Annotated in this window: 194 protein-coding genes and 4 tRNA genes (1 of these 198 only partly in view); 90 read left to right on the plus strand and 108 right to left on the minus strand. The window is 67.4% G+C overall.

From position 1 onward, the window contains the following. The 15 genes from ACI2JO_RS12220 to ACI2JO_RS12290 form a co-directional block, all read right to left on the minus strand. Positions 1 to 115, minus strand: partial view of a RidA family protein gene (locus ACI2JO_RS12220; RefSeq protein WP_404720969.1) — the 5' portion only. The gene continues 278 nt to the left of window position 1, outside the view; the window shows 115 of its 393 coding nt (coding positions 1-115); the start codon lies at positions 113 to 115; the stop codon falls past the left edge of the window. A 2-nt stretch (positions 116 to 117) separates the two neighbouring features. Further along, positions 118 to 1,278 (minus strand): alanine racemase, encoded by a 1,161-nt coding sequence (locus tag ACI2JO_RS12225; RefSeq protein ID WP_404720970.1) that lies wholly within the window; start codon positions 1,276 to 1,278, stop codon positions 118 to 120. Next, a complete protein-coding gene (locus ACI2JO_RS12230) occupies positions 1,260 to 2,459 on the minus strand; it encodes a DUF1624 domain-containing protein (RefSeq protein ID WP_404720971.1) in 1,200 nt (399 codons plus the stop codon). Before ACI2JO_RS12230 ends, ACI2JO_RS12225 begins: the two co-directional genes overlap by 19 nt. Before the next feature lie 154 nt (positions 2,460 to 2,613). Continuing rightward, a complete protein-coding gene (locus ACI2JO_RS12235) occupies positions 2,614 to 5,820 on the minus strand; it encodes an efflux RND transporter permease subunit (RefSeq protein WP_404720972.1) in 3,207 nt (1,068 codons plus the stop codon). Next, entirely contained in the window at positions 5,817 to 6,974 is a 1,158-nt protein-coding gene (locus tag ACI2JO_RS12240; RefSeq protein WP_404720973.1) for an efflux RND transporter periplasmic adaptor subunit, read from the minus strand. The genes ACI2JO_RS12235 and ACI2JO_RS12240 overlap by 4 nt, the downstream gene beginning before the upstream one ends. Further along, entirely contained in the window at positions 6,971 to 8,227 is a 1,257-nt protein-coding gene (locus tag ACI2JO_RS12245) for a TolC family protein (RefSeq protein WP_404720974.1), read from the minus strand. The genes ACI2JO_RS12240 and ACI2JO_RS12245 overlap by 4 nt, the downstream gene beginning before the upstream one ends. A 53-nt stretch (positions 8,228 to 8,280) precedes the next feature. Next, entirely contained in the window at positions 8,281 to 8,592 is a 312-nt protein-coding gene (locus tag ACI2JO_RS12250) for a hypothetical protein (protein ID WP_404720975.1), read from the minus strand. Between the two features lie 80 nt (positions 8,593 to 8,672). Then, positions 8,673 to 9,536, minus strand: a complete 864-nt coding sequence (locus ACI2JO_RS12255) for a 2-hydroxyacid dehydrogenase (RefSeq protein WP_404720976.1) — start codon at positions 9,534 to 9,536, stop codon at positions 8,673 to 8,675. Between the two features lie 80 nt (positions 9,537 to 9,616). Next, on the minus strand, positions 9,617 to 11,812 hold the full coding sequence (locus ACI2JO_RS12260) for a TonB-dependent siderophore receptor (RefSeq protein WP_404720977.1): 2,196 nt from the start codon (positions 11,810 to 11,812) through the stop codon (positions 9,617 to 9,619). A gap of 229 nt (positions 11,813 to 12,041) precedes the next feature. Next, on the minus strand, positions 12,042 to 13,208 hold the full coding sequence (locus ACI2JO_RS12265; RefSeq protein WP_404720978.1) for a M20 aminoacylase family protein: 1,167 nt from the start codon (positions 13,206 to 13,208) through the stop codon (positions 12,042 to 12,044). Positions 13,209 to 13,226: 18 nt separating this feature from the next. After that, the gene (locus tag ACI2JO_RS12270; RefSeq protein WP_404720979.1) at positions 13,227 to 13,724 is read right to left on the minus strand and encodes an Lrp/AsnC family transcriptional regulator; all 498 of its coding nucleotides are present in this window, start codon (positions 13,722 to 13,724) and stop codon (positions 13,227 to 13,229) included. Between the two features lie 36 nt (positions 13,725 to 13,760). Next, positions 13,761 to 15,140 (minus strand): aminotransferase class III-fold pyridoxal phosphate-dependent enzyme, encoded by a 1,380-nt coding sequence (locus ACI2JO_RS12275; protein ID WP_404720980.1) that lies wholly within the window; start codon positions 15,138 to 15,140, stop codon positions 13,761 to 13,763. A 196-nt stretch (positions 15,141 to 15,336) separates the two neighbouring features. Then, on the minus strand, positions 15,337 to 16,407 hold the full coding sequence (locus ACI2JO_RS12280; protein WP_404720981.1) for a tartrate dehydrogenase: 1,071 nt from the start codon (positions 16,405 to 16,407) through the stop codon (positions 15,337 to 15,339). Further along, a complete protein-coding gene (locus ACI2JO_RS12285) occupies positions 16,404 to 17,867 on the minus strand; it encodes an NAD-dependent succinate-semialdehyde dehydrogenase (protein WP_404720982.1) in 1,464 nt (487 codons plus the stop codon). The genes ACI2JO_RS12280 and ACI2JO_RS12285 overlap by 4 nt, the downstream gene beginning before the upstream one ends. After that, the gene (locus tag ACI2JO_RS12290) at positions 17,867 to 18,739 is read right to left on the minus strand and encodes a GNAT family N-acetyltransferase (RefSeq protein ID WP_404720983.1); all 873 of its coding nucleotides are present in this window, start codon (positions 18,737 to 18,739) and stop codon (positions 17,867 to 17,869) included. The genes ACI2JO_RS12285 and ACI2JO_RS12290 overlap by 1 nt, the downstream gene beginning before the upstream one ends. A gap of 273 nt (positions 18,740 to 19,012) precedes the next feature. On the opposite strand from ACI2JO_RS12290, the gene ACI2JO_RS12295 reads away from it, so the two are divergent. From ACI2JO_RS12295 to ACI2JO_RS12310, 4 genes are read left to right on the plus strand one after another with little or no spacing between them, the layout of a single operon-like run. Beyond that, complete coding sequence (locus ACI2JO_RS12295; RefSeq protein ID WP_404720984.1) at positions 19,013 to 20,593, plus strand: ABC transporter substrate-binding protein; 1,581 nt, start codon at positions 19,013 to 19,015, stop codon at positions 20,591 to 20,593. Then, positions 20,590 to 21,549, plus strand: coding sequence for an ABC transporter permease (locus ACI2JO_RS12300; protein ID WP_404720985.1), 960 nt, complete (start codon positions 20,590 to 20,592; stop codon positions 21,547 to 21,549). The genes ACI2JO_RS12295 and ACI2JO_RS12300 overlap by 4 nt, the downstream gene beginning before the upstream one ends. Next, complete coding sequence (locus tag ACI2JO_RS12305) at positions 21,546 to 22,370, plus strand: ABC transporter permease (protein WP_404720986.1); 825 nt, start codon at positions 21,546 to 21,548, stop codon at positions 22,368 to 22,370. The genes ACI2JO_RS12300 and ACI2JO_RS12305 overlap by 4 nt, the downstream gene beginning before the upstream one ends. Beyond that, positions 22,367 to 24,028 carry an ABC transporter ATP-binding protein gene (locus ACI2JO_RS12310; RefSeq protein WP_404720987.1) on the plus strand — a complete coding sequence of 554 codons (1,662 nt, stop codon included), beginning with the start codon at positions 22,367 to 22,369 and terminating at the stop codon, positions 24,026 to 24,028. Before ACI2JO_RS12305 ends, ACI2JO_RS12310 begins: the two co-directional genes overlap by 4 nt. Here the strand turns inward: ACI2JO_RS12310 and ACI2JO_RS12315 are convergent, their stop codons facing one another. The 11 genes from ACI2JO_RS12315 to ACI2JO_RS12365 all read right to left on the minus strand — a co-directional run bounded on the left by ACI2JO_RS12315 (position 24,029) and on the right by ACI2JO_RS12365 (position 32,245). Then, entirely contained in the window at positions 24,029 to 24,703 is a 675-nt protein-coding gene (locus tag ACI2JO_RS12315; RefSeq protein WP_404720988.1) for a cupin domain-containing protein, read from the minus strand. Next, positions 24,700 to 25,365, minus strand: coding sequence for a haloacid dehalogenase type II (locus ACI2JO_RS12320; RefSeq protein ID WP_404720989.1), 666 nt, complete (start codon positions 25,363 to 25,365; stop codon positions 24,700 to 24,702). Before ACI2JO_RS12320 ends, ACI2JO_RS12315 begins: the two co-directional genes overlap by 4 nt. Positions 25,366 to 25,380: 15 nt before the next feature. Next, positions 25,381 to 25,995, minus strand: a complete 615-nt coding sequence (locus ACI2JO_RS12325; protein WP_404720990.1) for a hypothetical protein — start codon at positions 25,993 to 25,995, stop codon at positions 25,381 to 25,383. After that, on the minus strand, positions 25,992 to 26,696 hold the full coding sequence (locus ACI2JO_RS12330) for a HupE/UreJ family protein (protein WP_404720991.1): 705 nt from the start codon (positions 26,694 to 26,696) through the stop codon (positions 25,992 to 25,994). Before ACI2JO_RS12330 ends, ACI2JO_RS12325 begins: the two co-directional genes overlap by 4 nt. Further along, positions 26,693 to 27,067, minus strand: a complete 375-nt coding sequence (locus tag ACI2JO_RS12335; protein ID WP_404720992.1) for a hypothetical protein — start codon at positions 27,065 to 27,067, stop codon at positions 26,693 to 26,695. The genes ACI2JO_RS12330 and ACI2JO_RS12335 overlap by 4 nt, the downstream gene beginning before the upstream one ends. 16 nt (positions 27,068 to 27,083) lie before the next feature. Next, positions 27,084 to 27,818, minus strand: coding sequence for a DUF4198 domain-containing protein (locus ACI2JO_RS12340; protein ID WP_404720993.1), 735 nt, complete (start codon positions 27,816 to 27,818; stop codon positions 27,084 to 27,086). Between the two features lie 145 nt (positions 27,819 to 27,963). Further along, complete coding sequence (locus tag ACI2JO_RS12345; RefSeq protein ID WP_404720994.1) at positions 27,964 to 29,142, minus strand: copper resistance protein B; 1,179 nt, start codon at positions 29,140 to 29,142, stop codon at positions 27,964 to 27,966. Beyond that, on the minus strand, positions 29,139 to 30,944 hold the full coding sequence (locus ACI2JO_RS12350; RefSeq protein WP_404720995.1) for a copper resistance system multicopper oxidase: 1,806 nt from the start codon (positions 30,942 to 30,944) through the stop codon (positions 29,139 to 29,141). The genes ACI2JO_RS12345 and ACI2JO_RS12350 overlap by 4 nt, the downstream gene beginning before the upstream one ends. A 31-nt stretch (positions 30,945 to 30,975) precedes the next feature. Beyond that, positions 30,976 to 31,542: an RNA polymerase sigma factor gene (locus ACI2JO_RS12355; protein ID WP_404720996.1), complete on the minus strand. Its 567-nt coding sequence runs from the start codon at positions 31,540 to 31,542 to the stop codon at positions 30,976 to 30,978. Then, positions 31,539 to 31,979 carry a periplasmic heavy metal sensor gene (locus tag ACI2JO_RS12360; protein ID WP_404720997.1) on the minus strand — a complete coding sequence of 147 codons (441 nt, stop codon included), beginning with the start codon at positions 31,977 to 31,979 and terminating at the stop codon, positions 31,539 to 31,541. The genes ACI2JO_RS12355 and ACI2JO_RS12360 overlap by 4 nt, the downstream gene beginning before the upstream one ends. Continuing rightward, positions 31,976 to 32,245, minus strand: a complete 270-nt coding sequence (locus ACI2JO_RS12365; RefSeq protein ID WP_404720998.1) for a hypothetical protein — start codon at positions 32,243 to 32,245, stop codon at positions 31,976 to 31,978. Before ACI2JO_RS12365 ends, ACI2JO_RS12360 begins: the two co-directional genes overlap by 4 nt. 129 nt (positions 32,246 to 32,374) lie before the next feature. Here ACI2JO_RS12365 and copC point away from each other — a divergent pair, with 129 nt between their 5' ends. Together copC and copD are read left to right on the plus strand one after the other, a co-directional pair. Next, positions 32,375 to 32,734: a copper homeostasis periplasmic binding protein CopC gene (gene copC / locus ACI2JO_RS12370; protein ID WP_404720999.1), complete on the plus strand. Its 360-nt coding sequence runs from the start codon at positions 32,375 to 32,377 to the stop codon at positions 32,732 to 32,734. A 12-nt stretch (positions 32,735 to 32,746) separates the two neighbouring features. Beyond that, positions 32,747 to 33,622 (plus strand): copper homeostasis membrane protein CopD, encoded by an 876-nt coding sequence (copD, locus tag ACI2JO_RS12375; RefSeq protein WP_404721000.1) that lies wholly within the window; start codon positions 32,747 to 32,749, stop codon positions 33,620 to 33,622. A 117-nt stretch (positions 33,623 to 33,739) separates the two neighbouring features. Here the strand turns inward: copD and ACI2JO_RS12380 are convergent, their stop codons facing one another. After that, positions 33,740 to 35,299 (minus strand): alpha-glucosidase, encoded by a 1,560-nt coding sequence (locus tag ACI2JO_RS12380; protein WP_404721001.1) that lies wholly within the window; start codon positions 35,297 to 35,299, stop codon positions 33,740 to 33,742. A gap of 285 nt (positions 35,300 to 35,584) precedes the next feature. Here ACI2JO_RS12380 and ACI2JO_RS12385 point away from each other — a divergent pair, with 285 nt between their 5' ends. The 7 genes from ACI2JO_RS12385 to ACI2JO_RS12415 all read left to right on the plus strand — a co-directional run bounded on the left by ACI2JO_RS12385 (position 35,585) and on the right by ACI2JO_RS12415 (position 48,738). Beyond that, entirely contained in the window at positions 35,585 to 38,446 is a 2,862-nt protein-coding gene (locus ACI2JO_RS12385; protein ID WP_404721002.1) for a TonB-dependent receptor, read from the plus strand. A 184-nt stretch (positions 38,447 to 38,630) separates the two neighbouring features. Beyond that, positions 38,631 to 40,127, plus strand: coding sequence for a tryptophan halogenase family protein (locus ACI2JO_RS12390; RefSeq protein WP_404721003.1), 1,497 nt, complete (start codon positions 38,631 to 38,633; stop codon positions 40,125 to 40,127). Then, positions 40,124 to 41,611: a tryptophan halogenase family protein gene (locus ACI2JO_RS12395; RefSeq protein WP_404721004.1), complete on the plus strand. Its 1,488-nt coding sequence runs from the start codon at positions 40,124 to 40,126 to the stop codon at positions 41,609 to 41,611. Before ACI2JO_RS12390 ends, ACI2JO_RS12395 begins: the two co-directional genes overlap by 4 nt. Positions 41,612 to 42,199: 588 nt before the next feature. Then, complete coding sequence (locus ACI2JO_RS12400) at positions 42,200 to 44,809, plus strand: TonB-dependent receptor domain-containing protein (protein ID WP_404721005.1); 2,610 nt, start codon at positions 42,200 to 42,202, stop codon at positions 44,807 to 44,809. Further along, complete coding sequence (locus ACI2JO_RS12405) at positions 44,755 to 45,741, plus strand: 2-hydroxy-3-oxopropionate reductase (protein WP_404721151.1); 987 nt, start codon at positions 44,755 to 44,757, stop codon at positions 45,739 to 45,741. Before ACI2JO_RS12400 ends, ACI2JO_RS12405 begins: the two co-directional genes overlap by 55 nt. After that, on the plus strand, positions 45,738 to 47,879 hold the full coding sequence (locus ACI2JO_RS12410) for a beta-galactosidase trimerization domain-containing protein (protein ID WP_404721006.1): 2,142 nt from the start codon (positions 45,738 to 45,740) through the stop codon (positions 47,877 to 47,879). The genes ACI2JO_RS12405 and ACI2JO_RS12410 overlap by 4 nt, the downstream gene beginning before the upstream one ends. 64 nt (positions 47,880 to 47,943) lie before the next feature. Beyond that, on the plus strand, positions 47,944 to 48,738 hold the full coding sequence (locus ACI2JO_RS12415; protein ID WP_404721007.1) for an FCD domain-containing protein: 795 nt from the start codon (positions 47,944 to 47,946) through the stop codon (positions 48,736 to 48,738). Positions 48,739 to 48,818: 80 nt separating this feature from the next. On the opposite strand, the gene ACI2JO_RS12420 is transcribed toward ACI2JO_RS12415, so the two are convergent. Both ACI2JO_RS12420 and ACI2JO_RS12425 read right to left on the minus strand, forming a co-directional pair. Next, complete coding sequence (locus ACI2JO_RS12420) at positions 48,819 to 49,589, minus strand: hypothetical protein (protein ID WP_404721008.1); 771 nt, start codon at positions 49,587 to 49,589, stop codon at positions 48,819 to 48,821. Continuing rightward, positions 49,586 to 51,190: an L-lactate permease gene (locus ACI2JO_RS12425; RefSeq protein WP_404721009.1), complete on the minus strand. Its 1,605-nt coding sequence runs from the start codon at positions 51,188 to 51,190 to the stop codon at positions 49,586 to 49,588. Before ACI2JO_RS12425 ends, ACI2JO_RS12420 begins: the two co-directional genes overlap by 4 nt. A gap of 234 nt (positions 51,191 to 51,424) precedes the next feature. Between ACI2JO_RS12425 and ACI2JO_RS12430 the strand changes: the two genes are divergently transcribed. The 4 genes from ACI2JO_RS12430 to ACI2JO_RS12445 all read left to right on the plus strand — a co-directional run bounded on the left by ACI2JO_RS12430 (position 51,425) and on the right by ACI2JO_RS12445 (position 56,941). After that, positions 51,425 to 53,647: a ThuA domain-containing protein gene (locus ACI2JO_RS12430; RefSeq protein WP_404721010.1), complete on the plus strand. Its 2,223-nt coding sequence runs from the start codon at positions 51,425 to 51,427 to the stop codon at positions 53,645 to 53,647. Further along, a complete protein-coding gene (locus tag ACI2JO_RS12435; RefSeq protein WP_404721011.1) occupies positions 53,644 to 54,936 on the plus strand; it encodes a glycerate kinase in 1,293 nt (430 codons plus the stop codon). The genes ACI2JO_RS12430 and ACI2JO_RS12435 overlap by 4 nt, the downstream gene beginning before the upstream one ends. Next, positions 54,933 to 55,757, plus strand: coding sequence for a 2-oxo-tetronate isomerase (otnI, locus tag ACI2JO_RS12440; protein WP_404721012.1), 825 nt, complete (start codon positions 54,933 to 54,935; stop codon positions 55,755 to 55,757). Before ACI2JO_RS12435 ends, otnI begins: the two co-directional genes overlap by 4 nt. Before the next feature lie 437 nt (positions 55,758 to 56,194). Next, positions 56,195 to 56,941: an SDR family NAD(P)-dependent oxidoreductase gene (locus ACI2JO_RS12445; protein ID WP_404721013.1), complete on the plus strand. Its 747-nt coding sequence runs from the start codon at positions 56,195 to 56,197 to the stop codon at positions 56,939 to 56,941. A 171-nt stretch (positions 56,942 to 57,112) separates the two neighbouring features. Here the strand turns inward: ACI2JO_RS12445 and ACI2JO_RS12450 are convergent, their stop codons facing one another. Beyond that, positions 57,113 to 58,171, minus strand: coding sequence for a spore coat protein U domain-containing protein (locus tag ACI2JO_RS12450; protein ID WP_404721014.1), 1,059 nt, complete (start codon positions 58,169 to 58,171; stop codon positions 57,113 to 57,115). A gap of 47 nt (positions 58,172 to 58,218) precedes the next feature. Next, the gene (locus ACI2JO_RS12455) at positions 58,219 to 58,845 is read right to left on the minus strand and encodes a hypothetical protein (RefSeq protein ID WP_404721015.1); all 627 of its coding nucleotides are present in this window, start codon (positions 58,843 to 58,845) and stop codon (positions 58,219 to 58,221) included. A gap of 142 nt (positions 58,846 to 58,987) precedes the next feature. On the opposite strand from ACI2JO_RS12455, the gene ACI2JO_RS12460 reads away from it, so the two are divergent. Genes ACI2JO_RS12460 through ACI2JO_RS12475 form a run of 4 tightly spaced genes read left to right on the plus strand, consistent with a single transcriptional unit; the run spans position 58,988 to position 62,039 of the window. Further along, on the plus strand, positions 58,988 to 59,605 hold the full coding sequence (locus ACI2JO_RS12460; protein ID WP_404721016.1) for a response regulator: 618 nt from the start codon (positions 58,988 to 58,990) through the stop codon (positions 59,603 to 59,605). Further along, the gene (locus ACI2JO_RS12465; RefSeq protein WP_404721017.1) at positions 59,602 to 60,708 is read left to right on the plus strand and encodes a CHASE3 domain-containing protein; all 1,107 of its coding nucleotides are present in this window, start codon (positions 59,602 to 59,604) and stop codon (positions 60,706 to 60,708) included. The genes ACI2JO_RS12460 and ACI2JO_RS12465 overlap by 4 nt, the downstream gene beginning before the upstream one ends. A gap of 54 nt (positions 60,709 to 60,762) precedes the next feature. Further along, complete coding sequence (locus tag ACI2JO_RS12470; RefSeq protein WP_404721018.1) at positions 60,763 to 61,671, plus strand: ATP-binding protein; 909 nt, start codon at positions 60,763 to 60,765, stop codon at positions 61,669 to 61,671. Continuing rightward, the gene (locus tag ACI2JO_RS12475; protein WP_404721019.1) at positions 61,668 to 62,039 is read left to right on the plus strand and encodes a response regulator; all 372 of its coding nucleotides are present in this window, start codon (positions 61,668 to 61,670) and stop codon (positions 62,037 to 62,039) included. The genes ACI2JO_RS12470 and ACI2JO_RS12475 overlap by 4 nt, the downstream gene beginning before the upstream one ends. Positions 62,040 to 62,045: 6 nt before the next feature. Here the strand turns inward: ACI2JO_RS12475 and ACI2JO_RS12480 are convergent, their stop codons facing one another. The 7 genes from ACI2JO_RS12480 to ACI2JO_RS12510 all read right to left on the minus strand — a co-directional run bounded on the left by ACI2JO_RS12480 (position 62,046) and on the right by ACI2JO_RS12510 (position 74,176). After that, positions 62,046 to 66,980 carry a hypothetical protein gene (locus tag ACI2JO_RS12480; RefSeq protein WP_404721020.1) on the minus strand — a complete coding sequence of 1,645 codons (4,935 nt, stop codon included), beginning with the start codon at positions 66,978 to 66,980 and terminating at the stop codon, positions 62,046 to 62,048. A gap of 184 nt (positions 66,981 to 67,164) precedes the next feature. Beyond that, entirely contained in the window at positions 67,165 to 68,304 is a 1,140-nt protein-coding gene (locus tag ACI2JO_RS12485; RefSeq protein ID WP_404721021.1) for a hypothetical protein, read from the minus strand. Between the two features lie 37 nt (positions 68,305 to 68,341). After that, positions 68,342 to 68,785 carry a hypothetical protein gene (locus ACI2JO_RS12490; RefSeq protein ID WP_404721022.1) on the minus strand — a complete coding sequence of 148 codons (444 nt, stop codon included), beginning with the start codon at positions 68,783 to 68,785 and terminating at the stop codon, positions 68,342 to 68,344. Between the two features lie 11 nt (positions 68,786 to 68,796). Further along, positions 68,797 to 69,660, minus strand: coding sequence for a hypothetical protein (locus tag ACI2JO_RS12495; RefSeq protein WP_404721023.1), 864 nt, complete (start codon positions 69,658 to 69,660; stop codon positions 68,797 to 68,799). 132 nt (positions 69,661 to 69,792) lie between these two features. After that, positions 69,793 to 71,067, minus strand: a complete 1,275-nt coding sequence (locus ACI2JO_RS12500; RefSeq protein WP_404721024.1) for a PQQ-dependent sugar dehydrogenase — start codon at positions 71,065 to 71,067, stop codon at positions 69,793 to 69,795. A 451-nt stretch (positions 71,068 to 71,518) separates the two neighbouring features. Continuing rightward, positions 71,519 to 73,585 carry a beta-galactosidase gene (locus tag ACI2JO_RS12505; protein WP_404721025.1) on the minus strand — a complete coding sequence of 689 codons (2,067 nt, stop codon included), beginning with the start codon at positions 73,583 to 73,585 and terminating at the stop codon, positions 71,519 to 71,521. A gap of 39 nt (positions 73,586 to 73,624) precedes the next feature. Continuing rightward, complete coding sequence (locus tag ACI2JO_RS12510; protein ID WP_404721026.1) at positions 73,625 to 74,176, minus strand: alpha-L-fucosidase; 552 nt, start codon at positions 74,174 to 74,176, stop codon at positions 73,625 to 73,627. Positions 74,177 to 74,436: 260 nt separating this feature from the next. On the opposite strand from ACI2JO_RS12510, the gene ACI2JO_RS12515 reads away from it, so the two are divergent. Continuing rightward, positions 74,437 to 74,883: an IclR family transcriptional regulator C-terminal domain-containing protein gene (locus tag ACI2JO_RS12515; protein ID WP_404721027.1), complete on the plus strand. Its 447-nt coding sequence runs from the start codon at positions 74,437 to 74,439 to the stop codon at positions 74,881 to 74,883. 81 nt (positions 74,884 to 74,964) lie between these two features. Here ACI2JO_RS12515 and ACI2JO_RS12520 read toward each other — a convergent pair. From ACI2JO_RS12520 to ACI2JO_RS12550, 7 genes are all read right to left on the minus strand, one after another. Next, positions 74,965 to 75,040, minus strand: a tRNA-Phe gene (locus tag ACI2JO_RS12520). A 30-nt stretch (positions 75,041 to 75,070) separates the two neighbouring features. Then, positions 75,071 to 75,244 (minus strand): DNA gyrase inhibitor YacG, encoded by a 174-nt coding sequence (locus tag ACI2JO_RS12525; protein ID WP_404721028.1) that lies wholly within the window; start codon positions 75,242 to 75,244, stop codon positions 75,071 to 75,073. Further along, complete coding sequence (locus tag ACI2JO_RS12530; protein ID WP_404721029.1) at positions 75,244 to 76,167, minus strand: ribonuclease; 924 nt, start codon at positions 76,165 to 76,167, stop codon at positions 75,244 to 75,246. The genes ACI2JO_RS12525 and ACI2JO_RS12530 overlap by 1 nt, the downstream gene beginning before the upstream one ends. Then, a complete protein-coding gene (locus ACI2JO_RS12535; RefSeq protein WP_404721030.1) occupies positions 76,160 to 76,732 on the minus strand; it encodes a Maf family protein in 573 nt (190 codons plus the stop codon). Before ACI2JO_RS12535 ends, ACI2JO_RS12530 begins: the two co-directional genes overlap by 8 nt. A gap of 49 nt (positions 76,733 to 76,781) precedes the next feature. Next, complete coding sequence (gene infA, locus ACI2JO_RS12540; RefSeq protein WP_022685627.1) at positions 76,782 to 77,027, minus strand: translation initiation factor IF-1; 246 nt, start codon at positions 77,025 to 77,027, stop codon at positions 76,782 to 76,784. 157 nt (positions 77,028 to 77,184) lie between these two features. Continuing rightward, positions 77,185 to 77,559 carry a response regulator gene (locus ACI2JO_RS12545; protein WP_404721031.1) on the minus strand — a complete coding sequence of 125 codons (375 nt, stop codon included), beginning with the start codon at positions 77,557 to 77,559 and terminating at the stop codon, positions 77,185 to 77,187. Positions 77,560 to 77,637: 78 nt separating this feature from the next. Continuing rightward, positions 77,638 to 78,645 (minus strand): SDR family oxidoreductase, encoded by a 1,008-nt coding sequence (locus ACI2JO_RS12550; protein ID WP_404721032.1) that lies wholly within the window; start codon positions 78,643 to 78,645, stop codon positions 77,638 to 77,640. 171 nt (positions 78,646 to 78,816) lie between these two features. Between ACI2JO_RS12550 and ACI2JO_RS12555 the strand changes: the two genes are divergently transcribed. Continuing rightward, entirely contained in the window at positions 78,817 to 80,679 is a 1,863-nt protein-coding gene (locus ACI2JO_RS12555; RefSeq protein WP_404721033.1) for a M61 family metallopeptidase, read from the plus strand. A 75-nt stretch (positions 80,680 to 80,754) separates the two neighbouring features. Next, positions 80,755 to 83,847, plus strand: coding sequence for a PAS domain-containing protein (locus ACI2JO_RS12560; protein WP_404721034.1), 3,093 nt, complete (start codon positions 80,755 to 80,757; stop codon positions 83,845 to 83,847). Positions 83,848 to 83,984: 137 nt separating this feature from the next. On the opposite strand, the gene ACI2JO_RS12565 is transcribed toward ACI2JO_RS12560, so the two are convergent. From ACI2JO_RS12565 to ACI2JO_RS12585, 5 genes are all read right to left on the minus strand, one after another. Then, the gene (locus ACI2JO_RS12565) at positions 83,985 to 85,136 is read right to left on the minus strand and encodes a saccharopine dehydrogenase family protein (protein ID WP_404721035.1); all 1,152 of its coding nucleotides are present in this window, start codon (positions 85,134 to 85,136) and stop codon (positions 83,985 to 83,987) included. A gap of 3 nt (positions 85,137 to 85,139) precedes the next feature. Beyond that, positions 85,140 to 85,454, minus strand: a complete 315-nt coding sequence (locus ACI2JO_RS12570; protein ID WP_404721036.1) for a hypothetical protein — start codon at positions 85,452 to 85,454, stop codon at positions 85,140 to 85,142. Positions 85,455 to 85,676: 222 nt separating this feature from the next. Further along, on the minus strand, positions 85,677 to 85,871 hold the full coding sequence (locus ACI2JO_RS12575; protein WP_404721037.1) for a hypothetical protein: 195 nt from the start codon (positions 85,869 to 85,871) through the stop codon (positions 85,677 to 85,679). An 85-nt stretch (positions 85,872 to 85,956) separates the two neighbouring features. Beyond that, positions 85,957 to 86,688, minus strand: coding sequence for an NTP transferase domain-containing protein (locus ACI2JO_RS12580; protein WP_404721038.1), 732 nt, complete (start codon positions 86,686 to 86,688; stop codon positions 85,957 to 85,959). Between the two features lie 12 nt (positions 86,689 to 86,700). Continuing rightward, positions 86,701 to 87,807, minus strand: coding sequence for an inositol-3-phosphate synthase (locus tag ACI2JO_RS12585; protein ID WP_404721039.1), 1,107 nt, complete (start codon positions 87,805 to 87,807; stop codon positions 86,701 to 86,703). A gap of 132 nt (positions 87,808 to 87,939) precedes the next feature. Between ACI2JO_RS12585 and ACI2JO_RS12590 the strand changes: the two genes are divergently transcribed. Continuing rightward, positions 87,940 to 88,809, plus strand: a complete 870-nt coding sequence (locus tag ACI2JO_RS12590) for a CDP-alcohol phosphatidyltransferase family protein (protein ID WP_404721040.1) — start codon at positions 87,940 to 87,942, stop codon at positions 88,807 to 88,809. Positions 88,810 to 88,871: 62 nt separating this feature from the next. Beyond that, positions 88,872 to 89,414: a superoxide dismutase family protein gene (locus ACI2JO_RS12595; RefSeq protein WP_404721041.1), complete on the plus strand. Its 543-nt coding sequence runs from the start codon at positions 88,872 to 88,874 to the stop codon at positions 89,412 to 89,414. Between the two features lies 1 nt (position 89,415). Here the strand turns inward: ACI2JO_RS12595 and ACI2JO_RS12600 are convergent, their stop codons facing one another. Next, complete coding sequence (locus ACI2JO_RS12600) at positions 89,416 to 90,966, minus strand: spinster family MFS transporter (RefSeq protein ID WP_404721042.1); 1,551 nt, start codon at positions 90,964 to 90,966, stop codon at positions 89,416 to 89,418. Positions 90,967 to 91,073: 107 nt separating this feature from the next. Beyond that, positions 91,074 to 91,616, minus strand: coding sequence for an RNA 2',3'-cyclic phosphodiesterase (gene thpR, locus ACI2JO_RS12605; RefSeq protein WP_404721043.1), 543 nt, complete (start codon positions 91,614 to 91,616; stop codon positions 91,074 to 91,076). 121 nt (positions 91,617 to 91,737) lie between these two features. Between thpR and ACI2JO_RS12610 the strand changes: the two genes are divergently transcribed. The 4 genes from ACI2JO_RS12610 (at position 91,738) to ACI2JO_RS12625 (ending at position 94,501) form a co-directional block, all read left to right on the plus strand. Continuing rightward, the gene (locus ACI2JO_RS12610; RefSeq protein ID WP_028965041.1) at positions 91,738 to 92,478 is read left to right on the plus strand and encodes a Bax inhibitor-1/YccA family protein; all 741 of its coding nucleotides are present in this window, start codon (positions 91,738 to 91,740) and stop codon (positions 92,476 to 92,478) included. A gap of 79 nt (positions 92,479 to 92,557) precedes the next feature. Beyond that, complete coding sequence (locus ACI2JO_RS12615; RefSeq protein ID WP_404721044.1) at positions 92,558 to 93,331, plus strand: transglutaminase family protein; 774 nt, start codon at positions 92,558 to 92,560, stop codon at positions 93,329 to 93,331. 61 nt (positions 93,332 to 93,392) lie between these two features. Further along, positions 93,393 to 93,686, plus strand: a complete 294-nt coding sequence (locus tag ACI2JO_RS12620; protein ID WP_404721045.1) for a hypothetical protein — start codon at positions 93,393 to 93,395, stop codon at positions 93,684 to 93,686. Positions 93,687 to 93,961: 275 nt separating this feature from the next. After that, entirely contained in the window at positions 93,962 to 94,501 is a 540-nt protein-coding gene (locus ACI2JO_RS12625) for a hypothetical protein (protein WP_404721046.1), read from the plus strand. 3 nt (positions 94,502 to 94,504) lie between these two features. Here ACI2JO_RS12625 and ACI2JO_RS12630 read toward each other — a convergent pair whose 3' ends face one another. From ACI2JO_RS12630 to ACI2JO_RS12645, 4 genes are all read right to left on the minus strand, one after another. Beyond that, positions 94,505 to 94,789, minus strand: coding sequence for a barstar family protein (locus ACI2JO_RS12630; protein ID WP_404721047.1), 285 nt, complete (start codon positions 94,787 to 94,789; stop codon positions 94,505 to 94,507). After that, positions 94,780 to 95,475: an extensin family protein gene (locus ACI2JO_RS12635; RefSeq protein WP_404721048.1), complete on the minus strand. Its 696-nt coding sequence runs from the start codon at positions 95,473 to 95,475 to the stop codon at positions 94,780 to 94,782. Before ACI2JO_RS12635 ends, ACI2JO_RS12630 begins: the two co-directional genes overlap by 10 nt. 32 nt (positions 95,476 to 95,507) lie before the next feature. Continuing rightward, entirely contained in the window at positions 95,508 to 96,281 is a 774-nt protein-coding gene (locus tag ACI2JO_RS12640) for an NUDIX hydrolase (protein ID WP_404721049.1), read from the minus strand. Positions 96,282 to 96,291: 10 nt separating this feature from the next. Beyond that, a tRNA-Ala gene (locus ACI2JO_RS12645) sits at positions 96,292 to 96,367 on the minus strand. Between the two features lie 18 nt (positions 96,368 to 96,385). On the opposite strand from ACI2JO_RS12645, the gene ACI2JO_RS12650 reads away from it, so the two are divergent. The 6 genes from ACI2JO_RS12650 (at position 96,386) to ACI2JO_RS12675 (ending at position 101,876) form a co-directional block, all read left to right on the plus strand. Beyond that, positions 96,386 to 96,514, plus strand: a complete 129-nt coding sequence (locus ACI2JO_RS12650) for a hypothetical protein (RefSeq protein ID WP_404721050.1) — start codon at positions 96,386 to 96,388, stop codon at positions 96,512 to 96,514. A 95-nt stretch (positions 96,515 to 96,609) separates the two neighbouring features. Continuing rightward, on the plus strand, positions 96,610 to 97,929 hold the full coding sequence (locus tag ACI2JO_RS12655) for a DUF2171 domain-containing protein (RefSeq protein WP_404721051.1): 1,320 nt from the start codon (positions 96,610 to 96,612) through the stop codon (positions 97,927 to 97,929). A gap of 131 nt (positions 97,930 to 98,060) precedes the next feature. Next, entirely contained in the window at positions 98,061 to 98,831 is a 771-nt protein-coding gene (locus tag ACI2JO_RS12660; RefSeq protein ID WP_404721052.1) for an exonuclease domain-containing protein, read from the plus strand. Between the two features lie 59 nt (positions 98,832 to 98,890). Further along, positions 98,891 to 100,399 (plus strand): ATP-binding protein, encoded by a 1,509-nt coding sequence (locus ACI2JO_RS12665; protein ID WP_404721053.1) that lies wholly within the window; start codon positions 98,891 to 98,893, stop codon positions 100,397 to 100,399. Then, the gene (locus tag ACI2JO_RS12670) at positions 100,396 to 100,848 is read left to right on the plus strand and encodes a response regulator (RefSeq protein ID WP_404721054.1); all 453 of its coding nucleotides are present in this window, start codon (positions 100,396 to 100,398) and stop codon (positions 100,846 to 100,848) included. Before ACI2JO_RS12665 ends, ACI2JO_RS12670 begins: the two co-directional genes overlap by 4 nt. Further along, positions 100,845 to 101,876 (plus strand): sensor histidine kinase, encoded by a 1,032-nt coding sequence (locus ACI2JO_RS12675; RefSeq protein WP_404721055.1) that lies wholly within the window; start codon positions 100,845 to 100,847, stop codon positions 101,874 to 101,876. Before ACI2JO_RS12670 ends, ACI2JO_RS12675 begins: the two co-directional genes overlap by 4 nt. Positions 101,877 to 102,052: 176 nt before the next feature. On the opposite strand, the gene metH is transcribed toward ACI2JO_RS12675, so the two are convergent. The 5 genes from metH to ACI2JO_RS12700 are packed head-to-tail and all read right to left on the minus strand — an operon-like array spanning position 102,053 to position 108,031. Further along, positions 102,053 to 104,725, minus strand: a complete 2,673-nt coding sequence (gene metH, locus ACI2JO_RS12680) for a methionine synthase (protein ID WP_404721056.1) — start codon at positions 104,723 to 104,725, stop codon at positions 102,053 to 102,055. Positions 104,726 to 104,732: 7 nt separating this feature from the next. Then, entirely contained in the window at positions 104,733 to 105,095 is a 363-nt protein-coding gene (locus ACI2JO_RS12685; protein WP_184503833.1) for a hypothetical protein, read from the minus strand. Between the two features lie 16 nt (positions 105,096 to 105,111). Beyond that, the gene (locus ACI2JO_RS12690; RefSeq protein ID WP_404721057.1) at positions 105,112 to 106,158 is read right to left on the minus strand and encodes a homocysteine S-methyltransferase family protein; all 1,047 of its coding nucleotides are present in this window, start codon (positions 106,156 to 106,158) and stop codon (positions 105,112 to 105,114) included. After that, on the minus strand, positions 106,155 to 107,096 hold the full coding sequence (gene metF, locus ACI2JO_RS12695; protein ID WP_404721058.1) for a methylenetetrahydrofolate reductase [NAD(P)H]: 942 nt from the start codon (positions 107,094 to 107,096) through the stop codon (positions 106,155 to 106,157). Before metF ends, ACI2JO_RS12690 begins: the two co-directional genes overlap by 4 nt. After that, the gene (locus ACI2JO_RS12700; RefSeq protein WP_404721059.1) at positions 107,093 to 108,031 is read right to left on the minus strand and encodes an ArsR/SmtB family transcription factor; all 939 of its coding nucleotides are present in this window, start codon (positions 108,029 to 108,031) and stop codon (positions 107,093 to 107,095) included. Before ACI2JO_RS12700 ends, metF begins: the two co-directional genes overlap by 4 nt. 127 nt (positions 108,032 to 108,158) lie before the next feature. Here ACI2JO_RS12700 and ACI2JO_RS12705 point away from each other — a divergent pair, with 127 nt between their 5' ends. Genes ACI2JO_RS12705 through ACI2JO_RS12715 form a run of 3 tightly spaced genes read left to right on the plus strand, consistent with a single transcriptional unit; the run spans position 108,159 to position 110,083 of the window. Next, positions 108,159 to 108,455 (plus strand): hypothetical protein, encoded by a 297-nt coding sequence (locus tag ACI2JO_RS12705; RefSeq protein WP_404721060.1) that lies wholly within the window; start codon positions 108,159 to 108,161, stop codon positions 108,453 to 108,455. Positions 108,456 to 108,513: 58 nt separating this feature from the next. Continuing rightward, positions 108,514 to 109,464, plus strand: a complete 951-nt coding sequence (locus tag ACI2JO_RS12710; protein ID WP_404721061.1) for an aldo/keto reductase — start codon at positions 108,514 to 108,516, stop codon at positions 109,462 to 109,464. Next, on the plus strand, positions 109,457 to 110,083 hold the full coding sequence (locus tag ACI2JO_RS12715) for a hypothetical protein (protein ID WP_404721062.1): 627 nt from the start codon (positions 109,457 to 109,459) through the stop codon (positions 110,081 to 110,083). Before ACI2JO_RS12710 ends, ACI2JO_RS12715 begins: the two co-directional genes overlap by 8 nt. A gap of 6 nt (positions 110,084 to 110,089) precedes the next feature. On the opposite strand, the gene ACI2JO_RS12720 is transcribed toward ACI2JO_RS12715, so the two are convergent. Next, positions 110,090 to 110,728, minus strand: a complete 639-nt coding sequence (locus ACI2JO_RS12720) for a DUF4893 domain-containing protein (RefSeq protein WP_404721063.1) — start codon at positions 110,726 to 110,728, stop codon at positions 110,090 to 110,092. Continuing rightward, on the minus strand, positions 110,725 to 111,510 hold the full coding sequence (locus tag ACI2JO_RS12725) for a 3-hydroxybutyrate dehydrogenase (RefSeq protein WP_404721064.1): 786 nt from the start codon (positions 111,508 to 111,510) through the stop codon (positions 110,725 to 110,727). Before ACI2JO_RS12725 ends, ACI2JO_RS12720 begins: the two co-directional genes overlap by 4 nt. A gap of 124 nt (positions 111,511 to 111,634) precedes the next feature. On the opposite strand from ACI2JO_RS12725, the gene ACI2JO_RS12730 reads away from it, so the two are divergent. Continuing rightward, the gene (locus ACI2JO_RS12730; RefSeq protein WP_404721065.1) at positions 111,635 to 112,540 is read left to right on the plus strand and encodes a neutral zinc metallopeptidase; all 906 of its coding nucleotides are present in this window, start codon (positions 111,635 to 111,637) and stop codon (positions 112,538 to 112,540) included. Between the two features lie 236 nt (positions 112,541 to 112,776). Here the strand turns inward: ACI2JO_RS12730 and ACI2JO_RS12735 are convergent, their stop codons facing one another. The 4 genes from ACI2JO_RS12735 to ACI2JO_RS12750 form a co-directional block, all read right to left on the minus strand. Further along, positions 112,777 to 113,454: a DUF1013 domain-containing protein gene (locus tag ACI2JO_RS12735; RefSeq protein WP_028965061.1), complete on the minus strand. Its 678-nt coding sequence runs from the start codon at positions 113,452 to 113,454 to the stop codon at positions 112,777 to 112,779. A 99-nt stretch (positions 113,455 to 113,553) separates the two neighbouring features. Continuing rightward, positions 113,554 to 114,576 carry a glycosyltransferase family 4 protein gene (locus ACI2JO_RS12740; protein ID WP_404721152.1) on the minus strand — a complete coding sequence of 341 codons (1,023 nt, stop codon included), beginning with the start codon at positions 114,574 to 114,576 and terminating at the stop codon, positions 113,554 to 113,556. A 4-nt stretch (positions 114,577 to 114,580) separates the two neighbouring features. Further along, entirely contained in the window at positions 114,581 to 115,471 is an 891-nt protein-coding gene (locus ACI2JO_RS12745; protein ID WP_404721066.1) for a UDP-2,3-diacylglucosamine diphosphatase, read from the minus strand. Between the two features lie 95 nt (positions 115,472 to 115,566). After that, positions 115,567 to 115,701, minus strand: coding sequence for a hypothetical protein (locus ACI2JO_RS12750; RefSeq protein WP_404721067.1), 135 nt, complete (start codon positions 115,699 to 115,701; stop codon positions 115,567 to 115,569). A 159-nt stretch (positions 115,702 to 115,860) separates the two neighbouring features. Between ACI2JO_RS12750 and ACI2JO_RS12755 the strand changes: the two genes are divergently transcribed. The 6 genes from ACI2JO_RS12755 (at position 115,861) to ACI2JO_RS12780 (ending at position 122,889) form a co-directional block, all read left to right on the plus strand. Continuing rightward, positions 115,861 to 116,922, plus strand: a complete 1,062-nt coding sequence (locus ACI2JO_RS12755) for an NAD(P)H-dependent flavin oxidoreductase (RefSeq protein WP_404721068.1) — start codon at positions 115,861 to 115,863, stop codon at positions 116,920 to 116,922. Between the two features lie 237 nt (positions 116,923 to 117,159). Continuing rightward, a complete protein-coding gene (locus ACI2JO_RS12760) occupies positions 117,160 to 117,684 on the plus strand; it encodes a hypothetical protein (RefSeq protein ID WP_404721069.1) in 525 nt (174 codons plus the stop codon). 47 nt (positions 117,685 to 117,731) lie between these two features. Beyond that, positions 117,732 to 118,475 (plus strand): trehalose-phosphatase, encoded by a 744-nt coding sequence (otsB, locus tag ACI2JO_RS12765; RefSeq protein WP_404721070.1) that lies wholly within the window; start codon positions 117,732 to 117,734, stop codon positions 118,473 to 118,475. Next, positions 118,472 to 120,253, plus strand: a complete 1,782-nt coding sequence (locus ACI2JO_RS12770) for a glycoside hydrolase family 15 protein (RefSeq protein ID WP_404721071.1) — start codon at positions 118,472 to 118,474, stop codon at positions 120,251 to 120,253. The genes otsB and ACI2JO_RS12770 overlap by 4 nt, the downstream gene beginning before the upstream one ends. Then, positions 120,250 to 121,644: an alpha,alpha-trehalose-phosphate synthase (UDP-forming) gene (gene otsA / locus ACI2JO_RS12775; RefSeq protein WP_404721072.1), complete on the plus strand. Its 1,395-nt coding sequence runs from the start codon at positions 120,250 to 120,252 to the stop codon at positions 121,642 to 121,644. The genes ACI2JO_RS12770 and otsA overlap by 4 nt, the downstream gene beginning before the upstream one ends. A 90-nt stretch (positions 121,645 to 121,734) precedes the next feature. Next, positions 121,735 to 122,889, plus strand: coding sequence for a diguanylate cyclase (locus ACI2JO_RS12780; protein WP_404721073.1), 1,155 nt, complete (start codon positions 121,735 to 121,737; stop codon positions 122,887 to 122,889). Here the strand turns inward: ACI2JO_RS12780 and ACI2JO_RS12785 are convergent. The 3 genes from ACI2JO_RS12785 to ACI2JO_RS12795 all read right to left on the minus strand — a co-directional run bounded on the left by ACI2JO_RS12785 (position 122,862) and on the right by ACI2JO_RS12795 (position 127,546). Continuing rightward, positions 122,862 to 123,947: a mechanosensitive ion channel family protein gene (locus tag ACI2JO_RS12785; RefSeq protein WP_404721074.1), complete on the minus strand. Its 1,086-nt coding sequence runs from the start codon at positions 123,945 to 123,947 to the stop codon at positions 122,862 to 122,864. The two genes, ACI2JO_RS12780 and ACI2JO_RS12785, sit on opposite strands and share 28 nt — an antisense overlap. Positions 123,948 to 124,009: 62 nt before the next feature. After that, positions 124,010 to 125,638: a long-chain-fatty-acid--CoA ligase gene (locus ACI2JO_RS12790; RefSeq protein ID WP_404721075.1), complete on the minus strand. Its 1,629-nt coding sequence runs from the start codon at positions 125,636 to 125,638 to the stop codon at positions 124,010 to 124,012. A gap of 108 nt (positions 125,639 to 125,746) precedes the next feature. Continuing rightward, positions 125,747 to 127,546, minus strand: a complete 1,800-nt coding sequence (locus ACI2JO_RS12795; protein ID WP_404721076.1) for a peptide MFS transporter — start codon at positions 127,544 to 127,546, stop codon at positions 125,747 to 125,749. Between the two features lie 130 nt (positions 127,547 to 127,676). Here ACI2JO_RS12795 and ACI2JO_RS12800 point away from each other — a divergent pair, with 130 nt between their 5' ends. Genes ACI2JO_RS12800 through ACI2JO_RS12810 form a run of 3 tightly spaced genes read left to right on the plus strand, consistent with a single transcriptional unit; the run spans position 127,677 to position 129,158 of the window. Then, positions 127,677 to 128,255 carry a nitroreductase gene (locus ACI2JO_RS12800; protein ID WP_404721077.1) on the plus strand — a complete coding sequence of 193 codons (579 nt, stop codon included), beginning with the start codon at positions 127,677 to 127,679 and terminating at the stop codon, positions 128,253 to 128,255. A 42-nt stretch (positions 128,256 to 128,297) separates the two neighbouring features. Further along, entirely contained in the window at positions 128,298 to 128,654 is a 357-nt protein-coding gene (locus tag ACI2JO_RS12805) for a GntR family transcriptional regulator (protein ID WP_404721078.1), read from the plus strand. A 15-nt stretch (positions 128,655 to 128,669) separates the two neighbouring features. Further along, positions 128,670 to 129,158 (plus strand): hypothetical protein, encoded by a 489-nt coding sequence (locus tag ACI2JO_RS12810; protein ID WP_404721079.1) that lies wholly within the window; start codon positions 128,670 to 128,672, stop codon positions 129,156 to 129,158. 42 nt (positions 129,159 to 129,200) lie between these two features. Here the strand turns inward: ACI2JO_RS12810 and ACI2JO_RS12815 are convergent, their stop codons facing one another. Further along, complete coding sequence (locus ACI2JO_RS12815; RefSeq protein WP_404721080.1) at positions 129,201 to 130,871, minus strand: acyl-CoA dehydrogenase; 1,671 nt, start codon at positions 130,869 to 130,871, stop codon at positions 129,201 to 129,203. Between the two features lie 73 nt (positions 130,872 to 130,944). On the opposite strand from ACI2JO_RS12815, the gene ACI2JO_RS12820 reads away from it, so the two are divergent. Then, complete coding sequence (locus tag ACI2JO_RS12820; protein ID WP_404721081.1) at positions 130,945 to 131,835, plus strand: L-threonylcarbamoyladenylate synthase; 891 nt, start codon at positions 130,945 to 130,947, stop codon at positions 131,833 to 131,835. Positions 131,836 to 132,127: 292 nt separating this feature from the next. Here the strand turns inward: ACI2JO_RS12820 and ACI2JO_RS12825 are convergent, their stop codons facing one another. Continuing rightward, a complete protein-coding gene (locus ACI2JO_RS12825) occupies positions 132,128 to 132,541 on the minus strand; it encodes a GNAT family N-acetyltransferase (protein ID WP_404721082.1) in 414 nt (137 codons plus the stop codon). Positions 132,542 to 132,762: 221 nt separating this feature from the next. Beyond that, the gene (locus ACI2JO_RS12830) at positions 132,763 to 133,248 is read right to left on the minus strand and encodes an SspB family protein (RefSeq protein ID WP_028966722.1); all 486 of its coding nucleotides are present in this window, start codon (positions 133,246 to 133,248) and stop codon (positions 132,763 to 132,765) included. A 101-nt stretch (positions 133,249 to 133,349) separates the two neighbouring features. Here ACI2JO_RS12830 and hisB point away from each other — a divergent pair, with 101 nt between their 5' ends. From hisB to hisF, 7 genes are read left to right on the plus strand one after another with little or no spacing between them, the layout of a single operon-like run. Next, complete coding sequence (hisB, locus tag ACI2JO_RS12835; protein WP_404721083.1) at positions 133,350 to 133,937, plus strand: imidazoleglycerol-phosphate dehydratase HisB; 588 nt, start codon at positions 133,350 to 133,352, stop codon at positions 133,935 to 133,937. After that, entirely contained in the window at positions 133,934 to 134,245 is a 312-nt protein-coding gene (locus ACI2JO_RS12840) for a YciI family protein (RefSeq protein WP_404721084.1), read from the plus strand. Before hisB ends, ACI2JO_RS12840 begins: the two co-directional genes overlap by 4 nt. After that, on the plus strand, positions 134,242 to 134,847 hold the full coding sequence (gene hisH, locus ACI2JO_RS12845) for an imidazole glycerol phosphate synthase subunit HisH (protein ID WP_404721085.1): 606 nt from the start codon (positions 134,242 to 134,244) through the stop codon (positions 134,845 to 134,847). The genes ACI2JO_RS12840 and hisH overlap by 4 nt, the downstream gene beginning before the upstream one ends. After that, complete coding sequence (gene hisA / locus ACI2JO_RS12850) at positions 134,835 to 135,569, plus strand: 1-(5-phosphoribosyl)-5-[(5-phosphoribosylamino)methylideneamino]imidazole-4-carboxamide isomerase (RefSeq protein ID WP_404721086.1); 735 nt, start codon at positions 134,835 to 134,837, stop codon at positions 135,567 to 135,569. Before hisH ends, hisA begins: the two co-directional genes overlap by 13 nt. Positions 135,570 to 135,574: 5 nt before the next feature. After that, positions 135,575 to 136,561 carry a bile acid:sodium symporter family protein gene (locus tag ACI2JO_RS12855; protein WP_404721087.1) on the plus strand — a complete coding sequence of 329 codons (987 nt, stop codon included), beginning with the start codon at positions 135,575 to 135,577 and terminating at the stop codon, positions 136,559 to 136,561. 43 nt (positions 136,562 to 136,604) lie between these two features. Beyond that, the gene (locus ACI2JO_RS12860; protein ID WP_404721088.1) at positions 136,605 to 137,258 is read left to right on the plus strand and encodes a hypothetical protein; all 654 of its coding nucleotides are present in this window, start codon (positions 136,605 to 136,607) and stop codon (positions 137,256 to 137,258) included. 40 nt (positions 137,259 to 137,298) lie between these two features. Next, positions 137,299 to 138,066, plus strand: coding sequence for an imidazole glycerol phosphate synthase subunit HisF (hisF, locus tag ACI2JO_RS12865; protein WP_404721089.1), 768 nt, complete (start codon positions 137,299 to 137,301; stop codon positions 138,064 to 138,066). 65 nt (positions 138,067 to 138,131) lie between these two features. On the opposite strand, the gene ACI2JO_RS12870 is transcribed toward hisF, so the two are convergent. Then, positions 138,132 to 138,593 carry a hypothetical protein gene (locus ACI2JO_RS12870; RefSeq protein ID WP_404721090.1) on the minus strand — a complete coding sequence of 154 codons (462 nt, stop codon included), beginning with the start codon at positions 138,591 to 138,593 and terminating at the stop codon, positions 138,132 to 138,134. A 127-nt stretch (positions 138,594 to 138,720) separates the two neighbouring features. Then, complete coding sequence (locus ACI2JO_RS12875; protein ID WP_404721091.1) at positions 138,721 to 139,860, minus strand: CaiB/BaiF CoA transferase family protein; 1,140 nt, start codon at positions 139,858 to 139,860, stop codon at positions 138,721 to 138,723. A gap of 202 nt (positions 139,861 to 140,062) precedes the next feature. On the opposite strand from ACI2JO_RS12875, the gene ACI2JO_RS12880 reads away from it, so the two are divergent. From ACI2JO_RS12880 to gmk, 4 genes are all read left to right on the plus strand, one after another. Next, positions 140,063 to 141,169: an S-(hydroxymethyl)glutathione dehydrogenase/class III alcohol dehydrogenase gene (locus ACI2JO_RS12880; RefSeq protein WP_404721092.1), complete on the plus strand. Its 1,107-nt coding sequence runs from the start codon at positions 140,063 to 140,065 to the stop codon at positions 141,167 to 141,169. Between the two features lie 14 nt (positions 141,170 to 141,183). Then, the gene (locus ACI2JO_RS12885; RefSeq protein ID WP_404721153.1) at positions 141,184 to 141,567 is read left to right on the plus strand and encodes a VOC family protein; all 384 of its coding nucleotides are present in this window, start codon (positions 141,184 to 141,186) and stop codon (positions 141,565 to 141,567) included. 123 nt (positions 141,568 to 141,690) lie between these two features. Beyond that, on the plus strand, positions 141,691 to 142,524 hold the full coding sequence (gene fghA, locus ACI2JO_RS12890) for an S-formylglutathione hydrolase (RefSeq protein WP_404721093.1): 834 nt from the start codon (positions 141,691 to 141,693) through the stop codon (positions 142,522 to 142,524). Positions 142,525 to 142,555: 31 nt separating this feature from the next. Then, entirely contained in the window at positions 142,556 to 143,215 is a 660-nt protein-coding gene (gmk, locus tag ACI2JO_RS12895) for a guanylate kinase (RefSeq protein WP_404721094.1), read from the plus strand. A 391-nt stretch (positions 143,216 to 143,606) separates the two neighbouring features. Here gmk and ACI2JO_RS12900 read toward each other — a convergent pair whose 3' ends face one another. From ACI2JO_RS12900 to ACI2JO_RS12910, 3 genes are read right to left on the minus strand one after another with little or no spacing between them, the layout of a single operon-like run. After that, complete coding sequence (locus tag ACI2JO_RS12900) at positions 143,607 to 144,296, minus strand: ATP12 family chaperone protein (protein ID WP_404721095.1); 690 nt, start codon at positions 144,294 to 144,296, stop codon at positions 143,607 to 143,609. Continuing rightward, complete coding sequence (locus ACI2JO_RS12905; protein ID WP_404721096.1) at positions 144,293 to 144,499, minus strand: hypothetical protein; 207 nt, start codon at positions 144,497 to 144,499, stop codon at positions 144,293 to 144,295. Before ACI2JO_RS12905 ends, ACI2JO_RS12900 begins: the two co-directional genes overlap by 4 nt. After that, positions 144,496 to 145,155, minus strand: coding sequence for an HAD-IA family hydrolase (locus tag ACI2JO_RS12910; protein ID WP_404721097.1), 660 nt, complete (start codon positions 145,153 to 145,155; stop codon positions 144,496 to 144,498). The genes ACI2JO_RS12905 and ACI2JO_RS12910 overlap by 4 nt, the downstream gene beginning before the upstream one ends. A 141-nt stretch (positions 145,156 to 145,296) precedes the next feature. On the opposite strand from ACI2JO_RS12910, the gene ACI2JO_RS12915 reads away from it, so the two are divergent. Beyond that, a complete protein-coding gene (locus tag ACI2JO_RS12915) occupies positions 145,297 to 145,503 on the plus strand; it encodes a hypothetical protein (protein WP_404721098.1) in 207 nt (68 codons plus the stop codon). 52 nt (positions 145,504 to 145,555) lie between these two features. Here the strand turns inward: ACI2JO_RS12915 and ACI2JO_RS12920 are convergent, their stop codons facing one another. Continuing rightward, positions 145,556 to 146,446 (minus strand): prephenate dehydratase, encoded by an 891-nt coding sequence (locus ACI2JO_RS12920; protein ID WP_404721099.1) that lies wholly within the window; start codon positions 146,444 to 146,446, stop codon positions 145,556 to 145,558. A gap of 100 nt (positions 146,447 to 146,546) precedes the next feature. On the opposite strand from ACI2JO_RS12920, the gene ACI2JO_RS12925 reads away from it, so the two are divergent. Next, positions 146,547 to 147,245, plus strand: coding sequence for a c-type cytochrome (locus ACI2JO_RS12925; protein WP_404721154.1), 699 nt, complete (start codon positions 146,547 to 146,549; stop codon positions 147,243 to 147,245). 204 nt (positions 147,246 to 147,449) lie between these two features. Here ACI2JO_RS12925 and ACI2JO_RS12930 read toward each other — a convergent pair whose 3' ends face one another. Further along, positions 147,450 to 148,394 (minus strand): Mrp/NBP35 family ATP-binding protein, encoded by a 945-nt coding sequence (locus tag ACI2JO_RS12930; protein ID WP_404721100.1) that lies wholly within the window; start codon positions 148,392 to 148,394, stop codon positions 147,450 to 147,452. A 71-nt stretch (positions 148,395 to 148,465) separates the two neighbouring features. On the opposite strand from ACI2JO_RS12930, the gene hflK reads away from it, so the two are divergent. The 5 genes from hflK (at position 148,466) to ACI2JO_RS12955 (ending at position 154,605) form a co-directional block, all read left to right on the plus strand. Then, positions 148,466 to 149,566, plus strand: coding sequence for a protease modulator HflK (hflK, locus tag ACI2JO_RS12935; RefSeq protein ID WP_404721101.1), 1,101 nt, complete (start codon positions 148,466 to 148,468; stop codon positions 149,564 to 149,566). After that, positions 149,566 to 150,441, plus strand: coding sequence for a protease modulator HflC (hflC, locus tag ACI2JO_RS12940; RefSeq protein ID WP_404721102.1), 876 nt, complete (start codon positions 149,566 to 149,568; stop codon positions 150,439 to 150,441). The genes hflK and hflC overlap by 1 nt, the downstream gene beginning before the upstream one ends. A 109-nt stretch (positions 150,442 to 150,550) precedes the next feature. Beyond that, on the plus strand, positions 150,551 to 152,083 hold the full coding sequence (locus ACI2JO_RS12945) for a Do family serine endopeptidase (protein WP_404721155.1): 1,533 nt from the start codon (positions 150,551 to 150,553) through the stop codon (positions 152,081 to 152,083). A gap of 85 nt (positions 152,084 to 152,168) precedes the next feature. After that, on the plus strand, positions 152,169 to 153,800 hold the full coding sequence (locus ACI2JO_RS12950; RefSeq protein WP_404721103.1) for a helicase HerA-like domain-containing protein: 1,632 nt from the start codon (positions 152,169 to 152,171) through the stop codon (positions 153,798 to 153,800). Between the two features lie 139 nt (positions 153,801 to 153,939). After that, a complete protein-coding gene (locus ACI2JO_RS12955) occupies positions 153,940 to 154,605 on the plus strand; it encodes an epoxyqueuosine reductase QueH (protein WP_404721104.1) in 666 nt (221 codons plus the stop codon). A 114-nt stretch (positions 154,606 to 154,719) separates the two neighbouring features. Here ACI2JO_RS12955 and ACI2JO_RS12960 read toward each other — a convergent pair whose 3' ends face one another. Both ACI2JO_RS12960 and ACI2JO_RS12965 read right to left on the minus strand, forming a co-directional pair. Beyond that, positions 154,720 to 156,039, minus strand: coding sequence for a sensor histidine kinase (locus tag ACI2JO_RS12960; protein WP_404721105.1), 1,320 nt, complete (start codon positions 156,037 to 156,039; stop codon positions 154,720 to 154,722). 1 nt (position 156,040) lies between these two features. Continuing rightward, entirely contained in the window at positions 156,041 to 156,718 is a 678-nt protein-coding gene (locus ACI2JO_RS12965; RefSeq protein WP_404721106.1) for a response regulator transcription factor, read from the minus strand. A gap of 137 nt (positions 156,719 to 156,855) precedes the next feature. Here ACI2JO_RS12965 and ACI2JO_RS12970 point away from each other — a divergent pair, with 137 nt between their 5' ends. Continuing rightward, positions 156,856 to 159,471, plus strand: coding sequence for a PAS domain-containing protein (locus ACI2JO_RS12970; protein WP_404721107.1), 2,616 nt, complete (start codon positions 156,856 to 156,858; stop codon positions 159,469 to 159,471). Here ACI2JO_RS12970 and ACI2JO_RS12975 read toward each other — a convergent pair. Continuing rightward, a complete protein-coding gene (locus tag ACI2JO_RS12975; protein WP_404721108.1) occupies positions 159,409 to 160,353 on the minus strand; it encodes a LysR family transcriptional regulator in 945 nt (314 codons plus the stop codon). The two genes, ACI2JO_RS12970 and ACI2JO_RS12975, sit on opposite strands and share 63 nt — an antisense overlap. A gap of 92 nt (positions 160,354 to 160,445) precedes the next feature. Between ACI2JO_RS12975 and ACI2JO_RS12980 the strand changes: the two genes are divergently transcribed. After that, positions 160,446 to 162,542 carry a malate synthase G gene (locus tag ACI2JO_RS12980; protein ID WP_404721109.1) on the plus strand — a complete coding sequence of 699 codons (2,097 nt, stop codon included), beginning with the start codon at positions 160,446 to 160,448 and terminating at the stop codon, positions 162,540 to 162,542. 465 nt (positions 162,543 to 163,007) lie between these two features. Then, positions 163,008 to 165,824: a TonB-dependent receptor gene (locus ACI2JO_RS12985; RefSeq protein ID WP_404721110.1), complete on the plus strand. Its 2,817-nt coding sequence runs from the start codon at positions 163,008 to 163,010 to the stop codon at positions 165,822 to 165,824. 44 nt (positions 165,825 to 165,868) lie between these two features. Here the strand turns inward: ACI2JO_RS12985 and ACI2JO_RS12990 are convergent, their stop codons facing one another. The 3 genes from ACI2JO_RS12990 to acs all read right to left on the minus strand — a co-directional run bounded on the left by ACI2JO_RS12990 (position 165,869) and on the right by acs (position 169,682). Continuing rightward, the gene (locus tag ACI2JO_RS12990) at positions 165,869 to 166,813 is read right to left on the minus strand and encodes an alpha/beta hydrolase (RefSeq protein WP_404721111.1); all 945 of its coding nucleotides are present in this window, start codon (positions 166,811 to 166,813) and stop codon (positions 165,869 to 165,871) included. 83 nt (positions 166,814 to 166,896) lie between these two features. Next, the gene (purU, locus tag ACI2JO_RS12995) at positions 166,897 to 167,748 is read right to left on the minus strand and encodes a formyltetrahydrofolate deformylase (RefSeq protein WP_404721112.1); all 852 of its coding nucleotides are present in this window, start codon (positions 167,746 to 167,748) and stop codon (positions 166,897 to 166,899) included. Continuing rightward, positions 167,745 to 169,682, minus strand: a complete 1,938-nt coding sequence (gene acs, locus ACI2JO_RS13000) for an acetate--CoA ligase (protein WP_404721113.1) — start codon at positions 169,680 to 169,682, stop codon at positions 167,745 to 167,747. The genes purU and acs overlap by 4 nt, the downstream gene beginning before the upstream one ends. Positions 169,683 to 169,791: 109 nt before the next feature. Between acs and ACI2JO_RS13005 the strand changes: the two genes are divergently transcribed. Then, positions 169,792 to 169,875: transfer RNA gene (locus ACI2JO_RS13005), tRNA-Leu, on the plus strand. A gap of 385 nt (positions 169,876 to 170,260) precedes the next feature. Here ACI2JO_RS13005 and ACI2JO_RS13010 read toward each other — a convergent pair. Genes ACI2JO_RS13010 through ACI2JO_RS13020 form a run of 3 tightly spaced genes read right to left on the minus strand, consistent with a single transcriptional unit; the run spans position 170,261 to position 171,888 of the window. Then, positions 170,261 to 170,707 (minus strand): cytidine deaminase, encoded by a 447-nt coding sequence (locus ACI2JO_RS13010; protein ID WP_404721114.1) that lies wholly within the window; start codon positions 170,705 to 170,707, stop codon positions 170,261 to 170,263. After that, on the minus strand, positions 170,700 to 171,374 hold the full coding sequence (locus ACI2JO_RS13015; protein WP_404721115.1) for a glycoside hydrolase family 25 protein: 675 nt from the start codon (positions 171,372 to 171,374) through the stop codon (positions 170,700 to 170,702). The genes ACI2JO_RS13010 and ACI2JO_RS13015 overlap by 8 nt, the downstream gene beginning before the upstream one ends. A 31-nt stretch (positions 171,375 to 171,405) precedes the next feature. Further along, positions 171,406 to 171,888 carry a UPF0262 family protein gene (locus ACI2JO_RS13020; RefSeq protein ID WP_404721116.1) on the minus strand — a complete coding sequence of 161 codons (483 nt, stop codon included), beginning with the start codon at positions 171,886 to 171,888 and terminating at the stop codon, positions 171,406 to 171,408. Between the two features lie 83 nt (positions 171,889 to 171,971). On the opposite strand from ACI2JO_RS13020, the gene ACI2JO_RS13025 reads away from it, so the two are divergent. Both ACI2JO_RS13025 and ACI2JO_RS13030 read left to right on the plus strand, forming a co-directional pair. Further along, a complete protein-coding gene (locus tag ACI2JO_RS13025; RefSeq protein WP_404721156.1) occupies positions 171,972 to 173,459 on the plus strand; it encodes a replicative DNA helicase in 1,488 nt (495 codons plus the stop codon). A gap of 155 nt (positions 173,460 to 173,614) precedes the next feature. Further along, positions 173,615 to 174,289 (plus strand): hypothetical protein, encoded by a 675-nt coding sequence (locus tag ACI2JO_RS13030; protein ID WP_404721117.1) that lies wholly within the window; start codon positions 173,615 to 173,617, stop codon positions 174,287 to 174,289. A gap of 102 nt (positions 174,290 to 174,391) precedes the next feature. Here the strand turns inward: ACI2JO_RS13030 and ACI2JO_RS13035 are convergent, their stop codons facing one another. The 9 genes from ACI2JO_RS13035 to ACI2JO_RS13075 all read right to left on the minus strand — a co-directional run bounded on the left by ACI2JO_RS13035 (position 174,392) and on the right by ACI2JO_RS13075 (position 186,860). Continuing rightward, complete coding sequence (locus ACI2JO_RS13035) at positions 174,392 to 175,852, minus strand: DUF4403 family protein (RefSeq protein WP_404721118.1); 1,461 nt, start codon at positions 175,850 to 175,852, stop codon at positions 174,392 to 174,394. Positions 175,853 to 175,977: 125 nt separating this feature from the next. After that, positions 175,978 to 176,991 (minus strand): anion permease, encoded by a 1,014-nt coding sequence (locus tag ACI2JO_RS13040; protein ID WP_404721119.1) that lies wholly within the window; start codon positions 176,989 to 176,991, stop codon positions 175,978 to 175,980. Between the two features lie 18 nt (positions 176,992 to 177,009). Beyond that, a complete protein-coding gene (locus ACI2JO_RS13045; RefSeq protein WP_404721120.1) occupies positions 177,010 to 177,654 on the minus strand; it encodes a DUF47 domain-containing protein in 645 nt (214 codons plus the stop codon). Between the two features lie 185 nt (positions 177,655 to 177,839). Beyond that, complete coding sequence (gene treY, locus ACI2JO_RS13050; RefSeq protein WP_404721121.1) at positions 177,840 to 180,143, minus strand: malto-oligosyltrehalose synthase; 2,304 nt, start codon at positions 180,141 to 180,143, stop codon at positions 177,840 to 177,842. Continuing rightward, positions 180,140 to 182,002 carry a 4-alpha-glucanotransferase gene (malQ, locus tag ACI2JO_RS13055; RefSeq protein WP_404721122.1) on the minus strand — a complete coding sequence of 621 codons (1,863 nt, stop codon included), beginning with the start codon at positions 182,000 to 182,002 and terminating at the stop codon, positions 180,140 to 180,142. Before malQ ends, treY begins: the two co-directional genes overlap by 4 nt. Before the next feature lie 151 nt (positions 182,003 to 182,153). Beyond that, the gene (treZ, locus tag ACI2JO_RS13060) at positions 182,154 to 183,842 is read right to left on the minus strand and encodes a malto-oligosyltrehalose trehalohydrolase (protein ID WP_404721123.1); all 1,689 of its coding nucleotides are present in this window, start codon (positions 183,840 to 183,842) and stop codon (positions 182,154 to 182,156) included. After that, complete coding sequence (glgX, locus tag ACI2JO_RS13065; protein WP_404721124.1) at positions 183,839 to 185,935, minus strand: glycogen debranching protein GlgX; 2,097 nt, start codon at positions 185,933 to 185,935, stop codon at positions 183,839 to 183,841. Before glgX ends, treZ begins: the two co-directional genes overlap by 4 nt. A gap of 69 nt (positions 185,936 to 186,004) precedes the next feature. Then, complete coding sequence (locus tag ACI2JO_RS13070) at positions 186,005 to 186,364, minus strand: DUF2934 domain-containing protein (RefSeq protein ID WP_404721125.1); 360 nt, start codon at positions 186,362 to 186,364, stop codon at positions 186,005 to 186,007. 88 nt (positions 186,365 to 186,452) lie between these two features. Continuing rightward, a complete protein-coding gene (locus ACI2JO_RS13075; protein WP_404721126.1) occupies positions 186,453 to 186,860 on the minus strand; it encodes a DUF4126 domain-containing protein in 408 nt (135 codons plus the stop codon). A gap of 166 nt (positions 186,861 to 187,026) precedes the next feature. Here ACI2JO_RS13075 and ACI2JO_RS13080 point away from each other — a divergent pair, with 166 nt between their 5' ends. Continuing rightward, positions 187,027 to 188,472, plus strand: coding sequence for a methyl-accepting chemotaxis protein (locus ACI2JO_RS13080; RefSeq protein ID WP_404721127.1), 1,446 nt, complete (start codon positions 187,027 to 187,029; stop codon positions 188,470 to 188,472). A 293-nt stretch (positions 188,473 to 188,765) separates the two neighbouring features. On the opposite strand, the gene ACI2JO_RS13085 is transcribed toward ACI2JO_RS13080, so the two are convergent. After that, a tRNA-Lys gene (locus ACI2JO_RS13085) sits at positions 188,766 to 188,841 on the minus strand. After that, a complete protein-coding gene (folK, locus tag ACI2JO_RS13090) occupies positions 188,842 to 189,330 on the minus strand; it encodes a 2-amino-4-hydroxy-6-hydroxymethyldihydropteridine diphosphokinase (protein WP_404721128.1) in 489 nt (162 codons plus the stop codon). A gap of 23 nt (positions 189,331 to 189,353) precedes the next feature. On the opposite strand from folK, the gene ACI2JO_RS13095 reads away from it, so the two are divergent. Beyond that, the gene (locus ACI2JO_RS13095) at positions 189,354 to 190,010 is read left to right on the plus strand and encodes a uracil-DNA glycosylase (protein ID WP_404721157.1); all 657 of its coding nucleotides are present in this window, start codon (positions 189,354 to 189,356) and stop codon (positions 190,008 to 190,010) included. Positions 190,011 to 190,168: 158 nt separating this feature from the next. Here ACI2JO_RS13095 and aguB read toward each other — a convergent pair whose 3' ends face one another. After that, on the minus strand, positions 190,169 to 191,017 hold the full coding sequence (gene aguB, locus ACI2JO_RS13100; protein ID WP_404721129.1) for an N-carbamoylputrescine amidase: 849 nt from the start codon (positions 191,015 to 191,017) through the stop codon (positions 190,169 to 190,171). Between the two features lie 157 nt (positions 191,018 to 191,174). On the opposite strand from aguB, the gene ACI2JO_RS13105 reads away from it, so the two are divergent. Further along, positions 191,175 to 191,975, plus strand: coding sequence for a PEPxxWA-CTERM sorting domain-containing protein (locus tag ACI2JO_RS13105; protein WP_404721130.1), 801 nt, complete (start codon positions 191,175 to 191,177; stop codon positions 191,973 to 191,975). Between the two features lie 271 nt (positions 191,976 to 192,246). Here the strand turns inward: ACI2JO_RS13105 and ACI2JO_RS13110 are convergent, their stop codons facing one another. Further along, positions 192,247 to 193,581, minus strand: a complete 1,335-nt coding sequence (locus tag ACI2JO_RS13110) for a NupC/NupG family nucleoside CNT transporter (protein ID WP_404721131.1) — start codon at positions 193,579 to 193,581, stop codon at positions 192,247 to 192,249. A gap of 212 nt (positions 193,582 to 193,793) precedes the next feature. Here ACI2JO_RS13110 and ACI2JO_RS13115 point away from each other — a divergent pair, with 212 nt between their 5' ends. From ACI2JO_RS13115 to ACI2JO_RS13140, 6 genes are all read left to right on the plus strand, one after another. Continuing rightward, complete coding sequence (locus ACI2JO_RS13115) at positions 193,794 to 194,480, plus strand: queuosine precursor transporter (RefSeq protein ID WP_404721158.1); 687 nt, start codon at positions 193,794 to 193,796, stop codon at positions 194,478 to 194,480. A gap of 38 nt (positions 194,481 to 194,518) precedes the next feature. Beyond that, complete coding sequence (gene argB / locus ACI2JO_RS13120) at positions 194,519 to 195,412, plus strand: acetylglutamate kinase (protein WP_404721132.1); 894 nt, start codon at positions 194,519 to 194,521, stop codon at positions 195,410 to 195,412. A 67-nt stretch (positions 195,413 to 195,479) separates the two neighbouring features. Continuing rightward, positions 195,480 to 195,791, plus strand: coding sequence for a YggT family protein (locus ACI2JO_RS13125; RefSeq protein ID WP_184508482.1), 312 nt, complete (start codon positions 195,480 to 195,482; stop codon positions 195,789 to 195,791). A 26-nt stretch (positions 195,792 to 195,817) separates the two neighbouring features. Then, the gene (locus ACI2JO_RS13130; protein WP_311770387.1) at positions 195,818 to 196,090 is read left to right on the plus strand and encodes a DUF167 family protein; all 273 of its coding nucleotides are present in this window, start codon (positions 195,818 to 195,820) and stop codon (positions 196,088 to 196,090) included. Next, a complete protein-coding gene (gene folD / locus ACI2JO_RS13135; protein ID WP_404721133.1) occupies positions 196,087 to 196,956 on the plus strand; it encodes a bifunctional methylenetetrahydrofolate dehydrogenase/methenyltetrahydrofolate cyclohydrolase FolD in 870 nt (289 codons plus the stop codon). Before ACI2JO_RS13130 ends, folD begins: the two co-directional genes overlap by 4 nt. Beyond that, complete coding sequence (locus tag ACI2JO_RS13140) at positions 196,956 to 197,573, plus strand: MarC family protein (RefSeq protein WP_404721134.1); 618 nt, start codon at positions 196,956 to 196,958, stop codon at positions 197,571 to 197,573. Before folD ends, ACI2JO_RS13140 begins: the two co-directional genes overlap by 1 nt. Positions 197,574 to 197,591: 18 nt before the next feature. Here ACI2JO_RS13140 and ACI2JO_RS13145 read toward each other — a convergent pair whose 3' ends face one another. Beyond that, positions 197,592 to 199,388: an AcrB/AcrD/AcrF family protein gene (locus ACI2JO_RS13145; RefSeq protein WP_404721135.1), complete on the minus strand. Its 1,797-nt coding sequence runs from the start codon at positions 199,386 to 199,388 to the stop codon at positions 197,592 to 197,594. A gap of 159 nt (positions 199,389 to 199,547) precedes the next feature. Here ACI2JO_RS13145 and ACI2JO_RS13150 point away from each other — a divergent pair, with 159 nt between their 5' ends. Both ACI2JO_RS13150 and ACI2JO_RS13155 read left to right on the plus strand, forming a co-directional pair. Further along, entirely contained in the window at positions 199,548 to 199,997 is a 450-nt protein-coding gene (locus tag ACI2JO_RS13150; RefSeq protein WP_404721136.1) for a GtrA family protein, read from the plus strand. 16 nt (positions 199,998 to 200,013) lie between these two features. Beyond that, positions 200,014 to 200,742 carry a class I SAM-dependent methyltransferase gene (locus tag ACI2JO_RS13155; RefSeq protein ID WP_404721137.1) on the plus strand — a complete coding sequence of 243 codons (729 nt, stop codon included), beginning with the start codon at positions 200,014 to 200,016 and terminating at the stop codon, positions 200,740 to 200,742. Positions 200,743 to 201,063: 321 nt separating this feature from the next. On the opposite strand, the gene ACI2JO_RS13160 is transcribed toward ACI2JO_RS13155, so the two are convergent. The 5 genes from ACI2JO_RS13160 to ACI2JO_RS13180 all read right to left on the minus strand — a co-directional run bounded on the left by ACI2JO_RS13160 (position 201,064) and on the right by ACI2JO_RS13180 (position 205,793). Continuing rightward, positions 201,064 to 201,480, minus strand: a complete 417-nt coding sequence (locus tag ACI2JO_RS13160; RefSeq protein WP_404721138.1) for a secondary thiamine-phosphate synthase enzyme YjbQ — start codon at positions 201,478 to 201,480, stop codon at positions 201,064 to 201,066. Next, entirely contained in the window at positions 201,480 to 201,851 is a 372-nt protein-coding gene (locus tag ACI2JO_RS13165) for a tRNA-binding protein (RefSeq protein WP_404721139.1), read from the minus strand. The genes ACI2JO_RS13160 and ACI2JO_RS13165 overlap by 1 nt, the downstream gene beginning before the upstream one ends. After that, positions 201,851 to 202,522 carry a glutathione S-transferase family protein gene (locus ACI2JO_RS13170; protein ID WP_335307451.1) on the minus strand — a complete coding sequence of 224 codons (672 nt, stop codon included), beginning with the start codon at positions 202,520 to 202,522 and terminating at the stop codon, positions 201,851 to 201,853. The genes ACI2JO_RS13165 and ACI2JO_RS13170 overlap by 1 nt, the downstream gene beginning before the upstream one ends. 65 nt (positions 202,523 to 202,587) lie before the next feature. Continuing rightward, positions 202,588 to 203,655, minus strand: a complete 1,068-nt coding sequence (locus ACI2JO_RS13175; RefSeq protein ID WP_404721140.1) for a LacI family DNA-binding transcriptional regulator — start codon at positions 203,653 to 203,655, stop codon at positions 202,588 to 202,590. 59 nt (positions 203,656 to 203,714) lie between these two features. Continuing rightward, entirely contained in the window at positions 203,715 to 205,793 is a 2,079-nt protein-coding gene (locus ACI2JO_RS13180; RefSeq protein WP_404721141.1) for an alpha-glucuronidase family glycosyl hydrolase, read from the minus strand. Between the two features lie 118 nt (positions 205,794 to 205,911). Between ACI2JO_RS13180 and ACI2JO_RS13185 the strand changes: the two genes are divergently transcribed. The 5 genes from ACI2JO_RS13185 to ACI2JO_RS13205 form a co-directional block, all read left to right on the plus strand. Beyond that, the gene (locus ACI2JO_RS13185) at positions 205,912 to 208,299 is read left to right on the plus strand and encodes a glycoside hydrolase family 3 N-terminal domain-containing protein (RefSeq protein ID WP_404721142.1); all 2,388 of its coding nucleotides are present in this window, start codon (positions 205,912 to 205,914) and stop codon (positions 208,297 to 208,299) included. A gap of 8 nt (positions 208,300 to 208,307) precedes the next feature. Continuing rightward, positions 208,308 to 209,519: a D-mannonate dehydratase ManD gene (gene manD, locus ACI2JO_RS13190; RefSeq protein WP_404721143.1), complete on the plus strand. Its 1,212-nt coding sequence runs from the start codon at positions 208,308 to 208,310 to the stop codon at positions 209,517 to 209,519. Positions 209,520 to 209,781: 262 nt separating this feature from the next. Continuing rightward, positions 209,782 to 211,104: an MFS transporter gene (locus ACI2JO_RS13195; protein WP_404721144.1), complete on the plus strand. Its 1,323-nt coding sequence runs from the start codon at positions 209,782 to 209,784 to the stop codon at positions 211,102 to 211,104. Between the two features lie 275 nt (positions 211,105 to 211,379). Continuing rightward, on the plus strand, positions 211,380 to 212,591 hold the full coding sequence (locus tag ACI2JO_RS13200) for an SGNH/GDSL hydrolase family protein (RefSeq protein WP_404721145.1): 1,212 nt from the start codon (positions 211,380 to 211,382) through the stop codon (positions 212,589 to 212,591). A 52-nt stretch (positions 212,592 to 212,643) separates the two neighbouring features. Continuing rightward, the coding region (locus ACI2JO_RS13205; protein ID WP_404721146.1) for a dihydroxy-acid dehydratase at positions 212,644 to 213,602 on the plus strand (959 nt) is incomplete at its 3' end.

Consider the following 213,602-nt stretch of genomic DNA (forward strand, 5'->3'; position numbering starts at 1 on the left):
GTACCCCCAACTGACCCGAGGTGATGACCAGTGCGCCGTGGCGCACGGCGTGGCTGTAATGGCCGCCCGGTGGGGCCAGCCCGGCAGGTGCGAGCCGTTCGATGTCGTCCGTCATCGTCACCATCCCCGCATCCGCGGCCATGTCGCGATCACCTCGCGCGCGCCGGACCCTACCACTCGATAGGCCTCGTGCTGCCCGCCGGTCGCGCAGGCATGGTTGGGCAGGATCCGGACCCGCGCCCCGACCGGCAGGTCGGGCAGCGCCGCGCCGCTGCCGGGGCGCACGGCGACGATGCCATGTTCCTGACTGGCGTCCGCGACGATCAGATCCGGGTAGGGCACGCCGTCGACGTCGCACACCAGCCCGTATCCCTGATCGACCGGATGGCGTTGGGTGCCACGATCGCGCGACATCGCCATCCATCCCGCGTCGACCAGAATCCAGCCCTTGTCCAGGCGATGCCCGATCACGGTCGCCAGCACTGACAGCGCGATATCATCGACCGCACACACGCCGATCCCGTGCATGACGAGATCGAAGAACATGAACACGCCGGCGCGAACCTCGCTGACGCCGTCGAGCGCGCGCGCGAAATGCGCGGTCGGCGTGGAGCCCACGCTGACCACCGGCACCGGGAAACCATGGTCGCGCAGGCGCTGCGCTGCTGTCACCGCGACCGCGCGTTCCTGCTCGGCCGCTTCGGGCAGGCCGACGCCGCCACGACAGGCGTACGACTCGCCAGCATGAACCAGAACGCCACGCAGCGCGATTCCGGCGGCACGCAGCCGGTCGGCAATGGCGATCAGCGCCGGATCGTCCGGAAGCAACCCGCCGCGGTGTCCGTCACAGTCGATCTCGATCAGCACGCCAGGCAGCGCAACACCATCGCGTGCAGCGTGGCCCAGCGCGTCCGCCTGCGCGACGCTGTCGATCAGCACCGTCATGTCCACGCCGCCGGCGATCAGCGCGCCGACGCGCGCGATCTTGTCGGGGGACAGACCAACCGCATAGGTGATGTCGGTCGCACCCGCGGCGGCGAAATATTCCGCCTCGGCCAGCGTCGACACCGTAATCGGGCCCCAGCCTTCCGGGAACAGGCGCCGCGCGACATCGACCGATTTGGCGGTCTTGAGATGCGGCCGCAATGCGACGCCCAGCCCCGCCAGATGCGCGCGCAGCCGGGCGACGTTGCGGTCGACGCGCGCGAGGTCGAGGACGAGAGCGGGGGTCGCGATCGTGTCAAGCGTGTCGCGCGGCATCAGAAGTACTTCAGCCATGCGATATCGCGCCGCCGCTTCTTCAGGCGCGAGAACCAGACGGTCGGCACATACAGCGGCACGATCAACGCGACATACCACAGCAACACCCAACCATAGCTGCCGACGCCGAACACCGTGCCCTGGTTGGGTCCGAACATCGCCAGTGCGACATGATACAGGATCCGCAGCATGGTGAGGTGGAAGAGGTAGAAGAACATCGGCGCCGCGCCGAACACGGCCAGCGCGGGCACGACGGGCAGGTCGCGGAACCGTTCGCACCACACCAGCAGCAACACGCCGGCCGCGAGCGTCGGCAGCAGGAACAGCAGCGACGGCGGGTATTTGGTCATCGACAGGAAGCTCATGACGGTTCGCACCGGGCTGTCCGCGACGACGAACCACGGCTTGTCCCCGTAGACGTTGATCCCGCGCAGCACCACGAACGCCAGCAGCATGGCGATACCCAGCCGCAGCAAGCGGCGTTGCCGCGTGCGGATGTCGACACTTGGCCCGAACCACGGGCCGATCCCGTAGCCGAGCAGGATCACCCCGATCCAGGCGAGCACCGGATAGGTGGTCTTCAAGGTCAGCCCGATCGGCAGCACGATCGCGTCGCGCTGGTGCAGCAATGCCCAGGGGATGAACAGCGGATCGCCGGGCTGGAAGCGGATCGGATCGAGCAGATTGTGCCCGCACACGATGACCAGTCCGATCGCGATCAGCATCCGGTGCGGCAAGCGGATCAGTGCGGCGAGCACGATCATGCACACGCCAATGCACCAGATCACCTGCAACCACAGTGTCGGCGTCGTGATCCCCCAGTAAAGCTCCGAGAGGTAGAGGACATCGAACGCCATCAGGATCAGGCCGCGGGTCAGCAGATAATGCGTCGTCTCGGCAAGCGTGTGGTTGGCGCGGTACAGATAGACGCCCAGGCCGGTCAGCGCGACGAACACCGGCGCGCAGATGCTGACCAGCAGCCGCGCGATCAGCAACGCCACCGGCGCGGTATGCGCATCGATCGGATCGGCGACCGGCACATGCACGAACCACGTTTCCCGGACGTGATCCAGCAGCATGACGACCATCACCAACCCGCGCAGCGCATCGATGCTCTGCAAGCGCGGTCGTGTTGCGGTGGCCGGCGTGGCGGAAGCGTTACCGATCGACATCGGCGTGGCAGCGATAGTTGCGCCCATCCTTGTTCCCCCTGCTCGACGATCCATGCCGACCTTGTTCTTATGATGCTGAACCCGTGGCAACATCGGCCGTATCGCGCCCCCGCCGCACGAAGTCATGCGGCGGAAGCGACCGGCGGCGATACAAGCTGCCGCACGGTCGCCCGCTTGCTCGCTATGCGGGCAGCTTCCGCCGCGCCATCCGGCTCATCGCCGCGGTGATCGCGGGCAGCACCAGCAGGGTCAGCGCGGTGGAGGTGATCAGGCCGCCGATTACCACGGTGGCCAGCGGGCGCTGGACCTCCGCGCCGGTGCCAGTGGCCAAGGCCATCGGCACGAAGCCGAGGCTTGCCACCAGCGCAGTCATCAGGACCGGGCGCACGCGCTCCATCGCGCCGCCGACGATCGCGGCGTCTTCCGCTTCGCCCTCATCGCGGCGCTTGCGGATCGCGCTCATCATCACCAGGCCGTTCAGCACTGCGACGCCGGACAGCGCGATGGAGCCGACGGCTGCGGTGATCGAGAACGGGATGCCGCGGATCAGGAGCGCGAACACGCCGCCCGCCAGTGCCATCGGAACCGCGCTGAACACGATCGCCGCCGGTATCAGGCCGCCGAGCGCGAGGTACAACAGGCCGAAGATCGCCACGAAGCAGATCGGCACCACGATGAGCAGCCTGAGACGCGCCGACTGCAGGCTTTTGAACGTACCGCCCCAGTCGACGTACATGCCCGGCGGCAGCCGCAGCCGCGCGACCTTGTCCTGCGCCTCCGCGACGAAGCCGCCCAGATCGCGGCCGCGCACGTTCGCCTGCACCACCACCATCCGCTTGCCATTTTCACGGCTGATCTGGTTCAGTCCTTCCGTGTAGCGGAATCGCGCCACCTCGCGCAGCGGGATCGAACGCGCGGTCTGCCCCGGTTCAGCGGGGAGCATGACCGGGATCGCGCCCAGCGCCTCGATGTCGTCGCGTTGCGCATCGGGCAGTCGCACTACCACCTCGAACCGTCGGTCGCCCTCGAACAAGACGCCGGCCTCGCGCCCGCCCAGCGCCGCCGCGACAGTGCTGGCGACCTCTTCCACCGCCAGCCCGTATCTTCCGGCCGCCTGACGATCGACCTGGATGTCGAAGGTCGGCGCTCCGTCGGTCTGCTCGGCCTGAACGTCGGCCGCGCCAGGGATCCCGCGCAGCGTATCGGCGATCCGCGCCGCCTCCTGTGTCATCGCCTCCAGATCATCACCGTACAATTTGACTGCGACGTCGGAACGGACGCCGGCGATCAATTCGTTGAAGCGCATCTGAATCGGCATCTGGATTTCGGTGCGGTTGCCGATCAGCGGTTTCATCTTCGCCTCGATCCGCGCCAGCACGTCGGCCTTGCTGTTCACCCCCGCCGGCCAGTCGCTTTGCGGCTTTGGAATGACATAGGTGTCCGATGCGTTGGGCGGCATCGGATCGGTGCCGAGATCGGCGTTGCCGTTCTTCGAGAAGACCAACGCCACCTCCGGCAGCGATTTCAGCGCGTCCTCGATCCGCAACTGCATCTGGGTCGACTGGTCGATCGACGTCGACGGGATGCGGAAGTTGGTGACGGTGATGTCCTTTTCGTCGAGCTGCGGGATGAACTCCTCGCCCAGCGCGCCGAACAGCAGCACGGCCGCCAGAAACACGCCCGCGCCGGCGGCGATGAACGGCGTCGGCTGCGCCACGGCGCGGGTCAGCAGCGGAGCATAGCGCGCCTTGAACCAGCGGATCGGCCTGACCTCGATCTCGCTGACCTTGCCGGTGATGAGCAGCGCGATCATCGCCGGTACGAACGTCAGCGAGAGGACGAATGCGGAGGCCAGCGCCACCATCAGCGTGATTGCCATCGGCGCGAAGGTCTTGCCCTCCACTCCCTGAAACGTCAGCAGTGGTACGAAGACGAGGAAGATGATTGCCTGTCCATAGACGGTCGGCTTAACCATCTCCTGCGCGGCGAGCGTCGTTTCCTCCATCCGCTCGGGCCGGGTGAGCAGTCGACCCTCATGTTCCTGCCGCTCGGCGAGCCGGCGCAGCGCATTTTCGACGATGATGACCGCGCCGTCGACGATCAGCCCGAAATCGAGCGCGCCCAGGCTCATTAGATTGCCCGACACGCCCAGCGCGTTCATCCCCGATGCGGTCATCAGCATCGTGATCGGGATCACGGCCGCGGTGATCAGCGCCGCGCGCACGTTCCCCAGCAGCAGGAACAGCACCACGATGACCAGCAGGGCGCCTTCGATCAGGTTCTTCTCGACTGTCGCGATCGTGGCGTTGACCAGCTTGGAGCGATTATAGACCGGCGTCGCCGTCACGTCCGGCGGCAGGGTTCGATTGATCTCCGACAGTTTGTCTGCGACTCGCGTGGCGACGACGCGGCTGTTCTCGCCGGTGAGCATCAGGATGGTCGAGATCACCGCCTCCGATCCCATCAGACTGCCCGATCCGGTGCGCACCGCGCCGCCGATCACCGCCTGCCCGACGTCGCGGACGCGCACCGGGTTGCCGCCGCGCGTCGCGACGACCGCGTCCTCGATGTCCGTCACCGATTTCAGCCGCGCGTCGGCGCGCACCAGAAAACTTTCGCCCGCGCGGCGGATGTAATTCGACCCGGCGGACAGATTGGCACGCTCCAGGGCATCGGCCAGTTCGGTGACGGACAGGCCATAGGTCGCCAGCGCATTCAGATTGGGCTCGACGACATATTGCTTCACATAGCCGCCGTTGGAGTCGACCCCGGCGACGCCGTCGACCGCGCGCATCTGCGGGCGGATGATCCAGTCCTGCACCGTGCGCAGATAGGCGGCCTTCTCCAGCTCGGTGCGCAGCCGTTCGCCCTCGGGAGTCAGATAGCTGCCGTCGGGCTGCCATCCGGCCTTGCCGGGGCGATGCTCGTCGCCCTTGCCGTCGGGGTGGCGGAACGCGACCGAATACATGAAGATCTCGCCCAGCCCGGTGGCGAGCGGGCTCAGCCGCGGCTGGATGTTGGCGGGCAAGGCGTCGCGCGCCTGCGCCAGCCGCTCGGTCACCTGCGCGCGCGCGAAATAGATATCGGTCGCGTCGGTGAAGACCGCTGTCACCTGGCTGAAGCCGTTGCGCGACAGCGAGCGCGTCATCTCCAGCCCCGGTATCCCGGCCAGCGCGGTCTCGACCGGGAAAGTGACCTGTTTCTCGATATCGACCGGGCCCAGCGCCGGGGCGAAGGTGCTGATCTGCACCTGCCGGTTGGTCACGTCGGGCACCGCGTCGATCGGCAATCTGGTGATCTGCCAGGCGCCGAACGCGATGACGCACAGCGTGAGAAGGGCGACGATCCAGCGGCCACGAACCGAACGGCCGATGATGCGGGCGATCATTCCTCGCCCCCTTCGTTCTTGCCGAGTTCGGCCTTCAGCAGGAAGGCATTGTCGGTCGCGATCGTCGTGCCGGCGCGCAGGCCGCTGGTGATCGCCACCATCCCGCCGCTGCGTCCGCCGGCCTGCACCGGCTGCGCGCGGAAGCCGGCGGCGGTGCGGACGAAGACGACACTCTGGTCGTCGATCGTCTGCACCGCCTCCTGCGGCACCATCACGCCGTTGTGGCGCGCGCCGCCACTGGCGAAGATCCGCGCCTGCACCGACTGGCCCGGCGCCAGCGTGCTGCCGCCACCAGTTGGCACGATCACCACCGTCGCCGCGCGGGTTTCGGGGTCGACCACGCCGGTCGCCGCGCGGACGCGTCCGGCCACCACTCGGCCGTCGTTGGTCGTCAGTTCCACCCGGTCGCCATCGCGCACCCGGCCGGCGTCGGCGGGCGGGAGGCTGGCGGTGATCTGCAGCCGGCGCGGATCGGCAACGCGGAACAGCTCGGTTTCGGCGGCGACATATTGCCCGAGGTGGGCAGGGGCAGCAGTGATCCGCCCGCCGATCGGGGCGACCACCGCCACGGATCGCCCGTCATGCGTGACACGCGCGGCACCGGCTGCCGCGCTGGCGCGTCCTGCCTCGGCCTGCGCCACCGCCAGATTGGCCTGCGCAGCCTCGACGTCGGCGCGCGGGCTGACCCCTTGTGCGAGCAACCCGCGTTCCCGCGCCAATTGCCGCGCGGCGAGCGTCACGCGCGCGGCGGCAGCGCTGCGATCCGCCGCGATCGCCGACGCGTCGCGGCTCTCGACCAACGCAATCGTCTCGCCGGCAGCGACGCTGTCCCCGATCCGCTTCAGGATGCGCGTGACGGTACCCGCGGCGCGGGCGGTCAGCACCGCTTCGGCATCGGGGGTGGCGGCGACGGTCGCGGCGGCGGGTACGGCGGCGTCCAGTTCCCCGGACGCGGCCGGCGCTACCGCGATCCCGGAGGCGGCAATGCCCTGCGGCGTAATCACGACGGCGTTGTCGGGCGCCTTGGGCTTGTCAGCCGTGCGCTCCGGCACGGGCAGGGCGGGGGTGGTCAGGCGCGCGGCGCCGAACCCGATCGCGGCGGCGGCGACCATAGCGATCGCGGCACCGGCATACAGGCGGTTCTTGTCGTTCATTGGACCGGTTCTCCGGTAATCGTGGTGCCCGACAGCCGGGCGAAAGTGGCGCGTGCCTCGAGCCGGGCGGCGGCGGCATCGAGCACGACCGCGCGCGCCGCGCCCAGCCCGTGGCGGGCATTCAGCAATTCGATCAGCGGTGACTTGCCGGCCTCGTAAGCGACGCGTGCCAGCCGGTACGTCTCCTCCGCGGTCGCCATCGTCCGCTTCGCTGCGGCAGCGCGCCGATCGGTAGCGTCGACCAACCCCTGTGCGGCACGCGCCTGCGCCTGCGCCTCCAGCCGCGCGGCGGCGGCGCGTGCCTCGGCGGCGCGCAACTCGGCTTGCGCGGCGGCGATGTTACCGCGGTTGCTGTCGAAGACGTGCAGCGGCAACGACACGCCCGCGACCAGCGCGGTGGCATTGTCGGCCTCCAGCCGCCGCACCCCGATCTGCGCGTTCAGATCGGGCACCGCGCGGGTCCGCTCCACCGTCACGCGTTGCGCGGCGGCCTCGCGGCGCGCCTCCGCGGCGCGATAGCCGGCCTCCTGCATCGGATCGACCGGCCCGGAGCGCGGACGCGCGTCGAGCCGGTCGAGCAACGATTCCGACAGCGCGGTCCAGCTCGTCTCCGATCCCGCGAGCGCCGCGAGATGCGCCAGCGCGGCGACGCTTTCCGCCTTCGCCTGTTCCAGCATCGCCTGCATCGCGTCGACCTCGGTTTCGGCCTGCAATTGCCGCAGCCGCGCCTCCTTGCCGGCGCTGACCAAAGCGCGCGCGACCGACAGGATCGCGGTGGCTTCCTCCACCTCGTCCTGCGCCAACGCGATGCGGCCGATCGCCACCTCTGCCGCGCCGTAAGCGCGCGCGAGATCATAGGCATAGGCAAGCCGCCCCGCATGTCCGGACGCCTGCGCCGCCGCGACGCTGGCGCGGCCGGCGGCGATCCGTGCCGCGCGTTTGCCGCCCAGCTCGATCGGCTGGTTGAGTTGCAGCGTCGTCTCGGTGCGCCCGAATCCGCCATAGGGGGACGAGCCACTGAAATTCTCACCATAGACGCTGATCGTTGGATTGGGGCGTACGCCACCTTGCGCGGCCAGCCCCTCGGCCTGCGCGACGTCCGCCTCCAGCGCCGTCACCCGCGGTGTCTCTGCCGCGCGGCGCAGCAGTTGCGCAAAGGACGGGGCGGGGTCCGCCGCTGCCGTGCCGGCCAGCGCGAGCGCCGCCAGCGTGCTGGCCAGCGCACACCCGCGCCGGCCCATAAAACCGTTCATGTCGATTGTCCTGCCCGAGTGAACCGGCGCGCCGTCAAGCGGCGCGCGACGGCTCAGCCGCGGGGCGGGCGCAACAGCGACGCGTCGTTCAGCCCCGGTCCGATGATCGCGACGCCCGGCGTCCAGGCCACTTGCGTTTCCAGCGGGGGTGTCGGGGTCGCGGCATCGTTCGGGATCGCGATGCCGTGGCCGGTCGCATGGGCGGCGAGATGCACCGCGCCGTCGGGATCGCGGCGCAGGTCGTCGATCCGGTCGTGGCGCACCGATGCGGTATGAAGCGAATCGCCGGCGTGGAACGTCGCGCCATCCCAGCCCGACAGCGCGGCGATCCCCAGCATGGCAAGCAGTGCCAGCAGTGCGGCCATGGAGGCGGATCGGGATCGACGCGCGGTCACAGGCGACAGACTAAAGGATGTGCGGCAGTGCAGCAAGGCAGATGGCGTCATCAATAGCCCGCCTGTCGATCGACGACGCCGGTCAGCGCATCGCCCCGCCGGTGGCGCAGGATCTGCTCCGCAATCGCCGCCGCGCCGCCGCCGACGTCGGTCGTGCCGGCGATGTGCGGCGTCAGCAGGACGCGGGGATGCTGCCAAAACGGATGTCCGGCGGGCAGCGGCTCCTGCGCTGTCACGTCAAGGATCGCGCCGCCGACTTGCCCGCTGTCGAGCGCTGCCAGCAGCGCGGCGTCATCGACATGTCCGCCGCGCCCGATGTTCACGAGCCCCGCGCCGCGCGGCAGCCGCGCGAGCGTTGCGGTGCCGATGATGCCGCGTGTCGTATCGGTCAGCGGCAGCACGTTCACCAAAATGTCGGTGCGCGCGAGGAACGCCGCAAGGTTCGCGTCACCCGCGAAGGTGTCAACGCCGTCGATGCTGCGTGGCGTGCGGCTATATCCCGCGACGGTAAAGTCGAACGATACCAGCCGCGCGGCGACCGCGCTGCCGATCACGCCCAGCCCCAGCACGCCGATGCGACGCGCCGGGGTTGCCGTGACCGGGTCGGCGTCGCCCCACGTCCCCTGTCGCTGTCGCGCGATATGCCCCAGCATTCCGCGATGGAGCGCCAATACCGCGAAGACGGCATATTCCACCATCCCGCGCACCAGCCCCGGCTCGATCATCCGCACCACCGGTACATGGGCGGGCACCGCTGCCAAATCGAGATGGTCCACGCCCGCACCGACTGAGAAGACAAGATCCAGATTTGGCAGCGATGCCAGCAGCCCGGCTGGTGGCGCCCAGGCCGCAAGGTAGCGGATCGCCGCCGTGTCGCCGGCGTCGGGCCAGTGCCGGACGGTCAGGCCCGGCACCAGCGCGGGCAGCGATTCCTGCCACCGCGCGCCGCGCGCCGGGCTGCCGACGTGCAGCAGAACCGCTGGGGCCTGGTCGTTCAGAACGTATAGCCCGCGCGAAGCATGAACTGACGCGGCGCACCCGGCGCGATCCACAGCCGCGAGTAGGAGCTGGCGAAATATTCCTTGTCAAAGACGTTGGTCACCTCGCCGGACAGCTTGATGTGCTCGGTTGGCGAGATTGACGCCATGACGCGCGTCAGCGTGTAGGACGGCAGGTAGAAGAAGGATCCGTCCGCGAACTTAAATCCGGTTTCGCCCAGCCGCTTGCCGACGTAATTGACGCCCGCGCCCAGCGTCACCGCCGCGCCGCCTAGATCGAAATCCTTGAACAGCAACGCGCTGCCGCTGTGCGGTGCGATGTTGATGAGCGGATCGCCCTTGCGCAGCGAGAAACCGAAATTGGGGTCTAGCGCATCCATCGCCACTTCGGCGTCGATGTAGGAATAATTGAGCTGCACGCGGAAATCGGCAGGCAGCTTGCCCGACATTTCGAATTCGATGCCCTTGCTGCGCGCCTTGCCTACTGCCAGCGAGAAGCCGGAATTGACCGGGTCGGCGCTCAGCACGTTGGTCTTGTCGGTCTTGAACCCGGCCAGCGTGCCGGTCAGATGCCCGTCGAGCAGCGCCAGCTTGATGCCGACCTCATAGGATTTGGTCTGTTCGGGCGTGAATGGGTCGTTGGTGAACGACGTGCCGGTGTTCGGGCGGAAACCCTCGCCATAATTGGCGTAGAACGACACCGCGTCGGACGCGACGAAGGCGATCCCGACTTGCGGATTGACCGCGGTCTTTTGCTGCCCGGTGCGGGTGGCGTTGATGCGATTGTCGATGATCTGCTCGAAATTGTCGTAGCGGACCCCGGCGCGCAGCTTCAGCTGATCGGTGACGTCGATCTGGTCCTGCACGTACAGCCCGTAGGAATATTGCCGTTCCGTGTAGTTCTGGAAAGTGACCGTATTCGGCAACTTGCCATAGGCGGGCGCGAAGATGTTGATGCTGTTGCCGATTGTCGCGGTGGTCTGCGCGGCGATCGCCGGGGGACGATAGCGTCCCTGGATCACCGTCATTTCGAAATCGTCCCAGTCGGCGCCCACGATCATGTGGTGTGTCATCCCAAACGTCTCGAATTTTCCGCTCAGCTCGCCGCGGACGGTCAGGTCGGTGGTGCTGTAATCGCGGCGCCGCCGGATGCGCGACAGCGTCTGTCCGTCGCTGTAGATCTTCTGACGGCCGGCGGCCAGTTCGGCCTCGCTGGAAAAGCCCTTGAATTCGGTGTCGCGGTAGCCGACGCCCAGGATTAGCGACCAGGCGTCACTGAAATCGTGCTGCAACTGCGCCTGATGCCCCAGCGCGCGGATGCGGATCGGGCCGTCGCCGGGCTCGCCAAGGAAACGCGTGCGCGGGATCGTCTTCAGATTGCCGTTCACCGCGACGATGCCACGATCGAACGGTATGTCCTGATGGATGTACTCCAACTCGTAGGACAAGGACGTGTCCGATCCCAAGCGCGCCAGCACCGACGGCGTGATCGTGTATTTCTTGGTGCTGATCGTGTCCCGGAAACTGTCGCCGGCCTCCGCGGCGCCGGTCACGCGCACCGCAAGATGCTGCGACAGCGGCACGTTGACGTCGCCCTCGCTGCGGAAGGTGTTGAAGCTGCCGCCCGACAGCGTCGCGCTGCCGCCGGCCTCGAAATACGGCTTCTTTGATACAATGTTGATCGTGCAGCCCGGCTCGCCGCGTCCGAATAGCGCCGATTGCGGCCCCTTCAGGATCTCGACCCGGTCGATGTTCGACGTGTCGCGCGCACCCCCGTAGCCGCGCGCGGCGTTGAAGCCGTTGACCAGATAGTTGCTGGCGGTGTTCTCGTCACCCGCAAAGCCGCGACACGCAAAGCTGTCGAACAGCCCGCCAAAGTTGTTCTGGCGGGAGATGCCGCTGGCGAAATCCAGTGCATTGTCGAGCCGGGTGATACCGGCGGCGCGCAGCGTCTCGCCCGACAGCACCTGAATGCTCTGCGGCACCTCGATCGTCGGCACCTGACTGACATATTGCTGGCGCTGCGCGGTGACCGTCACGTCTGCCTGCGTGGCCTCCGCGCCCGTTGTGTCTGCGGTGGTGGTGACGTCGCGCTGCGACGGGGCGGCGGGCAGCTCCTGCGCCGCAGCGGGCATCGCGATCCCGGTAGCAGCCAGAGCGGCGCCGAGCAGGAGCAGGTTGCGGTAGGTCATCGAATATTCCCCCGGGGAAGTGGTGGCCGTGCCGTCCTCCTGCGCCCGCTTCGCCGCGAAACTCTGTTCGGAACTTTCCCGATGGGAAAGCGTCTGAAGGTCCGCTGTGCGAAGGAGCGTTTTCGGCCTCACCACTATGCGCGCCGTCAAAAGCATTTTGTTGCGAATGGCGTTGGTGCGGGACTGTCGCGGAAATGAAATGAGGCGCGTCGACGCATGAAATGCCGCGTCAGTCGCGGGGCAGCAATTGCTCCGCCAGCGCGGTGAACCACGCGATCCCCAGCGGCAGCACCCGCTCGTTGAAGTCGTAGGACGGGTGGTGCAACGGCGCGCGATGCTCGGCGTCGGCTTGCCCCAGCCACAGATAAGCGCCCGGCCGCTCGCGCAGCATGAAGGCGAAATCCTCTGACGTAAACGCCGGCACCGGCGACACCGCGACGTCGTCGCACACCGCGCGCGCCGCCGCGAGCGCGCATTCGGCGGCCGCGGGATCGTTGATCGTCGCCGGGTAATAGCGAATGTAGTCGACCGTGACCGCGGTTCCGCTCGACAGCGCGACCCCCGCCGCCATCGCGCGGATGGACGCTTCGATCCGGTCCTGCACCGCCGGCTCGAACGTACGCACCGTTCCCATGATCGAAACCGACGCCGGCAACACGTTGTGCGCATGGCCGCCCGCGATCTTCGTTACCGACAGCACCGCGGACTGTGTCGCCTCGACGCGGCGCGCGACGATCGTGTTGAGCTGCTGGACCAGCTCGCTCGCCGCCAGGATCGCGTCGGGCGTCTGGTGCGGCATCGCGGCATGGCCGCCGCGACCGGTGAGCGTGATCTCGAACTTGTCCGCCGAGGCCATGATTGGCCCGGCCCGTGTGCGCGCCGCGCCCAGCGGCAGGTCAGGCCAATTATGTAGCGCGAACACCCGGTCGCACGGGAAGCGTTCGAACAGGCCGTCGCGCACCATCGCGCCGGCGCCGCCGAGGCCCTCCTCGGCCGGCTGGAAGATGAAGTGCACCGTGCCCGAGAAAGCGCGCGTCGCAGCCAGGTGCCGCGCCGCGCCCAGCAATGTCGCGGTATGCCCGTCGTGGCCACAGCCGTGGAAGACGCCCGCGCGCGTGCTGGCGTAAGGAAGGCCGGTCTGTTCGGCGAACGGCAAGGCGTCCATATCGGCACGGAACCCCAGCGCGCCGTTCCCGCCGCCGTTGCGCAAGGTGCCGACCACGCCGGTGCCGCCGACGCCGGTCGTCACCTCAAGCCCGATCGCGCGCAACGCATCAGCGACGATCGCGGCGGTGCGATGCTCCTCGAACCCCAGTTCGGGATGCGCGTGCAGGTCGCGACGCAGCGCGATCAGGTCGGGCAGGAGGGTGTCGATCGGGGTCGTGTCGATCCGCATCGTTCGGCTCCGCGCTGGTCAGGAAAAACGGTCGACGAACAGGCTATCGATCGGATCGTAGCGTTTGATGATCGGCGATTTGATAACGATGTAGCTGAAATACTTTTCGATTCCGAAGTCCGCCTCCAGGATCGCCTCGATCGTTTCCTGATAATGGCCGACGTCGCGCGCGATGAAGCGGACCAGGTAATCGTAGCCGCCGCTGACCAGATGGCATTCGACGATCTCGGGCACGTTACGCGCGCGCTGTTCGAAGCGTGAAAAGTCGCCGCTGCGATGATCCTTCAGCGTTACTTCGGTGAACACCGTCAGCGTAGAGCCCAACTTGGCGAGGGCGATATGCGCCCCATAGCCGGTGATATAGCCGCTGTTCTCCAGTCGCTTGACCCGCGACAGGCACGGGCTGGGCGACAATCCCACCGCATCGGCCAGCTCGACGTTCGTCACCCGTCCGTTGCGCTGCAAGTGCGCGAGGATCTTGAAATCCAGTCGGTCGAGTTTCGGTGCCAGGCTCATCGTCGCATATGTCTCCAGCAGGCGGAAGGGTTGCTTCTACACGATTGCAGCGCGTACCTCATCCTGCGCCAGCACATCGTCAAGTGTCTTGCCCAGCCGCGTCAGCAGTTGGTCCAAATCGTCGGCATTGCACGAGATCGCCGGCGCCAACCCGATCGTACCATCGGCAAAGGCGCGGAAGATCAGGCCATTGCCATATGCGGCGCGCGACAGCCGATCTGAGATGTTGAGCGACACCTCGAAACGGGTGCGGCGCGCCTTGTCGGCGACCAGCTCGATCCCCGCCAGCATCCCGGCGCTGCGCACGTCGCCGACCAGCGGATGATCCGCCAGGGCGGCCAGCCCGGCGGCCAGTTGCGGCCCGCGTTCCAGTCCGTTCGCCATGATCCCGCCCTCGGTATACAGCCGCAGCACCTCGAGCCCGACCGCAGCGCTCACCGGATGCCCTGAATAGGTGAAGCCGTGGCCGATCGGCAGGTGATTGTCCGGGCCGTCCGCGATCCCGGCATAGACCTGCTCGGTCATCAGCACCGCGCCCATCGGCGCGTAGCCGGCGGTAAGTCCCTTGGCGACGGTCATCAGGTCTGGGGTGACGCCCTCGCTCTCGCACGCGAACAGCGGGCCGGTGCGGCAGAAACCGGTGATGACCTCGTCGGCGACCAGCAGGATGTCCAGCTCGGTACAAACCGCCCGCATCGCCTTCAGCCAGCCCTTCGGCGGCACGATCACGCCCGCCGAGCCCTGAACCGGCTCGGCGAAGAAGGCGGCGACGTTCTCCGCGCCTAGTTCCGCGACCTTGGCGCGCAATTGCGCCACTGATAGGTCGATTACCGCCTGCGGATCGTCACCGGCGGTGCTGCGATAGGGATAGGCGGCAGGGATATGGTGCTGCCACGCGTGCGGCACGTCGAACTGGCGATGGAACGCTGGCAAACCGGTGAGACCCGCGCCGTTCGACGATGAACCGTGATAGCCCTTGTCGAGCGCGATCATCTGCTTCTTGTTCGGCCGCCCGATCGCGTTGAAATAATGGGTGACGAACCGCACCACCGAGTCGATCGCGTCCGACCCTCCAAGCGTGAAATAGACGCGCTCCAGTCCCGGCGGCGACAGCTCGGCCAGCCGCTGGGCGAGCAGGATCGCCGGCTCGCTGGCGAAAGAGAAATAGCCGGTGGCATAGGGCAGGCGCCGCATCTGCTCCGCAGCGGCCGCGACGACGCTGTCCTGGCCATAGCCGATGTTGACGCACCACAGGCCGGCGAAGGCGTCGAGCAGGCGGTTGCCCTCGCTGTCGGTCAGGTACATGCCGCTGCCCCCGGTCAGCACCGTCGCGCCCCGCGCCTCGTGCGCGCGATAGGCGCTGACCGGATGGATCAGGTGGCGTCGATCGCTGTCGATCAGAGAGTTCAGCTGCATGGATCGTCCCGTAGGTTATGGCGACGATCGTAGCGGCCGGAGACGTGCGCCCGTCCCGAACCGTGGCCGACATTCGCCCAAGGCTACCGTTGTCGCGCGAAGGGCAGCAGATTATGCCGCGCGTCCGATCCCGGTTGCTCGTTGCCCGCCTGCTCTCTCCACCGTCGGAGACGACGGAGGTGGCAGGCAATCCGCTCTAGATCGCCGCCGCGATCGCGCGGCCGCACTCCGCGGTCGAGGCGGTACCGCCCAGATCGCGCGTGCGCCCCGCCGGAGTCGCCAACACCGTCTCGATCGCGCGAACGATCGCCGCGCCGGCGTCCCGTTCGCCGAGATGGTCGAGCATCATCGCCGCCGACCAGATTTGCCCGACCGGGTTGGCGATGCCCTGTCCGGCGATGTCCGGGGCCGATCCGTGCACCGGCTCGAACAATGACGGTACCGAGCGGTCGGGATTGATGTTCCCGCACGGCGCGATCCCGATCGTGCCGGTGCACGCCGGGCCGAGATCGGACAGGATGTCGCCGAACAGATTGGATGCGACCACCGTGTCGAACCGGTCGGGGTTCATCACGAACTGCGCGCACAGAATATCGATGTGATATTTGTCGGTGCGGATGTCGGGATAGTGTTTCGCCATCTCCTCCACGCGCGCATCCCACCACGGCATCGTGATCGCGATCCCGTTCGATTTTGTGGCGGAGGTCAGATGCTTCTTCGGCCGCGTCTGCGCCAGCTCGAAGGCGTAGCGCAGGATGCGGTCGGTGCCGAAGCGGGTCATGACCGTTTCCTGCAGCACCACCTCGCGATTGGTGCCGGGGAACGCGGTGCCGCCGATCGCCGAATATTCCCCCTCGGTGTTCTCGCGCACGATCATCATGTCGATGTCGCCCGGCCCGCGCCCCGCAAGCGGGCAGGGGACGCCGGGCATCAGCCGCGCCGGGCGCAGGTTGACGTACTGATCGTATTCGCGCCGGAACTGGATCAGCGAACCCCATAGCGAGATATGGTCCGGAACGGTGTCCGGCCAGCCGACCGCACCGAAGAAGATCGCTTCGACCGCGCCGATCCGTTCCTTCCAGTCGTCGGGCATCATCTGGCCGTGCCGCGCATAATAGTCGCAGCAGGCGAAATCGTGCCACTGTTGCTCCACGGCAAAGCCGAACCGCGCCGCGGCGGCTTCCAGTGCGCGGACGCCTTCGGGCATCACCTCGGTGCCGATGCCGTCGCCGGCGATCACCGCGACCTTGTACGACCGCGCGCTCATGCGCCGAACCCCTTGAGTCCGGCCCAGTGGAAGGCTTTCGTTTCCAGATACTCCTCGATCCCCTCGCGTCCGCCCTCCCGGCCGAGCCCGGACGCCTTGATCCCGCCGAACGGCGCCATCTCCATCGCGATCGAACCGGTGTTGAGCCCGACCATCCCGAACTCCAGCGCCTCTCCGACGCGCCAGGCGCGGTGCAGGTCGTCGGTATAGAAGTAGCTTGCCAGCCCAAACGGCGTGGCGTTGGCGAGTGCGATCGCCTCGTCCTCGTGCCGGAAGCGGAAGATCGGCGCGACCGGGCCAAACGTCTCCTCGCTGGCGAGACGCATGTCGGGCGTCGCGCCGGTCAGCAGCACCGGGCGCGCGAAGCGGTCGTCGCCGGTCACGCCGTCCGGCGCGGCGGCGATCGTCGCCCCATGCGCCAGCGCGTCGTCGACATGCGCGGTGACCTTGGCGGTCGCCGCGGCGTTGATGAGCGGCCCGATCGTCACGCCCTCGGCGCGGCCATCGCCCACCTTCAGCGCCCGCACCGCCGCGCCCAGCGCGGCGACGAAGCGATCGTGGATGCCGTCCTGCACCAGCAACCGGTTGGCGCAGACGCACGTCTGCCCGGCATTGCGGAACTTGCTGGCCATCGCGCCCGCCACCGCCAGGTCGACGTCGGCATCGTCGAACACGATGAAGGGCGCGTTGCCGCCCAGCTCCAGGCTCAATCGCTTCAGCGTGTCCGCCGATTGCCGCATCAGCAGCGATCCGACCCGCGTCGAGCCGGTGAATGACAGTTTGCGCACCACCGGACTTGCGGTCAGCGCACCCCCAATGCCTTCAGGCAGGCCGGTGACGATGTTGAGCACGCCCGCCGGGAAGCCGGCCTGCTGCGCCAGCTTGCCAAGCGCGAGCGCGGTGAACGGGGTCAGCTCGGATGGTTTGACCACCACCGTGCACCCGGCGGCCAGCGCCGGTGCGACCTTTCGGGTGATCATCGCCGCCGGGAAATTCCACGGCGTGATCGCCGCGCAGACACCGACGGGCTCGCGGAGCGCCAGGATGCGCCGGTCGGCGGTCGGGGCGGCGATGGTGTGGCCGGCGACGCGGCGTCCCTCGGCGGCGAACCATTTGACGAACGACGCGGCGTAAGCGATCTCGCCGGTCGCTTCGGCCAGCGGCTTGCCCTGCTCGGCGGTCATGATTTGCGCCAGTCCGGCGGTGTTGGCGACGATCAGCGCGTGCCACGCCTCCAGCACGTTCGCGCGATCGTCGGCGGTGCGCCGCCGCCACGCAGGTAGCGCCTGCGCCGCCGCAGCGATCGCCGCCTCCGCATCCGCCGCGCCGCCCGCCGGGATCGTTCCGACCGACGCGCCCGTCGCCGGATCGGTCACCTCCAGCATGTCGCCACTGCTCGCCGCCGTCCACGCGCCGTCGATCAGCATCGCCTCGACCAGCAGGTCGCCCCCGCGCGCCATCACAGCAGCGCCTGGCTGACGATCGCAAACGACCGGGCGCGATCGCTGCGGACCGGTTCGGTGCCGCGAACCATCGTCACCACCCGTCCGACGCGGATGATGCCCAGATCCTCCAGCCAGTCGCCCAGCTTGCTGTCGCCGGTAATGTCCAGCCGCGTGAATTCGCCGCTGCGCGAGCCCAGCCATTGCGCGATCAGTGCCTGCGCGCGCGTCCGGTCCGGCGCGATCACCGGCCCGATCACATAGCCGCGCCCAAATCGGCGGAACAATGCCACCCCGTCCAGCTCGCCATCGCGGTCGAGCACGACGCCGTGCGCCCGGTCCAGCAGCACGCCCATCATCGCCGGGCGCTCGAGCCCGGTCGCCGCCGCCACCAGCGCGGTGACCAGCGGCGCGTCACGCTCACCCAGCGGCCGGATCCGCTCGCCCTCGCCCAGCGGGATCAGCGGCGCGGAGAAGGCCGCTCCCTGATGTTGCAATATCTCGGAGACGCCGACGAAGCCCAGTTTGCGATAAAGCGGCAGCCCCTCTTCGGTGGCGTTCAGCAGCACCGTCGCGTCTGCGCCGAACTGTTCGGCGATGCTGTCCAGCGCGGCTTCCATGATGATCCGGCCCAGCCCGGCGCCGCGATGCGTGCGCGCGACGATCACCATGCCCAGCGTCGCGCACGTCGGCCCGGCGGGCCACCACATCGTGCTGGCGACGATCGCGCCGCCCATCTCCGCCACGACGCCGTGGCCGACCGCCAGCATGTCGAGCAGATCCTCGGCACGGTGCGGCCATTGCTCGGCTTTCGAAAGCGCGTGCACAGCCGCCACGTCGCTGTCCTGCATCGGCCGCAGCGCCAGCCGATTGTCCGGCATCGTCGCCATGCCCTGAGTCCTTTCTATCATCGCGGGACCGCGTGGTCGGTCCGGGCCACCTTCTGCCTTCTCTAGCCGCCACGGGAAAGCAGCGGGTGCCGCGCAGCCGCATCGTTCAGTGCGATTGCGCCGGAAAAGCGCTGCGATGCGATACTTGCTGCCGCTATCGCCGCGCTACGATGCGGGAACGGAGCGATGAACGGCAGAAAGCGCTTCGTTGGGCCATCGCAAACGCGGACAATGCCGAAGCGATCGGCAAGGATGCGGGCAGGATGATCGGGGGTGGGCAAACGGAATGAACGGGTTCGGATCGCCTCGACCGGGTTGGCGGCATTGATCGATCGCCGGCATATCCTGCGGGTGCTGGCGGGCGGCGCCGTGAGCGCGGGGCTGGGGGCGTGCAGCTTCCCCGCCCCGCGCCCGCCGGTCAACGGTGGACGGCTGCGCGTCGCCACCGCCGCCAGCTCGACCGCCGATACGCTCGATCCTGCCAAACAGTCGGTGGTCACCGATTATTGCCGCGGCAACATGTTCTACAACGGTCTGACCCGCCTTGACGCCGCCTCGAGCCCGCAACTCGAACTGGCCGAGGCGATCGAGACGCGGGACGCGCGCGAATGGACGATCAAGTTGCGCAGCGGCGTCCGCTTCCACGACGGGCAGCCGCTCACCGCCGCCGACGTCGTGTGGTCGCTGCGCCGCCACACCGATCCCGCGACGGCTTCCAAGGTGAAGGTGTTCGCGGATCGCTTCGCCGACATTCGTGCGGTCGGCACCGATACCGTCCGACTGGCGCTGACCGGTGCCAACGCCGATCTGCCCGTGATCCTGGGCATTCCGCAATTCCAGATCCTGCGCGCCCATACCCGGGATTTTACCACTGCCAACGGCACCGGCCCGTTCCGCTGCACCGAATTCCAGCCTGGAATCCGTTCGATCGCGGCCCGCAACGAGGATTATTGGCAGGGCCCGGTGCGGCTCGGCGAGGTCGAACTATTCGCGATCGCGGATGATAGCGCGCGGATCAACGCGCTGCTTTCGGGCGACGTCGACCTGATCAACGCGATCAACCCGCGCATCGTCCGCCAGCTGACCCGCGCGGGCTTCACGGTCATGGAATCGAAGACCGGCGGCTACACCGATCTGGTGATGCGGCTGGATCGGGCACCCGGACGCAACCGCGATTTCGTCGCGGGCATGAAGGCGCTGCTCGATCGCAATACGATGCGCAACGCGATCTTCCGCGGCTATGCGACGATCGCCAACGACCAGCCGATCCCGCCGACCAACCCCTATTTCGCCGCCGACCTGCCGCAACGCGCCTTCGATCCTGAGCGTGCGCGCCACCATTTCGCCAGGGCCGGGCTGCTCGGGGCGACGATCCCGCTGGTCACCTCGACCGCGGCGGAGAAATCCGACGATATGGGCGTGCTGTTGCAGGATGCCGCGCGCCGTGCCGGGTTGCTGCTCGATATCCGTCGCGTGCCCCCGGACGGTTATTGGACGAACAGCTGGATGAAGGTGCCGCTCGGCTTCGGCAACGTGAACGCACGCCCGACCGCCGACATCATCTTCACGCAATTCTTCTCCTCCGACGCACCGTGGAACGAAAGCGGCTGGCACGACCCGCGTTTCGACCGGCTGCTGCTGGAGGCGCGCGGCTCCACCGACGAGGGGTTGCGCAAGCAGATCTACGGCGAGATGCAGCACCGCATCCACGACCGTGCCGGAATTGGCATTCCGCTGTTCCTCAGCCTGCTCGATGCCTACAGCCCGCGGGTCAAGGGGCTCCGGCCGATGCCAACCGGCGGGCTGATGGGGTTCGACTTCGCTGCGCACGTCTGGCTGGACGACGCGGCATGACGGCGTCGCCGCTTGTCCGCCTGATCGCGCGACGCGTCCTCGTCGCGCTTGGTACGTTGTTGCTGGTATCGCTGGCGGTATTCGCAACCTCGCTGTTGATCGAGGGCGACGTGGCGGAGGCGATCCTCGGGCAGAGTGCGACGCCGCAGGCGCTGGCGGGGTTGCGCGCCGCGATGCACCTCGATCAGCCCGCCTGGGCGCGCTATCTGGCATGGCTTGGCGGGATGATGCGCGGCGATCCGGGGCATTCGCTGATAACCGGTACGCCGGTCGCGGCATTGATCGGCGCGCGGCTCGGCAACTCGCTGGCGCTTGCGGGAATCACCGCGCTGATTTCAGTGCCGGTCGCGCTGACGCTCGGTATCGTCGCTGCGGTGACGCGCGGCACGATGTTCGATCGGGCGATCGGCCTGATCACGATTGCGGTGGTGTCGGTGCCGGAATTCCTGATCGCGACGCTGGCAGTCATGTTGTTCGCGGTGACGCTTCACTGGGCGCCAGCCCTGTCGTCGATGCGTGACGTCGAGTCGCCGCTGGCGCTCGCGCGCATGTACGCGCTGCCCGTGTTCAGCCTGGCGTGCGTCGTGGTCGCGCAGATGCTGCGCATGACCCGCGCCGCGGTGATCGACGTGCTCGACAGCAGCTATGCCGAGGCGGCGCGGCTGAAGGGCGTGTCGCCTGCCCGACTTGTGCTGCGCCACGCGCTGCCGAACGCGATCGGCCCCATTGCCAATGCGGTCGCGCTCAGCCTGTCGACGCTGCTGGGCGGCGTGATCGTGGTCGAGATCATCTTCAACTATCCCGGTGTCGCCCGGCTGATGGTCGATGCGGTCGCGACGCGCGACATTCCGTTGGTGCTGGGCGTCGCGATGATCTTTTCCGCCTCCTATTTGCTACTGGTGACCACCGCAGACGTGGTGGCGATCGTCTCCAACCCGCGGTTGCGCCACCGATGAGCATATCCCTAGCACCCCGCCGGCCGCGGCGCTTCGCGATCAGCGGCATCGTCGGGGCGGTGCTGGTCCTCTCCTGGATCGGCGTGGCGGCGGTTGGTCCGCTGTTCGCGCCGCACGACGTCGGCGCAGTCGTCGACCTCGATGTCTTCTCACCCGCCAGCCGCGCCTTTCCGCTCGGCACCGATTATCTCGGGCGCGACATGCTCAGCCGCGTGCTGTCTGCCGCGCGCTACACCGTCGCGATCGCGTTCGTCGCGACGACGCTCGCTGCGGGGGCGGGGGTGCTGCTCGGCCTCGCCGCGGCGGCGGGCGGCTGGCTCGACCTGCTGCTAAGCCGCATTTTCGATACGATCATCGCGATCCCCAGCCTGATGCTCGGGCTGGTGGTGATCGCATCGCTGGGAGCGTCGATCCCGGTGCTGATTGGCACGCTGGCGCTGATCTACACGCCCGGCGCGTTTCGGACCGCGCGGGCGCTGGCGCTCAACGTCAACGCGCTCGACTTCGTCACCGTGGCGCGCGCGCGGGGCGAGCGGCTGCCGTATATCGTGGTGCGCGAGATCCTGCCCAACGTCCGCGGGCCGTTGCTGGCCGATTTCGGGTTGCGCTTCGTGTTCGTTGTGCTGCTGCTCAGCGGGCTCAGCTTCCTGGGGCTCGGCGTGCAGCCGCCTAACGCCGACCTCGGCGCGCTGGTGCGCGAGAATATCGCCGGGCTGGGCTTCGGCGCCTGGGCGGTCTTCTTCCCCGCGCTGGCGATCGCCTCGCTGACGATCGGAGTGAATCTGGTGATCGACGCACTGCCCAAGCGGGGCCGCGCATGACCGCGCTGGTCAGGATCGACGGGCTCCGCATCGTCGCGCGCGGCGAGGACGGCGCGGAGTTTCCGATCGTTCACGACGTGTCGCTGTCCGTTGACAAGGGCGAGGTGCTGGCGCTGATCGGCGAGTCGGGATCGGGCAAGACCACGATCGCGCTGGCGATGCTTGGTTATGCCCGCGCCGGCTGCCGGATCGCCGCCGGTGCAATCACCGTCGCCGGGCAGCGGCTCGACGGGCTCGGCGAGCCCGCCCTTCGCGCGCTGCGCGGACGCACCGTCGCCTATGTCGCGCAGAGTGCGGCCGCGGCCTTCAACCCCGCCTTGCCGATCATGGCGCAGGTGATCGAACCGGCGTTGATCCACGGCATCATGACCCGTCCCGCCGCCGAGGCGAAGGCGCGCGCGCTGTTCGCCAAACTGGCGCTCCCCGATCCCGAACACGTCGGCGACCGCTACCCGCATCAGGTGTCGGGCGGGCAGCTGCAACGCCTTATGGCGGCGATGGCGCTGATGACCGATCCCGCTCTGGTGATCTTCGACGAGCCGACCACCGCGCTCGACGTCACGACGCAGATCGAGGTGCTTATGGCCTTCAAGGCGGCGGTGCGCGATCTGGGCACCACCGCGGTCTATGTCAGCCACGATTTGCCTGTCGTCGCGCAGATCGCCGACCGGATCGTCGTGCTGCGCAACGGCGCGGTGCAGGAGGAGGGGACGACGGCTGCGATCCTCCACGCGCCGACGCATGATTATAGCCAAGCGCTCGTCGCGGCTGCGGCACCGCGCGCCCCCGCGCCGCCCGTCGACCTGCCGCCGCTCGATGTCGGCGAGCCGCCGCTGCTCGAATTGCGGCAGGTGGTGGCCGGCTATGGTCGCGTCGACGGTGATGGTCTGCCGGCGACGCGGATTGTTGACGGGATCGATCTGAAGATCCTGCGCGGGCAGGTCGTCGGGGTGATTGGCGAATCCGGGTGTGGCAAGAGCACGCTGGCGCGGGTCGTCGCCGGGCTTCATCCGCCCGCCTCGGGCTACGTCAATCTGTGCGGCGTGCCGCTGTCGGGCGCGGTCGCGACGCGGACGCGCGATCAACTCCGGCGGATCCAGCTGGTGTTCCAAAGTGCTGACACCGCACTCAATCCCGCCAACTCGGTGGGACAGGCGCTCGGGCGTCCGCTCACCTTTTTCCACGGGTTACGGGGGCGTGCGGTGAGGGCAGAGGTGGCGCGGCTGCTCGATTTGGTGCGACTGCCGGCGGCGCTCGCCGAGCGGCTGCCGGGCGAATTGTCGGGCGGTCAGAAACAGCGGGTCAATCTGGCGCGTGCGCTTGCGGCGCGGCCGGAACTGCTGTTGTGCGACGAGGTGACGTCGGCGCTCGATCCGGTCGTCGCCGAGCAGGTGCTGGACCTGTTGATCGAGCTGCGGCGTGAACTGGGGCTCGCCTATATGTTCATCACGCACGACCTGAACATCGTGCGGGCGATCGCCGACGAGGTTATCGTGTTGAAAGGCGGGCAGATCGTCGAGCAGGCACCCGGCGCCGCACTGTCGGCACCACCGCATCATCCCTATACCGAGTTGCTGATGGCGTCGGTGCCGGCGTTGCGGTGTGGCTGGTTGGAGGATGCGGCGGCGGTGATCGGGACACGCGCCGCACGCGGGTGATCAGGTGGGGCGGTAGATCGCGTAGACTTTCTTGACGAACGTCTTGCTTTCCCACGAACATTCGGCGCCCTGTTCGACGAGGAAGATGTCGCCGGCGGTGAAGGTCGCGGTGCGGCCGGCTTCGTCGACGAAGGTCACCGCGCCGTCCAGCAGGTGCATCAATTCATAGTGCCGGTAGCGCATGGGTAGTCGAAAATACGGGGTCGAATCCCACGTTCCGCACAGGAATTCACCGGTTGCGGAGCGGTAATCGGTGTGATTTCGGCACGCCGGTGTCGCACCGACCAGCAATTCGGCGAGCGGTGCGCCCGATGGCTCCAGCGGTGCGTCATGGTCGATCGGCACCGGCCGATCCGCACCCGGCGGCCCGCTGGTGCAGCGCATCGCGATGATCAGGGTGCCAGGCTCGGCCTGCCAGTCGAGCGCGATGCCGGCGGGCAGGACGATGGAGCGGGTCGGCTCCAGCACTTCGCCATTGATCGTGAGCGTGCCTGCCAGCACGATCACGAACTGATCGGCGGGCATGGCGGCGACGTGCCCGCCACCGGAGAGGCGCGCGGCGGCGATCGACACCGGCCCGTCGGGCAGCGGAAGCGCAGTGCCGCCAAGCAGGTCGCCGCCCTCCGCGGCCTGCGCGGCGAACGCGCGCAGGTCGACGAACGAGCGGACGCTCACAGCCCCAGCAATCCCGGCAGGCCGCCGATGTTGGGAATTTCATGACAGCCGTAATAGGGATTGGCCGGCTCGTGCCCGCGATTGACGAACGCCTTGTCGACGATGCCCAGATCGTGCGCGGTCATCAGATCGTAGCGGAAGCTGGAGGAGACGTGCAGCACATCCTCAGGCCCGCAACCCAGCCGGTCGAACATATATTCGAACGCCTGCATCCGCGGCTTGTACGCCTGCGCTTCCTCGGCGGTGTAGACCGCGTGGAACGGCGCTTCCAGCTTGGCGACGTTGTGCGGGATCACGTCGACCATCGCATTCGACAGGATCACGAGCGGGAATTCGGCCGCGACGCGCTTCAGCGGCTCGACAACGTCAGGGTGCGGCCCCCAGGTCGGCACCGCCGCGTAGACCGTCTCGGTATCGCTGTCGCGATAGGGGACCTTCCACTTCGCGCAGGTGCGACGCAACGAGCCCTCGACCACGTCGCGGTAGGGCTTCCACGCGCCCAGCACTTCGTCGAGGCGATAGGCGGAGAAGTCGGCGCAAAAGGCATCCATATCCGCTTCCGCAACGCGATCGGCATAGAGCTGGCGCGCGACGGGAGCCATTTCGAAATAGATCAGCGTGCCGTAGCAGTCGAAGGTGATGTATTTGGGTTTCAGCGCCATGATCGTGCGATCCTCTTACTCGGGTTTGGGCCGGAAAAGCCGGGCGTAAAAGCCGGCGGTGTTCACTGTCAGCGTGACGGGCGCCTCGCCCTGATTACGCCAGTACCAGCCGTGGATGCCCGCGAACGGCGCGGTGAAGCTGCCCTGCGCGGCGGACAGCCCCTTCTGCTTCCAATAGGTCGAAAAGCTGGTCGCGGTCATCGACGTCTCGCCGTGCATGTCCATCTTGACCGGGCCGCTGGCGGTCCAGCGGAAGATGAACGCGTCGCCGGCCTTCATCTCGGCCTTCAACTCGACGCCGTCATGCGCGGGGATCGTCACCGTCTGCGTATCGGTACGCCACGGCGTCGTCTTGACGATCGTCGCCTGCGTCTGGTCCGGCACGGCGGCGGCGGTAGTCGCCGCTGCGGGGGCGGGGGTGTCGGCAGCGTCCTCCACCTCGCCGTTCAGCGCGGTCAGGCCCAGCGCACCCCCGATGCCGGTCGGGTCGATGCCATATTCGGCGGGCAGCACGAACAGCATCAGTACCGCGCCGGCGCCCGCCAGCGCGGCGAGCGACGCACGCGCGAGCGTGGCGTTGCCGGTGCGAAAGGGGACGGGGGTGGTGGTAATGGTGGTGGGGGCGGTCATGCCGAACGCTCCATCGCAAAGCCGGTCATCTGATAGCCGACGAGGACGAAACCGGCCCCCATCAGCAGCGCATTGGCGATCACCACGCTGCGCGCGAAGTTGCGGGTGCGCCGCCACAGCGTCATCGCCATCAAAATCGCGCACAGGGCCATGAACTGGCCGATCTCGACCCCGACGTTGAAGCTGACGAGATTGGCGAACAGCCCATCACGCGACACCACCAGCTCCTGTAACTTGGTCGCCAGGCCGAAGCCGTGGAAGAAGCCGAAGATCAGCACCGCCGCCTTCGGGTTGGGCTCGAACCCCAGGACCGTCCGGAACGCGCCGAGATTGTCGAGCGCCTTGTAGACGACCGACAGGCCGATGATTGCGTCGATCACGAACGGATCGGCGTGGACATTGGCCATCACGCCCAGGATCAGCGTGGTGCTGTGTCCGATCGCGAACAGCGTCACGTAGCGCCCGACATCCTTCAACCGGTACAGAAAGAAGATCACGCCGAACAGGAACAGCAGGTGATCGTAACCGGTCACCATATGCTTGGCGCCGAGATAGACATACGGGCCGACATGCACGCCCGGATTGGCCTGAATATAGGCCTTGTCGCTTTCCGCGACGCCGTGGGCGAGCGCCGGGTGCGCGACGACCAGCAGCGCCGCCGCCACACCGGCCCGCCACAGCGCGGTGCCGACGCGCGTCACTTGACGACGAACGTCGTGCCGAGCCGCGCCTGCGTCGCCTTCTCGACCACCTGCACCGCGACCTTCGCACCCGCCGGCAGCTTCAGCCCGGCAGCGTCGAAGCGGTTGCCCGGCCCCGGCGTCAGCGCGACGTTGCGCGTCTGGCCACCGGCGGTGACCGCCAGCTTGCCGGTCGCTGCGGCGGAGGCGAGCGGCTCGTCATCGTCGGTGACGTAGATCGCCACGCCGCGCGGCGCGCGGACCAGCTCGAACAAGGTCTCGCCGCTCATCTGCACGACGCCGCCATGCTGCGGCGCCATGTTGCCATGCGCGAACGAGGGCGCGGCGGTGCCGAGCGCGACCCCGGCGAGTAGCATCACGAAGGTCTTCATGGACGTTCCTCCAAGATCATTCGGGGGCGTGCGCCAGCGTGAACGCCAGCGTCGCGGTGTGTTCGATGCGATCGTACTTCGTCGGATTGTCGGTCGGCCCGTTGTAGACGGCGCGGATGACGTTCAGACCCTGATTGCGGACCGGCATCGTCACGCGGCCGTCGGCGCCGGTCGCGATCTCCTTCGCATCGGGATCGTTGACCATGTCCGCGATCACGCGCGCGCCCTGCACCGGCTTGCCGTTGAACAACACGACATAGGTCATCGGCGTGCCGAGCGTCGCGGGCAGCGCGCCCGCGGGTACGACCTGAAGGATCTGCGTCGGCAGCGCCGGGATCGGCCTGTCGAGCGGCCCCTGGATCGAGACGGCGTATTTGACGGTCTTCTCGGAGAGCGTCGCGTCGGGCATCTCGTCGCGGCCCTTCTTCTCGAACTCCCCCGCGCCCTTGCGCGACCAGGTGCCGTTCTGGAGCACCGCGACCAGCAGCGTCGGCTGTTCCTCGGCATCGACCATCACCACCGGCCCGGCGGTGCGCAGCGTCGCGACAACCGGCTTGTAGCTGGCATCGAACGCGCCGACGCTTTCGACCAGCGGCAGGCGCTTGACCATGTCGAGATCGTCGGCGCCGATCCCGTAGATCATCGCCACCTGCCGCGCGCGCTGCGCGAACCAGATGCCGTGCGCCGCCGCGGGCGGGGCGGCAATCGCGACGAGCAGCGCTGCGGTGGCAAGTCGTCTCAGGTGTCGCATGGCGATCCTCCGGCAGTTGGCAGAGCGCCAGCTTAGGAGGATCGGTCAGTGCGATTGTCTCTTTTGCCGGTATCGGCGCGCACGATCGTGGGGCGGCCGCGCGATCCGCGGCACAATCGACCGCGGCACGATGGCGCGCCGCGCGTCAGAACCAGCCGCGTACCCCCAGCGCCAGTGCGATGCCGCCGGTGCGTTCGCCATCGCTTCGCGCATAGCGCGCGGTCGCGCCATAGCGGCGTTCCCAAGAGACGCCGACATAGGGCGCGAATTCGCGACGCAGCTCATAGCGCAGGCGAATGCCGAACTCCGCCGACGACAGGCCCGCGCCGATGCGGCTGTCGGGCATGTCCTGCGCGGCGAGGTTCAGCTCGACGCGGGGTTGCAGGATCGCGCGCTGCGTAATCCGTTGATCGTACCACGCCTCGGCGCGCGCCAGCATGTCGCCCTTGTCGGAGAGGAACAGCGCGCCTTCGACATCGAACCAGTAAGGCGCAAGGCCCTCGACCCCGATCACCGCATAGGTGCGCCGCGCGCCGGCGCCCAGATCCTGCCGCACGCCGGCCTGCAGGTTCCAGTACGGATCAAGCGCGCGGGCGTAGAGCGCCTGCACCTCGGCAGTGTCGACGCGGTCGCCGAAGCCGCCTTCGCCCTCGCTCTTGACCACCAGCCGGTGGATGTCGCCGCCGAACCAGCCCTCGCCATCCCAGCGATAACCGTCGCGACCCGACTGCACCTGCGCCTCGGCGAGATTGAAGATCACCTGGCTGAACCGCATGCCGCCGTGCATGTCGCGCATCGAGCGGTCGGCCTGCGCCATTGCGGCGGGGTCGTAGAAGCGCGCCGCTGCGCGGGTCGTGGGGGCGGCGGGCGGCGGGGCGTCGCCGGGCGGCTGATCGGTGCCGGCGAGGATGGCGGCGTCGGGATCCGCCTTCGTCGCGGGCTTGCAATGGCCCATCGCGGCGTGTTCGGGCGGGCAGGGGTCGGCCGCTTCGGGTGCGGGCGTCGGCGTCGCGGGCTTGCAATGGCCCATCGCGGCGTGTTCGGGCGGGCAGGGGTCGGCCGCTTCGGGTCCGGGCGTCGGCGTCGCGGGCTTGCAATGGCCCATCGCGGCGTGTTCGGGGGAGCAGGCGGCGGCCGGTGCGGTCATGTCCATGCCCGGCATCGACTGCGCGTGCGATGGCGAAGCCGCGCGCCGGGGGGAGCGCTTGTGCGCGGCAGCGGCGGGCTTGGGCCTTGCCGGCATCTGCATCCCCGGCATGTTCGCCATGTCGTGCATCTGCCCGCTCGCGAGCAGCGCCGACAGCGTTATCGCCAGCGCGCTCATGCCGCCGCCTCCGTCGTCTCGTCGGCGCGGACGGTGACGACCTGCATCATCCCGGCGTGCATGTGATAGAGCAAATGGCAATGAAACGCCCAGTCGCCGACCGCATCGGCGGTGAGGTCGAAGGTCGCGGTGCCGCCGGGGGCGACGTTGATCGTGTGCTTGCGCGGGCTGTGGTCACCATGGCCGGTCACCAGCTCGAAGAAATGGCCGTGCAGGTGGATCGGGTGCGCCATCATCGTGTCGTTGACCAATGTCACGCGCACGCGCTCCCCGGCGCGGAACGGGATCGGTGCCTTTACCTCGTTCAGCTTCACGCCGTCGAACGCCCACATATAGCGTTCCATGTTGCCGGTCAGGTGGATGCGCAGCTGACGCGAGGGCGCGCGCAGATCCGGGTTCTTCTCCAGCGCGACCAGGTCGCGATAGACCAGCACGCGGTGCCCGGCGTCGGCCAGCCCCTGCGGCGGCTCGCCGGTGCGGTCCATCGGCATCGGCGCGACCGTCTGCACCGTCGGGGTGCGCGGCAGGCCGGGCGCGTTGGCGAAGTCGCGCATCTTGTGGTCCATCGCCATCGGCGCGGCGGCGCCCGGCTTGCAATGGCCCATCGCGGCATGTTCGGGCGCGCAGGGGGCGGGGGCGGCGGCGTGCTCCATGCCGGCCATGTCGTGCATGCCCGCCATGTCACCCATCCCCATGTCCTTCATCGTCGCCAGCGGGCGACGGCGCAGCGGCGGCACGGCGGCGACCATCCCGACCTGCGGCGCGAGCGTTGCGCGCGCCATGCCCGACCGGTCCCAGCTTTCGGCGACCAGCGTATAGGCGTGCGGCCCGACCGGCTCGACGATCACGTCATAGGTTTCGGCGACCGCGATCTGGAACTCGTCGACCGCGACCGGGCGGACGTTCTGCCCGTCGGCCTGCACGATCGTCATCTTCAGCCCCGGGATGCGCACGTTGAAGATCGTCATCGCCGCGGCGTTGACGAAGCGCAGCCGCACGCGCTCGCCCGGCGCGAACAGCGCGGTCCAGTTGTCGGCGGGCCCGTGGCCGTTGACGAGATAGGTGTAGGTCGAGCCGGTCACGTCGGAGATGTCGGTGGGGTCCATCCGCATCCCGCCCCATGCGGCGCGCTCCTTCGCCGGCTGGTCGCGCCCGGCGAGCAGGCCGGCCAGCGTCTGCTTCTGGTAGTTGAAATAGCCGCCCTGCTGCTTGAGCTTGCGGAAAATCGTGTGCGGATGCAGCGGGCTGTGGTCGGACAGGACGATCACATGCTCGCGATCGGAGGCGACCGGGTCGGCGCTCTCGGGATCGACGACGATCGGGCCGTAATGCCCCATCTGCTCCTGAAGGCCGGAATGGCTGTGATACCAATAGGTCCCGGCCTGCACGACCGGGAACTCGTAGGTAAAGGTGGATCGCGCCGCGATGCCGGGGAAGCTGATCCCCGGCACGCCGTCCATCTGGAACGGCACCAGCAGCCCGTGCCAGTGGATCGACGTTTCCTCGTCGAGCGTGTTGTTCACCGTCAGTCGCGCGGTCTGGCCCTGCCGCAGCCTGATCAGCGGGCCGGGAACGGTGCCGTTGACGCCGATCGTGTGGAGCGGCTTTCCGTCGATCATCGTCATTTGATGCGCGACCGTCAGTGCGATGTCGGTGCCCGACACCGTCGGCAGCGGGGTCGCGATGCCGGCGGACACCGGCTGCGCCCAGGCGGGAAACCACGGCAGCGCCGCTACGCCCCCGGCAAGGCCGGCGTCGCGGAGTAATGTGCGTCGGGTAAGGCGGTGCGGGGCGTCGGTCATGCCTTACATACGCATGCTTCGCGTGCTCCCCTCACGATGTGGCGCTTTGTCCCGACAAAGCGGCGCGGGCGCGGCGGATGCGCGTTTCGACCGCCTTGGCGGTGATCCCCAGTGCCTCGCCCGCCTCGACATGGCTCAGCTCGTCGACGGTGCACAGCAGCAACGGCTCGCGCAGGGCGGCGGGCAGTCGACCGATCGCCTCCAGTGCCTGCGCCAGTTCGTCGCGATCGATTGCCTGCGCCTCGGCATCCGCCCCCGGATCCGCGACGCGCTCACCCGCCTCGATCGGCAGCACGCGCGCCAGAAAATGCCGCACGCGTCGCCGTCGCTGCCAGTCGCGACATTTGTTGATCGCGATCCGCGCCAGCCACGCGCGCAGCGAGCGGTCGGGGTCAAAGCGCGCCAGCGCGCCATGCGCCGCCACAAACGTTTCCTGCAACAGATCGAGCGCGTCGTCGGCATCGCGGGTCTGCGCGACGATCAGGCGGTACAGCGGTTGCTTGTGGCGCGCCATCAAGGTGGCGAACGCCGAGCGCCGCCCGGCGCGGTGCAGCGCCACCAGCCCGGCATCGTCCAGCGCGTCGAGTCCGGCGTTCACGAAGCGGGAGTCAGCGCCCGCACCACGATCCGGTCAAACGCCGCGGTCTGATCGGGCCGCAGCAGTCGCCGCATCGCGAAGACATGCTCCAGCGTGGCCTTCTGCAGCGCCCCCATCGTGCGATGCGACTGGTCTACTGCCGCGGCGACCGCGGGCCCGTCGGCGTGCTCGCGCTCGATCGCCGCAGCCAGCCGCGCATTATCGGCGCGCATCTGCGCCTCCAGTGCACGGCGCCGCACCGCGAAGCGCGCTTCCAGCACGTCGAGCGCGGCTTCCTGCTGCCGATCGAGTGACACCTCGTCGTGCAGCAGCGCATGGACCTCGGTGCCGTGAGGCATGCGCGTCGCCATGAGCCGGCAGCCGATCCATACCCCGGCCAGGGCCGCGAGGAAGGCCAGCACCATCGTCAGTGCGAGGCGCCGCACGCCTGCGCTCATCGGCCGAGCAGCAGGGTGGAGGGAGCCAGCGCGGCGTCGACGCCGAGTGGACCGGCGGCAAGCGAGGGCTGTGCCAGCATCGTACCGCCCGCCAGCCCGATCGCCAGCGCCACCGCGACCGAGCACATGCCTGCCGCGCGACCTGCGCCGCGTTGACGCGCCTGTTCATCCAGCGCGGCGAACACCTCGCCCTCGATCGCGTCGAGGGCCGGCGGTCCGCGCAGCGCGGTCAGGTGCGCCAGTCCCTGTTCAACGGGGTCGTGCATCGCTTTCTCCATCCTCATATTTCCATACGCAGGCGGGCGAGCAACCCCGCAGTTTTTTTGCAGGGCAGATGAGGGGCAGGGCGCGCTGCCGCGTAACGACAGCATCATTCCCCTCCGGAGGTCTTCTTCATGTTCCGCATCGTCTGTGCCGCTGCCGCCCTGCTGCTTGCGCCCTCCGCATGGGCGCATCCGAAACTCGTCGCCGCCACGCCCGCCGCCGATGCGGCGGTCGCCACGCCGTCGCGCATCGCATTGCGCTTCAGCGAGAAGCTGATGCCGAAGCTGTCGGACGTGACGCTGTTGATGACCGGGATGGCCGGCATGAAGCACGCGCCCATGCCCGTCGGCAGCACCACGGCGGCGGTGGGCGACACGCTTACCGTCATTCCCGCCAAGCCTCTGACTGCCGGCAGCTATCGCGTGGAGTGGCACGTCGTTTCCGCCGACACGCATCGCATTGCGGGCAGCTACGCCTTCTCCGTCCGCTGACCCGTGAGCGGCTTGGCCGTCGTCGCGGCACGCGTCGCCGTCTACGTGACCTTGGCAGCCGCGTTCGGGATACCGCTGCAGGCATTGATGGACGGGTGGAGAATTCGACGCTGGTGGTTGATGGCGAGCGTCGGCGCCGCGTTGATCTCCTCGGTCGCCGCGCTTCTGGTGCTGACCGCGTCGATGGCCGGAACGGCGATCCTGCCCGTCGATGGTGAGATGCTGCGGATGGTACTTGCCGAAACCCCGGTCGGTGTGGCCTTCTCGGTGCGCTTCGCTGCGCTGTTCGTGGCAATGTTCGGTAGTTGGCGGGGTGGTCGTGGAGGGACGATCATCGTGTGCGCGAGCAGCGCCGTCGCCCTGGCGACCGTCGCCTGGACCGGCCACGGCGCGATGCAGGACGGACCCGCCGGTCGCGTCCATCTCACCGCCGACATCGTGCATGCGCTGGCGGGCACGGCATGGATCGGCGCGATCGTCACCCTCTCGCTGCGGCTGTTCGTGGCGCATCGAGATGTAACCGCCCTGCGCGACGCCGTCGCAGCCCTTCATCGTTTCGCCCTGGCGGGTTCGGTGCTGGCGGCGACGGTGGTCGTCACAGGGGTCATCAACGGCTGGATGATCGTCGGCACGGACGCTTTGGCGGTACTTCGATCAACGCTGTACGGCCAGCTATTGACCGCGAAACTGGCCCTGTTCGCCATGATGCTCACCTTGGCGGCACGGCATCGCTGGATATTGATCCCCCGGCTGCGTGACGCCGTGAATCTAGGCGAACGTGGCGATGGATCCCGCTCTTTGCTTTACAGCCTAGAACTTGAACTCCTCTGTGGCCTTTCGATCCTCGTCATCGTCGCCTGGCTCGGAACTTTGTCTCCGACCGGGTAGGTTGAGGCACAGCGTCTCCGCGACGATATCACCCTGTCGGGTCGGATCGTCCCGATCACGGATGCGCAGCATCAGCGTCGCCTGGTCCAAGCATTTCCGAGCCAGGCCAAAGCGCCCTCAGCGCATATAGCGGACGATGCAGGTGTCATAGGCCGCGATCATCATTCCGCTTCCTGACGCGCCCGAGGCGCAGCTTTGCGCGCCGAAGACGGGCTTCGGACCCGTCCACCCCGCTGGCGCCGCGTTGCGGGACGTCGCCCCGGTATTGGCGATCACCAGCGCTCCCCGGCCGCTCCCGTCCTCACGCGCGAAGGCGAACAGCTCGGGATCGCTGCTGGTCAACGGAATATAGCTGCCCCCGCGAAAGACCGCGTCGTTCCTGCGAAGGTCAATAAGCGTGCGATACCAGTTGAGCAGCGATGCCGGGTCCCTGCGCTGCGCTTCGGTATTCACCCTGGTATAGCGCGCCTCAACCGGCAGCCACGGCGTGCCGGTCGTGAAGCCGGCGTTCGGCGCGGCGCTCCACTGCATCGGCGTCCGCGCGCGATCACGTTCGTCGGCACGCGGGCGGTTCGGGCCGAGCGGCACCTTCGAGAGCCTCGCCTTGTCCATATCGCTCATCCCGATCTCTTCGCCGAAATAGAGCAGCGCCGTGCCGGGATTGAGCAGGGTGAGCGCCGCGGTCATCTTGCCGATCAGCGCGTCGTGCTGGCCATCGCCGAATTCGCTATACTGGCGCGACTGGTCGTGGTTGCTGAAAAACTCGACCGGGGTAAGCCCGTCGAGCTGCGTTGCGGCCTCGTCATAACGGCGTTTGAAGGTGGCGGCGTCGAGCTTGTCGATGTTGCCGACCAGGAAGTTCATCGGCAGGTGAATTTCGTCCTTGTTCTTCCCGTAGACCGCGCGCAGCTGCTGGATGTTTCGGGTCGAGGACTCACCGAGCAGGACCGGGTTGCCCGGGTAGTCGTCGACGATCTTGCGCATCTCGCGCAGCACCTGGTTCGTGCCGGGAAGCTGCGAATTATATGGTTTCAGCCAGACGGGATCACCGCCCTTCGGATCGGGATCCTGCGGCCATGTCGGGTCCTCGAACAGATAGGGGGTCGCATCCAGCCGGAAGCCCGCCGCGCCGTGATCCAGCCAGAAGCGCACGACGTCGAACATCGCCTTCCTGAGCGCGGAGTTCGACCAGTTAAGGTCTGGCTGCTGCGGCAGGAATATATGATAATACCACTGCTTGCGGGTCTTATCCCAGGTCCACGCAGGGCCGCCGAAGATCGATTGCCAGTTGGTGGGCGGCGTGTCGGGCGTGCCGTCGCGCCATATGTACCAGTCCGCCTTGGGGTTCGCGCGCGAACGACGCGACTCCTTGAACCATGGATGTTCGGCAGAGCTGTGGTTGACGACCAGATCGACCATCACGCGGATGCCCCGCTTATTGGCCGCCGCAACAAGTTGGTCCCAGTCGGCCATCGTGCCATAGCGCGGATCGACGGCGGTATAGTCAGCGACGTCGTAGCCGAAATCGGCGTTCGGCGAGGGGAAGAACGGCGTCACCCAAATCGCGTCGACGCCCAGCGCTTGCAGATAGTCTAGGCGCGACGTGATCCCACGCAGATCCCCGACACCATCGCCGTCCGTATCCTGAAAGCTGCGTGGATAAATTTCATAGATCACGGCATGTTTCCACCATGGAACCGCGTCGGCTTTCGCAGCAGCCAGCGGCTGGGCAGTGGCACCTAAAGGCAACAGTGAAACGCCTGATAGCGCTACCGCAAATAAAGTTCCGGCCAAGCTCTTCCGCATCGCCCGCATCCTCTCTACGCCGTTCCCAGCCGTGCTTCCAAGGTACACAGTAACGGCGAAATTTTTGATTGCAATCGATTGCACTGGCCTTTAGGTAAAGTGCATTGCTTGACGCTACGGCAATAACGCCGGGCGATTACAGGGAGGGGTTCTGCGATGACCACCATACGTCACTTGCTCGCTTGCTCGACCGCAGCTGTCGCGCTGCTCGGCAGCGGTGCCGCGTTCGCGCAGACGACCGTCGTGCCCGATCCCGCCCCCGCCAGCGATCCCACCGTCCCGCCATCGGGTGAAGACGCTTCCACGCCGCAGGACATCGTCGTGACCGGCCTGCGCGCCAGCCTGGAGCGCGCGCAGGCGATCAAGCGGAACAGCACCTCCGTCGTCGAGGCAGTTTCCGCGGAAGACATCGGCAAGCTGCCGCAATCGAGTGTTGCCGATTCGCTGGGCCGTCTCGCCGGTCTGGCGGGCGAGCGTCGTTCCGGGCGCATCAGCGGCATCTCGGTGCGCGGCTTCCGCGAAGATTTCGTGGGCACGACGCTGAACGGGCGCGAATTGATCGGCATCGGTGACAATCGCGGCGTCGAATACGACCTCTATCCGGCGGAAATCGTCGGCAGTGCGGTCGTGTACAAGACGCCCGATGCCGGGCTGACCGCGATGGGTGTCGGCGGCACGGTCGACATCCGCACTGTCCGTCCGCTCGAGCGCAAGCGCGCGCTGATCGTCAACGGCAGCATCGAGCAGAACGGCCAATCGTCGAGCAATCCGGATTTCAGCAATCGCGGCTATCGCGCCGCGATCTCGTTCAGCGACAAGTTCGCCAACGATACGATCGGCATCGCCCTGACGGCGGCGACCACGTCGTCGCCGGTACAGGACCGGTTCTCCAGCGTCTGGGGCTATGACGACGGGGCGGTCACCTCCGGCCCGAACGCGGGCAAGCAGGTCGTGTCGGGGCACGAGACGGCGGCGCGTTCGCGCGTGCTGAAGCGCGATACGCTGGCCGGCGTGTTGCAGTGGCGCCCCAGTGACAAGTTCACCGCGACCGTCGACGGGCTTTACATCGACTTCTCTGACAAGGGCATCTCGCGCGGGTTCATTGAGCAATTGCCGGTCGCCGCGGACGGCAGCGGTATTCTCGGGTCGGACGGCGATCTCGTCACCTCGGCGCGTACCTCGGGCTACAAGTCGGTGCTGCGCAGCGATCCGCTCGACAAGCAGGGCAAGCTGTTCGTCGTCGGTGGCAATTTCGACTATGCCGCGACCTCGAACCTCGACCTGACGCTCGACCTGTCGCATTCGGAAAGCAGCAAGAACGACACGCGCGGCGAAAGTTATTCGGGCCTCGGTCGCGCCGGTCTGGCGTCGCAGGGTCCGGACACGATCCGGGAGTGGAACTATACCGATCGCGGGCTGATGTTCTCGAACAACAGCCAATCGTTCGACAATTATGCGGCCGTGAAGCTGGCCGGTCCGCAGGCGTGGGGCGGCAGCCTGGCGCCGATCACTGAGCTGAACACCGCGGCGGCGCGGGCCGCCGGTATCGGCTTCGCGCAGGCGCAGGACGGCTTCGTCAACTCGGCATTGTTTGACGAATTCCTCAACGCGGCGCGATTGCAGGCGAATTATCGCTTCGACGACAGCGTGCTGAAGTCGATCACCATTGCGCTGCGCTATTCGGATCACAAGAAGGCGAAGACGAATCAGGGCTTCTTCCTGACCGCAGAGACCTATCCATCGGACGGTCCGATTCCTGAAAGCGCTCGCCGCGGCGTGGCGGATCTCGGCTGGGCGGGGCTCGGCAATGTCGTCGCCTATGACGCGCTGGGTCTGATCAACAGCGACTTCTATCGCCGCTGGGATGCGGGCGCGCTGGAGCCGGATCGTCTGGGTGACACCTATACGATCCGCGAGAAGGTGTGGCAGCCGTCGATCAAGGCCGATTTCGAGGTGACGACCGACGCCGTGCGCATGTTCGGTAACGTCGGCGTGCAGGCGCTGATCACCGATCAGCGCGGCACGGGTTTCACCTCGCTGGTCGGGTCGAACCTGCGGGTGCAGGCCACGCCGATCAGCGACGGCGCGAAATATACGCGCTTTCTGCCAAGCATGAACCTGAACTTCGATCTCGGGAATGGCCATACGGTCCGCTTCGCCGCATCGAAGGTGGTCAGCCGCCCGCGCATCGACTTCCTGAACCCGGGATCGTCGGTGAAATTCCGCAACAACGTGGCGGAGGTGACCAGCACCGATCCCGCCCGCGGTCCGTGGTTGTCGACCGGCGGCAACGCGCGCCTGCGCCCCTATGAGGCCAACCAGCTCGACCTTTCCTACGAATTCTACTTCGCGCCGGACGGTTTCGTCTCGGCGTCGGGCTTCTACAAGAAGCTGCTGAACTGGAACATCCAGAGCACCACGATCCGCGACTATAGCCAGTTCTACATTCCCGGTTATCACCAGGCCGTCGACACCAACAACAATGTCATCGCGCCCGCCACCTTCCTGGGCGTCGATACCACCTATCGCGGCGGCCTGCGCGGCGAGGTGAAGGGCATCGAATTGCAGGGGTCGTTCCCACTGCGGCTGTTGACCGGCGCGCTGGACGGGTTCGGCGTCACCGGCGCGGCAGCGCTGACCGATGGCGGATTGGACGGCGGACTCGACATTCCGGGCCTGTCGGCGCGGGTGTTCCAGGGAACCGCCTATTTCGAAAAATACGGCTTCTCGGCGCGCGTGTCGGCAAACAACCGGTCGAAGTGGGTGTCGGAGGATCGCGGTGGCAGCAACACGCTCGCGCCGCTCAATCGTAGCGCGCAGACGTTGGTCGACGCGCAGATCGGCTATGATTTCGCGGGCACCGACATCAAGTATCTGAAGGGACTTCGCATATCGTTGCAGGCCATGAACCTGACCAACGAGCGTGATACCTATTCGGATTCGGAGACGGGACTGTTCCTGCGCAACGAAACGTTCGGGCGCAACTTCATGCTCAATCTGACCTACGCGATCTTCTGATCGCGCAGGTGTACCTTCCGTGACGTTGCCGGACCGGCGGAAGCCGGGTCGGGGGCGTAGAGCTGTCATCGTTACGCGTTGCGCGTCGCGGCATCAATTTCCTTGCCTGGCCCTCCGCGTTCGCCGGGGTGGTCGTGGTAAAGGGAAGGTGACTAGGATGACGAACCAACCGGGGAGGTGCCACATGCCAGCAGCGATCGAACGCATCGTCATCGTTGGCGGCGGAACCGCAGGATGGATGGCGGCGGCGTTGATCGCGCGGGTGCTGGGCGATCAGGTGCGGACCACGCTGGTCGAATCCGAGGAAATCGGCATCATCGGCGTCGGCGAGGCGACGATCCCGCCGATCCAGCACGTCAACGCGACGCTGGGCATCGACGAGGCCGCGTTTCTGCGCGAGACGAAAGCGACGATCAAGCTGGCGATCCGGTTCGACGACTGGGGCGCGCCCGGCGAATCCTATTTTCACACATTCGGTGCGGCGGGGCGGGGGATCGCCTTCTGCCCCTTCCACCATTTCTGGCACCGCGCGCGGGCCGAAGGGATCGACGCCCATTACTGGGACTTCGACCTGAATTACCTCTGTGCACGCGCGGGCAGGTTTGCGCCGATTCAAAGCGGCGATCCGGCATGGAGCCTGCCCTATGCCTATCATTTCGACAGCTCGCTCTACGGGCAGTTTCTGCGTCGCTACAGCGAGGCGCGCGGCGTGACGCGTGTCGAGGGTATGGTGAGCGCGGTCGAACGCGATGGCGAGCGCGGCGACGTCACGTCCCTGGTGTTGCGCGACGGACGGCGGGTCGAGGGCGACCTGTTCGTCGATTGCTCGGGCGCGCGCGGGCTGTTGATCCAGCAGCAGTTGAACGTCGGCTATGAGGATTGGGGGCATTGGCTGCCGTGCGACCGCGCGATCGCGGTGCCGTCCGAACGGTTCGCGGAGACGGCGCCCTATACGCAGTCGATCGCCCGAACCGCGGGGTGGCAATGGCGCATTCCGCTTCAGCATCGCAATGGCAACGGCCTCGTCTATAGCAGCCGCCATCTGAGCGACGATCAGGCCGCCGCGCTGCTGCTCGACAATATCGGCAGCCCGGCGCTGGCCGATCCGCGTGTCATCCGGTTCCGCACCGGGCGGGCGCGGCGGCAGTGGCACCACAATGTCGTCGCGGTCGGGCTGTCGAGCGGCTTTCTCGAACCGCTGGAATCAACCAGCATCTATCTGATCCAGTCGGCGATCGTGCGGTTGCTACATTTCTTTCCGACGGCGGGCGGCCTCGATCCGCTGATGGTCGCCGAATACAATCGTCATTCACAGGTCGAATATGAGACCGTGCGCGACTTCATCATTCTGCATTATCACGCGACGCGCCGTGACGATTCCGCCTTTTGGCGCGACCTGCGTGACATGGTGGTGCCCGAGCGGCTGGCGGCGAAGATCGCGCTGTTCCGCGCCGGGGGCGTGTTGACGCAAGATCCGCTCGATATTTTCCTGGAGCCGTCGTGGGTGCAGGTGCTGCTGGGGCAGGGTATCGTTCCCGCCGCGCGGCATCCGCTTGCCGATGGCGTCGATGCACGCCAACTGGCGGAGCAGTTGCGCGAATTGGCGGCGGCGAAGCGCGAACCGCTGGCGAAGATGCCACGCCATGACGATTTCCTGCGCGCGTGCGGCGGGATCGCGTGAGCCGCGTCGCGATCCTGGGCGGCGGAACGGCGGGATGGCTCGCCGCGCATCTGCTCCGGCAGGCGTGGCCCGACGCGGCGGTAACGCTGATTGAATCGCCCGACATCGGTACGATCGGGGTGGGGGAGGGCTCGACCCCGACACTCAAGCGCTTCTTCGAACTGATCGGGATCGCGGAGGACGACTGGATGCCGCGCTGTCAGGCGACCTACAAGGTCGGTATCCGCTTCGACCGATGGAGCCCTGCCGCGCCTTGGCAAAGCTACCGCCATCCGTTCACGACGCAGGTCGACGTGCATACGCAGGAGGCGTTCGTGCTCAATTGCCGAAACCGGCGGCTGGGGCACGACGTGCCGGTGCATCCCGATGCCTTTCTGCTGGGGGCGCGACTGTCGGCGGAGGGGAAGGCACCGCTGACGCCGCCGTCGTTCCCGTTCCGGATGGAATATGGCTATCATTTCGACGCCGGGCTGCTGGGCGCGTATCTGCGCGACTTGGCTGTCACGCGCGGTGTCGCGCACCGCCAGGCGCGCGTGGTGGGAGCGTCGCGCGCAGAGAACGGCGATATGGCCGCGCTGGTCACCGACACGGGCGAGGACATCGCTGCCGATCTGTTCATCGACGCGAGCGGCCTTGCGGGTTTGCTGGTCGAGCAGACGCTGGGCGTGCCGTACCGCAGCTTCGCGGATCAACTGTTCAACGACGCGGCGGTGGTGCTGCCGATTTCGACCACCGACGCGCCCGGCGTCGAAACGGTGGCGACCGCGCACTCGAATGGCTGGCGCTGGGCGATCCCGCTGAGGCATCGTACCGGGCACGGCTATGTCTATGCCAGCGCGTTCCAGTCCGCCGATGCCGCCGAGGCAGAGTTGCGCGACGGGCTAGACGCGCGCAACGACGCCGTTGCGCGCCACTTGCGCTTTCGGGTCGGGCGGCTGGAGCGGTCATGGGCGCACAATGTGGTGGCGATCGGGCTGGCACAGGGTTTCCTCGAGCCCCTGGAGGCCACCGCGCTGCATCTGGTGCTGGGAACTGTCGAGCAGTTCATCGCGCATATTGATCGTGACGGCGTCACCGATCGCGCGCGTGCCGCCTTCAACGACACGATCAACGCACGGATCGACGGCGTGCGGGACTATATCGTCGCGCATTACAAACTTACCACCCGGGCAGACACCGATTACTGGCGCGCGAATGCCGCGAACCCGGCGGTGCCCGACGGTTTGCTGGAGGTGCTGGACGTCTGGTTCCGGCGTGGTGATCTCGGAGCGGTCTTGCGAGATAACAGCTCGCATTTCGGAGAAATATCCTGGCACTGCCTGCTCGCAGGCTATTGTGCCTTTCCGCAGGTCAGTGCGCCCCGGCGGGACGACGTGGACTTCCATGGCGAACGCGGGATCGCGGCATTTCTGGCCGGGTGTGCGTTGAATTTCCCGACACAGGCGGATGTGTTTGCCGGGCGCCGACAGACCATTTGTACCTGATGGTAAACGGTTGACGGTGGGGTAGGGCAGCGCATGCTTCGTCCGCGCTAGCCACCCTCGCCGCTCCGCTTCTTCCACCCGTCACCGGCGGCGACCCGGAGGATCGCTCGAAGTGCGCTTGGTATGGCGCCGGATTACGAGCTTGCCGGACGCTTATGGCCGGATCATCCGCCCGTAAGGCCGCGTAGCGGTCATCTGCTCGCCAGTCTGCCGCCACCCTGTCGCTAGCCTTCTGCACCGCTCGCGCGTGGCCACGACGCGGACGATCACGCGATGCCTCGAGTCATCAACGGCGTTCGCCTCTCGCTTTCAGGATCAAAATGTTTTCCATTGATCCTAGTGGTAATATGTCCTATCCAAAGCGCGATACAAAGATGGATACACCATCTGACGGAGGGGACGATGAAGCGCCTGTCTCATTTGAATTTGCTGGCTGTCGGCGTTTGTGCCGTCGCCCTTTGCCAATCCCTGCCCGCCCAGGCCCAGCAATCAACCGACGGGCCAGCGGCCGCGGATGATCCCTCGATCGCGCTGCCCGCAGACCCGACTGCGGCTGCGTCGCAGGATGAAGGTCCGGGCGAGGTCGTGGTGACGGGAAGTCGCATCGCACGATCCACCTTCCAGCAGCCGACACCGATCACCACGATCACCGAGCAGCAGCTGGAGCAGAAGGCGGCCACCAACGTCGTCGACCTGCTGCGCGACGTTCCGGCGCTGCGTCCCAACCGCAACAACGGCAGCGGGCGCAATCTGGGTCTGGCGACCTTCAACATGCGCGCGCTCGGCTCCACGCGCACGTTGCTGCTGGTTGACGGGCAGCGCATGATGGACAGCAGCCCGATCGCCAACGGCTTCGACATCAACATCCTGCCCGCGCCCCTGATCGCGCGGCTCGACATCGTGACGGCGGGTGCGTCCTCCGTCTACGGCTCCGACGCGATCACCGGCGTGGTCAATCTCATCTTGGCCGACAATGTACAGGGCGGGAAACTCGACGCTCAGTACAACGTCTCCACTCATGGCGATCTTGGCCAGGTATCCGCCAGCGCCCTGTACGGCGGCAAGTTCGGTGGCGGCCGCGGGCGCTTCCTGATCGCCGGTTCCTATTTCAATCAGCCGGACATCGTCTACCAGGGCGCACGCGACTGGGGGCAGAATGGCGTCACCTTCATCCCCAACGCGGCCTATACGCCGACCAACGGCCAGTTCCGGCAATTGATCGTGCCGAACGCGCGCTATTCGCAGATGACTGCCGGCGGCGTCATCACCTCGGCGGGGCCGCTGCGTAACATCCAGTTCGGCGCCAACGGCGCACAGTCGATCTTCCAGCAGGGCGCCAATGTCGGTACCGTCTGGATGGAAGGCGGCGAGGGATTGATGCCGCAGCCGAACTTCGCGCCCCTGCAGGTCGCCTCCCGGCAGATCAGCGGCTTTGGCCGGCTCAGTTACGACTTCAGCGATGACGTCACGGGTCGCCTCGATGTACTGGCCGCCAATACGCTGGCGCGCAGCACCGGCAATTACAACACCAACAACGGCGACATTACCGTACGCCGCGACAATGCTTTCCTGCCTGCCAACATTCGCGCGGCGATGGTCGCCAACAACCTGACCACCATCCGCGTCGGACGCTACAATCCCGAGCAGGGACGTAACGAAAACTCGACCGAGAACAGCTATTATCGCGTCAGCGGCGCGCTTACCGGTTCGCTCTCCGAAACGTGGAAGTGGGCGCTGGGCGGCAGCTACACCTACGCCCGCTCGCTGATCGAGGGCCGCAACAATCGCAACCAGGCGAACTGGGCACTGGCGCTTGATCCGGTGATCGGTCCAAATGGTCAGCCGGTGTGCCGTTCGACGTTGACCAACCCTGGCAACGGCTGCGTCCCGGCCAACATCTTCGGCATCGGCGCGGTGACGCCTGAAGTAAACGCCTATGTGCTCGGCACTTCACGGCAGGACTCACGGTCGCAGAGCGGCATCGTCAACCTGAACGTGTCGGGTACCGTGTTCAACACCTGGGCCGGCCCGGTCAAAGTGGCGGTGGGCAGCGAATATCGGCGAGACTCGGTCGACAACCGATCGGACCCTGTCTCGGACGTCAATGGCTGGCGACAGGGCACGTTCGGTTCCTACTATGGCAAGCTGGAGGTCAAGGAAGCCTATGGCGAGATGTCGATTCCGCTGGCGCGCGAGACCTCGTTCGCGCGCAGCCTCGACGTCGATCTGGCCGGACGCTTCGTCGATTACAGCACCGTGGGGTCGACCGCAGTATGGAAGGTCGGGCTGAACTACGCGATCAACGACGATATCCGCCTGCGCAGCACCTATTCGCGCGATTTCCGCGCGCCGCGCATCAATGACCTGTTCGCGCAGGCCAACATCCGCATTGGCACCGTCACCGATTACCTGACCAATCGCACCGCCAACGTGAACTTCCTGATCGGCGGCAATCCGAACCTCGGCCCGGAAACCGCCTATACCTTCACCGGCGGCGTCGTGTTGCAACCGTCGTTCATTCCGCGATTGCAGCTGTCGGCCGACTTCTACAACATCGATCTGCGCGACGCGATCATCACGCCGGGGCAGCAGGAGGTGGTCGATCGGTGCGGCCGTGGCGACCAAGTCTTCTGCGCCGGCGTGTTGCGTGACGACACCGGCGCGATCACGCAGGTCAACGCCAACTCGTTCAACGCCCAGACGCTCAAGACCCGCGGCGTCGACTTCGAGGCGAGCTATGCCTTTCCGCTGTTCGCGGGCACCTTCACCACCCGCGCGCTGGCGACCTATGTCGACCGGCTGATCTCGTCCACGGCAAACGGACAGGTCAACACCGCCGGGCAATTGCAGGGCGGGTTCGCGACCCCGAAGTGGCGTGGCTCGACGACGTTCCTGTACGATCAGGGGCCGCTCAACCTGCGGCTGCTGTTCAACTATATCGGCCCGGGCACCTTCGACAATGCGTTCGGGCCGCTCGACCTGAACCGCAACCATTATCCGGCGTATCTCTATACCGACATGTCGGTGACCTATGACGTCACCGATCGCTTCCAGATCTACGCCAAGGTCGAGAACCTGACCGACACCGACCCGCCGCTGCTGGCGGAATCGAGCATCACCGTCGCGCTCGCCACGCTGTCGCAATATCACGACCTGCGCGGTCGCGTGGTCGGCATCGGCGGGCGGATCCGCTTCTAGGCGGCAAGCATCACCCTTCCACGTTCGAGGTACAGCGCATGAAGATCGGTTTTGTCGGCACCGGGATCATGGGGCGGCCGATGGCCGGGCACTTGCAGGCGGCGGGGCATGAACTGCTGCTGGTGCAACACCGCTCGCCGGTGCCGGAGGAACTGCTGGCCGGCGGGGCGACCGTCTGCGCGTCGGCGCACGATCTCGCCGCCGAAGCCGAGGTCGTGATCCTGATGCTCCCCGACACCCCCGACGTCGAGCGCGCGCTGTTCGGCGAGCAGGGCGTCGTCGCCGGGCTGCGTTCCGGCACGTGCGTTGTCGACATGAGCTCAATCGACCCGATCGCGACCCGCGACTTCGCCGCGCGCGTCGCGGCGGCGGGCGGTGACTATGTCGATGCGCCGGTGTCGGGCGGCGAGGTCGGCGCGAAGGCGGCGACGCTGACGATCATGTGCGGCGGCAGCGAGGCGGCGTTCGCTCGGGTCGCGCCGCTGTTCGCGGCGATGGGCAAGAACGTCACGCATGTGGGAGAGGTCGGCGCCGGACAGGTCGCGAAGGTCGCGAACCAGATCATCGTCGCGCTCAACATCGAGGCGGTCGGCGAGGCGCTGCTGTTCGCGTCCAAGGCCGGCGTCGATCCCGACAAGGTCCGCGCCGCGCTGATGGGCGGCTTCGCCGCGTCGCGCGTGCTGGAGGTGCACGGGCAGCGGATGATCGACCGCACCTTCGCGCCCGGCTTCCGCATTGCCTTGCACCAGAAGGACCTCAACCTGGCGCTGTCGAGCGCCCGCGTGCTGGGCCTCGCGCTGCCGAACACCGCCTCGGCGCAGCAATTGTTCAGCGCCTGCGTTGCGCGCGGCGGGGCGGACCGGGATCATTCGGCGATGGTGCAGGCGCTGGAGGCGCTCGCCGACCATCAGATCGCGAAGGTCGAGGCGTGACCATCACGCGGCGCCTTGCGCTCCAGACGCTGTCGCTCGCCGGGTTCAGCGTGGCGGGCGGCGCGCTGGCGCAGGCGCCGCGGACCGGTGGCACGTTCGATCCCAAGCGTTGGTGGTTGCAGGATTACCGCATCGTGCAGACCAATTTGCGCGAGATCGACATCCGCGAGAGCCCGCGCACGATCGCGCGCGCGATCCGCGACTTCGGCGGCAACGTCATCGTCTCGAACATCGGCGGGATCGTCGCTTTCTATCCCACAGAACTGCCCTATCAGCGACGCAACCCGTATATGGGCCGCGGCGACTTCGTGCGCGAGATGATCGAGGCCGCGCACGACGAGGGTCTGGCTTATATCGGCCGCTTCGATCTCTCCAAGGCGATGCAGCCGGTCTATGACGCGCATCCCGACTGGTTCATGCAGAACCGCGACGGCACCCCGCGCGCGTTCGCCGGCACCTATCAGGCGTGTCCGAACGGCGGCTGGGCGCAGGATTACGGGCTGCGGCTGCTCAGCGAGGGGCTGACCCGCTACAAGCCCGACGGCATCTTCTTCAACATGACCGGCTATCCGCGCACCGACTACGCCAATGTCGACCACGGCATCTGCGTGTGCGGCAATTGCCGGCGCGTGTTCCGCGAAATGTACTGCCGCGAACTGCCCGCGAAAGAGGGCTATGGTGACCCGGCCTGGCGCGATTACCTCACCTTTCAGGCGCGCACGTCCGAGGCGCTGCGCAAACGCATCTCCGATCACATTGCGACGCTGGCACCCGGCGTGCCGATCGCGCAGCACGACAGCGTCGAGCAGGTCGGGCGCGGCGAGGTGCAGCGCCGCGTCGACCGCACCGGCCCGGAATGGGCCTATCAATCGGGCGAGCAATGTCGCGCCGCGCTCGCCCGCAGTCCCGGCACGCCATGGTCGTCGACCTCCACCGCGCACATCGACTATCCGTGGCGACAGGTGACCGAGACCGCCGCCTGTCACGAGAACCGTATGGCGCAGGCGATGGGCGTCGGCGCGAAGCTGGACCTGTACCTGATGGGCACGCTCGCCGACCAGGACGACCCGACCTACCTGCCGCCGGTGTCGCGGTTGTTCAAATGGCGCGCCGCGAACGAACGTGCCTATGCGGGGATGGCGGAGTCGGCGCGCGTCGGCCTCTATCAATCGGGCGCGTCGGCGCGGCTGGCGGGCATGACCCCCTATGCGGCGTGGCAGACCGCGGAAGCGCGCGGAGTGTACAGCGCACTGGTCGACGCGCGTATCCCGTTCCGCTTTGTCAGCGATGCGCGCGTCGCCGATGGCACCACCGACCTGAGCGCGGGCTTCGACATGATCGTCCTGCCCAATGCGATGATGCTGTCGGACGCGGAAGCGGCGGCGCTGGACCGCTTCGTCGAGCGCGGCGGGCTGCTGATCGCGACCGCCATGCCCGGCGCTTTCGACGAGCGTGGGCAACCGCGCGCCACCGTGCCGCTCGCCTGCTTCCCGCTCGCGCGTTATACGCCACCACAGCCGATCCACGGCTGGACGCTCGATCCGGACGTCAGCACGCTCAAGGTGACCGGCCGCGTACCGCTCGACGGCGTCTATGCCGGCGGCACCGCGCGCGCTGGTGCCGAGACGCTGATGCGCTTCGCCCCCGACCAGCGTTATGGTCCGCCCGAATTCAGCTATGCGATCCCCGGCGTTGCGGCGCGCCGTGATCCCGGGGTCTCGATGCGCGCGCATGGCAAGGGACATGCCGCGCACCTTCCGTGGTTCGTCGGCTGGCAGTATCTCCGCGATGGCCTGCCGGTACATCGCAAGCTGATCGAGCGACTCATCGCGCGTTACGCGCCCGCACCGCAAGTCGTGCTGACGGGCGATGGCCCGGTCGAGCTGATGATGATGAGTCGCAGCGATGGCGCATCGCTGCTGACGTTGGTGAACTACGCGGGGCAGCGGAACACGCATTATGCGGCGCCGCCTGCGCTGCACGGCCTGCGGCTCGGCATCCGCGGCGGAGTGTCCGGCGCGCGTGCGCTGGTCGGCGGACAGGCGTTGGCGACATCGACGGCACCCGACGCCGCCGGACTCACATGGCTCGATCTGCCGGCGGTCGGCGCGTTCGAGGCGGTACTGTTGAACGGCTGACGTCGCCGCTTCCAGCGGCGCGTGCCCATCGCTATATCTGGATCATGTTTTCAGGCGCACCCCGATGAACGCACCCTCCATTCGGCCCGCCAAACTGGCTGATGCGATCGCAGAACATGTCCAGCAGATGATCCTAGAGGGCTCGCTGCGCCCCGGCGAGCGGCTGTTGTCCGAGCGCGAGCTGTCGGCGAAGCTCGACGTGTCGCGGCCGTCGCTGCGCGAGGCGCTCGACAAGCTGATCGCCGCCGGCTTCCTGACCACCAACGCGCAGGGTGTCGCGCACGTCAGCGACCAGATCGGCAAGAGCCTTCGCGATCCGCTGCTGCAACTGATGGACACGCCCGAGGCACGGATCGACTGTCTGGAATTGCGCGCCGAGATGGAAGCCGCCGCCGCCGCCTTCGCGGCCGAACGCGCCTCGTCGGTCGATCGCGAGGCGATCACGCGCTGCTTCGAGGCGATGACGGTCGCGCATGAGGCGCAGGACGTCGACGAGATCGCGCGCACCGACGCCGAATTCCACTTCGCCATCTACGAGGCGAGCCACAACCTCATGATGATGCACTTCATGCGCAGCATCGAGAGCATCCTGCGCTCGAACGTCTATCTCAACCGCAAGAACCTGTACGAGCATCGTCGCGAGAAGGACTCGCAGCTGCGCGAGCATCAGGCGATCTATGATGCGATCATGGCCGGTGACGTCGAAGGCGCGCGCGATGCGGCGCGGCTGCACATGACCACGGCAATGCGGACGCAGCGCGAGATCTACGAGGCCGAGCGTCGGCTGGAGGCGAGCATCCGCCGACTGGCGCGCGGTGATATCGTCGCAACGAAGAAGGCGCGTGCCGCCGAGGCGTGACCTCGGACGCTTGCCTCACTTGTCGCCCCGGACTTGATCCGGCCCCGCTACTGGACTGTCTGTGGCAAGAAGCGGAGATGCTATGCCGCGCACGCCGTAACGGCGAACGTCACCCGTCCCAGCGGTCCGTAATCCGCAACATAACGCCCGGGCAGCAGCCAGCCACGATCGCCGATCTTGCCCGTGACGATCAGGTCGACAGGGCGGGGCGCATAACCGGCGCGCACTGCCAGATCGCGCACGGTGGCGAGACTCGCGTTTTGCCCGCCCAACGACTCCCCTGATATCCCGGAGGCGATCGCCCGGCCATCACGGCTCAGCGTCACGCGTAGCGCATCGAGGTCGCGCCCGTCCGCCGGTTGCGCCATGCCCCGAACATAGCGTGCGGCGGAAATGTTCGCCGCCACCATGTCGACCGCGCCATAATGATCGGGGTCGCGATACGCGATGTCGGGCAGGTCGATCACCGGCAGCACCTGCCCGTCGCGGTGCCCCAGCTTCAGCTCGAATGCGGCGCGGCGATAGCCGCAGAGCGAAATCGTCGCACCATCGTCGGCGCTTCCCGCGGCGAAGAGCACGCCGACCAGCGGCTCGGCCACGCCACGCCCGGCCAGCGACGCTTCCGACATCAGCCCGCCCTTGTACCCGGCGATCCGGTCACCCGCACGCAGCCGCGTGCGAACGTAGCGGTGTTGCAGGCGGTATGCTTCCAACATCGTCGCCCCGGGACGGGTGGCGGTAATCGGCGCGAACGGGATCGACTGGCGCTCGGCGGCAGTGAAGCCCGCGAGATAGTCACCGCTGCCCGCACACCCGGCCAGCAACAGCGCGGCGAGTGCGACGCGTCTCACGACGGGATCATCCACGGTAGCAGGTGCTGCTGGACCATCACGATCACGCCCAGCACCAGCGTCAGGAAGACGCTGTGCTTGAAGGTCCGGGCAAGGATCGCGCCTTCCTGCCCGCGACAATCGGTGGTGCTGGTGCCGGTGGCGATATTCTGCGGCGAGATCATCTTGCCCAGCACCCCGCCCGAGGCGTTGGTCGCTGCCATCAGCACCGGGTTGAGATCGAGCTGCCGCGCCGCCACCACCTGCAGGTTGCCGAACAGCGCATTCCCCGACGTGTCGCTGCCCGACAGGAACACCGCCAGCCAGCCCAGGAACGCCGACAGCAGCGGGAACAGCGGCCCGACCGACGCGACGCCGACGCCCAGCGTATAGGCCATCCCCGAATAGTTCATCAGGTAGGCGAGCCCGACGATCGTCATCGTCGTGGCGAGCGGCAGCCGGATCTGGCGCAACGTGCGCTTGGCGGCAGCGGCGAGTTGCGCGGCCGAGAGCCGCACGAGCAACGCGGTGATGATCGTCGCCACCAGGATCGCGGTGCCGGTCGCGAGTGGCTGGAAGCTCCAGATCGCGGCATAGCTTTTGCCATAGGTGGTGATGAAGATCGCGTTGTGCAGGCCGGGCCATTCCAGCTTCTGTTCGCCGATCGCATTCACCTTCAGATGGACCCACAGGATCACCGTCACCGACAGCACGATCCACGGGAGCCAGCCCTTAAGACCGTTGGTCGCGGCGGCCGGCGCCGGCGGCGAGGGCTCGACGGCACGCAAGGCGAACGCAGGGTCGGGTGCGAAGCGCCACAGCTTGACGAACAACAGGGTGCAGATCAGCGACGCCAGCGACGACAGCACGTCGGTGAGCGCGTAGCCGAGGAAATTGGACGACAGGAACTGCATCGACGCGAACGATCCACCCGCGACCAGCAGCACTGGCCACACGCCGCGGATCGCGCGCACGCCGCCATAGACCGCGATGACATAGAAAGGCAGCAGCAGCGCGATGATCGGCAATTGCCGCCCGACCATCGCGCCCAATGCCACATCGTGCAACTGCGTGACCGCGCCCAAGGTGATGATCGGCGAGCCGAGCGCGCCAAAGGCGACCGGGGCGGTGTTGAACATCAGCGTAAAGACGATCGCCTCGACCGCGGGAAAGCCGAGCGTGATGAGCAGCGCGCTGGTGATCGCAATCGGTGTGCCGAACCCGGCGACGCCTTCCAGAAGGCAGCCGAACGAAAAGCCGATGACGATCAACGCCACGCGGCGGTCGTTGGGGAGATGCTGCACCATCCAGTCGCTGAACGCCGCGAAGCTGCCCGACGCGACCGCGACATTGTACAATAGCAGCGCGTTGAGGACGATCCACATCACCGGCCACGCGGCGAAGGTCGCGCCAGCGGCGATGCTGTTGAGCGCCATGCCCGCGGGCAATTGCCAGATGGTCACGGCCAGCAGCAACGCGACGGCCACGCCTGCAAGTGAGGCCTGCCACGCCGGCCGACGCAGCACGCCGAGCAGCAGCAGCACCGTCACGATCGGCAGCGTTGCCAGCAGGAACGATAAAGGTAGATTGTCGGCGACAGGCGTAACCAGTTGACGAAACATACCATTCCTCTCGCGCTGCGCCCTGCGGGCGTCTGCGGCATGGCTAACTGAACGTCGGCCATTTTGGCAAGCAAAACTATCCAATTATGTAGGTGAGTGTTATTTGGCTCTACAGCCGGGCGCGTTTTTCCGACGAAGGCCGTCGCGTCGGCATCTCTGCAATGTGCTGTTGCGTTATGTGGTAAGAAAGTTTAGCCAGCTACGAGGCGGATGGTCGCCGGGGAGTAGGGTGGCATGATCGGCAATGACGCGGGGATCGACCGTCGCAGCGTGATCGCCGGTGCGGGGATGCTGGGAACGGCGGCGGCATTGCCGGGTGGCGCGGCGCTGGCCCAGACGCCGGGCAGCGGCTGGGAATGGGGTCCGATGCGCTGGGTGCAGATCTGCGCTACCGAGGATGACCCCGGCCGCTACGACAAGCAATTCTGGCTCGATTTCCTGCAACGGACCCGCACGCAAGGCGTGTGTCTCAGTGCCGGTGGCGTCACCGCTTTTTATCCGACGCAGGTGCCGTTCCACTATCGCAGCCCGTTCCTCGGCAACGGCGACATGTTCGGCGAGCTGGTCCACGCCTGCAAGAACATGGACATTCGCGTCTTGGCGCGGGTCGATCCGCACGCGATGCGCGCCGACGCGCTGGCGGCGCATCCCGAATGGGCCGCTCGCGACGCCGCCGGGCAACCCAAACGCCACCCGGCCGACCCCGAATTGTATCTGACCTGCCCCAACGGCCCCGTAACCTTCGACTGGATGCCGCAAGTGCTTCGGGAGATCGTCTCGCGCTATCCGGTCGACGGCGTGTTCGGCAACCGCTGGGCGGGGAGTGCGGGGATTTGCCATTGCGACGTCTGCCGCACCAAGTTCAGGACGGCGAGCGGTCGGGCGATTCCTGCGACGCTGAAGGATGTCGGTGATCCCGCGGTGCGCGCCTATCTCGTCTGGGATGACGAAATGCGCTACGAACAGCTCGATTTATGGGCGCGTACCGTCACCGGCGTGAACCCACAGGCCTTTTTCACGCCCGGAACATGGGGCAGGCTCGACCCGCGCCGCCTCCGCCGCACCGCGCGCGCGCTTTTCGCGGATCGCCAGGCGCGCAGCGGCAACGCACCCGCATGGCTCAACGGCCGTAGCGCCAAGGAGACCGCCTGCCTGATGCCGGATCGTCCGGTCAGCGGCATCTTTGCGGTGGGTGAAACCGCAACCCCTTATCGTTTTATGGATTCCGTGCAGGCACCCACCGAGATCCGCGCCTATCTGCACGACGGGCTGGCGCACGGGTTCCGCCCGTGGATGACCAAATTCAAGGCCGAGGTCTTCGACAAGCGTTGGGTGCCAGCGGTGGCTGACTCCTATGCGTGGCATGCCCGGCATGAAAAATACTTCCGCAACACCGACAATCTGTCGCGCGTGGCGATGCTTCATTCGCCGCAGACGAACACTTACTATGTACCGGAAGTCCCACGCGATAATGGCGCCGGCGGCCCACAGGACGCGCAGTCGCTGCGCGGCGGGTCCGACGACGCCACCAACGGCTTCTATCAGGCGCTGGTCGAGGCGCGCGTGCCGTTCGCGTTCGTCGACGAACGGTTGCTCGAGCCCGCCGCAATCGATCGTTATCGTGTGATCGTCCTCCCGAACATCGCCGCGCTCTCCGATGCGCAATGCGCGGCGCTGCGCGGCTACGTCAGACGTGGTGGCGCGATCGTCGCGACGCATGAAACCAGCTTGTGCGACGAGTGGGGCAATCGACGCGCCAATTTCGGGCTCGCTGACCTGTTCGGCTGCGACTATGCCGGGCGCGTCGATCAGCGGGTGGCGAACAGCTATCTGTCGGTACGTGGTCCGCATCCGCTGACCGCCGGGCTGGACGACACGCCGCGGATCATGGCGGGCACGAAGCTGGTGCACGTACGCTCCCACGACGCGCGGATGCGTGCGGCGTTCACCTCGGTGCCGAGCTATCCCGATCTGCCGATGGAAAAAGTCTATACCGCGACCCGCAGCACCGATGTGCCGATGGTGTTCGCGCGCACGGTCGGAAAGGGGCGGGTGATCTATTTCCCCTTCGATCTCGACCGGACCTTCTGGGAGAACTCGACCGGGGACCATCTGACGGTGCTGCGCAACGCGGTGGCTTGGGCGGCGAACGCGCAGGAGCCGATGACGGTCAGCGGCCCCGGGCTGCTCGACATCGCATATTGGCGTCAACGCGACTCGGTTGCGGCGCATCTGGTGAATCTGACCAATCCGATGGCGATGCGTGGCTATATGCGCGAGGTGATCCCGGCTGGCCCCTATCAGGTGAGCGTGCAGCTGCCGGCTGGCACCAGACCCGCCACGGTACGTTTGCTGGAGGCCGAACGCGACGCCGTCTACCGTCGAGAAGGCGATCGGCTGATCGTCGAGGTTCCGCAAGTCAAGCTCCACGAAGTCGTCGCGGTTGATCTGGCATGAGCGCCGCCCCGCAGATCGTAGCGTCGACATGGACCGACCGTGAGGCGCGCGCCGCATTACGGCATCTGTTCGACGTGGCGGTGGCCAGCGCTGACCCGGCGCACATGCTGGCGCAGCATCTTCCCGAGCGACCGACCGGCCGTTGTGTCGTGGTTGGCGCAGGGAAGGCCGCGGCGGCGATGGCCGCGGCGGTGGATGTCGCATGGCCGGACGTCGCCCTGAGCGGACTGGTGGTCGTGCCGTATGGCTATGGCGCACCGGCCGGGCGCATAAGGGTGAGCGAGGCGGCACATCCGGTGCCCGACGCCGCGAGCGAGACAGCAGCGCGCGACATCCTGACGATGGTCAGTACCTTGTCCCGCGAAGATCTGGTGCTGGTGCTGATCTCCGGCGGCGGATCGTCGGTGATGGCCTTGCCGGCGGACGGCATCACGCTGGCGGACAAGCAGCAGGTGAGCCGCCTGCTTCTCGCCTCCGGGCTGGATATCCGGACGATGAACATGGTCCGGCGGCGCCTGTCGGCGATAAAGGGCGGCAAGCTGCTCGCCGCCGCCCGGCCGGCGCGCGTGGTGACGCTGGGGATCAGCGATATCCCGGGTGACGATGTCGCGTCGATTGCATCAGGGCCGTCGGTGCCGGACCCGACCGCCGATGCCGATTTAAGCCATGTCGTCGGACTATTCGGGAATCAGCTGCCGGCGGCGGTGGCGGAGCGGCTGCTCGCGCCGGTTGTATCGACGTTGGCAGTCGATGATTACGACTTCCGGCTGATCGGCACCCCCGCCGCTGCGCTCGCTGCAGCCGCGACTGCCGCGCGGTCGCTGGGGTTCTCCCCGGTTATGCTGGGCGACGATCTGGAGGGCGAGAGTCACGTTTTGGGTGCCGAGATGGCGCGGCTCGCGTCAGCAGGGGTCGCGGTGCCTACGGTTTTTCTGTCCGGTGGCGAGACGACGGTCACCCTCGCGGGAAGCGCCTGTGGGCGCGGCGGCCGCAACACCGAGTTCGCGCTCGCGCTCGCCTGCGCGCTAGACGGTCATGCCGGAACTTGGGCGCTCGCTGCCGACACCGATGGCGAAGATGGTGCGAGCCAAGCTGCTGGCGCGGTGATCGCGCCGGACACGATCGCCCGTGCCGAAGCGATGGCATCGGACGCGCACGCTTTTCTCGCCGCGCACGACAGTGCCACGCTGTTCGACGCGCTCGGCGATCTGCTGCTCACCGGCCCGACCCGGACCAACGTCAACGATTTCAGGGCAGTGCTGGTGCTGCCGCAGGAGATGTACGCATGACGCGATTGGCGGCCAACCTGACGATGATGTTCACCGAACTATCGTTTCTCGACCGCTTTGCCGCTGCGGCGGAGGCGGGCTTTGAAGCGGTGGAGTTCGTTTCGCCTTATGCCGAGTCGCCAGAGGCGGTGGCCGATGCAGCGCGGCGACACGACCTTACCGTGGCCTTGTTCAATCTGCCGCCGGGCGATTGGGCGGCAGGCGAGCGCGGCTTCGCGGCCGATCCCGACCGCATCGAAGAATTTCAGCAAAGCCTCGACCTATCGCTCACTTACGCGCGTGCCACCGGTTGTCGAACTTTGCACCTGATGGCGGGCAAGATCCCTGATGATGCCGATCGGGGACAATGGACTGACACGCTGGTCTCCAACACTCGGCTGGCGGCTGATCGGGTGGCGGCGGATGGCGTGACGCTGGTGCTTGAGCCGATCAATACGCGCATCGATATGCCCGGATATTTCTATGACCGTACCGACGCAGTTTTGGACGTGATCGACAGCGTGGGGCGCGAGAATGTCCGATTGCTATATGACGTTTATCATATGCAAATCATGGAAGGCGACGTTGCGCGCACCATCGAGCGACTGCTTCCGCGCATCGGTCATATCCAGATCGCAGACAACCCGGGGCGCCACGAGCCCGGCACGGGGGAGCTAAACTTCCCCTGGCTCTTCGGCAGAATCGCGTCGATGAACTACAACGGCTGGATCGGCTGTGAGTATGTGCCGACAGCGGACACCCGCGAGGGGCTGCACTGGGCAGCGCCTTATCTCAACGACCGTCTGGGCGGTAGCCTTCCGACAGAAAGCACCGGCTTCTAATCGGGGGATGGCAGGATGGTCAGGTTGGTCTTGGCGGCCGCACATGCCTGCCAGCCCCGCCGTTTCGCTACTTCTATTCGTCGCCCGAGGTGATCGGGTTGCTCTTCAGTCCATGGCAACCTCCACAATCTTTTCAGCGTGGGACGCCACATCATCAATCCACAATGCTACCACCACCGGCGCTCCCGCCACACCGGCGGAGTAGCATAAGCGCGTCTTCTACAATCAGCCGGTCCTTCCCGTACCGCTGTTCGCCGGACGGTGTTCGCTTCTGCGCGCATACGGCCCGGCCCGGACGGACGGACGGACGGACGGCATCGTCGGCGATCCGGCTGCGTTGGGGAGCGGGGCTGGAATTGAATCCGTGATCGGCGCAGATCCCAGCCAATGGCCAAGCGTCGCCGGGTAAAGCGGCGGCGTCCACGGGAGACTGACGTATGAAGACGGCGATTGTTACGGGTGCCACATCGGGGATCGGTCAGGCGACGACGCGGGCGCTGGCCGGCGCGGGCTGGCAAGTGATCGCGACCGGACGCCGCGCCGACCGGCTTGCCGGGCTGGCGGAGGAATGTGGCGAGCGGGTGCATATCGCCGCCTTCGACGTCCGCGACGAAGCGGCGCGGGATGCTGCGCTCGACGCGTTGCCGGCGCGGTTTCGCGAGATCGACCTGCTCGTCAACAATGCCGGCCTCGCGCTCGGCACCGCCCCTGCGCAGAAGGCCGATCTCGACCAATGGCGGACGATGATCGATACCAACGTCACCGCGCTGGTCTCGATCACCCACCGGTTGCTGGCCGGGCTGATCGCGCGCAAGGGCGGGATTGTGAACATCGCGTCGGTCGCCGGGACATATCCGTATCCGGGCGGGAACGTGTATGGCGGCACCAAGGCGTTCGTGCAGCAATTCACGCTCAACCTTCGCTCGGATCTGCACGGGACCGGCGTGCGCGTGAGCGCGATCGATCCGGGCATGGTCGAGACTGAATTTACGCTGGTGCGCACTGGTGGCGATCAGGGCGCGTCTGACACGCTCTACGCCGGTGCGACGCCGATGACCGCCGAGGATATCGCCGCCACCGTGCTGTGGATCGCGACCCTGCCACCGCATCTGAACGTCAATCGGCTGGAACTAATGCCGGTAAGTCAGTCGTTTGCGGGATTTCAGGTGGCCCGCGACGAATGACGCGGCAAGCTGGGCCAGATGGGATTTGGCGGTTGTGGAAGAGTCTTGCTGCCGGAACAGCGGCTCTGGCGCTGAGCAACGCTGGTGATCGAGGGCACGGGCGTTCACCGATGGGACCCAAAGAGGGGCGATAATACCGGCGTTCTGCGCGCCGGGGCACAAGGTCGTGCGCTATTTCACCGCCACGGGGACGGAAACGTCCAGTGTCGCGCCCGCCGGCAGCCGACCGCGCGGACGGAAGCGGATCGCGTTGGTCTGCCCGGCGGAGGCACCGGGCACATAGGTCCAGGTGAGCCCCTGATCGGCGGAGAAGTCGACGTCGTCGCTGGTGCTCGCCGGTCCGTCATAGCTAAGGGCGATCGCACCGTTCGCCGGGCTCAGCGTGAAGGAGACGACCGCCGCGGACGTACCATCGCCGTCCAGTGCGAGCGTCTGACGCGCCGCGATCGGCATCACCATGGTGACGTTGCCGTCCGTCGCCACGATGTCGGGATTGTTGACTTGCACGCTGATACGGCGCTTGCCACCCGGCAGCGCCTTGGGAAAGCTGGTGCCGTTGACCGGGTCCCAGGTGGTGCGCCCGGAGGCGGTGAGCACCAGCCTGCGCGCGGCGACCGTCAGGGTGATATCGACCACGGTGGTGGCGGTGTCTTTCTCCAGCCCGAGGACGCATGCGCCAAGCGCGCCCACGCCCTGACAGATGTACCAGTCCCATTTGATCGTCAGACGATCGGTATAGACGCCCTCCGGCAAGCCGGCGGTGGCGAGCGGGCGGACGAAGAACGGCAATTCGGCCGAGGTGCCGCCGAGCAACCCGAGCAGATTGAGCAGATCGTTCTGCATGTAATCGACCGTGCCGTTCTGCGCGATCGGGACGCTGTTGTTGGGATCGGCGGACAGCGCGTAGCCGAGCGTCGGCGCGCCGGCGGTGCTGGGAGCGAGCTTCAGCGCATTACGGCTCTGGAACGTCGCCTTGATGTAGTTGCCGCTCAGAACCTTGAGCAGTCCCGGCGTGCACACCAGCCCGGCGCGGCTGCGCAACGCGGGCACCGCGCCCGTGGTGGCGATGGCGGCGGGCGAGAAGCTGCCGAGATCAGTCGAGGTTAAAGCGGTAGCGGTGCAGGCGGCGGCGGTGGCGGGGGTGGCGCCGAGCGCCCCGACGAGGCCTGCGATCACGAGCAACAGCGCATGCAGCAGGATCGACGATCGGGCAGGATGGGCGCGGGACATGGTGCTTTCAGGTCGCTCGACAGGTGTCGGTCCTAAGCCGAAGGTGGCTAAAATACTGTGAAGATTGGACAGTTCTTCGCGCGATCCAGCGTCGCGAGCGCATGAACGGTTGCGCGACGAGCGCCGGCGTCGATCGTGCTGCCGCGTTGGGAGATGCGCAGCCAATGCCGGCCGAGCGCCGCAAAACCGAGCGACCCGGCAACTCCCGCGATGCGATGCGCTTCTTCTACCAGGGACATGTTCATTGGCGCATGCAACGCGGCTTCGAGCGCGTGGCGCAGTCCTTGCAGCAGCCCGGCAATCGGTGCGGCGCCGAACGTCGCGGCCAGCCGCTCGATCGTCGCGAGCCGCGTGTCATGGCGCCACTCTGCGATCACGCCGGGCAGATCGGCGGAGAGCCGGTGCCACTCAACGGCGGCGACATAACCCTGCGCGCTCCAGTCGGTGGCTGCGAGCCACGCGGGTGACGCCAGCGCCACAATTGGTGCCGGTGTCGCGAGCAGTGCGCCACGAACATTCGGCACAGTGTCAGCATCGGCGGCGTGAAGCAGGATCTCGTCCTCGGACGCCAAGACGGTTGCGGCGGCAGAAAGGCGATATGGCCAGCCGTATCGGACCGCGAGCGCGGCTGCGGCAACGGTACCATCCAAATCGGAGTCAATAAGTACAATCATGCCGCGTTATCTTACTCAAGTTACACGATTTTAGTTTTGTCTCATCTGGACAGTCCACTCAGGGGGGACGATCTTCGATACCGATAACAACTGCAACCATGGCGGCATGGCAGAAGACGGACGCAGGTTGGGAGGGCGCGCCTTGATCGCGGACGACCATCCGCTGACCCGCGAGGGGTTGGCGATGGCCGTGCGGGCGGCGTTGCCTGGCGTTTCCGTGGTCGCATCCGGTTCGATCAGAGAAGCACGTGCGCTTGCGCGGCGCGCGCCGTTGCGGATGATCCTGCTCGACTTCCACCTTCCCGATGCGCGCGGCTTTTCCGGACTGATGACGTTGCAGATGGAGGCGCCGACGACGCCGATCGTCGTCGTCACCGCCAGTGAGGAACCGCGTCTGGTGGAGGCGGCACGCGCGGTCGGGGCGGCGGGGTATCTCTTCAAGAGCCTGCCGCTAGACGCGCTGGCCGACGACTTGCGGCGCGTCGATGGCGGTCAGCGCGTCTTCCCGGCCGGGGCGGCGGCGGGCGCGACGGAGTTGGACGACCTGCTCACGCGGCTGGCGTCCTTGTCCAATGCGCAGCGTGCAGTGATGCTGGCGCTGGCGGACGGGCGGGCGAACAAGCATATCGCGCGCGAACTGGGCGTCACCGAGGCGACCATCAAGGCGCATCTGACCGTGATCTTCCGCAAGCTGGGGGTCAGTAACCGGGCGCAGGCGCTGCTCGCGGCGCGGTCGCTGATCGGCCGCGCGGCGCCGTGACCGCACTTGCGCCACCGGCGGCGCCGTCGCGGTGGCGCTTCGTCCTGATCGCGACGCTGACGCCGCTGCTGCTGGCGGGGTTGATCGGCTGGACGGGCATCGAGCATGCGCGGTCGCTGGAGGCGCAGGCAGAGGCGGCTCGATCCTTCGAGCGCGAGCGCGCGCTGTTGCTGCTGCTGTCGGCAGTCAAGGATGCCGAAACCGCGCAGCGTGGGCTGTTGCTGACCGGCGATCGCGCCTTTCTGACACCTTACGCGCCGGCGCGTGCGGAGGTGGCGCGCTTGCTGATCGAAGCGGGGACGGCGGGACGTGCGTTGCGCCCGGCGATCGCGGCCAAGTTCGCGGAACTGGATCAGACGATCGCGCTGTTCGATCGCGGGGAAACCGAGGCGATGCGGCGCGAGGTCGCATCCGGGCGCGGCAAGCGGATCATGGACGGATTGCGCGCGGCAGTGGCGGACGCGGCCGACGCGGAGCGCGGGCGCACCGCCGAGCGCTCGGCCGCGTTCCGGCAGCATCGCGACGACAGTTACCGGTTGCTCGAAGTGGTCGGCGCGCTGGTCAGCCTGATTCTGCTGGGCATCGTCATGATGTTGTGGCGTTCGCAGTCGCATCGCCACGCGGCGGCCCATGCCGCGCACGACGCGGCGACGCGTCATGCGGCGATCCTGGCGAGCACGACCGACACGCTGCTGATCGTCACCACTGACGGGCGGATCGAGACGATCAACGCCGCGGGGTACGAACTGCTGGGATACACCGCGGCGGAGTTGGCTGATCGCGATCTGGCGACGGTGCTTCCTTCCCATGCGGCTTTGGGTGATCTGCGCGCGCGAACCGGCACCGGCACGGCGGGCGGCATCTTCTCCGATCAGATCGCACGCCGGCGCGACGGCAGCGACGTGCCCGTCGATGTCGCGATCGGGGTGATGCACAGGCCGGACGGTGACCGGCTGGTGCTGTCGCTGCGCGATGCGTCCGACCGGCTGCGGATCGCGCGCGCCAAGGACGAGCTGATCTCGACGGTCGGCCACGAATTGCGGACCCCGCTGACCTCCGTGGTCGGGTCGCTGGCGCTGCTGCGCGCCGGCAAGGCGGGGTAATGGCCGGCGCAGGCGGAGCGCCTGATCGCGATCGCCGACAATAATGCGCGGCGATTGATCCGCCTGATCAACGATATGCTGGAGATCGACCGCCTGGAGAGCGGGCAACTGGCCATTGCATCCGCGCCACTCGATCTGCGCTCAATCACCGCGCAGGCCGCGCTCGACGGTGAGGGGGTCGCCCGGCGGCATGAGGTGACGCTGGTCGACGTCACCGCGGCTGCCCCGATCATGGTGGCAGGCGATGCGGGGCGGTTGCTGCAGGTCGTGGCCAATCTTGTGTCGAACGCGATCCAGGCCTCCGCGCGCGGCGAGACGGTGACGCTGCGCGCCGAGGTGGCCGCCGCGCGCGCGCGCGTGAGCGTCGACGACCTTGGAGCGGGGGTGCCCGCGGATCTGCGCGCACGATTGTTCGATCGGTTCCAGTCGCAGCGGGCCGCGGGCGGGACCGGGCTGGGACTTGCGATCGCGCGTGAGATCGTACGGCGCATGGACGGCACGATCTGGTTCGAGGACCTTCCGGGCGGCGGAACGCGGTTCGCATTCGATCTGCCGCTCTTACCGACACCGCCGCACGGGACGGCGGGGCGGGAGGGGCGGCCGCTGCTCCTGCACATCGATGACGATCACCAATTGTGCGAGGCGATGATCGCCGCGCTTGAGGATGTCGCGACCTGCGTCTGCGTTGCCGGCGTCGAAGAGGCGCGCGTGGTCTTGCGGGGAGGCGGACCGTCGCTGGCGGTGCTCGATATCACCGTGGACGGCGGGAACGGCGCGGTGCTGCTCCCCGAGCTGGTCGATCGGGAAGGGCGGCCGGTTCCACTGGTCCTGCTGTCCGGCGCGGAGGTGTCGCCGGAGATCGCGCGGCGGGCGACCGCGATCCTGGTCAAGGGGCGGCATGATCTGGCGGCGGTGATCGACACGGTACGGCGGCTGCTGCGCGAGATGGAGGCGCGACGGTGACGGAGCCGCTACGGCTGCTGTTCGTCGATGACGACGCCGACATCCGCGCGATCGTCACGCTGTCGCTGGGGCTTGATCGGGCGATCGTGCCGGTCGCGGTCGGGACGGCGGAGGAGGCGCTGGCGGCGGTCCGCACGGGATCCGGGTTCGATGCGGCGCTGCTCGACGTGACGATGCCGGTGATGGACGGGCCGGCGCTGTTCCGGATGCTGCGGGCGATCGTGCCGGGCCTGCCGGTGATCTTCATGACCGCGCACAGCCGCGACCACGAAGTGGCGGCGTTGCGCGCCGCAGGGGCGGTCGGGGTGATCGTCAAGCCTTTCGAGCCGCTTACGCTGGCAGCGCAGGTGCGAGCATTGCTGGCGTGACGCCGCTCAGCGCGGCGGGGCGTTGCGGTCGAGCTTGAGGCGCACCGTCAGGAACGGCCCGCGCCGGGTGTAGCGATCCTGCGCAAGATCGCGGTCGCGATAGCCGGTGACGTTGTAGCCTGCGCTGATCCACAAGTCGCGCACGGGCGAGACGCCGATGTTCGGCCCGGCGCTGAACGCCAGCGTGCGGCTGGTGATGCCGTGCTGGAGCGAGCCCTGCACCCCGAGGTCGACATGCGCGCCGAGGTCGCGGCGGACCTCCGCGCCGACGATCTGCGTAAGGCCGGTGTAATCGTCGCGTCCGAAGCTGCCGCGCACCCACTTGAGGCCATGATAGAGCGTCATTTCCACACCGTGGCCGTCGCCTTCCGCGCCGCTGCGGTAATTGACCGCGATGTTGTTGATCGCGCGCCGCGTCGCCTGGAACAGGTCGCCGCCCGCCGTGATGCCGAGCAAGTTGCCGACGATGGTGCCCGCGCCGGCCCGGTCGTCACGCCATTGCAATCGCTCGAGGATCGACCAGCGGCTGTCGATCGGTCGCCACGCCAGCGCCGCATCGGCGGTGAGCGACGAGGCATTGCCGATGCCGTACCAACGGACTCCGAAGGCGAGCGAGCGGCCTTCGCCCAGCGGTCGCAAGAGGTTGGTCGTCAGACCGAAGCGATTGCCCTGCGCACTGGCGCGATATTCGCCACGGCCGTTCCACGACCAGCGCGGGGCGCGATAGCTGGCGCCCATTGTAATTGCGGCATAATCACCGCCGCCATTGTCCTGTACGGTCACACCCGGAGCAAGCGAGCCGAAGGCGGAGATCGTCCCGGGAGCAGCGTGGCCGCGCAGCGTCGAGCTGGCGTCGAGCGAGGCGTCGACGATCCAGCGCGTGCCGAGCGGGAGCGACTGGCTGAGGCCATATTGCGCGAACAGCCGCTGCGCATCCTCGCGGCCCGACGCCTGTTGATTGAGCGTCGTCAATAGCTTGCCGCCGGTCCACGGCGCGACGTCGAACCCGACGCGCCCGGTCCGGGCGACACCTGGAGCGACTTCATAGCCGCCGATCAGTCGCACGCCCGGCGTGAGGCGGTAGCCGGCAAGCAATTGATGACGCGCGGGAAAGTCGCGGCTCTCTGCCGCGCCGCCGGGTGCGAATTGCGTCTGGCCGGTGACGGTCAGCTTGCCGTCGAGGACCGACTGCGTGCCGCCCAGTGTGAGCAAATGCGAGCTGCGGTCGCGCCCGGTGACGCCACGATCGCTGGCGAGTTGGGTGCCGGCGAAGACGGTGCCGCGGTCGCGCCGATATTCGAGCCGTGCATCGAGCGCGGTGCGCGTTTCGGGGCCGTCGAGCTGTTGCTGGTGCCAGCCGGTCGCGATCAGTGACACGCGCGGCGAAAGTTGCACGCGGCTGTCGACCCCGACACGGCGCGCGCCGGCCTCGACGACATTCTGCTGCGACACGCCGAAGTCGCGATCCTGCTGCCGCGCGTAGACCAGCACGTCGGCGCGCGGGCCGTGATGCTCGGCCTCGGCGAGCCACGCGCGGCCGGCGTCGAGCCCGCCGCGTCCGCCGCTCGCCGCCTCGGCGCGCAGCTCGGTGGTGGCGGTCAGTCGTGCGCGCAGGTCGACCGCGAGCAGGTCGGCGGTGGCGGTGGTCTCGTCGTGGAGCGCGGTCGCGCCGACCTCGACCTTGCCGCCCGCCAGCCGCACCGCGCCGCGCCCGCCAGCGACCTTCTTGCGGCCGCGGCCGTAGGTTTCGTAGTCGACGACGATCACCACCGGGTTGAGGCTCGGATCGCGGGTCAACACCGGCTCGCGGAAGCGGATCGTGCCCGCATCGGCGTCGATGTCGTAATCGATGTGGCGCGTCATCAGCGTGGTCGCGACGACGCGTTCGGGGCGGAAGCGGTCGCGGACCTCGATCCGCAACTTGTCGCTGTTGGGGACGATGTCACGCGCGGCGAGGCGGTATGGGCCGGACAGGCCGTTTCCGGGGATCTCGTCGCGCGCATAACGCTCGTCGGTGTGGGCGGCGAAGGCGCTGAACAGCAGGCGGCGACCGTCATATTCGGCCTTCACGCCGTTCAGCGTGCGGCTGTAGCGGCCGAGCCGCGTCGCGGTCAGCCCGGTCTCGTAATCGCCGAACAGCGCATAGACGTCGCGGCGCTCGAGCCGAAGGTACAATTTGCGGTCGGTCGGCGCGTCATAGCCCTGCCGCGTGCCGTCGCCGTAGACGGTGTAATAGCGGTCGGGGTCGATCGTGCCCAGCAGTCCGCGCGTGCGGTCGCGCTGGCGGTCGCTGTCATAGGCGAGCGTTGCGAGCCACGAACCCTTGATCCGTCCCTTGGCGTAGAAGGCGAGCTGCCCGTCACGCACCAGCCGGCCGCGCACCAGCGGCTCGCCATGGCGGCGCAGCGTGTCGAAGCCCAGCGTGCCCGCGCCGAAGCCGACGACGGTCAGCCCGCGCGCGGGAGCGGCGAGCCAGCCGGTAACGTCGATCGTGCGGCGGGTGTCGCGATCGGCAAGGTCGATCTGCGCGCGGACCTGCCCGCTCTGCATCGTCGGTTCGAGCGCGATGAAGGCGTAGCCGTCGTCGCCGACCACCTGCGCGCTGTGCGTCGTGCCGTCCGCGATGTGGCGGCGTTCCTGCGCGATCGCGATCTCCTCGGCGACCGCATAGGGCGCGGCGACGCGGACGGTGAGCAAGGTGCCGGCGCGCACCGGCTTTCCCTGCGCATCGGTGGCGCGCAGCGCGAGCAGCGGGCGGGTGAGGCCATCGGCGACGAGCCGGCTCTTGTCGGCGACCGCGACGACCTGCGCGGGCGCGCCGGCATAATGGACGACCTGCGACAGCGTCGCGGCGACGCGGCCATCGGCGTCGAGCACGCGCGCGACCAGCCGGTTGTCGCCCGCCACGACCGGCACACCCGACCAGCGCGCGATCGCGATCGTCCCGCCGGTATCGATGTCGGTGCCGTCAAAGGCGAGCGGGTCGGTGGCGACACCATTGATGGTCAGCGCGACGCGCTGACCGGGGCGATGCTTGATGACGACGCGGATCGCGGGCGCGCGCGGATTGTGATCGGCGGTCGGGAAGAGGAAGGCGGTGCCGGGCGTCTCGCCGACGAACCAGTCGCGCCCCGCGCCTGACGCCGCGCCGTCGCTGCGCACCGGGACCGGCAGCGCGGCGTCGGCGGTGGCGGTGCGGCCGGTCGGGCGGAGCTGAAAGTCGACGCGCTTGAGCAGGCCGCCGTCGCTCTCGACAAAGCGCGAGGTGGCGCTGCCGGCCTGCCGCGTGTCGGCGTCGCAGGCGACCGGTTCGTGGCTGGCGGGCACCGAGGCCCGGTCGAGCGCGACGACGTGCCGCCCGGCGCGAACGCCCTCGAAATGGTAGAGTCCGTCCTTGTCGGTGACGACGAACGTGCCGTCCTCGAGCAGCAGGCGGATGCCGCGCACGCCGCGCCGGCCCTGCGCCGGATCGCCACACGCGCCTTCGGTTACGCGGCCGATCACGGTGAAGCCGTCGCTGAACAGCAGCGGGCGGATGTTGATCGCCGCCGCTGCCTCGTTACCGGTGGCGCCAGCGCTGCCGCTCGCCAGCACGCGGTTGACGGTCTCGCCCGATTTCGCGCCCATCGCGATCGTCACCGCATAGCGCAGCTCAGCGGTGGCGCGCGGGGCGATGATCGGAATGACGAAGTCGAGCTTGTGCGCGTCGGTACCCCGCACGGGTTCGGCGGCGCCGCGCGTCGAGCCGGGTTGATAGCGCAAGGCGGCGGGAAGCAGGTCGGTCACCGCGATATTGCGCGCGGGCATGTCGCCGCGGTTGGTGACGGTCACGCGATACTGGACCACGTCGCCGGGAGCGGCTTCGCGCGTCGAGGCGGTCTTCGTCACCAACAGGACGGTGTCGCCGCTGCGGTCGAGCGGAATGTCGGAATAGAAGGGCTCGGGCGACTTGATCGTGAACGGCAAGCCGAACGACGCGTCGTTGATAAGAAAGGATTTCCCTCCTGGATCGCGCAATGTCGCCAGATCGGCGCGGTCGCGTGTCGAGGGCGCGGCGTACTTGCCGGGCGGAACGACGCGCAGGTGATAGGTGCCCGGCGCGACCAGAGGAAAGCGATAATTGCCGTTCGAGAAGGGATAGTGCCGGCCGCTCGCATCGTACGCGCCGCTGCCGCTGATCACGGTCGAGGGATAGGCGCTGATGCCGTCGTCGCCATAGACGGTAACAAGGTTATCATCGGCGTCGAGCAGCGACACCTCAGCGCCGTCGATCAACGCGCCGGTGGCGGAATCGAAGACGTAGCCGGCGGGGTCGACCAGCAGCAACGCCTCGCTCGCGTCGCTGAATTCGTTGCCCGCGAACGACATGCGCAGCTTCGGGGTGCGCGAGCGCGTGGGATCGCACGCCGACAGTTCCGGATAATCGCCGCCGCGCGGGACGCCGCCGGCGAAGACGCCGGTGTTCGCACCGGTTTCGAACAGCGGCAATTTGAACACGCCGCGGTCGGTGTCGACGTCGATGTAGCCGGTCTCGCGCACCGCCGGATCGTGGTTTTCGCCTGGCGCGTCGAGCACGATGATCATCGGCTGGCGCGTGTCGATCGTGCGCAGCGGCGCGGCGCGCGCGAGGTCGGCGGCGTCGATCGGCGCGGGCGAGAAGCGCAGCTCCGGCACGGTGTCGCACCGCATTCCGCTGAACTGATAGCCGATCGGCGGCAGGCGGAAGCTGAGCGCGGTCGGATGGCGCGTGCGGTCGACATCGAGCGTCACGGTGTTCGACGTGATCGTGGCGCGGGCATCGGGTGCGCCGAACGAGAGTTGCGCGGTATTCGCGATGCGCGTCGTCTGTGCCGCGACGGGCAGCGCGGCGAGCAGGCACAGCGCCACGATCACCAGCGTACGGGCATAGGCCAGCAGTGATCGGGCGGCGACAACGGGCATGAGGGATCCCTGCCCGGCGCGCGGGGGCGCGCCGGGGTGGTTGGTGGGGGTTAGTGGGTGCCTTCGCCCGGTGCCCGGCTACGCACCGTTTGTCCTGAGCTTTTCGGAGGGCGTGTGGCGGGACACGGGCTTCGACAGGCTCAGGCACGAACGGGGGAGATGATGCAGCCGATCGGCAATCGGCCTAGTCGATCGTGACCTTGAACGACGCGGCGACCGAGCCGCCGCCGCTGACAGTGGCGAGGTTGACCGTCACGTTCTTGCCGATCCCGTCGAAGGCGGCGGTGTAGCCGTCGGTTTCGGTGCCGTCGTTGTCGTCGTCATCCTCGGTCGAGCCATTGACGTTGCATGCCGCCCCCAGCGCGCCCGGGGTGCCGATCGAGATCGAGCCGGGAACGTAGGTGGTGTGGCCGGGGATCGCGTCGGTCAGCGTCACGCCGGTTGCGCCGGTGGTCAGCGTCGCGTTGCGGACAAGCAGGCAATATTCGACCGTCGCGCCGGGGATCGCCTTCGGGTTGGCGGAGCCGAGGCCGTCGGCCAGCACGCGCGCGGATTTGGTGACGCTGAGCGCGACATTGTTCACCGCGACGTGCCAGCCCGAATAGGCACGGCCCTGACCGTTGCGGGCGATGTCGCCGGTCAGACCGCCGTCGCTGTCGTCATCGGCGAAGACGATGTCGACGACATTGTCGGCGCCGGCGAGGTTGAGATCGGTGCCGATCAGGACCGCACCCTGCGTGTTCGCCTGGCCGCCAGCCGCAGCGATGACGTGGAGCGAGTTATAGGCATATTGCGCCCCGGGCTGATTGGGGACGTTGCCGACGATGAACACGGTCGCGGACGCATCGGGGGCGAGTTCGTCGATATAAGTCTGCGTATCGACACCCGCGTCATAGCGGCCGTTGCCGTTCGAATCGACATAGGCGCGCAGCGAGGTGACGTCGAAATTGTCGCTGCCGGGGAACAGCCCCAGCGATAGCGTCTGCTGATCGGGATCGAGCAGGAAATCCTGCACGTCGTTGGTCAGGTTGGTGACGCGGAAGGTGGTGACGACATTCTGGTCGCTCAGATTGACGATCGTCGGCCCGGTCTGCGCGGTGACGACGGTGAAGTTCACCTTCTTGTCGACGACGAACGATGCGGTGGTCGACTGGATCGACTGGTTGGTGCCGTTGACCGAATAGGTCACCGACGCGGTGTTGTCGATGCGCGTGCCGGCGGTGGTGAGCTGCGCGGCGGGCGTCTGCGCCTGCGCCGCACCGCTGCCGAGCGCGGCGGCCGCGACCCCGGCGAGCAGCAGCGCGATGGTCCTCTTCACGAACATGGGAACGTCTTTCCTTCAGCGATAATGGGGAGAGCGATCACTTGAGCACCGCCTGGAAGGCGAAGGTGCCCGACGCGCCGGGCGCGAGCGGGCGGGCGAGCCGCCAGCGGACGTGCGTGACAGCGTCGGGGCCGGCGTCACCAAGCTGCGCGAGCGTGCCGTAATGGCGGCCGTCGACCGACAGCTCGGGGACGGGGCTGTGCGGGGCGGGGGCGCGATAGGCGACGCCCTGCGGGACTGGATTGTCGAAGACGAGGTCGGCCAGCGGCTGCGCGCCGGTGTTGCGGTAGGCGAGCGTGAACACGACGCGGTCGCCGGGCACGACGCGCGCCGCCGGGACCAGGGTGATCCTCGTGCTGCCGTCGGCGGCGCGCTGTTTGGCCTCGACCATCACCTGCGACGTGACCTGCAGCGGCCCGGTGGCGAGCGCCGGCGCTGCGAGGGCGGTGGCGGCCAGCAGAAGGAGCGAGCGGATCGGCATAAGCATGTTCCTCACAGGATGATGGCGTTGAAGCGGATCTGGCGGACCGCGCCGGCGGGCATGTCGCCCAGCGCGACGCGCACGGTGGTGCCCTCCAGCCGGCCGGAATCCGCGAGCGGCTGGTCGTCGAGCGTGATGCTGCCCGGCACGAAGCGCATGCCGTCGGGGATGGCGTCGGTGATCTCGGCGGCGGCGCAGTCGCGTGCGAAGCGGGCGGTAAGCGTGTAGGTGACGACCGCGCCCGTGACCGCGCGCACGCCGCCGCCCGGCGCGGCGACCGACTGCGCCTTGTCGAGCCGGGCGGCGGGGGCGGTGGTCTCGACCAGCCGGACGGCGGCGCTGGCCCGCCCGCCGGTCGTGCCGACGGTCGTAGCGGCAGGAGTGTCGGCGGTGGCGGTGGCGGTGATCGCCGTGCCGGAGGTCAGCGTGCCGCTGGCGAGGACGAACAGGCGCTGCTGCGCGCCCGCCGCCAGCGTTATCGTCGTGGCGATGCGATCGCGCGCCGGATCATAGCGACCGTCGCCGTCGCTGTCGGCGGCGATCGTCGTGACCGTCACGCCATCGTGGTCGGCAGCGGCGCCCAGTCGATAGACGGTGGTAGCATTGCCGGGATTGGTGACGAGGAAGGCGAGCGGCTGCGGCGTGGTCGCGATCGCGACGGTGGGACGCTCCGCCGTAATCGCGGCCTCGACCAGCGCGCCGACCGCGATCGTGACGGTGTTGCTGTCGAGCGTGACGGGCGTCGCATCGCCCACGACCAGCGTCAGCCGCGCGGTGTTGGCGATCGTCGTTCCCGCAGGCGTCGCGGCGGCAAGCGGCGTGGCGGCCAGCGCCGCCACGATCGTCCCCCACCAGCCTGTTCCGCGTCGCGCCATCGAACTCCTCGCCCCACCAGTGCGGGCACGAGGGCCGTTGAGCGGCAGAAGTAGTTAAGCACCTGCTAGCTAAGCATCTGCACCATAAGCCAATTCGACCTAAGTCTTAGGCGGGGGCAAAGAGAGTGCGGTTCAGCCGGCACGATCCGGGGTCAGCCGCAGCAGCCGCCCGCCGTCGCCATCCTCGAGCAGCCACAGCGCGCCGTCCGGGCCGGTCATCACCGCGCGGATGCGCGCGCCCATGTCCCAGCGCTCGGCCTCGCGCGGGACGTTGCCGTCGAACGCGATGCGGATCAGCGCGGTCGAGGCGAGTCCACCGATGAACGCCGAACCACGCCACTGCGGGAACAGATTGCCTTCGTAGAAGGACAAGCCGGCCGGGGCGACGATCGGATCCCAATAGAGCGCGGGCTGCTGGAAGCGGGTGTTGCCCTTGTGCGACGGGATCGGCGTGTCGTCGTAGTTCTTGCCATAGGACACCAGCGGCCAGCCGTAATTGCGGCCGGGCTCGATCCTGTTCAACTCGTCGCCGCCCTGCGGTCCCATCTCCGTTTCCCAGAGCTGCCCCTTCGAATCGAATGCGAGGCCGTAGGGATTGCGGTGCCCGCTGCTCCATGTCTCGGCAGGGGTGAGGTTCGGAGCGGGCATCGTCGCCGTGCGGACCGCCGCCTTGGCGGCGGCGCCGGTATTTTCGGGCGGGTCGATGATACCGATCGTCGTCGACCCCGTCTTGCCCGTACCCGGATTGCCCGGCGCCGGCTTGCCGTCGAGCGTCAGCCGCAGGATCTTGCCCAGCGCCTGATCGGGGTCTTGCGCCGGGGTGAAGCGCTGCCGCTCGCCCGAGGTCAGGAACAGGTAGCGGCCGTCCGGCGAGAAGGCGATATAGCCGCCGAACTGCCCGCCCTTGCCGCGCGGAAGCTGACGCCAGACCACTTCAAGGTTCCTGAGCGCGGGCTGCGCGCCGCTGACGTCGAGCGTGGCGCGGGCGAGCGCCAGACCATCACCGCCTTCGCCGGGCTCGGAATAGGTGAGGTAAACCTGGCCGTTCTGCGCATAGGTCGGTGACACCGCGACGAACAGCAATCCGCCCTGACCCTCGAAATGGACGGCCGGAACGCCGGAGACCTGCTGCTTCTGCCCGTTGGCGGCAACCAGCCACAGACGGCCCGGCTTCTCGGTGACGAGCATCCGCCGGTCGGGCAGAAAGGCGAGCGCCCAGGGCGAGTCGAAGCTCGCGACCGGCGTCGCCTTGAACGGCTTGACCTTGGCGGGCGTGGCGCTGCCGTAATTGACCGGGGCGGCACTTGCGCCGGGGTTGGCGGTGGCCGCCTGTTTGGCATCCTGCGACGACCCACAAGCCGCAAGTATCGAGATCATCGCCACGGCGACCGGTAGTTGTCGAACCACGGAGTACCTTCCTGAAAGAGAAGCACGTTCTGGCCGACAAGCGAGCGGCGCACCAGCCTTGCTTCTCTGATGTGCCGCAACTTTTCAGAACCGGCATGGACGGCCGTGGCATGCGACGTGACAGCGGGGGGCGGCTGGTCGGATCGGAGAGCCGGGCAGGACTTGCGCCCGCGTCTCGGTGACGCGCGCAGCCTCATGATCGAGAGCGAGTTATCATATATGATCTATGATGAAGCTTGGGATCTCCAATCTTCAAGACGGGTAGATAAAGACGGCGTTTTATAATGTCGGGCGGCCGCCGGATACCACCGTCGCCGAGGCGCTGCAGCGCATTTCGGGCGTCCAGATCACGCGCAACCGCGGGGAAGACAGCTCGATCGCGGCAGCGGGCTTATCCAGGCGCCCCGCGGGGCCGGCACCTTGCCGAGCCATGGCGCCGGGCCGGCGACGTTTACTCGATCATCGCCGTGCCATAGCTCGCCAGCCGGAGGGTGCCGCCGACGGCGCTTCCCGACAGCAGGTCGCGCCCGCCTCTGGGCAGCGTCACGTTGGCGGGGGTGCTGCCGGTGTTCACGAACAGCGTGCGACCCTTAACGGTCCGCGCCACCACCCCGGCCGGCGTGACCGGCCCGCGCGCGATGCCGAGTTCGCCATAGAGCGAGCGCAATAGCGGCCCGAGCAGCGCCGCCTGCGGCGCCGCGGCCAGATAGATCGCTCGGCCCTTGCCGAAGCGATGCGATGTGATGGCCGGCGGGGCGTCAGGCAGGCCGTCGAACCTTGCCACGACGGTCGCACCGGCGGGCTCGAGCACCTCGTAATACGGGTCGGTACCGGTGATCGTCTGTCCATCGAACGTCATCTTCAGCGGTGTCGCCGCGCGATAGAAGGCGCTGGTGCGCAAGCCGAAGACGTCGCTCAAGCGGCCAGGCAGCGGCGTATCGAACCACTGGCCCGTCACGTCCGCCTTGGCCGAATAACCGGTCATCACCACCGTGCCGCCACGTTCGACGTAGCGACGCAGCGCGGCCGCCCCGGGCGCGTCCATGACATAGGCGCTGGGGAGCACCACCAGTTTGTAGCTGTCGATCGCATCATGCGCGACGTCGATCACCGCCGCGTCGACATTGTCCTCGAAGAACGGCTGAAACGCCGCCTTGGCCTGATCCTGGTAATTGCCGACGAAATATTGCTTCATCGTGTTCGGGCCCGGAGGCGGGGTGAGCAGCCAGTTGGTCTGGAACGAATAGCCGATCGCCACGGGCGGTGTGCCCTGCCGCGGGAAGCCCAGTGTCTGTACCTTGCGGAACTCGCTGGCGATCCGTTTGAACTCGTCGACCTTCCACGACGGCCGATCATCATGGTCGATCAATCCGAACAGCGATTGTTCCTCGCCGCCCAGATGCGAGTTGAACGTCCAGGCAAGGAAGGTTTGCGAGTAGGTGAGCAGCCCGAAATAGGCCCACATGCGCGAACGGCCCGGCGTGCCATAGTCGCCGCCGCCGCCCGCGGTGAACTCGTTGAACCAGACCGGGCGGGGGCTGCCCGCGCGCATCATCATCACCTGAAACGCCGCACCCAGCGCGTCACCGGGATAGAAACCAAGCGCGCCGAACGTGGCGTAGCGATCCCAGCTACGCAGGAAGTCGAAGCCCTTGTTGCCCGCCTCGGGCCAGAGGTTCGAGATTGCGGGCAGCCGCGGGGCGACGCGCGCGCGGACCGCGTCGATCTCCGTCAGCGCGGCGACCGTCTGCTCGGACCAGAAGCGATGCAGGTCGAGATTGCGCTCGTTTGGTCCGGGCCCGTCGCCATAAGGCAGGTCGACCGAGTCCCAGTCGGCGATCCGGCGTGACCAGCGTTGCGTGGCCCAGGCGGTGTTGAGCGCCTCGATCGAGCCGTAACGCTGCCGCAACCACTCCGTGAACCGCTGCTTCACGCCGGGCGAATAGGACATCGGCGAGCTGCCCACCTCATTGTCGTAGCCGACCGCGATCACAGCGGGATGCTTGCCCCAGCGCGTCAGCATCGCTTCCGCCAGCGCGGTGACGCGTCGCCGATAATCGGGATCGCTGATATCGTCCCAGTAGCGCGAGGCGGCGTGGCGGCGTGCACCGTCCTGCGACACGATGTCGGCGCCCGGATAGTTTTTGTGCAGCCAGCCGGGGGCGGGCAGGCCGGGCACGTCGAGGATTACCTTGATCCCGGCGGCGTTCATCTGGTCGAGCACGCGATCGAACCATTCGAAGCGAAATTGCCCTTCGGCGGGCTCGAACGAGTCCCACGAGAGGTCGCCCATCCGGACCATCGTGAAGCCCGCGCGCTTCATGATCGCGATGTCGGCGGCGATCTGGGCGGGAGAGCGGTCGACCGGCTGGTAACAGGCGCCAACGAACAGTCGGCCGTCGAGCGTCGGGGTCGGCACCAAGGCGGGAGCGGCGGCATCGGGGGCCGCGCGCACCGACGAGGCAGGGATCGCGATCCCGGCGACCAGGGCGAAGGCGGCAAGATGCTTGAGCGACATAAGCAGGCGGTTCCGTCAAGAAGAGGAAGAGCAGGATGATCAGGCGAAACTGACCTCGAACGCGCTGGCATGACGCGTCGGAAGTCGTTCGGGGCAGTCGATCACCAGCGCGCGATCGGTCTGCCGGAAGGTGACGGTGGTCGGATGGCCGAGCAGGCGGACTCGCCGGTCGAAGTTGTCGTGGTGCACGCCCATCGACACGAAGTAGCGGGCGCCCGCCGCGGCATGGCGCGGCATCAGTGCCTCGGGATCGAACCGCTCGGCGGTCCACAGCGGGATGATGTCCTTGTATCCGAAATCGGGCGGATGCCCGTACGTCTTCACGTGATGGGCGTAATGCGGGTGGCCCGGGCAATACATGAACCGCGCGTACCAGTCGCCCTGACGCGGCACTGCTTGCGGCCCCCGGTGCGCCCAGATCCCGGACCTGCCATCCCGAAAACAGTCGGGCGCCTGGTAGCCCAGCAGCGAGGCGACTGTCGGCGTGAAGCGGCCGGGCGCGATCGACGGTATACTGGCGGACGCCTCCCTGGCGATTGCGGCGGCGGCCAGCGATCCCGCCATGAACTCGCGCTTGCTCCAGCCCACCATCGCCGCACTTTCCCTGCCATTATCATACTTGCGGCGTGTTTTCATTTTGCAAGTTACGCGATGGTCGTATCTCCCTAGTTCAGCAGGTTGGTTGGCGGGGGGGCTCGTGTCGATCAGGCGTCAGCAGCGAACGATCGCTACACGGTCACCAACAAGCTGCTTTCGCTCGCCTATCGTTCGACACCCGCGTACAATCTGGTCGATGTCGCCCGCCGGTCAGGCGCCGGCTGGCAGTCGATTCCGGCCAGTCGTGCCACCTCGTGGTCATCAACGGGGGCAGCGGACTGATCATTGCGCGCAAGCACAATCCGGGCACCCGCGGTCTCGCCTTGCGGCTGGGGGCGCGCGTTGATCTTCTCGCAAGCTGTTCGGACAAGGTGTTGCTGGCATTCGCGGCCGACGAGGACCGCGTGACGACGATCGCGCGCGCATTGAGTGCGAGCGGCCCTGTCGACCGCGATGCGCTGAATCGGCAGCTCGCGTTGATCCGCAAGGGCGGGTTCGCGCAACGCAAGAGCCCGATCACATTGGGCATTAACGACCTCAGCTACCCGGTCTTCGGTTTCGACGGGCTGGTTGCCGCGGCGCTGACGATCCCGTTCCTTCGCCTGATCGACGGATCGCAGACAATCGACATCGATGCCGCGCGCGAGTTGCTTGCAAGTGCAGCGGCGGACGTCACGGGCAGCCTCGCGTCGACGGCGTAACTGCCGGGCCGACCGTCATGCGGGCGGCGCCACGTCCTGCGATAGCTCTGACGCGAGCGACGATACCAGGAGCGGGGGGGATGGTGCCCAAGGGCGGGATCGAACCACCGACACTGCGATTTTCAGTCGCATGCTCTACCAACTGAGCTACTTGGGCGCACCGCTTTTCAGCGGCGAGGCGCGTCCCCTAATCGGTGTCGGGGCGGCTGTCCAGCGATTCCGTGTCGATTGTTTCACCGGGCAGGCGATACCCCTCGCCAAGCCATTGCAACAGGTCGCGATCCTTGCAGCCGCGGCTGCAGAAGGGCGCATGGTCGGGCACCGTCGGGGCGGTGCAGATCGGGCAGCGGGACATGTTCATCAATCAAAATACGGGGCACGACCGGTGCGGCGTACCAGTGTTGCGATCCAATCGGGACGGGATTCGAGCCGCTCGCGCACCGCGGGGCGCAAACGCATCGCATTCGGCGCGTCGGGCGGAACACGTTCAAGCTGGCGCAGCGCCGCGCGGGCGGCGGCACCCGTCGGATCGTCGCGGACCCGCTCGGGCAGCGAGGCCCGGGGGCGCGGGCGGACGACCTGGAGGAAGCCGAAGCCGTTGACCGCGGTGCGCTCGAACGGTGGCGGCAGCGCGGCGTCGAGCGCGGCGGCGACCTCCTGCCGGAGCGCCTTGCCGGCGATGCTGGGAAAGTCGATGCCGATCGACCCGCCGATCGCGTGCCGGCGGATCGCGCGCGCGACGGCGGTGGCGGCGCGCACCGCGAGCTGATCGAGAGGGCCGTCTCCGTCGACGTCGAACAGCGTCATCGCCGGGGTCGGGGTCATGCGCAGCGCGCCGCCCGCGAAGGCGATCTCGCCGGTCCGCGCTTCCTCGATCACCTCCGACCAGCCCGCTGCCTCAAGCGCGTCGGGCTGATGTGGGCGGAGCGTGCGGACCGCGTGCGGCGAGGCGGTGATGCGCGCGAGCAGATCGGGACCCGCGGCGGGGGGGGCGTCGGTGACGCGCGCACGCGGACGCTTGGCGCGGCCGGGTTCGGGGATCGCCTCGCGCGTCACCTCGATCGTGGTCATCGCGCCGAGCGTCACGCCGGACGGGGCGCGGTCGAGCATCACCTCCTGCCCGTCGTCGAGCGTTGCGACCAGCTTTTCGGTCAGGCGCGCGCGCGCGACGGTGCCGACGCGCAGGGTCTCGGGCAGTTCGACGCGCGCGGCGAGGAGGCGGTCCCCGGCGACCAGCGCGGCGCGCGCCTCGCCGATCCCGTCCTCATAGAGCCATTCAGCCAACGGCGACGCCGCTCGCCGCGAGCAGCGCGCGGGTCTCGAACAGCGGCAGGCCGATCACGCCCGAATGGCTGCCGTGAAGGAAGCGCACGAACGCCTCGGCACGGCCCTGGATCGCATAGCCGCCGGCCTTGCCCAGCCCCTCACCGCACGCCACGTAAGCGTCGATCTCGGCAGGGGAGAGCGGCTTGAAGGCGACGATCGTGTCGGCGAGCCGGACGCGCTCGGTCCCGTTGGGCGCGATCGCGCAGACCGCCGACAGGGCATGATGGCGGCGCCCGGAGAGCAGCCCCAGCAACTCGCGCTGGATCGCCTCGTCGGCGGCGGGGGGCAGGATGCGGCGGCCGAGCGCGATCGTGGTGTCGCCGGCCAGCACCGCCTCGTCCGCCGCGCGCTGGACCGCGCGCGCCTTTTCGACCGCAAGGCGCAGCGCATAGGCGCGCGGCAGTTCGCGCGGCTGCGGCGTCTCGTCGATCTCGGGCGCGACGATCCGGTCGGGCACGACACCGATCCGCGCGAGCAGGTCGCGACGGCGCGGCGAGGAGGAGGCGAGGACGAGCCGGGTCATGATCGCACGCCCGGTCGCGGGCGCGAGGTTGAAATCAGGACGGGGCGCGTCAGGACGGGCCGGGGCCGCCGCGACCCGGCATGAAGCGGTAGGTGATCCGCCCCTTGGTCAGATCATAGGGGGTGAGTTCCACCAGGACTTCGTCGCCGACCAGCACGCGGATGCGGTTCTTGCGCATCTTGCCGGCGGTGTGGCCGAGGATTTCGTGATCGTTCTCGAGCCGGACGCGGAACATCGCATTGGGGAGCAGCTCCACCACCTGCCCGCGCATCTCGAGGAGTTCTTCTTTCGCCAAACGGGGTCTCTTTCGCGTTGAGTGCGCGCGGCCTTAGCCGAGAAGACGAAAAAAGGAAAGGCGCGCGAAGGAGGGCGCCGCAATGGCGCCCGCGTCGCCGGAGACATAGGTGAGGTGCGACGCCGGATCAAGTCCGGGGCGACAATGGCAACGGTGGTCAGCGCCCGTCGAGCAGGCTCGTCAATTCGCGCGACAGGCTTTCGAAGCGATAGGGTTTGGCGAGGAAACGACCGTCGTCGGGAATGTCGGCTCGCGACGGGCGGGTGTCACCCGAGGTGAGCAGGATGCGGATCGCCGGCCATCGTTCATGAACGATCTCGGCCAGCCTCAGTCCGTCCATCGACCCCGGCATCCTGATGTCGGTGAACAGCACCTCGACGTCGTCAGCCTCCTCCAGCACCGCCAGCGCCTCGTCGGCGCTCGCAGCCTCGATGACGGAATAGCCGGCCTCTTCGAGCGCATCTGCGCCGATCATGCGGACGAACAGTTCGTCCTCGACGATCAGCACCGTGGTGGGGGACCGTTTGGTCATTTCACGCCGACATGTCGTTGCTTAGGCAAGATAGCCACACCTTCGTTGGCGAGATGCACAGACATTCCGCCTCCGCACCTATCGGTCAACCCGGCGCTGGCCCAAAAAGGCCAATGCGGCGAGTCCCATCGCCGCCCCGGCGGCGGTGGCGGTGGCGAGCGGATGCCGGCCGGCCGTTTCATAGACGCTGAGGCGGCGGCCATGCTGATCCTGCGACCGCTCTTCGCCGTTGGCGACCGGCGCGGCGAGATTGTCGTGCGGGCTCGGCGCACGCTTCGGATCGCGCAGCCACGGCAGCAACGTGCCGCCGAGCCGATCGAGCAGCCTGGGAAAATGCTGCGCGGTCAGCACCTCCAGCCGCCCGGTGCCGCCCACCGTTACGTCACGGCGACGATGCTGCGCCGCGTCGAGGATCGCCTCGGCAACCAGTTCGGGATCATAGACCGGCGGCGGCAACAGCGCCGCGCCGTCGAGATGGTTGGCGGCATGGTCGGCGATCGGCGTGTCGATCCCCGACGGCTTGATGAGCGTCACCGAGATCGGCAGGCGATCGGCGTTGATTTCGATCCGCAGCGAATCGACATAGCCTTTCACCGCATGCTTGCTGGCGGCGTAGGCGCCCATGCCGGGGCTGGGAATATCGGAGACGATCGAGCCGATCGTGATGAGCGCGCCGCCGGCGCGTTGCAGATGCTCGACCGCCGTGAGGCAGCCGTGAACCGCGCCGAAATAATTGGTGCGCAACAACTGCTCATGCTCGTCCATCGGCGTGTCGAGCAACTTGGCGTAGATCGCGACGCCCGCGTCGTTGACCCAGGTGTCGATCCGGCCGAAGCGCTCAACGGCCTTCGTCGCCGCGCGTTGAACGTCGCGCAGGTCGCCGACATCAGCGGTCGCGAATTCGGCATGGCCGCCAGCGTCGGTGATCTCGCGCACGATCCGCACCAATGCGTCGCCGTCGCGCGACACCAGTACGACGCGTGCACCGCGCCTGGCCGCGAGACGCGCCGTGACAAGGCCGATCCCGGAACTGGCACCGGTGATGACCATGACCTGATCGGCAAGCGGCTTGAGGGTCGGGGTCATCGGCCGCCTCCCGTTTCGGACGGAGGACGCGGCGGCGCTGGGCGCGGATCGAGCATCGTAAGTCATTCCATTATTTTGCGAACCTTCCTTTCGTAACCCGCCGTGTCGCCATCGGTTCATCCCCGTTGAAGATTCGCGCGCCGACAGGGTGATTGCCGAGGCGCGCCGCGCGTGCTCAAGGGACGGCTTGCGGCGGAGGAGACGGACGTGCGGACGGCGGCAATGATGGTGGCGGGCGGGCTGTTGCTGGCGACGCCGGCGAATGCGCAACCGGCGCGCGAGGTTCGATACGACCTGTCCTTCCCCGACGCCGCACATCATCGCGCGCAGATCGTCGCGACGTTTCGCGGCGTGCCCGCCGGGCCGCTCCGCGTGCAGATGGCCCGGTCATCGCCGGGCCGCTACGCGCTCCACGAATTCGCCAAGAACGTCTTCGCAGTAACCGCGCATGACGGGGCGGGACGGCCATTGCCGCTGACGCGCAACGATCCGTACGGCTGGAGCGTCGCCGGGCACGACGGGACGGTGGTGGTCAGCTATACGCTGTTCGGCAATCGCGGCGACGGCACCTACGCGCAGATCGACACGAGCCACGCGCACATAAACCCGCCCGCCGCGCTGATGTGGGCGACCGGCTTCGATGCCGCGCCGGTGCGGGTGCGGATCGTGTCGCCCGACGCGGGCTGGACGATCGCGACGCAATTGCCGGCGGTGGCGGGGCAGCCGAACACCTTTACCGCGCCCGATCTGCAATATCTGATGGACAGCCCGATCGAGGTCGCGCGGCAGGACGTGCGCGAGTGGCCGGTCGGGGAGGGCAAACAGCGCTATACGATCCGGCTGGCGGTGCATCACGGCGGCTCCCCCGCCGATGTCGACCGGCTGGCGGCGCAGGTGAAGCAGTTGATCCCGCAGCACCGCAAGCTGTTCGGCGAATGGCCACGCTTCGACCATGGCAGCTACACCTTCCTCGCCGATTACACGCCGCAGATCTCGGGCGACGGGATGGAGCACCGCAACTCGACGGTCGTGACCACGCCGACGCCGCTGGATGGCACCAACGCCGGGCAGCTCTCGACGATCTCGCATGAGTTCTTCCACGCCTGGAACGTCGAGCGGTTGCGTCCGCGTGAGCTGGAGCCGTTCGACTTCACGCGCGCCAATGCCACGCCATCCTTATGGTTCGCGGAGGGGTTCACCAATTATTACGGGCCGTTGATGCTGCGTCGCGCGGGGCTGACCGACATCGACGGCTGGGCGCGGACGACCGCGGGCGCGCTCAACACCGTGCTGTTTTCGCCGGCACGTCGCAACGGCGGGCCACAGGAAATGAGCCTGCGCGCGCCGTTCGCCGACGCCGCCACGTCGATCGATCCCGTCGCGCCGGACGTGTTCCTGTCTTATTATCCTTATGGGCAGGTCGTGGCGCTGGCGCTTGACCTGTCGATCCGGCAGCGCTTTCCCAAGCGGTCGCTCGACGACGTGATGCGTTATCTGTGGCAGACCCATGGCCGTACGGAGCGGCCCTATACGCCCGATGACCTGCGGCGCGGGCTGGCGACCGTCACCGGCGACGCCGCCTTTGCCGACGGTTTCTTCGCGAGCACGGTCAACGCCAGCGGCCTGCCCGATTTCGCGCCGCTGCTCGCGCAGGCGGGGCTGGTGCTGCGCCCCGCCGCGCCGCGGCACGGCTGGATCGGCGCGCCGCAGGCGAGCGCGGGCCCGACGGGTGTGGTGCTCCACGCTGCGCCCGTGTTGGGCTCGCCGCTCGATACCGTCGGACTGGACGCGGGCGACCGGATCGTCGCGGTCGACGGCGCGGCGATCGTCGATGCCGCGGGTTGGGCTGCGGTGCTGGAGCGGCTCACACCGGGGCAGACGATGACAATCCGCTTTGCACGACAAGGTATCGAGCAGCAGCGCAGCGTTCGGGCACTGGCCGACCCGCGTCTGGAAATTGTTCGCGTGGAGGCGACCGGTGGCAAGTTGAGCGGCAAGCAGCGCGCCTTCCGCGCCGAATGGCTTGACGGATGATTAACCTGTTAGATTTAGATCGTGGTGCGTGTGTCACTTATTGACACAGGGTAGAGCGAGGCAGACAGTCGCATCATGGCCCATCGTCAATCGCGCAACGTGTCGCTCACGCCCGAACTCGATGCCTTCGTTACCGACCGCCTGGCAAGCGGCGATTACGGGAACGCCAGCGAAGTCGTTCGGACCGCGCTGAAGCTGCTGCGCGACGGCGCGGTGCCACGTGAGACGCCGGGCGCCTGGCCGACCGGCGGGGGTGAATGCGGCGCGTTGATCCGCGACGGCGACTGGTCGACCCATGCGCTCGGCCCGGTCGAGCGATGGTCCTCGGCGTTGCGCGTGACGGTGGGGAACGTCGTCAACTCGCCAGTGCCGAAAGTGCTGATGTGGGGCCGCGATGGCGTGTTGCTCTACAATGACGCCTATCGCGAGATCCTGGGTGCGCGCCACCCCGATGGGATGGGAAAGGCCGTCGCGGCGGTCTTCCCCGAAATCGCCGACTGGAATCGTGCGATCATCGATCGGGGCCTCGCCGGTGAGGTCGTCAGCTATCGCGATCAGCCGCTGACGTTGATGCGTGAGGGCGGGCCGACCGAATTGTTCTTCGATCTGTTCTATACGCCGGTGATCGATAACGATGGCCGGCCGGGCGGGGTGCTGTGCACCGTGATCGACAACACCACCCGGCTGTTGCTGGAGCGGCGACTGGCCGCCAGCGAGGCCGAGCTGCGGATGGTGACGGACGCGCTGCCGCTGCTCGTGTCGTTCATCGATCGCGATCTGGTCTATCGCTACGCAAACCAGCATTATTACGACTGGTTCGGGATCGGCGCGGACGATGTGATCGGGCGCCATACCCGCGACGTGATCGGCGCGGACAATTTCGAGCGCCGTCGCGCCGCGATGGAACGCGCCCTGGCGGGTGAGACGATCGTCGAGGACTCGCTGATCCAGCATGGTGACGGATCGTGGCGCCGCGCCGATATCCGCTATCTGCCGCGCTTCGACGAAAATGGTACGGTGCTGGGCTTCCAGGTGATCGTGCTCGACGTCGAGGAGCGGGTGCGGCGCGAGGAAGCACTACACGCCAGCAACGCGCGCTTCCGCGCTGCGATGGAGGCGATGCACGGCGTGCTTTGGACCAATGACGCCGAAGGGCGGATGACGGGCGAGCAGATCGGCTGGGCGATGCTGACCGGACAAACGCCCGAGCAATATCAGGGCTATGGCTGGGCCGACGCGGTCCACCCTGACGATGCGCAGCCGACGGTGAATGCGTGGCGCAAGGCGGTCAAGTCCAAGTCGACCTTCGTCTTCGAGCACCGGGTCCGCCGCCATTGCGGGACGTGGCGGACCTTCGCGGTGCGCGCGGTGCCGCGGATCGACGCGCACGGCGCGGTTGCGGAATGGGTCGGCGTGCATACCGATATCACGCATCAACGCGCCGCCGAGGCGGCGCTGCGCGACCATGCCGAGCAGCTGGAGCGGCAGGTGCGGCACCGCGAACGCGCGGAGGATCAGCTTCGCCAGCTCAACGAGACGCTGGAGACGCGCGTGATCGAGGAGATCGCGTCCCGTCACGCCGCCGAGCGCAAGCTGATGCAGGCGCAGAAGATGGAAACGGTCGGCAAGCTGACCGGCGGCGTCGCGCACGACTTCAACAATCTGTTGCAGGTCGTCTCGGGCAACCTCCAGCTGTTGCAGAAGGATATTGCGGGCAATGCGCGCGCCGAGACGCGCGTCGCGAATGCGCTGGCTGGCGTGTCGCGCGGATCGCGGCTGGCGGCGCAATTGCTGGCGTTCGGGCGGCGGCAGGCGCTGGAGCCCAAGGTCGTCAACGTCACGCGTTTCGTGCGCGGGATGGACGACATGCTGCGCCGGGCAATCGGCGAGGGGATCGAGGTCGAGACGATCTTCGGCGGCGGGCTGTGGAACACGTTCATCGATCCGGGTCAGGTCGAGAATGCGCTGCTGAACCTCGCGATCAACGCGCGTGACGCGATGGAAGGGCAGGGCAAGCTCACGATCGAGCTGGCGAACACGCATCTCGACGACGATTATTCGCGCCGGCACGACGAGGTCGAGCCGGGACAATATGTCATGCTGGCGGTGACCGACACCGGCTGCGGCATGTCCGACGAGGTGGTCGCCAAGGTGTTCGAGCCGTTCTTCTCCACCAAGGCGGAAGGCAAGGGTTCGGGGCTGGGTCTGTCGATGGTCTATGGCTTCGTCAAACAGTCCGGCGGGCATGTGAACATCTATTCGGAGCCGGGACACGGCACGACGATCCGCCTCTATCTGCCGCGCGCGATGGAGAGCGAGGACGTGGAGGTGGTGCTCGACAACGGCCCGATCGCCGGCGGGACCGAGACGGTGCTGGTGGTCGAGGATGACGACGAGGTGCGCGCGACGGTCGTCGAGATGCTCGGCGATCTGGGTTATCGCGTGCTCAAGGCGGTCGACGCGCAAAGCGCGCTGAGCGTGGTCGAGAGCGGCATCCCGATCGACCTGCTGTTCACCGACGTGGTGATGCCGGGAACGCTCAAGAGCCCGGAGATGGCGCGCAAGGCGCGCGAGCGGCTGCCCGATCTCGCGGTGCTCTTCACCAGCGGATACACGGAGAATTCCATCGTCCATGGCGGGCGGCTGGATGCGGGCGTCGAATTGCTGTCGAAGCCGTACACGCGCGAGGCGCTGGCGCGGAAGGTGCGACATGTGCTCGCGCAGCAGGCGCAGCGCCGCGAGAGCGCCGCGCCGCGTTCGCAGCCGATGCCGCGCGTCGTCGAGCCGGCAGCGGCACGGCGGACGATCCTGCTGGTCGAGGACGATGCGCTGATCCGCAGCGCGACCGCCGAGGTCTTGCAGGAGGCCGGGCATGTCGTGGTCGACGCCGCAAGCGCGGAAGAGGCGATGGCGGCGTTGCAGACCGCGCCGATCGACGTGCTGGTGACCGACGTGCACCTGCCGGGATCGTCGGGGCTGGAGCTTGCCGCGCGGGCGGCCGAGTTGCACCCGGGGGTGCGCATCGTGGTCGCAAGCGGTGATATTGCGGCGGTGCAGGTCGAAGAGCCGAACATGCACCTGCTCGCCAAGCCCTATAACGCGCGCGATCTGCTGGCGCTGCTTTGCGGGCAGGTGAAGCACGAGGTCGAGGCTGAGGGCGTTAGATAGGCTTGTCGGCGGGAGTCCGAATCGACCTATAGCGAAGCAATGGAAGGCGTCTTGGTCCGGCTCTGGATTGCTTCGCTACGCTCGCAATGACGGCGCGGCGGAAGATAAGTACGCTGCGGAAACTCGGGTGACGGCTTTCAGCCCGCCGTAAAGGCCATCCCCGCCCGGGCCCGCAGCCGTTCCCGCAGCGGGACACCCATGATCGCGCCGGGTGTCCAGACGCCGCCATTCGCTTCGACGTCGCGAAGCAGACACAGGGCGCTTTCGGCGAGCATTTTCGACGTGCAGCCATAGCCGGGGTCGCTGTCGCCGGTCACGACGGCGTCGAGTCGCGTGCCGTCGGGCATCAGACCCGCGAAGAGGATGTCGAAATACCCGGCGTCACGCTCTTCCTTCGACGGACCCTCGCCCTGTTTCGGCCCTTGGTCGCCCGCGAACGGATTCAGCTTGGCCAGCGTCTCGGCGGCCGCCTTGCCGAGATCGCCGAGCCCGGCCACCACCATCTCGTCATAGACCAGATCGCCCCAACGCTGTCCGAGCAGGAAGTTGGTCCGGTGAACGTTCTTGGTGTTGATCGGTGCCATGATGAACGGCGCGACCCATGACTGGAGCGTGGGGTCGTATTCGGGCAACAGGCCGCTTGGTTGATGCGGGCCGGCGTGGCCGGGAGTGAGCGCGAACGGATCGCTGAGCAGAGCGAGCAGCGACGGCTGGCGTGCGGCGGCGGCCAGCGTCGCCTTCAGGCTGGCGGCCGTGCCGCCGGAGAAGCCACCTTTCATGTGCCGGACGCGTGCCTTGATCCGGGGCACCGGCGTCCCGAAGCGCGTGAGCGCCGCCTCCTGCAACGTCAGGACCCCAAGGTCGAACGGTATCGAGTCGAAGCCGCACGAAAAAACGATCCGCGCGCCGCTGCGCTGTGCTTCCTCGTGATGCGCGTCGATCATCCGGCGCATCCACGCTGGTTCGCCACACAGATCGACGTAGGCGGTGCCCGTCGCGGCGCAGGCGGCGATCAGCTTGCTGCCGTGGAGCTGGTATGGGCCGACCGTGCTGATGACCACCGAGGCGCGGCGGCACATTCCTTCAAGCGCGACCGCGTCGTCGCTGTCGGCCACGACGGCGGGGACATCGATCGCCAAGTCGTCGAGAACGGTGGCGAGCTTCGCAACATCGCGACCGGCGATTGCCCAGCGCAGTCCGTCAGGATCGCGCCGCGCAAGATATTCGGCGACCAGCTTGCCCGTGAAGCCCGTCGCGCCGAACAGGATGATGTCGAACTCGGCCGCCACGTTTCAGTCCGTGCCGACGCCCGTCAGCGGAGCCCCGGACCCGCCGGCGCGATCATCGCTGGGGTCTTCGCCGTCGTGGCCGCCACCGGCGCTCGCACCGCTGCCATGCACCGCGCCGGTCGCAGGATCGAACGACGCGCGGCGCCCGGCGTCGCCCTCCGAAGGCGCGAGGCTTGACGGCCTGGGCGCGACGGAGCCGGCGGGCATGTCCTCGGCGAGCTTTCGCTCCTCATCGAGCGTATAGCCCTGACCAAACTTGCCGGTGTCCTTGTCGAAGGCGGTCCGGCGGCGATGCTGGGGGTCGACGGGGTCGGTCATGAAGTCACAACGCGCGGGGTGGGGTGACGATCCCTGGGGGTTCCCGACGTTGATCGGGATCGACGTCGACGGCTCGAGCAATTTCGCGCCGGCCGGATGATCGACCAGCGTTCGTCCTGAGCTTGTCGAAGGGCGCTCGTCGTGGCGCACGTGCTTCCAGCGGCTCAGCACGAATGGAGTGGGGCGCGGACAGAGTGGGAGAGGCCGTCCGCGCGGAAACGCTTACCGTCGCGCGTCCGGCTGCTCGGCGGCGAGCGCCATCGCCTGCGCCGTTCCGGTGGCGGGCTTGACGCGGGCTGCGGGCTCGTTGCGACCGAGCGTCAGATAAAGGACGCCTGCGATCAGGACACAGATCACGAGCAGCGCGGGCCAGCCGGCAATGCTGCGCTGGGCAATTGGGCGAGGGTCGTGCGACATAGGTTTCTCCGGCGATCAGCTTCGCCGGGACCAATAACCTGTGTTGCTGGCGTGTTCCGGGCTGGCCGGTGAGATTTTGTTGCTGTCAGGCGGCGTGCTGATGCGTGTCGCGGTCGGCCAAAGCGGCCTCCGCCTGCGCCAGTGCGCGCGCATCGTCGACGTCGAGCCACCAGGCGTCGCCGATGTCGATTACCCGGGCCTCGCCGGTCTGCGCCAGCGCTTCGACGCCGGCCGAGATCGACCCCGCACCGCCCGCCGCGATCGAGGCGCGCAGCGCGTCATGGAAGCGCGCGTCGACCGCGAAGACGCCGGTATCGAAGCAATTGTAATCGGGCAGATGCTTGCCGATCGCGACGATCCGGTTGCCATCGGCACGGACGCGGGTGACGTCATCCATGTCGACCAACGGATTGTCGAGCCGGCGGTCGACGCCGAGCGTCAGTGCTGCCTCGGGGGCGGCGGCAACGCGCGCGATCAGCGCAGGGTCGACGAGATGGTCAGCCATCATCAGCAAATGACGCCGCGCGCCGATCGCGTCGGCGCCGGTCAGCACCGAATGGCCGTTCGACAACGACCAATCGGGGGTGCGCACGCAGCGCACCGGCAGGTCGAGCGTCGCGGCGGCGAGCGCCAGATGGCGTTCGAGCCGCTCGGCTTCATGGCCGGTGACGACCGTGACGTCGGTGACGCCGCCCGCGCGGGCGGCGCGCAGCACGCGCTCGATCAGCGCGACGCCGTGAACCAGCGTCAGCGGTTTCGAGGGTGACACCTCGCGCAGCCGGCTGCCATAGCCGGCCGCGACGATCAGCGCGTGCAAGGTCGATAGACCTTATTCGGCGGCGAGGCGCGCGTCGGCGTGGATGAACTCGTTGGTCATCGCGGCCGCCACGTCGTCGGTCACCTGCTGCGGCGGGTGCTTGCAGAAGAATGCCGACGGGCCTTCCAGCGCGCCGGAAATGCCGCGCTCCAGCCCGAGCTTCACGCAACGGATCGCGTCCACGACGACCGCCGCCGAATTCGGCGAATCCTCGACCGACAGGCGCAGTTCGAGGTTCATCGGCACGCCGCCGAACAGGTCGCCCTCAAGCCGCAGGAAGCACAGCTTGTTGTCGCCCAGCCATGGAATATAGTCCGACGGACCGACGTGGATGTTCTCGTCCGCCAGCCGCTCGGCGATCACCGCCTGCACTGCCTCGGTCTTCGACTCCTTCTTGCTCTGCAACCGGTTGCGGTCGAGCATGTTCATGAAGTCGGTGTTGCCGCCGGTGTTGAGCTGATAGGTGTGATCGATCGTCACGCCGCGCTGCCCGAACAGGTTCGACAGCACGCGGTGGACGATTGTCGCGCCGACCTGCGCCTTCACGTCGTCGCCGATGATCGGCAGGCCGGCGTCGGCGAACTTCTTCTCCCACTCCGGGCGCGAGGCGATGAACACGGGCATGCAGTTCACGACGCCGAGACCGGCCTCGAGCGCGCATTCCATGTAGAATTCGGTCGCTTCCTGGCTGCCGACCGGCAGGAAGTTGACGAGGATCTCCGCGCCCGAGTTCTTCAGCTCGGCGATGATCTCCGCCTTTTCGGCATCACGGGTGTCGTTGATCTCGAACCCGCGATCGTTGGCCGCGGTCAGCATGTGCGGCGCAACGCCGTCCAGCTTGGCACCCATCTTCACGATCGTGCCGGTCTTGGGCACGTCGGCGTGGAACACCTTGGTGCAGTTCGGCTTGGCGAAGATCGCTTCACCCAGATCAAGCCCGACCTTGCGTGAGTCGACGTCAAATGCGGCGACGAACTCCAGATCGCCAACCTTGTATCCACCGATATCCTCGTGGATCAGGCCCGCGGCGGTGTTGCTGCCGGCATAGTGATATTTACCCTGAATTAGGCTGCTTGCGCAGTTGCCGACACCGATAACCGCAACCTTGATCGTCGCCATTCTACCCCACTTGCCGACGCTTAGTCGGACGAAAAGCCATTTTACGTTGCCGCTTGGTGACAGATACGTGGCATCTGTCAAGCGAGCCGATGCGCTGTATAGGCGCAGCGGGGCAATCTCGCGAGGGACCGCGTGAACGAATCTGAAACGGCTGTGGCGGGAAAGCCGCGCGAGCTGCAAGGTTTTTTGAACAGGGTGCTGTACCACCCGCTGGCGCACCGGCTGGCGAAGGCGCTGGTGCCGACGCCGGTGACGCCGAACATGGTGTCGATCGCCGGCGCGGTGATGGTGATGGTAACCGCGGTGCTGTACGCCTGGGTCGCCACCCCGTTGGCGATCGCGATCGGCTTTGCGCTGCATTGCGGCTGGCACGTCGTCGACGGCGCGGATGGCGCGCTGGCCCGAATGTCGGGGCGCGCCTCGCCGTCGGGCGAGATCGTCGACGGCCTGTGCGACTATGCCGGTCACGGCGTTCTGTACCTGTTGCTGGCGGGGACGCTGGACGACACCGTGGGCTGGATCGCATGGCCGATCGCGATCTCGGCGGGGTTGAGCCGCGCAGTGCAGTCGGTCTTCGCCGAAAGCCAGCGCCGCACCTATCAATGGTGGGCGTATAATACGCCGTGGCTGCAGAACGCGAAGTCGGACGGGCGGGGCATCGGCGTCGCGTTGTCGAACCTGTATCTGAGCGTGTGGCACGCGCTGTCGCGGCCGACGCAGCGCGTCAACGCGCTGGTGGCGAGCGCGGAGGCGGACCCGCCCGAGCGGCGGCGGATCGCGGGGATCGCGCAGACGGTCGGGTCGCGCGCGCTGCCGTTGCTGGCCGCGCTCGGGGCAAATCCGCGCACGATCCTGCTGGGGTTGAGCATGATCGCCGGGACGCCCTTGTGGTTCTTCCTGATCGAGATCGTGGTGCTCAACATCGGACTGGTGCTGGCGATCATGCAGGCTGCCTATCTGGGGCGGCGGATCGCGGCGCTGATCGCGGACGGGCATCAGTGACGGCGCCGGAACCCGCCCGCACGGCGGCGGGTTGGCGCGGAAGATCATAGGGAGGAGCGACGATGCGACAGGTTCTGACGATAGCAGGGATCGGGCTGGCGACGCTGATGCTGGCGGCGTGCAATGACGAGGGCAAGATGGATACCGGCACGCCGGTTGCCGGCGGCGCGCGCGCCGTGGCGATGCTGGCGACCGCGACGGGCGCGCCCGTAGGCCGCGCAAGCGCGACGGACGTGGCGGGCGGGGTTCGCTTCACGATCGACGCGACGGGCATGCCGGCGGGGACGCATGGCGCGCACGTCCACATGGTCGGGCGCTGCGACGCGCCGGACTTCACGACCGCCGGCGGGCACTGGAACCCGACGCAGAAGAAGCACGGGACGATGAACCCGCAGGGACCCCACCAGGGCGACCTGCCCAACCTCGTGATCGGCAGCGACGGGCGCGGGACGATCGGCGCGGTGATCCCGGGCGCGACGCTCGCCGGGCTGCTCGATGCCGATGGCGCGGCGATGGTGATCCATGCCGGACCGGACGACCTGATGACCGACCCGAGCGGCAATTCGGGCGGGCGGATCGCCTGCGGTGTGTTCCAGGCGTCGTGAGCTAAACCAGCTCCCCCGCCGCTCGCGCGCGCGCTTCGCGGGTGCGTTCGGCGGCGGGGAAGCGGCGGTAGGCGATTAGCCCCGCCGCCAGCGTAACAGGAACGCTGAGCAGCAACGACAGCATTCCCGTCGACAGGCTGCCGCTGAGCGACGAGATCCGACCGGCGAGATATGGTCCCAACGCCAGCCCGATCAGCGTCGTGCCGATGAAGAAGGTCGCGGTCGCGGTGCCGCGCATACGGGGCAGGACGAGGTCCTGCGTCGCGGCGGCGGCGGCTCCCAGCCCCCAGGCCGCGAACACCTGCGCGCAAAACACGCAGACGTAGAGCACGGCAGGCGTTGCGGTGGTGTAGCCCGCGACCATGAACGGCATCGGCAGCACCGCGCTGGCCAGCACCGGCACCAGCCGCCCGGCCGGGTTGGTGCGCCGCAGCCGGTCGGCGAGCAACCCGCCGGTGGTGACGCCGATGAACCCCGCCGCCGCGCCCGCGCCGCCGATGAAGAGCCCGGCCTGCGCAGGGGCGACGCCAAGTACGCGGATCGCATAAGGTGCTGCCCAGAAGCTCGACGCATAGGCCATGAAGGCATTCAGACCGTAGGCGACCACGGTGCACAGAAAGGCGGGGGTGCCGAGGATCAGCGCGAAGGTTGGCGGGTCGCGGTGGCGCAGCGCGCAGCCCCAGGAGAAGACCGCATAGAAGCCAACGCCGACCGCGATCCACTGCGGCAGCGGCTCGCCTAGCGCGTGGAGCACGGTGACGAGCGCGACCGTGACGGCCAGCCCCGCAAGGTTGACGAGCAGCGCGCGCCGCCCGAGCCGTGCCGCACCGATCAGCGTGAGCGGTGGCAAGATCGTCACCAGCTCGTCGCGAAAGGCGCGAAACGGCGCGGGGTGCGCTTGCGGGGTTGGCAGCCCCTCGACCGCACCGCGCACCGGCTCGCGCAGCGTCGCGACGATCAGTGCGAGCACCAGCCCGGGCACGCCTACCGCGAGGAAGGCGGCCTGCCAGCCGGCGAGCCCGAGCGGCCCGCCGCCGGGATAGGCGCGGTTCCAGTTCTGGACGATCAACCCGCCGATGAACAACGAGCAGCCGCCACCGACATACAGGCCCGCCGAATAGATCGACAGCGCGGTGGCGCGCAGCCGCTTGGGGAAATAGTCGGAGATCAGCGAATAGGCCGAAGGGGAGGCGGTCGCCTCGCCGACACCGACGCCGACCCGCGCGGCGGCGAGCTGCGCGCCGTTCGCGGAGAGCCCCGAGAGCGCGGTCATCGCCGACCAGAGCGTCAGCCCGGCGCTCATCAGCCGGACGCGGTGCCAATTGTCGGCAAGCCGGCCGAGCGGAATGCCGAACAGCGCGTAGAAGACGCCGAAGGCGGTGCCGTAAAGGAAGCCGAGATCCTCGTCGCGCAGGTTGAGGTCGCGCTTGATATCCTCGGCGAGGATCGAGATCACCTGTCGGTCGACGAAGTTGAGGACGTAGACCAGGAACAGCAGCCCCAGCACATACCATGCATAGCCGCTCGCGCGGGCGTCCTGCTCTCCGGCCATGCATCCTCCCGATTTCGGGGCAGCGTAACAGAGTATCGGGGCGAGGGAAGAGGCATGCACCCCTCCCCTGAAGGGGAGGGGCTTACCTGGATCGAAGCTCGGCGATCCTAGTCCAAAGGCCACCTTGCGACCGCCTCATACCTCGCTCCTTCGTGGCCGAGGATGCTCTCGAATAACGTCAGGTGCGGCATCGTGAAGTCGGGCGAGGCGAGTGCGGCGTGGTCGGCGATCCAGCGGTCGATCAATGCCGGGTCGCCAGCGGTGCGCGAAAAGCGCGCGAGCGTGACGTGCGGCAAGTAGCGGCGCGGATCGGGGGCGACGCCGGCGCGGGCGAGCGCCTGATCGACCTTACGATGGAGCGCGGCGAGCGGCTCTACGGGGACGACCCGCGCCCAGAGCGTGTCGATCCGCCCGCGCTTGTCGAACGTGCCCGCGCCGTCCAGCCGGACGGTCGGAACGGGGGCCGCGATGCGTGATAGCGCGGTGGCGATATCCTCGGCCTGTCGCCGGTCGACCTCGCCGATGAATCGCAGCGTTACGTGCAACTGCTCGTCGTCCTGCCAACGTGCGCCGGGCAGGCCTTCCATCGCGTCGAGCAGCAGGGTGCGGATCGCAGGGGGCGGGCGCAGCGCGACGAAAAGGCGGTGCATGGGGCTGTAACGAACCTTTGCTGGATCGGATGCGCGCATGCGCCTCGCTTGAAAAGCGGGAACCGACGCGCGATATTCCTCGTATCCGACCCATTCGTTCGGATGAAGGAGCAAAGAGACAATGGCCAATTGGTCCGATCCCCGGCCCTCCGCTGCCCCGTTTGGCGGGGCCGCTTCGGGCACCCGCACGGAGGCGCGCGACGCCGGCCTGCGGTCGTACATGCTGTCCGTCTACAATTACATGGCCTCCGGCGTGCTGTTGACCGGCATCGTCGCGCTCGGCTTTGCATTGTCGGGCTATGCGCAGGCGGTGTTCGGCACGCCGCTGCGCTGGGTCGTGGCGCTGGCGCCGCTGGCGTTCGTGTTCGCGATGAGCTTTGGACAGGGCAAGTTCTCGACTTCGACGCTCAAGGCGATGTTCTGGGGCTTCGCGGTCGCGATGGGCCTGTCGCTGTCGTCGATCTTCTTCGTCTACTCGCCGATCGCAATCGCGCAGGCGTTTGCCGCCACTGCGGCGGGCTTCGCGGCGCTGAGCCTGTACGGTTATACGACGAAGCGTGACCTCTCGGCGTTCGGCACGTTCCTGATCATCGGCCTCGTCGGCCTGATCGTTGCGAGCCTCATCAATCTGTTCGTCAACTCGGGGCCGCTCGGCCTGTTGATCTCGCTGGTCGGCGTGCTGCTGTTCGCGGGCCTGACCGCCTATGACACGCAGCGCACCAAGAGCCTGTATTTCCAGGTCGCGGGCTATGGTCCGGAGATGGTGGGCAAGGCAGTCGTGATGTCGGCGCTGAGCCTGTACCTCGACTTCATCAACATGTTCCTGTTCATCCTGCGCCTGTTCGGCGGGAACCGCGACTGATCCGCGGGATTGAATGACGGAACGTCCGGGGCTCGGCGGGTGACCGCCGGGCCCCTTCTCATATGCGGAAAGAGCGAAGATGCGCCTGTCGATCGAAGCGGTGCTGGATTACGGCTTTCCCGCCGCCGCCGACGTTCTGCTCCAGATCGAGGTTGCCGCGCTCCCCGACCAATTGCTGGAGACGCAATCGCTGGTGATCGAATCGGATCACCCGATCCGTGCGGTCGCGGGCGAGGACGGGATCGGGCAGCGCTGCTGGGCGCGTGCCGAGCACCGGCTGGTGGCGCGGTACAGCGCGATCGTCGCGATCGACCGGCCGGCGGTGCGGCTCGACCTGTTGCCTGCGACTCCGGCGGCGCGGCTCCCCGCAGCGACGATTCCCTATCTGCTGCCGAGCCGCTATTGCGAGGCCGACCGGTTCGACAATTTCGTGCGGCGCACTTTCGATGGCCTGAGCGGCGGGGCGCTGGCGGTCGCGCTCGCCGAGTGGGTGCGTGACAATCTCGATTATGCCCCGGTCGCGCCCGGTGGCGGCGCGCTGCATACCTTTGCAGAGCGGCGCGGCGTGTGCCGGGATTACGCGCATCTGCTTGTCGCACTGGCGCGCGCGGCGGAAATCCCGGCGCGCTGCGTGTCAGTCTATGCGCCCGGCGTCGATCCGCCCGACTTCCATGCGGTTGCGGAAGTGTGGCTGGACGGTGCGTGGCATCTGCTGGACGCGACCGGCATGGCGCGCGCCGACGAGATCGCACGGGTCGGGGTGGGGCGTGATGCCACCGATATCGCCTTCATGACGATCTTCGGCACCGCCAGCCTGTGGGAGCAGCGCGTCCGCGTCCTGCGTCTCGACTAGGAACGCGGGCGAGCGATCGGCGTTTAAATGTGAACCAATATGTCCGGATGAGGAGGGTATGATGACCGAAGCGAGCCCGATCGACGACCGCGCGCTCGACAGCCTGTCGGTGGCGCCCGACGCCGGCAACGCCGGTGGAACGAAGGACGCACGCCAGGATGCCGGGCAGGATCGCTCGATCGAGAAGCGACTGGCCAAGCATCCGGGCAGCGAAGATGCTCGGCTTGACGCCGGCCTGGACGAGACGATGGACGCCTCCGACCCGGTGTCGATCACCCAGCCGGGACGCAGCGAGCCGGCACCGTCGTCGGGGTTCGACGCCGCCGAAGAGGCGGAGCGCCAGCGCGACGCCTGAGTGGGCCGCTCTGGCCCCCATCAGTTCTCGTTGAACGCAAGCGCCGTCCGGGGGATAATCCCGAGACGGCGCAAGCGGTTCTGGCGACCTTCCGTCTGCCTTTATCCTCATCAACTTAACCCGCCACTCGGTTCGTCGCATCCATGTTGCGGTGCGGCAAGGACCATGCTGACTTGTGACAGCCGGAAGACGGCGCGGTTAAGCCAAGTGTTAACCACTCTGGTGCATTCTTCCGGGCATTGGATCATGCGCGGCGGGGTGTGACGATGGGTAGAATGAAGGCGGCCGAAGGGGCGATGACGCTGGCCGAGATGAAGGAGTTCGCGACCTTCCCGGCAGCAACGCAGCGGTACATTCGCCGTAGCCTCGACGTGGGTCTGGACCGCGACGATGCGCTGGCGCGCTGGTCGCGCGACGTTGTCGAAGCGGCGAGCATTCGAGCGCAGGCGCAGCATTACCGCCGGCTTCCCGCAATCCGCGCGCTGGTTCCCGACGACAGCGGGCTCGACGCGGCGGAGCAGGTGCTCGCACCGCTGATCACGCTGGCGGCGTTCGATCTGGGGCAGGGGAGGATCACCTCCTTCTCGGCGTTCCGTTTCCTGTTCGAGCGGCTGGTCGGCGCAAAGGTGCGGCCGTGGCTGCCCTCTGCTTTCTGCTCGGCGGCGGCGATGCCGCATCTTCATCCGGAGTTGCGGCGACGGCTGCTCCAGTCGATCAGCGAGGCGGCGGCGACCGCATCGGGCTGGTCATCGCGTCAGCCGGCGTTCTTTCCGCATTGGGTCGAGAAGGTCGACACCGCCGCACTGCCGCACTGAGCGTCAGACAAGGCGGAAGTCGATTGCCATACCGGTATCGCGCGCGGCGTCGGCGAACACGCCGCGAACGCGATCGAGATAGGCGGCGAGCGCCTCCGGGAGGGGCGTGCTGACCGCGATCTCGACGGTAAGCGGCGGTCGGATCAGGTTCTCGCCGGCGACCAGACCATCGTAGAGCGCGTCCAGGTTCGGCCCGTGCCAGGCGGGCGCGCCGAGCGCCGGCAACAGCGCCGCCCAAAGATCTTCCCGCCGCTGCCAATCGCGCGCGTCCAGTCGGATCATCGGCATGCGCGCCATCCCCTTTCGCCTCGCGCCGCCTGATCGAGATGGAAGTGGTCGCGGTGCGCGGCGTTGTAATCGGGTGAGAGAACGGTCGCAAACAGCCCGCATGCACCGTTACGTACCTCGCGCAGGAACGCTGCCTCGGCGCCGTCGCCGTTCCAGTCGCGCGCGACGCTGATCCGCGTACCGTTCGACAGGCGGAAGCCGGCAATGTCGATCGCGTCGGCGGTCGAATGTTCGCTCCATGCGCCGGCATCGCGGCCGTAGAGGCGCCGGCACGCATAGCTGCCGTAATGGTCGATGCGGGTGACACGGGCGTCGAAATGGCGGCGCGCGGCCGGAGCGAGCACATTCCACTCCCACATCGCCAGCGCGGCGGCGACCGGGCAGGCGACGCCAAGATTTGCGGGTGACAGCGCGACGTCGCGCGCTCCACCGCCGGTCAGCCGGACCGCATCGTCATAGCCGCAGCGGCCATCGTGACGCGCGGGAAGCGCGGTGAAGCGCACCCCCGCCTGCGTCAGCAGCCCGCGGCACGAGACGGCGTCGCCGGTCAGTGCGGTCAGCTTTCGCCCGGTGAACAGCCCGACCGGCTGACCGAGATCGAGCGGGGTCCACGGCAGATCCTGCGGACGGCCCCGCAACGTGCCCCAGGTGACGAGCGCCAGTGTGGCAAGCAGGGCGAGCCCCACCCCCCAGCTGACGACGCGGCGGAACGTGCGCGCTACCCGCGCCGCACGCGATCGCGGCGCTCGGCGGTCACGGGATAGCCGAGATCGTCTGGAATGCAGAGATATTCCTCTCCGTGACGGGTTTCGGACCATGGCACCACGACGCGTACCGGAAAGGCGCGCGCCTGCGCCACCGCGGCGGCATAGGAGGGGAACAGGGCAAGTCGTTCGAGGTTGCGACGGGTTGGAAAGATCAGCGACAGCCGTCCTGCATCGGCATCGTCGAGCACCGCCTGCGCGGTTGACCAGCACAGCCGGACGTTTTCGGTACCGTCGACTTGCGGCGTGGGGGCGTCGGGGGGCAGCGCGGCGAGATAGAAGCGGGTGTCGTAGCGCCGGACGGGGCTGTAATCGGGGCGCCAGCGCGCGAACGGGACCAGCGTGTCGAGGTCTAGCGACGCGTCAGCCGCCCGCAGTGCCTCACTGATTGCCGAACCGCTGGCAAGCGCCTCGCGCATGGCCGCGACCGCGGCGGCGTTGGGGGCGCGCATGAAGCCGACCGGGAGCGCAGCCTCCTCGATCGTTTCGCGGATCGCGGCGATCCGTGCGGCGCCCTCGTCGATATCGCGCAGCGCGAGCGCGCGGGCGAAATCATGGTCGCCGGGATCGACCCGACCGCCAGGGAAGACCATCGCGCCGGGTGCGAATGCCATCACGCCGGCGCGCTCAACCATCAGGATATCGGGGGCACCATCGGCACGATCGCGCATCACCACCAACGTGGCGGCGGGGCGTGCTTCAGGCGGATGTGGGGAAGGCTGAATCATCGGCGGCGGGTGGTGGAGCTGAGGGGAATCGAACCCCTGACCTCTGCAGTGCGATTGCAGCGCTCTCCCATCTGAGCTACAGCCCCGCCCGCCGATGCCCGGCCATGGCCGGGAGCGACGCCCTTAAACGCGATCCGCAGGTGACGCAACAGGGCTTTCCATCGCTCACCCAAAAAATCGCCGACGATCAGCCGGTGCGCCCACGCGACGAAAACAATGTTGTGCGGGTGTAACGACAGGAACGAACTGCCCGAGATCAGCTTTTTCCCGATACTGGCGCGACGCCGCAACCCGGTGCGCGACCCGTGTCTGACGCAGGAGAATCATGATGGGCTACGAACGCTATCCGCGCGGTACCGACCCCAAGGACGATTATTACGGGCGCAGCGAAACGCAGGATTATGGTCGTGACTATGGCGCCGGTCGCTCCGGGAGCTATTCGAGCGCTCGCGACTATCAGGCGGCGGGATTGTCAGATCGCGACGACGATCGCGGTGGACGGGGCAACTACGGGCAGCGCGATGATTATGCGCAGCGTAGCCAGGGCCGCGACAGCTACGGGCAAGGCAGCTATGGCCGCGACAGCTATGGCCAGGGCAGCTACGGCCGCGACAGCTACGGTCAGCGCGAGGGCTACGGTCGCCAGCAAGGCGGCTTTGGCGGCTATGATCGCGATCGTGAGGACCGCGGCTATTCGAGCGGGCAGCGCAGCGACTATCGCGACCGCTACAGCGAGCGTTCGGGCGGTGGCTATGGCCAGCAGCAGCGCTACGGCCAATCGTCGGGCTATGGCCAGACCAGCGAAAATCACGGCAGCTACGGCTCGGACGGGCGGCGTTTCAACGACGTCGGGTCGCATCGCCACGACGACGACGACAATTACCGTGGCGGCGCGCAAAGCCGTCATCGCGACCGTGGCGCGAATTATGGTCGCCAGCCGCAGGGTTACGACTACGACGATCGCGGTTTCCTGGCCCGTGCCGGCGACGAGGTGCGCAGCTGGTTCGGCGACGAGGATGCCGAGCGTCGTCGCGAGGCCGACAGCCGCTACGACGAGCGTTATTATCAGCAGCAGGGTCGCTCCGACCGCGACGGCGATTACCATAACTGGCGCTCTGGCCAGATCGCGGCGCTCGACCGCGATTATGACGAATATCGCCAGGAAAACCGGTCGCGTTTCGAGAATGAATTCTCGACGTTCCGCTCCGAGCGCCAGACACAGCGCGCGTCGCTCGACAAGGTGCAGGAGCATTTCGAGGTGGTCGGATCGGACGGCAGCCACGTCGGTACCGTCGACAAGGTGCGCGGCGACCGCATCCTGTTGACCAAGAACGACGTCGATGCCGGTGGCCAGCACCACTCGATCCCGTCGCGCTGGATCAAGTCGGTCGAGGACAAGAAGGTGACGCTGTCCAAGACAGCCGATGAAGCCAAGCAGCATTGGCGCAATGAGGAATCGAGCCAGGCGATGTTCGGCTATGGCGATCGCACCAGCGACCGTGACCGCACCCAGCGCTCGACGACGGGAAGCTCGTCGACGACCACTGGCGGCACGACCGCGACCGGTTCGACCACCGCAGGCACGACGACCGGTGCGACCGATCAGAAGGACACCAATCTGAACAGCAGCTTCTCCGGCACGTATTGAGCTGGTGCGGCACGTGCCGCCGGAGGGCGGCACGGCTGTGACGGATGGCCCCGGACCGGATGGTCCGGGGCTTTTTCGTGTGCGGCGGCAACAGTGGCAATTTCCCGCTAAAGGCCCCACATCGGCTCGGCATGATGTATCCCCGCCGCACGCAGTCCCAGATCATTCGCGTCATCGATCTCGAAACAACCGGCGCGGCACCGCCCGCGCATGCGGTGTGTGAGGTGGGCTGGCAGGATGTCGCTTTGGACGCGGACGGACGATGGGAGCTGTATGGCGAGGGGGGCAATATCCTCGTCAATCCCGGTCGGCCGATGCCTGCGATCACGCAGGCCATTCACCATATCCGCGACGAGGATGTTGCTGAGGCGCCTTGGTGGCATGATGTCGCGCGGCAGGTGCTCGATCCCTATCCGCGCCGCATCGCGCTGGCGGCACATCGCGCGGCGTTCGAGGAGCAGTTCTGCACGCCTGCGCTGACGCATGGCGCGGACTGGATCTGCACCTGGAAATGCGCGCTGCGGCTGTGGCCGGATTCGCCCAGCTATTCCAATCAGGTGCTGCGTTACTGGCGCAAGCCAGCCGGGCTGGATCACGAGCGCGGCTTGCCCGCGCATCGCGCTTTCCCCGATGCCTATGTGACCGCCCACCACCTGCGCGACCAGCTGAATGAGGCGTCGGTGGCGCAACTGATCCAGTGGTCGAGCGAGCCCGGGTTGCTGCCGCGCGTCCGTTACGGTCCCGATCGCGGCAAGGAATGGCGCGAGATCGAGGAGGAAAGTCTCGTCAAGTTCCTGACCGACCGCGATCCCGACGTTCGCTTCACCGCCGAGACCGAAATGGCGCGACGGCGTGGCGGCGGGCACGTCGGCCGGATGACCGCGCAGGAATTGTTGCTCTAGGTCAGCAAGGCTGCATCTTCGGCTGGCGCAACGCGCCGGCAAGCGATAACGCAAGCGTAATGGCCGATTTGCCTGCCGCCGCTCCGATTAATCGCACGCTCGCGCGCCGCATGACTGCGTTGATGGCGCTCGGCTTCATCGCGTTGTTGCTGGTGGGCTATGCCGCAGTGCGCGTCATGCAGCGGAACGAACTGCACACCGGGCTGGTCGAGCATACCTATCAGGTGCAGCGCGCGGTGCTGGATGTCCGCCGGCTGGTCGAGGAGAGCGAGGCGGCGCGGCGCGGGTTGATGCTGATCCCCGATCGGGCCGTCACGCGTGCCAATTTCCAGCGGGCGCGGGCCGCGTTGACGCCCGCGCTCGTGCGGATCGAGGAATTGACGCGCGACAATCCTGCGCAACGCCGATACCTGCACGGGTTGCGACTGCAGCTGAGAAGTCTGCTCGCGCGGCAAGACCGGACGCTGACGCTGCTGGAACAGGGCGATCAGCGCGGCGCGATCCTCGCCTACGCCGACGATGCCGAGGTGCGCGACATCGTGACCATCCGCAACGTCCTCGACCGCATGACGGCTGTCGAGCGGCGGCTGATGACGCATCGTGACGCCGAATTGCGGGGCAGCCAGCGCGCGTTCTACGCGCTGATCGTACTGGGCGGCATGGTGCTGGCGATCGTGGCGGTGATCTCCACGCTGACGATATTGTCCTACACCCGCGACCTGGCACGCTCGGACGAGGCGCTGCGCCAGCTCAACGCGGGGCTGGAGGACATGGTCGCGGCGCGCACCGAGGACCTGACGCGTGCTAATGAGGAGATCCAGCGCTTCGCCTATATCGTCAGCCATGATCTGCGCTCGCCCCTCGTCAACGTGATGGGCTTCACCGCCGAACTCGAGACCGCCGCGTCCGCGCTGCGCGCGCTGGTCGAGCGCGTCGCGGCGGAGGCGCCGACGGTGGCGAGCGAGGAAGCGCGGCTGGCGGCAACCGAGGATCTGCCCGAGGCAATCGGCTTCATTCGCACGTCGACGCAGAAGATGGATCGGCTCATCAACGCGATCCTGCAATTGTCGCGGCAGGGCCGGCGCGCGTTGGCGCCGGAGAAGATCGATGTCGCCGCGCTGATCCGGCAAATCGGCGAAACGCTGTCGCATCGTTTGTCAGAGACCGGTTCCGAGCTGGTGATCGAAGGCTCGTTGCCCGCCGTGGTAAGCGACCGGCTGGCGCTCGACCAGATTTTTTCGAACCTGATCGAGAACGCCGTAAAGTATCTGCGGCCGGGCGTACCGGGGCGCATCACCGTTTCGGGGCGGCGCGGGCGCGATCGCCTGCATTACACCATCCGCGACAATGGCCGCGGGATCGATCCGCGCGACCATCAGCGCGTCTTCGACCTGTTTCGCCGCTCCGGTGCGCAGGACCGGCCCGGCGAGGGGATCGGGCTCGCCACGGTTCGCGCGCTCGTCTTCAGACTGGGCGGCAGCATCGACGTCGCTTCCGAACTCGGGCAGGGAGCAGCGTTCACCGTGTCGCTGCCGCTCGTCATCGCCAAACAGGAACTCAATCCATGAACGCGCCGCAATCCGTCAACATCGTGATGATCGAGGATGACGAAGGTCATGCACGGCTGATCGAGAAGAACATCCGTCGCGCCGGGATCATGAATCCGATCCGCCACTTCACCGACGGCACCAGCGCGCTCGATTACATCTTCAACGATTCGAGCGGGCCGCAGCTGAACGGCCCGGCGCTGGTGCTGCTCGACCTCAACCTGCCCGACATGAGCGGGACCGATATCCTGGCGAAGATCAAGACCAGCGACGGGCCGGTCAAGCGCACGCCGGTGGTGGTGCTGACCACCACCGACGACAGCCGCGAGATCCAGCGCTGCTACGATCTGGGCGCGAACGTCTACATCACCAAGCCGGTGAATTACGAGAGTTTCGCGCAGGCGATCCGCCAGCTGGGGCTGTTCCTGTCGGTGATCCAGGTGCCCGATCTGGGTGACGCGCACGGATGATCGAGACGCCCCGCATCCTCTATATCGACGATGACGCGGGCATCCGCCGGCTGGTGACGCGCGCGCTGGAGCGGCGCGGTTACAAGGTGACGGTCGCCGATGGTGGCGAGGCGGGGGTCGCGCTGGCGGCGGTCGAGCCGTTCGACGTCGTCGCGGTCGACCATTACATGCCGGGGATCGACGGGCTGGAGACGATGGCGCGGCTGTCGGCGCTGCCCGACGCGCCGGCAATGGTCTATGTCAGCGGATCGGAGGAGACGCAGGTCGCGCTGGCGGCGCTGCGTGGCGGAGCGGCCGACTATATCGTCAAGACACCGGGCGACGACTTCTTCGACCTGCTCGACGCGACCTTCCGGCAGGTGATCGAGCGGGCGCAGCTGGCCCGTGCCAAGGCGCGCGCCGAGGACGATCTGCGCGCCAGCAATGCGCGGCTGGAGGCATTGCTCGCCGAGGTCAATCACAGGGTCGCCAATTCGCTGCAATTGGTGTCGGCGATGGTGCGGATGCAATCGAGCGCGCTGACCGACGAGGCGGCGCGTGCCGCGCTGGAGGATACGCAGCGCCGGATCAGCGCGATCGCGCAGGTGCACCGGCGGCTCTACACCGGCGACGATGTCGAGAGCGTCGACATGCTCGACTATCTGACGCAGCTCATCGACGAGCTGACGCAGACCTGGTCGACTGACGATTGCCCGCGGGCGCTGGTGCTCCATGCCGAGCCGCTGCGGCTGCCGACCGATCGTGCGGTATCGCTGGGAGTGATCGTTACCGAGCTGGTCAGCAACGCGTGCAAATATGCCTATCCAGGCGGGCCGGGCGAAGTGCGCGTGCGGCTGTCGCGCGATGGCGACGAGCGGTTCCGGCTGACGGTCGAGGACGACGGAATCGGGCTGGGCGATGCGCCACCCAAGGGGACCGGCGTGGGGACGCGGCTGATCCGCGCGATGGCGCAGAGCCTCGATTCGATCGTCGAATATGATCGCACGCACACCGGCACGCGCGCGATCGTCGCGGCGGCGTTGGGGTAGGGGCGGACGACCTAAGACTGTCGCCCCTGCGCAGGCAGGGTCTATGTCTGTGTCGTCCTGCGGTACAGCTGACACAGGCGACGCACCCTATGTGTCAGATGCCGCGATCCAGTTGACAGCCATGGGCCCCTGCCTGCGCAGGGGCGACGGTGGTTGATCGCTGCGTGACGACGGTGTCAGTCGAGGTTCGGCCGTAGCAGCCGTGTCGCCCGCTCCATGTCTACCCCCAGCCGCTGCGCGTAATCCGCAAGCTGATCCTCGCCGATCCGCGCGACGCCGAAATATTCGGCCTGTCCATGCCCGAAATAGAAGCCGCTGACCGCCGCGGTCGGGAGCATCGCGAAGCTCTCGGTCAGCTCCAGCCCGACGTTCTTCTCCGCCTCCAGCATCTCGAACAGCCGCACCTTGAGCGAGTGTTCGGGGCAGGCGGGATAGCCCGGTGCAGGCCGGATGCCGCGATAATGCTCGCGGATCAGCGCGTCGTTGGTGAGTTGCTCGTCGGGCGCATAGCCCCACAGCGTCTGTCGAACGTGCTGGTGCAGCGCCTCCGCGAACGCCTCGGCGAGACGGTCCGCGAGCGCCTTCAGCAGAATGTCGTTGTAATCGTCGTTGTCGGCCTTGTAGCGCGCGAGGTGCGCGTCGATGCCATGGATGCCGACCGCGAAGCCGCCCATCCAATCGCCCGCGGGGTCGATGAAATCGGCGAGGCACATGTTGGCGCGGCCCTCACGCTTGGCGATCTGCTGACGCAGGAACGGCAGCCGCGTCGAATGTTCGTTGCGGCGGTCGAGGTCGGGGACGTTGAAGCCCTCCGGCACGCTGCCGCCATCGGGTGAGCGATGGTCGTTGCTGTGGCGGTCGTGGACCCAGACGTCGTCGTCGTGGCGGTGGCACGGCCACAGCCCGGCGACGCCGCGCGCGGTTAGCCACTTTTCGGAGACGATCCGGTCGAGCATCGCCTGGGCGTCGGCGAAGAGCGAGGATGCGCTCTCACCGACGACCTCGTCGGTGAGGATCGCGGGGTAATTGCCCGCCAGCTCCCAGGCGCGGAAGAACGGCGTCCAGTCGATGAACTCGCGCAAATGCGCCAGATCCCAGTCGTCGAACACATGCACGCCCGGCTTCGCAGGGGCGGGCGCCTTAAGCGCCATGTCGGCGACGAAGCCGCGCTTGCGCGCCTCGTCGAGTGGAAGCAGCTTGTTTTGCCCCTTGCCCTCGCGCGCGTCGCGCACCGCCTGATAATCCTTGGCGACCCCGGCGACATAATCGTCGCGGATCGTGTCGGAGACGAGCGTGGTCGCGACGCCGACCGCGCGGCTGGCATCGAGCACATGGACGACCGGGCCGGTATAGGCCGGCGCGATCCGCAATGCGGTATGGACCTTTGAGGTGGTCGCGCCGCCAATCAGCAGCGGCATCTGCATCTGCGCGCGCTGCATTTCCTCGGCCACCGTCACCATCTCGTCGAGCGATGGGGTGATGAGACCGGACAGGCCGATCATGTCGGCGTCATTCTCGTTCGCAGCGTCGAGGATCTTCGACCACGGCACCATCACGCCAAGATCGATCACCTCGAAGCCATTGCACTGCAGCACGACGCCGACGATGTTCTTGCCGATGTCGTGAACGTCGCCCTTGACGGTCGCCATCACGACCTTGCCCTTGCCCTTCGCGCCCGGCTCCTTAGCGGCTTCGATGAAGGGCATCAGGTGCGCGACCGCCTTCTTCATGACGCGCGCCGATTTCACCACCTGCGGCAGGAACATCTTGCCCGAGCCGAACAGGTCGCCGACGACGTTCATCCCGTCCATCAACGGACCCTCGATCACCTCGATCGGGCGCGCGAACTGCTGGCGGCACTCTTCCGTGTCTTCGACGACATGCGCGTCGATGCCCTTGACCAGCGCATATTCCAGCCGCTTGTTTACGGGCAGGCTGCGCCATTCCGCCGCGGCCTTTTCCGCCACCGCATCGGTTCCGCGATACTTTTCGGCCAGCGCGACCAGCCGGTCGCCGGCTTCGGGATCGCGGTTGAGGATGACGTCCTCGCACGCGGTGCGCAGCTCGGGATCGATTGTATCGTAGACGTCGAGCTGCCCGGCGTTGACGATCGCCATGTCCATGCCCGCGGGTATGGCATAATAGAGGAACACCGAGTGCATCGCGCGGCGTACCGGCTCGTTGCCGCGGAAGCTGAACGACAGGTTCGACAGACCGCCCGAGATATGGACATGCGGGCAGCGCGCCTTGATCTCGCGGCACGCCTCGATGAAGTCGACACCGTAATTGTTGTGCTCCTCGATCCCGGTCGCGACCGCGAAGACGTTGGGATCGAAGATGATGTCCTCGGGGGGGAAGCCGATGCCCGTCAGCAGCTTGTAGGCGCGCTCGCAGATCTCGACCTTGCGCTCCTTGGTGTCAGCCTGCCCGGTCTCATCGAACGCCATCACGACGACCGCTGCGCCGTAATTCATGCATTTGCGCGCATGGGCGAGGAATTGCGCCTCGCCTTCCTTCATGCTGATCGAGTTGACGATCGGCTTGCCCGAGACGCATTTCAGCCCGGCCTCGATCACGTCCCACTTCGAGGAGTCGATCATCACCGGCACGCGCGCGATATCGGGCTCGGCGGCGATCAGCTTGAGGAAGGTCGTCATGGCGTGGTGCGCGTCGAGCAGCCCCTCGTCCATGTTGACGTCGACCACCTGCGCACCATTCTCCACCTGCTGCCGCGCGACCTCGACCGCGCGGGTGTAATCGCCGGCGAGGATCATCTTCTTGAACGCCGCCGATCCGGTGACGTTGGTGCGCTCGCCGATGTTGACGAATTGGGTGGAGGAGGTGGTCATCTACGGGTCACGATCCGAGTAGTTTGGAGATAAGCGCTTCGCGATTGGAGCCCTTACTCATATGATTGTGTCGAACATTTCCAAGCACTGCCGTTTCGCGCATCTTTTCCAAAAGCGCTGATAATTTTTTCTCGGCTGAAGAATCCTTTTCTACGATCGCATCAACAAGAGCCGAAATTGCGGGAAAAAGGTCGGGATTGCCATCGAAGTACAGGGTCGCAAGGATCGGGAAAATCTTTTCTTTGGCATCGAGCTTTGCTTCACGCCATGCTGCGACCAAATCCTTGGTTGCAGCCGTGTAAGATGTGCGTCGCCATGCGGCAATCTCGACTGATCGATCAAACATCCACTTAAATGGGCCGAAAAGCATACTGATCTTCCCAATTTCACGCAGCCATTGTGAACGGCTCCAGCCCGGCGAGGCGGGTGCGCACCGTCGGCACCGCCACCTGCCGTGGCGCGACGCCGCGGACGTGATCCGCGATCGCCTTGATATGCGCGGGGGTCGAGCCGCAGCAGCCGCCCAGCACGTTGACCTGCCCCGCAAACGCCCATTCGCCGACCAGTCCGGCGGTCGTCGTCGGCTCCTCGTCATAGGCGCCCAGTTCGTTGGGCAGCCCGGCGTTGGGATAGACCATGATGAGCGTATCGCACAGCTCGCTCAGCACCTTGACGTGCGGGCGCAATTGCTCGGCACCGAACGAGCAGTTCAGCCCGATCGTCAGCGGCCGTGCATGGCGTACCGCATGCCAGAAGGCCTCGACGGTGTGCCCCGACAGGTTGCGTCCCGACAGATCGGTCAGCGTCATCGACAGCATGATCGGCAGGTCGCGCCCGAGCGCGTCGCCGGCCTCGATTGCGGCCATGATCCCGGCCTTGGCGTTGAGCGTGTCGAACACCGTCTCGATCAGCACGAAGTCCGCACCGCCCTCGACCAAGGCGTCGATCTGCTCGCGGTACACGTCCTTTAGATAATCGAAGTCGATCTCGCGATAACCGGGATCGTTGACGTCCGGGCTCAGCGAAAGCGTCTTGTTGGTCGGCCCGATCGCGCCGGCCACGAAGCGCGGGCGGCCGTCCTTCGCCTGGAATTCGTCGGCGATGCGGCGCGCGAGCCTTGCGCTCTCGACGTTGATCTCACGCACCAGCCCCTCGGCACCGTAATCGGCCTGGCTGATGCGGTTCGCCGAGAAGGTGTTGGTCTCGGCGATATCCGCCCCCGCCTCGAAATAGGCGCGGTGAATCGCCTCGGGCACCTCGGGCTTGGTCAGCGCGAGGATGTCGTTGTTGCCCTTCTGGTCGTGGCCGAGCGTCAGCGTGCCGGCATAATCGGCCTCCGACAGCTTCCAGTTCTGGATCTCGGTGCCGAACGCGCCATCGGTGATGAGGATGCGCTTGGCCGCCTCGGCGTTGAAGATGTCGCGAATGGTCATGCCGCCGCCCTTTCATGAGCCGGGCGCGAGCGGACCCCCAGCAGGTGACAAATGGCGAAGCTCAGTTCCGCCTTGTTCATCGTATAGAAGTGGAGCTGCTTCACCCCGCCGGCATACAGCTTGCGACACAATTCGGCGGCGACCGTCGCGGCGACCAGCTGGCGCGCGGCGGGATGATCATCGAGCCCCTCGAATAGCCGCACCAGCCAGCCGGGCACGTCGGTGTTGCACATCGTCGCCATGCGCGTGACCCCGGCGAAGCTGCCGATCGGCATGATCCCGGGGACGATCTCCGCGCGGATACCCGCAGCTGCCGCGGCGTCGCGATAGCGGAAAAAGGTTTCGGGCTCGAAGAAAAACTGCGTGATCGCGCGGTTTGCGCCCGCGTCGAGCTTGCGCTTGAGATTGTCGAGATCGGCGACGAGGTCGGCCGAGTTCGGGTGCATTTCCGGATAGGCGGCGACCGAAATCTCGAACGGGTGCAGGCGACGCAGCCCCTCGACCAGCGCGGCGGCATTTTCATAGCCGCCGGGGTGCGGGGCGTAGTCGGCGGCACCGGCGGGCGGATCGCCGCGCAGCGCGACGATGTGGCGCACGCCAGCCGCCCAATATTCCTGCGCGACCGCGTCGATCTCCTCGCGCGTCGCCTCGACGCAGGTGAGGTGCGCGGCGGCGGGCACCTTGGTCTCGCGCGCGATCCGCGCGACGGTGGCGTGGGTGCGGTCGCGCGTCGAGCCGCCTGCGCCATAGGTGACCGACAGAAAGCGCGGGCCCAGCGGGCAGAGCGTCTCGATCGACTGCCAGAGGTTCTCCTCGGCCTTGTCGGTCTTGGGCGGCGAGAATTCGAAGCTGACTTCCACGTCGCCGCCGACATCGGCGTACAGCGGCGCTTCAAGCGCGCGCCGTGCCTCTTCGAGCTGATTGACCGAGAACGTCATGCCGCCTTCACCTCCCGCACCGGTACGCCTTGCTTGCGTCCGAGCCACAATTTCACCGTCAGTTCGCCACCTTCGAGCGTTTCGACCCGCTCCAGCGCCAGCCCGGCCTTCTCGAACCAGCCCGCGATCTGCGCATCCGCGAAGCCGAGCCGGGTATGCGCGTCGCGCGCGCGCAGCTCCTCGCGATCGTGGCTCGCGAAGTCGGCGATCAGCAACCGGCCGTACGCATCCAGCACACGCGCCGCTTCGGTAATCGCTGCGCCGGGCTGCTGCGCGAAGTGCAGGACATGGTGGAGGATCGCCACATCGACCCCGCCATCGACTACCGGCAAGGCGTAAAGATCGGCTTGCCGCAACTCTGCCTGCTCACCGACCCGCGCGCGGGCGAGCCGCAGCATCTCACTGCTCTTGTCAATGCCGAGCACATGCGTCGCGGCGGGGGCGAACAGCTCGATCATGCGGCCCGTGCCGGTGCCGATGTCGATCAACCGCCCCAGCGGCGCGTTGCCGAGCAGCGCGTGCATCGCGGCTTCGACCTGATCCTCCGCGATATGCAGCGAGCGGATCGCATCCCATTCGTCGGCATGCGCCTCGAACCACGCCGCCGCCGCCGCCGCGCGATCGGCACGCACCGCCGACAGTCGTGCAATATCCGCCTCCGCCTCGGTCGCCACGCCAAACGCGTCGAGCGCCGCCAGCACCGGCGCGACACGTGCACGCTCGCCGAGCGCGACGAACACCCAGCTGCCTTCCTTGCGCCGTTCCGCCAGCCCGGCATCGCACAGGATCTTGACATGCCGCGACACGCGCGGCTGGCTTTGCCCCAGCACCTGCGCGAGTTCGCCGACCGACAATTCCATGGTGCCGAGCAGCGCGACGATCCGCAGCCGCGATTCGTCGGCGAGCGCACGGAATATGTCGAGGGCCAGCTTCATGCGACCACATATAAAGATATCTTTATATGGGTCAACGGAAGACGCACGATGAACCTTTTCGCGGCATGTTTCGTTCGCCTTGCCGCTGCGGCTATTTTGCCGGCGTAACAAAACAGGGAGAAACCCGATGAAGCGTCTTTTCACCACCGGCGTGATCGCCGCCACCGCCCTTGGTCTCGCAGCGTGCAGCCAGCACGCGCAGAATGAGACCGCCGAGGCGGGTAATGCGATCGCCGCCGACACCGCCGCAACCACGTCGAACGCCGTGAACGATGTCGATGCCGCGACCGATCGCGCGCTCAACAAGGCCGAGAACAGCCTCGATCGCACCGGTGATGCGCTGAAGAACAGCGGCGACCGCGCCGCCGACGCGACCGGCAACGCGATGGTGCGCGCGGGCGAGGATCTGCGCGACAAGAACTGATGCGTCTCTCGCCGCGGCTGATCGCAGCCGCGGCGGTTTCTCTGGCCGAAAGAACGTAATGACCGAAAAGCGGCGTCTCGGCGCATCCGAATTGCGGATCATGCCGTTGGTGTTGGGCGGAAACGTCTTCGGCTGGACTGCGGATCGTGAGTCGGCCTTCGCGGTGCTTGATGCGTTCGTCGCGGGTGGCGGGACGATGATCGACACCGCCGATGTCTATTCCGCGTGGGTGGACGGTCACCACGGCGGCGAGTCCGAGACGATGATTGGTGAGTGGCTGCGCGCGCGCGGAACGCGCGACCGCGTGCTGATCGCCACCAAGGTCGGGATGCTGCCGGGTGAGGGCGGCGAGAAGCTGGCGCCGACACGGATCGTTGCGGCCTGCGAGGAGTCGCTGACGCGGCTTGGAACCGATCGGATCGATCTTTACTTCGCGCATCAGGACGATGAGGTTCAGTCGCAGGAGGTTGTCGCTGAGGCATTCGCGACGCTGGTGCAGGCCGGCAAGGTGCGCGTGCTGGGCGCGTCCAATTTCCACGCCGCTCGGCTCAAGTCTGCCATCGAGACGGCGCGGTCGGCGGCGTTGCCGCACTATCAGGTGTTGCAACCCGAATATAATCTGGTCAGCCGTCACAAGTTCGAGGGTGAACTGCAGGATTACTGCGTCACCGAGAATATCGGTGTCGTCCCTTATTACGGACTGGCCTCGGGGTTCCTGACCGGCAAGTACCGAACGCGGGACGACCTTTCGAAAAGCGTGCGTGGCGCACGAATGGGTGACTTGCTCGAGGGGAAGGGCACCGCGGTGCTCGACGCGCTGGATGCGGTCGCTGCGGAGAGTGGTGCAACGCTGGCACAGATCGCGTTGGCGTGGTTGATCGCGCAGCCGGGCGTCACCGCGCCGATCGCAAGTGCCACCTCGCCAGTACAGGTAGAAGAGCTGCTCGGCGCGACGGCCATCCGGCTGAGTGACGATCAGCTCCAACGACTGACCATCGCAGGTGCCTGACCGGCGGCTGCGACGCTGGTTGGGGCGGCTGACGCTGCTGCTGGTCGCGTTCGCGGCATGGCCGGCACAGGCGGCGGTGACAATCTCCTTTTGGAGCCGTGATTTCGGCAACAGCTTCCCACACGCCTTCTTCATGCTGCGTGGCACGCCCGATGCGGGCGGGGCGTCGGTGAATGCCGCATATGGATTTACCGCCCGATCGGTGACGCCGGCGATCCTGTTCGGCAATGTCGCAGGGCGGGTGGAGCGTCCCAAGCCCGGTTATATGGCGGATAGCCATGTGCGTTTCTCGCGGACGCTGACCGACGCACAATATGGAGCGATCGTCGCGCTGATCCGGGATTGGGACGAGCGGACCGGGGATGCGACCTATAATCTCAACAAGCGCAATTGCGTGACCTTCGTGCGCGAGGCGGCGCGGCGATCGGGTCTCGCCATCGTCGATTTTCCCAAGCTGATGAAAAAGCCGAGCGGTTACCTGCGCGCAGTGATCGCCGCGCAGCCGCAGGCGGTGACGATCGTCGAACGGACCGGGAAAGACTATCTGACGACGTTGCCGTCGATCGACGGCGTGGTGCCGGTCGATGCGCCGGTGAGTACGCCGGGAAAGCGGGAATAATCCCGATCAGTCGCCTGGTACCAGTTCCAGCACGTCGAGCGTGGATTCGAATGCCGGATAGGGCATCGCGAGCCGCCAGCGCCGTGGGCCGATCCGCTCCATCCAGCCGGCAAGATCGCGCGTGCTGTCCGTGCCATAGCCATAGGCGCGTGATTCATCCCCGAGCAACAGCGTCCCGAGGAACGCCGCGCGGGTCGGATCGGCCGGATAGAGTGATCCGACCTGTCGTTGCGAACCGGTCAGCTTGATCACTTGCACCGCGCCGTCGGTCGCGCGCGTGATCCGGCAATCGAACCATCCGTAAGCGGTGAAGCTGGCGCCCGCTGCCCCCTTCCGTCCCAGCTTGAACGTGCGGCAACGATAGAGGCCTGCAGGCGGCATCGGATCGGCAAGCGCTGCGTCGATCGTGAACAGCGATCCCTCTGCGTTGAGATCGGCGGCGGCCTCCGGGCGTGCCTGCGTCAACGCCTGCGTCCACGCTTGATACCAGCGGCGTAGCCGATCCCGATCGCCGGGGGTGGCAAGCCGTCGCCAGTCCGGGGCGGCGGCCAATGCGCCAGGTGAAGCCGGTGCAGCAACCGCGGGCGCTGGCCGTGCGCCACATTCGACAAGGCAGAGGAGCAGCGCGCCAGCGATGCGCCTCACGCTGCGGTCCAGCCGCCGTCGACCGACAGGTTCGCACCGGTGATCGCCTTCGCCTCGTCACGGCACAGGAACAGCGCCAGCGCCGCGACCTGTTCCGGGGTGACGAACTCCTTCGTCGGCTGCGCGGCGAGCAGCACGTCGTCGATCACCTGTTCACGGGTCAGCCCGCGCGCCTTCATCGTGTCCGGGATCTGCTGTTCGACCAGCGGCGTCCAGACATAGCCGGGCGAAATGCAATTGGCGGTGATCCCTTGCGGGGCGGTTTCCAGCGCGACGGTCTTGGTCAGCCCGACCAGCCCGTGTTTCGCGGCGACGTAGGCGGACTTGTTAGGGCTGGCGACCAGGCTGTGCGCCGAGGCGGTCGAGATGATCCGCCCCCATCCGCGCGCGCGCATGTGCGGAACCGCAGCGCGCATCATGTGAAACGGACCGGTGAGATTGAGCGCGATGATCGCGTCCCACTTTTCGGGCGGGAAATCGGCGACGCCGCAAACGTGCTGGATACCGGCATTGTTAACGATGATGTCAGGGCCGCCCCACGCCTCGTGCGCGCGCGCCACCAGCGCAGCAATCGCGGCGGGATCGCCGGCGTCGCCCGCATCGTACAACACGTCACCGGGACCGAGCGCGGCGACGCTGGCGCGCGCTTCCTCAATGGCGTTTTCATCGCCGAAGCCGTTGAGCATCACGTGTGCGCCCGCTTCGGCCAGTGCCCGCGCCACTGCCAATCCGATGCCCGAGGTCGATCCGGTGACGATCGCGCTCTTGCCGTTCAGGAACATTGCCGGGCCTTTCACACCTGAGTTTCGCTTATCAATCGGCGAGCGGCGCGGCGGTTGCAACCCGCAGCGGGGTGCACGCATTCATGCCGCAACGGTAACGATTGCCTTTGCAGGGGAGGCGTGCATGCGGCTCGACGATTATGACAATGACATCAACGTCGGCGAGGCGCGCGGCGGCGGCGGCGGCCTTGGCGGCGGGGGCGGCGGGGGATTTCTGCTGGGTCTGCTGCCGATGATCGGCAGCCGCTTCGGATGCGGCGGGATCGTGGTGGTGTTGCTGCTGCTCGCGGTGTTCGGCGGGCTCGGCAATCTCGGTGGGTTGCTGGGTGGGGGCAGCGGCACCTCGCCGCAGGTGAGCGCGCCGTCACGAGAAACGGTGCAACAGGTCTGCGACGCCTCGACCGCCCGCCGCGATACGTGCCGGGCGTTTAGCAACGCTCAGAATACGTGGGAAAAGATTTTCGCGAGCCAGAACCAGCAGTTCAGTCCGCCGAAGCTGCAATTCTTCAGCGGCAGCGGCCAGTCGGGCTGTGGCGCGGCAATGTCGGCGATGGGGCCGTTCTATTGCCCGACCGACCGCGGCATCTATCTCGACACCAGCTTTTTCGATGAGCTGGCCAACAAGTACAAGGCTGGTGGTGACTTTGCGCAATATTATGTGATTGCGCATGAGTTCGGCCATCATATCCAGAATCTGCTGGGTACCTCGACGGAAGTACAGCAGGCGCAGCGACGCGCCAGCGAAGCGGAGGGCAATGCGCTGTCGGTGCGGCTGGAATTGCAGGCAGATTGCTATGCTGGCGTTTGGGCGTCGATGAACCGTGATCGGCTCGATCCGGGCGACGTCGAAGAAGGGATGCGCGCCGCGCAGGCGATCGGTGACGATACGCTGCAGCGGCAGGCGCAGGGCCGTGTGGTGCCGGACAGCTTTACGCATGGCACGTCGGCGCAGCGGCAGGCATGGCTGCGGCGCGGGATCGAGAGCAACGGCAACCCGGGGGTGTGCGACACCTTCTCCGGGGCGATTTGAGCCACTTCGGGGTGAGCGAAACGTCGCTCACCCCGGGGGCGCGCCCTCGTCATTGCGAGCGGGACGAAGCAACCCAGCGTCGGATCAGGACGCCCTGGATTGTGTCGCTACGCTCACAATGACGATTATGGCCGTCGCCGGACTTTATTCGGGAGCCCGCTTCTGGCGCTAGCGTCGAGAGAGGCGGAGTCCCGGACCAAGTCCGGCATCACAGAGACATAACGTTGCCGCTCAGATCAGCGGCGGAACGGGTCCTCGAACGCCGGGCGCGCTGGAGCGTCGCTCTCGACACCATTCTCCGCGTCGCGGGCGGCCTGCTCACGCTGGGCGCGCAGCGACGCAATCAGCGCCTCGCGGTCGCCGTCCAGGCGGGTGTCGGTCGGCGCCTGCTCGATGCCGGCCGCCTTTGCTGCCTTGTTGACCGCGGCATCCAGCTCGCGCTGCGTGGTCAGACCCAGCGTCACAGGGTCCTTCGGCGTGATGTTGCCGATGTTCCAGTGGCTGCGGTCGCGGATCGCCGCGATCGTCGTGCGGGTGGTGCCAATCAGGTTGCTGATCGCGCCGTCAGAGATTTCCGGGTGGTTGCGGATGATCCACGCGATGCCGTCGGGCTTGTCCTGCCGCTTGCTGACCGGCGTGTAGCGCGGCCCCTTGGTGCGGCGCACCTGGTCCGGGCCCTTGGTCATCGTCATACGATAGTTCGGGTTGGCCTGCGCCTTGTCGATCTCTTCCTGCGTCAGCTCGTGCGCGCGGACCGGATCGCGCCCGGTCAGCTTGGTCGCGGCGGTGTCGTCGGCGATCGCCTGCACCTCAAGGATGTGCAGCCCGCAGAAGTCGGCGATCTGCTCGAAGGACAGCGCGGTATTGTCGACGAGCCACGAGGCGGTCGCGTGGGGCATGAGCGGCTGGGCCATGCGGACAGTCTCCATAAATGCAAAGGGCCGCCCCTTCCCGGAGCGGCCGCCTGTTGCAAAGGGACTTAGTGCGTGGCGCGCCTTAGGGCAAGCGCGCGCTCACGCCGCCTGCGCGAGTGTGTGTCCGAAAGGCTGAAGAGCGTCCAGAAACTGCCGCGCGCTCGCCGGCCAGGTGAAACCCGCACCCGCCGAGGCGCAGGCGGCGCGGTCCAGCGTGAGCGCGCGGGCGATTGCCGCGGGCAGGGTGTGGTCCATCGCGCCCGTTTCGGGGGTGAGGACGTCAACCGGTCCCGCAACCGGAAAGGCCGCGACCGGTGTGCCGCATGCCAGCGCCTCGATCATCACCAGCCCGAATGTGTCGGTGCGGCTGGGGAAGACCAGCACATCGGCGGCGCGATAGGCGGCGGCAAGCGCTTCCCCGAACAAGGCGCCGAGGAAGATCGCGTCGGGGTACTGGCGTTCGAGCGCCGCGCGTGCCGGGCCGTCGCCGACCACCACTTTCGTGCCGGGCACATCGGCGGCGAGGAAGGCGGCGATGTTCTTCTCGACCGCTACGCGTCCGACATGGAGCAGCACCGGGCCTGGCAGCGCGGACATTGCAGCATTGCGCTCGCCATCGGCACGGAAGAGCGGCGCGACACCGCGGCCCCAGCGGCGGATGCGGGTCAGGCCATGCGCGTTCAGCGCGCGCTCGATCGTCGGGGTTGAGGCAAGCACCGCGGCGGCAGGGGTATGAAACCAGCGGACGTAGCGCCAGATCCACTCCGGATTGGCGCCGGTCCGCGCCGCGACATAGTCGGGAAATTGCGTGTGATAGGCAGTGGTGAACGGCAACCTGTGCGACAGACACCAGCGCCGCGCCGCGACCCCCAATGGCCCCTCGGTGGCGATATGCACCGCCTCCGCGCCGAAGCGGGTGATGCGTCGCCCGATCGTTGCGGGTGGCATCAGCGCCAACCGGATCTCGGGATAGGTCGGGCAAGGGATCGACGGCGCATCCGCCGGCGAGACGACCAGAATTTCATTCCCATTGCTACGCAGTTCGGCGACGACGTTCTCCAGCGTGCGGACCACCCCGTTGACCTGCGGTGCCCAGGCATCCGTGACGATCGCGATCCGCATCACGTCAGGCGGCAAGCGCGGTGACGGGGAGCGCTTCGCGGCGCGCGATCTCTTCGCCCCAGTTGAGGATTTCCATCGTGCCGTCGAAATGCTCGACCAACGCGTTGCACCCCTCCACCCAGTCGCCGTCGTTGTAATAGGCGATCCCGGCGATATCGCGCATCTCGGCGGTGTGGATGTGCCCGCAGACGACGCCATCGACGCCGCGGCTACCCGCCGCCTCGGCGACGATTTCCTCGAAGCGCGAGATGAACGCCACCGCATTCTTCACCTTGGCCTTGGCGTGCTTGCTCAGCGACCAGTATGGCATCCCGAACTTGCGACGCACGGCGCTGACCGCGCGGTTGAGCGTCATCAGCGCGGTGTAGGCGGCGTCGCCGACATGCGCGAGCCAGCGATGCGACAGGGTGATCGCGTCGAACTCGTCCCCGTGGAGCACCAGCAGGCGGCGCCCGTCGGCGGTTTCGTGGACCGCCTTGCGCCGGATCTTGATCCCGCCGAAATCCAGCCCCGCGAACTGGCGGAACATCTCGTCGTGGTTGCCGGGAATGTAGATCATCCGCGTACCCCGCCGCGCGCGCTTCATCAGCCGCCAGATCACGTCATTGTGCGCAGCGGGCCAGTAGAAGCGCTTCTTGAGCTGCCAGCCGTCGACGATGTCACCGACCAGAAACATGGTGTCGCTGTCGACATGGTCGAGGAAGTCGATCAGCATGTCCGCGTTACAGCCGCGCGTGCCGAGATGGACGTCGCTGATCCAGATCGTGCGATAGCGACGGCGCTCCCCGACCGGCTCCTCCGGCCGATGTGGGCGCGAGTGCGCGAAGTCGAACAGATCGGTGACGTCTGCGATATGCCCAGACACGGGCGCGGGCGTGGCGGCGATCGGCGGCATGAGCGGCTCTCCCTCGCCGCCCTTATGCCGCCTTCATATGACGCGCCTGTCTCTCCGCAGTGACGGTGACATGGCCGATCAGTGACGATTCCGGGTCAGTGCGTCAGCCGCACCATCGCGTCGATTGTCACCGCGATGACGCCCCAGCTTCCGACGATCAGTCCGGCCAAGGTAGCGAAGCGGCGACGGGTCGAGAAATTATAGCCGGCAGTCATTTTCAGGATCCTCATCCTCATTCTTATGACGGAAAGGTGACACGTCCGGGGCGCGCGGAAAAGTACGGATCGCTGCCGTTTTCCGCGTATATTTTCGATTACTGCGAACGATTGCAGCCGCAGTGATCGACTGGCTATGTTGCCACCGCTGAACGGCCCGCCTAGTCAGGGATGATGACCGATACACTGACCGCCGCGACGCCGGCCGTTTCCGCTTCGACCACCGGTGAGAAGCGGCTCGCCGTGCGCATGGAACGCGGCGCCCACTTCCTCGGCAGCGAGGTGGCGATCATGGCCGGGGCGATGTCGTGGGTTTCGGAGCGGCACCTGGTTTCCGCGATGTCGAACGCGGGTGGTTTCGGGGTGATCGCGTGCGGGGCGATGACGCCGGCGCTGCTCGATGCCGAGATCGCTGCGACGAAGGCGATGACCGACAAGCCATTCGGCGTGAACCTGATCACCATGCACCCCGACCTGACCGCGCTGATCGACGTCTGTGCCCGTCACCACGTCGGGCATGTCGTGCTGGCTGGCGGGCTGCCGCCCAAGGGTTCGCTGGAGGCAATCAAGGCAAGCGGAGCGAAGGTGATCTGTTTTGCGCCGACGCTGGCGCTGGCCAAAAAGCTGGTCCGATCGGGCGTCGACGCTTTGGTGATCGAGGGGATGGAGGCCGGCGGGCATATCGGCCCGGTATCGACCAGCGTGCTTGCGCAGGAAATGTTGCCGGAACTGTCTGAAGTCGTGCCGGTGTTCGTCGCGGGCGGGATCGGGCGCGGCGAGGCGATCGCGGGCTATCTCGATATGGGCGCGGCGGGCGTTCAGCTCGGCACGCGCTTCGTCTGTGCGAGCGAGAGCATCGCGCATCCGAACTTCAAGAAGGCGTTCATCCGCGCCTCGGCCCGCGACGCGGTGGCGAGCGTGCAACTCGATCCGCGCCTGCCGGTGATCCCGGTCCGCGCGCTGAAAAACGCGGGCGGTGAGTTGTTTACGACGCGTCAGCGCGAGGTGGCGCAGGCGCTTGACGAGGGCAGCGTCGCGATGACCGAGGCGCAGTTGCAGATCGAGCATTATTGGGCCGGCGCGCTGCGCCGCGCGGTGATCGACGGCGATGTCGAGCATGGCAGCGTCATGGCCGGGCAGTCGGTCGGGATGGTGACGAAGGAAGAGCCGATCGCCGACATCATCGCCGCGTTGCTGGCGGAAGCGGCGCAGGCGTTTGAAAAGCGGGCAGGTTAGGAGAGCGACTGCACGGAGCGGCGGCGTCGACTCGCCTTGCCCCGTCTGACGCACGGCGTGGCGGCTCGACTCTTTCGCTGGCCGGTCCGCGATGGGATCGCTGCAAGGTCGCGTTCGAAAAGGGGTTTTACGATGCGCTTGCGCCTGTTCGCCGTCGGGGCGGGGTCGCTTCTTGCGGCCGCGTGCTCGCGCACACCGCCTCCAGCGCCGGCGCCTCCGCCGCAACCCGTTGTAAAGATGACGCTTGCGCCGATGCCGGCGGGCGCGCGGGCGGGGATGCGGATACCGGCGCGGCTGTCCGACGGGCGGTGGGCGACGCCGAACGTCGGGCTGTCGGCGGCGGGGAACGTCTGGCATCTGCGCGCCGCGCTGAACGTCGCGGTGCTGGCGTGTCATGGGCCGGATCAGGCGGTGATGGTCAATGAATACAATGCGATGCTGACCACGCGGAAGGCCGAGCTGGCCGCAGCGCAGAGCGCCTTGCAGCAGGAATATCGCGCCACGCGGGGCACGCAGTGGGAGGATGCGTTCGACGATCAGATGACGCGGCTGTACAATTTCTTCGCGCAGGATTTCGCGCACGCCGGATTCTGCGCCGCCGCCCGTGACGCTTTGGCGACCGTCGGGACCATTACGGCGGCGGAAATACCTACGTTCGCGGCACAGCGGTTGCCGGTTCTGGAAGCGCCGTTCACCAATTTCTTCACTGCGTACGATCGCTGGCAGTCGGGCGCGTTGGTGCGCGTCGCCGCGACCGGGTAATCGTTGCGCGCATGCATCGAAATCGTGCGCGCCGGGTTTGAGCGTGCATGACCGACCTCGCGCCACCACCGTCCTCGCTGTTGACCGACGCCAGCCTGTTCCTCGACTTCGATGGAACGCTGGTCGAGATCGCCGAGACGCCGGACGGGGTGGCGGTTTCGGACGGGCTGGCGGCCTTGCTCGAACGGCTCGGCACCGCGCTGCCCGGTGGCGTCGCGATCGTCAGCGGGCGTCCGGTCCATGAGATCAGCGCGTTGATCGCCCCCGCCGTCCCGCCAATCGCGGGCAGCCATGGACTTGAGGTCGCCGCACCGGACGGCAGCATCACCGCGCCGGACCGGTCGGCCGCGCTCGACGCCGCGCTGGTCGAGGCGCAGGCGTTCGCCGCCGATCATCCGGGCACGCTGATCGAGGACAAGCCATTCGGCGTCGGGCTGCATTTCCGCGGCGCGCCCGAGGCGGGCGAAGCGATGACCGCGCTCGCCGAGCGGCTCGCCATGGTTCACGATCTCCACCTTCAGCACGGCAAGATGGTGGTCGAGCTGCGCATGGCCGGGCGCGACAAGGGCGCGGCGGTCGAGTTGCTGATGCGGGAACCGTTACGGCAGCGCACGGTTCCTGTGTTTGTGGGGGACGACGTGACCGACGAGGCCGGCTTCGCCGCTGCCGCCGCACTGGGTGGCGCGGGCGTGCTGGTCGGCCCGGCGCGCGACACCGCCGCCACCTACCGGGTCGAGGGCGTCGCCGACGTGCTCGCGTGGCTTGATGCCGCATGCAGGGAGAAGACATGACGACGCTGGATCTGTGGCCGATCGGCAATTGCCAGGTAAGTGCGCTGGTCGATCGCGAGGGACGGTTCGTCTGGGGCTGCGTGCCGCGCGTCGACGGCGATCCGCTCTTCTCGGCGCTGCTGGGCGGTGAAGAGCCAGACGCCGGCTATTGGGGGATCTGCCTCGAAGACAGCGTGTCGATCGAGCAGGAATATATCCGCAACACGCCGATCCTCGTCACCACGCATCGCGACTCCCACGGCGGCGCGATCGAGGTGATCGATTTCTGCCCGCGCTTTCAGCGCGAAGGACGCACCTATCGTCCGGTCGCGTTTGCGCGGATCGTGCGGCCGATCGCGGGCAGCCCGCGTGTTCGCATCGCGCTGCGCCCGACCTGCGGCTGGGGCGGGGGATGCCGCGAGCAGATCGGCGGGTCGAACCATCTGCGGTTATTGATGGACACGATCGCGCTGCGGCTGACCACCACCGCGCCGATCGCGATGGTGCAGGGCGAACATGCCTTCCGCGTCGAACGCCCGCTGCACTTCTTCCTCGGGCCGGACGAGAGCTTCCAGGGCGATCTCGCCAGCACCGTCGACCTGATGCTGTATCGCACCACGCAGGAATGGCAGGGCTGGGTGCGCGGGCTGGCGGTGCCGCTGGAATGGCAGGAAGTGGTGATCCGCTGCGCGATCACGCTGAAACTCTGCCAGCACGAGGAAACCGGCGCGATCGTCGCCGCGCTGACCACGTCCGTGCCCGAACATGCCGGGTCGCAGCGCAACTGGGACTATCGCTTCTGCTGGATTCGCGACGCTTACTACACGGTACAGGCGCTCAACCGGCTCGGCGCGCTCGACGTGCTGGAGGGCTATCTCGGCTATCTCCGCAACATCGTCGACGGCGCGCGTGGCGGGCATATCCAGCCGCTGTACGGCGTGCTGGGTGAGGCGCAGCTGCCGGAGCGGATCGAGGAGTCGCTGAAGGGCTATCGCGGGATGGGGCCGGTGCGCGTCGGCAATCAGGCCGCCGAGCAGATCCAGCACGACGCCTATGGCCAGATCGTGCTGTGTTCGGTGCACGCGTTCTTCGACGACCGGCTGTTCCGCAAGAGCGGGATCGAGGATTTCGAGGCGCTGGAGAGGGTCGGCGAGCGGGCCTGGGCCTATTACGACCAGCCCGATGCTGGCCTGTGGGAGCTGCGCACGCGGCAGAGCGTCCATACCTATTCGAGCGCGATGTGCTGGGCGGCATGCGACCGGCTGGCGAACGCCGCCGAGCGGCTGAAACTGCCCGAGCGCAAGGCCTTGTGGTCGGAGCGCGCGCAGGTGATCCGGGAGCGGATCGAGAGCGCGGCGTGGCGCGAGGATACGCGGCGGATGTCGGCGACCTTCGCGGGTGACGACCTCGACGCCAGCGTGCTGCAATTGCTCGACCTGCGCTTTCTGGAAGCGGACGATCCGCGCTTCCTCGACACGTTGGTAGCGATCGAGAAGGGGCTGCGGCGCGGCTCGACGATGCTGCGTTACGATACCGAGGATGATTTCGGTCTGCCCGAGACGGCGTTCAACGTCTGCACCTTCTGGCTGATCGAGGCGTTGTTCCTGACCGGACGCAGCGACGAGGCGCGCGCGCTGTTCGAGGAAATGCTGTCGCGCTGCACCGCCGCCGGGCTGCTGTCGGAGGACATCGATCCGCAAAGCGGTGAATTGTGGGGAAATTATCCGCAGACCTATTCGTTGGTCGGGATGATCAACTGCGCCGCCATGCTCAGTAAACCGTGGAGTAGTATCCGTTGAATCGCCTGATCGTCATCTCCAACCGCGTCACCGCGCCCAAGGGCTCGACCGCTGGCGCACAGGGAGGGCTGGCGGTCGCGCTTGCCGCCGCGCTGCGCGATCGCGGCGGCATGTGGTTCGGCTGGTCGGGGGAGCAGACCGACCAGTTCAACGGCCATATCAATTTCCAGCGCAACCAGGGCGTGACGACCGCGACAGTCGATCTCGAAGAGCAGGACGTCCAGGAATATTACGACGGCTACGCCAACCGGACGCTGTGGCCGCTGTTCCATTATCGCATCGATCTCGCCGAATATGAGCGCGACTTCGCGGGCGGATACAAGCGAACCAACCAGCGCTTCGCCGACACCGTCCGCCCGCTGATCGAACCGGACGATGTGATCTGGATCCAGGACTATCACATGTTCCCGCTGGGCGCCGAATTGCGCGCGCGCGGCTGCACCAACCGGATCGGCTTCTTCCTGCACATTCCGTGGCCGCCGCGCCGGTTGCTGGGGACGCTGCCCAATGCGCGCGAACTGGTCGAGTCGCTGTTCGCCTATGACCTGATCGGCTTCCATACCGAGGAATGGCTCGAATCGTTCTGCGATTTCGCACGCCACGACATGGGCGCGACGATCGAGAACAATACCGCGCGGCTGGGCGACCGGGAGGTCGAGCTGATCGCGTGCCCGATCGGGATCGACGCGGTCGAGTTCGCGGAGATGTCGAAGAGCGTGCCGGCGCGGCTCGCCTATCGGCGGATGCGCGACAGCGCCGATGGCCGCGACATGATCGTCGGGGTCGACCGGCTCGATTATTCCAAGGGGCTGGAGGAGCGCTTTCTCGGCTATGAGCGCTTCCTCAACGAGCATCCCGAGGAGCGAAAGGAAGTGTTCCTGCTCCAGATCGCGCCGCCCAGCCGCGTGTCGGTCGAAAGCTATCAGCGTATCCGCCAGTCGCTTGAAGGATTGTCGGGGCGGATCAACGGCGCCTATGCCGATGTCGACTGGGTGCCGATCCGCTACGTCAACCAGGGCTATCCACGCGATCATCTCGCCGGCATCTACCGCGCGGCCAAGATCGGGCTGGTGACGCCGCTGCGCGACGGGATGAATCTGGTCGCCAAGGAATATGTCGCCGCGCAGGACCCCGAGGACCCCGGCGTGCTGGTGCTGTCGCGTTTCGCGGGCTCCGCCGAGCAGATGGCCGACGCGCTGCTGGTCAATCCCTACAGCGCGGAGGAAGTGTCCGACGCAATCTATCAGGCGCTCAGGATGCCGCGCGAGGAACGCGTGCGGCGCTGGGAAAAACTGATGGCCGGGGTGCAGGAGCAGGACGTCACCTGGTGGGCGCAGACCTTCCTCACCGCGCTGGAGCGGAGCAGGGTGGCTGCCGAGGCATCTGGATGAAAATAAACTTGCGTTAGTTCACGTGTTCCGATTGCTGCAGCTGTATCTTCGTTGCACGGGCTGCTACCTTCGAATCAAGGTGGAACGTGCGTGAGTGGTGCGGTTTATGCGTTAATCGTGAATGCGTGCGTCGCGGTGCTGTTCGCGGCTACCTTCGCGGTCGTTCGCGCGTCCTATCCGCAACAGCGGGCGAGCGGCTGGTTCTGCGCCACCTATGCGATTGGACTGTTCGCGCCGCTGAGTGAGCTGGGCGTCCGGTTCACGGCAATGCCGATCGCGTTCACGGCGTCCAGCTACCTGGCGCTCGTCCTGTCGATGCTGTGCTTCACGCAGGGCGTGGCACGATTGAGCGGGCAGCCGCCGTCGCGGGCGGCCGCAGCGATCGCGATCATGGCGCTGTTCGGGCGGGTGTTGCTCGATGATGGCGCGCGCAACACGATCGGCTACGGCTTCGTCTATCAGTTCCCCTATTATTCGATGCTGCTGCTGTGCACGATGATGGCGATCCGCGCGGTGCGTGAACAGCGCGATCCGTGGTGGACGGCGCTCGGCATCATCTTCGCGATCACCGCGAGCCACTTCATGATCAAGCCGTTCTTCGCCGCCGCCTTCGGTTCGGGGACGACGATGCGCGATTATGCGGCGAGCAACTATGCGCTGTTCTCGCAGGCGCTGGGCGGGTTGCTGACGATCGCCAGTGCGCTGGCGGTGCTGCTGATGATCGTGCGCGCGGTGCTGCGCTCGACGCGCGCCGAATCCGAAACCGACATGCTGACGTGCGTCGCCAACCGCCGCGGGTTCGAGCGGCGCGCGAACGCGCTGATCGCCGCGTCGCGCCGCGAGGGGCGCGAGATGGCGGCGATCATGCTCGATCTCGATCACTTCAAGCAGATCAACGACCGGTTCGGCCATGCGACCGGCGACGCCGTGTTGCAGGCGGTCGGGCAGGTGCTGATCCAGACGGTGCCGCGGGATGCGCTGGTGGCGCGGCTGGGCGGCGAGGAATTCGTCGCGCTGCTGGGCTGCGCCGGCTTGCGCGAGGCCGGACAGGTCGCGGAGGAGATCCGGATGGCGGTGACGCGGCTCGGCGCCGGGCTGCCGCGTGTGACGGTGAGCGGCGGGATCGCGAAGCTGCGCCCGCGTGACACGCTGGTGACGCTGCTCGATCGCGCCGACCGCCAGGCCTATGAGGCCAAGCAGGCCGGGCGCGACCGTATCTACCCGCCGTTCTCCAGCGCGACATAGGCGCGGCGGCGGAGCAGCGCGCCGGGCTGTTCGGCGCGGATGTGCGCCAGCAATGCCTCGCGCACGTCGCAGCGCAGGTCGAAGGCGGTCGAGGCGTCCTTGGCGGTCATGAGGCCGCGGATTTCCACCGAGCCGTCCGGTTTCACGTCGGTGACCTGCAGGTTCCAGAAGCGGCCGTCCCAGCGCGGGTTGGCGGTGACGATCTCGCCCAGTTTTGCCCGCAGCGCCTCGACATCGGCGTCCGCGTCGACGTACCAGAAGACGCTGCCCAGCAACGCGCTCGACTGGCGCGTCCAGTTCTGGAAGCTCTGTTCGAGGAACTTGGAGACGGGGACGACCAGCCGCCGCTCGTCCCAGATCTTGACGACGACATAGGTCAGCCGGATCTCCTCGATCCGCCCCCATTCGTTGTCGATGATGACGACGTCGTCGATGCGGATCGGCTCGGTGAAGATCATCTGGAAGCCGGCGATCAGGTTCTTGAGCGCCGGCTGCGCCGCGGCACCGACCGCGAGGCCGGCGAGGCCGGCCGACGCTGCGAGCGTGACGCCGAGGCTGCGGACGCTGGGGATCGTCATCAGCATCGTGCAGATCGTCACCAGCATGATGACCGAGATGATGATCCGCTGGAAGATGCTTAGCCGCGTGCGGCGGCGGCGCGCGCGCAGATTGTCGGCGACGCTGATGTCGGCATGGCGGATCATCACGTCGGTGACAGTCCCGACCGCGACAATCGCGCACCAGCCCATCAGGCCGGGCACCAGCAGCGCGGCGAGCCGCGCCCACAGGGTCGCCTGGCCGCGCGTCAGGTCGAGCGCGGGCTGCACCGCCGCCAGCGCGATCGCGAGCATCAGCCAGCGCAGCAGCTTGCGGATCCGCTCGACGAACAGCGCGCTGGCGCTGTCGGGGCGCGCGGCGGTGGCGCGGCGCGCGACCCAGATGACGATGCGGTGGAGCACCAGCGCCAGTGCCAGCGCCGCTACCACATAGAAGATGTCGGACAGCCAGCCGGGCAGATCGTGCAGCCAGCCGCGCGCGGCCTTGATCCCGTCCGCCATTGCTTCTCTCACGTTACCGGTGGTCGGGGGCGTAACGAGGTGGCGGGGGCGGGTGTTCCGGCTTATCCGGGCAGGCGATAATCCGCGAACTGCCTTCGGAGCAGTTTCTTGTCGATCTTGCCCGTCGCGCCGAGCGGGATCGTGTCGACCACCAGCACGTCGTCGGGCATCCACCAGCGGGCGATCTTGCCATCGAGGAACGCGAGCACGTCCGCCTTGTCGGGGGTGTGTCCCGGCGCGGGCTGGACCAGCAGGATCGGGCGCTCGTCCCATTTCGGATGCGCGACCCCGATCACCGCCGCGATCGCCACCGCCGGGTGCGCGCTGGCGATATTTTCGATCTCGATCGAGCTGATCCACTCGCCGCCCGATTTCACGATGTCCTTGGCGCGGTCGGTGATGTGCATGTAGCCGGCCGGGTCGATCGTCGCGACGTCGCCGGTGTCGAAGAAGCCGTCGGCGTCGAGGACGGGCGTGTCGTCGCGGAAATAGCCGCTGGTGATCGTCGCGCCGCGGATCAGCAGCCGCCCGGCGGTCTGGCCATCGTGCGGCAGCGGCGCGCCCGCGTCGTTGACCAGCCGGAAATCGAGCCCGACCTGCAAGCGGCCCTGCATCGCCTTGCGCCGCACCTGCTCGTCATAGGGCTGCGCCAGCACCTCGGCGGTGGGTGAGGAGAGGGTGGCGAGCGGCGACGTCTCGGTCATCCCCCAGCCCTGCACAACCTCGACGCCGTAATCGTCCTGGAAGGCGCGGATCAGCGCGGGCGGGGGCGCAGCGCCGCCGATCACGACGCGGTGGAGCGTCGAGAAGCCGCGCCCGGTGCCGCGCAGATATTGCAGCAAGCCCTGCCAGACGGTCGGGACGGCTGCGGAGAAGGTGACGCCCTCCTGCTCGATCAGCTCGTAGAGCGATTCCCCGTCCATCCGCGCGCCGGGCAGCACCAGCTTCGCGCCCGCGGCCGGCGCGGCATAGACGACCCCCCAGGCGTTGGCGTGGTACATCGGCACCACCAGCAGCACCGTCTCGCGCTGCGTCAGCGCCAGCGCATCGGCCTGCAACGCCATCATCGTGTGCAGGTAATTGGAGCGGTGCGAATAGAGCACACCCTTGGGATCGCCGGTGGTGCCGGAGGTGTAGCAGAGCCCGCACGCCAGCCGCTCGTCGAACCCGCCCCATATCGCGCTGCCGGCGTGCGGTGCGATCCAGTCATCGAAGGCAACCGCCCGATAGTCGGTCGCCGGTAGCGCGGCGCGGTCGCACAGGAACACGACCTGCTCGATCGACGGCACGTCGCGGACCAGTCGCGCGGCAAGCGCGGCGCAGGCGGGATCGGCGAGCAGCAGCCGGTCGCCGGCATGCGCGGCGATCCACCCGATCTGTTCGGGGAAAAGCCGCGGGTTGAGCGTGTGGAGCACCGCACCGATGTTGGTGGTGCCGTACCACGCCGCCATGTGGCGCGCGCCGTTCCAGCCGAGCGTCGCGACCCGGTCGCCGCGCGCGATGCCAGCGGCGAGCAGTGCGTCGGACACCTGCTTCGCCATATGGTGGAGTTGACGATAATTGGTGCGGGTGATGCTGCCGTCCGCCTCGCGTGAGACGATCTCGCGGTCGCCGTGCCAGGTCGCGCCGTGATCGAGAAAGCCGTCGACGGTCAACGCCGTCTCCTGCATCAATCCGAACATTTCCGGCATCCGCACTCCTCGCCGCTACGCCTACGAAAAAGGCGGCGCCCGCTTGCCGGGTCGCCGCCTCATTGCTGCCAGAAGGCCGCGCTTTTGTCGCGTGTCGATTGATGTCGATCACTGCACGCCGTGCATCCACTTCCGGATCACCGGCGACAGCGCGATCAGCAGCAGCCCGATCGCGGTGGCGGCGAGGCCGATCGTCCAGAACACGCCGTTATAGGTGTCGAGGCTGACCTTGAGGTTGGTGACCTGTCCGCCGACCGTGTCGACGCTGGCGACCTGCGCGACGATCCCGGCGACATATTGCGCCACCGATACCGAAAGGAACCACACGCCCATCATCAGCCCGACGACCCGCGCGATCGACAGCTTGGTGATCATCGACAGCCCGACCGGCGAGATGCACAGTTCCGCGACCGAGTGGATCAGGTACAGACCGGCGAGCCACCAGATCGCGACCTTGAAGTCCGTGCCCGCGAACCGCCCGCCGAAGACGAGGAACAGGAAGCCGAACCCGACCAGCATCAGCGCGATGCCGAACTTGACCGGGATCGAGGGCTCGCGTCCTGCCGCCGCCAGCTTCGTCCACATCGCCGCCATGATCGGCGCGAAGACGACGATGAAGAAGGCGTTGAAGAACTGCGTCTGCCCCGCCGACAGCGAGAACAGTCCAAAGATCGACAGATCGGTGTTGCGGTCGGCGTAGAGCGTCAGGCTCGACCCGGCCTGTTCGAACAGCGTCCAGAACACGACGTTGAAGACGATCAGCACCATCGCGGCGAGCATCATCTGGAACTCGGCGCGCGAGCCGTTGCTGAACGACCAGATCAGGATGCCGGGCACCGCGATCAGGAAGGTGCCGAACAGCAATTTGCCCATCAGCGGCAGTGCGATGATGTAGCCGATCAGCCCGGCGCCCGCGACCGGATCGGGCGCGTTCATCAGGTTGGTGAACAGCAGGTAGAAGACCGGCACCCCGATCAGCGCGGCGGCATAGATCCCGAGCGCGCGGTCGCGCTGGCCGGGCTGTACCGGCGACTCGCCATAGCCGTTAAGCCGGCCGCCATCGAACTGGATCAGCGACCATGACGCGAGCATCCCAATCGCCGCGAGCCCGAAGCCGGCCCACCAGCCGACCATCGTCGCGAGCAGCGGGCACAGCAATTGCGACAGCGTCGAGCCGATGTTGATCCCCATGTAGAAGATCGTGAACCCGGTATCACGGCGGCGGTCGCCGACCGGATACAGCTCGCCGACCATCGTCGAGATGTTCGGCTTGAAGAAGCCGTTGCCGACCGACACCAGACAAAGTGCGAGCAGCATGACGGTCACGTAGAACGGGCTGCGCTCGCCATCCGACTGGAACCCGCCCTTGGCGACGGTGCGCTCGGGCTGGCCGTCGGCCCCGAGCAGCGCGACGGTACCGTCGTCATTGCCCTTGATTGCCAGCCGCTTCGCGCCGTCGAGTACGTAGCGGGTCTCGACGCCCTGGGCGTTCTTCTCGATCGCGACCTCGTAGCGCTGACCGTCGACGGTCGCGAACGGCTTCGCGGTCTCGCCGCCGAAGCAGAGCGTGAAATAACCGATCGCCATCAGCACCGCGCCGAACTTCACCGCGCGCTTCGAGCCCAGATATTGATCGGCGAGATAGCCGCCGATCAGCGGGGTGAGGTACACCAGCGCGGTATAGCCGCCGTACAGCCCGGTCGCCTGCCGGTCCCCGAACAGGAAATGCTGCGTCAGGTAGAGCGTGAGCAGCGCACGCATGCCGTAGAAGCCGAACCGCTCCCACATTTCGGTCGTGAACAGCCGGGCGAGCTGGCGGGGGTGGCCGAACCAGGTCGCTTCTTCGGCCGGATTGACGTGGCTGATATCCGGCTCGCGCGGGCTGTCCGCGGTTGGGGTGTCCACCATGAGGGGCAAGCTCTCCAGAATATAAGTCATCGCCCCGCGGCGTGTCGCGAGGGGACAAGGTTGCGCCGGAGACTAACGGCAAAGCCGGCGCTGTAAATATCCTGTCATATCGCCTATCCACGGTCGGGTCATGTTCAACGACCTTTCCTCGCCGCTTTCGCTGTTGACCACGCGCCGTTCGGGCAAGCCGCGCGACCTGATCGCGCCGGGGCCCGATCATGCGCAACTTGTTGAGATGATCCGCATTGCCGGACGCACCCCCGACCATGGCAAGCTGGCGCCGTGGCGGTTCGTGATCGTCGGCGATGATCGCCGTGATGCGCTCGCCGCCCTGCTGGTCGACGCCTATCGCGCGGACCGTCCCGCCGCGGGACGCGCCGAGATCGACGCGATGGAGCAGTTTGCGCGACAGGCGCCCGCGTTGGTCGTCGCTTTGTCGAGCCCGCGACCTGAGAGCCACATCCCGTTGTGGGAGCAGGAATTATCGGCGGGGGCGGCGTGCATGAATCTGCTCCACGCGGTTCATGCGCATGGGTTTGCGGGCGGGTGGCTGACTGGCTGGCCCGCCTTTTCGGATCGGGTGCGCGATGCGTTCGGGCAAGCGCCGGAGCGGATTGCAGGGTTCATGTTCGTCGGCACGCCCGGCCGCGAGCTGGACGAGCGTCCGCGCCCCGACGAGGCGCGGCTGTGGAGCGACTGGCAGGGCTGAGCGCGCCTCGACAGCCAAAGCCCCATGCTGTATTAAGGCAGCATGGCAGCGCTCAGCAACGACGACTCGCCCGTCTATCTCCGCCTGCGCAGCACGATCGCGGCGGCGATCCTGCGCGGCGAGTTCGGCGCGGGCGACCAGCTTCCCTCGGTTCGGGCGCTCGCCGCCGAACATGGCGCAAACCCGTTGACGGTGGCGAAGGCGTATCAGAGCTTTCAGGACGATGGCTATGTCGAGGTACGCCGCGGCGTCGGCATGTTCGTGCTGCCCGGCGCGGCCGAGCGACTGCGCAGCGTGGAACGCGAGGATTTCGTCGCGCAGCAATGGCCGCGGATTCGCGAGCGGATCGCGTTGCTCGATCTGGATGTCGCGGTGCTGCTGGAACGCGCGCCGGCGTGACGCTTTGATCCGGTGATGCGTGTCTTTCTTCTTCCGCTGACGCTGGGCGTCGTGCTGGCCGGGTGCCAGCGTGAGCCTGCTGCGCCGACGTCGACCCCCAGCGCTGCGACGCCGTCACCGACGCCTAGTATGGTGGCGACGCCGACAGCCGATCTGTCGGCCTATGTCGGCGAATATCCGACCGAGCCGAAGGGGGCAGCACCCAGCTTCCTGCGCCAGCCGCAAGTGCGCGAGGCGGTGGCGGCGGTGGTGCCCGACAAGCAGGTCCGTGATCTGGTGCTCGGCAGCGACGTGACCGCGACGCCGATCTCGCTGGTCGAGGGGAAACTGGTCGCGTTCGGGTGCGAGCCGCACAATTGCGGGCCGCACAACTGGGCGGTCGCGATCCGGCCGGACGGTAGCGACGCGGCGGTGTGCCTCTACGATCAGGACCGGCGCGTGGCGCGTTGGTATCCGGACAAGGCCGGGCCGGCACCGGTTAACGGGTGTCCGTCGGGGGAGTGAACAGCGTCATTGCTTCGCTACGCTCACCATGACGGCTGAACGTCAGAACGCATCTGCCGGCAGCGCGTACAGCACCGACGCATCGGCATTCGCCGCCGCTTCCAGCCCCAAAGCCTCGGGCACGATCTGCTCCAGATAGAAGGCCGCCGCGACCTTCTTGACCTGATCCGCGCCCTCGACGCGCGCCTGCCGCTCCATCAGCCACCCGCACGACGCGACCGACAGCATCGTCAGGAACGGATAGCTCGCCGCGTGGCGATCGTCGGCGTTGGCGCCCTGCAAGCGCCGCCCGACCTGCTCGCATGCGTCGATCAGCCGCACCAGCGCGGGCGCCTGCGCCTCGGCGCGCATATCCGCGATCAGGTCTGCGAACGCGCCGCCGTTCGACAGCGCCAGCTTGCGCCCAACCAGATCGGCGGCCTGGATGCCGTTGGTGCCCTCGTAGATCGGGGTGATGCGCGCATCGCGGAAGAACTGCGCCGCGCCCGTTTCCTCGACATAGCCCATCCCGCCGTGGATCTGGATGCCGAGGCTGGCGACCTCGTTGCCAATGTCGGTGGCATGCGCCTTGGCGAGCGGGGTCATCACCTCCAGCCGCTCCTTCGCGTGCGCATCGCCGAGCGTCGCGCGATCGACCTGCCCGCAGGCATAATAGACGAGCGCGCGCGCCGCCATCGTCTGCGCCTTCATCCGCAGCAGCATCCGGCGCACGTCGGCATGTTCGACGATCGCCGCCGCCTTGCCGTCACGCGCACCCTGCACGCGGTCGCGCGCATAGCCGACCGCGGCCTGCGTCGCCGCCTCCGCCGACTGCACGCCCTGTAGCCCCACGTTGAGGCGGGCGTTGTTCATCATCGTGAACATCGCGCGCATCCCGCCGAACTCGGGACCGATCAGCTCGCCGAGGCACTCGTCGTGATCGCCGAACGACAGCACGCAGGTCGGCGAGGCGTGGAGCCCCATCTTGTGCTCGATCGACACGACGCGCACATCGTTGAAGGTGCCGTCGAGCCGCACCTTCGGCACGAGGAACAAGGAGATGCCGCGCGTGCCGGCCGGCGCGTCGGGGGTGCGCGCAAGCACGAGGTGGACGATGTTCTCCGCCAGATCGTGGTCGCCGAAGCTGATGAAGATCTTGGTGCCCTTGATCGCGAACGTGCCGTCGCCACGCGGGGTAGCGGTGGTGCGCAGCGCGCCGACGTCACTGCCGGCCTGCGGCTCGGTGAGGTTCATCGTGCCGGTCCATTCGCCGGTCGCGAGCTTGGGGAGGTAGGTCGCCTGCTGCTCGGGCGAGCCGTGATGCGCCAGCGCCTCGATCGCGCCGACCGTCAGCGTCGGGCACAGCGCGAACGCCATGTTGGCGGTGCCGAGCGTCTCCAGCACCGCGGCCTGCACGACGAATGGCAAGCCCTGACCGCCCCATTGTTCGTCGACGCCGATCGTGCCCCAGCCGCCCTCGACATAGGCGCGGTAGGCTTCGGGGAAGCCGGCGGGCATTTTCACGCCCTCAGCGGTCCATTTCGCGCCGACCGTGTCGCCGGTGCGCAGCAGCGGCGCCCATTCACCGGCCGCGAATTGCGCGACGCCATCGAGCACCGCCTCGATCACGTCGGGCGAGGCGGCGGCGAAGCGGTCGGCGGCGGCGATCTCGTCCAGCCGGACGACATGGTCGAGCACGAAGCGCTGTTCGGCGGTGGCGGCGGCGAAGGGCATTTCTCTCTCTCCTGTCCAGCCGCTATAGCCGACCGCGATGCGTGCTCAAGACCCTGTCATTCGACGTTACGGCATGGCCGCCGTCGAGGAAGCCGCCGGCGTTATTCGTGCCGGCGGTATCGTCGCGGTGCCGACCGAGACCGTCTACGGACTCGCCGCCGACGCGCGTGATTCGGCGGCGGTGGCGCGCATCTATGCGGCCAAGGGGCGGCCGAGCTTCAACCCGCTGATCGTCCATGTCACCGACCTTGCCGCGGCAGAGCGGATCGCGGTGTTCGATGCGGATGCGCGCGCGCTGGCGGCGCGGTTCTGGCCGGGGCCGCTGACACTGGTGCTGCCGGTCCGGGCCGAGGCGGGGATTGCGTCGCTGGTGACGGCGGGGCTCGATACGATCGCGCTCCGCGTGCCCGCGCACCGGGCGATGCAGGCGCTGCTGGCGGCGAGCGGCGCGCCGCTGGCGGCCCCCTCCGCCAATGCGAGCAACGGGATCAGCCCGACCCGCGCGGCGCATGTCGCGGCGAGCCTCGGCGGCGCGGTGTCGCTGATCCTCGACGATGGCGCGACCGCGACGGGGGTCGAGTCGACGATCGTCGCCGGGCGGGCGATCCTGCGGCCGGGACCGGTAACGGCGGAGATGCTGGGCGAGGTGCTGCCAGTCGCGGCGGGCACGACCGCGCATGTCAGCGCGCCGGGGCAACTCGCGACGCATTATGCGCCGCGCAAGGCGCTGCGGTTGGCGGCGGCGGCGAGGGAGGCGGGGGAGTGGCTGATCGGCTTCGGCGCGGTCGAGGGGGATGACACGCTCTCGTCGACCGGAGATCTGGAAGAGGCGGCGGCGCGGTTGTTCGATGCGCTGCACCGTGCGGATGCCTGCGATCGCGAGCGGATCGCGGTCGCGCCGATCCCGGAGACGGGGATCGGCGTCGCGATCAACGATCGCCTCCGTCGCGCGGCGCATCGGTGAGGCCATCCGTTGTCCCATCGGGCACGGGAAATCCAGAAGTGCAGGTCTGGGTAAGAGTCGCGACCTCAGAGGTTCCGCCTTTTCCGAACGCACGGACGAAGTGCACCGCGGATGGGGTCGCGGCGCGACGGGAGAAAGCGACAGGCAGTTTCGTCTTGATGAGCGAATAAAGATTTTGCGTTTGAAGGCGTCTGGCTGGTCGTGCCGCGCCATCGGCGGGGCGCTTGGCTGCGGATTTTACTCCCCTGCCTTCGCGGTGATGACAGACGTTGATCCGCGGGTGACAGAAGGCTCAGCCGATCCGCTTCGACAGGAAGAAGCGCGCCTCGCCTGGCGGGTAGTCGTCGATCTGGCCGAATACGTCATAGCCGAGCTTCTCGTAGAAGCCGCGCGCCTGGAAGCTGAACGTGTCGAGCCAGATGCCGACGCAGCCGAGCCGTCGCGCTTCGGCCTCGGCGGCGAGCATCAGCGCACGTCCCTGACCCTTGCCGCGTGCCTCTGGAGGGAGAGCGAGATATTTGACGAACAGCCAGCGATAGCTCGCCTCGGCCCAAAGGCCGCCGATCGCGCTGCCGGCCTCGTCGCGCAGGACCAGCGCGACCTTGTGGCGCTCGGTGGGGCCGGCGGCGGCGTCGTTGTGCGCGGCCAGCGGCGCGAGGATCGCGTCGAGCTCGACGTCGCCGGGATTGGGGATCAGATCGATCATGTGGATGATTCCGTCATTGCGAGCGTAGCGAAGCGATCCAGGGTCCGGCGCGCGACGCTCTGGATTGCTTCGCTGCGCTCGCAATGACGGTGGTGGTGACGGGGAGTGCCGAGGGGCACGTCATGGGAGTAAATCCCATGACGTCGGACGCGCTTGCTGCGCGCCGGCCGTGCCCGCGCCTCGCTTCGCGACCGCGGCGCAGGCATGCGCCGCTGGCGCGGTCACTTCTTCCGCTTGAAATCCACTGCCACGACGTTCGAGCCGTCCTCGACCGGCGTCACGCTCGGACCGTCGTTTTCGGCCGGGTCGTGCGGGCCGGGGCCATCGCCGGGGCCTTCCTGCGCTTGGAAGCGCAGCTCGAAATTGACCGTCGGGTCGTGGAAGCCGGTGATCGCCGAATAGGGGATGACCAGCTTCGACGGCACCTGATTGAAGCTGAGGCCCACCGAGAAGCGCTCCTGATCGACCGTCAGGTCCCAGAAGCGATTCTGGAGGACGATCGTCATCTCGTCCGGGAAGCGCTCAATCAGACGCTGCGGGATGTCGACCCCCGGCGCCTGCGTCTTGAAGGTGATGTAGAAGTGGTGCTCGCCCGGCAGACCGCCCGACTCGGCCACGGTTCCCAGCACGCGCCCCACGACAGCGCGCAGGGCTTCCTGCACGATTTCGTCGTAAGGTATCAGGCTGTCGGGCAGCATATCGCTCATGGCCGCCATGGGTAGCGCGGTGCGCGCGCCGGTCAAGCATGCTTGGTAAGGTTACTCGGCAAGGTTGCCTGTGCAGCGGGGCGCGTTATGGACGACGCGATATGCGCACCGCCACGATCCGCCGCGACACTTCGGAGACGAAGGTCGCCGTCACCGTCAACCTAGACGGGACGGGGGTTTACGACGTGAAGACCGGCGTCGGCTTCTTCGACCATATGCTCGAACAGCTTTCGCGCCACGGGCTGATCGACCTGCACGTCCGCTGCGACGGCGACCTGCACATCGACGCGCATCACACCGTCGAGGACACGGCGCTGGCGATCGGCAGCGCGGTGGCGCAGGCGCTCGGCGACAAGCGCGGCATCCGTCGCTACGGCGACGCGCTGAGCCCGATGGACGAGACACTGACCCGCGTCGCGCTCGATATCTCGGGGCGGCCGTGGCTGGTGTGGCGCGCGCGCTTTTCGCAGGCGCGGCTGGGCGACATGGACACCGAGATGTTCCAGCATTTCTTCCACAGCTTTGCGCAGAACGCCGGCATCACGCTGCACATCGAGACGCTGTACGGCGACAACAATCATCACATCGCCGAAAGCATGTTCAAGGGCCTGGCGCGCGCGCTGCGGACCGCGGTCGAGATCGACCCGCGCAAGGCCGATGCGATTCCCTCGACCAAGGGGATTTTGTGACGGGGTTCCGCGCGGGCGGCGAACTGTGCGTCGTGCTGCTCAGCTACGTCCGTCCGCTCGACGAGGTGGACGTTCAGATGGCGGCGCATGTCGCGTGGCTGGAGCAAGGGTTCGGGCAGGGCGTGTTCCTCGTCGCGGGACGGCGCGCGCCGCGCACCGGCGGGGTGATCGTGATGCGCGGCGCGCGTGAGGCGGTCGAGCAGGTGGTCGCGACCGATCCGTTCGTGACCAGCGGCGTCGCGACCGCCGAGGTCGTGCCGTTCAGCGCCAGCTTCGCCGCCACCGAGCTGCATGGGTGGCTGGCATGACGCTCGCGCTGATCGACTATCAGGCCGGCAATCTCCACTCGGTCGAGAATGCGTTGCGCGCGGCGGGCTGCACCGATCTGACCGTCACCGCCGATCCCGAAGTGGTGCGACGCGCCGATCGCATCGTGCTGCCCGGCGTCGGCGCGTTCGGCGCCTGCGCGGCGAACCTGCGCGCGGTTCCGGGGATGGTCGCGGCGCTGGAGGAGCGGGCGCTCGCGCAGGGCGCGCCGTTCCTCGGCATCTGCGTCGGGATGCAATTGCTCGCCGAGACCGGCGAGGAGCTTGGCGTCCACAAGGGACTCGGCTGGATCGCGGGCAAAGTGCGCCGCATCGATCCGGCGGGCAGCGACGCCAAGGTGCCGCACATGGGCTGGAACGACGTGGTGCCGACCGCCGGCCACCCGCTGATCGTCCCCGGTGAGGCCTATTTCCTGCACAGCTACGGCTTCACCGGCGACGGCGTGGTCGCGACCACCGACCATGCCGGGCCGGTGACCGCCGCGGTCGCGCGCGACACGGTGCTGGGCGTGCAATTCCACCCCGAAAAGAGCCAGCGCTATGGTTTGGCGCTGCTCGAAAGGTTTCTGTCATGGCGTCCCTGATCGTCTTTCCCGCGATCGACCTCAAAGGCGGGCAGGTCGTCCGGCTCGCCGAGGGCGATATGGCGCGCGCAACCGTCTATGGCGACGATCCCGCCGCGCAGGCACGCGCCTTTGCCGAAGCGGGCGCGACGCACCTGCACGTCGTCGATCTCGACGGTGCGTTCGCGGGCGAGAGCGTCAACGGCGACGCGGTGCGCGGGATCGTCGCGGCGTTTCCGGGCAAGGTGCAGCTCGGCGGCGGCATCCGCACGCCCGAAGCGGTCGCGGCGTGGCTCGCGCTCGGCGTCGCGCGGGTGGTGATCGGCACCGCCGCGCTGGAGCAGCCACAGTTCGTCCGTGACATGGCGGCGCGCTATCCCGGCCAGATTGTCGTCGCGGTCGATGCGCGTGACGGGATGGTCGCGACCAAGGGCTGGGCGGAGGTCTCGACCACCAGCGTCGCCGATCTCGCGCGACAATTCGAGGACGCGGGCGTCGCGGCGGTATTGTTCACCGATGTCGGGCGCGACGGGCTGCTCAAGGGCTGCAATGTCGCCGCGACCGTCGCGCTGGCGCGTGAGGTACGCATCCCGGTGATCGCCAGCGGTGGGGTCGCGGATATCGACGACATCCACCAGCTCGCCGCGCACGCCGATGAGGGGGTAGAAGGGGTCATCACCGGGCGCGCCTTGTATGACGGTCGGCTCGACCTCGGTGACGCCCTGCGGGTGGCGGGGCGCTGAGCGGCGTGAGGGCGGGGCGTATCGGGGCGGTGCTGGCGCGCGCCGACCGCTTCCTGCTGCTGCTGATCGCGACCGTCGCGCTCGCCGCGGTGCTGCCGGCGCGGGGTGAGGCGGCGGTGTGGGTCGAGCATGGCACTACCGTCGCGGTGGCGCTGCTGTTCCTGCTGTACGGTGCGCGGCTCGCGCCGCAGGCGATCTGGGCCGGGCTCGCGCAATGGCGGTTGCAGCTGCTGGTGTTCGCCAGCACCTTCCTGCTGTTCCCGTTGATCGGTCTCGGCGTCGCGGCGGCGACGCATGCGTGGCTGCCCGCCCCGATCGTCACCGGGTTGCTGTATCTTTGTCTGCTGCCGTCGACCGTCCAGTCGTCGATCGCCTTTACCTCGATCGCGCGCGGCAACGTGCCCGCGGCGCTGTGCAGCGCGTCGCTGTCGAACCTCGTCGGGGTAATCATCACGCCGCTGCTCGTCGCGCAGTTGCTCGCGACTGCCAGCGGCGGGCTGTCGCTCGACGCGTTGCGCGACATCGCGTTGCAAATCCTGCTGCCGTTCGTCGTCGGACAGGCGATCAGGCCTTGGGCGCAGGGGTGGCTGCTCGCGCATCCGTTGCTGACCAAGGTGGTCGATCGCGGATCGGTGCTGGTGGTCGTCTATGCCGCGTTCGGCGCGGGCGTGGTCGCGGGGCTGTGGCACCATGTCTCGCCGCTGACGCTGGTGGCGATCGTGCTCGTCTCGCTGGTGATCCTCGCGATCGTGATCGGCGCGATGACTTTGGCGTCGCGCGCACTTGGATTTACGGTGCCCGACGAGATCGCGACCGTCTTCTGCGGATCGAAGAAGAGCATGGCGAGCGGCATTCCGATGGCCGCGATCCTGTTTCCGGCGCACAGCGTCGGGCTGATCGTGCTGCCGCTGATGATCTTCCATCAGGTGCAGTTGTTCGTCTGCGCGTGGCTGGCGCGGCGCTATGCGGAACGGGCGGACCGCACCGACTGACGAGGCCGTTGGGTGCGCTGAGGCGGCGTGATAGCGTGGGTGGATGATCGCCGCCCTGCTGTCGCTTGCCGCTGCCACGACCGCCCCGACGATCGAGGAGGTCCGGCAATTGCCGCCCGCGCAGGCTGGCGCGCTGGCGTTGGCCGATTATCAGCACGGCCTCATCGCAGAGGTGCACCAGCTTCCGCGCGGCCTGCTCGCGCCCGGCGTGGCTGAGCTGGAGATGATCGAGCGCGGCGTACCGTTCGCGCTCGGCGGATGTCTCCGCCAGCGCTGGATCGTTGCGTTTCGCCGCGACCCTGCCGTGCCGACGGACCCGCAGCGGCTGTATAGTGTGCAACCGCAGCCGCAGATCGCCCTTCGCAATGGAGGCTGCGCGACCGCAGACTACGTCGGCGTCAATCACGGCATCGAGCCGGCCACCGCGCTGATCGAACTCGCGCGAGTGCAGGCGTGGCGACACGGACGCCGCGCGCCGCATTATCGATGTATCGACCGGACGACCTCGGGAATGTGCGCCGACCCAATCGGGCCGGCTCGCGAAGTGGCGCGATTGCGGCCGTGGATGATCTCGCGGGATGGCGACGGCTTTTCGATATGGTTCGGTCAGCCCGGCAGCATGGTGACGATACTCCGCTACCGCCCCGACGATCCTGCGAGCGCATCGGTCGAGCGGCGCTTCCCCGCGCCGTTCTGACGCCCTTGCCCCGCCGCCGCCGCACGGGCATGAGCCGCGCATGACCGTTCGCGCCCGTGTGATCCCGTGCCTCGACGTTGCCGGCGGGCGCGTCGTCAAAGGCGTCAATTTCGTCGATCTGGTCGATGCCGGCGATCCCGTCGAGCAGGCGCGCGCCTATGACGCGGCGGGGGCGGACGAACTCTGCTTCCTCGACATCACCGCCAGCCATGAGGCGCGCGGCACGATCCTCGACGTCGTGCGGCGGACCGCGGCGGTGTGCTTCATGCCGCTGACCGTCGGCGGCGGGGTGCGCACCGCCGAGGATGCGCGCGCGTTGCTGCTGGCGGGGGCGGACAAGGTCGCGGTCAATTCCGCCGCGGTGGCGCGGCCCGAGGTGGTCGCGGATATCGCCGAACGCTTCGGAAGCCAGTGCTGCGTCGCGAGCGTCGATGCGCGGCGCGTCGGAGATGGCTGGGAGGTGTTTACGCACGGCGGGCGGCGCGCGACCGGGATCGACGCGGTCGAACACGCGCTGCGGCTGGCCGAGCTGGGCGCGGGCGAGTTGCTGGTGACCTCGATGGACCGCGACGGGACCAAAGGGGGCTACGACCTCGCGCTGATCCGCGCGATCGCCGACCGCACCGCGGTGCCGGTGGTAGCGAGCGGCGGGGTCGGGTCGCTGGACGATCTGGTCGCGGGGGTGGTCGAGGGGCATGCCTCGGCGGTGCTGGCGGCGTCGATCTTCCACTTCGGGCAGGCGACGGTGGCCGAGGCGCATGAGGCGCTGGCGGCGGCAGGGGTGCCGGTGCGGGCGCCTTTAGCTTAAGCGGTGACGTTCGCTGCGGTAAAGCGTAGCGACGTTGAATGTCTCTACTTGGTGGAAAGCTGCCATCAGGGTGCTACTACGAAGCGGCCTCCGATGAACGACCTCAACACCGGCTTAAACGGTTCAACGCCGCTGTCGGCTTCGTAGGTGCGGATTGCCGAACGTCCCGCGCCATCCGTCAGGAAGTCAGGTCTGCCACGACTCGAGAGTTCCACCACTTTGCGAACGCCTGTGTCGCTGACCTGCCAGACACGCACCCGATAAGCCGAGCCGCTGCTCCACAACGAGAACACAAGGTCGTCTTGGTCTCGACTGAACAGCCCCATGGGGACATCACCGATAGCTTCGCTGAAGTCGATCGGCTGGGCGCATGAGGAAACGCATTTGATCCGAATGTCGTAGCCGGTGCTGGCGCTTTCTTCGACCGCCACTGAAAAGGTCGAGCGCTCGCCATTGACCCGTAGGGAAGCGACGGGCGGAACGGTGCTCGCCAAGAGTGCAGGGACGGCTATCAACAGGCAACGCATGTCCCCATAATACCGGGAAAGGGTACGTCCGCTACTGGGCGTAAGCCGACATCCTAGCCCGCTTAGCTCTCGCGAGAATGAATGAGTTGGCAAACCACGCGCAAAACACGTCGTTTCCCTGATCCGTTCACAGCCACGCCGCCCCCGCATGTTCCCCCAGCCGCGGACTCGGCCGGTCCGCCACCGCGCGCGCGCCATCAAAGCGGATCGGCGAGGCGAGGCCGGGGATGCCGGCCATCGCCAGCTGCATCCCGCGCGCGATCACCTGCGGGTCGGCGAAGACCTGATCGATGCGGTTGACCGGGCCGACTGGCACCCCCGCCGCCTCCAGCGCGGCGAGCAGGTCGGCGCTGCGCCACAGGACGGTGCGCGCGACCAGCAGCGGGAGCAACGCGGCGCGGTTCGCCACACGCGCCGGGTTGGTCGCGAAGCGCGCGTCCTCCGCCAGCGCCGGCACCGCCAGCACCGCGCACAGCTTCGCGAACTGGCGATCGTTGCCGACCGCGACGATCAGGTCGCCGTCGCCGGTCGGGAAGCTCTGGTACGGGGCGAGATTGGGGTGGCCGTTGCCGAAGCGCTGCGGCACCACGCCGCTCGCCATCCAGTTGAGCGCCTGATTGGCGAGCACCGCGACCTGCGTGTCGAGCAGCGCCATGTCGATATGCGTGCCGGTGCCGCTCGATGCCCGCGCGACCACCGCGGCGAGGATCGCGACCGTCGCATAGACGCCGGTGAACAGATCGGCGTGCGCGACGCCGCCCTTCTGCGGCGGACCGTCGGGCTCGCCGGTGATCGACATCATCCCGCCCATGCCCTGGATGATGAAGTCGTAGCCGGCGCGCTGCGCATAGGGGCCGTCCTGCCCGAAGCCGGTGATCGAACAGACGATCAGCCGTGGGTTGGCGGCGCGCAGGGCCGCGGGGGCGAGCCCGTATTTGACGAGGCCGCCGACCTTGTAATTCTCGATCACCACGTCCGCACCGGCCGCCAGTGTCCGGACCTGCGCCTGTCCTTCGGGGGTGGCGATATCGATCGCGACCGAGCGCTTGCCGCGGTTGCAGGCGTGATAATAGGCGGCCGAGCCGCGCTCGCCGGGCGTGTCGGCGACGAACGGTGGGCCCCAGTGGCGGGTGTCGTCACCCTCGCCGGGGCGCTCGACCTTGATGACGTCGGCGCCGAGGTCGGCGAGCAACTGCCCGGCCCACGGCCCGGCGAGGATGCGCGCGAGTTCGAGGACGCGCAGGCCGGCGAGGGGGCGGTTTGTCATGGGTGTGGTTTAGAGCAGCGAGCACCAGATCAAAACCGTTCGCACCGAGCTTGTCGAAGTGCGTGTCTCGGACGCGTCGCCCGACGCACGTGCTTCGACAAGCTCAGCACGAACGGGTGGGTGGTTTGCGGGCAGCGAGCCTTGAACAGTCCTGGTCCCGCCGCCTAAGACGCCGCCGACCACAGATGAAAAGGCACCTCTCATGAAGACCCGCGCCGCCGTCGCGTTCGAGGCGAAGAAGCCGCTGGAGATCGTCGAGCTGGATCTCGAAGGCCCCAAGGCGGGCGAGGTGCTGGTGGAGATCATGGCGACCGGCATCTGCCACACCGATGCCTATACGCTCGACGGGCTGGACAGCGAGGGGCTGTTCCCCAGCGTGCTCGGTCACGAAGGCTGCGGCGTGGTTCGAGAGGTCGGCGCTGGCGTGACCAGCGTGGCGCCGGGCGATCACGTCATCCCGCTCTACACCCCCGAATGTCGCCAGTGTAAGTCGTGCCTCAGCGGCAAGACCAACCTGTGCACCGCGATCCGCGCGACGCAAGGCAAGGGGCTGATGCCCGACGGCACGACGCGCTTCAGCTACAAGGGGCAGCCGATCTACCATTATATGGGCTGCTCGACCTTCTCGAACTTCACGGTGCTGCCCGAGATCGCGGTGGCGAAGATCCGCCCCGACGCGCCGTTCGACACCAGCTGCTATATCGGCTGCGGCGTCACCACCGGGGTGGGCGCGGTGGTCAACACCGCCAAGGTCGAGGTCGGCGCGACGGTGATCGTGTTCGGGCTCGGCGGGATCGGGCTCAACGTCATCCAGGGCGCGAAGCTGGCCGGCGCGGCGCGGATCGTCGGGGTCGACATCAACCCCGATCGCGAAGCGTGGGGGCGGCAGTTCGGGATGACCGACTTCGTCAACCCCAAGGACGTCGGCGACGTCGTCCAGCATCTGGTCGCGCTGACCGATGGCGGGGGCGATTATACGTTCGACTGCACCGGCAACACCGTCGTGATGCGGCAGGCGCTGGAGAGCGCGCACCGCGGCTGGGGCGAGTCGATTGTGATCGGCGTCGCCGAGGCGGGGAAGGAGATCAGCACGCGGCCGTTCCAGCTCGTCACCGGGCGCGTCTGGAAGGGTACCGCGTTCGGCGGCGCGCGCGGGCGGACCGATGTGCCGAAGATCGTCGACTGGTATATGAACGGGATGATCCAGATCGACCCGATGATCACGCATCGGCTGACGCTGGACGAGATCAACAAGGGCTTCGACCTGATGCATGCCGGCGAGAGCATCCGCAGCGTCGTGGTCTACTGAGGAAGGGGATGACGATGTTCAGTCATGTGATGGTCGGATCGAACGACGTGGCGCGGTCGAAGGTATTTTACGACGCGCTGTTCGCGGTGCTGGGCGCGGGCACGGGGCGGCAGGACGACAAGGGCCGCGTCATGTACGCGCACGACGGCGCGCTGTTCATGATCACTCGCCCGATCGATGGCGCGCCGGCGTGCCATGCCAATGGCGGGACGATCGGCTTCCGCATGAGCGGACCGGAGCAGGCGCAGGCGTGGCACGACGCGGGCGTCGCTAACGGCGGCACCGCGATCGAGGACGCGCCGGGGGTGCGCACCAGCCCGTTCGGGCAGCTCTACCTCGCCTATCTTCGCGACCCGGACGGCAACAAACTGTGCGGCGCGTATCGCGTGCCGGCGTGATATACTTTTGCACCGTCATCCCGGCGTTGGCCGGGATCCAGGGTGCCGCGCACCAATAGGCTTGGGCACTTGCGGAGACGTGGATCCCGGCCTGCGCCGGGATGACGGAAGGAAGAAAAACCGATGATCGAAACCGTCTCCACCGCCCGCGCGCATGGCGGGACGCAGGGCGTGTACCGCCACCGCTCGACCTCGACCGGCACCGACATGACCTTCTCGGTCTATGTCCCCGAACATGCGCCGGGCGCGACGCTGCCGGTGGTCTGGTATCTGTCGGGGCTGACCTGCACCCACGCCAATGTCACCGACAAGGGCGAGTTCCGCCGCGCCTGCGCCGAGCACGGGCTGATCTTCGTCGCGCCCGACACCAGCCCGCGCGGTGACGACGTGCCCGATGAGGACGCGTGGGATTTCGCCAAGGGCGCGGGCTTCTACGTCGACGCGACGGAGGCGCCTTGGGCGACGTATTATCGCATGTGGACCTATGTCACCGCGGAACTGCCCGCGCTGGTCGAGGCGAATTTTCCCGCCGACATGACGCGCCAGTCGATCATGGGGCATTCGATGGGCGGCCACGGCGCGCTGACCATCGCATTGCGACACCCGGAGCGGTTCCGCGCCGTCTCCGCCTTCGCCCCGATCGTCGCGCCGACGCAGGTGCCGTGGGGCAACGCGCTCGACCGCTATCTGGGCGACGACATGGCCGCGAAGCGCCGCCACGACGCGGTCGCGCTGATCGAGGACGGAGCGCGCGTGCCGGAAATACTGGTCGATCAGGGCGATGCCGATTCGTTTCTCGCCGAGCAACTCCGCCCGGAACTGCTCGCCTCGGCCTGCGCCGATGCCGGGATCGACCTGACGTTGCGGATGCAACCGGGCTACGATCACAGCTATTACTTCATCTCGACCTTCATGGCCGATCATCTGGCGTGGCACGCGGCGCGGCTGCGCGCTTGACGCAAGCGTACAGGGCGGGGCATCAGCCCCCATGCCCGATCGCCTGACCGCCGACCCGCACCACATGAAGCGTCGCGGATTGTTGTTCGTCCTGTCCTCGCCGTCCGGCGCGGGGAAGTCGACGATCGCGCGGATGCTGCTCGCCAGCGAGCCCGAACTGTCGCTCTCGGTATCCGCCACCACCCGCGCGATCCGCAAGGGCGAGGAAGACGGTCGCGATTATCACTTCGTCTCGCTGGAGAAATTCCGCGAGATGGTCGCGAATCACGAATTCCTCGAATGGGCGCACGTCTTCGACCAGCGCTACGGCACGCCGCGCGCGCCGGTCGACGCGATGCTGTCGGACGGCAAGGACGTGCTGTTCGATATCGATTGGCAGGGCGCGCAGCAGCTTCACCAGATCGCGGGCGGCGATGTGGTGCGCGTGTTCATCCTGCCGCCATCGATGGAGGAACTCCGCCGACGGCTCGAAGGCCGCGGCACCGACGCGCAGGAGATCATCGAGCGCCGCATGAGCCGCGCCGATGCCGAAATCAGCCACTGGGACGGCTATGACTATGTGCTGGTCAACGACGATGTCGAGAGCTGCTACGCCAAGGTGAAGACGATCCTCGCCGCCGAACGGCTGAAGCGCTCGCGCCAGACCGGGCTGATCGGGTTCATCCGCAAGCTGCGCACGCCGGCGGGTTAAAGGCGAGGGACGTCATTCCCGCGAAGGCGGGGAAGCGTGACACGCAGCTGTTCGCAACAGCCATTGACGTCACAAGTCCTGGATTTCCGTCGGCGCGGGAACGACGGGCAGTGCAATTAGCTTGGCCGCTTCCTCGCCACCGTGCCGCGCAAAGAACCTGTCATCCGGTTGTTCGGTCGACAGATGTGGATCGACGGCTGACAGGCGATCCCGATGATGGAGCAGCGCGTGACATCGCCGCCGACCCGACAGGCGCGGCAAACGCGCTTCACGTCCGTGCAGGAGGTCGGCACTGCGAGTGCGAGCGCCATCATCATGAGCATCCCCGTGTCCCTCCGACATGTCGGTCAGACCTGATTGTCGTTACGAAATCATAACGACAACGAGAGGTTCAGTCGAGGTCGAGCAGCGTGAGGAATCGCGCCGCGGCGTCGTAATCATGCTGTTTGCCCGCGCGCGCCTGCGTGGCGAGCGTATCCTCGCCCCAGCGTTCGGCCTGCCAGTCTTCGTCGACCATCGCCGCCCGCCACAGCGCGTCGGCAGCAACGGCACGCTCAGCCAGCGCCAGCGCGCCCACCAGCGTGCCGGTCAGCGTGACCAGCGGCGACAATGGCGCGAGATGGAAGGCGTCGCGACTCGCCACCGCTTCGCCCAGCCGCGCGACGGTTGCGCGCGGCTGCGCGCGGTGCATCACGCCGGTGACGATCTCGAAATGCACGTCATAGCGGTCGCGCGCCCAGTCGAGCAGCGGGTTCCACGCCGCCGCCTGACGCGCAACCAGCTCGGCGGGCGCGTCGGCCCGATAGCAGAGCAGGTCGCTTTCGGCATAGGCGGCCAGCCCGGTGCCAAAAGCCTCGGGAGCCGGGGCGATACGATCGATCGCGGCATTGGCAAGCCCGGTCAGTGGCATCGCGCGCGGGTCGAGCGTCTCGCCGACCGCGCGCCATTCATCTGCGACCGCTTCGGCGAGGGCGGCGGTGGGCAGCGCGAGCGGCGCGCGCCCCGGCGTCCGCACCGGGCGCGCGTCGAGCCGGATCGCGCGGTCGGTATCAACCGTCACCTCGGTCCAGAAACGCTTCACTTCGGACTCCTCCACCGCCGGGCCAGCGCGCGCGGCACGGTGGCGATCATCCACAGCGCGCTGACGACGATCGCCACCCCGAGCAGCTTCGCCGGGAGCGCCTGCGCCCGCCCGAGCAACACCACGCCGAGCAGCGCGCCAGCGGTCCCCGCCAGCCGCGTCGCGACGATCGCCGCCCAGCGTGCGCGCGCCGGATCGCTCATGCCGCCAGACACTGGCGCAGATCGGCACAGCGGTGCGCGATACGCTCCGCTCCCGCCTGCCACAGCGTCTCCTCGCGGTGATAGCCCCAGCTCACGCCGATCGCGCGCGCACCTGCCGCACGTGCCATCGCCATGTCGAAAGTGGTGTCGCCGATCATTGCGGTCATATGGGGCAGCGCGCCGGCCTGCGCCATCGCGGCGTGGAGCATCGCGGGGTCGGGCTTGGAGGGATGCCGATCGGCGGTCTGCAACGTGACAAAGCGGTCGGTCAGGCCGTAGATCGCCAGCACATGCGCAAGGCCGCGATCCGACTTGCCGGTCGCGACGCCGAGCAACCAGCCGTCCGCCGCCAACGCGTCGAGCGCCGTGACCAGCCCGTCATACAGCGGCTCTTCGTCCAGTTCGCCGTCCTCGCGCATCCGGCGGAAGATCACCTTGTACGCATCGGTGAGCGCCAGATGCACCGCCGGGTCGAGATCGGGCGCCAGCAGCGCCATCGCTTCAACGAGACTCAACCCGACAATCGCGCGAATCGCCGGGCGCGGCGGGGCGATCAGCCCTAGCGCGGCGAAGGCACGTTCCATGGCACGGCAGATGTTGGCCAGACTGTCGACGAGCGTGCCGTCGCAATCGAAGACGGCGAGTCGGATGGGCATGAACCGCCTGTTAGTCGGCGAAGCGTGGGAGGCAAGCGGCGAGGCGCGCGTTAACGTCTTCGTGACGGACCGAAGCTATGGTTAATCGCGCACGGACGCCGGGGGGCGTGCGCAACTTTAGCTGGAGCCGAGGGGCGGGTAATGATCGAAGCCGTTGCACTAACGTATGGAATGCTGCTGAGTTTCGTGCTGACGGGCGCGTCTCGCAATCGCAAGCTGGAGCGAGCGAACCCGCCGATGCTCAACTATATCGGCTATGTGCTGTTCGGGATCACTTGTTCGGTGGCGCTGATGGCCGCGACCTACGCCGCCTGGGGCGTTATCACCGATTCGGCGATGGCGATCTGACCAAAGTCTCCCCGTCATTGCGTGGTTACGCTCGCAATGACGGATCAGCCGCTCACCCGCGCTTGCGCGCCTGCGCATAGGTGCCCAGCACGCGGACCCATTTCGCGTGGAAGCCCAGTTCCTCCATCGCGCGGTCGAACGCCGGGTCGCCGGGTCGCCCCTCGACATCGCAATAGAATTCGGTCGCCGCGAAGCTGCCGCCGCGCTGGTAGCTTTCCAGCTTGGTCATGTTGACGCCGTTGGTGGCGAACCCGCCCATCGCCTTGTAGAGCGCGGCGGGAACGTTCTTCACCTCGAAGATGAAGGTCGTCATCCACGGCCCTTCGCCCGACAGGGGCCGCGCCCCGCGTGCCAGCGTGACGAAGCGCGTGGTGTTGTGATCGGCATCGGCGATGTCGGTCGCGAGAAGTTCCAGCCCGTAGATCGCCGCCGCACCCGGCGGGGCCAGCGCCGCCACCGCCGGGTCGCGCAGCTCCGCCACCACCGCCGCCGCGCCAGCGGTGTCGGGGTAATTGACCGGCGCGATGCCGTGCGCCTTCAGCCAGTGACGGCATTGCCCCAGCGCCTGCGGATGGCTCATCGCCTGCCGCACGCCGTCGCGCGGGCCGCAGCCGATCAGCGCGTGGCGGATCGCGAGGAAGTGCTCGCCGGTGATGACCAGCCCGGATTCGGGCAGCAGGAAGTGCATGTCGGCGACGCGGCCGTGCAGCGAATTCTCGATCGGGATGATCGCGCAATCTGCCGCGCCGGTCTTCACCGCATCCAGCGCATCCTCGAAACTGAAGCAGGGTAGCGGCAGCGCGTCGGGGAACGTCTCCTGCACCGCGACATGGCTGTTGGCGCCCGGCGCGCCCTGGAACGCGACCGCGCGCGCCGGCTCGGCGGCGGCGGCGGCGGCCATGGCGGCGACGATCGGGCGGGCAGGGGCGGCGTAACTTTGCATGGCCGCGTGGCCTAGAAGAGCATGCCGCGCCGCTCAAGCGCTTGCGATGCGCGGGAGCCCTTTCTATGGAACGCTGAAGGAAGAGGGGCGAAACGGCGACATGGACGATCGGACCAACACGATTTTCGGCTGGGCGCTGGCGGCGGCGGGGACGGCCTTGGGGCTGTCGATCGCGGGCGGCATGCTGTTCCACGGCGAGCGCCCCGAGAAGCCGGGCTATGCGATCGAGGGCGTCGAGGAAGCCGGCGGCGGCGGCGCGGCCGAGGTGCCGATCGCCTCGCTGCTGGGCAGCGCCGATCCGGCCAAGGGGGCCGAGGTCTTCAAGAAGTGCGCGGCCTGCCACACGATCAACCAGGGTGGCGCGAACGGCATCGGGCCGAACCTGTACGCAACGCTGGGCGAGCCGATCGGGCAGGGCAAGGGCGGCTTCGCCTTCTCCGATGCGCTGAAGAGCGTCGGCGGCAACTGGGACTTCGACAAGATGAACGCGTGGCTGACCAGCCCGCGCAAGTTCGCCAATGGCACGAAGATGACCTTCGCCGGACTCGGCAACCCGCAGGACCGCGCGAACATCATCGCCTATCTGAACCAGCAGGGTTCGAACCTGCCGCTGCCGGCTGCGCCGGCGGCTGGCGCGGCGGCACCGACCGATCCGGTGGTGGCGAACGTCACCGAAGCGACCAAGGGCGACACCGCCGATCTCGCAAACACCGGCACGCCGGCCTCGGGCGCGCCCTCGGTCGATCCGGCTGCGAAGGAAGACAAGGGGCTCGGCGTCGTACCGCCGGCCAAGCAGTAAACGTCCTGTCATTGCGAGCATAGCGAACTGATCCAGGGCGTGCTGATCCGGCCCTGGATTGCTTCGCTACGCTCGCAATGACATTTGTTCTGTCGTCGCCCCGAACCTGATCCGGCGCGACGTACTATGAGAGGCCGTGCTCGCCCCGTTCGTTCTGAGCTTGTCGAAGGACATGTGCCGCGCGCTTTCGGCGTGGCGTTGCGATCACCCCGCCGCCAGCCACGCCGCGACCTGCGCCGCGATCGGCGCGAACACGCGGTCGTCCGCCCCCGCCGCCGGCGGCTGCCCCGCATCCGAGGCGGTGCGGATCGCAATGTCGAGCGGAACGCGCCCCAGAAACGGTATCCCCGCCGCACGCGCCGCCGCCTCCGCGCCGCCGTGGCCGAACGGATCGGATATCTCGCCGCAATGCGGGCAGGCATAGCCGGCCATATTCTCGACCAGCCCGATGATCGGCACCCCCGCCTTCTCGAACAGGTCAATCGCACGGCGCGCGTCGATCAGCGCGAGATCCTGCGGGGTCGAGACGATCACCGCGCCGGCCGGGCGATGCTTCTGGACCATCGTCAGCTGCACGTCGCCGGTGCCGGGCGGCAGGTCGACCACCAATGTATCGGTCGCGCCCCAGTCGGCGTCGATCAATTGCCCCAAAGCACCCGCCGTCATCGGCCCGCGCCATGCGATCGCGCGGCCCGGCTCCACCAGCTGGCCCATCGACAGCAGCGGCACGCCGTAAGGCGTTGCGACCGGCAGCAACACTTTGTCGCGCGCCTCGGGGCGCGTGCCCTCGACCGCCATCAGCCGCGGCTGCGATGGGCCGTAGATATCGGCATCGACCAGGCCGGTGCGCCGCCCGGCCCTGGCCAGCGCGATCGCGAGATTCGCAGACAGCGTCGACTTGCCGACCCCGCCCTTGCCGCTGGCGACCGCGATGATCCGGCGCGCGACGCGCTCGGCGGTGACGACGGTGCGCACCTCGTAGCCTGGGCGTGCCGCCGCCATCCGCACGCTCGCTTCCAGCGCGTCACGCGCCGGTGCGTCGAGCCCGGCGGCGTCGATCACGACGCCGATCCGTTGCCCCTCGATTCGCACGGTCGCGCGGGTTCCGGCCACCGCGGCGACGGCTGCTGCCACATCTTTCTCGTCCATGGTGGCGATCCGTAGGCGCGTGCAGGCCGCTTGCCACTGTTTTTCGTGAACAGCGCACCTATAAAGACCACATGACCATCCTGCGACGCTGGCTCCGGCGCCCGATCATCCTTGCTGCCGACAATAATGGACCGTGGGGAGGCGGCGGCGATGACAGTGCCGGCCCGCGCAATCCGTGGTCGGTGCCGCCGGGTGGCCGGCGTGCGTCGGGAAAGCCGACCGCGCTCGATGAATTTCTCAAGAAGACTCGCGGCGGTGGTGGCGGGGGGGGCGGCGGCCGTCCGCAATTGCCGCTGGGCGCGTCGGCGCGCAGCCTGTGGCTGATCGGCGTCGGCCTGCTCGTCGCGATCTGGCTGCTGCTGACGTCCTTTCACCAGATCGGGCCGCAGCAGCGCGGGGTCGTCACCTACTTCGGCAAATATTCGGGGATGCTGGAGCCCGGCATCCGCGTCACCTTGCCCGCGCCGATCGTCAACGTGACCAAGGTCGACGTCGAGCAGGTGCGCACCGACGAATTCCCGCAGGACGGCGGAGAGACGGTGTTGACCGGTGACCAGAACATTATCGATCTCGCCTATACGGTGCGCTGGCGCGTGTCCGATCCGCGCAATTACGTGTTCGAGATCAAGGACCCGCAGGAAACCGTGCGCGCGACCGCCGAAAGCGCGATGCGTGCGGTGCTGGCCACCACACGGATGAACGACGCGATCGGCGCGGGCCGCGGGCTGATCGAGGCGCGCGTGACGCAGGTGATGCAGCAGATCCTCGACAGCTATCAGGCCGGGGTGCGCGTGCAGGGTGTGTCGATCAAGCAGGCGTCGCCGCCGGCGGCGCTGGTCGACGACTTCAACGCCGTCACCGCCGCGCAGCAGGAAGCGGTCGGCAACCTCAACAACGCGCGCAGCTATTCGCAGCAGGTGATCGCGCGCGCGCAAGGCGAGGCGTCGGCTTTCGACCAGGTCTATGCGCAATATCGCCTCGCTCCCGAGGTGACGCGCCGCCGCATGTATTACGAGACGATGGAGGCCGTGCTGGCCAAGACCGACAAGACGATCGTCGAGACGCCGGGTGTGACGCCGTATCTGCCGCTCGACCGTGCGCGCAAGCTGGTCGAGCCGACGCAAGGAGCCTCGACCGCGCCTGCCGCTCCGGCTCAGGGAGGGCAGCGCTGATGGGTCAGCTGACGCGTAATCCGATCGCGATCGGAATGCTGGCACTGGTGCTGGCGATTATTGCCGCCGCGACCTTCGCGATCGTGCCGGAGACGCAGCAGGCGGTGGTGCTGCGGCTCAACAATCCGGTGCGGCTGGTCAACCAGTGGCAGCCGGGCCAGATGATCGGCAACACCGGCGCGGGCGTGATCGCGCGGATACCCTTCATCGACAAGATCGTCTGGGTCGACAAGCGCGTGCTCGATGCCGATCTCGACAACACGTTGGTGCTGTCAACCGATCAGCTGCGGCTCAACGTTGACGCCTATGCGCGCTTTCGTATCGTCGATCCGCTCAAGGCGGTGACCTCGACCGGCAGCACCTCGAACACCGAGGAGCGCGTCGCGGATCAGTTGCGGCCGCTGCTCGGCACCGCGCTGCGCAACGAACTCGGCAAGGTGCCGTTCGCGGTGCTGCTCAGCCCGGAGCGCGGCGCGGTGATGGATGCGATCCAGAATTCGTTGCAGGGGTCGGCCCGCCAGTACGGCGCGGAGATCGTCGACGTGCGAATCAAGCACGCCGACCTGCCCGAAGGGAGCCCGCTCGAAAGCGCGCTCCAGCGGATGCGCACCGCGCGCCAGCAGGAGGCGAACACGATCCGCGCACAGGGGCAGAAGCAGGCGCAGATCGTTCGCGCCGAAGCCGACGCGCAGGCAGCGCGCATCTATGCCGAAGCCTTCAGCAAGGATGCTGATTTCTATGACTTCTATCGCGCGATGCAGAGCTATCGTCACACGTTCGGGGCGGATGGTCAGGCGCAGCCGGAAGGTTCGACCAATATCATCATGAGCCCGAACAATGGCTATCTTCGTGCGTTCGAGGGTGGCGGTCGTTAATCGGCGATGAGCGAGACGTTCATATTCAAACGCCGTTCATCGCGATTGCTGCACAGCATGCAATGTATTCATCACTTTCGGATCGGGTGACCAAGAGGACATGAAAACCGTGCGTTATGCTTACGCCCTGACCGGCGCCCTCCTGCTTGGCGGCACGGCCGCGTCGCTCGCGCTCCAGAACCCGGCGACTGCGCAGATCGCGCAGAACGAGCCGGGCGCGATCAGCGCCGCTGCGCCGCGCGCCGGCGCGCCGATGAGCTTCGCCGACATGGTCGCGAAGCTTCAGCCGGCGGTGGTCAACATCTCCACCACGCAGAAGGTGACCGTTCAGCAGCAGGCGAACCCGTTCGCCGGCACGCCCTTCGGCGATCTGTTCGGTCAGTTCGGCGGCGGCGGTGGCGCGCCGGTCACGCGCGAGGGCCAGTCGCTCGGCTCGGGCTTCCTGATCTCGGCAGACGGCTATGTGGTCACCAACAACCACGTCATTGCGCCGGCGGCCAAGGGCGCGACAGTCGAGTCGATCACCGTCACGCTGCAGGATCGCAAGGAATATAAGGCGAAGCTGGTCGGCCGCGATCCGACCTCGGACCTCGCGGTGCTCAAGATCACCTCGCCGACCCCGTTGCCGTACGTGAAGCTGGGCGACTCGACGCGCGCGCGCGTCGGTGACTGGGTGGTGGCGATCGGCCAGCCGTTCGGGCTCGGCGGCACCGTGACCGCGGGCATCGTCTCGGCGGTGCATCGTTCGACCGGGCAGCCGGGGCCGTTCGACACGTTCATCCAGACCGATGCCGCGATCAACCAGGGCAATTCGGGCGGACCGATGTTCGACCTGAACGGCGAGGTGATCGGCATCAACAGCCAGATCTACTCGCAGTCGGGTGGCAACATCGGCATCGGCTTTGCGATCCCGACGACCGAGGCCAAGCCGATCATCGCCACGCTGATGAAGGGTGAAGCGATCAAGCGCGGTTATCTGGGTGTCGGCATCCAGCGCGTGAACGACGATATCGCGGGCGCGCTGGGGCTACCGAAGGATCAGGGCGAGATCATTGGCCGTGTCGAGCCGGGCGGGCCGGGTGCCAAGGCCGGGTTGCGGTCGGGCGACGTCGTGGTGGCGATCAATGGCGAGGCGGTGACGCCGGACCGTACGCTGTCGTCGCTGGTCGCCAACGCGGCCCCGGGCTCGACGATCAAGCTCGACGTGATCCGCGACGGCAAGCGCCAGTCGCTCAACGCGGTGGTGGCGACGCGTCCCTCCGATGATCAACTCGCGGCGCTGACCGGCGGCGAGGACGGTGACGACGGGCTGCCCGACGGCGACAGCGGCGCGCAGGCGACGCCGGGGTCGAGCTCGCTCGGCATCTCGGTCCAGCCGCTCACCCCGCAGATCGCGCGGTCGATCGGCGTTGATTCGACCGTGCAGGGCGTGGTCGTCGCGGGCGTCGATCCGTCGAGCGATGCCGGGCAGAAGTTGAAGCGCGGCGATGTGATCTCCTCCGTCAACTCGCAGCCGGTGCGCACCGGGGCGGATGTCGCGCGGATCGTCGCTGCGGCCAAGGCCGCCGGGCGTCCGTCGGTGCTGCTCAACCTGACGCGGGGCCGGACTACCGGCGTGTTCATGGCGGTGAAGATCAAGTAACGATCACGAAGCCGGTACTGACGCTAGTCAAACGGGCCGTCGCATCGCATGATGCGGCGGCCCTTTTGCTTTGGGAGAGAGTAGCGTGGCGGACGGCATCTTGATCGGCGCAGGCGAGGGCGGGGCCGATCCGCAGCAGCTCGATCTTGCGCGCGCCAATCGTCACGGCTTGATCGCGGGCGCGACTGGCACCGGCAAGACCGTGACCTTGCAGGGGATTGTCGAGGGCTTCTCGAACGCCGGGGTCGCCTGTTTCCTCGCGGATGTGAAGGGCGACCTTTCGGGGCTCGCGATGCCGGGCTCGGCGACCGCGAAGACCCACGAAGCGTTTGCCGCGCGCGTCGCCGAGATCGGCGCGACCGACTGGAAATATGCTGACACGCCGGTGCAGTTCTGGGACCTGTTCGGCGAGCAGGGCCATCCGGTCCGCACCACGATCAGCGAGATGGGGCCGCTGCTGCTTGCGCGGCTGATGGGGCTGAACGCGGTGCAGGAAGGCGTGCTGACGATCGCCTTCCATGTCGCGGACGAGGAAGGGCTGTTGCTGCTCGACCTCGACGATCTGCAGGCAATGCTCGCGCATTGCGCCGAGCGCGCCGAGGAACTCACCACCCGCTACGGGAATGTCTCGAAGCAATCGGTCGGCGCGATCCAGCGCGCGCTGTTGCAGTTGCGCGCGCAGGGGGCGGAGCATTTCTTCGGCGAGCCGGCGCTGGCGCTCGCCGATCTGTTCGGCACCGACGAAAACGGGCGCGGTCTGGTCAACATCCTCGCCGCCGACAAGCTGATGGCCTCGCCGCAGCTCTATTCGACGTTCCTGCTGTGGCTGCTCGGCGAGCTGTTCGAGTTCCTCCCCGAGATCGGCGATGCCGACAAGCCGAAGCTGTGCTTCTTCTTCGATGAGGCGCACCTGCTGTTCGACGAAGCGCCGCCCGCGCTGATGGACCGGATCGAGCAGGTCGTGCGGCTGATCCGCTCGAAGGGCGTCGGCGTCTATTTCATCACGCAGAACCCGATCGACGTGCCCGACAGCGTCGCCGGGCAATTGGGCAATCGCGTCCAGCATAAGCTCAACGCCTTCACCCCGCGCGACCGCAAGGCGGTGCAGGCCGCGGCCGAGACGTTCCGCGCCAACCCTGGTGTCGATGTTGCGACCGCGATCACCGAGTTGCGCACCGGCGAGGCACTGGTGTCGCTGCTCCAGCGCGACGGCGCGCCGTCGCCGGTGCAGCGCACGCTGATCCGCCCGCCGTCGAGCCGCGTCGGTCCGGTCACGCCCGAGGAACGCCGCGTGCTGATCCAGACCGACGCGATCGGCACCAAGTACGACACGCTGGTCGATCGCGAATCGGCCGAGGAATTGCTGGCCGCCAAGACGCAAGAGGCGGCGGCGGCCGCGGCGGCCGCGCGCGCCTCGACCGATGCGGAGAGGGCCGCGGCGGCGCAGGCGAAGGAGGATGCCCGCGTGGCGCGCGAGGCGGATCGCGCCGCCCGCGAGGAAGACCGCGCCCGTCGCGCCGCCGAACGCGAGTCGGCGAATGACCCATGGAATCGCGCGATGACCTCGGCGTCGCGGTCGGCGTCTTCGGCGGTGGGGCGCGCGGTGGCGAACGAAGTGACCAAGGCGGTGTTCGGCGGCTCGCGGCGCGGGTCGAGCGGCGGCGGCTTGCTGGGGCAGGTGGTGCGCGGCGTGCTCGGTGGGTTGATGCGGCGCTGACTCCCCTGCCGTTCGTCCTGAGCTTGTCGAAGGACGTATTCCGGGCACGTGCTTCGACAAGCTCAGCACGAACGGGGGGAGGGCAGCGAACTCGCAAAGCCGGCTGACCGCCCGCGCATTTTCGGCTAAGGCGGCGCGCATGACGACCGACTACGACCGCCCGCTGCTCACCCCGCCCGACGGGCAGAAGAAGGTGCTGCTCCATTCCTGCTGCGCGCCCTGTTCGGGCGAGGTGATGGAGGCGATGACCGCTAGCGGGATCGACTATACGATCTTCTTCTACAATCCGAACATCCACCCCAAGGAGGAATATATCCTCCGCAAGGAGGAGAATATCCGCTTCGCCGAGAAGCATGACATTCCGTTCGTCGATGCCGATTACGACACCGTCAACTGGTTCAAGCGCGCGCGCGGGATGGAGTTCGAGCCCGAGCGCGGGCTGCGCTGCACGATGTGCTTCGACATGCGCTTTGAGCGGACCGCACTCTATGCGCATGAGCATGGCTTCCCGGTCATCACCTCGTCGCTCGGCATCTCGCGCTGGAAGAACATGGCGCAGATCAACGACTGCGGCGAACGCGCGGCGGCAAACTATCCCGATATCGCTTACTGGACGTTCAACTGGCGCAAGGGCGGCGGCGCGGCGCGGATGATCGAAATCTCCAAGCGCGAGCATTTCTACCAGCAGGAATATTGCGGCTGCGTCTATTCGCTGCGCGACACCAATGCGCATCGCGTGTCGCAGGGGCGCGAGGAAATTCGCATCGGCGAGCTGTTCTACGGCGAGGAATCGAAGACGGAGTAACGGAGCGGGGTGCGTCGGGCACTCGCTTCGACAGGCTCAGCACGAACGGTGGAGTTGGATGCCCGTTCGCCCTGAGCTTGTCGAAGGGCGTGTCGCGCAACACGCACTCGCCAATTATCCCGCCACCGGCACAGCGATCGTCGCGCGCAGCCCGGGCTTGGCATCGTCCAGCACCAGCGTGCCGCCGTGCATCCGCGCGATCGCCTCGACCAGCGGCAGCCCCAGCCCATGTCCGGGACAATGGCGGCTGGCATCCAGCCGGCCGAAGCGTCGCAGCGCCGTCGCGCGTTCCGCAGCCGGGATGCCCGGCCCGTCGTCCATGACCGTCAGCAGCATCCGTGCCGCCACGCGGGTCACGGCCACCGTCACCCGCGTTCCCGGCGGGCTGTGCGTCAGCGCATTGCCGACCAGATTGAGTGTCGCCTGCGTCAGCAATTGCCGGTCGCCCTCGATCTCGCCGTCCTCGACCGCCGCTAGCGTCAGAATGTGTCCGCTGTCCTCAGCGCTCGCCGACAGCGTCTCGGCCACCTCGCTCGCCACTTCGGCCAGCGCAAACGCGCGGAACGCGGTCCGCCGCTCCCCGCCCTCGACCTCCGAAATCCGCAGGATTGCGGAGAACATCGCGAGCATCTCGTCGCATTGCTCCAGCGCGGCCTCCAGCTCCGCGGTCGGCGTCTCGGCGACGATCAGCGCCAGCCGGCTGCGCAGCCGCGCCAGCGGGGTGCGCAGATCGTGCGCGACGTCGCCGCCGACGTGGCGCAGGCTCTCGACCAGGGCTGCGATGCGGTCGAGCATCCGGTTGAAGGTCACCGCCTGCCCGGCAAAGGCGCCGCCGCCCGGCTCGACGGGGACGCGTTGCGTCAGGTCGCCGTCGATGATCGCCTCGGCGGTGCGGCGCAGTTCCCCGATCCGTCGGCGCACGATCGTGCTGAACGACACCGCTCCGGCGACGACGATGATGACGATCAGTCCAAAACCGAACGCATAGCTGCGCAGCCACACCGCCGCGAACCCTTCGACCGGCTCGATTTCGACCAGCGTCACCAGTCGCAGGCCGCCGCCCGCGTCGCGGCGCTGGATGCGAAACGCCGTCGTGCCCGGCAGCACGCTGTCGCCCAGCGTCGAGAAACCCGCCGGGACCGGCCCGGACACGGTCACGTTGCCGCCCAGCCGCTGCCCCCTCGCGTCGACCAGCTCGAAGCCGAGGTCGCCGGTCTCACGTTGCGAGGACAATGCGGCGATCCGCGACAGGATTGCCGACGGATTGCCGCGCAACGACTCATCGAGCAGCGCGCGGCTCACTTCGTCCAGTCGCCGGTCGACGAGGGCCTCGATCGTGTGCCGCGACGCCGAATAGCTGGCGTAGCCGGTCAGGGCGGTCGCGGCGCCGAACGCGCCCAGAAACAGCGCGGTCAGTCGCCCGAGCGACCCCATCTCACGCGCGCAGCATGTAACCGACGCCGCGCTTGGTCGCGATCGGATCGTCGCCGCCGCTCGCGGTCAGCTTGCGCCGCAGCAGCCGTACCTGCGCATCGACGATGTTGGTGCCCGGCTCGAAATCATAGCCCCACACACGCTCGATCAGCATCGCTCGCGTCAGATAGCTGCCGGCGTGGCGGACCAGTTCGGTCAGCAGCCCGAACTCCAGCCGCGTCAGGTCGAGCGGTTCGTCGCCGCGCCACGCGCGGTGCTGGCCGGGGCTGATAACGATATCGCCTGCGCGCAGCATGTCGGCCTCGCCGACAGCGGTCCAGCCGCGCGCGCGGAGCAGGGCATTCAGCCGCGCCTCGATCTCCGCGGCGGGGGTAGGTTTGACGCAATAATCGTCGGCGCCCGCGGTCAGGCCGCCGATCTTCTCCGCCGAACGCCCCAGCGCCGAGAGCATCAGCACCGGCAGATTGTGTCCGGCGTCGCGCAGCCGCTCGACCACGCGCACGCCGCTCAGCTGCGGCAGCATCGAATCGAGGATCATCGCGTCGAACGCGTCACGCTCCACGGCGGTCAGCGCGCTGGGCCCCGTCTCCGCGATCGTGACCTGATGATCGCGTTGCGCCAGTTCGGCCTGGAGCGCGGTGGCATATTCGAAATCGTCCTCGACGATCAGCAGCTTCATGGTCGTTTTCGCCACGTTGATGACTAATGGGCTGACACTATCCGATCCACGGGCGGGCGGCTATCAAGCTTGCGAAGCCAACGGCTTATCTTGCCAAAGTTTAATGTTGGCGCTTTGCTGACGGGATGAAGCCAGTGATGACGCGCCCGCATGGTACCGGAGACATGGCGGAGCGGATCCGCGCCTTCGACTGGTCGGCCACCGCGCTGGGTGCGACCGCTGACTGGTCCGCCGAGCTGATGTCGGCGGTCGAGATGATGCTTGCGATGCCGCGCCCCGCGACGTTGCTGTGGGGCGACGCGCTGCTCCAACTCTACAACGACGCCTATATCGAGATCGCGCGTGACCGGCATCCGGCGTTACTCGGCCGTCCGGTGCGGGAGGGATGGCGCGAAATCTTTAATGAGGAAGTGGCGGAGCGTCTGGCGACCGTGTGGTCAGGTCAGGCGGTGCAGGTCGAAGGGCGTGAGGTGGCGTTGCGCGACGCGGATGGATCGTTCCAGCCCCGCACCTTCGACCTTGCCTGGATCCCGGTGCGCGATGCGGCGGGATCGGTCGCGGGCGCGCTGCAACAGCTGGTCGAGGTGACCGACCATCGCCGCGCAACCGCGCAGCTGCGCGACAGCGAGGCGCAATTGCGGATGATGGTGACGACGGGCAGCCACATGCTGTTCCGGATGAGCGCTGACTGGCAGGCGTTGCTGTACCTCAACGGGCGCGACATGCTGAACGACGTCGCGGCCCCCGTCGCCGATTGGATCGAGCGCTTCATTCCACCCGAGGATCGCGGCGCGGTATTCGCCGCGATGGCGGCGGCGCTCGACGGACCCGCGATGTTCGAACTGGAGCATCGCGTCCGCTGCCCGGACGGTTCGATCGGCTGGGTCGCGTCGCGCGCGCTGCCGGTCTTGGATGCGGAGGGGCGCCTGACCGAGTGGTTCGGCACCGCGATCGACATCACCGCGCGCCGCACCGCCGAGGAGGTCGTGCGTCGCAGCGAGGAGATGCGCCGCATCGCGCTGGATGGCGGCGGGATGGGTGCGTGGCGGATCGACATGGCCCGGGGCGAGGTGCGTGGTGATGCGCGCTTCTCCGCCTTGCTCGGCATGCCGCCCAGCGACGAACCACGTCGGACGACCGATTTTCTCGACCGCCTCTCTCCGGCGGGGCGCGAGATCGTGAACCGTTTCGTCACCCGCCGTATCCTGCCGGGCGAGGAATTTGACGGTGAGCTGGAGATCGTCGCCGGTCCTACCGCCGGATGCTGGCTGCGCTGGCGCGGGCGTGCCGACGGACCAGATACGCGCATCCTCCACGGTGTCGTCTTCGACGTTACCGAGCAGCGGCAGGCGACCGAGCGGCTGCGCGAGCGTGAGGAGATGCTGCGCCTCTTCGGCGAAGCCTCGCGCGATGCGCTGTGGATCCGTGATGCCCGGACGCTGCACTGGCGGTATGTCACGCCGGCATTCCGCACGATCTACGGGCGGTCGCGGCGGGAGGTGCTGACCGGCAACCACTACGACAACTGGCTGGCGCTGATCCTGCCCGAAGACCGCGCGCAGGTGGAGACGGCGGTCGCGCGGGTGCGCGGCGGGGAACATGCCACCGTGGATTACCGGATCAGCTGCGCGGTCGACGGCACGACCCACTGGCTGCGCACCACCGAATTCCCGATCCGCGACGCCGCCGGGCAGGTGGTGCTGATCGGCGGCATCACCTCCGACGTGACCGCGTCGCACCACGCGCGCGAGGCGGTGGCACGCAGCGAGGAGCGGCTGCGCAACGCGGTCGAGGTCGGCGGGATCGGGCTTTGGGACTGGAATGTCGCCACCGATGAGGTCCATTGGTCGACCGAGCATTTCCTGCTGCAAGGCTATCCGGTCGGCTCGGTCGAGCCCAGCTATTCGGCATGGCTCGCGCGCATTCATCCCGACGATCGCGACGAGGCGGAGACGCTGATGGCGGAGGCGTTCGGCGGGGGCGGCACCTATGTGCAGGAATTCCGCGTCGTGCATCCCGACGCCTCGATCCACTGGCATTCGGCGCGCGGACGCTTCTTCTTCGACGAGGCGGGGCAGCCGGTGCGGATGGTCGGTGCGATCGTCGACGTCACCGAACGCCGCGCCTGGGCCGAGCGGCAGCAGGTGATGATCGCCGAGCTTCAGCATCGCACCCGCAACCTGATCGGCGTGGTACAGGCACTGGCCGACAAATGCGCGCGGTCCAGCCATGACCTGGCCCAATTCCACCAGCGGTTTGGCGACCGCCTGCAGGCGCTGGTTCGCGTACAGGGATTGCTGTCGCGGCTGTCGGACAGCGACCGCGTGACGTTCGACAGCCTGCTCGATGCCGAACTGGCTGCGCTGGACGGGGAAGCAAACGCGGTGACGCTGGCCGGGCCGAAAGGTGTGCGGCTGCGCTCCTCGACCGTGCAGACACTGGCGATGGCGCTTCACGAACTGGCCACCAACGCGGTCAAATATGGCGCGCTGGGTGCGGCGGGCGGGTGCTTGTCGATCAGCTGGGAGGTCGCGGTGGCGGGGGACGGCACACCGTGGCTGCACATCGACTGGCGCGAAACCGGCGTGGCCATGCCGCCGGCCGGCAGCACGCCACTCGGCTCGGGCGAAGGGCGCGAATTGATCGAGCGCGCCTTGCCCTATCAGCTTGGCGCGAAAACCTCGTTCGTCCTAGGCGCGGAGGGCGTCCGCTGCCGGATCGCGATCCCGATCTCGCGGCACGGCAGCCATTGACCACGGTGCCGGGTCGAGCGTCCGGCGCAGGAAGGCGATGAACGCGGTAACGGCCGCCGGTACCGTCGGCGCACGTGGATGGAGGGCGTGGATCGCCAGATCGCGCGGTCCCTCCCACCCCGGCAGCACCGGAACCAGCCGCCCCGCCGACAGCGCGTCGCCGACGTCCCATAAGGAGCGCAGCGCGATTCCGACCCCGGACAATGCCAGTTCGCGAACGATCTCGCTGGAGTTGGTCCGTACATGGCTCTGCACGTCGATCGACAGGTGCCGGCGGCCGTTGACCAGCCGCCACGGTGATTGCCCCTCCGCCGCGAGCAGACGGTGCCGCGACAGCTCGCCGGGCGTGCGCGGCGACCCGCGTTCGGCAAGATAGGCCGGCGCGGCGCATAACAGGCGTGGGCTGTCCGCCAGCCGGTGCGCGACAAGGCTGGGCGGAATGACGCTCGCGATCCGGACCGCAACGTCGATGCGGGCGGCGACCAGATCGACGTTGGCGTCATCGAGCATCAACTCCAGCGACACGCCCGGCGCCTCGCGGAGAAAGTCATGCAGTCGCGGCGCGATATGCAGCCGTCCGAACGAGGTCGGTGCGGAGACGCGCAGGATGCCCGCCGGATCGTCCCGTGCTCCGGTGACGCGCGCCTCTGCCGCCGCGATGTCGCGCAGGATCGTGACGACATCGGCATGAAAGCGCTCGCCGGCGTCGGTCGCTGCCAGCCGCCGGGTCGTGCGCTGGATCAGTCGCACGCCGAGCCGTGCCTCCAGCCGCGCCAGTCGCTTCGACGCCATCGCGGGCGAGATGCCGAGCGCCCGCGCCGCCGCCGAAAGGCTGCCGGCCTCGATCACCTGCGCGAACAGCACATAATCGGGGTCGAGCATTCATTCTCCCACGGAACAGGTGTTTAGCATTTCTGCCCGCTACCGACAGGATCGCAAGCGCTTTATGCCTGCCGGTCAGGAGGGTGTGAACAATGACGGATGGTTATGAGGATCGCGCCGGATTGCAGGTTGCCGGCGAGCTGGCGACCTTCATCGAAGAGCGCGCGCTGCCCGGCACCGGCATCGCCGCCGACACCTTCTGGCAAGGGCTGGCGGGCCTTTATGCGCGCTTCGCTCCTGAAAATGCCGCACTGTTGCGCCATCGCGATGCATTGCAGGCGCAGATTGATGCATGGCATCGGGCCCGCGTCGGGCAGCCGCATGATGCCATCGCCTATCAGGCGTTTCTTCGTGAGATCGGCTATCTCGTCGCCGGGCCTGTCCCGTTCGCGATCGAACCAGGCGTCATCGACGATGAAGTGGCGCGCGTCGCCGGGCCGCAGCTGGTTGTCCCGATCCTCAATGCGCGCTTCCTGCTCAACGCCGCCAATGCGCGCTGGGGCAGCCTCTACGACGCGCTGTACGGCACCGACGCGCTGCCCGGAACGCCCGTCGGCTCTGGGTACGACCCCGCGCGCGGCGCGCAGGTGATCGACTGGGTGCGCGGCTTCCTTGATGATGCGGTGCCGCTGGCGTCGGGAAGCTGGCGCGAGTGGGCAGGGGAGTCGCTCGCGCTCGCCGATCCGACGCAGATCGCCGGACGGGCCGGCGATAATTGGCTGTTGCGCCATCACGGGCTGCACATCGAGCTGGTTATCGACCGCACCCATCCGATCGGTCGCGACGATCGCGCCGGGCTGGCGGACGTGCTTCTCGAGTCCGCACTCACCACGATCTGCGATCTCGAGGATTCGGTCGCTGCGGTCGACGCCGCCGACAAGGTGGCGGCCTATGCCAATTGGCTGGGACTGATGCGCGGCGACCTTGAAGAAACGTTCGAGAAGGGCGGACGGGCGGTCACCCGCCGCCTGAACGACGATCGCCGCTATGTCACGCCCGAGGGTGAAGCCTTTTGGCTGCCCGGACGCAGCCTGTTGTTCGTCCGTACCGTCGGGCATCTGATGACCACGCCCGCGCTGCTGCTGCCGGACGGAAGCGAGGCACCCGAAGGCATCCTTGATGCGGCGATCACCAGCCTGATCGCGCTGCACGACCTCCACGATCTGGGCAGCCGCTACAACAGCCGCGCCGGCGCGATCTATATCGTCAAGCCGAAGATGCACGGCCCCGACGAGGCGGCGTTCACCGACCGGCTGTTCGACGCGGTCGAGGATCTGCTTGGCGTGGCGCGGCACACGATCAAGGTCGGTGTCATGGACGAGGAACGCCGCACCAGCGCCAATCTCGCCGCGTGCATCCACGCGGTCCGCAACCGCATCGTCTTCATCAACACCGGCTTCCTCGATCGCACCGGCGACGAAATCCACACGTCGATGCAGGCCGGCGCGATGGTCCGCAAGGCACAGATGAAGGACGCCGCGTGGATCGCCGCCTACGAGGATCGCAACGTCCAGATCGGGCTGGCGTGCGGTTTTGCGGGGCGCGCACAGATCGGCAAGGGCATGTGGGCCGCGCCGGACCGGATGCACGACATGCTGGCGCAGAAGATCGCGCATCCGCTGGCCGGCGCGACCACCGCCTGGGTGCCGTCACCGACCGCTGCGACGCTCCACGCTACCCATTACCATCGCGTTCCGGTGAAGGCGCGGCAGACGGCGCGGGCCGCCGAGCCGATTGCGCCGCTCGATGCGCTGCTGACGATCCCGCTCGCCGCCGGACGCAACTGGTCCGCGCGCGAAATCGCCGATGAGCTGGACAATAATGTACAGGGTATCCTTGGCTATGTCGTGCGCTGGATCGATCAGGGGGTCGGTTGCTCGAAGGTTCCCGACATCCATGACGTCGGGCTGATGGAAGACCGCGCGACGCTCCGTATCTCGTCGCAGCATATCGCCAACTGGCTGCACCACGGCGTCACCACCCCCGACGAGGTCGAGGCGGCCTTCGCGCGCATGGCCAGACGGGTCGACGCGCAGAACGCCGCCGATCCGGCCTATCGTCCGCTCACGACCGACAGTATCGCCGTGCAGGCGGCGCGCGCGCTGGTCTTCGAGGGGTTGGCGCAACCGAACGGCTATACCGAGCCGGTGCTGCATCGCTACCGTCGCCGGGCCAAGGCCGCAGAGTGACCCGAAAAGGCAGTCGGCGGGAATGGCTTGCGGTACCAACGATTAGGTGGAAACGATGTGAGACATCTGCGCGCCCAGGCTGAGCGCTACGGGCGTTTGGCGCGCGACCTCGATGGAAGTGGCCAGGGTGCTTTCCTTTGCGCGATGGCGGCGGGGTATCTTGAGCAGGCCGATCGTGCGACCGGCATCCCGAGCGGCACTTACCGCTAACGCTCGCCCTGCCGGACGCTGATCGATTTCGTAAGGCAAAGCGCGCCGAATGTCAGACAAGCTGCCGCCAATTCGCCTCGCATATCGACTTGCTGCATGTTGCTAGGATGCAACAAACATGAGGAAAAATCTTGCAACATCCTCCCGTATGAAGGTGCGATGATATTGACGCTTCAATCCTCCCCGGATTATGTCTGATTAATAAACGCCGCGGAAAGGATCGCGGAGCGTGGGAGAGATGCAGTGAAGGCGACGATGAAAACCCTGTTCCGGACGGCTTTGCTGGCCGGGACCGCGCTGACGCCGGGCCTCGCTGCCGCACAGGATGCACCGCTGCCGCAAGAAGCGAGTGCGGTCGCGCCGACTTCGCCAGTCGCTACAACCGGGCCGGCCGCTGACGACATCGTCGTCACCGGCGTGCGCGCCAGCCTTCGCTCGGCGCAGGCGCTCAAGCGCGATTCGGCGTCGATTCTTGATGCGGTCGTTGCCGAGGACATCGGCAAACTGCCCGATAACAACGCGTCCGAAGCGCTGGCGCGCGTCACCGGCGTGCAGGTCAACCGCTCGAACGACGAAGCGAACGGCGTGCTGATTCGCGGGCTGGGCGACATCAGCACCACCTTCAACAACCGCGAAATTTTTACGGCCGAGAATCGCGGCGTCGCGCTTCAGGACTTCCCCGCAGGTGCGCTCGCCGCGCTGGAGGTCTATAAGTCCGGCACCGCCGACCTGATCGAGCCGGGGCTGGCGGGTCTGGTCAACGTTCGCTCGCGTCGTCCCTTCGACTTCAATGGCTTCGAGATCGCGGGCGGTATCCGCGGGGCCTATAATGACCAATCGGGCAAGCTCGACCCGGTCGGCAACATCCTGATCACCGATCGCTGGGACACCGGGATCGGTGAGATCGGGGCATTGGTCAACGTTGCGGTCACGCGCACGCGGTACCGCAACGCGGTGCGCTTCAACGATCAGACGACCCGCACCCCGATCGGCGACGTCAACAATGCCACCGACGACCTGACGGTCGCGACGCCGGGCGTGGGCACCGATTTCCGCATCCCGAATTCGGTCGGCAACTATTTCGCGACCGGCACGCGGACGCGCCCGTCGGTCAACGGCAGCCTGCAGTGGCGCCCCAGCGACCGGCTGGAAGTCTATGCCGACGGGTTGTGGCAGGCGTATCGCGGCGAACAGTCGAACGAGAATTTCACCGCCTTGCTGGAGGCGGAGACGCTCGCGCTGCCCGGGCAGAACGGCACGCGCCCGACGCTCAGCAACGTCGTCCTCGATCCCAGCGACCCGCGCAAGGTGCTCAGCCTCACCAAGACCGGTGGTCTCGCGCCGCAGCAGTTCCGTTCGACCTTCAACGACCGCACCGATACCTATCAGGGCGCGATCGGCTTTGTGTGGAAGGGTGATCGCGCGAAGATCAGCAGCGATTACGCCTATACCTACAGCACCTATTCGCAGCTCGAATACAGCCTTGACGCGCGCTTCGCTTCGTCCCCGCAGGTCGATGTCGAATTCAACCGCGACGGCGGTGCGTCGTTCAACTTCCCCGGCTTCGACGCGCTGAATCCCGACAATTACATCTGGCGCGGCTTCTATCAGAAGCGTTATCACGCCACCGGTGGCGGGCACCAGTGGCGCGCCGACCTGCAACTCGATACCGAACTGCCGCTGATCCAGCGGCTCGACTTCGGCGTCCGCTGGGTGTCGCGCAATGCGAAGCTGGAGCAGGGCGATCGCTATCTGGCCACCGACGCGCTCGGCATCCCGCTCGCCAGCCTGCCGACCGGCGCGCTGGAGAAGGTCGAGGACGGCTTCCGCCAGCCCGCTGCGCAGTTCCGCAACTGGCTGATGCCGTCGCGCGCCGCGATCCGCTCGAACTTCGACGCGCTGCGTGCGCTGACCTATTCGGTCGGCCCCCGACTGATCGCGCGCGATCCCAACAACGTCGACTTGCGCAACAACGTCGAACGCTTCGGGCAGGAAGAGATCGCGCTACGCGAGGACGGCGGGTTCAGCGCGCAGGAAAGCACCTATGCCGCCTATGCGATGGCGCGCTACGACTTCACGATCGCCGGTATCGAGGTCGACGGCACCGCCGGTGTCCGCGTCGTCAACAACGACGGCACCTATCGCGGGGTGACGCGGCTCAGCACGAACAATGTCATCTCGTTCGTGCCGCAGGTGAACCGCCAGAATTACGTCGACGTGCTGCCGTCGTTCGGCGCGCGGCTGAAGTTCACCCCGAAGTTGCAGGCGCGCCTTGCCTATACCGAAACGCGCACGCGTCCGAACTTCGGTCAGCTCAACCCGGCGTTCAACATCACCCGCAGCACCGTCACCGGCGGCGCATTCGATGCGAGCGGCAGCGGCGGCAACCCCGATCTGGTGCCGCTGACCTCGAACAACTGGGACGCGACGCTGGAGTGGTATTTCGCGCCAACCGGCTCGTTGACCGCCTCGGTCTTCTACCGCGACCTGTTCGGCTTCATCAGCAACTATACGTCGATTGTGCAGGACCCGACCTATGGTCGCCTGCAAGTGTCGCGTCCGGAGAATGCCGGGTCGGGCAGGATCAAGGGCGCGGAGGCGAACTTCCAGACGTTCTTCGACTTCCTCCCCGGCCTGCTCAGCGGCTTCGGGACGCAGCTCAACGTCACCTATCTCGACGGCACCAACCAGTTGCCGTCGACGCTGGGTGAGGCGGCGCCGGTCGTGCCGATCACCGGCGTGTCGAAGTGGACGTACAATGCCACGGGCTTCTACGAGAAGGGCCCGATCTCGGCGCGGCTGTCGTACAACCGCCGCTCGGAGTTCGTCGACAGCTTCACGCGCAATCCCGGTGAGGCGCAGTTCGCGGGCGTGACGGTGCGGCCGATCTCGCGGCTCGATTTCTCGGCATCCTATACGCCGATCGAGAACATCACGCTGACCGCCGACGTCAGCAATATCCTCGCGCAACCTTGGCAGAACTACCGCAACTTCGCCGCCGACGCCGGCTATCCCGTCGACGTGCGCGAGGAAGGCCGGTACTATTCGCTCGGCGTCCGCTTCCGTCTCTGACGACCACGTCGCCCCTGCCTGCGCAGGGGCGACGGGATTGAGGATTACTTCTTCTTCGCCAGCAGACCGTGCATCCCCAGCCAGCGGACATAGGCGTCGAACCAGCCGGTGCTGGTGGTCGGCTTCTGGTACATGCCGAAGCCGTGCCCGCCCTGTTCGTAGAGGTGGAACTCGACCGGCCGCTTCGCCGCGCGCCATGTGTCGACCAGTCCGATGCCGTCATTGGCGAAGAACGGATCGTCCGCCGCCAGCGCGATGAACAGCGGCGGCGCGTCGGCGGGCACGTTGACCGCGCCGAGCGGGCCATAGATGTCGGCGACGAACGCCGGCTTCGCGTCTCCGCCGGCCAGCGTCGTCGCCATCGTCAGCATCGCGCCCGCCGAGAAGCCGATCATCCCGATCCGGTCGGGATCGACCTTCCACTCCCCGGCGCGGCGGCGGATCAGCGCGAAGGCGGCGCGCGCATCCGCGATCTGCGGCCCGAGCCGTGCGGTCATCGCGGCCGGGTCGACGCGCGGTCGCGGCGCTGACCCGGAGAACATCTCCGCCATCGACTTCTCGAAGCCGGGCATGTCGGCCGGCGTCTGGTTGAGTCGATACTTCAGCACGAACGCCGCGACCCCGCGCTTCGCCAGTGCCTTGGCGACGTCCCAGCCTTCGTTCTCCATCGACAGCGTGCGAAACCCGCCGCCGGGCGCGACCACCACCGCCGCACCGGTAGCGGTGCCGGGGGCAGGGAGGAACGGGGTCAGCGTCGCGACCGTCACGTTGCGCGTGAAGGTGCTGCCATATTGCCGGTGCCACGCTTCCTTGTTCGGTGCGTCGGGCAGCGGCCCGGTGTCGAGCGTGATCGCGGTCGGCTGCGCCGGGGTCGCGATCGGAGTCATCCTGTCCGCTTGCGCCAGCGCCGGGCCGGCCGCTCCCGCCAATAACACCGCTGCCCAGCCGGCGACCCACCCGTTACGAACCTTGCGCCTCGTCATGGCCATCCCTCCATCGTTATCTTTTCGCGTCCCACCGCAGCGAGACACCAAAAGATAGCGCTAACTTAAAGAGACTGCCAAGCCCTGCCTCAGCGAAAAACCACCGTGCGTCCGCCGTTTAGCAGTACCCGTCCTTCGAGGTGCAGCCGTACCGCCTCGGCGAGCACGCGCCGCTCGATATCGCGTCCCTTGCGAACCAAATCGTCGGGGGTGTCGGCATGGCCAATCGGCTCGACATCCTGCGCGATGATCGGTCCTTCGTCGAGATCGGCGGTGACGTAATGCGCGGTCGCGCCGATCATCTTCACGCCGCGCTCGTGCGCCTGATGATAGGGTTTGGCGCCCTTGAAGCCCGGCAGGAAGCTGTGGTGGATGTTGATGCACCGCCCCGACAGCCACGCCGCCATCTCGTCGGACAGCACCTGCATATAGCGCGCGAGCACCACCAGCTCCGCGCCGGTCTGCTCGACCAGCGTGCGCACCGCCGCCTCCTGCGCCGGCTTGGTGTCACGCGTGACCGGCAGATGGTGGAACGGCACCGTGCCGACATCGACGGTCAGTGTGTCGCGCGGATGGTTGCCGATCACGCCGACCACCTCCATCGGCAACTCCCCGAGTCGCTGCCGGTAGAGCAGGTCGCCGAGACAATGATCGAACTTCGATACCATCAGCAGCACGCGTGGCAGCCGCGCCTTGGGCTGGAGCGTCCAGTCAGCGCCGATCGCCGCCGCGACCGGCGCGAAGGCCGCGCGCAGCACCGTCGCATCGCTCTCCCCCAGCGCGAAGACGACACGCATGAAGAAATGCTCGTTCAGCCGGTCGTCGAATTGCTGCGCATCCGTGATGTCGCCGCCACGCTCGGCGAGGAACGTGGCGACCGCCGCCACCAATCCCGGGCGGTTGCGGCACGACAGCCGCAGTACATACAGGTCGTTCGTCACTTCCCATGTTCCACCCGTTCGGCGACCAGCGTCTCGACCACCGACGGGTCGGCGAGCGTCGAGGTGTCGCCGAGATTACCCGTGTCGTTCTCGGCGATCTTGCGCAGGATGCGGCGCATGATCTTGCCCGAACGCGTCTTGGGCAGGCCGGGCGCGAACTGCAGTGCGTCGGGGCTGGCGATCGGCCCGATTTCGCTGCGCACCCATTGCCGCAATTCGGTCCGCAGGTCCTCGGACGGCTCGACACCGCTGTTGAGCGTCACATACGCGTAGATGCCCTGACCCTTCACCTCGTGGGGCATCCCGACCACCGCCGCCTCGGCGACCTTGGCGTGCGCGACCAGCGCCGACTCGACCTCGGCGGTGCCCATGCGGTGCCCGGAGACGTTGATGACGTCGTCGACGCGGCCGGTGATCCAGTAATAGCCGTCCTCGTCGCGGCGGCAGCCGTCGCCGGTGAAATACTTGCCGGGATAGGTGCTGAAATAGGTCTGGAAGAACCGATCGTGATCGCCCCAGACGGTGCGCATCATCCCCGGCCAGCTGTCGGTGATGCACAGATTGCCCTCCGCCGCGCCGTCCAGCACCTTGCCCTCGGCATCGACGATCTGCGGTTGCACGCCGGGCAGCGGCATGGTCGCGGAGCCGGGTTTGAGGTCGGTCGCATAGGGCAGGGGGGAGATCAGGATACCGCCCGTCTCGGTCTGCCACCAGGTATCGACGATCGGGCAGCGCCCGCCGCCGACGACGCGGTGGTACCAGGTCCATGCCTCGGGGTTGATCGGCTCGCCGACCGATCCGAGCAGCCGCAGCGACCCGCGATCGTGGCGCGTCACCCAATCGTCGCCCTCGCGCATCAGCGCGCGGATCGCGGTCGGTGCGGTATAGAGAATGTTGACCCCCAGCCGGTCGATCGTCTCCCACAGCCGCCCGTGATCGGGGTAATTGGGGACGCCGTCGAACATCACCGTCGTCGCGCCGTTCGCCAGCGGGCCATAAACGACATAGCTATGCCCGGTGACCCAGCCGATATCGGCGGTGCACCAGTAAATCTCGCCGTCGCGATAATCGAACACGTCCTTGAACGTCTTGGTCACCCACAGCAGATAGCCGCCGGTGGTGTGCAGCACGCCCTTGGGCTTGCCGGTCGATCCCGACGTATAGAGGATGAACAGCGGGTCCTCGGCGTTCATCGGCTCGGGCGCGCAATCATCGCTCACCCCGTCCAGCGCGTCGTGGAGCCAGATGTCGCGTCCCTCGGTCATCGCCACGTCGCCCCCGGTGCGGCGAATGACGAGGACATGCTCGACGCTCGGGCAGCGCGCGACCGCCTTGTCGACATTGGCTTTCAAGGGCACGCGCTTGCCGCCACGACAGCCTTCGTCGGCGCAGATCACCAGCGTCGAATCGCAATCCTGAATGCGGTTGGCGAGGCTGTCGGGGGAGAAGCCGCCGAACACGATCGAATGGATCGCGCCGATACGCGTGCAGGCGAGCATCGCCGCCGCCGCCTCCGCGATCATCGGCAGGTAGAGCGTGACGCGGTCGCCCTTCTTGACGCCGAGCGATTTGAGAACGTTGGCGAAGCGGCACATGTCACGGTGCAGTTCGCGATAGGTCAACGTCTTCGTCTCGCCGGGCTCGTCGCCTTCCCAGATGATCGCGACCTGATCGCCGCGCGTCGCCAGATGGCGGTCGACGCAATTGGCCGAGACGTTGAGCACGCCGTCCGCGAACCAGCGGATGCGGAAGTCGCCCTCATCGAACGACGTGTCCTTCACCTGGGTGAAGGGTGTGATCCAGTCGAGCCGCTGCGCTTCCTCGCGCCAATAGCCTTCGGGATCGTCGACCGCGCGTTGCCACGCCGCCGCCGCGTATGCGCGGTCGATGCTGTCGTCGGTGCCTGCGGGGGCGGGGTAAACGCTATCGCTCATGCAGCTCTCCTATGGCGATCTGCGATGAAGCCTAAGCGGGTAACGGGTCAAGACAGCGACACCTAGCCAGCGGCGAAATGCTGTCCTATAGCGCCGCCGGTCGCACGCTGCGGGCGTGGCGAAATGGTAGACGCAGCAGACTCAAAATCTGCCGTAGCAATACATGTCGGTTCGAGTCCGACCGCCCGCACCACCCCAAAATCAAAGACACCGGTCGCCCCTGCGCAGGTAGGGGCCCATGTCTGCGTCGTGCTGCACGGCGGCGGTCACAGGCAGCGCGGCGCATGTGTCAACCACCCAACCCGGACGGTACAGCGATTGGCCGCTGCCTTCGCAGGGGCGATGGCGCTTGGGGTGGGTCGGAGGTGCACCCCAACCCTCGTCGCCCCTGAGTAGGCAGGTTGATTCGACGCGCCGGTGCTCGCGCGGAGGGCGGCGCATGTGTCCGCGATCCCACCCATCCGATCCGTTCGCACTGAGCTTGTCGACGTGCGTGTTTCAGGCGCTCCGCTTCGCCCACATGCTTCGACAGACTCCGCACGAACACGGTAAGTGGTTCGGCGGTCCTGCGCGTCGTCTCACGAAATCCCCAGATCCCCCGGCCCGAACGCATCCGGCAGCAACTCGCTCAGCCGGTAGCTCGCCACCGCATCCCCCTCGGCGCCCGCGCAGTGCACCGCCAGATCGCGTCCGCCGAGCTGTGCCGCCTCGTTGAGCACCTGCCGGCACCGTCCGCATGGCCGTACCGGTTCATCGCCGGTCGCATGCCCCGCGGCGTCCATCACGCCGCCGATCACGCCCACCGCGACCACCTCACGCAGCCGTCCCTGTGCGGAGACGGTCGCGATTGCCACCGTCTCCGCGCACAGCGACAGGCCGTAGCTGGCGTTCTCGACATTCGCGCCGGTCACGACGCTGCCATCGGTCAGCAGCACCGCCGCGCCGACCGCGAAGCGTGAGTAGGGCGCGTGCGCATGGCGTGCCGCCGCACGGGCGGCTTCGATCAGCCGGGTCGCGTCACTCATTCTCGAAGGCTCCTTCCGTCGCCACATCCCAATTGACCGGGCCATCGACCCCGTCGACGCCGCGCATGTCATTGGCGCGCCATACGGACCACGGTCGCGTACCATAGCCGGGCTTCAGGAAATTGCCCATCGCCCACCATTTGCGATCCAGCGCCTCGGTCAACCGGTAGTCGTCCTCGACGTCTTCCGAAATGCGCAGCACCACCGGCTTGCCCATATGCGCCTCGATCCGCTCGATCATCGCGCGTACGCCCGCGACCAGCGCCGCGCGCTCCGGTCGATCAGTGCAGGTTTCGTCATAGTCGAAGGCGATTGCGGCCGGCAGCGCCTTCAGGTCGCGCGGCACGACGGTGTTGAACACGTCACCCTGCACGCGCGGCGACTGGCAGAAGGAGAAGACGTGCAGCGCGCCGCGCTTCAGCCCGACCTTGGCCATCGCATCCCAGTTCGCCTGGAAGTTGCGGTCGCGCGTCGTGGCACCGACCGTCGCTACAGCGTAGCCGAAGCGCGCTCCCGACGCTCCCTTGAGCACCGGCCAGACGATCGTGCCGGTATTTTCGGACACGTCGACGCCCTGCACCGCATATTTCTCGACACCCGGCGCCCAGCGCACCGCGAGCCGCCACCCTGCCACGCCGGCCAGCGCCAACGCGGCCAGAACCAGCACGAGCCGTCCCAAACCCCACATAATCAGTAACTCAAGCCTTGATGTGCAGGACGCAGATGAGCGTGAACAGCCGCCGCGCCGTGTCGAAATCGATATGGATCTTGCCGTCCAGCCGCTCGCGCAGCAGCTCGGCCGCCTCGTTGTGTATCCCCCGCCGCGCCATGTCGACCGTCTCGATCTGCGCTGGCGTCGACTGGCGGATCGCCTGGAAGTAGCTGTCGCAGATCGCGAAATAGTCGCGGATCGGCCGTCGAAACCGCGCCAGCCCCAGCACCAAAGTCTCCAGCGGCGTGCCGTTCTCGCGCGCGATGTGGATCGCCAGGCGCCCTTCCTCGACGCCCAGCTTGACGCGATACGGCCCGGCATAGCCGTCGGGCTGTTCGCGTTGCGGCGCGAAGTGGTTGTCCTCGATCAGGTCGAAGATCGCGATCCGCCGTTCCTGCTCGATATCGGCCGAGCGCCACAGGATCGTGCGCTCGTCGAGTTCGATGTCGATGATCCGCGGATCGGCCATCCGTGTCCCGTTAAAGCCGAAGTCGCGCCGCGACAACGTCGATCCCGGTTATGCGGCGCGGCGCGATGGGCTATGCCGGGGAAATGGCGACTCTGGCATTCCCCGCACCGGCTTCGGCCGAACCCGTTCACCTGCCCCGCAACGTCGAGGCCGAGGCTGCGATGCTTGGCGCGATGATGATCGACAACCGGCTGGCCGACGACATCGTCGACCGGCTCGAGCCGATGCACTTCTACGAGCCCGTCCACGGCCGCGTCTTCGCCGCGATCAAGTCGCTGCGATCGCAGGACATGCTCGCCACCCCCGTTACGCTGCGCCCGATGTTCGAGGCGGACGAGGGGATGAAGGAGCTGGGCGGGGTCGCCTATCTCGCCAGCCTGACCGGCTCGGGCGCGGGGCTGATCGGCGCCCGCCAGTTCGCGACACAGATCTACGATCTCGCGATGCTGCGCACGCTCGTCTCGGTCGGCCATTCGATGGTCGACCGCGCGATGGACACCAGCGAGGAGGTCAACCCGCGCGCGCAGATCGAGGCCGCCGAGGAGGAACTGTACCGCGTCGCCGCGGACGGCGGGGCCGAGAACAGCGTCAAGAGCTTCGCGCAGGCGAGCACGATGGCGGTCAAGATGGCCGAGAAAGCGCTCAACTGGGGCGGCAATCTCTCGGGCGTCACCACCGGGCTCGACTCGGTCAATTCGAAGATCGGCGGTATGCACCACAGCGATCTCATGATCCTCGCCGGGCGTCCCGGCATGGGCAAGACCTCGCTGGCCACCAACATCGCCTTCAACGCCGCGCAGCGCTGGATGCGCGACATGCGCGACGGCATCCCGCCGTCGAAGTCGGTCGGCGCAAAGGTGGCGTTCTTCAGCCTCGAAATGAGCGCCGACCAGCTCGCGACGCGTATCCTCGCCGAACAGTCGCGGATCAGCTCCGAGGCGCTGCGCATGGGCAAGATCAGCAAGGCCGAATTCGAGCAGCTCGCGGCGGCGGCGGCCGAGCTGGAAAATCTGCCGTTCTTCATCGACGATACCGGCGGTCTCACGATCGCCTCGCTCCACACCCGCGTCCGCCGCCTCCAGCGACGGCACAACAACGAGATCGGGCTGGTGGTGGTCGACTATCTCCAGCTGCTGACCGGCTCGGGCAAGGGCGACGGCAACCGCGTGCAGGAAATCTCGGAAATCTCGCGCGGGCTCAAGACCTTGGCAAAGGACATGAACGTCCCCGTGCTGGCGCTGTCGCAGCTGAGCCGCGCGGTCGAAAGCCGCGAGGACAAGCGCCCGATGCTCTCGGATCTGCGGGAATCAGGCTCGATCGAGCAGGACGCGGACATGGTGTGGTTCGTGTTTCGCGAAGATTATTACACCGCGCAGCGCGAGCCCAAGCGCCCGATGGAGGGCGACGAGGCCAAGGTGTTTGAGGATCATGCGCGCTGGGCCGCCGACATGGAGCGCGTCTATGGCCTCGCCGAGCTGATCGTCGCCAAGCAGCGCCACGGCGCAACCGGCAAGGTGGTGCTCAAGTTCGATCCGACGATCACGCGCTTCTCGGATTACGCCGGCTTCTAGGCCGGACCCCGGATCGATCCGTCGGGGCCGGAACGGCGCGTTGCCACAATGAGTCACGTTACCGCCGCGCTAACCCATATGGAGGAAGACGCAGCCGGCGCGATCGCGCATGGGCGTCGCGCGCCGCCGGGGGGCGGCGATCGTAAGGGGACGACATGAAGACAATTTGGAAGGTCGCCGCGGCGGCGGGCGCGTTGCTGGTTGCTGCGCCGGCGCTCGCGCAGAACGCCGATGGCGGCACGCACATCCGCGCGGCTGTCACCGCGGGAACGATGGGGATCGGCCCGGAAGTGGGCGTGCGCTTCAACGACCATGTCGGCGTACGCGCGGCCGCCGGCTTCTTGAACACCAACGGGACCGCCGAAGCGGACGGCAACAGCTATGACGCAAAGCTGCACCTGCAATCCTACGGCGCGATGGTCGATGTCCATCCGTTCGGCGGTGCCTTCCGGCTTTCGGCCGGCGCACGGATCAACGGCAACCGCGTCGATGTCGGATTGACCCCCGGCGACGACGTCCAGATCGGCGAGGAAGATTATACCGCCGAAGAGGTCGGGCGGATCAGCGGTCGCGCGACGCCGAAGAAGTTCGCGCCCGCGCTGTCGCTCGGCTGGGCGGGGCAGAACCGCCGCGGATTCTATTTCGGTGCGGAACTGGGCGCAGTGTTCCAGGGCGCGTTCCGGCTCGAGCAGTTCCGGTCGACGGGCACGCTGCGCAACGATCCGGCGTTTCAGGCTGCGCTGGAGCGTGAACGCGTCTCGCTCCAGGAAGATGTCGACAAAGTGAAGGTCTGGCCGATCGTGCAACTGGCGCTCGGCTGGCGCTTCTAAGGGTGCAGCCGTCCCGGATCTGAGGCCGGTACGCTCGCGCCCGGCGGAATGCGGCGCGAGCGGTATCCCGGCATCATCCGCGACGACGGCAAGATCCGTTTGTCACGTCGGCTTATAGGCGATCCGGGCCGCGCCCTGTGCGCGCACCGGCAGGAACAGCCCCGCGCCTGTCACCTGCAGCCGCCCGGTCGACACACTGGTCACGTCGGTCGACAGAAAGAAATCGCCTTCCTGACGCGCCCCGATCGCGGCCTGCGCCTTCGCCAGCACCCGCTGATAATCGGGTGCGAAATCGTGCTGTAACGCCAGCGCCACCGCCTGCTGCACCGGTGCCGCGTCGACGAGGCTGACGATCAGATCGACTGCGTCCGAATCGGTGTCCGCTGCCAGTTGCACGTCGCGCGCCCGCACCAGTTGGGAATTCTCGTCATTGTACGGTTGCGCGGTCAGCCACGCCTCGCCGCTGGTCGCGGGAAAGCGACGGTCGCGCGGCACGACTCGTGCCGCCACGCCCACCGCCAGCCGGTTGTTGCTCGTTGCGTAAACCGTGACCTTGCCGAAATCGACGTCGACCGGGCCGACTCCGGTGAGCGAGATGCCCTTGCCGGCCAGCTTGCGCAGCGTCCGCAGCACCACCGGCTCCAGTTGCGCATAATCGGCGAGTACCGGAATGAAGAACCGCAGCCCCGGCGGCCCCGCGACCCGTGACTGCGGCGGCAGGGGCGTGGGCGTGGGATCGGCGGGGCGCTTGCCGACGAAGGTCTGCGTCAGCGCCTCGGCCGCCAGCGTCAGTTGTAGCTGGCGGCCAGCGATCCGGTAGCCGCCGACCCCCAGTTCGCGCGGCACGACGCGCATCCACGCCGGCGGGTTGCGCTTGCTGAGTTCCAGCACCGTGAAACCGTGGCGCCACGCGCCGTCCAGTTGCCCGCGCAGATCGAGCTTTGCCACCTCGCGCGGCAGGTCGCGCTCCAGCCTGGCGACGACGCGCTTCAGCTTCTCGTCGGCACGACTGGTGAAGGTAATGCGCTGTCCGGCGATCTCGATGCCCGGCGGCTCGCGCCAGTTATAGGCGAGGTCGAGCTTTGCGCGCGGTTGCCAGTTGCCGACGATCGACAGCTTGCCGGTCGCGTGCACCAGCGCGCGCGCGGTGACGGTTTCACCCAATACCCCGCCGATGTCGCGGACATGGATGACCGCGGAGACGGGCATGGTGATGTCGAGCCGCTCGCCCGCGCCCGCCACCCGGATCGCGCCACGCGTCACTTGCCCGACCAGTCGGCAGCCGAGGTCGGGCGTCACCTTCACCTTGCCGATGCCGAGATTGACGCGCTTGCCCTTGACGCAGGTGTCGCGATGCTCGTTGATCGTCCAGAGCACCCGCGGCGTTTCCTTGTCGAGCCCGCGCTCAAGCTGTTCGAGCCGCGCCGTCACCGGCACGACGATCGTCGATGTCTGATCGGGGAATGGCGCGATCGTGCTTTCGACGCGCGGCGGGGCGGGCGATGGCGCGTGCCGGGCACATCCGGCGACGAGCAGCACGAAAATGAGCAACACGCGCCGCACGCCGGTCTCCGTCAACTGATCGACGTTACCAATCCGGAACGGCCGGTTTCGATCCGCAGCGCTGCCGCCGTCTCGTACTTGATGCTGAATGCGGCCAACCCCGGATCAAGTCCGGGGCACGCCGCTCAGAACAGCAACGTCGTTGAATAGACCAAGGCGCCGACCACTGCCGAGGCCGGGATGGTAATGACCCACGCCACCACCACGTTCTTCGCCACACCCCAGCGCACCGCCGAGGTGCGCCGCGAGACGCCGGCACCGATGATCGATCCGGTGATGGTATGCGTCGTCGACACCGGTATGCCGAGCGTCGAGGCGCTGAACACCACGATCGACCCGGCCAGTGACGCGCTGAATCCCTGGTGCTGCGACAGCCGCGTGATCCGCGACCCCATCGTCTCGATGATCCGCCACCCGCCGGTCATCGTGCCCAGCGCGATCGCCACGTAGCAGCAGATCGCCACCCAGTGCGGAACCTCGAACGGCCCGGTGAGGTAGCCGGTCGAATAGAGCAGGACGGTGATGATCCCCATCGTCTTCTGCGCGTCGTTGAGCCCGTGACTCAGCGAATAGGCCGCCGACGACAGCAGGTGCAGCGCGCGGAAGTTGCGCTCCGCCTGTGGTGCGGTCGAGCGGCGCAGCGCCCAGCTCGACAGCAGCATGACCGCCATCGCGAGGAACATGCCGATCACCGGTGACAGGACGATCGCGAGCAACGTCTTGTTGAGCCCGGCCCATTTCACCCCGGTCATCCCGGCATGCGCGACGCCCGCGCCGACCAGCCCGCCGACCAGCGCGTGGCTACTCGACGACGGAATGCCCTTGAGCCAGGTAATGACGTTCCATGTCATCGCACCGCCCAGCGCGCCGAAGATCACCGCGGGGGTGATGACATCCTTGTCGATCAGTCCCTTTCCGATCGTCTCCGCCACCGCATGGAGACTGGGAAAGGCCAGCGTCAGGAAATAGGCGGCGAAGTTGAAGAAGGCTGCGAACAGGACCGCCTGCACCGGCGACAGCAGCCGTGTGGCGACCACCGTCGCGATCGAATTGGCGGCGTCGTGCAGTCCGTTCAGATAATCGAACGCCAGCGCGACCAGGATCAGGCCGACCATTAACGGAAAGGCGAGTTCGTGCATGGGTGCGTCGATCGGATGTCAGGCGTGATCGATGACGATGCCGTCGATCTCGTCGGCGACATCCTCGAACGCATCGAGGATTCGCTCCAGATGCTTGTAAATATCGCGCTCGACGACGAAGCGCAGCGTGTCGTTCTTGCCATATTGCTCCAGCGAGCGGCGCAGGCCGGCGGCGTGGCAATCATCGGCACGGCCTTCCAGCCGGATCAGTTGCTCGGTCAATTCGTGCAGCCGCGGCCCGTTGCGGCTGACGTCGCGCAGCAGCGGCATCGCCTCGACCGCCAGCCCGGCGGCATCGACCGCCACCTGTGCCATCTCGCGCATTTCGGGGGCGAATTCGGTCAGGCCGTACAGGTCGATCGCCGAGGCCGCGGCGTACATTTCGTCAATCGTATCGTCGAGCGCGCCGATCAATGCGGTGATCGCACCGCGATCGAACGGCGTCAAAAACGTCGCGCGGACGCTTTTCAGCACGTCCCGCGTGATTTCATCAGCCTCATTTTCGCGCTTGTTGATCTCGACGAGCAGCGCGGGCCGGTCCGGTCCACCCTCCAGCAGCTGCGCGGTAGCGCGTGCGGCGGCCAAGCCGATGGCGGCATGTCCCTCGAACTGCTCGAAGAAATTGCCGGTCTTCGGCAACAGTCGCTGGAACCAGGCGAACATCAAACTCCATCCCGAACGTTTTGCAAGAATAGAAGCGGCGCCCCAAGCACGAACATGCCGGGACGCCAAGCCGGCCCGTGCACCCCATGTAAGACAATTGCGTGACTCCCGGGCTGCGGCAGGCGCATTCCGTCTCCCGTGCCGACCGCCACCGTCCCCGATCGGGATGGCGTGCGAAAACCGGCTTAGCCGCGTTCGTACCAGATCACCTCGCTGCCGAACAGCGCTGCGGCGTCGGCGCGATTACCCGAACTGAAAGTGACCTGCGTATCGCGCTCGATGTGTCGGCCGTGGAGCGCGACCGCGACCCGGAGCACGCGCCCTTCGTGCCGCCGCTCGAACGCCAGCACGTGCGCCGCATCTGGCCCCTCGACGTGAGCGGGCGCATAATCTCCCTCGGCGAACAACGCGGGATCGTCGCGCCGCAACCGCAGCAGATCGGCGATCAGCCGCAGCTTGGCCGGCGCGTCGTCCGCCAGCGCGTCACGGCGTGCGTCGTAATCGACCGGCCGGCGATTGTCAGGATCGACGAGGCTGAGATCGGCGAACTCGGTTCCCTGATACAGGTCGGGCACTCCCGGCACGGTGTAGCGCAGCAGCATCTGTGCCAGCGCATTGGCGCGCGCGGTCGAGTCTAGCATCGCAACAGTGCGCGCGATCAACGCCAGCGCCTTGGCATCGGCGGGAAGTGCCTCCACCAGTGCCGCCGCTGCCGCTTCATATTCCTCGTCGGGCGCTTCCCATGACGAACGCAGCTTCGCCTCGCGCAGCGCCTTCTGCTGCCACGCCGTCACGCGCTCCACGAAACCGCCGTTCGCGCCATCCTCGGGCCACGCGCCGACCAGCGTCTGGAACAGCATGTAGCGGTCGGCATCGTCGACCCCGCCATCATCACGGTCCAGCCACGCCAGCGCCGCCTCGCGCCACGCATCAGGATGTGCGCTGACCGCCGCGAGCCGCGCGCGCGTGTCCTCGCCTCGCTTGTGGTCGTGCGTGGCGGTGGTCAGCATCGCGTGCGGCACGTCGCGTGCGCGCGCCTGCATCAGCGCGTGGAAGTCATCCGGCGACATCCCCATCCGTTCGGCATCGAAGCCGACGTCGTTGCGCGACAGCAAGCGGCCGTAACGATAGAAACCGGTATCCTCCACCGCCTTGGCCGCGATCGGCGCGGAGAGTTGCTGAAAGCGCCGCACCGCGTCGGCGCTTTCAGCAGGCCCGTCCCCCGCCAGCCACGCCAGCACCAGATCAACGACCTGCGTCTCGCCCGGCGGGATCAGCTCGGCGACCCGAGCGCGCGCCTCGGCGCGGATCGCGTCGTCGCTGGCGGGCGCATTGGGGCCATAGGTGCGATACACCGGAAACACCCACAGCAACCGTTCCATCGCGCGGCGCAACATCGCGGCGGTCACGCCCTCTGGGGCAACCGCGTGGAAGGCGGCGACGCACGCGTCGAGCTGCCCGCTGAACTGCCACGACAACAGGTCTTGCCGCGCCTGGAACTCCTCGGGCTCAAACGACGCGCTGCGCCCGCTGATCTCCTCCCACAGCGCCCCCAGCGGTTCGGCACCCGCGGGATCGTGGAGCAGGCTCGCCACCTGTTCCATGAAGTCGTAGCCGCTCGTGCCGTCGACCCCCCAGCCGAGCGGCTGCGGTTCGCCGGCAGCGAGGATCTTCTCGATTACGATCCATGCGTCATCGCCCAGTCGCGCCCGCAACGCGCGGCAATAGCCGATCGGATCGGTCAGCCCGTCGACGTGATCGACGCGTACCCCGTCGATCAGCCCTTCGTCGCGCAGCCGGAAGTAGAGCGCGTGCGTCTTCTCGAACACCGCCGGATCCTCGATCCGCACCCCCGCCAGCTCATTGATCGAGAAGAACCGCCGCCAGTTCAGCTCGTCGTTCGCGACCCGCCAGTATGCGAGCCGGTAGTGCTGACGGGCGAGCAGCTCGGCGAGCGGCAGCGTCTCGGCAGTATCCTGATCCGCGTCGCGCACGGGGAAGCGGTGTTCGCCATAAGCGACGATCGTCCAGCGCGCACCGTCACGCTCCAGCGTAAGGTCGCCGTTCGCCAGCGTCTCTGACAACGGCGCGCCGAGCACCGGCAGCACGATGCGTTCGCGCCAGTCGATGTCGAACACCGCGGCATGTTCGCTGTCCTGCCCGCGCGCCAGCACGTCCTGCCACCAGGCGTTGCTGTCACCGGCAACGCCCATGTGGTTGGGGACAATGTCGATGATGATGCCCATGCCGCGCGCGCGCAGCGCCGCGACCAGCGACCGGAACGCGGCCTCGCCGCCCAGCTCGGGGTTGATCGTCGTGGGGTCGACCACGTCATAGCCGTGCGTCGAGCCCGGCGCGGCGGTGGTGACCGGCGAGGCATAGACGTGGCTGATGCCGAGATCGTCGAGATACGGCACCAACACCTCGGCATCGGCGAAGGTGAAGCCATCGTGGAACTGGAGGCGATAGGTGGCGCGGGGCGTCGTCATGCGTGTCTCTCCGCGTTGAGCAGGGCAATGCGGCGCGCAGCGTCGCGGCGCGCGAGCAGGGCGGGGGTGGGTGCGTCCATCCGCCGCCGCCAGTTGGGATGTTCGTCGATCGTGCCCGGCAGATTGGGCTGTTCCTCCAGCCCGAGCAGATCCTCGAACGGCACGATCGCCAGCGGGCAGGGCGCGCTGGCGACATGCGCGATCATTGCATCGACCGGTGGCCCGGCCGGCGGGTCGCCGGGCTTGCCCATCGCCTTCCACAAGGCGGTCCGCTCGACGGCGCGTCGGTAACGATCCGCGCCGCTGCGCCCCAGCTTCTCCGCCCAGTCGATGTCACGCTCCTTCCACCAGCCGGCGAGCGTCGGCGTATCGTGCGTGCCCGTCATCGCCACCGCCGCCTCGTCCCATTCGGCGGGGGGCAAGAAGCCGCCCTCCGCATCACGCTCGAACGGCAGCACGCGCATCCCGAGCATGCATCGCTCGGCCAGACTGTCGCGAAAACCGGGCGGCACGGTGCCGAGATCCTCGGCGATCACCACCGCGTCGGCTCGGTGCGCCTCGATCGCGACGATCCGGCGGAGATGCGCGCCGGGCATCTTCAGATACGCGCCTTCGCTGGCATCCGCACCCGCCGGAATCACCCACAGGCGCTCCAGCCCCAGCGCATGGTCGATGCGGATCCCTCCGGCGTGCGCGAGCGCGACGCGCACAGTCTCGATGAACGCGCGGAAGCCAGTGCGTCGCATCGCGAACGGGTCGAGCGCGGTGATTCCCCAATTCTGCCCGCCCGGCCCGAGCGGATCGGGCGGCGCGCCGACCGTCAGCCCGGTCAGCAATTCGTCGCGCGCGCTCCACGCATGGCTGCCGCCCGCGTCCATTCCGACCGCGAGGTCGGCGATGACGCCGGTCGCCATGCGCTCCTTCGCGGTGCGCTGTGCGGTCGCCAGCCCGAGATCGGCGAGCCATTGCAGGAAGGCGTAGAAGGCGATGTCGCGCTCATGTTCGGCGGCGAACCGGATCACCGCCTCGCCGTTCGGATCGTGATAGGCGGCGGGCCAGTCCTGCCAGCCATGCCCGCCCAGCGCCGCGTGAAGCGCATCAAACCGCGCATGCGCTTCCAGCGCCGCGCCGCGCTGCCGCCGATAGGCGCGTGCCGCCGACAGCGCGCCCTCGCTCGCCAGGTCGAACGACGCGCGCAATTGCGCGATCCGCTCGCGCGCCGCCTGCGGCCAGTCGATCAACGCGCTCGCGCGGGCAGGGGGCAACGGCACGCCGATCAGCGCCGGGTCGGCGAGCAGCACGTTGTGGAACAGCCGCGTCGAAGGCGAATAGGGGCTGAAACGCGTCGGATCGGCGGGGAACAAAGCGTGAGTCGGACTGATCGCCAGCGCCTGTGCCCCGACCCGCGCGAACGACGCGGCAGCCTCGACCAGCGCGCCGGCATCGCCGAACGCGCTGTCGCTGCCGGTCCGCAGGCTCGGCACTTGCACCGCGACGCCCCAGCCGCGCTTCGGCAGCGCGCAGCGTCGCGGGGCGACAGCGAGCGTATATTCGCGCCCGCCGGCGAGGAGCCGATGATAGCCGACGCGCTCGACCGGCGGTAGCGTACCGTCCGCCGCGATCGTCAGCGCAAGCCGGTTGCCATCGTCGAGCAGCAGCTCGGCGTCGCCGGTCACGCCGTCCGGTAGCTCGATCGCGCGACCGGCATCGGCGGAGAGGAACGGGACCTCGGGCGTCGTGGTATCGAGGCACGCAAGGATCGCCTCCAGCACGTCGTCGGTCACCCGCTGCGGACGGCCGTCGGCATCCTCCCAGTCGCGCGATAGACCGGCGGAGGCGACGCGTTCGGAGAGCGTCATGCTGGCAACGCGGTTGGAAGAAAAAGGAGAGGGTGCGACCAGCTACTGACCGTCACCCGGTCTCGGGCCGGGGTCCAGAGCCAAGCAGAACCACGGACGTCGCATGCGCGGTAGGACCCTGGCCGGCGCCTGGGTGACGAGAACAAGGGAGTCACGCCTCGATCCACGCCACGAACCGCTCGCCTTCGACGAACAGCGGGTCCGCGCCACCCGGCAGCGTCGCCGGCTCGTCGCCCAGATCGATCGCGACCCCCAGCGTCGTTCCGTCGCCCAACCGCCAGCGCGCCATCACCGCGGCTTCGCCCAGCACCTGCGCCCCGACCGACACCGCACCCGCCAGATGCGGCACGACGCGCTCGCGCCGCAACGTCAGCACGTCGCGATAGAACGCCCGCCACGCGTCCGCCTCCAGCCCCGGCTGCGGCACCGACGCCGCGAAGGTCGACTCGGCGTTGGGATCAGGGATACGCGCGCGCGCATCCGGATCGGCGAAGGCGTCGAACTTGGCGAATTCCTTGCGCCGCCCCTCGCGCACCGCATCGGCCAATTCGTCATGGAAGTCGGTGAAGAACAGAAACGGTGTCGCGCTGCCGTCCTCCTCGCCCATGAACAGCAACGGCACCTGCGGGCACAGCAGCAGCAGCGCGGTCGCCGCGCGCAGCTTCGCCTTGTCGGTCAGCGCGATCAACCGCTCACCCATTGCGCGATTGCCGACCTGATCGTGGTTCTGGAGGAACGCCACGAAGCGCGTCGGCGCGAGATGCGCGCTCGCGCTCCCGCGCGGCTTGCCGTCGTGGTTGGCCGAGCCCTCGCCCTGATAGATGAACCCCTCGGCCAGACACCGCGCCAGCCGCTCGGCCGGGCGATCCGCGAAGTCGGCGTAATAGGCGCTGGTCTCGCCGGTCAGCAGGACGTGCATGACGTTGTGAAAGTCGTCGTTCCACTGCGCATCGAACCCGCCATCGCGCAGCCGCGCGGCGTCATTCTCCTCATTTTCCAGCACCAGATGGACGTGGCGGTCGGGCAGGGCGGCGCGGATCTCCGCCGCCATAGCGTCGAGGAACGCCGGATTGCCGATCGCGTGCACCGCATCGAAGCGCAGTCCGTCGATCCGGTAATCACGCAGCCACATCAACGCATTGTCGACGAAGAAACGCGCTACCGGCTCGCGCTCGACTGCCACTGCGCCGCCCCACGGCGTATGCACAGCGGCATCGAAGAAGTCGGCGGCATAGGCGCCGAGGTAATTCCCGTCCGGCCCGAAGTGGTTGTAGACCACGTCGAGAAACACGCTGACGCCCAGACCGTGTGCGGTGTCGACCAGCCGACGCAGCTCGGCGGGCGATCCGTAATCCTCTTGCACCGCATAGGGAAGCACGCCGTCATAGCCCCAGCCGCGCGTGCCGCCGAACGCGCCGACCGGCATCAATTCGATCGCGGTGATTCCTGCCGCGGCGATCGCCGGCAGCCGCTCGATAACACCCGCGAACCCGCCGAGTGTCCCGACGTGACATTCGAGAATGACCATCTCGTGCCACGCTTGGCCCCGCCACTCGGGATGCTGCCAGTCGTAGCGGGTCTCCGGGACCACGCTCCACCCGTGCACCCCGCCCGACTGAAGCCGTGACGCCGGATCGGGCACCACCTGTTCGCCGATGCGGAAGCGATAGCGCGTGCCCGGCCCCCCGGCGCGGCCGAGCGCGAACCAGCCGTCCACGCCGCGCTCCATCGCGGCCGCCTCCGCGCCATCGATCTCCAGCGTCACGCCGTCTGCATCCGGTGCCCACAGGTGAAAGCGCGTGCCGCCGTCCGCCAGCGGCTCCGGACCCCAGCGCGTCACGCCGCGCTCGTCCACGTCACCAGCACCGCCCCCTGCGGCGCGACCTCGTAGCTGTTGTCGATCTCGATCTCGCCCTGCTCCGGCTTCGCGCTGTCGATCAGTACGATCCGCTTCGCTTCCGGCGGGGGCAGGGTGAAGGTCACCGGATCGCCCGAGGCGTTGAGCAACAACGACACCGCCGCGATCTCACCCGTCTCAGTCCGCGCCGCCCGGCGCATCATCAGCGCGCGGCCATCGGGGTTCTGCCAGTCCTCGGGCGACAATTGCTCGCCGCGCTCGTCCCACCATTCGATGTCGTTGACGCCGCCATCGGCGGTTTCCTCGCCGTACAGAAAGGTCGGGCTGCGCAGCACCACGAACCGCCGCCTGAGTTCGGCGAGCCGCCCGGTGAAGTCGATCTGCGCCTGACCCTCGGGCGTGTTTGCGGCCTTCCAGTCGAGCCAGCTGATCTCGTTATCCTGGCAATAGGCGTTGTTGTTGCCCTGCTGCGTGCGCCCGAACTCGTCGCCCGCGACTAGCATCGGCGTGCCGAGCGACGTCATCAGCGTCGTCAGCATCGAGCGCATCACGCGCCCGCGCGCGTCGTTGACCGCAGGATCGTCGGTCGGCCCCTCGACGCCCCAGTTGCACGAGGCATTGTGCGAGTGGCCGTCGCGATTGTCCTCGCCATTCGCCTCGTTGTGGCGTTCCTCGTACATCACCGTGTCGGCGAGCGTGAAGCCGTCATGCGCCGCGAGCAGGTTGACGCTCGCCCACGGCCGCCGCGCGCGCCGGTCGAACAGGTCACCGGAGCCCGCCAGCCGCGCCGCGAGGTCGGGGCGCTTGCCCGGCTCGCCGCGCCAATACTCACGCACCGTGTCGCGATATTTGTCATTCCACTCCGCAAAGCCCGGCGGGAAATTGCCGAGCTGATAGCCGCCCGGCCCGACGTCCCACGGCTCGGTGATGAGCTTCAGCCGCCCGAGCACCGGGTCCTGCCGCAGCACGTCGAAGAACGCCGATCCCGGATCGAAGCCATGCTCCTCGCGCCCCAGCGTCAGTCCGAGATCGAAGCGGAAGCCGTCGATGCCGAAGCTGGTCGCCCAGTAACGCAGGCTGTCGGCGACCATCTGGATCACGCGCGCCTTGCTCATGTTGAGCGTGTTGCCGGTACCTGTATCGTTGATCGTGTAGCGCGGGTTGTCCTTGACCAGCCGGTAATAGCTGGCGTTGTCGAGCCCGCGCCACGACAGCGTCGGGCCTTTCTCGCTGCCCTCACAGGTGTGGTTGTAGACGACGTCGAGGATCACCTCGATCCCGGCCTTGTGCAGCCGGTGGACCGCGCGGCGCAGCTCGTCCTGATGCTCGGTCGCCATATAGCTCTGCTCGGGGGCGAAGAAGCCGAGCGTATTATAGCCCCAGTAATTGCGCAGGCCCTTTTCCTGCAGGAAACGGTCCTGCGTGAAGGTATGGATCGGCAGCAGTTCGATCGCGGTCACGCCGGTGCGTTGCAGATGCTTGATGACCGCCGGATGCCCCAGCGCGGCATAGGTGCCGCGTTCGCGCGCCGGCACCAGCTCCATCAGCTTGGTCAGTCCCTTGACGTGCGCCTCGTAGATCACCGTCTCCGACCACGGCGTGTTCGGCCGCCGGTCGCGCGACCAGTCCCAGTGATCGTCGACCACCACCGCCTTGGGCATCGCAGGCGCGCTGTCGCGCTTGTCGAACGACAGGTCTTCCTTGCGGTGCCCGATGCGATAGCCGTGCAGCGCATCGGTCCATTTGATCTGCCCCTGAATGCGGCGCGCGTAGGGGTCGAGCAGCAGCTTGTTGGGGTTGAAGCGATGCCCTTCCTCGGGCGCATAGCGGCCGTGCGCGCGCAGGCCGTAGACGAGCCCCGGCCCGACGTCGGGCAGATAGCCGTGCCACACCTCGTCGGTGCATTCGGTCAGCGGCAGCCGCTTCAGCTCGCGCTTGCCCGCGCTGTCGAAAAGACACAGATCGATCGCGTCGGCGTTGGCGGAAAAGACCGCGAAATTGACCCCCTCGCCATCGAAGGTGGCGCCAAGCGGATAGGGCGATCCCGGCAAGAGCCGGTCCGGCAGGTCGTGCAACGATGTGCTCCCGTCAGGAGGAAAAGGACGCGGTAACCTCGGGTTGGCGCGAACGGGCGCGCCGGTGCGTCAGGACGTGCGCTTGCGCCGCGTCGCCGGCTTCTTGGCGGCACCCGGCTTGGTGGGCGCTGCGGTCGGAGCAGGGGCGGGGGCGGCGGCGGGGGGTGAAACCTCGGAGGGCGCGTCGGCGGCACCCGCGGGTTGCGCGGGGGCGGCGAAATCGGCGCTGCCCGCCGGCGTCTCTTCCGCTACCGCGTCGGCCGCGGCATCGCCGGCCTGCGGATCGGGTTCGTCGGCGACCGGCCCCTCTCCGGCGAAGGCGCGCTCGGCCTCATCCCAGTGGGCCTGATCGCGGCCGCGTGGCTCACCTTCCTGCTGCCACAGCCGGTAGGCGTGTTCGCTGATCCGGGCGTGACGATCGTCGGCCATGAGCTTTTCCCCTTATGATCCCTGCCCGCCAAAACTCCCGAACGCGCGGATCGTCGCACGCGCCTGCAAGAAAAACACGTTGCCGAGATCAGACGCGCGCCAGCACCGCCGCGCCTGCGATCGCCAGCCCGTCCTCGATCAATCCACTGGCGGTCTGCCCCCAGCGCCGCGTCGCCGCCTGCCGCAACCGAAAGGTAAGATGCGAGGCGACCACCGCCGCCGCGGCGCCAACCAGCGCGCCGGCCACGCGATCGTCGCGGCGCGCACAGGCCGCACCGGCGATGGCGCCGCTGACGAGTCGTCCCGCGATCCCGGCAGGAACGATACGATCGGGTGCGTCGTGCCGCTTGTCGCCGACCAGTTCACCCGTCGCGAGCATCAACGATCCGGCCGAAAATACCGGTGCACGCATCCCGCCACGCGTCGCAGCGAGCGCCGCCAGCGGCGTCATCGCGCGCGCGCCGGCCACTGCACCCATCAGCATCGACCGCAGCATGAAAAAAACTCCACGAAGTTCTGCGATCTAACCGCGCAGCGACGTCGAGGTTGCACCCTTGTCGCGCATCGCGAAGCTGATCTCGATCATTTATATAATGTTTAGTGACGGCCGCTATTGATTTCGCGGTGCTCATCCATGCGTCGAGCGCTGCGGAGAGTTGGTGATGATTACCTGGTTTCGAGATGTGGCGCCCGTTCGAACGAAGTTCCTTGCGCTGGCCTTTGTGTATATCGGGCTCTCGCTCGTTTCGCTCGCGGCGACGGCGGCGCTGGCGTCGGGCGTGCTGGTCGGCGGGCCGGCAATGGCGATCGCCGGGGCCGCCGTGGCACTGGTCGCGATCGTCGCCATCGTCTCGCGTGCCCTGGTCTGCGATCCTTATGTCAATACGGTGGTGCGGATGGAAGGTCTGGCGCGTGGCGACCACGACAGCCCGATCCGCTACACCGATTCGCGCGATTGCGTCGGGCGCATGACCAAGGCGATGGCGGTCTTCCGCGACAACGGCAAGGCGCTCGCCATTTCCGCGGCGGCGCAGCGCGAGGTGGTCGAGGCGCTCGGCACCGGGCTCAGCCGGCTTGCCGACAACGACCTGACCTACAAGATCGAACGGCCGTTCACGCCCGATTACGAAGCGCTCCGGCACGACTTCAACCGCGCGATGGCGGCGGTGTCCGACGCGATCGGCGCGGTGACGACCGCCGCCAATGGCATCAGCAGCGGCGCGGCGGACATCCGTCAGGCGTCGGACGATTTGTCGCAGCGCACCGAGCAGCAGGCCGCCTCGCTCGAGGAAACCGCCGCGGCGATGGACGAGATCACCACTACCGTGCGCGAGACGGCTGCCGGTGCGCGCCGCGCCAATGACGCGGTGGTCGACGCCCGCACCGAGGCGGAAAGCTCGGGTGACGTCGTGCGCCGCGCGGTCGATGCGATGGGCGGGATCGAGCGCGCCTCGTCGGAGATCAGCGAGATCATCAGTGTTATCGACGGGATCGCCTTCCAGACCAATCTGCTGGCGCTCAACGCGGGTGTCGAGGCGGCGCGTGCCGGCGACGCGGGCAAGGGCTTCGCAGTCGTCGCCAGCGAGGTTCGCGCGCTCGCGCAACGCTCGGCGGATGCCGCCAAGGACGTGAAGACCAAGATCAATGCCTCTTCCGAGCAGGTCGAGGCTGGCGTGACGCTGGTCAGCGAGACCGGCAAGGCGCTCCAGCGGATCATCACCCGCATCGGCGAGATCAGCACACTCGTCTCGACGATCGCGCAATCGGCGGAGCATCAGGCGACCGGCCTGCAGCAGGTGAACACCGCCGTCTCGGAGATGGACGGCGTCACGCAGCAGAATGCCGCGATGGTCGAGGAAGCCACCGCCGCCGCGCGCAGCCTTGCCGAGGAGGCCGACCGCCTGACGAGCGAAGTCGCGCGCTTCCGCACCGCCACCGCGGCGCGCCCGATCGCGGTTGCCGCTGCCGCACCGGCTTCGCCCGTCCACGATCTTCAGGCGCGCGCCGCGCAGGCTGGCCGCGATCTGGCGCGCTCCGCCCGCCGCCCGGTCACCGGCACGCGCGGGACGGCGCTGGCGGTGGCGGATGAGGAGTGGTCGGAGTTCTAGTTCCAGCGCGGCGGGGCAAGGCCCCGACCGACGACGCGGCATTGTTGCGGCGGAACCCAGCCCATCCGTGCTTCCTGCGCAGGGGAGTTAACTGCGAAACTCCAGTCGTCATGCCGGACTTATTCCGGGGTCCACCGTCCCGCGAGCGCCTGGGTCGTTCGTTTCGGAAGGCAGTGGGCCCGGAACAAGTCCGGGGCGACGAACGATGGCGGGCAACTGACGGAACGTCGCACAGGTCACGCCTGCGCAGAAATGACGAACAAGAGAGGGATGGGCTACCAGCAAGCCCCGCGTGGTGGGTCCGCCGGGGCTCGAACCCGGGACCTCTCGATTAAAAGTCGCTTGCTCTACCGACTGAGCTACGGACCCTCACGCGGATCGAAGCCGGTTAGGGGCGGTACGCGTCCGGGTCAACCGGGCATGAAGCTGCCGCACCGTCAGCCCGCTGCCCGGATCGCGCCACCGCGGCGCAATCGCCGTCGCTGGACCCAGCACGAACGCGCGCGCGCCGAACGCCGGATGCGGGATGGTGAGCGTCGGGCTCCGCCATGCGCCGCCCGACCACAGGATGATGTCGAGATCGAGCACCCGCGCGCCCCAGCGTCGCCCGCGCCGCCGCCCGAACGCGCGCTCGATCGCCTTGAGTCGCGCGAGCAATGCGGGCGGCGTCTCGTCACTCTCGACCAGGACCGCACTGTTGGCGAAGGTGCGTGTCGACGGTCCAAGCGGGGCACTCGCGACGATCGGCGCAGCGCGTCCGCCGAGCAGTCGCAACGCCGCCGCCACCTCGTCGCGCGGGCCCCCGTGCCGCCCGCGGCGATTCGATCCCAGCGCGATGAGAAAGATTGATGCGACCATCTTTAAACGCCTATCGCACCGCGATGGACTCCGCACCCTCTCCGCTGCCCGCGACCGAACCGCCGCTCGATTGCCCGCGTTGCCCGCGCCTCGTCGACCTCCGTCAGGAGTTGCGCGCGCAGCATCCCGAATGGTGGAATGCCCCGGTTCCCGCCTTCGGTGATCCGCAGGCGTGGCTGGCGATCGTCGGTCTGGCGCCGGGAATGAAGGGCGCGAACCGCACCGGCCGTGCCTTTATCGGCGACGGTGCCGGGGCGCTCCTGTACGGCACGCTTGCGAAGTTCGGGTTGGCGCACGGCACTTTCACCGGCAGCCGCGAGGACGACATCACGCTCGACGGTGCGATCATCCTCAACGCCGTCAAATGCCTGCCGCCGGGCAATGCGCCCACCCCGGAGGAAGTCCGCACCTGTCGCACCTTCCTGGCGGGGCAGGCGGACGCGCTGCCGGCTGCGCGCGTCTATATCGCGCTGGGACAGGTCGCGCATCAATCGGTGGTCAAGGTGCTCGGCGGCAAGCTGCCCAAGGCGCGCTTCGAGCATGGTGCGGTGCACCGTGTCCCCGACGGGCGCGTGCTGATCGATAGCTACCATTGCTCGCGCTACAACCAGAACACCGGTCGGCTGACCGAGGAAATGTTTGAGAGCGTGTTTGCGAAAGCGCTGGAACTGCGGGCCTGAACCTTCCCGCTCGTGCTGAGCTTGTCGAAGCACGGCGCCGGGGCACGTCCTTCGACAAGCTCAAGGCGAACGGCGGTGTTCGTGTCCGATGTGATTCCCGACGCCGCCGTCTCGTCTCCCCCGTCATCGCTTCGCTGCGCGCGCAATGACGAAAAGCCTCAGATATCCTGTACTAGCCGTCCGTACAGCTCGGGCCGGCGATCGCGGAAGAACCCGAACGCCGCGCGGTGGCGGCGCACCCGGTTCAGGTCGATCGTCGCGACGATCACGCCCTCTTCCTCGCGGTCCAGTTCCGCCAGAATATCGCCGCGCTCGTCGGTGATGAAGCTGGTGCCATAGAAGGTCTGGTCATGCTCGACGCCGACGCGGTTCGCGGCGATCACCGGCACCACGTTCGACACCGCATGGCCGACCATCGCACGCCGCCACAGCCGCGCGGTGTCGAGCGACGTATCATGCGGCTCGCTGCCGATCGCGGTCGGATAGAACAGCACCTCGGCGCCCATCAGCATCATCGCGCGCGCAGTCTCGGGATACCATTGGTCCCAGCACACGCCCACGCCCAGCTTTGCCCTGGGACCGTTCCACACCTTGAACCCGGTGTTGCCGGGCCGGAAATAGAACTTCTCCTCATAGCCCGGCCCGTCGGGAATGTGGCTCTTGCGATAGACGCCCTGCACCTCGCCGTCCGGGCCGATCATCGCGAGCGAATTATAATGATGCGGACCGTCCAGTTCGAAGAAGCTGGTCGGGATGTAAACTTTCAGCGCCTCGGCCAACGCCTGCATCGCCAGCACTGCCTTGTGTTCCGTCACTGGTGCCGCATTGGCGAACAACGACTCGTCCTCGACGCGGCAGAAATATTCGCCCTCGAACAATTCAGGCGGCAGGATCACCTGCGCGCCACGGCCATGCGCCTCACGCACGGCGTCTGACACCTTCGCGATGTTCGCGTCGATATCGGCGGAAAAGGCGAGCTGGAGCGCGGCGACGGTGATCTCGGTCATGCTGCGCATTTAGGCGACCCGCAGCCGGGATTCCACTCCTGTCGGTAAGTGGTTGGAACTGTACCGATCAGGGACGTGGTCGTTACGCAAGCCAATTGCACGGCTGATCCAGATAAGGAAAAGCTAGTCGCCGACAAGTAAAGGGGAATTCTGAAAAATGACTCGTTTCGTGCATCTGGCGATCGCCGCCGGCGCGCTGTTCGCCGCCATGCCGGCGCAGGCCGCCGATTTCATCATCAGCACCGCGACGGGGACGTCGAACGGCAAGGCGATCACCGACGGCACGCCGTACAGCACGATCAATTACGTCGTTAAGTCGACCGACGGCAAGTCGACCATGAACGTGCGCGCGACCGCCTGGACGCTGCTGACGAACGGCACCTATCAGTCGGCGCAGATCGGCTCGTGGGGCTCGAACGGTCTGGGCATTTACCAGACGGGCGAAAGCACCAGCGGAAACTATCACACGATCGACAACAAGAACGGCTGGGAGTTCATGGTCCTGCAGTTCGACCAGGCCGTGTCGCTGCAATCGGCTGTGCTCACGCCCTACATGCTGTCCGGTAACAACTATGCCGACAACGATGCGTTCATCGCGCGTGGTTCGCTCGGCTTCGGTGCCGCCATGACCGCCGCGTCGTTGAAGACGCTCGCGGACGGCCTGAACGTCGATACTTCCAAGCAGTCGGGCGAGGCCTGGTTCAACAGCGACAGCACCAAGTATTCGAGCAACAAGCAGACCTACAATCTGTCGCCCAGCCAGGGCGGCAACGTCTGGGTCATCGGTGGCTCCTACTTCGGCCCGGACAACCAGAACGACGCGTTCAAGCTGAACTCGATTGTCGTGAAGAGCGCTGTGCCGGAGCCGGCCACCTGGATGACGATGATCATGGGCTTCGGGATGATCGGCGCGGCGGTCCGCCGTCGCCGCAGCAACGGCAAGGCCGCGCTGGCCTGATCCTTGCGCTGAACCTTTTGCGTGCGGCAAGGCCGTCGGAGCGATCCGGCGGCCTTTTCGATTGGCGACAGCCTCGAACATCGTTGGGCCTGATCCGACAAATCGCTCCGACTTTCAGCGACTGGCTCAAAAGCCGGCCATCGGGGCAACGAACCGCTGTCCTACACCGTCCAACATCTGCCAGCATGGGCGAGGCGCTCGCCGGCCGCCGCCCCGACCATGCGCGCGGCGGCCGTTCTGCGCAAACTTCGACAACTTCGGCGTCGCGGCCTCAGCCGATCAGCAGCCCCGCCAGTGCCGCGCTCATCAGATTGGCGAGGCTCCCCGCCGCCAGCGCACGCAGCCCCAGCCGCGCGATCGTCGGGCGCTGATTGGGCGCAAGGCTGCCGGTGACCGCCATCTGGATCGCGATCGAGCTGAAATTGGCAAAGCCGCACAAGGCGAACGTCACCACCGCGATCGTCCGCGGCGACAGGGCCGCCGCCTGCTTGCCGAGGTCGATGTATGCAACGAACTCGTTGAGCACGATCTTTTCGCCGAAAAGCCCGCCGGCGATCGCGGCTTCGCTCCACGGTACGCCCAGCAGGTACATGACCGGCTGGAACACATAGCCGAGCAGCCCCTGGAAGCTCAGCCCCGGCATCCCGATCAACCCGCCTGCCGCGCCGAGCAGCCCGTTGGCGAGCGCCACCAGCGCGACGAACGCCAGCACCATCGCGCCGACCGCCACCGCCAGCTTGACGCCGGTCTGCGCGCCCTGCGCCGCGGCCATGATGAGATTGGCGGGCTTTTCCTCGTCATGCGTCGCATCGGGCAGCGGCTCGCCGGGCGTCCCTTCGGGGAGCAGCGCGGCGGGACCACGTCCGCTGATCCGCGCCTCGGCCAGTTCGATCTGGCGTGTCTCGTCGGGCAGATCGCCCAGTGGGAGCTCTCCCTCGGGCGGGACGACGCGGTCGGGCATGATGATCTTGGCCATCAGGATCCCTCCCGGCGCGGCCATGAAGCTGGCCGCAAGCAGATAGTCGATGCTGATCCCCATCGAGGCATAAGCGGCAAGGATCGTCCCCGCCACGCCCGCCATCCCGCTCGTCATCACCGTGAACACCTGCGCCGGAGTCAGCCCGGCGAGATAGGGGCGGATCACCAGCGGCGACTCGCTTTGCCCGACGAAGATGTTGGCGGCCGCGCACAGGCTCTCGACCTTGCTGGTCCCGATCACCTTCTCGATCGCGCCACCGATCCAGCGGACCACGAACTGCATGACGCCCAGATAATAGAGGATCGAGACGAGGCTGGCGAAGAAGATGATGACCGGCAGTGCCGCAATTGCGAAACTCTGTCCGCCGACTGCCGGGCTGGCGAGGTTGCCGAACAAGAATTCGGTACCTTTCTGCGAATAGCCGAGCAGCGCTGCGACCCCCGACGATGCGCCGGCCAGCGCCGCGCGCCCCGGCGTCCAGTAGAGCACGATCGTCGCGATCGTCGCCTGCAGCGCGAACGCGCTCGCGACGATCCGCAGCCGGATCGCACGCCGGTCGGCGGACAGCAGCACCGCGAGCAGCAGGATGACGGCGATGCCCGCCAGGCCGATGAGAGTCCGTTGCATTTTTCTTCTTCGCTGCCGAAGTTCCGCGCCATGACATGCCCGCTGGCGGATCGCCAGCCAAGATCGGGCGGACGTGAGCCGTCATTGCGAGCGCGGCGAAGCAATCCCGTGTTCCGCGCGTCGCGCTGGCTTGCTTCGCTGCGCTCGCACTGACGAAGGAGGTGCGGCGCCAACACCTTGCCCGCCCCGCCGCCGCCCCGTACACCGCCGCGATGGAAGCCCCCGACCATCGCCCGATCGCCCGCCGCGCGATCTCGCCCTCGCTGTTCGCCTTTTCGATCTTCTACGGCGGGATGGTCTGCATCGCCGGGGTGCTCGGCAACAAACAGGTGTCGCTCGGCCCGATTTCGCGGCTCGGCCCGCTGGTCGGCTTGCCGCCGCTCGCCGTCGAAGCTGGAATTTTCGCCTTCCTGCTGCTGGTTGTCACCTCCAGCGCGGTCGCGGAACTTCACGGCCAGAAAATCGCCGGGCGGCTGGTGCTGATGGGGTTCGTCCCGCTGCTCGTCTCGATGGCGTTGACGCTGATCGTGCTCGTCCTGCCCGCGGCGCCGGAGATGGACGCCGGGCATCTCGCCGCCTTCCACCAGATGATGGGCGCGACGCCATGGATCTGGGCCGGCGGAATCGTGGCCTATGGCGTGTCGCAGACGCTCAACGTCACGATCTTCTCGTGGCTGAAGGGGCGGGAAGGCGGCAGATGGCTGTGGTTCCGCGCCGCAACCGCCAGCGCGCTCAGCCAGATCGTTGATTCGATTCTGTTCATCTCGATCGCCTTTGGCCTGTCGGCAGTCGGCTGGCTGATGGCGGGGCAGATGCTTGCCAAGATCGTGCTGTCGATCGCACTCGTCCCCCCGCTGATCTACGCGCTGGTCGCGATCGGACGTCGGCTCGACGCCTGACCTTTTCCGCGCGCGCTACCGCCGCTATGGCGCCGGTCATGACCGATCCGAACCTGTCGCCCGCCTTGAAGGCCGAAACGTTGGTCGAGGCGCTGCCGTACCTGCAACGCTATGCCGGCAAGACCTTCGTCGTGAAATACGGCGGCCACGCGATGGGCGATCCCGAGGCGCAGGCCGATTTCGCCGAGGACGTGGTGCTGCTCAAGGCAGTCGGGATCAACCCTGTCGTCGTGCACGGCGGCGGGCCGCAGATCGGGCGGATGCTCAAGCGACTGGGCGTGGAATCGCGCTTCGTCGATGGCTTGCGCGTCACCGATGCCGAAACCGCACAGATCGCCGAGATGGTGCTGGCCGGCTCGATCAACAAGGAAATCGTCAGCTGGATCGGCCGCGCCGGGGGCCGCGCGGTGGGCATTTCGGGCAAGGACGCCGGGCTGGTGCAGGCCGAAAAGGTTGGCCGCAGTGATCCCGATCCGTTGCAGGGGATCGAGCGCAAGGTCGATCTCGGCTTCGTCGGCGAGCCGGTCGCGGTTGATCGCCGGATCATCGATTCGCTCAGCCGCGACGGGATCATTCCGGTGATCGCGCCGATCGGCATCGGTTCGGACGGCCACACCTATAACATCAATGCGGACACGATGGCGGGCGCGATCGCCGCCGCGCTGGGGGCATCGCGCTTCTTCCTGCTCACCGACGTGGCCGGCGTGCTCGACAAGCAGGGGCAACTGGTCACCGACCTCAACCCCGCCGCGGTCGCCGAACTGCGCGCGGACGGCACGATCTCCGGAGGGATGATTCCCAAGCTGGAGACGTGCGTCGCCGCGGTGGAATCCGGCGTGGATGCGGCGGTGGTGCTCGATGGGCGGGTGCCGCACGCGATGCTGCTCGAAATCTTTACCAAGCGCGGTGCAGGCACGCTGATCCGCAAATGAGCGGCAGCCTTTCGATCCGCCCGCCGGTGCTCTACATTACCGGCACACCTATTGGGAGACGCCCGGCGTGCTGACGACCACCATCATCCAGATCCTGCAGGTGATCCTGAACCTCGTCTGGTGGATCATCATCGTGCAATTTGTGCTGTCGCTGCTGATCTCGTTCAACGTCGTGAACACCTCGAACAACTTCGTCCGCTCGCTGTACGAAGGTCTCGATCGCCTGACCGAGCCGTTGTACCGCCCGATCCGCCGGATGCTGCCGAACACCGGCGGGATCGATTTCGCGCCGGCGGTGGTGCTGGTGCTGATGGCGATTATCAACATCATCCTCAACAATATCGCGCTGAGCGCGATGACCGGCGGCGCGGCGATCTGAGTGCCTGGCGCGAGACGGCAGACGGGATCGCGATCGCGGTGCGCGTCACCCCGCGCGGCGGACGTGATGCGCTGCTGGCCGGCACCGACGAGCATTTCGCGGCGCGCCTCTCCGCCGCCCCCGTCGACGGCGCGGCCAATGCAGCCTTGATTGCGCTGGTCGCGAAGCAGTTCGGCGTCGCGAAGCGCAACGTCACGCTGGTGGCGGGGCAGACCGCGCGGTTGAAGCGGCTGACGATCGTGGGCGATCCGCAGGTGCTGGCGCGCGCCGCCGCTTCGCTCTATGCGGTCGCGCCATGACAGCGCGCCTCATCGACGGAAAAGAATTCGCCGCCAAGCTGCGTGGCCGTGTCGCCACCGCGGCCGCCGCCTTTACCGACCAGGCGGGGCGCAAGCCCGGCCTCGCGGTGGTGCTGGTCGGCGAAGACCCCGCCTCCTCGGTCTATGTCCGCTCCAAGGGCAAGGCGACCGTTGCTGCGGGCATGGAGAGTTTCGAGCATCGCCTCTCGACCGATGTGACCGAGGCGGAGCTGATCGCGCTGGTCGATCGCCTCAATGCCGATGAGACGGTTGACGGCATCCTCGTCCAGTTGCCGCTACCGAAACATATCGACGAGCGCGCGGTCATCACCCGCATCGACCCCGACAAGGATGTCGACGGCTTTCACCCGGTCAATGCCGGGCGGCTCGCGACCGGGCTCGACGGGCTGGTGCCGTGCACTCCGCTCGGCTGCCTGATGCTGCTGCAGGACATCCACCCGCATCTGGCGGGGCTGGAAGCGGTGGTGATCGGCCGTTCGAACATCGTCGGCAAGCCGATGGCCGCGCTGCTGCTCCAGCAGAGCTGCACCGTCACCACTGTCCACAGCCGGTCGCGCGACGTGATGGGGCATGTTCGTCAGGCCGATATCGTCGTCGCCGCGGTCGGCATTCCCGGATTCGTCCAGCCGGAGTGGATCAAGCCCGGCGCGACCGTGATCGACGTCGGCATCAACCGCACCGAAGACGGGTTGGTCGGCGACGTTGACCCGAGCGCCGCCGACGTCGCGGGCGCGATCACCCCGGTGCCGGGCGGCGTCGGTCCGATGACGATTGCGGTGCTGATGCGCAACACGCTCGTCGCCGCCGGGCGACGCGCCGGTATCGCGGTCGATCCGGCGCTCTGATGGTCGAACTGTTCGTCTCGTCGTTCATCACGTTGTTCGTCATCATCGATCCGCCCGGCTGCGCCCCGATCTTCGCCGGGCTTACCGCCGGAGCGACCGCCGCGCACCGCCGTGCGATGGCGATCCGCGCAGTGACGGTCGCGGCAGGCATCCTGCTGGTCTTCGCACTGGCGGGCGAGCCGCTGCTTCACGCACTCGGGATCGAATTGGCGTCTTTCCGCATCGCGGGCGGGGTAATGCTGTTCCTGATCGCGCTGGAAATGGTTTTCGAGAAGCGCACCCAGCGCCGCGAGGACCGCGCCGCCAAGATTACCGAGGAAGAGGCCGACGATGTCTCAATCTTCCCCATGGCGATGCCAATGATCGCCGGGCCGGGGTCGATCGCCTCGGTGATGCTGCTCACCGCGCGCAGCCACGGGATCGAACAGACTGCCGTCGTGATGGCGGCGCTGGCGGCGAACCTGCTGTTGATGCTGATCGCACTGCTCGCCGCTGGACCGCTGATGCGCGTGCTGGGCGTCAAGATCGAGGCGGTCATCACCCGCCTGCTCGGCGTGCTGCTCGCCGCGCTGGCGGTGCAGTTCGTGATCGACGGGGTGATGGAGCAGTTGCGGTAACGTCGTAACTGCGAACGCTTATTCCACCCGGAACGCCCTGAACGGCGATCCTTTCTTGATTGGCAGCGGCACCAGCCAGTCGAAATGCTCGCCTTTCGCCAGCCGGTCGTAGAAGCCACCACGCGCCTTGGCACGGTAATTGGTCGACTCAGCCATGTCCGGGCACACCAAAAGCATCGTTGCGCCGTGACGCTTCATGATCGCGCGCGCCACCTCGGGCGTGCCCATGAAGGCGTGGTGGACGTCGAGGATCGCGTCGCCGTTACGGTGATATGGTCCGGCGATCGCATCGTGATGCGTCAGCGTGATGAGTCGCGGACCGAGATCGACGAAGGTGAAAACGGTCTGCGCCGGATAGCGGTTAAGTGGCTGCATCGCCGGGATTGTCAGGCAGCGCCCGGTCGCCTTGTTGACACGGCGGACATAGGCGCTGGGGCGGTCGACCTTGAACTGGTCGATAATGATCTGCGTGAAGCTGCCCGAGACGATCACGAATAGCGCCGCCGCAGCCGCCGCCTTTGCCCACCAATAACGCGGTGCGATCAGCCATGGCACCGCCATCCACGCCAGCGCCGCGGCGCCAGGGATTGCAAGGAGTTGCGCCGCCGGTCCGGCGCGCGCCTGCCACAGCAGCATCAGCGCCGCGAACGCGCCGAACAGCGCCACGCACGCCCAGCCGCGCAGCGTCGGTTGCTGCCGCGCACGCCAAGTGGCGAATAATGCGCCGATTAATCCAATCAGCGGGAGCGTCACGATCGGCAGGGCGACGCGCAGGGGGTGGCGGTAAATCGGCTTGGCCTCACGGACCTGCGACAGCCAGCTCGTATAGAGTTCGTTCGACACCTGCTCGGGACGGCCAAGGCACTGCGGGAAGGCGAGCGCGAAAAAGGCCGCGACCACTGCACCGGCTGCGACAGCCAGAAAAAGCCTTGTCAACGGCTTACGCGGCGAGGCGACCGCGAGTGTCAGCAGCAGTCCGCCCGCCAGCACCACGGTGGAGGCATAGACCGGGGTCAGCGCGTCGCAGCGATAGACGCGGTTGGCGTAGGAGGTGAAGGCCGCGAAACCCGCCGCCACGCCGCCGGCGAGCGACAGTGCGTAGAGCGCCAGCCGTTCACGTTCTGCCCGCTCCCATACCCAGGCGAGCGCGATAATACCCCCCGCCATCGCGGCATAGGGAAGCATTTCGAGCCCGATCGTAAGCGAAATCGCGGTCGCGGTACCAACCAGTGCACCGCCGCGTCGACGTTGCGGATCGCACAGTCCGGCGACCGTCACCGCCAACATCGCGAGCTGCCAGCCGTGGTGATCGATCCGGTCGGGCATGAACATGCCAAGCGCGACATTGGTGGCGAGGAACAGCGCGATCCCCAGCGGCCATGCCAGCGGATGCACCAGCCGGCGCAGCGTCGCGCCCATCGCCACCAGCACCACCGCCATCGGCAGCAGCGGCGCGATCCCGCACGCCAGCCGTTCGGCCTCCGCCATCCCGACGAACGGGCGCAGCAAGACGATCAGCCCGGCAATCGGCAGATCGACCAGTCGCGACCAATGGATGTCGAACCCGCCCGGCGGATTAAGCCGGTAGTTGCGCAGGTCGAACCAGCCCTGACCATTCAGCAGTGCGCGGACCTGCATCAACCGCATGTTGTCGTCGGTGTCGCCCAGGGACAGCCAGTGAATCGCCGCCCAGCGCTGCCAGACGTACCATATCGCGATCCCCGCCCATGCCAGCAATGTCAGCCGGAGCCAGTGGCGGTCGAGCGTCCGCGCGGCCCGGTCTTGCGTGGCGGGCGGCAACAAATGGTTGGTCAACACTTTTCCTTCACGCCGCGCCGTAAGGGGCGGCCCGTCGATGCGGCGGTGCTTAGGACGCGGGGCAGGAAACGGCAACGGGCGTCCCGTGCTCGCACACACGCGGGCATTGCCAGCACCCGCGCGCGGCCCTAGTCGGGCGAGGGAAGGGGCAAGCTAGTGGCAACGCTGCGAACACACGGCAAGATCGAGCAATTGCGCGCGCTGTTCTGGCAGCTGGTACGCTTCGGGCTGACCGGCGGCGCGGCCACCGCCATCTATGCCGCCGTCTATTGGCCGATCGCCACCTATGCGCAGGTGCGCTGGCCCATCGAGCATCGCAGCGTCTGGCCGTTGATCGCCAATGTGCTCGGTTATCTGGTGTCGATGGTCGCCGGCTATGTCATCCACAGTCGCTGGAGTTTCCGCGACGTGGGTGCGCGCGACAATGTCTCGCGCACCGGCGGCCGCTTTCTGGTTGTCACCCTGGTCAGCTTCGCGCTCAACACCTTCTTCGTATGGTTCCTGACCGGGCCGATGCACGGCGCGACATGGTGGCCGCTCGTCACCAACGTGTTCGTCACGCCGATGGTGACGTTCGTACTTTATCGTTTCTGGGTGTTCGCTTGAACAAGAGTAATCGCTGATGGACCGCCGCGTCTATGATCGCATGGCCGAGCATGATTCCACCCATTGGTGGTATCGCGCGCGCCGCGACATCCTCGCCGACTATCTGGCCCGCGAGGGCAAGCTGCCGGCGTCGGCGCGAATTCTGGAGATCGGCTGCGGCACCGGGCACAATCTGCCGATGCTGGCAGCCTTTGGTGAGGTCGACGCAATCGAGATCGATCCGGCGGCGCGCGAGATCGCCAGCCAGCGGCTCGGCAAGCCGGTCAGCGATGCGCCGTTACCGGCGCTGCCCGGCGTGCCGCGTGGCCATTACGATCTGATCGCCGTGCTCGATGTCGTCGAGCATATCGAGGACGATGTCGCCGCGCTGGCGGCAATGCGTGAGTGTCTGGCACCGGGCGGAAAAATCGTGATCGCGGTGCCCGCGCATCAGTGGATGTGGAGCGCGCACGACGTGGTGAACCACCATCATCGTCGTTATTCCAAGAAGACGCTGCTCGGCGCCTTGCACAGGGCGGGGCTCAAGGAGCGCGGGCTTACCTATTTCAACTCGCTGCTGTTTCCGCTGGCGGCGGCGGCGCGGATCGCGGGCCGGCTGACCGGTCGCGACGACAGCGACGATTCGCCCCCCGCCGCGCCGCTCAACGCCTTGTTCGAGCGAATTTTCGGGCTCGAACGGCATCTGGTCGGGCGGGTGCCGATGCCGACGGGTGTGTCGATCCTGACGCTGGCGGAGCCGAAGTAGCGTTAGAATTCGAGCCCGCTGGCTTGAACCTCGACGTCGTCACCCCGGCGAAGGCCGGGGTCCGGTCGAAAAGGCAGAGGTGACGAAGCGCGACGCGCATCAGCAGCGTCCTCCAACCCGGCCGGGCCTTCGCCGGGGCGACACTTCAGCTTGGATGATCGCACTCTCAGGCGTGTCGCCCCTGCGGAGGCAGGGGCCTATGGCTGTCGAGTTTGTGCGGTCGGCTCGCACATTGGTGCCAGGCTTTGCGTCGGCGGCGGGCCCGGACGGAACAGACATGGGTCCCTGCCTGGCGCAGGGACGACGGTTTTGGCGGCGCGGCTACGCGCCGATCACATGCAGCGCGAGTGTGCGGCGGTGGGGGGCGGCGCGGTGTTCGAACAGGTAAAGGCCCTGCCACGTGCCCAGCACCATCCGGCCGTCGACCACGGGAATGCCGAGCGAGACGTTGGTCAGCGCGGTCTTCAGATGCGCCGGCATGTCGTCCGGCCCTTCATCGTCATGTTCATAGTCACGTGACTCGGGCGCAAGCCGCTGGAAATATCGCTCCAGATCACGTCGCACCGCGGGGGCCGCATTCTCGTTAATGAGCAGCGAGGCCGAGGTATGACGACAAAAGATGGTCAGCAGACCGTCGACGATACCTTGTGCATCGAGCCATGCCGTGACCTCGCCAGTCACTTCGACCAGTCCCGCCCCGCGCGTCGCGATCGTCAGTCTGCCGTGCGCCTGCCGCATCAGAACAGCCGCCCGCCATTCGGCACGGGAACGCCGGGGTGCACCAGCACGACCTTTCCGTCCCCATCAGGGAAGCCGAGGGTGAGCACCTGCGACATGAACTTGCCGATCTGGCGTGGCGGGAAGTTGACGACCGCCGCGACCTGTCGCCCGACCAGCCCGTCGCAGTCGTAATGTTCGGTGATCTGCGCCGACGAGCGCTTCGTGCCAATCGTCGGGCCGAAGTCGATCGTCAGCTTGAAGGCGGGCTTGCGCGCCTCTGGAAAGGGCTCCGCCGCGACGATCGTCCCGACCCGCACATCGACCGCCAGAAAGTCGTCGAACCCGATCGCGGGCGCGGGCGGGGCGGCGGAATCGTGGGTGGCGTGCATCAGAAGTCCGGGTTCTCGTAATAGCTAGGCGGTTCGATGCCGCTGATCCGCTCGGCGAGTAGCGGACGAAAGCTCCGGCGGCTTTTGAACGCCGAATACCATGCCTTGGTCAGTGCATGGCCCGCCCAGTCGATCCCGCCGAGATAATCGGCGACCGAAATCTGCGCCGCCGCGGCGAGGTCGGCGAGGCTGATCGTCGAACCGGCGATCCATTTCCGGTGATCGAGCAGGAAGTCGATGTAATCGAGATGCCCGACCGCCGATTTCATCGCCTCGCGCAGTCGCGACGCGTCGGGAGCCATGCGGTGCGCGATGCGCTTGATCATGCGCTCGTCGAGCAGCGGCTGGGTGACGTCGCGGTAAAAATGCGTGTCGAACCACGCCACCAGCCGGCGGATTTCGGCGCGATTGGCGGCGGTGCCGTTGATCATCGCGACTCGCTCGACAGTCTCCTCGAAATATTCGCAGATCGCCATCGAATCGACCAGCACGACGCCGCGATCGTTGTCGGTCATCACCGGGGTCTGCCCGGCGGGGTTCATGTCGATGAACGCGTCGCGCCGCTCCCACGGATTCTCGCGCATGAGCTGATAGCCCACGTCCTTCTCATTGAGGAGCGTACGGACCTTGCGCGTGAACGGACACAGCGGGAACTGATAGAGCTGCCACATATATTGGCGCTGTTAGGCTGAAGTAGGGGGCGGGGGGAAGCGCCTTCGTCGCGGAAGCGGGGCGATCAGCCCGTGGCGCGCGGGCGGCGGCGCGGCACCGCGTCCGACTGCCGCCGGATCAGCGCGTAATCGACCACGACATGCGGATGATCCTCGCTGCCACCGCCCCGGCGCTGGCGTATCTCCCGCATCAGCAGGTCGACGGCGGTGCGCGCCATGTCGCTGACCGGCTGGCGGATCGTGGTCAGTTCGGGCCACACCGTCGTCGCCAGCGCCGAATCGTCGAATCCGCAGACGGTGAGATCGCCCGGCACGTCGAGATCACGGCGGTGCGCGATGGCCACGGTCGCGGCGGCCATGTCGTCATTGCTGGCGAAAATCGCGCTCGGCGCATCGGGCAGGTCGAGCAACCGCTCCGCGGCGTCGAGCCCGGAGCGATAGCCGAAATTGCCCTCCGCGATCAGGGCATCGTCGGCGTCGAGCCCCAGATCCGCCACCGCATCGCGATAGCCGGCGAGCCGCTCGCCGGTCGCGCTCTGGTTGGCGGCACCGCTGATGAAACCGATCCGACGATGGCCGAGCGTGCCGAGATGGCGCGTCATCTCGTAAGCGGCCTTGCGATCGTCGATGCTGACCGACAGCGCCCATTCCGGCGCGCGCCCGGTCGACACCGCGACGACCGGCACATCGCGCTCGCGCAGCATCGCCAGCACCGTCTCGGCATCGCCGAGCGGGGGCGGGAGCAGCAGGCCATCGACGCGGCCGTTCAGCAGATGCTCGATCGCCGCCAGTTCCGCCCCCTCGGCGCACTGCTCGACGATGATCTGGCCGTTCTGGCGCGCGGCCTGATCGAGGCAGCCAACCAGGAACTCGCTGAAGTAAAACAGGCTGGTCGTGGTGTGCAGGACACCCAGCCGGAAGTCCTCACCGCCCGCCAGCATTCGCGCCGCCGCGGACGGCGCGTAGCGGAGTGCGGCGATCGCTTCCTCGACGCGCGCGCGGGTCGCGTCGCGGACGCTGCCTTCGCGGTTGATGACGCGGCTGACCGTCATCGGCGACACGCCCGCGCGCGCCGCGACGTCGCTGATCGTCGGGGCGTTGCGTTGGCGGCGCGACCCGCGCGGTTCGTTCATGCCGGACAGTCCATGCGGACGGTTCTTGGCGGGCCCGAGCGGCGTCGGCAAGCGTCAGATTAGTCGTGGTGACCCGGAACGTAAGGAAAGGACTGCGCCTTGTACCACGCCAGATCGTGCGCGGGCGGTGCGACCCCGGCGGGCAGGGCGCGACCGTTGACCGACATCCAGTAGGCAAGGCTGGCGTCACGCCACCAGCGTGCCTCGCGCTCCTGCACCGCCAGATAGGTTGCGGTCTTCTGCCAGCGCTCCGCGTCGACCTGCGCGCGCACGCCGTCCCACTGCCGGCGCATGTCACCGACATAGGTGACGCCGCGATCGTAGTGCGCGACGAGATCCTCCCACAAGGTCTTGCCCGACGGCATCTTCCGATCCCAGGCGACATGGTGGAACCACAACAGCTCACGCTCGGGGGTGGTCTTCGGATCGGCCAAACGCTTCGCGACCGGCGGCGCATATTGCGCGACCGCATTGCTGCCGGTTTTGGTCCGGTCGAAGCCGATGCCGTCGCGGTCGGCCTTGTGATAATAGACCGGGTTCCACTCCGGGCGGGCGAGGTCGGCGACCCATGGTCCGGGCCCGTAGTGGTGGCCGGTGGCCATGAGATGCGCGAGGCCGAGCGCGCCGGTGTAATCGACCACCGCCTCGCGCGAGCCCATCATCATGCTGACGGCGGTGTCGACGAGCTGCGGGTTCGTGCCGAACGTCTGCCGCGCCCATTCGCGCGCGATCGGCTCCGCCTTGAGCGTCGGGTCCCACGCCATGCGGCCGAAGGCGTACCAATTGGCCTGATTAAAGGTCGAGCCCGACCAGTCGCGGTCGCGCCCGATGTTGGCGACACCGGCCATGCCGGTCAGCCGGTGCCGCTCGCTGGTGCCGTCGACGACAGAGGCGACCGTTTCGTTGCCGCGCCCGGTCCCTGCCGCGAGCACTTCCTCGAACAGCGGGCCGAGATAGGCGAGGTGGGTCGCGAAACCGAGATATTCCTTGGTGATCTGAAACTCGACCATCAGCGGCGTCTTCGGCATCGCGCCGAACAGCGGATGGAAGGGCTCGCGCGGCTGGAAGTCGATCGCGCCGTTCTTCACCTGCACCAGCACATTGTCGGCGAATGTGCCGTCGAGTGGCTTGAACTCGGTGTACGCCTGTTTGGCGCGATCCTCGGGATCGGTCTCGGCATAGACGAACGCGCGCCACATCACGATCCCCCCGTGCGGCTTCACGGCGGCCGCGAGCATGTTCGCGCCGTCGGCGTGGCTGGCGCCATAGTCGCGCGGGCCGGGCTGTCCCTCGCTGTTCGCCTTGACCAGAAAGCCGCCGAAGTCGGGGATTGCGCGGTAGATCTCGTCGGCCTTCGCCTTCCACCACGCGGCGACCTGCGGGTCGCGCGGGTCGGCGGTCTTCAGTCCGCCCAGCTCGATCGGCGCGGAGAAGCGCGCGGAGAGATAGACCTTGATCCCCCATGGCCGGAACACGTCCGCCAGCGCCGCCGCCTTGGCGATGTAGCGCGGGGTCAGGCTGTCGGCCTTGGCATTGACGTTGTTGAGGACGGTGCCGTTGATGCCGATCGAGGCGTTGGCGCGCGCATAGTCGGTGTAGCGCGGGTCGGTGAAGTCGGGGAGCGTCCACCAGTCCCAGAGCGACACGCCGGCATAGCCGCGCTCGACGGTGCCATCGAGATTGTCCCAGTGGTTGAGGACGCGCAGCTTCACCTTGGGGGCGCTGGTGAGCGCGACGTTCGCCGCCGTCCCGCCGGTCGCGAGGTGCCGGAGCAGCGCGAACGCGCCGTACAATGCGCCGCGGTCGGTGTTGCCGGCGACCAGCAACGTCGGCGTGCCGTCGAGCGTGACCCGGCGGACCAGATAGCCTTCGTCGCCGAGCGGCGCGAACGGCAGCCGCAGCGCCGCAATGCCGGAGTCGGCGCTGGTTGCGACGGTGACGTTCAGGCCCGTAGGCAGCGCGCGCGACAGCTCGGCGGCGGCGAGGCGCAGCGTCTCGGTGTCGCCACGGATCGCAACCGTCGTTGCCGCCGGCGCTGCCGCCGGCGCGCGCAGCCACAACCGGTAACCGTCATCGGCGTGCGCCGTACCCGCCAGCATCAGGGCGAGCGCGCCCAGCCATCCCGAACGTGCCTTCATCACCGCTCCCGCTACCTTTGGCGGCATTGACAACGCCGCTTCTGAACCGCCATGGTACCGCTATCAGGAAATTTCACAAGTCCCGGCGTCAGATCGGGAACGTCAGGAGAATGTGCGCGTGACCGCCCATCGTCGACCGACCGCGGTCATTGCCCGTCGCGAGCTGCTGCGCTGGAGCGCGGGTGTCTCGGCGCTCGCCTTCCTGCCCGCCGCTGCCAGTACGCCGGTCTATCGCGACGCGCGCGCGCCGGTCGATCTGCGCGTCCGCGATCTGCTGGGGCGAATGACGCTGGACGAAAAGGTCGCGCAGCTGATCACGCTGTCGACCACCAAGCGCGACGTGATGGACGAGGCGCGCGCCTTTGCGCCGGGCAAGGCCGACAGCGCCTATCCGCACGGCATCGGGCAGATCGCGCGCCCCTCCGATCGCGGCGGGGCGGCGACCGCGAACAATACCGGGACCGACGTGACCGGGCGGTGGCGCAAGCCCGCCGACACGATCGCCTTCGTCAATGCCGCGCAGGACTGGGCAAAGCGGACGCGGCTGGGCATCCCGATCCTGTTCCACGAGGAATCGCTGCACGGCTACATGGCGCCGGGGGCGACCAGCTTTCCGCAGGCGATCGCGATGGCGGGCTCCTTCGACCGCGAGCTTATGCAGCGGGTGCAGTCGGTGATCGGACGCGAGGTGCGCGCGCATGGCACGACGCTGGCGCTGTCGCCGGTGGTGGACATCGCGCGCGACCCGCGCTGGGGGAGGATCGAGGAGACGTTCGGCGAGGACCCGTATCTCTGCGGCGAGATGGGCGTCGCGGCGGTCAGGGGCTTGCAGGGCGAAGGCAAGGAGCTGGCGCCGGGCAAGGTCCACGCGACGCTGAAGCACATGACCGGGCATGGCCAGCCGCAGGCGGGCAACAATGTCGCGCCCGCGCAGCTGGGCGAGCGCGAGTTGCGCGAGAGCTATTTCCCGCCGTTCCGCAAGGTGGTCGAGCAGACCGGCATCACGGCGGTGATGCCGTCGTACAACGAGATCGACGGCGTGCCGAGCCATGCGAACCACTGGCTGCTGGGCAAGATCCTGCGCGGGGAATGGCGCTTCGACGGCGCTGTGGTCAGCGACTATGCCGCGATCCCGGAGCTGGAATATTTCCACCACGTCGCCGCTACCAAGGAGGCTGCCGCGAAGCTGGCGCTGGAGGCGGGGGTTGATTGCGACTTGCCCGATGGCGTGGCGTACCGGACACTCGCCGACCAGGTGCGGGCGGGGCAAGTGCCGGTCGCGACGGTCGACCTGGCCTGCGCGCGGATGTTGACGATGAAGTTCCGCGCCGGGCTGTTCGAGAAGGCGACGGTCGACGCGCGCGCCGCCGCGAAGCTGACCGCAAACGCCGAGGCGCTGGCGCTGGCGCGGGAGGCGGCGGGCAAATCGATCGCGCTGCTGGTCAACGACGGGACGCTGCCGCTGACGCCGGGTGCGCAGAAGCGGGTGGCGGTGATCGGGCCGAATGCGGCGGTGGCGCGGCTGGGCGGCTATTCGTCGCTGCCGACCGATTCGGTGTCGCTGCTCGACGGTGTCCGCCAGAAGCTAAAGGGGCGGGCCGAGGTTGTCCATGCGCAGGGCGTGTTCATCACGCAGAGCGAGGATCGCTCCGCCAACGAAGTGCTGCTCGCCGACCCGGCGCGCAACCGGCAGTTGATCGCGGAGGCGGTCGAGATCGCCAAGGGTGCCGACGTGATCCTGCTCGCGATCGGCGATACCGAACAGACCAGCCGCGAGGGCTATGCCAAGACCCACCTTGGCGACCGCACCGACCTCGACCTGCTCGGCGAGCAGAACGACCTGTTCCGCGCGATGAAGGCGACCGGCAAGCCGGTGGTCGTCGTCGCGATCAACGGTCGCCCGCCGTCGTGGCCGACGGTGGTGGCGGGCGCGAATGCGCTCATCGAATGCTGGTATGCCGGGCAGCAGGGCGGTCACGCGATCGCCGACGTGCTGTTCGGTGACGTCAATCCCGGCGCCAGGCTGCCGGTGACGGTGGTGCGCGACGTTGGGCAGGTGCCCTTCTATTACAACCACAAGCCCTCGGCACGGCGCGGCTATCTCTTCGACGACGATGCGCCATTGTTCCCGTTCGGCTTCGGGCTGAGCTACACGACGTTCACGCTGTCGCCGCCGCGGCTGTCCGCGCCGCGCATCGCAGCCGCCGGGCAAGTGATGGTCGAGGTCGATGTCGCCAATACCGGTCAGCGCGCGGGCGACGAGGTGGTGCAGCTCTACGTTCGCGATCAGGTGTCGTCGGTGGCGCGGCCGGTCAGGGAATTGAAGGAGTTCGCGCGGGTCACGCTCGCGCCCGGCGAGCGGAAGACGGTGCGCTTCACGCTCGGGCCGGAGGCGTTCCGCATGTGGGACGAGGACATGCGGGAGGTGGTTGAGCCGGGCCGTTTCGATATCATGACCGGTCCCAACAGCCGTGACCTGCAGACCGTCACGCTCGACATCGCCTGAGAGAGACCATGCCAATCATCACCGATGCCCGCGTTATCATCACCAGCCCCGGGCGCAACTTCGTCACGCTGAAGATCACCTGCGACGACGGCACGACCGGCGTGGGCGACGCGACGCTCAACGGGCGCGAGCTGGCGGTCGCCGCCTATCTGTCCGAACATGTCGTGCCGTGCCTGATCGGGCGCGACGCGCATCGGATCGAGGATATCTGGCAGTATCTCTACAAGGGCGCGTACTGGCGGCGCGGGCCGGTTACGATGACCGCGATCGCGGCGGTCGACGTGGCGCTGTGGGATATCAAGGGGAAGCTCGCGGGGCTGCCGGTCTATCAATTGCTTGGGGGCGCGAGCCGCGAGTCGTGCATGGTCTATGCCCACGCAAATGGCGCGTCGATCGAGGACACGATCGCGGTTGCGCTGGCCGAGCGCGACAAGGGCTATAAGGCGATCCGGCTGCAATGCGGGGTGCCGGGGCTCGCCTCCACCTATGGTGTCGCCAAGCCGGGGCAACGCTACGAGCCCGCCGATGCCGCGCTGCCGAGCGAGTCGGTGTGGTCGACCGAAAAATACCTGCGCGTCGTGCCCGAACTGTTCGCGGCGGCGCGCGAGGCGCTGGGGCCGGACGTGCACCTGCTCCATGACGTCCACCACCGGCTGACCCCGATTGAGGCGGGGCGGCTGGGGCGCGATCTGGAGTCGTACCGCCCGTTCTGGATCGAGGACCCGTCCCCGGCGGAGAATCAGGACGCGTTCCGGCTGATCCGCCAGCACACGACGACGCCGATCGCGGTCGGCGAGGTGTTCAATTCGATCTGGGACTGCAAGGCGCTGATCGAGAATCAGTTGATCGACTATGTTCGCACGACGATCGTCCATGGTGGCGGGATCACGCACCTGCGCCGCGTCGCCGCGCTCGCCGATCTGTATCAGGTGCGGACCGGCTGCCACGGCGCGACCGATCTGTCGCCGGTGACGATGGCGGCGGCGCTGCACTTCGGGCTGTCGATCCCGAATTTCGGGGTGCAGGAGCATATGCCGCACACGGCCGAGACCGACGCGGTGTTCCCGCATGCGTACCGTTTCGAGAGCGGGATGATGCATCCGGGCGATGCGCCGGGGCTGGGGGTCGATATCGATGAAGAGCTAGCCGCGGGCTACGAATACAAGCGCGCCTATCTGCCGGTGAACCGGCTGGAGGATGGCACCCTGTGGAGTTGGTGAGGGTGGCGCCGGTGCCGACGTGTCGGACGCCCGCAATCATCACATCCGTTGGTCCTGAGGAGAGGCTGAGCTTGTCGAAGCCTCGTCTCGAAGGGTGGGTCTGGGGCGCTGCGTCGAGACGGTGGCCGGGTCGGATCGTCCCCAGGACGATCCTGAACATGCCGGGGGCATGTTCACCCGATCACTTTGACAGGCTCACTGCCTTCTCAGCACCAACGGATCGGGGCAGGGCACGAGGCTTCGGACAAGGAAACGGTACGGCATGAGCGACTTCACCGACGCCGCGCAGCACGCGCCCGAAACCGCCGTGCATGAAGTGCCGCGACCCAGAGGCCGCGTGCGCTGGATCATCTGTGCCTTGCTGTTCGCGGCGGTGGTGCTGTCGTACGTCGACCGGCTGGTGCTGGGGGTGCTCAAGCCGCAGCTGACCGAACTCTATAACTGGACGAACACCGGCTACGGCGATGTTACCGGCTATTTTCAGGTTTTTTACGGGATCGGCTTCCTGATCTTCGGATGGCTGATCGACCGGATCGGGCCGAAATACGGCTATCTGCTCGCGATGGGGAGCTGGACGCTCGGCCATTTCGCGCAGACGCTCGTCACCTCGACGACCGGCTTCGTTATTGCGCGCATCCCGCTGGCGTTCGGCGAGGCGGGGACCTATCCGTCCGCGCTCGCCGCCGCCTCGCAATGGTTCCCCAAGAAGGAGCGCGCGCTCGCGATCGGTATCTTCAACGCCGGGGCGAACGTCGGGGCGGTGGTCACGCCGCTGCTGATCGGGTTTATCGTCGCGGGGCTGCTGCTCGATTGGCGCTGGGCGTTCATCATCACCGGGCTGTTCAATCTGGTGTGGCTGTTCGCGTGGTGGCGGCTGTATCACAAGCCTGCCGAGCATCCGCGGCTGACGACCGAGGAGCGTGCGTGGATCGAGACCGAGCCGGCGGTCGATCAGGGCCGTGCCGGCTTCCTGCGCGTGCTGCGGCATCGCGAGGCCTGGGCCTATATGGCGGGACGGTTCCTGATCGATCCGGTGTGGTGGACGTTTCTGTTCTGGCTGCCGGACTTTTTCAACAAGCAATATGGCTATGATCTGAAGAGCTTCGGCCCGCCGCTCGTCGCGATCTACATCCTTGCCGATCTCGGCGCGATCGCGGGCGGCTGGTATTCGTCGCACCTGCTCAAGCGCGGGGTGGCGACGGGCCGCGCGCGCAAGCGAGCGATGTTCGCCTGCGCGCTGTTCGCGCTGCCGGTGATGTTCGCGGGGCAGGCGAGCAGCATCTGGATCGCGGTGCTGCTGATCGGGCTGGCGTGCGCGGCGCATCAGGGCTTCTCGACCAATTTGTTCGCGCTGCCGGGCGACCAGTTCCCGCGCTTCGCGCAGGGGACGCTGATCGGGTTGGGCGGGTTCGCGGGCGCGGTCGGCGGGTTCATCGCGTCGAAGTCGCTCGGGCTGCTGCTCGATACGGTCGGGAGCTACGGCCCTTTTTTCGTCGCGTGCGGCGTGGCGTATCTGGTGGCGTTGCTGGTGTTCCACCTGCTCAACCCGCGATATCGCGACGTCCGGCTGTCGCAGGCCGGTTGACGGAAGCGGACAAGTTCTTGATACCGCTATCAACACCGCGCGAGCATGTTTTCGGAGCAGGTGCGACCGGCTGCAACGGTCATGGAGAGAACGATGTCGATCATCATGCCCGGCCCGGCCCGTGCCGCTTCCGACGTCTTTCCTCCGGTGCCATCCGGTATCAGCCCGCATTTCTGATTGCGTTAGGCGCGCCGCTTTTCTCCCCTTTATGCGGCGTGTCGACTCTCGGGGCCGGTCTCTTCGCGAGCCCGGCCCTTCTTTCTTTCGGAGCGACCATGCGATCCTCGTTCGTGCTTGCCGCCGCGCTGCTCAGCCTCGCCGCCACTCCCGCCGCTGCGCGCTCCTGTAGCTGGCAGGCGGCCTGGGCATCGGCGCAGATGACGCCGCAGGGCGAGAACGTCCTGCCCGACGACGCCTTGCGCGATGCGACCTTGCGGCAGATCGTCCGGCCTTCGCTGGGCGGTGCGCGGGTCCGGGTGCGCTTCTCGAACGCCTATGGTCGCGCGCCGCTGCGCATCGCCGCCGCGAGCATCGCCCGCTCAGCGGACCTCGCCAGCGCGCGGGTGACGCCGGGCAGCCTGCGCGCACTGACGTTCGGCGGCGCGCGCGAGGTGATCGTGCCGCCGGGCGCGGAGTGGTGGAGTGACGCGGTGACGCTGCCGGTCGCGGCGTTCGACGATCTGGCGGTGTCGGCCTATTTGCCCGTAGCGCCGGACGGGCAGACCTCGCATCCCGGATCGCGCGCGACATCGTGGATCGCAAAGAGCGACGCGACCGGTGCAACCGATCTGGCGGAGGCGACCAAGACCGATCACTGGTTCCAGCTGTCGGGGGTGGAGGTCGAGCGCTGCGCTGCGCCGAACGGGGTGGTCGCATTCGGCGATTCGATCACCGACGGTTACGGCGTGAAGCCGAACACCAACGCGCGCTGGACCGACGTGCTCGCGCGACGGCTGGGCGGCAAGGCGGCGGTGCTCAACCTCGGGATCGGCGGCAACCGCGTGCTGCTCGACGGGCTGGGGCCGAACGCGATGGCGCGGTTTGACCGGGACGTGCTGGGGCAGGCAGGGGCGAAGCATCTGATCGTGTTGGAGGGCGTCAACGATATCGGCGTGCTGACCCGCGAACAGCCAGCAACCCCGGAGGCGCATCGCGCCGTGGTGGCGGGGGTGACGGGGGCCTATGCGCAGATGGTGGCGCGCGCGCGGGGCAGGGGGATGACAGTGCATCTGGCGACAATCATGCCGTTTGCGAGCAACGCTTATTATCATCCCGGCGCGGCGAGCGAGGCGGACCGGCAGGCGATCAACGCATGGATCCGTACCCCCGGCAACGCCGATCACGTGATCGACTTCGACCGGCTGATGCGCGATCCGGCGCAGCCCGACCGCCTTTTGCCTGCCTATGACAGCGGCGACGGGCTGCATCCGAGTATCGCGGGTTATCGCGCGATGGCGGAAGGAATTTCGCTGGCGTCGCTGCGCTGAGCGATGCTATTTGTCTGACTATATAACTGACTCGTTCTGGAGCCCGCCTGACATGACCGCCCCCCACGATCCGACGAAGCTGCGCAGCCGTGCGTGGTTCGACAATCCGGCGAACATCGACATGACGGCGCTGTATCTGGAGCGCTATCTGAACTTCGGGCTGACGCTGGAGGAATTGCAGTCGGGTCGGCCGATCATCGGCATCGCGCAGACCGGCTCGGACCTCAGCCCCTGCAACCGCCACCATCTGGTGCTGGCGGAGCGGGTGCGCGAGGGCGTGCGCGAGATGGGCGGGATCGTGCTGGAATTCCCGGTGCATCCGATCCAGGAAACCGGCAAGCGCCCGACCGCCGGGCTCGACCGCAATCTGGCCTATCTCGGGCTGGTCGAGGTTTTGTACGGCTATCCGCTCGACGGCGTGGTGCTGACGATCGGCTGCGACAAGACGACGCCGGCGTGCCTGATGGCGGCGGCGACCGTCAACATCCCGGCGATCGCGCTGTCGGTCGGGCCGATGCTGAATGGCTGGCACAAGGGCGAGCGCACCGGATCGGGGACGATCGTCTGGAAGGCGCGGCAGCTGCTGGCAGCCGGCGAGATCGACGATGCCGAGTTCATCCGGCTGGTGGCGTCGTCGGCGCCGTCGACCGGCTATTGCAACACGATGGGCACCGCGACGACGATGAACTCGCTGGCCGAGGCGCTGGGCATGTCGCTGCCCGGCTCGGCGGCGATCCCGGCGCCCTACCGCGACCGGCAGGAGGTCGCGTACCTTACCGGCAAGCGGATCGTCGAGATGGTCGCCGAGGATCTCAAGCCGTCGGACATCCTGACGAGAGATGCCTTCCACAACGCGATCAAGGTCAATTCCGCGATCGGCGGGTCGACCAACGCGCCGATCCACCTCGCCGCACTCGCGCGCCACGTCGGGGTCGAGCTGCCGATCAAGGACTGGGAGACCGAGGGCCACAAGGTGCCGCTGCTCGTCAATTTGCAGCCGGCCGGCGAGTA

It is taken from the genome of Sphingomonas sp. NPDC079357 (genome assembly GCF_044901155.1).
In the GTDB taxonomy this organism is placed as follows: Bacteria; Pseudomonadota; Alphaproteobacteria; order Sphingomonadales; family Sphingomonadaceae; genus Sphingomonas.

Coding starts and splice junctions, on each gene's coding strand:
- ACI2JO_RS12630 (WP_404721047.1), bottom strand. CDS start 94,789: ATGCCGATGATCCGACTGGACGCGCGCGATTGGCAGCGGCGGGAAGAT.
- ACI2JO_RS13195 (WP_404721144.1), top strand. CDS start 209,782: ATGAGCGACTTCACCGACGCCGCGCAGCACGCGCCCGAAACCGCCGTG.
- ACI2JO_RS12870 (WP_404721090.1), bottom strand. CDS start 138,593: ATGCGTTGCCTGTTGATAGCCGTCCCTGCACTCTTGGCGAGCACCGTT.
- otnI (WP_404721012.1), top strand. CDS start 54,933: ATGACGCGATTGGCGGCCAACCTGACGATGATGTTCACCGAACTATCG.
- ACI2JO_RS12250 (WP_404720975.1), bottom strand. CDS start 8,592: ATGGCCGCACTGCTGGCACTGCTTGCCATGCTGGGGATCGCCGCGCTG.
- ACI2JO_RS13080 (WP_404721127.1), top strand. CDS start 187,027: ATGATTACCTGGTTTCGAGATGTGGCGCCCGTTCGAACGAAGTTCCTT.
- ACI2JO_RS12245 (WP_404720974.1), bottom strand. CDS start 8,227: ATGAACGGTTTTATGGGCCGGCGCGGGTGTGCGCTGGCCAGCACGCTG.
- ACI2JO_RS12985 (WP_404721110.1), top strand. CDS start 163,008: ATGAAAACCCTGTTCCGGACGGCTTTGCTGGCCGGGACCGCGCTGACG.
- ACI2JO_RS12265 (WP_404720978.1), bottom strand. CDS start 13,208: ATGCGGATCGACACGACCCCGATCGACACCCTCCTGCCCGACCTGATC.
- ACI2JO_RS12700 (WP_404721059.1), bottom strand. CDS start 108,031: ATGAAGCTGGCCCTCGACATATTCCGTGCGCTCGCCGACGAATCGCGG.
- ACI2JO_RS12820 (WP_404721081.1), top strand. CDS start 130,945: ATGGCCGCCGTCGAGGAAGCCGCCGGCGTTATTCGTGCCGGCGGTATC.
- ACI2JO_RS12290 (WP_404720983.1), bottom strand. CDS start 18,739: ATGGCGACGATGCCGGACAATCGGCTGGCGCTGCGGCCGATGCAGGAC.
- ACI2JO_RS13045 (WP_404721120.1), bottom strand. CDS start 177,654: ATGTTCGCCTGGTTCCAGCGACTGTTGCCGAAGACCGGCAATTTCTTC.
- ACI2JO_RS12240 (WP_404720973.1), bottom strand. CDS start 6,974: ATGAACGACAAGAACCGCCTGTATGCCGGTGCCGCGATCGCTATGGTC.
- argB (WP_404721132.1), top strand. CDS start 194,519: ATGACCGATCCGAACCTGTCGCCCGCCTTGAAGGCCGAAACGTTGGTC.
- ACI2JO_RS12280 (WP_404720981.1), bottom strand. CDS start 16,407: ATGAGCGCGCGGTCGTACAAGGTCGCGGTGATCGCCGGCGACGGCATC.
- ACI2JO_RS12925 (WP_404721154.1), top strand. CDS start 146,547: ATGGACGATCGGACCAACACGATTTTCGGCTGGGCGCTGGCGGCGGCG.
- ACI2JO_RS12285 (WP_404720982.1), bottom strand. CDS start 17,867: ATGGCGCGCGGGGGCGACCTGCTGGTCGAGGCGATGCTGATCGACGGC.
- ACI2JO_RS12360 (WP_404720997.1), bottom strand. CDS start 31,979: ATGAGCGCAGGCGTGCGGCGCCTCGCACTGACGATGGTGCTGGCCTTC.
- folK (WP_404721128.1), bottom strand. CDS start 189,330: ATGGTCGCATCAATCTTTCTCATCGCGCTGGGATCGAATCGCCGCGGG.
- ACI2JO_RS13170 (WP_335307451.1), bottom strand. CDS start 202,522: ATGTGGCAGCTCTATCAGTTCCCGCTGTGTCCGTTCACGCGCAAGGTC.
- ACI2JO_RS12270 (WP_404720979.1), bottom strand. CDS start 13,724: ATGAGCCTGGCACCGAAACTCGACCGACTGGATTTCAAGATCCTCGCG.
- ACI2JO_RS12905 (WP_404721096.1), bottom strand. CDS start 144,499: ATGAGCGATCCGGCGCGCGCACGCTGGGCGGCGATCGTCGCGACGCGG.
- thpR (WP_404721043.1), bottom strand. CDS start 91,616: ATGCACCGCCTTTTCGTCGCGCTGCGCCCGCCCCCTGCGATCCGCACC.
- ACI2JO_RS12930 (WP_404721100.1), bottom strand. CDS start 148,394: ATGGACGAGAAAGATGTGGCAGCAGCCGTCGCCGCGGTGGCCGGAACC.
- ACI2JO_RS12750 (WP_404721067.1), bottom strand. CDS start 115,701: ATGAGGATCCTGAAAATGACTGCCGGCTATAATTTCTCGACCCGTCGC.
- ACI2JO_RS12920 (WP_404721099.1), bottom strand. CDS start 146,446: ATGCAAAGTTACGCCGCCCCTGCCCGCCCGATCGTCGCCGCCATGGCC.
- hisH (WP_404721085.1), top strand. CDS start 134,242: ATGACGCTCGCGCTGATCGACTATCAGGCCGGCAATCTCCACTCGGTC.
- ACI2JO_RS12830 (WP_028966722.1), bottom strand. CDS start 133,248: ATGAGCGATATGCTGCCCGACAGCCTGATACCTTACGACGAAATCGTG.
- ACI2JO_RS12550 (WP_404721032.1), bottom strand. CDS start 78,645: ATGACCCCGACCCTCAAGCCGCTTGCCGATCAGGTCATGGTCATCACC.
- ACI2JO_RS12770 (WP_404721071.1), top strand. CDS start 118,472: ATGACGACGCTGGATCTGTGGCCGATCGGCAATTGCCAGGTAAGTGCG.
- acs (WP_404721113.1), bottom strand. CDS start 169,682: ATGAGCGATAGCGTTTACCCCGCCCCCGCAGGCACCGACGACAGCATC.
- ACI2JO_RS12560 (WP_404721034.1), top strand. CDS start 80,755: ATGGCCCATCGTCAATCGCGCAACGTGTCGCTCACGCCCGAACTCGAT.
- ACI2JO_RS12675 (WP_404721055.1), top strand. CDS start 100,845: ATGATCGAGACGCCCCGCATCCTCTATATCGACGATGACGCGGGCATC.
- ACI2JO_RS12885 (WP_404721153.1), top strand. CDS start 141,184: ATGTTCAGTCATGTGATGGTCGGATCGAACGACGTGGCGCGGTCGAAG.
- ACI2JO_RS12610 (WP_028965041.1), top strand. CDS start 91,738: ATGGCCAATTGGTCCGATCCCCGGCCCTCCGCTGCCCCGTTTGGCGGG.
- ACI2JO_RS12455 (WP_404721015.1), bottom strand. CDS start 58,845: ATGATTGTACTTATTGACTCCGATTTGGATGGTACCGTTGCCGCAGCC.
- ACI2JO_RS12965 (WP_404721106.1), bottom strand. CDS start 156,718: ATGAAGCTGCTGATCGTCGAGGACGATTTCGAATATGCCACCGCGCTC.
- ACI2JO_RS12740 (WP_404721152.1), bottom strand. CDS start 114,576: ATGCGGATCGCGATCGTCACGGATGCCTGGGCACCGCAGGTCAACGGG.
- metH (WP_404721056.1), bottom strand. CDS start 104,725: ATGACCACCTCCTCCACCCAATTCGTCAACATCGGCGAGCGCACCAAC.
- ACI2JO_RS12790 (WP_404721075.1), bottom strand. CDS start 125,638: ATGCCGGAAATGTTCGGATTGATGCAGGAGACGGCGTTGACCGTCGAC.
- ACI2JO_RS12755 (WP_404721068.1), top strand. CDS start 115,861: ATGACCGATACACTGACCGCCGCGACGCCGGCCGTTTCCGCTTCGACC.
- ACI2JO_RS12230 (WP_404720971.1), bottom strand. CDS start 2,459: ATGGGCGCAACTATCGCTGCCACGCCGATGTCGATCGGTAACGCTTCC.
- ACI2JO_RS12665 (WP_404721053.1), top strand. CDS start 98,891: ATGGCCGATTTGCCTGCCGCCGCTCCGATTAATCGCACGCTCGCGCGC.
- treY (WP_404721121.1), bottom strand. CDS start 180,143: ATGACGACGCCCCGCGCCACCTATCGCCTCCAGTTCCACGATGGCTTC.
- ACI2JO_RS12425 (WP_404721009.1), bottom strand. CDS start 51,190: ATGTTTCGTCAACTGGTTACGCCTGTCGCCGACAATCTACCTTTATCG.
- hisB (WP_404721083.1), top strand. CDS start 133,350: ATGCGCACCGCCACGATCCGCCGCGACACTTCGGAGACGAAGGTCGCC.
- malQ (WP_404721122.1), bottom strand. CDS start 182,002: ATGACGCTCTCCGAACGCGTCGCCTCCGCCGGTCTATCGCGCGACTGG.
- ACI2JO_RS12365 (WP_404720998.1), bottom strand. CDS start 32,245: ATGCACGACCCCGTTGAACAGGGACTGGCGCACCTGACCGCGCTGCGC.
- ACI2JO_RS13140 (WP_404721134.1), top strand. CDS start 196,956: ATGGTCGAACTGTTCGTCTCGTCGTTCATCACGTTGTTCGTCATCATC.
- ACI2JO_RS13010 (WP_404721114.1), bottom strand. CDS start 170,707: ATGAGTGACGCGACCCGGCTGATCGAAGCCGCCCGTGCGGCGGCACGC.
- ACI2JO_RS13200 (WP_404721145.1), top strand. CDS start 211,380: ATGCGATCCTCGTTCGTGCTTGCCGCCGCGCTGCTCAGCCTCGCCGCC.
- ACI2JO_RS12860 (WP_404721088.1), top strand. CDS start 136,605: ATGATCGCCGCCCTGCTGTCGCTTGCCGCTGCCACGACCGCCCCGACG.
- ACI2JO_RS12980 (WP_404721109.1), top strand. CDS start 160,446: ATGACGGATGGTTATGAGGATCGCGCCGGATTGCAGGTTGCCGGCGAG.
- ACI2JO_RS12545 (WP_404721031.1), bottom strand. CDS start 77,559: ATGACCAAACGGTCCCCCACCACGGTGCTGATCGTCGAGGACGAACTG.
- ACI2JO_RS12415 (WP_404721007.1), top strand. CDS start 47,944: ATGAACGCACCCTCCATTCGGCCCGCCAAACTGGCTGATGCGATCGCA.
- ACI2JO_RS12705 (WP_404721060.1), top strand. CDS start 108,159: ATGAAGCGTCTTTTCACCACCGGCGTGATCGCCGCCACCGCCCTTGGT.
- ACI2JO_RS12785 (WP_404721074.1), bottom strand. CDS start 123,947: ATGGCGGACGGGATCAAGGCCGCGCGCGGCTGGCTGCACGATCTGCCC.
- ACI2JO_RS12800 (WP_404721077.1), top strand. CDS start 127,677: ATGTTCAACGACCTTTCCTCGCCGCTTTCGCTGTTGACCACGCGCCGT.
- ACI2JO_RS12570 (WP_404721036.1), bottom strand. CDS start 85,454: ATGACCGACCCCGTCGACCCCCAGCATCGCCGCCGGACCGCCTTCGAC.
- ACI2JO_RS12760 (WP_404721069.1), top strand. CDS start 117,160: ATGACGCTTGCGCCGATGCCGGCGGGCGCGCGGGCGGGGATGCGGATA.
- hisA (WP_404721086.1), top strand. CDS start 134,835: ATGGCGTCCCTGATCGTCTTTCCCGCGATCGACCTCAAAGGCGGGCAG.
- ACI2JO_RS13025 (WP_404721156.1), top strand. CDS start 171,972: ATGGCGACTCTGGCATTCCCCGCACCGGCTTCGGCCGAACCCGTTCAC.
- ACI2JO_RS12575 (WP_404721037.1), bottom strand. CDS start 85,871: ATGTCGCACGACCCTCGCCCAATTGCCCAGCGCAGCATTGCCGGCTGG.
- ACI2JO_RS13040 (WP_404721119.1), bottom strand. CDS start 176,991: ATGCACGAACTCGCCTTTCCGTTAATGGTCGGCCTGATCCTGGTCGCG.
- ACI2JO_RS12495 (WP_404721023.1), bottom strand. CDS start 69,660: ATGGCGCGACGCGGAACAGGCTGGTGGGGGACGATCGTGGCGGCGCTG.
- ACI2JO_RS12300 (WP_404720985.1), top strand. CDS start 20,590: ATGACGGCGTCGCCGCTTGTCCGCCTGATCGCGCGACGCGTCCTCGTC.
- ACI2JO_RS12340 (WP_404720993.1), bottom strand. CDS start 27,818: ATGCGACACCTGAGACGACTTGCCACCGCAGCGCTGCTCGTCGCGATT.
- ACI2JO_RS12880 (WP_404721092.1), top strand. CDS start 140,063: ATGAAGACCCGCGCCGCCGTCGCGTTCGAGGCGAAGAAGCCGCTGGAG.
- ACI2JO_RS12875 (WP_404721091.1), bottom strand. CDS start 139,860: ATGACAAACCGCCCCCTCGCCGGCCTGCGCGTCCTCGAACTCGCGCGC.
- ACI2JO_RS12805 (WP_404721078.1), top strand. CDS start 128,298: ATGGCAGCGCTCAGCAACGACGACTCGCCCGTCTATCTCCGCCTGCGC.
- ACI2JO_RS12960 (WP_404721105.1), bottom strand. CDS start 156,039: ATGGGGTCGCTCGGGCGACTGACCGCGCTGTTTCTGGGCGCGTTCGGC.
- ACI2JO_RS12710 (WP_404721061.1), top strand. CDS start 108,514: ATGACCGAAAAGCGGCGTCTCGGCGCATCCGAATTGCGGATCATGCCG.
- ACI2JO_RS12910 (WP_404721097.1), bottom strand. CDS start 145,155: ATGCCCATCCGACTCGCCGTCTTCGATTGCGACGGCACGCTCGTCGAC.
- ACI2JO_RS12745 (WP_404721066.1), bottom strand. CDS start 115,471: ATGCCGCCGATCGCCGCCACGCCCGCGCCCGTGTCTGGGCATATCGCA.
- ACI2JO_RS12435 (WP_404721011.1), top strand. CDS start 53,644: ATGAGCGCCGCCCCGCAGATCGTAGCGTCGACATGGACCGACCGTGAG.
- fghA (WP_404721093.1), top strand. CDS start 141,691: ATGATCGAAACCGTCTCCACCGCCCGCGCGCATGGCGGGACGCAGGGC.
- ACI2JO_RS13160 (WP_404721138.1), bottom strand. CDS start 201,480: ATGCGGCAGGCGCACGGCAGACTGACGATCGCGACGCGCGGGGCGGGA.
- ACI2JO_RS12650 (WP_404721050.1), top strand. CDS start 96,386: ATGGCCGGGAGCGACGCCCTTAAACGCGATCCGCAGGTGACGCAACAG.
- ACI2JO_RS12510 (WP_404721026.1), bottom strand. CDS start 74,176: ATGGTGGGCTGGAGCAAGCGCGAGTTCATGGCGGGATCGCTGGCCGCC.
- ACI2JO_RS12955 (WP_404721104.1), top strand. CDS start 153,940: ATGACGACCGACTACGACCGCCCGCTGCTCACCCCGCCCGACGGGCAG.
- ACI2JO_RS12485 (WP_404721021.1), bottom strand. CDS start 68,304: ATGTTCGTGAAGAGGACCATCGCGCTGCTGCTCGCCGGGGTCGCGGCC.
- hisF (WP_404721089.1), top strand. CDS start 137,299: ATGACCGTTCGCGCCCGTGTGATCCCGTGCCTCGACGTTGCCGGCGGG.
- gmk (WP_404721094.1), top strand. CDS start 142,556: ATGCCCGATCGCCTGACCGCCGACCCGCACCACATGAAGCGTCGCGGA.
- ACI2JO_RS12275 (WP_404720980.1), bottom strand. CDS start 15,140: ATGCAGCTGAACTCTCTGATCGACAGCGATCGACGCCACCTGATCCAT.
- ACI2JO_RS12825 (WP_404721082.1), bottom strand. CDS start 132,541: ATGATCGATCTGATCCCCAATCCCGGCGACGTCGAGCTCGACGCGATC.
- ACI2JO_RS12670 (WP_404721054.1), top strand. CDS start 100,396: ATGAACGCGCCGCAATCCGTCAACATCGTGATGATCGAGGATGACGAA.
- ACI2JO_RS12970 (WP_404721107.1), top strand. CDS start 156,856: ATGACGCGCCCGCATGGTACCGGAGACATGGCGGAGCGGATCCGCGCC.
- ACI2JO_RS13165 (WP_404721139.1), bottom strand. CDS start 201,851: ATGCACGCCACCCACGATTCCGCCGCCCCGCCCGCGCCCGCGATCGGG.
- folD (WP_404721133.1), top strand. CDS start 196,087: ATGACAGCGCGCCTCATCGACGGAAAAGAATTCGCCGCCAAGCTGCGT.
- ACI2JO_RS12795 (WP_404721076.1), bottom strand. CDS start 127,546: ATGGTGGACACCCCAACCGCGGACAGCCCGCGCGAGCCGGATATCAGC.
- ACI2JO_RS12535 (WP_404721030.1), bottom strand. CDS start 76,732: ATGACCCGGCTCGTCCTCGCCTCCTCCTCGCCGCGCCGTCGCGACCTG.
- ACI2JO_RS12810 (WP_404721079.1), top strand. CDS start 128,670: ATGCGTGTCTTTCTTCTTCCGCTGACGCTGGGCGTCGTGCTGGCCGGG.
- ACI2JO_RS12725 (WP_404721064.1), bottom strand. CDS start 111,510: ATGTTCCTGAACGGCAAGAGCGCGATCGTCACCGGATCGACCTCGGGC.
- ACI2JO_RS12385 (WP_404721002.1), top strand. CDS start 35,585: ATGACCACCATACGTCACTTGCTCGCTTGCTCGACCGCAGCTGTCGCG.
- ACI2JO_RS13075 (WP_404721126.1), bottom strand. CDS start 186,860: ATGCTGCGGTCGATGCTGATGGGTGCAGTGGCCGGCGCGCGCGCGATG.
- ACI2JO_RS13110 (WP_404721131.1), bottom strand. CDS start 193,581: ATGCAACGGACTCTCATCGGCCTGGCGGGCATCGCCGTCATCCTGCTG.
- ACI2JO_RS12625 (WP_404721046.1), top strand. CDS start 93,962: ATGAAGGCGGCCGAAGGGGCGATGACGCTGGCCGAGATGAAGGAGTTC.
- ACI2JO_RS12735 (WP_028965061.1), bottom strand. CDS start 113,454: ATGGCCCAGCCGCTCATGCCCCACGCGACCGCCTCGTGGCTCGTCGAC.
- ACI2JO_RS12525 (WP_404721028.1), bottom strand. CDS start 75,244: ATGAACATGTCCCGCTGCCCGATCTGCACCGCCCCGACGGTGCCCGAC.
- ACI2JO_RS12490 (WP_404721022.1), bottom strand. CDS start 68,785: ATGCCGATCCGCTCGCTCCTTCTGCTGGCCGCCACCGCCCTCGCAGCG.
- ACI2JO_RS12640 (WP_404721049.1), bottom strand. CDS start 96,281: ATGATTCAGCCTTCCCCACATCCGCCTGAAGCACGCCCCGCCGCCACG.
- ACI2JO_RS13155 (WP_404721137.1), top strand. CDS start 200,014: ATGGACCGCCGCGTCTATGATCGCATGGCCGAGCATGATTCCACCCAT.
- ACI2JO_RS12815 (WP_404721080.1), bottom strand. CDS start 130,871: ATGCCCTTCGCCGCCGCCACCGCCGAACAGCGCTTCGTGCTCGACCAT.
- ACI2JO_RS12345 (WP_404720994.1), bottom strand. CDS start 29,142: ATGAGCGCGCTGGCGATAACGCTGTCGGCGCTGCTCGCGAGCGGGCAG.
- ACI2JO_RS12350 (WP_404720995.1), bottom strand. CDS start 30,944: ATGACCGACGCCCCGCACCGCCTTACCCGACGCACATTACTCCGCGAC.
- ACI2JO_RS12660 (WP_404721052.1), top strand. CDS start 98,061: ATGATGTATCCCCGCCGCACGCAGTCCCAGATCATTCGCGTCATCGAT.
- ACI2JO_RS12480 (WP_404721020.1), bottom strand. CDS start 66,980: ATGCCCGTTGTCGCCGCCCGATCACTGCTGGCCTATGCCCGTACGCTG.
- hflK (WP_404721101.1), top strand. CDS start 148,466: ATGACCATCCTGCGACGCTGGCTCCGGCGCCCGATCATCCTTGCTGCC.
- ACI2JO_RS12655 (WP_404721051.1), top strand. CDS start 96,610: ATGGGCTACGAACGCTATCCGCGCGGTACCGACCCCAAGGACGATTAT.
- ACI2JO_RS12445 (WP_404721013.1), top strand. CDS start 56,195: ATGAAGACGGCGATTGTTACGGGTGCCACATCGGGGATCGGTCAGGCG.
- ACI2JO_RS12990 (WP_404721111.1), bottom strand. CDS start 166,813: ATGGCCATGACGAGGCGCAAGGTTCGTAACGGGTGGGTCGCCGGCTGG.
- ACI2JO_RS12225 (WP_404720970.1), bottom strand. CDS start 1,278: ATGGCTGAAGTACTTCTGATGCCGCGCGACACGCTTGACACGATCGCG.
- ACI2JO_RS13020 (WP_404721116.1), bottom strand. CDS start 171,888: ATGGCCGATCCGCGGATCATCGACATCGAACTCGACGAGCGCACGATC.
- ACI2JO_RS12615 (WP_404721044.1), top strand. CDS start 92,558: ATGCGCCTGTCGATCGAAGCGGTGCTGGATTACGGCTTTCCCGCCGCC.
- ACI2JO_RS12335 (WP_404720992.1), bottom strand. CDS start 27,067: ATGAAGACCTTCGTGATGCTACTCGCCGGGGTCGCGCTCGGCACCGCC.
- ACI2JO_RS12450 (WP_404721014.1), bottom strand. CDS start 58,171: ATGTCCCGCGCCCATCCTGCCCGATCGTCGATCCTGCTGCATGCGCTG.
- ACI2JO_RS13105 (WP_404721130.1), top strand. CDS start 191,175: ATGACTCGTTTCGTGCATCTGGCGATCGCCGCCGGCGCGCTGTTCGCC.
- ACI2JO_RS12305 (WP_404720986.1), top strand. CDS start 21,546: ATGAGCATATCCCTAGCACCCCGCCGGCCGCGGCGCTTCGCGATCAGC.
- ACI2JO_RS12310 (WP_404720987.1), top strand. CDS start 22,367: ATGACCGCGCTGGTCAGGATCGACGGGCTCCGCATCGTCGCGCGCGGC.
- metF (WP_404721058.1), bottom strand. CDS start 107,096: ATGACGTTCTCGGTCAATCAGCTCGAAGAGGCACGGCGCGCGCTTGAA.
- ACI2JO_RS12430 (WP_404721010.1), top strand. CDS start 51,425: ATGATCGGCAATGACGCGGGGATCGACCGTCGCAGCGTGATCGCCGGT.
- otsB (WP_404721070.1), top strand. CDS start 117,732: ATGACCGACCTCGCGCCACCACCGTCCTCGCTGTTGACCGACGCCAGC.
- ACI2JO_RS12505 (WP_404721025.1), bottom strand. CDS start 73,585: ATGTCGCTCAAGCATCTTGCCGCCTTCGCCCTGGTCGCCGGGATCGCG.
- ACI2JO_RS12620 (WP_404721045.1), top strand. CDS start 93,393: ATGACCGAAGCGAGCCCGATCGACGACCGCGCGCTCGACAGCCTGTCG.
- ACI2JO_RS12235 (WP_404720972.1), bottom strand. CDS start 5,820: ATGATCGCCCGCATCATCGGCCGTTCGGTTCGTGGCCGCTGGATCGTC.
- ACI2JO_RS13095 (WP_404721157.1), top strand. CDS start 189,354: ATGGACTCCGCACCCTCTCCGCTGCCCGCGACCGAACCGCCGCTCGAT.
- ACI2JO_RS13115 (WP_404721158.1), top strand. CDS start 193,794: ATGGAAGCCCCCGACCATCGCCCGATCGCCCGCCGCGCGATCTCGCCC.
- ACI2JO_RS12685 (WP_184503833.1), bottom strand. CDS start 105,095: ATGCTTTTCGGCCCATTTAAGTGGATGTTTGATCGATCAGTCGAGATT.
- ACI2JO_RS12730 (WP_404721065.1), top strand. CDS start 111,635: ATGCGGCTCGACGATTATGACAATGACATCAACGTCGGCGAGGCGCGC.
- ACI2JO_RS12260 (WP_404720977.1), bottom strand. CDS start 11,812: ATGACCTACCGCAACCTGCTCCTGCTCGGCGCCGCTCTGGCTGCTACC.
- ACI2JO_RS13180 (WP_404721141.1), bottom strand. CDS start 205,793: ATGAAGGCACGTTCGGGATGGCTGGGCGCGCTCGCCCTGATGCTGGCG.
- ACI2JO_RS12595 (WP_404721041.1), top strand. CDS start 88,872: ATGCGACAGGTTCTGACGATAGCAGGGATCGGGCTGGCGACGCTGATG.
- ACI2JO_RS12325 (WP_404720990.1), bottom strand. CDS start 25,995: ATGACCGCCCCCACCACCATTACCACCACCCCCGTCCCCTTTCGCACC.
- ACI2JO_RS12600 (WP_404721042.1), bottom strand. CDS start 90,966: ATGGCCGGAGAGCAGGACGCCCGCGCGAGCGGCTATGCATGGTATGTG.
- ACI2JO_RS13070 (WP_404721125.1), bottom strand. CDS start 186,364: ATGGCCGACGATCGTCACGCCCGGATCAGCGAACACGCCTACCGGCTG.
- ACI2JO_RS12390 (WP_404721003.1), top strand. CDS start 38,631: ATGCCAGCAGCGATCGAACGCATCGTCATCGTTGGCGGCGGAACCGCA.
- copC (WP_404720999.1), top strand. CDS start 32,375: ATGTTCCGCATCGTCTGTGCCGCTGCCGCCCTGCTGCTTGCGCCCTCC.
- ACI2JO_RS13030 (WP_404721117.1), top strand. CDS start 173,615: ATGAAGACAATTTGGAAGGTCGCCGCGGCGGCGGGCGCGTTGCTGGTT.
- ACI2JO_RS12320 (WP_404720989.1), bottom strand. CDS start 25,365: ATGGCGCTGAAACCCAAATACATCACCTTCGACTGCTACGGCACGCTG.
- ACI2JO_RS12690 (WP_404721057.1), bottom strand. CDS start 106,158: ATGACCATTCGCGACATCTTCAACGCCGAGGCGGCCAAGCGCATCCTC.
- hflC (WP_404721102.1), top strand. CDS start 149,566: ATGGGTCAGCTGACGCGTAATCCGATCGCGATCGGAATGCTGGCACTG.
- ACI2JO_RS12585 (WP_404721039.1), bottom strand. CDS start 87,807: ATGGCGACGATCAAGGTTGCGGTTATCGGTGTCGGCAACTGCGCAAGC.
- ACI2JO_RS13175 (WP_404721140.1), bottom strand. CDS start 203,655: ATGAACGAACCGCGCGGGTCGCGCCGCCAACGCAACGCCCCGACGATC.
- aguB (WP_404721129.1), bottom strand. CDS start 191,017: ATGACCGAGATCACCGTCGCCGCGCTCCAGCTCGCCTTTTCCGCCGAT.
- ACI2JO_RS12915 (WP_404721098.1), top strand. CDS start 145,297: ATGATCGAAGCCGTTGCACTAACGTATGGAATGCTGCTGAGTTTCGTG.
- ACI2JO_RS12975 (WP_404721108.1), bottom strand. CDS start 160,353: ATGCTCGACCCCGATTATGTGCTGTTCGCGCAGGTGATCGAGGCCGGC.
- manD (WP_404721143.1), top strand. CDS start 208,308: ATGCCAATCATCACCGATGCCCGCGTTATCATCACCAGCCCCGGGCGC.